The organism is Rothia nasimurium (genome assembly GCF_042660305.1).
GTDB classification, from domain to species: Bacteria; Actinomycetota; Actinomycetes; order Actinomycetales; family Micrococcaceae; genus Rothia; species Rothia nasimurium.
In genome coordinates this window covers 114,130-342,269 of sequence record NZ_JBHSTW010000018.1, presented here as the reverse complement: position 1 = coordinate 342,269, position 228,140 = coordinate 114,130, and the positions used below count along the sequence as shown (strand labels likewise).

Here is a 228,140-nt window from a genome sequence, read left to right as displayed (position 1 = left end):
ATATGACCACCGTTCACCCTCTAAAACCACAGAAGGACCCTCATGACTCGTAAAACCAAGCTGATCCGGGCAGAATGCCTCGGCATCCGCGACGTCCGCCCCTTCGCACCAAAACCGGTTATCTCCGCCGCCTTCAGCTACGGCGAATACAAAGCCGAAGAGCGCACCCGCGAGGTGCGAGACCACGCCCTCAAGGCCGCCCTACGCGAGGCACTGGGTACCGGCCCTGACCCCATTGACGTCGACGAGACCAGCCGCAAGGTGCGTCTACTCACCGCCGACGGCCCCGTGCATATCGCCACCTACACCACCGAAAAAATCATTCTTCACAGGAGCTCAGAATGCGAACCGCCCACAGCCGGCCTCTTCTAGCCACCGTCCTGCTGATCCTGGGCCTGCTGCTGCTCATCGCACATATTGCAGATGGTGGGCCCTTTAACGCCCAGCCTCTCACCGGGTGCGCCCTAGCCGTCTACGGCGCAGTGTGGCTGATGCAGCTCTGGCAGGAAGCCGCGGACACAAAAGCAGGCGCAACCCCCTAGCCCATGCCAGCGCTGCCGAAAAACCTGCACAAAAGTTTCCCACGAAGTTTCCACCCGCCCTAAGCCCATCGAAAGAACGCACACCATGACCATGATCCTCAAAACCCTGCAAACCTCCCAATGCTTCAATAACCCCAACAACATGCGAGCCTCCCTCGGCGCCCCCGAAGAACTCGACAAACTGGCTGCAAACATTCGCATCCGCGGAATCATCCAACCGCTGGTCGTCACAGACCACCCCACCCGCAACGGTGACTACATCCTGATAGCAGGGCACCGCCGCCTCGCAGCAGCCAAAAAAGCAGGCCTCACCGAAGTCCCTGCAATCTACACGGACCAGTACGCAACCGACGGCGACCAGCTAGCTGCAATCTACGCGGAAAACGTCCACCGAGAATCAGTCACGGCCGTCGAAGAGGCCCGCCACATCCAGAAAATGCTAGATCTGCCCGGCTACACCGACGAAAAGGCCTCAGTGGAGCTGTCCCGCTCAGTCTCCACCATCCGCAGGCGTCGCCAGCTGCTGAAAGCTGACCAGAAAGTCCTGGACGCTATTGCCAACAAAACCATTGACCTCTTCAAGGGTGAAGAAATCTCCAAGTACACAGACGAGCCCGACCTTGCCGAAAAACTCACCACCGCGGCCGAAAGCGGCGACGATTGGCGCTGGAAGAGCGCCGTAGCAAACGCTGAGGCCACCCTGAATTGGCGCCAATCAGTCGACAAAGTCTACGATCACCTCACTAAGCTGGGCTACAGCTTCCTTGAGGCGGCGCAAACTACAGACGGCACCTACCGGTTCAAGCACCCTGCCGAGCTGCCAAGCCTCTCAAACCACCCCACCGAGCTACTAGCCCTCACCAGCCGCTGTATTCCAGCCGACATCCTCAAGGAGCACGGCAAGGACGGCCTGCGCCCCTATCTCAACCACAACTCCCAGCGCGTGGACTGGTTCGTCCCGGCCCCCTCAAAAAACAGCGAAAAACCGGAACCTACCCCCGAAGAGCTGGCCGAGCAGGAAGCCCGCGAAAAGGTCAATCTTGCGCTCCGAGTTGAGCACCCAAGATTCAAGGAACACCTGGAAACCTTGGCCGGTCAGCCGAGCAAGCTCAAAGGCACCGCGCACGGCGCGTTGGTGGAGGTCATCTGTGACTTCGGGTACGAGCTACCCGACATGCTCACTCTGCTGAACATTGAATTCGACCCCAACGAGCCAAATAAGGGCGAAGCCTACCGGGACGCTATCACCTCTAAGAGCCTTGACCAGCTGGCCTACGCACTCTTCATGGTCAATGTAATTGGCATCGGCAATCAGGGCACCAACGACCTCTACACCCTAAATAGACACAACCCCAGCGGACTCGGACGCTACACCAACCGCAAGCTAAACGCACTCGAAACCATCTACGGAATCGAGCCATCCGATGCAATCAAGCAAGCCCGAGCCTACTGGGAACCGGCCCTGCCAGGCACCGACACGACCACACGAAATGAGGTGAACTTCTAATGCTTGACTACGTCTACGGAGCCACCACAAGGAAACAAACAACTAGTGGATCTACCTACAAAATCCCCGCCCGGATAAACGCCATGCTCCGAGCCCGCGACGCAAAAATCGCTGAGCTCACCGCCCTCAACGACAAACTCTCCGACGCCCTCACCGCAGCCGAAACCGAGTTCGAACAAAAAACAAACGAACTACAGGGACTCACCGAAAGCTACGACACCCTCACCGGCATCAACGAAGGCCTCAACCAAGCCCTCATCAAAATGACCGAAAGAGCCGAAACCGCCGAAGCCGAAGCCCGAGCCCTCAAAGTCGAAGCCGAAAAAACAAACCTCACTGATGTGCTCACCGAGGAACTCGAAGCCGAACGAGCCAAGAACAGCAAACTCCTAGCCAAAATCACCGAGCTTCAAAGCAACCTCCGCCGATCCCGCCGCCGCACCGAAGAAGCCCGCGAACAGCTTGAAACCGCCATCGCCACTGCCCACCGCACCCACGAAGGCGCCGCCATTACCCTATCTGCCAACGGCGTCGAACTCCACGGCGCCTACAAGACAGCCCCCATCGACGACATCATGAACACCCTCAACCTCGCCTTCCAAACCTTCGTAAGAGGAGCAAACCGTGCTGACATCACAGCTACATCTGATCGCTGAAAGCATCGCCTTCATCATGCTCCTGGCCGCGCTCGCTGGCGTCCTCTTCATTGCGGCGGCCACTGCCTTGAACCCGGCACAGCCTCTTGGCCCCACCGGGCATGCCTACACAGCGACGTTCTTCACGGCTCCTAACGATAGACCCCATAGACCCAGTATCTGGTCGACTGGCCCGCCGGGGCTCAGCCTCGACCAAGTCCTCGCCCACGCTCACCGCAACCGAAAGGAAACCATGCCGGACCCCATCAAGACCATCACCCTGTACGCCAAACGAACCGGCTGCATGCCCTGTAACTTCACTAAACGAAAGCTACAGGAAGTCGGTCTTATCACCGAGAACAGCGCCGGTCAGCTGGTCTCAGCTGTTGAGGGCGTTGAGTTCAAGCTCTACTACCTCGATGACCCGGGCAACGAAGAACTCGTTGACACCCTCAAGAGCGAAGGGCGCAGCTCGGTGCCCTACATCCAGCTCAACTTCCCCCTCACCCCGGAGGACAGCCACCCAATCGACGAGTGGACCGGATTCATCCCCTCCCATATCGGTGCCCTCGCTAACCAGCTCATCACCGCCTGAAAGGACGATCATGACTCGCAAGCCATTTTGTTGCAGCTACAACGGCACTGAAATCACCGTTCCCCTGACCACCGAAGAAGCACGGGCTCTCTTCGCCCAAATCCTCTCGCACCAGGCAGAACTACCTGAACCATCAGCAGCACCCCAGCAGGCGCCCCAGCCTCCAGCGTCAAAGCTCCCTGCGCCGTCCGTTCCTGCTACACCGGATCTCTTCACCACCGACGATGAAGAGCCTGAACTGCACCACACCGCACCCACCATCTCCTGGGCCGACTACGTCACCAAAGCCATCGGCGTCATCCGTGACTTTTACGGAGACGGAACCGAGTTCGAAATCGCTGACGTCACCAAGCGAATCCCCTTCAAACCCGAAGGAACCTCCCGCCCCGGCCGCCGTCTCAAGTCCAACGCCACCTTCAACGAGTTCTGCGAATACCTCGGAACCCCCCAAGAGCCGCACCCACCACTACTGGCGCGTCCGCCCCGACAAAACCCACCTACTGAAAGTACAAGCATGATCCCCTCCACCACCGAAACCACATACCCCACTGCCCTCTACACCCTCGACAACCAACCACAACACACCCCCAGCCCCGCAGAAGCCGAATGGGCCCGCTGGGGCTACGACTTCGCCAAGAAGGAGACCACCCGTGAAGCGGCCTGACATCATCTGGTCCGAAATCGCCCACGCCGTCGCCGACGTCGAAATCGACGAGACCACCCACCCCCACCTCACTGAGGAAGAGCGTGAAGACTGCATGCACCACATCAAGCGCCTCATCTTCCAATGGCACTGTGTAGCCGGAGCCTTCACCGACATCCTCGAACAGCAGCAGGGGACGAAATGACTCCCTATCAGCTAAAGCGCCCGCCCCTCCACGGGCAAGCCCTCGATAAACCTACCCGCCACAATCGATAACAACACCAACAACAAGGAGCCTTGCATGCCTCATCGCTTTGATGCAGTTGCTTCCCACCCTGGGGGTCAAGCATGAGCTGGCTCAAAGTATCCGACGCCTTCGCCATGCACCCACTCCTGCTGCAGGTGCTCGAATACCCCGAAGCCGACGACCGCATACTCAACGAGTTCGCAGGATTCATCACCCGCTGCGGCACCAGCGCAGCAGCCTACGAAACCGACTACATCATCACCAAAGGCATGGTCCAGACCCTCGCAGGCTCCTTCGCCCGCAACAAAGTACTCTGCGACCTAGCCCTAAATATAGGGGTCTTCACCGCAATGAAAGACCCCAAAGGCCGAATCGTCTACAAACTCATCGAAGACGAAGACCTAGTCCACATGATCGAAAAAGCCGAAAGACTCTGGAGGAACCGCCGCCAACAAGACAACCGCAACCCCAAACTCACCGTACCCGTCCGCAAACGAGACGGCGACGAATGCCGCTGGTGCGGGCAAATCGTCAACTGGAACAACGACCGCAAAAGCGGTCGCGCAGGCACCTACGACCACCTCAACCCTGGCCAGGGCTCCGCAACACCGGAAGAAATGGTCGTCTGCTGCAAAACCTGCAACAGCTCCAGACGAGACGATGCCCCCAGCTGGGATAAAACGTTGAGACCAGCCCCTGAGACTCCGTACTACTCCAAAGCAACCGTCACCTTCCTCGCCAAATACAACGTCAACGTCACCCCCAGCGACTCCCTCCCCATCGAGGTAGCAGGCGCAGAACCAACCATCTCACTCACCCCCGTCGAGCCAGCCACCGCGGTAGAGACGACCCAGGTAGAGCCCACCACCGTAGAGCCTGAAACACCGGCTCCAGTGGCGCAGACACCCAGGGCCACGACTCCCCACCAGGCGCAGGCACCGGAGACAGAGACCTACGAGGTAGACCTTGACAACCTCGAACAATCCATAGCCGACGCCCCTGACTGGGTACAAGCAGAATGGCACAAAACAGAATCAGGCAGAACCCGGCAGATATCCACGGTGACAAACCTGGATTTGTCGGGACGGGACGGGACGGGAAGTAGAAATACTAACCACAAGAGAACCCAAGAGACCTCAGACACTGGCACCCCTGTACCCAACCCCAGAAAGAGAAGAAGGCGCAGAAGGAGAAGGAAAGCAGTGAAACCTGAAACTAACCAAGGAACTAGCTCACGAAAGGAAAGCACCGATGCCTGAGCATACAGACTCCCCCGAGTGCGGCTGCTGGGGATGCATCGAAGAAAACAACCTGCGCTCGCGGGCTGCCAGCACCCTTGGCTTATTGGGAAAAGAACGGCGTCGAGCTGACCTGGTTGAGATCGGGCAGCAGGTTCCTGCAGAGTACAGTCTCATCGACCAGTTGCAGCAGTGCCTGACGAACTCATCCGGTGGCACCAATGTTGGGCGCGGACGTCCTGGGCTGCCCTTTGACGTCACCGCCTCAGAGATGTGGACTGCTCTCTGGCTGGACTTACGCGCCGACGCCCTAGACTGTAACCTCTTCGGCGAGCCAGATACTCCCCAACGCCATGCCCGGGCGCTACTCGAAGCTATCAACGACTTGCCCACTGAGTGGCTCCAACAGCGCGTCCAGGTTTGGGAGTCCTGGTGTACCTCAATCCAAGCCCATGTACACCCCACACGAAAGACTCCCATCGAGGGGCACTGCCCCAACCCTGAGTGCCATCAGACTCAATGGGCCTCCTACGATGAGGACGGCGACCGCACCACCGACACAGCGCTGACCCTCACCTGGGATAGCGACCGGGTCTCAGGCATGATGTGCCGCTGTTGCTTCTCCACCTGGGATAGAAGCGACCTGCTCAGCCTGGCTCATGAGCTCAACGAAAATCTTGGGCAGGTTCTTGCGGGCCGAGGCTAGCGCCTGTTAAAGTTATCAGTGCATCGGTTTACTGTATCCAAAACCAGTAAGCAACTTCGAGAGCCTTCACCCATCGGTGAGGGCTCTCGTTGTTTAACCGGTGCTACTTGGAGGGCACCGTGTTGGGGTGCTGAATATGTTGTCGGTTCATATGAGCGGGGCTTCCGTGGCACTACCCTTTACCCATTGGGTAGTGCCACGAAAGCTTTTCTGAACGGTGGTGTCCTTGGGAAAGAAAACACGCTACAACAACCATGCTTACCGCAAACGCAATGCAGCACTAAAAGCCCACGTTGGCCGAACTAATGAGCCTTGCTGGTTGTGCGGCCAACCGATAGACCTAATGCTTCCCTATACGCACCCCATGAGCTTTACTGCTGACCATGTGGAGGCTATCGCCAATGGTGGGAAGCTACTGAGCGAACTGCGACCTGCGCATCGACGCTGTAACTCATCCCGTGGCAGAAAGCGAGTCGATGAACTCATCTCGAGACCGAAAACCACCCGGACTTGGTGAAATACCCCGGGGAGTGCCCCTCCCCCCTAGGGGCCTGACCCCCTTCGGGTATAGTCGTATCCCCCCAGGGGCGGTCTATATGATTCCCAGTTACTAAATGGGGTGCTGACATGGGTAGACGCTTGGCTGAGTGCGGCACTTGGTCGGCCTACAAGCGCCACAAAAGACGCGGCGAGGAGGCTTGTGAGCCATGCAGGATGGCCGCACTTGAGCAGTCTCGAAAGCAAAGAGAAAAACTAGCAAATATCAAGTTACAGGGCTATGACGGCGAGACTGTTTCGGTGTCGCAGATCGTTGCATATGGGAATTCCCTGACTGTAGATGTGCCTGCTATTGAAGACCCTCTAGCCTCTGCCCGCTGGCGGCTTCATCGTATTCGTGCGGCTTTGCTTCTTGCGGGTCCGCGTGATGTAGCTGCGCTCGCTAAGGCTGAGCAGGATTGTATTGATGAGCTGGCCAAACTTGTGGCAAAGAGCCAGCCGGCTAAGAGGAGTGCTTTGGATGAGCTTGCAGCTAAACGGGCTAATAGGGTCGCCGCGTCCTAGGATTGACCTCACTCCCCTATTCCATACTTCAGCGGGTGATGACGCGGTTGATTTGGCGGCTGTGGCGGGGCTGTACCTTGATGATTGGCAGGAGCATGTCCTGCGTGGTTCGCTTGGAGAGACTAAAGATGGGCGGTGGCAGGCTTTTGAGGTTGGGCTTCTGGTTCCCCGGCAGAATGGCAAGGGGTCGGTGCTTGAGGCTCGTGAGCTGGCGGGGATGTTTCTCTTCGGTGAGAAGATGATTATTCATACGGCCCATCTTTTCAGTACGGCTAAAGAGCATCAGATGCGCTTGGAGTCTTTGATTCGTAAGTCTGAGCTAGTGGAGCACATCAAGGGGTACGATGGTGACCCGGAGGCCCCTATGTCTGGTATCCGTACTGGCAATCAGGACCTTTCTTTTGTGCATCACAATGGCAGCCGCATTAAGTTTTTGGCCCGTTCTGGTGGTAACTCCGGGCGTGGTTTTACTGGAGACCTTGTGGTGCTTGATGAGGCCTATAACCTGCCTGACGCGGTTCTTGCGGCCATGATGCCTACTATGGCGGCGAAGTCCCTGACGGGGTCGCCGCAGATTTGGTACACCTCATCGGCTGGTATGGCTGATTCGGACGTTTTGCGGCGTGTACGTGAGCGCGGGATGAACCCCTCAGAGGATGATACGAGGCTTGCTTTCTATGAGTGGTCTGCTGCTGAGGATGATGATCCGGCGGATCCTGCTTCTTGGGCTAAGGCTAATCCTGCCTTGGGTATTCGTATTGCGGGTGAGTTCATTGATAATGAGCGCCGCAGTATGGACCCGGAGACTTTCGGGCGTGAGCGCCTGGGTATTTGGGCAAAGATTGGTGGTTCATCTGCTATCCCGCCCCAGATGTGGGATGACTGCCTGGATGAAGATTCTGAGCCAGCAGCTGAGGTTGCTTTCGGCGTTGATGTATCACCTTTGCGTGATGTAGCGACGATTGCAGCAGCTTCTGTATTGGAAGACGGGCGGGTGTATGTCGAGATTATTGATCGCCGGGCTGGTACAGCCTGGGTTGCCGACCGTATTGAAGAGCTGCAGAAGCGGTGGAAGCCTACCGCGATTGTGTTTGACGCAGCTTCCCAGACCGCCCCAGTCGTCGCGGAGAAGCCGCGGTTGAAACGCTTTCTGACGGGCCTTGACGCTAGAACCTATGCCCAGTCTTGTGGTGACTTCTTTGACGCAATTACTCAATCCAAGATTGTCCATACGGGGCAAGAAGAACTAGATGAGGCTGTGGAGGCTTGCCGCCGCTCAAAGGGTGGGCAAGATCTTTGGCGCTGGTCTAAGCACGATAGCACCAAAGATATTACGCCCCTGGTAGCTGCAACCTTGGCCCATCACGGTGCCATGAACGCTGAAAGAACCAAGTCAAGTAGAAAGTGGGTGGTCTACCGATGAGCCATGAATCCATGCTTGAGTTAATCAAGACCCCCCATAAGTTCGATATCTACGAGAACTACTATGCGGGTGAAGTGAACCTACAGCAGCTAGGTATCTCTTTGCCGCCGGAAGCTCGTGTTCTTGAAATGTCAGTTATGTGGCCCAAGCTGGCCATCGACGTCCTGGTTGAGTCTCTGGTCCTTGAAGGTTTCACTGTTGGGTCAGGGGCTGCACCTGATGAGATTCGCCGTATCTTCCAAGCCAACAACTTTGATACTAAATGGCCCCTGGCCATGACAGAGGCGCTGGTACAACGACGCTCGTACGTGGTGGTAGGTGGCACTACAAATGACCCACAGCCACTAATCACGGTTCATTCCCCCAAAGGGTTCGCTGTGCGCCGAGACCACTTTGGTCGAATTGTAGAAGCCCTGCGTAGGTATAAAAGCGGCACTGATGAATACACCGCGCACTACCTACCCGGACAAACTACCTGGCGCAAGCTCATCAACGGTAAGTGGGCTGTACTCGATTCCCAACAGACAGGGCTGACCCGCGTCCCTATTGTTGAGCTTACTAACCGCGTTCGGGCTGGTGGCGATGGGTACTCGGAACTTGAAGCTATAGCCGATATCTGCGATGCAGCCTCACGCTCCCTCATCAACTTGCAGGTAGCTCAGGAATTGCTCTCGATGCCTCTGCGCTACCTCTTCGGAGATGGCGCTGACGAAGAGAAGATAGACCAATTCGGTAACGCGGTTTCTAAGCTTGATGTGTACTGGGGGCACCTCATCACCGGCCCCGCGGGCTCTTCCGCTGGTTCCCTTGATGGGGCAAGCTTGGAGCCGATTATCTCTGCCTTCAAACTTTACGCGCAGCAGGTTTCAGCCATGACCGGTATTCCTCCGTTCATGCTGGGAATTACGGCTGATTCAAACCCAACGAGTGCTGAGGCTATGCAGGTAGCTAAGGACCGGCTGGTGACCCGTGCTATGCAGAAGCAGAACCTTTTTGGGGACGCCGCTGAGGATATCGCTCGTCTCTGTCTGGAAGCCGCAGGGCACGGCACAGAGGGGCTTGAGACCCTTGAAGCGCGGTGGCGTGACCCGTCCGTTGCGTCTCCTGCGGCTCGTAACGCTCAGATACTGCAAGCTCAGGCACAAGGGATTATCACCAAGGAAACTGCCCGTGAGTTCTTGGGCCTATCCCCCGAACAGCTTGCACGAGAGAACATCTACGACACCAACTCTAGAGCTGTTCTCGGACAATAGCCCCAGTAGGGAGGGCGACGAATGCTTCTTGACATGTTTGCCGCCCTGCTGGGCTCTATTGTCCAGGCTTTCCGGCAGGAACTCACTCCTGCTCTCCGAGACCTTGATATGGCTGATTCTGAGAGGTTCGAGGAATCTGTCCCCATGCTTGCTGCTTTGGTGCGTAAGTACCGGCGTCAGGCGGCTGAGCTAGCCAACCAGTTGATGGCGGAGGAAGCTGCTAAGGTTGGCGGGCAAGCCTTGATCCCGCCGTTAGAGGGGTACGCTGACCAGGCTGTGCATGAGGTGCTGACCAACTCGCGAAGTATTGACCAGGCGAGTAGGTCTTTGGAGCGGCATGTTCGGACGGCTGCCCGCCGGCAAGTAGTCCGGGCGGTTCCTGCTCCGGATGTACCGTCTGCCTCTGAGACGAACCCATCTGCAGATGAGGTTAAGGTCGATGAGAATGGAAACTTCGTTGGTGAAGCCGGGGATGGATTTGAAGCCCTGCCAGCCAGTAAGCGTGAGAGGGAACAGCCTGCTGTCTATCCCATCGGTTGGGCTCGGGTTCTCACCGGCAAAGACAACTGCGCTTTTTGTATTGTGCTGGCCTCCCGTGGCCCGGTCTACTCATCCCAGCATCATGCAAGTTCTACCAGCAGCAAACGCTGGGATAAAGAAGGGCGGCAGTGGGCTAATTCCTACCACGACAACTGCGACTGTCTTGTGGTGCCTGTCTACGACTCTGAAAACTGGGCAGGAAAAGCTCAAGCAGACAAGCTCTATAAAATCTATGAGGAAGTTACTCGAGAGGCTGTAGCTGGTGGTAAAAATATCACCGAAGGCAACGATAAGCTCAAAGCTTTTTCTGACTATTTACGTGATCTCAAAAAGGACGGCAAAGAGCTAGAGTACCCCGCCTTGGATGAGCTTGATGAGATTCAGAGCGTATCCGATGAAACCAAGAAGCCGACTAAAACACCTGTGCTCAAATCAGTCATTCCGCCAGGTGAGAAGCTTGAGTCTCATGAAATTGAGTTCTTGAAGAGGTTCGAAGCCCATGGTCAAACGGCTCACTGGATTGCGAATGATACTGTTCTTCCCGGAGTTGGCCTTATACCAGCTAATGACTTCCACTGGGTGGAAAAAGGATACCAACCTACAGAACTTAAGTCATCAAAAAATCAATATGGCACGATTGCTAATCGAATTAGAAAGGCTGTGGGGGGTGCTAAAAAGCATGAGTTCAAGGTTGTAAAAGAAAATTTTGTTATTGATCTTGGGGAATACCACTTGACTCCGAAACTGTACAACCAGCTCAGAAATTACAACAAAAATAACCCTGAAAATACTATTAGGTCACTCTGGGTTATGCATGGAGATGGTAAGAAATTTGAAGAAGTTCCCCTGAGGTAAAGCAGGTGCCCCACCTCCGGCTGCTTCTAGGTCTCCTCATGTGAGACCGCCCTGTTATTTCAAGGTTGCAGAGGGTAGCACCTGCTCTACACCCAATATTAACAGCTGTAATTATCAACCGTAAGGATACGAGATGGAAAAGATGCCCTGGGAACGTGAAGGCGAAACCTTCGACGCCGAACGTGCTAAAACCCTACTGCTGAATCTTCGAGCAGAAAAGGAAAACTACCAGGCAAAGCTCGCGGCCAAGACCAGCGAACTTGAAACCCTCACCACTGAGCGCGATGAGCTCAAGACCCAGCTTGAAACCGCCCAAGCTACTACTAAGGAGCTGGAAGAGCAGGCCCAGCAGGCAGCAGGAGAACTCTCCGCCCTCAACCTGCTGCGAACCAAGGAGCAAGTCCTCGCCCGTAAGGGTCTGCCCACAGATCTTGCCGACCTGCTCACCGGGGAAGATGAAGAAGTACTCGAAGCGGCAGCAGACCGGCTGGCGAATCTGCGCGGGCCTAATTCCGGGCGGCCTGGCACCCCAATGCCACCTGACCCTGCTCAGCTTGGTGAACCTGCTACTGACCCTCGCGAGGAATACGCAGAAGCTCTCTTCGGCCACTAAACACACTTGTGCCCAGGCGGCACCCCACCATAACTAAATACTGAAACCACCCGCTACGCCTATCGAACGGCTAGCGGATTTTTTATACCCAAAAACCACTCTGAAAGGAGCAGCACACCATGGCTGCAACTACTCTTTCTTCCCTCGAATCAAGCGGAATCCTGCCTAAGCCTATGGCTCAGGAAATCATCAAGAAAGTCAACGAGGAATCCGTTGTCCAGAAGCTCGCAGGCACCATGCCCATGTCTATCACCGGTGCGTCCGTTGCGGTACAGACCGGCCAGGCACAGGCAGGTATCGTCGGTGAAGGCGAAGCCAAGCCCGTCACCAACGCAGGCGTAGCGGTCAAGAACATCAAGCCGATCAAGGCCGCTGCCATCGTCTACTGGTCCAAGGAAGCCCGCCTGGCTAACCCCCTGGGTTACCTGGACTTCCTCCAGGAACAGCTCACTGGTGCAATCACCCGCGCCTTCGACCTGGCCGTGCTGCATGGCAAGAACGCCATCAACGGCCAGACCATCTCCGGCGTTGAATACGTCAACCAGACCACCAACCGCGTTGAGCTGGGCACCGCGGCAAAGGACGCCGGCGGCCTAGCCACCGACCTACTGGCAGGCTATGACCTGGTCACCGGCAATGACAAGGACTTCGATTTCACCGGCTTCGCAGCTGACAAGTCCTTCCGCTCCAAGCTCCTGGGTGCAGTTGATGTTCAGGGCCGCCCGATTTACTCCAACCCCCTGAACTTCAAGGACGACCTGGGCACCGCCTTCGGCCTGCCCGTCGCCTACGGCAAGGCAGTCTCCGGCAAGATCGGCGCAGCAGAAGACACCAAGGTGCGCGCCTTCGGTGGCGACTTCACTAACAACCTCAAGTACGGTTTCGCTGAAAATATCACCTTCTCCCGCACCGATGTCGCGACCATCGTCGATAACGGCCAGACCGTCAATCTCTGGCAGAACAACATGGAAGCCTTCCTTGTCGAGGCTATCTTCGGCTGGGTCATCACCGACAAGGATGCCTTCGTCGCCTACGAAGACCAGGCATAACCATGATACCCAGATACCAGAACAAGGAAACCGGCACCATCATCACCACAGACCGTGAGCTGCCGGCTCCTTGGCACAAGCTGAAAGAGGTGAACTCCGATGGCGGTAGCGACAGCTCAGGACGTGGAGACCTCCCTGATGAGAAGCCTTCACGAAAGCGAAGCGCAGTACGTCGAAAAGCTGCTGAATAGGGCTGAGAACCTTATCAGGGTTCGCATCCCTAAGCTGGCTGACCTCTGCAGCGCGTCACCGGGCTTCATGGATCTGCTGACCCAGGTGGAGGCAGAAGCCGTAGCCCGCATTTTTCGCGCTGAAAACTCAGGGATTTACACCTCAGAGTCCGAGGACGGCTACTCCTATCGGCTCAACCTCAAGGTAGCCTCTGGCCTGCTCGATATCCTCCCCGAAGAATGGGCTAGGCTCATGGGAACCGGCGGTTTCCGGTCGGTGGCCCCGCAGTCTGATGGGTATGCTCGTGCCAGGTTGCGCGGGCAGCGCCCCGACTTGAACTTTCAGTTCGGTTGGCCCGGTAAAACCCTCCTAGCTGAGGAGTTCTAGCCATGAGTCTTATCCACCGCCCCCGGCATACCGTCACCGTCGTACTACGCCAGGAGCAAGACGACGGCGAAGGAGCCCTCGACTACATCGAAACAGGCCGTGTAGAGGTCCCCTGCAACGTCCACCCATCAACCACCACCGATGTAGAGAGCTTCGGCGTAAAACCCAACGACCTCTACACGGTGACCGCCCCGCCCGGCACCTGGCCAGGTGACCCGCTTTCCCTCATCATCTGGGAGGGCGAAACCTACACCCAGCGCGGGCGGGTCCTCAAGAGCCGAATGGGCCGGGCAACCCAGCATGACAAGGTCTATATGGAGCGAGGCAATGGCACAGGTATTTAAAAAAACCGGCGACGAGCTAGCCCGCCTCGTCTCAACCACCGAGGCCTTCGACGTGGAAGCAGATAAGGTTCATGCTCGAGTCCGGGCAGAGGCCGCTAAAATCAACGAAACCGGCGAATACCTTGACTCTATTGGCATTGATGCTTTCCCTGGACGCAAAGGCGTCATCGACCGCGTCATCTACTCCGATGATGATGGGGCGCTCGCTATCGAGTTCGGGCGTAAGACCAAAGACGGCGGGTTTGAGCCCGGGAAGCATGTCTTTGCGAAAGCGATGTGGGGCTAATGATTGTCACCAAGTATTTGGCGGCGCTTATCAAGGGCCTTGGGCTGGTGCCGGTCAGTACGGTGTCAGCCAATAAGGTGCCTGAGCGGTTCGTTTTCTACCAGGTTGTAGGAGCGAACCCCCTGCCCAGTCAGAGAGCTACGGCATCTGAGCGGGTGTCGGTGAATATCTCTGCTATTGCCCCGCGCCGGGCAGAGGCAGAAGCCGACCTGCAGCAGGTTCTGCAGGCTCTCACTGACTCATACGAGATTGACGTGCCTCATGCTGGGGCCTCGCCGTCCTATCTGGAGGTGACGGCCTTGCCGGTTCTCTTGCCGGCGGTTTCTGCAGCCGATTTGAGCAAGCAGGCCTATCAGTACACGATGACCGCGACTCTCATCTTTCAAACCTAACAACTCTTGCCCCGCTACCTGGCGGGGTTCTTCTCTTAAGGAGGGAAAACTATGGCTCGTGAAGCTAACTACGATGCCGACAAGCTGGTGGTTCCTGGCCACGGCACCGTGCTTGTCTCAGTCAACGAAAAGGCCGACCCCTTTGACATCGGGTCCTTCGTGCTGGGCGACGATACCTCGTATCCCAAAGATCAGTGGATGCCTTTCGCCCTGACTTCGAAGGAAAACACCTTTGCCTTCACCAAGGACGGCGGCGATGAAACCGTTCTCGACGTCTGGGAGTTCGACGCTATGGACTCTTCCACCGAATCAGCCACCAACGGTTTCACCGTCAACGCCGCTTCCATGCAGAAATCAGTATGGGACCTAGCCTACGGCGGCGGCAAGTACGACGAAGAACTCAAGGGCTACGCAGAACTTGAGACCGTGCCTGTAGAGAAGTCCGTCATGGTCATCTTCGCCCATGGCGGTAAGCGCGCAGGTGCTTACATGCGCAAGGTCAAGATTACGGCCGGTGACGCTCCCGAGATCTCGCCAGATAACTTCTTCGAGACCCAGCTCAAGGGCACCATCCTCACCCCCGATGTCATGACCTGGGGTAAGCGATTCTGGTTCGATGCTCGCCCCTACAAGGCAGCAGTCGGCGGCTAACCCCCGCACACGCCCCTGCCCCGAGCTATGTGAGCCCAGCTCGGGGCAGGCCACCACCCACCGGGCTCACCCACCATCATTTCCAATTGAAAGGGCTCACCCATGACCACCAAACCCCAGGACCACAAGGCACCCAAGGCAGAAATCAACGCCGCCAAGCAGCTCAAATTCAGCGAAGTAGAAGGCTCAGAACTGCTCATCCCCTTCAGCAAGCTCAAGGCTTCCGACGCCATGCGCCTCACCGGTCGCCTGCTCAAGACCCTCGGCGATGAAGTCCTCGACAACAACGGGAACCTCGACACCAGCAACCTGCGTGCAGCAGTCTCAGCCCTCGACTGGGACCAGGCAGCAGACTTCATCGACTACATCGGCGACCGCTACGTCATTGACCCCGCGGGGTGGCAGAAGTTCAACCGCTTCGACAACATGAACGCCGTGCTCGACCTTGTCTTCTCATACGCCGGTGAGATGGGAAAAGACGAGAGTTAGAAGAATTCTTCGACGCTAACACTGAGGCTGTCGCTGACTTCCTGGCTCTCTACCATTACTCACCCTTCGACCTCATCTGGGCTGATGATTTGAGGCCGCTCGAAGCTCTCATGGAGCGTCTGGCGCAGGACCCTCGGTCACGGTGGAGAGCCACAGCCAGCGGTGACGAAACCTGGTGGGAATACGACGAAACGAACCGCCGCTTGGACGATGTCATTGACATGCTCCGAGTGCTCAACCACACGGTCGCCCAGGTCAATTCCCCCAAGAAGGTTCGAGAGCCACAACTGGTACCAAGGCCAGGGAGCACCCCAAAGGCTAGCCAGCCGCTCTCCCTCGACGACGTCCCCAACTTCTTCTAACCAACACCAAGAACTTCCGCCCCGCCCTCGAAAAGCACCTAGAACGCCTAGAGCGCCAGGTCATCATGAAAATCAGGGCAACCGTAGACGCGGACTACCTCCTAGCCCAGGCACAGAAGGCCGCCAAAGCCGCACAGTCAGCACTAGGCACTCTCGATGTCCGAGCAACCGTAGAAGCACAAACCGCCCGCGCTAAAACCCAAATCGCTGCCCTTGAACGTGGCCGTGACATCGACGTAAACGTGGACCTCGACTCCGCCGCTGCTGCAACCCGCATCGCGGTACTGACCCGCACCCGACGAGTCTCCATCGCCCCGGTCATCAACAAGGCTGCGCTCGCTGCCGCTGCTGCTTCACTTGCTGCTCTCAAAGCGGCAGGTGCGGCTTCTGCTATTTCATCTGTTGGCGCTCTTGCCGTTGCCGCGGTGGGGCAGGTGCTGGCTTTTGGGTCGGCTCTAGCCTCTATCGCGCCGGTGGCTCTGGCGCTTCCTGGTTTGCTGGCCGGGGCAGGCGTAGGCGTCGGCGTCCTTGTCGCTGTCCTCAAAGACCTGCCAGAAGTTCTAGGTGACCTGGGGCCACAGTTCTCAGCCCTGCAAGACTCCATGTCCTCAGCCTTCTGGGACAGGGCTGCTGGCCCTATCCGTGAGATGGTGGGCACCGTCCTACCCGCGCTTTCTGGTGCTCTCACAGAGGTTGCCGGGCAGTTTGGTGGCTGGGCTGTAGCCATCTCAAGCGCACTGTCTGATTCACGCTCTATTGCGGTGATGACAGGCTTCCTGGAGAACATGCGCGACGCGGTAGACCTGGCCGGTGACGGTGTCGGCGCATTCGTCGCCGGTCTCATCAACCTGGCCGGGGTCGGCTCAGCCTACATGGGCCCCCTTGCCTCAGCCTTCAACGGCATGGCCTACAGCTTCGAGGCATGGACACAGCGAGTCACCGCTAGCGGTGAAATCTTCCGCTGGGTAGAGGGAGCCTTGCAGAGCCTTCGCCTGCTTGGCTCCATCATCGGGTCAATCACCGGCATCATCGTAGGGCTTGCCACTGCTGCATCTAATGCTTCTGGCGGTGGGCTCGGGGCTATGGCCGCCGCCCTTGCAGCTATCAACACTGCGGTAAACGGGCCGGCCTTCCAGGGCGCGCTTACCACCGTTTTCCAGGGAGCATTCACCGCGGTATCAGCGCTGTCCCCAGCACTGTCAGCGCTTGGGTCGGCCTTTATCGCGCTGGCCCCAATCATCGCCCAGACCATGGGGACGCTAGGAACCCTGCTCGGCTCCGTCCTCGGCGCTGCCATCACCGCACTGGTACCGGTCGTACAAACCCTACTATCAGCTCTCTTGCCAGTTGTCGAGCTACTTGGCGGCATACTGGTGCAAGCAATCGGCCTCATCGCGCCTTTGCTTCAGCAGATTGCCCCGGTCATTGCATCAGTGGCAGCAACCCTGGCATCAGTACTGCTGACCGCGATAGCCCAGCTGCTACCTCCCATCATGCAGCTGGCCACCGCTCTACTACCCCCGCTGATGGCGCTCTTTGCCGCCCTGGTACCGGTCATTGCGGCGCTCGCCTCAGCAATCATCCCGGTAGTAGCCGCCCTAATATCAGGGCTAGTGCCGCCGCTTACCCAGCTACTCGGTGCAATCCTGCCACCGCTCATTTCCATCTTCCAGATGGTCGCCGCCGCTATCCAAGCGCTGGCCCCCATCTTGATGCAAATCGCACAAGCAATCCTGGGAATCCTCATACCGGCATTCCAAATCATCCAGCCGGTAGTCCAGACCATCTTCTCGGTCCTCGTCACCCTCATTCAGGCAGCACTCGATATCATCATCGGGGTCTTCAACGTCTTCGCAGGGCTACTGACAGGGAACTGGTCGCAGGTCTGGGAAGGCATCAAGCAGATTGCCTCCGGAGTCTGGGACGCCATCAAGGGCATCATCTCCGGCGCCCTACAGATCCTGGTCTCTCTCATACAGGCTGGGATGACTGCCGCCCAAGCTATCTGGTCAGCCATCTGGAACGCCATATCCAGCCTACTTTCCAGCATCTGGGCAACTATCACCTCAGCGATCCAAACAGCCATCAGCGTGGTTCAAAGCATCATCAGCTCAGCGCTCGCTACGATTCAGGCTATCTGGTCGGCGGGATGGGAAGCTGTGCGCAGCTTTGTCTCGACCGCTTGGGAGAACATCAAGTCTGCTGTCTCATCCGGTATTGAGAGCGCAGTATCACTGGTGCGGGAGATGCCCGGAAAGATCAAGAACGCCCTGGGAAACTTGGGTGGGCTCTTGCTCGAATCAGGTAAGGCCCTACTGCGTGGTTTCATCGACGGTATTAAGTCTATGGCCGGTGCTGCTGCGGACGCCGCTAAGGGCGTGGTGCAGAAGGTTCGTGATTTCTTCCCCTTCTCCCCTGCAAAGGTTGGTCCTTTCTCTGGGCGTGGGTATACGACCTACTCAGGTAAGGCACTGACCGGTGACTTCGCTCAGGCTATCGCCGGAAACGTTTCGACTGTCGAATCTGCTACGCAAAAGATGATGAATGCTGCTGCTACCAGTGTTGCAGCGACACCCCAGTTTATGACGGGGCCGGCGACTGCCCCAACACCGTCGGTAGCACAGGGTATATCTTCGCCAGAGGCATCATCTGCTGCAGAGCTAGCTGATGCTATTCGGACAGCACTAGACGACCTATGGCGTCCAGCCGGCGACCGAGAGGTTCTTATGCTCATCCGTCGAGCAGAAAGGTTGCGCTAATGCGTGGAAAAGACTATATCGGAACCCTAGCAAACATGATTCCTGTTGGTTGGCATTCGTCTTTTGATGAAGCTGACAGCGACGAGGTGTACGTCTTCCAGCGTTCACCTCGTCGCAAGTGGGCTTTCCGAGCTCATGCTGCTTCAAAACGCGAGTGGACAGTAGGGGTCTCTGCTAGGAATGAGGATCTTGCGGTGCTTCGAGGATTCTTACGTGGAGCCTACGGGCCGGGGCCATTTTGGTATGTACCAGACGTAGCCTCATTTACCAACGTGCTGACGCCCGAGCAGAGTGATTTGGCTGGCATAGCGAACACTTCCACGCAGGCAGTGGGCGGGTTCGCCCCTAAAGCGATTACTGGTCCGGCCTCCGTAACCCTTGCTTCGGGTGTGCCTGTGATACCGGGTAAACATGTGACGGTATCAATTGATACTTCAGGCTCAGCTGTACTCACCGTACGATTCAGGACCTCCTCTGGCTCGGCTGCACCTTCGCCATCACCAGTGGAAGCCAAAGGCGATCTAATGCAGCGGCTGAGCTGGACTGGCATCGCCCCTGCAACTGCTCGCCAGGTTGAGGTGAGCGTAAGTGGCCATATTGTTGCAACACGCCCTCAGGTGACGTGGACGCCGTATACAGTGCCATGGCTTGACGGGGGCGGGTGCTCTTCAGCAGTGGTGGCTGAGGCACCTCGCTCGATGAAGAACCATGACCGTGGCACGCATAACTCTCTATTTGAGGTAACTGCCAAGATTGTGGAGGTAGGCTAATGCTCCCAGGAAACTACAACCCCGGCCCCATCATCGAGGCCACCCTCCGCATCTACGTAAACGGGGTTGAGCGGCCCCACCTTTCTGCAACCTACGGAATCGACTCCACCGCAGGGCTACCCGACGCCTTCATCCAAGGAGGCACCGGCATCACCTCAAGAACCGGGACTGTCACATGGGCCCCAGATAGCGTCGTAGAAGCCAACCCCTTCCAGCCCGTCGGTGAAACCCGATGGACACCCCACCGCGGGGACGCCATCGTCATCGAATCAACCGTTGACGGAGCCACCTACCGGGAATTCACAGGCTACATCGGGGAAACCACCTACAACCTCACCCGCAACACAGCAACCAGTAAGATTACCGACGGCCTCGGCGATTTCCTTTCCCAAAAAGTCACCATCAACCACCAAGGCAGCATCCAAGGAATCTTCCCCGCCTGGCAAGCATACCGGGCACTCACAGCCGCCGGCCTCGGCGTCCTACCTCCCGTCAGCGCCTCCACTGTCTTGCACGCAAACCATCAGGTCTACACCGGTATCGCAGAAGTAGGCTCAACCACCGGGCGTTTTATGCAAGGCGACTCCTACGGGCTACACACCATGAACCTAACCCACAGCCCTTCCATATCCACCATAACCGGCGACGTTTTCGCCATCACTCGCTGCGCCAAGGACTTCGACACCACATTCCGCCTCAAAATCGACGGAACCTGGTACCACCTAACCTTCTCCCGCGCAGCAAACGAATACCGCCTCAGCAAGGGCGGAGAAAGAATACTCACCGCCCCTAGAGACCTCGCAGACACAGACCCTCTACCCATCATGGCCCTCACGATTGGAACCGGACACATTAGACTCTGGACCTCTCGGAAGACCAGCGTAAAAATTGAAATCCAGAACTCACGAACAGCCTTCGCCAGCTGCGAGACCGTCAACACCCCAGGGATCTCTGTAAGATACCTCAGCGACCTGGCTATGCAGCAGCAGACCATCGAGCGTCTCCACCACTCACCGGCAGCCCACCACCTCATCGTTTCTCGTGAAGACCAACAGAAGCAAAAAGGCGTGCGCGGTTTTGAGGCGGTTGAAGCAAGAACCGTGCTGCAAAGCTTTTGCGAAGCGACCATGAGCGCCCTGGCCATGGATGAATACGGTGTACCGCGGTTGTGGGCACGTGAGGTATTCCTCGCAAACCCCACTACACAGAGCATCAAGGTATCAGAACGGGTCTTTGCAGGGTCATTCACCACCGGCAGAGATAAAACATACGGGCGCGTGGAGGTATCATACCAAGATTCCTACATCACCTCCCAGGGGTACGCTAACACCCAGGGAACTTTGGCCTACCAGCCTGATAACCGACTCGAAATCACACTGGGGGAAGAGCTACAAAGCATTATCACCGTCCCGGCTGAGCAGGATTGGCATGGCGTTGACCTTAATATGAGGCCGGTCATGGATGCCAGTGACGGGGAGGATAACCGAGCCGCATTCAACCGCCCCGTCGGATCATGGTGGGGCATCTGCTTTGAAGACCCGCAGTATGATGGTGAGATGCGCTGGACCGGAGCAGGATTCGAAGATATCTCCGGGAAGATTGAGCAAATCGGCCAGCGAGCGTACAAACTCACGCACCTGGTCACCGGTGGCCAGCCGCACTGGAAGTACTATCTCACCTCCCCCACCTTGGGAGTGGATATCATACGAGCTGGCAACCGCGGCGTCCCTCTGCCCATAATTCGTTGTGACTTCATCACTACCTGGGTGGAGTCTCTGGTGCAGTCAGTGGGGTACGGCGGGTCTGCCCTAACCTTCTCTCACGATGCATCTTGGTGGCTCACTAAAGCAGAAGCCCAGCTCCTTGCTAGAACGCTAGCTGAGGAGATGCGAACTGAGCGCGTTACCTTCGATATGCTCCCTATCCTCTGGGACCCTCGCATCCAGCTCTTTGACAAGCTCACCATCACCGGACAAGACCACGATGGGAACGACACTTGGGAAGTAGAAGCCCTGGTCACAGGCAAAGACATCGAATGGGATGGGAGCGTTCCGAGCATGAAGATCAACGTTGCTGCGCTAGAGCTTACTGACTTGCGCTCCGGTAAGTCGTATCGGACCCTCGGTTCTGCTTACTCGGCCTACCGTGATGTCCCCTCTACCAAAACCTATGGGCAGGTCTACGATGCGCTGCCTGGGAAGGCATAAGAAAATATGGCAACATCCACCCCCAACTATGGTTGGCCGGTCCCTCAATCACCTGACCCGGCCCAGATTCCCAAGGATATGCTGAACCTTGCTATCCCTATCGACGCTATCGTCAAGGAGCTCTCTGACCGACTCGAGGCGCGCGAGAATGTCTTTATCACTCACGAAGGTGAAGGAGCCTACACGGTAGCCAATGGACTGGGTGAGGCTGTACCTGTGGAGTCTGACGGTGACGGTGCATGGCAGGTGCTTCTATGACGCTCATAACCGGCACCTTCTACCTTCCCTACGGGCCTGGCGGGTCTTCTGCTGCAACTGGCACCGTGACATTTACTCAAAGCGTCCTTTCATATCGACAGGGCGCTATTTTTCTACCCACCTCTATCGTCTCTCCTATCACTGATGGGCAGATGGAACCGGTAGAACTATCCCCTGGGCTCTGGAAAGCCTGCATTACCTCTGAGCATCGGACTTTTACCCTTCCTACTGTTGCTGTGGAAGGTGAGCAGGTGCACCTTACAGCGGATGCAGCGGCCGGGGATGGCACCTACTTTTTGACTCTAGAGAAAGACCAAGCTATCGCTCACATGGGCGATGGCTCCTACGAGATTGGACCGAAGAATGGCTAATACTATCAAGGGCCTACTGCCGTCGGGCAAGGCACCTTCCGTGCTCAAGGCTGAAATCATCGAGCTCATCAAGACCGAAGCACCAGCCCCCGACCTTTCTCCCTACGCTACCAAGGAAGAGCTAGCGAAAAAGACCGTCGGCATCCCGATTTTTCCTACCCTGGCCGAAGCCCAAGCCTGGGAGGCAAAGAATCCGGGCAAGACCGCGATGACCACTGAGCCTCAGACACCCGATACCGCACCCCCTAGTGCTGGCACATTGACGGTGACCCCGTCGAATACTTCGGCTATGCTGACCGTCACCGGGGCCCGCGATGACCGCGCCGTCGCTGGGTATTCTTTCCGCGTTGGGTCTGGCACCTGGTCGCCCTGGCAGGCTTCTGCCAGCTACACAGCCACCGGTTTGAGCCCCACCACTGGCTACACTTTTACCCACCGGGTCAAGGACGCGGCGGAGAATATTACCGTCGGCTCCCCCGTGCAGGCCACTACCACTGCGACCCCGGCCCTAAAACCTGGTGATATTTTCACCTCTGATACTTTCACTGGTACCGGCTCGCTGGTGGGTCAGATGACCTCCGCGGCACTGGGTGGAACCCCCGTTATGTGGGAGGGCGCAGCCGGCATGACCGTGGAGGGTGGCAAGGCTGTGGCTGGGGCTTCGGCGGCGGGTAAGGCCACGCTTGCGGCTGGGCTGGCTGATGTGAAGCTGGAGTTCACCCTAGTGGCACGGCCCACTAGCGGGGAGCTTGGTATCACCTTGCGCGATGCGCTAAATGTAAATCGAAATATCCGTATAGGCATCGGCCCTAGCCTCCTTCGCGTCCAGAGGTATGACCCAACCGGGTCCACTGTGATTCCCGGCGCCCAGACGGTACTCGGCCCGGCCTCAGATGGCACTAAAATTACGGTCATCCTCAAGGGAGAAAAAGTCACCGTTACAGGCCAGGGCAATGTGAACCCCTACACCATCGATGTGACGGACTCCGTCGTCCTTGGCCCCGGGGCTATCACGATTTCTGCGCCTGCTGGTAGCGGCGCCGCAATCGATGATCTGGTGGTGACCGCCCAATGACCGAACTTTTCACTACCGGCGGGGTGAGCCTAAGAGTGTGGGACACCACCGGGCGTATGGTTTTCGGGCCGCCTACCACCGGCCCAGAACCTTCTGCCCCTGTCGAGCCGGTGGAGCTGGCTCGCCGCGTCATTGCCGGTGATACGTGGTACACCGGGCGTGTTACTACCGGGCGTACCGGGGCTAAAACCTACTTCTCTGAGCACTCTATGTATGCTTCGGCTAGTGCTTTGCAGCTGACCTATGGAGGGCAGCTACCTGCCGGGGTCACCATGGAAGTGGCGGCCTCGGTGCAGCGGCAGGGCGGCCCGGCATCCCGGGCGGTGGCAACCTTCGCCGGGGCTACGACCGCCACCCTCACGGGCCCGGCCCAGCTGGTCACCGATGATATCCCTCTGACCGTATCTGAGGGGGAGCGAATCGAGATCCTCACCTACTATGGGTCGCGCTCAGATGGTGGGGCGCACCCCGGCGCACCCGGGGGCTGGTACGGGGCAGAAATCCTAGAAGGCAACCAGGTTGCCGCTGGTAGCCCGCGCATTGCCTCTTCCCGTGATTTTGACGGCGGGTCAGGATACCGCCCGGCCATGCCCAGCAAAATTACCGGCCTGACCGACCCGTCTACTATCTCCTGGCTGATAGCCGGTGACTCGATCACCGAATCAGGCTCACCTGATAGAACCCAGGTGGGGGCTTATCCTTCTATCACCAGCCAATACACCTATAGCTCTGCTGCCGCTAAGGGGGCAGGCATACCTTGGGTCAATATTGGCTACTGGGCTTCAAGATACCCGGCTAGGGGTAGGGCTGAGGCCCACTGGGCGGCTATCCCCTCCTTGGAGGGCTTCACCCATGTGACCACCGCTTGGGGGTACAACGACCTGAACATGGCGGCGGCGACCGGAGCCACTGAGGCTAAGGTCATGGCTGATGCTGTAGCCACCTGGGCGTGGATGAAGGAAGAAAATCCGGCTCTGAAAATCTGGCAGACGACGATTTCCCCGAATTCTACCTCTACGGATGGGTGGACGACCCTGGAGGGGCAGGCCCCGGTGGCTTCTGCTCCTTTGCGGCGGGCTTTTAATGCTTGGGTGAGGGATGGGGCTCCCCTTGTGGACGGCGCGCCTGTAGCCGCTGGTACCGCCGGTGCCATCCGGGCAGGGGAAGAAGGCCACCCCCTGGCTGGCTACATCGAGGTCGCGGACACTCTTATGAGTGCTCGGGACTCGGAGATTTTCCGGGTGGACCGTGGGGCTTTGACTGCTGATGGCGGCCACCCCAATACTGTGGGCCACTCTTTGATGCGCGCCCCGGTAGATGCCCTGGTCGCCACATGGAAGCAGGAGGTAGCAGGATGATGCTTGCTCAGGCTTCCTCCTCTGAGCCGCCGCTTATCCCCGATGGCCACTACCTGGATTTCTCTAGGACTGGCATCCCATGGGTGGACAGGGTACTGGACTTGGCGACCGTAGGCGTGCTGGTACTGGTGGTCATCTGCGCTGTGAGTTTCATTGCTTGGGTGCGATGGGTCAAGCCCGCACTGACCCAGCTGCAAGCCACAGCGGAGAAAGCCGCCAAAGGCGCAGAGAAAGCCGCCACGGATGCGGCAGTGACCCGTGAGCACGCCGAGAACTCCCATACAGATGCGCCGCACCCGAATCTTCGGGATAATATCGACGCGAATCAGGCAGAGAGTAGAGCCGCGTTTCAGGCGCTGATGCAGGCTTCTGACCAGCTGCGCGAAGCCCTCGCCCAGCAAGCTAAGGACATCGGTGGTATCCGCGCTGAGCTACGGGCTGACCGTGAGGCGCAGCGCGAGACGGCCAGGGCGCTTGCTGAGCATATCCGCGATACAAATAAGACCCCCTAGCCTGGGGGTCTTTTCTTTACTCAAAACCCCGCGCCCCTGGCCATGCACGGCTGGGGGCGCACCCCACTTCAAGAGAAAGGAGGCACTATGGCCACCACTTTCAAGCCCGACAGTTCGCTGGTCACCTCGACCGCGCTCTCGCCTAACCGCACCGTAACCAACGGCCGCTACGCCCGCCTCATCTGTATTCATACGATGGAGACCGACGAGCACGGAACAGTGGCTGAAGCTATCGGCGCAGGCTGGTTCCTCAACCCGTCCGCGCAGGCATCAGCCCACTACAACGTCGACAACAACAGCATCGTCCAGGGTGTGCCCGAAAAAGACATGGCCTGGACAGCACCAGGCACCAATGAGGACGGAATCCAGATTGAGCAGGCAGGCCGAGCGGCCCAGACCACCGCCGAATGGAACGATGCTTACAGCTCCGCCTTGCTGGAAAACACCGCCCGTTTGGTCGCTGATATCTGCCGCCGCAACAACATCCCGCCGGTGAAGATTACCGACGCGCAGCTTGCAGCAGGCGCAAAGGGAATCATTGACCACGCCCAGGTATCCCGCGTCTACCGGATGAGCGACCACTGGGACGTCGGCGGCGGTTTCCCCTGGGACACCTTCATGGCGAAAGTTCGGCACTACTACGGCGGTGGCGCACCCAGCGCACCCGCTGCTACTTCTACCCCTTCTACAGATTGGTTTGATATGGCCACCAAGGCAGACCTAGAAAACGCAATTTTCCACAGCCCCCGCTCCGAGTGGGGCGGACGCACCCTCACACAGATGCTGCAGGACAACAACCGAGATACTTACTCGACCCTGCGCATGACCCGGCACCTCTTCAACCTCTACCGCCTGGGCATTCCCGGCGTCATTACTGATGGCACTTTCGGGCATAAGATTCGCCAGATTTTCGGCTACGACGAAGCTACTCGCGCCCCGGCCCGAGTGAAAGAGTTTGAGACCGATAAGCGCGGACTCTTCCGCTGGTAAGAAAGGAACCAAACATGAACGTGCTTGATAGCTCCACCCGTCGTCGCTCCATCGGCTCCACTACCGCTTTTGCCACCGGCGGCACCACCGCCGGGTATGCCCTAGCAGTCCTGGCCTACGAGCTTTTCAACCTGCCCCTGTCAACCGAGGGCGTCCTTGCTCTAGCCCTGGTGCTCTCCCTGGCCGGTGCCGTGATTGGTGGCTGGGCTGCCCCGAGCAAGAAGGCAGAGACCGAAGCCTACCTAGGCTCGGTGCTGGCTATGGCTCGACAGGGAGACCACGGACGCCTAGGCACCGCCCAGCCCGGCCAGGCCGTTGAGGTCGAGCAGGTAGAACCTGCAACAGCAACTGAACAGGAACAGCCGGCTAAAGAGCCTGAACTGGCCGAAATCCCTGACGGGTATGAACTGGTCGACACCGCCGGGACTGAATACAGTAACCCGGCCTATGCCCTAGGTAAGCAGGCATAAAAATAGCCCCTCTCCACTCCCCTTATTCGGGGGTGTGGTGAGGGGCTATTTTTCCGCACTTGATTAGGCAATACATGGGAAAAAGGGGTTCAAAATTTCACTTTGAACCCCTTTTTGAACCCCTTTAGCTATTACAGCTCATGATTCCTCGTTGCCACGAGCTTGAAAAAACCCTTATTTTTCAAGGTTTTATGACCACTCGTGACCACCTATGACCTATATCGCTAAAAGTCCCAGTCCTCATCTTCCGTGTTTACGGCCTTGCCGATCACGTAGGAAGAGCCGGAGCCAGAGAAGAAGTCGTGGTTCTCGTCGGCATTGGGTGAGAGGGCCGAGAGAATCGCGGGCGACACGTTGGTGACGGAGGCAGGGAACATAGCCTCGTAGCCCAGGTTCATGAGTGCCTTGTTGGCGTTGTAGTGCAGGAACTTCTTGACGTCCTCGCTCAGACCAACACCGTCGTAGAGGGAGTGGGTGTAGGCCACTTCGTTCTCGTACAGTTCGTAGAGCAGGTCGAAGGTGTAGTCCTTGAGCTCTGCCTGGCGCTCAGCGGTCTCCTTTTCCAGGCCGCGCTGGTACTTGTAGCCGATGTAGTAGCCGTGAACAGCCTCATCGCGAATAATCAGGCGGATAAGGTCTGCGGTGTTGGTGAGCTTGGCACGTGAGGACCAGTACATGGGCAGGTAGAAGCCTGAGTAGAAGAGGAAGGATTCCAGCAGGGTTGAGGCGACCTTCTTCTTTAGGGGGTCATCGCCCTGGTAGTAGTCCATGACGATGCGGGCCTTCTTCTGCAGGTGCTCGTTCTCGGTGGACCAGCGGAAGACCTCGTCAATTTCCTTGGTGGAGGCCAGGGTGGAGAAGATCGATGAGTAGGACTTAGCGTGCACCGACTCCATGAAGGCGATGTTGGTGTACACGGCCTCTTCATGAGCGGTCACAGCATCGGGGAGCAGCGAGACAGCGCCAACAGTACCCTGGATGGTGTCGAGCAGGGTCAGGCCGGTGAAGACGCGCATGGTCAGCTGCTTCTCTTCTTCGGTCAGGGTCTTCCAGGACTGCACGTCGTTCGACAGCGGCACCTTCTCGGGTAGCCAGAAGTTAGCGGTCAGACGGTCCCAGACCTCAAGGTCTTTTTCGTCTTCGATGCGGTTCCAGTTGATGGCTTCAACGTGGTTGACCAGTTCGACCTTCTCACTCATGGTGATGGGTTCTCCTCATGTCGGGTTGGTGTGGTGCCTGGAATAGGCTTGGTTCTATTCTTTCACCGTTGGGCGGTTTTCGCACCAGCGGCTCGGTTTGCTTAATATCTCAGGGGCGGACGCCGTCGCCCGCTTCCTCTTGTAGGGCGGCTTGGCGTTCTGCTTTGGTTTCTCTGTCGACGAGGCGGCGCAGCAGCGGCAGGGCCGCAGCGAGCTGCACGGCCTCGTCCGCGGTGAGTATCTCGTCGGCGCGTTCTACTATCCAGCGGTCGCGTCGGCTGATGATGGAGTCGATGGTAGCGCTCCCCTGCTCTGTCAGATAGAGCTCCTTGCGGCGCTTATCGTGCAGATTCTTACCCGAGGCAATGTAGCCGCGGCGAAGCAGCGAGGCAACAATCTTGTTCATGGACTGCGGAGTCATACGCTGGAAGCGAGCCAGCTCGGCACAGGTCTGCCGTGGTCCAGCCTGGAGCTGGGCGAGCACGGTTTCTTCAGCAAACGAGAGGGGTGAGTGCGAGTCGGTCTCGTTCCTCAGTCGTCGATGCATTCTAAACACCGAGTAACGTAAGGTACCCGCTTGCTTATACGAAAAATTTTCCAAGGGCACCAGCTTAAAATAATCAGTTTAACTTATCAGTTATATTGTTAGAAGGTGGGCGAGCTATCGCCCGCCCACCCAATATTTAGAAACTACTTTGTTTTAGTTTCCTTAACTGTTGTCCTAGGATTCTTCTTTCCATAAGCTGCAGTTACATAACGGCCTGTAATCGCAGAACGATATGAACTTGAGATGGACTTTCTTGAGTTTGATGACCCTTTCTTGGGCATCTGCTTTCATCCTTTCGGTGATTAGCGACTCAGCTTGGGTCGCTAAAACATTCGGTTTCAGCTCCAAAAACCCGTTAGAATAGAACAACAATTTCGCAATTGTGCCTCAGTCTTGCTGAGTCTATTGGAGGAGTTCATGTTGCAGCATGGACTCCTCCAAATTCTTTTAAAACAATCTTCTACTTAGAGCATGCAGCTAACGCAGCCCTCAACCTCGGTACCCTCAAGGGCCATCTGACGAATACGTGAGTAGTAGATGGTCTTGATACCCTTACGCCAGGCGTAAATCTGGGCCTTGTTGACGTCGCGGGTGGTGGCGGTGTCCTTGAAGAAGAGGGTCAGCGACAGGCCCTGATCGACGTGCTGGGTAGCAACGGCGTAGGTGTCGATAATCTTCTCGTAGCCGATCTCGTAGGAGTCCTGGTAGTAGTCCAGGTTCTCGTTGTCCATGTAGGGAGCCGGGTAGTAGACACGACCCAGCTTGCCTTCCTTACGGATCTCAATCTTTGAGGCAATGGGGTGAATCGATGAGGTGGAGCCGTTGATGTAGGAGATAGAACCGGTGGGCGGAACAGCCTGCAGATTCTGGTTGTACATACCGTGCTCAGCAACCTCAGCGGCCAGCTGCTTCCAGTCCTCAGCGGTGGGCACAAAGTGGCCGGCAAAGAGCTCGCGGGCGCGCTCGGTCTCAAAGTCCCAGGTGCCGTTGATGTACTTCTCGAAGTACTCCCCCGAAGCGTACTTGGACTTCTCAAAGCCCACGAAGGTCTCCTTGCGTTCGCGGGCAATCTCCATGGAGGCGCGAATCGCGTGGTAGGTGACGGTGTAGAAGTAGATGTTGGTGAAGTCCAGGGCTTCTTCAGAGCCGTAGTAGACGTGCTCGCGGGCCAGGTAGCCGTGCAGGTTCATCTGACCCAGGCCAACGGCGTGGCTCATGGAGTTACCGCGCTCGATGGAGGGAACAGAGGTGATATCGGACTGGTCAGACACAGCGGTCAGGGCGCGAATAGCGGTGCCGACGGTCTGGCCCAGGTCGCCGCCGTCCATCGCCAGGGCGATGTTCAGGGAGCCCAGGTTGCAGGAGATGTCCTTACCGATGGTCTCGTAACCCAGGTCAGCGTTGTAGACGGAGGGCTCTGAAACCTGCAGAATTTCGGAGCAGAGGTTAGACATGATGATCTTGCCGTCAATGGGGTTGGCCTTGTTGACGGTGTCTTCGAACATGACGTAGGGGTAGCCCGACTCGAACTGAATCTCAGCCAGGGTCTGGAAGAACTCGCGGGCGTTAATCTTGGTCTTCTTGATGCGGGCATCGTCGACCATCTCGTAGTACTTCTCGGTGACGTTGATGTCTGAGAAGGGCACACCGTAGATACGCTCAACATCGTAGGGCGAGAAGAGGTACATGTCCTCGTTCTTCTTGGCCAGTTCGAAGGTGATATCGGGAATCACAACGCCCAGGGAGAGAGTCTTAATGCGAATCTTCTCGTCGGCATTCTCGCGCTTGGTGTCGAGGAAGGAGTAGATGTCGGGGTGGTGGGCGTGCAGGTAAACTGCGCCTGCACCCTGGCGGGCACCGAGCTGGTTGGCGTAGGAGAAGGAGTCCTCCAGCAGCTTCATCACGGGGATGACGCCTGAGGACTGGTTCTCGATCTTCTTGATGGGGGCGCCGGCTTCGCGCAGATTGGTCAGGGCGAAGGCTACGCCGCCGCCGCGCTTGGACAGCTGCAGGGCTGAGTTGATGGAACGACCGATGGACTCCATGTTGTCTTCGATACGCAGCAGGAAGCAGGAGACCAGCTCGCCGCGCTGCTTCTTACCGGCGTTGAGGAAGGTGGGGGTGGCAGGCTGGAAGCGGCCGGAGATGACCTCTTCAACAATCTTGGTTGCCAGAGCCTCGTCGCCTTCTGCCAGCAGCAGGGCAACCATGACCACGCGGTCCTCGAAGCGTTCCAGGTAGCGCTGGCCGTCGAAGGTCTTCAGCGCGTAGGAGGTGTAGAACTTGAAGGCGCCCAGGAAGGTGGGGAAGCGGAACTTCTTGGAGTAGGCCAGCTTGGAGAGGGACTTGACGAAGTCAAAGGAGTACTTCTCGAAAACCTCGGGCTCGTAGTACTGGTGCTTGACCAGGTAGTCAATCTTTTCTTCCAGGTCGTGGAAGAAGACAGTGTTGTTGTTGACGTGCTGCAGGAAGTACTGGCGGGCTGCCTGACGGTCTGCTTCGAACTGAATCTGGCCGTTCTCATCGTAGAGGTTCAGAAGGGCGTTCAGTTCGTGGTACCCCATGCCACGGTACTTCTCGGGGGTGCTCGGATCCTCGTGACCGGGTTCTACGCTGAGGCCGGGTACAGGGAGTTTTGAATCCAAAATTTTTCCAATCCTTCTTGAACGGTTTCTACATCTTCTTCGGTGCCCATGAGCTCAAATTTGTAGAGCACGGGCACGTGGCATTTGGCGGCTACTTTGTCTGCTGCTACGCAGAACAGTTCACCAAAGTTGGTGTTTCCCGCACCTATGACTCCTTGCAGGAGGTCCCGGTTGTGGGGGTTATTGAGGAACTTCACGGCCTGGGGCGGTATGGAGCCCGCTCCCCCGGGGCGTCCGTAGCTGGGGATGCACAGCACGTAGGGGCCGGGGGCCTGTGGAGGGTCTTCACTGGTCTTCAGCGGTAACCTTATGTTTTTTATTCCGGTCTTTTGTACGAACTTGTGGGTGTTCTCTGAGACCGAGGAAAAGTAGACGATGGTGGGCTGGCCGGTGGTTTCTATGGTGTCCATGGGGCTTGTGCCTGGATCTAGGTTGTGGTGGGTGTGGGGATCGCGTGGGTCGCGGGTAAGAAAAGGCCCGGGTGCGGACGCCTGTGGGCGGCGGGTGCTCCCCGGGCAGGTGGTCAGCGAGTTAGGCTGCTGCGCTGGCCAGGGCGGTGATCTTGTCGGGCTGGAAGCCTGACCAGTGGTCTTCACCGGCGATGACGACGGGGGCTTGCAGGTAGCCCATACCCTTGATGAGTTCGAGGGCTGCGGGGTCCTCGGTGATGTCAACGGTGTTGTACTGGACGCCGAGCTTGTCGAGAGCGCGGTAGGTCATGTTGCACTGGACGCAGGCAGGCTTGGTGTACACCGTAACGGTCATTGGGGTTTCTCCTTGGTGTCCCGCACGGGGCGGGAGGTTTCTGGCATGGGTCGCTCTCTTGGAGCTGCTGTAGGGCCCAGGCGGCGGTTTTCTCTTGTCGTCCGAACCGAGATTTAATACTACATCTAGTGTTTGGGGAGCGCACCTAACCCTACATAGTGTGGTCTGTTACGAAATTTTTTAAAACCGGTATCTATCCACAGCCCTTCCGCGCGTTTGCGGGCTTTAAAGAAGTTATCCACATTAAGGGCTCTTTCAGGCTCCCCTTGGGGTGGGTGTGTGACCTTAAGATCAGGGGCTGCCTCTGCCCCTGGGGCTTAAGACCGGACGTCCCGCGTGATTTCGGGGCGGGAGCTTTCAACCCTAAATTGAGCCTTGAGTCTTGAGGGCTACCTGGGGTGATTTTTTAAGGTTTTTTTACCGGGGTGTGTCGCGCGAAAGGGGCACCCTGTCAGGCTTGACAAGGGTGCCCCTTAAGGTGTTTAAGCTTCGTTATTTAGACGAGCCCACGCTCTTTAAGTTGCTCGTAGAGAGCCGTACCGTCGTTACCTTCAAGCCAGAGGTCGCCCTTGGTGATATCGCGGGCACGGTTATCGCCCCAGACGCGGCCTGAAGAGAGGACGGACTCGCCGAAGGTGAGGTTGCGAATGAGGATAGCTTCGACGTTATGAGGGTAGCGGACGGCGAAGCCGTTGTAGATTTCGGGGTCGCGTTGGCCGTCGTCGCCGATGAGGATCCAGCGGATGTTGGGGAATTCGGTGGCGAGGCGTTTGAGGGTGTTGACTTTGTGTTGGGAGCCGGAGCGGAACCAGCGGTCGGGGGTGGGGCCCCAGTCGGTGAGGAGGAAGGTGCCTTTGGGGTAGCCGTTGCGGTGGAGGAAGCGGCGGAGGGTGGGGGTGACGTTCCAGGCGCCGGTGGAGAGGTACATGAAGGGGGCTGTGGGGTGGGCGCGGTGGAGGCGGTCCATCATGACGGCCATGCCGGGGGTGGCGGAGCGGGCGTGTTCATTGAGGACGAAGCTGTTCCAGGCTGCGACGAAGGGGCGGGGTAGGGCGGTGTTCATGACGGTGTCGTCGACGTCGCAGATGATTCCGATGGTTTGGTCTTCGGGGACGATGTAGACGCTGGTGATGGCGGGTTGGCTGCCGGGGGTGGTGATGGTGACTTGGTGGGTGCCGGGTTCTAGGGTGATGTTGAGTTTGACGTCTACGACTCCCCCACGGTCGGCGTGGACGCGGTGGTGTTGGCCGTTGATGTGGATGTCGATGGGGGCGTGGGAGATAGCGACTGAGGTGAAGGAGCGCCAGCCGCGGACGGGTTCGATGGTGGGGTCGCCTTTTTCGACGGAGTCGAAGAATTCTTCGAAGAGGTCGGTTTTGTAGAGGGCGCGGCCGAGGATGCGTACCCAGTTTTTGGCGCCGTAGCCGACGCTGGGTACGATGACGGGTTCTAGGCCGTGTTTTTGTGCTTGGCGTTCGCGGTAGGAGTGGATGCTGTCGCCTATGCGGTAGCCGATGTTGACGGCTTCGTCGGCTGCTTCTGCGACGATGGTTCGGATTTCGTGTGCCCCTGTGGTCATAGCCCTAGTTTTTCATATTTGGGTGGTTGGTGCATGTTATGGGTGGGGCTTTGGTGTGTTGTGGTTGGGTGTGGTGTTAAAGGAAGAGGTGGGCACCGTCTTTGGTGCCCACCTGTGTGTGGTGTGTGGTGGTGTTGTTAGTCGATGTTGAGGACGCAGGTGGCGCTGCCGGTGCCGTCTGCTTCGTTGGCGTGGTTGACGTGGTCGCCTTCTTCGAGGGAGTAGCCGGTGCCCTTGATGGCGCAGAAGACCTCGGCTTCGGGGTCTTCGGCGGTGACGGAGACGCGGATTTGTGAGTCTGAGAGGTCTGCGAGGTTGTCGTAGGTGAGTTTGTAGAAGGCCTCGCCTTCGAATTCAGCCTGATTGCCGTCGAAGCTCATCTGGTCCTGGTAGACGGTGATGGTTGCGGGAACCTCTGCGCCGTTGTGTTCGGCAGTTACCTCGATGGTGATATCGTCGCGGCCGCCCCAGCCGTCAGTTGCTTCGATGCCCATGCCGGGTACGATGGTTTGCGCGCAGCCTGCAAGCAGGGCGGTCGCCGCAAGCGCGGATACTACGGTAACTTTTTTCTTTGCCATACATAAAAATATAGCGTCTTCACAGACTCTTAGGGTAATGCTACGCGCCGGTGGGCGACAGTTTGTGGCTAAAAGTCTGGTTGAGGGGTTAGTGGGGGTATGGTGCGGGCGGGCACTCTCTAGTGTGAGGGTGCCCGCCCGGGGTGTGGCGTCCTGGTCGTTGTGGACTGCTATGCGTTGTCTAGGCGCTCGGGGTCGGTGGTGACCAGGATTTTGACGGCGGTTTCGTTGCGGTTGATGAGGGTGTCGAAGCCTTCGTCGATGAGGTTTTCGAGGGCGATTTTGCCGGTGATGAAGGGTTTGAGGTTGATTTTGCCTGATTCGACGAGCTTGATGGTGTCGGGGTGGTTGTTGACGTAGGCGATGGTACCGCGGAGGTCAACTTCCTTGAGGACGAGTTTTTGCATGTCGAGCTGGGCGGGCTTGCCCCAGATAGAGACCACAACGATGACGCCCTGGGGTTTGATGGCGTCGAAGAGGGTATCGAGGACGACGTTGACCGAGGTGCATTCGAAGGCGACGTCGGCGCCGCGGCCGTCGGTGAGTTTTTTGACTTCTTCAACGACATCTACCTCGGCGGGTGAGAGAGCGTAGTCGGCTACTCCTGCATCGAGGGCCTTTTGGCGGCGGAGGCTGGAGAGTTCGCTCATGATGACGGTTGCGCCCTGGGCTTTGAGGACGGCTGCGGTGAGCAGGCCGATGGGGCCTGCGCCGCCGATGAGGGCGACGTCGCCGTCCTTGACTCCCCCGGCTCGTTCAACGGCGTGGTAGCCCACGGTAAGGGGTTCGATGAGGGCTGCTTCGTCAAGGGGGATGTCTTTGGAGATTTTGTGGACCCAGCGGCGCTTGACGGCGATCTTTTCGGCAAGGCCGCCACCGCGCCCGGCGAGGCCGATGAAGTTCATATCTTTGGAGAGGTGGTAGTCCTTGTTGCCGGGGCCGGTTTCTACGTCGTCGCGTACGATGTAGGGTTCAACGACGACGTGGTCGCCTACCTCTAGGTCGGTGATGCCTTCACCCAGGGCTTCTACAACGCCGGAGAACTCGTGGCCCATGGTGACGGGGGCGGTTTCGCCGGAGATGGGGTGCGGGGTGCTGTGGGTGGGGCAGAAGATGGGGCCGTCAAGGTATTCGTGAAGATCGGTGCCGCAGATACCGCACCAGGCTACCTTGATGAGGACTTCGCCAGCGCCTGCGGTGGGTTCGTCGATATCTTCGATGCGGATATCTTTGTTGTCGTAAAAGCGGGCTGCCTTCATGGGAGTCATCACCTGTTTCGATAAGAGGTCTCCCCCGCTACCGGGCTGAGCTGGTAGCGAGGTTTGGTCGTCTATGACCTCTTTCATCCTATCCCCGCAGCACCTGCTTGTGGCGCCGGTTACGCCATATTTCGGCAGGTTGCAGGCATAGCCGCTCCTTAGGCCCTGCCCGTAATTAGGCCGCCCTCAACGGTAAAAGGCCAGCCGATGCCGTTCTTGGTCATGACGGTGTGGGGGTCTACTCCCGGGGCGAAGAGGTGGGTGCGGTTTTTGTAGGCGATGAAGTATTCATCGAAGGCCGGTAGGTGGTAGGTGAGGCTCAGGGCGTGGTCAAGCTCTTGGGGTGTAGCATCCCTCTGCCAGCTGCCCATGTAGTAGGTAGCGCCATCCAGGGTGAAGCCGGTCAGCTCACCGGCAGCCACCAGGGCATCAGCCGTGCGAGTCGCTACCGTCTTGGGCAGGGTGGACCACCAGCAAAAGTCTTCGATGGTGGCAGGGCCACGGGTGGAGAAGTAGCGGGCTGTCAGTTCCCGGGTTTTCTCAGCAGGGGTGCGGGCGGCGGCGTCCGCCACCTGCCGGGGGATGGCGACTTCTGCGGCGACGAAGGTGTCGTGCTGGGACCAGGTGCGCACCAGTTCGTAGTCGGCGAGCGCGGTATCTAGGTGGCTGGTGTTGGTGGTGAGGGGTTTTTCGGGGTGTCCTGCGCGGATGGCGAGGGCGGTGAGGCCGCCTGCGTAGTTTTGGCCTTGGGTGGCGATCATGTAGTGGGCGGCGTCGGTGATGGTGGTGGGTGTGGTGGGGCGGGCGGACGCTGGTGCGAGGGCTTGGGCGATGAGTCGTCGGGCGAGGAGGTGGTTGGGGTGCATGGGTTTAGTGTACCCGTGTGTTCTTAGGTGGTGGGTTGGGTGTGGAGGGTGAGGATGCGGGTGCCGATGGCGCTGGTTGAGGTGAAGTAGCTGACGCCGCCGCGTCCGTCCAGATTTGATTCGAAGATGTGTTCGAGTACCTGGTGGGGGTTGAGGACAGGTACCGTGCCGAAGGTAGCTAGGTGAGCTGCAGCGTCCGCCTTGTAGCCGGCGGCAAAGAGGCGGGGCTGCCGACAGCTAGGTCTGCCTCAGAAGAAAGCTTTGCCTCACCTGCTGGGCAGATGAGGCAAAGCTGTCTTAAGAAATAAGGTGCTCAGATGAGAGCTGGTTATGTAGGGAGCGGCCGTTAGATTCAATGATCTGCCGGTACCAGTCAAAGGACTTCTTGCGGTAGCGTGCCAGGGTGCCTGAGCCGTCGTCATTCCGGTCCACATAAATCACCCCGTAGCGCTTAGACATCTGGGCGGTCGACATTGCTACCAGGTCAATGCACCCCCACACGGTGTAGCCCAGCAGGTCGACCCCGTCGGCGATTGCTTCTTCAGCCTGGAGCAGGTGATCGCGCAGGTAGCTGATCCGGTAGTCGTCCTCAACCGTGAGCCCGTCCGGCCCACCTTCCACCAGCTGGTCCTTGGCACCCAGGCCGTTTTCGACGATAAAGAGGGGCTTGCCCCAGCGGTCCCAAAAGTCGTTAAGCACCAGGCGCAGGCCCACCGGGTCTATCTGCCAGCCCCACTCAGAAGCTTCTAGGGTAGGGTTGGGCACTCCCCCGATGATGTTGCCCTCACCGGTTTCAGCTGCCCCCGCAGTTTCGCACACCGACATGTAGTAGGAGAAGGACACGAAATCAACCGTATGCAGCAGGTCGCGGCGGTCCTGCTCGGTAATCTCAAGCTGCACCCCCAGTTCCCGGAGCTTACGGAGAAAGTAGCCGGGGTAGGTGCCCCGGCAGTGCACGTCGCCAAAAACATAGTCATCGCGCGAGGCCACCTGGGCAGCTAGCACATCTGCCGGGTCGGGGGTCAGGGGGTAGCGGGGAACAGCCAGAATCATGCAGCCCACCCGGTTCTGCCCATCAATCTCGTGGGCCAGGCGGGTGGCACGGGCCGAGGCGACCAGTTCGTGATGTACCGCCTGATAGAGGCGCTGCGGCCCAATCTCGTCAGGTTTTCCTTCAAGCCCCGAGAAGAAGGGAAAGTGCAGCACGGAGTTAATCTCGTTGAAGGTAATCCAGTAGCGCACCCTGCCCGCATAATGGGTCATCACAGAGCGGGTATACCGCTCAAAGAAATCAATCAGCTGCCGGTTAGCCCACCCGCCGTATTCCCGAGCCAGATGCAAAGGGGTCTCGTAGTGGCTCAACGTCACCAGCGGCTCAATCCCGTGGCGCAGCAGCTCGTCGATAACCCGGTCATAGAAGGCCAGACCCTCAGGGTTGGGCTCAGCCTCGTCCCCGCGCGGGAAAATCCGTGACCAGGCAAAGGAAAGGCGGAAGACCTTAAAGCCAAGTTCAGCAAAGAGGGCGATATCGTCTGCGTAGCGGTGGTAGAAGTCGATGCCCTCAAGCTTGAGGTTATCGGGGGTCGGCTGGGCTGTGGGGGCGGACGCCAGCCCCCGCGGCAGCACGTCCTGCACACTCAGCCCCTTACCACCCTCAGCATAGGCACCCTCAATCTGGTTGGCAGCCGTTGCGCCGCCCCACAAAAACCCTTCAGGAAAACTCACCGGCGGCGTCCTTTCAAACTCTGTCTGCATCTTTTCCACCCTACACGTGATGGTAGGGGCGGCCGGCGGCAATTTCACCGGCTCGATATATTTGCTCCGTGATGATAAGGCGCACCAGCTGGTGGGGGAAGACCAGCTCCGAGAGGCTCCAGACGGTATTGGCGCGGGCCCGCACCGAATCGTCCACCCCGTAGGCCCCGCCAATCACCAGCACTACCTTCTTAAAGCCCAACTGGGCCTCCAGCAGGCGAGCTAAGGCAGGAGAGCTCAGCATCTTACCGCGCTCATCGAGTAGCACCAGGTAGTCGTCGCGATCGACCTTTTCAAGAATGCGGCGGGATTCCTCAGCCCGGGCAGCTTCTTCTGCCAGGGACGAGTGGGGCAGGTACTGCCAAGTAATATCCCAGGGCTTGCGGAGGCGGGTTTCGTAGCGGTCGATGCCGTCTTTGACCCACTTTTCGTGTTTCTTGCCGATAGCAATAATTTTGATGGTCATTGGTTCTCCTCGGTCAGGGGTGCGCGGGCTGTAAGAACGGTGAAGGTGGGGGTGCGTTCTAGTTGCCGTACCCGTTCAAAGCGCTCTTCAACCTGCTGCCGGTAGCGGGCGTGCGAGTTATGCACCAGATAGAGCTGCCCACCGGGGGCTAGCAGACGCAAGGACGCATCGAGCAGGGGGCCCACCAAGCTCAGGTCAACCGCGGTTCCGGTGTGGAAGGGCGGATTAAGCATCACGATGTCGGCTGAGCCCTGTGGCAGGCGGGAACCGGCGTCGTCCCAGCTCACCTGAACCCGGGCGTCCTGCCCCAGGTTAAGGGCAGCTGACCGGGCAGCATCCACATCGAGGTCGGTGGCCCAGACCCGGGCAACCTCCACCCCGGCAGGCAGGTGCTCTAGAACCTCAAGGGTCACCGACCCGTTGCCGCACCCCAGATCAACCAGGGTCAGCGGGCGGGCAGGGGCCTGCTGCGCTAGGTCGGCAAGGACGTTGGTGGCCAGCAATTGGCCGCCCCGGTCGGGCTTGCCACCTGAGAACACGCCACCAGCAGCCTGTAGGGGCCCGGCGGGCTGAGGGGCCTCAGGTGCCGGGACCGGCGCTGTCGCGAGCAGGCAGCGGTGTTTGCCCTTACCTCGCAGCCCCCTCACTTGCCCGAAGCTGCGGCCCAGAGTCTGGTTGAAGCTAGTGCTCATGTGCTTGGTATTACCACCCAAAATCAGGGTAGTCTCGCTCCCCTGCTCAGCCTGATACCGCGCTAAATCATGGGCGAGGTCAGCGAGCGCGGCGTGGCTCTTGGGTAGGTGGCCCAAAACCAGACTGCCCTTAAAGTCGTGGTGGGTTAGGGCACGGTAGAGGCTATAGGTGTCTGGTGTTACCTGCCCCTGGGCATCTAGCCCGGCCAGGGTCAGGCGGGCGGCGGCGTCCGGAGCGTTTTCTGTGAGGGTGCGGTGCAGGGTCAGGGCGTCTGCGTAGGAGCGTTGGCGGCTAATCACCCGGTGGTTGCCGGGAGCGGTGTGCGCTAGGGCCCAGAAGGTTAGGGCGCCGGTGGGGTCATCGAGGACGAGCACGTCCCCGGCGTTGGCTCCATCGGAGCCAGATGCGGAGGCGGCGTCTGCGATGATAAGCCGGTCAAGGGCGCTTGCCGCGCCTGCGCTCAGTGAATCGAGGGGCACTAGCTGGGTGAGGTGGTGGGTACTAGATATGGGCACCCCTCTAGTATCTCACGGGCGATAAGGGCCCTAGATGGGGCGGTACGTCCACAGAGTGAGATGCCGGGCCGACGAGTGGCGCTAGGGGGCCGCACTCCCAGCTTCTCTATCAGTCCGCTGATAAAATACTGGGAGTAGGGCGCCCAGGCCGAGAAGACCAACACCCTAGCGATTCTCAGCCTCGTTTTTGGTTTCCTGGTGAACATCGTCGGTATCGTGCTTGGCTTTGTTGCCCTCAACCAGATCAAGCGCACCGGCGAGAAAGGCCGTGGCCTGGCCATTGCCGGTATCGTCGTGGGCTTCATCAGCCTGATCAGCGGCATCATCTTCGCGATTCTCATGCTTGCTGGGCTCAACGAGGTTGCCAAGTCCGCAGCTGCCTACGAGTCATCAGCTGCCGCTGCAAGCTCGTCCTCCGCTAGCGCCCTGGCTACCGAAGAGGTAAGTGAAGAGGCCTCGGCAGCTGCCGACGAGGCGTCCGCCCTGGCCTCCGATGTGGCAACCACCGCTGCCCTTGACCCCGCTTCCCCCTACTGTGTTGCTCTCGATGAGTTCCTGGTTGCCTCTGATGATATCCAGCAGGATGCCACCACCTTAGATGGTTACCTGGCCTCGCTGACCAAGCTTCGTGACAACGCTCCTACCGAAGAGATGCGAGCCTCGCTGACCACCGCTATCGATGCTGTCAATGCCTCTGATGCAGCTACCTTTGAGTCTGCCCTGAACGAGGTTGTGTTCGATCTGGGCCTGGACGCCGTCAACTGCGGCATCGAGTAAACCCCACCTACCCCCCCCAACAACAAGGGGCCCCGCACCTTCACGGTGCGGGGCCCCTTTGTGTTTTAGTCGGTCATCTTAACGGTTGCCTGCTGGGGTGCCACCAGGGGCATAGGCTCGTATTCAGCGCGCAGGGCTCGCAGGCGGGCCACGTGGGCGTGAAGGGCCTTATCTTCATCGGTAGTGGGCGTGAAGGGGCGGGCCGGTAGGGGCTGGCCATCGAGGTCGGTTGCCATGTAGGTCATGGCGGCGTGAATCGTCAGGGGTAGCTGGTCGTGGCGTTCCCTCGGGTTGCCGGCGCGCAGGTGCACCATCACGCCCATGGACCGCGCGTCGGTGCGTACCAGGCGGGCGGTTACTTCCACCAGGTCCCCGATATGAACCGGCTGGTAGAAGCGAATTCCACCGGCGTATACAGCGACGGTGCGCTCGCCGCTCCAGGCCATGGTGACGCTGGTGGCTGCTTCGTCAATCCATTCCATGGCGGTGCCGCCGTGCACATTCCCGCCCCAGTTCACGTCGGTGGGCTTAGCCAGGAAGCGGTGGGTCACTTCGGGGGCGGTGGACGCGCTCGTGTAGGTCTGAGAAGTCATTTCGGCTTCAATGGCCTTGCGGAGTTCCACGCGAGAGAGCGCCGCCTGCTGCACCCGCTTCTCCTCGTCGGTCACGGGCACATAAGGAGTAACAGGAGTAGGTTTGCGGTCTTCGCCCATGGCAACGAAGATGACCAGGCAGTCGCAGGCGCGGGTGAAGTTGCCGTCCCTGGGGTCAGCGGAGAGCACTTCGTTAACGATATGCATGGTGGAGCGGCCGGTGTAGACGATGCGGGAGCGCACCTCGACCATGTGCCCGGAGGGGATGGGGCGGGTGAAGTGGATATGCCCCACATAGGCGGTGACGCAGTAGGTGCCTGACCAGCCGGCGGCGCAGGCGTAGGCGGCCTTATCGATCCATTCGAGCACGCGTCCGCCGTGTACGCCGGCTGAGCCTGCGATGATGACGTCGGTGGGTGCTGCGAGAAAACGTAGGGTGATGGAGGGCTGCGGGGCAAGCTGGGCCATGGTGGGTTTCTTTCTGGTGCTACGTGATTGTTATATCGTACGGCATACGTTGCTTTGTACCGAGCTGTGTCTCACCCAATGTCATATTGCTTGATATTGAAAGTAAATGAGTTTTAGACTGGGCTTCACCACCACCTTCAAAGGAGAAGAGATGAAACCCATCAAACCAGCAATAGCAACCCTGGCCCTGCTGACACTGGTGGCCTGCAGTTCACCGCAGGCAGCAGAACCCACCGGTACAGCACAGAGCCAGAGCAGCACTACGGCCGCCTTAGCTCGCTCACCAGAGAGCAACGCAGACACCTCAACCAGTTCGACCGACACCGAACTTGCTACAGCCACCAGCGATAACCTGGGCGATACATCACCAGAAACACCCAGCGATCTTGCCCAGCAGCTTGCCGAAGGAGGGCTCGTGATTGTGCACCGGTACACCGGGGCGATGCGCCCATCCAGTCCCTCGCCAGCACCTGCAGGTTTCATCGATGACGGTCAGCGCATTTCCGATTCCAGCATCGAGCGCATGAGCGAGCTTGCGGCAAAATATGAGGAGTTAGGAATCCCGGTTTCTAGCGCCCTCTCCAGCGAATACTATTTTGTCTACCAGCACGCTGATCAAGCCATGGACGTGCCGGTTGAAATCAACCGCGACCTAACCGGCTCCCTCAACTTCACCGATGACCAAGAACTTGAAGCCTCACTCCAGGGCCTGCGTAACCGCACCGTCACTCCCCCACCTGCGGGAACCAACACCGTCCTTTTTACCCACCAGGGTAAATTCTATAAAGCCTACGGTTTCTATCCAGACGCAGGCTGGACCCTCATCTTCGCTCCCGATGGCTCGGGCACACCACACCTCATTGCCAGCATGCCCCTTGATGAGTTTTTAGAACTGTGACGCCTTACTTACTTCACCTAGCCCACCAGCCTGCGGGTTGAGACAGACTATGCTGACCAGCCCGCACACTATCGCCATTCAGGGGGAAGAGCACCTATGAATCATATGATCCGCCAGGCCACCGTCATCGTCATCGGCAGCGGTCAGGCCGGCCTATCGGCCAGCTACCACCTAGCCCAGCGCGGCTACGCCAATGCTCTGACCCACCCCACAGCCCCACTCACCTACATCACCTTCGATGCAGCTGAAGGGCCCGGCGGCGCCTGGCGCCACCGCTGGGACTCCCTGACCATGGCCACCGTCAACAACATCTTTGACCTCCCCGACTTTCCCCGGCCCCATGTAGAGCTGACCGAGCCCAGCAAACGGGCTATCCCCTCCTATTTCGCCGACTTTGAGGCAGCCCAAGAACTGGCTATCGCCCGGCCGGTCGCCGTCCTTGCCGTTACCGCAACCGGCCACCCCGCCCTCCCCTTCGAACTCGCCACCACCAACGGCACCTGGCAGGCAGCAGCAATCATCAATGCCACCGGCACCTGGAATAACCCCATCTTGCCCGCCTACCCGGGGCAGGCGTCCTTTCAGGGGCGGCAACTTCACACCCGCGACTACCTGCGGCTCGAGGACTTCACCGGCCAGCGGGTCGCGATTGTGGGCGGCGGTATCTCAGCGGTGCAGCAACTAGAGGAAATCTCGCGGGTTGCCACCACCTTCTGGTACACCCGGCGCGAACCGGTCTTCCGCAAAACCGAGTTCAACACCGAATACGGGCGCGACATGGTAGCCCGCGTCACCGCCGACGCTGAGGCTGGGATCCCCACCGGGTCGGTCGTCAGCTACACCGGCCTGGGGTGGACGCCCTACGCCAGGGCCGCCAAAGCCCGAGGGGCCCTCAACCGCCGCCCCATGTTCAGCAGCATCGACGCAACCGGCGTGATTGAGGCCGACGGCAGCCACACCGACCTTGACGCTATCCTGTGGGCTACCGGGTTTAAACCGGCGCTTGCCCACCTTGACCCGCTAGGTCTTCGCAATGAGCTAGGAGCCATCCAGATGGACGGCACCCAGGTTGCCTCAGAGCCCCGCCTGCACCTCATCGGATACGGGCCCAGCCAGTCCACGGTGGGAGCTAACCGGGCAGGCAGGATTGCAGTACGCAAGCTGCACAGGCTGCTGACCCGCTAACGACTCCCGCTACCGATTTCGCGCAGCGGCCGGGTCAGCACTAGGGAGGGCACAAGAGCTAGAGCTGCAATACAGGCCAGGGTTGAAAAAGAGGTTGCAGCCATAATAAATCCCGAAGCCAGGGCCGCTGTAGCCGCACCCAGGTTAGTCAGGGAGTCCAGGCCACCGGCAGCCCGGGTGCGGCTTTCAGCCGGCAGGGAGGCTGCAAAGAGGGCCGAGGCCGCCACAAAAGTTGCTGACCAGCCCACCCCCAGCAGAATCAGGCTTGCCACCATGGCAGGTGTGCTGTGAGGGGCAAGGGCACCTAGGGCTATAGCGAGCACCAGCAGGGCTGTACCGATCAGAATGATGGTACGCTCCCCCAGCCTGTCGGCACCCAGCCCCATCAGGGGTGAGAGCCCGTACATGCCAAGGACATGCAGACTGATGGTCAGACCGATAATCTCAATACCAGAGCCCTGATAGTTCATATGGACCGGGGTCATGGTCATCACCGACACCATGACCATGTGGGCCCCAGCAGGCTGATAGCCGCGTATCTTGCCTGCCGGTTGCCTGTAATTTCGCGGGTAAAAGCGCCGACCTTGGCAGCTAGGCTGGGTTTGTTCTGGCCGGACGCACCTGCCCCCTGCTCCGCGGTAGACAAGCCGGGGGCGGCGTCCTTGGTGCTGGGCAGGAGGGCGAAAACCAGCAGGGTTGCAACCCCTAAAGCAAGGGCGGCCAGGGCAAAGGCTGCACTGTAAAGGGTGGTGCCCAAAGATGAGGCAAGCACAGCGGCCGGGGTGCCGATATTGGGGCCAAGAACGGAGCCGATGGTACCTACCCAGACGATGAAACTGAGGGCTGAGCCACGCTTGGCGTCAGCGGCGTGGTCGGTGGCAGCGAAGCGGGCTTGGAGGGCGGCGGCGGAACCAGCCCCCAAGAGCAGCAAACCGAGGGCGACGAGGATCATGCTGGTGCCAGAAGCCGCCCAGGCCAGGATGGTAGCCCCCACAGTGGCGGTGGCCCAGCCGGTGGTCAGGGCGGTGCGGCGGCTGGTGCGGGCAGCAAGCTGAGCAAGTGGTACGCCAAAGAGGGCGGCCCCGAAGGTGGAGGCGGTGCGGGCTATCCCGGCGAGCGCCTCGTTCTGGGTGACCTCGCTGGCTAGGAGCACCCCGATGGAGGGGGCTGCCCCTACCCCGATGGTTCCAAAGACCTGGGTGAGGGCCAAGGCCCAGAGGATGCGGCGTTGCTGGTGGGTGTTCATGAGCTTTATTCTACTCAGGTATGAACCGTCCGGATGAGTGTCGATTGAGCGCTTCAGTCTATGAAGCACCTTTCCCTTTGACCTGGTCTGTTCGCTACTATGAGGAGCTATGACCCTTACCCTTTGGCTTTCCCTTGTCGCAGCTTGCCTGGTGATTTCTTTGACTCCCGGTGCCGGGGCCGTCAATACCATGACGACCTCCCTGCTGCACGGCTGGAAGAAGGCCTTCTTCACGGTCATGGGCCAGCAGCTGGCCCTGGTGGTGCAAATCGCTATTGTGGCCGCTGGCCTGGGGGTGGTGGTTGCTAATTCGCCGGTGCTTTTCGATGTGATTCGCTACGGCGGGGCGACCTACCTGGTTTACCTGGGTCTGCGCATGATCCTTGCCCGTCCCCAAACCCCGCAGCAGGCCCGCAACGAGGCAGAAAGTGGGGCTGGTGCGTCCGCCCAGGCGGGGCAAGGACGCCGCACCCGCCTAGGCGGGCGCCTGGCCCCGGGTGCTCCCCTGGCTCTTTTTAATCGGGGCTTCTGGGTGAATATGTCCAACCCCAAGGCCATTGTTTTTATTCTGGCCTTCATGCCCCAATTCGTGCGGCCCGACGCCCCGCAGCTACCCCAGTACCTGATTCTGGCTGGCACCATGGTTGCCATAGATATTGTGGTCATGTGGGGCGGTTTCGCTGTGGTGGCCAAATCCCTGACTCAGCTATCCCATTCTGAGCGAGGGCAGAGAATCCTGAACCGGGTCTTTGGGTCCCTCTTCATTCTGGTGGCTGCCCTCATGGTCTTCTCAGGGCACTAGGGTTCCCGACTGGGCATGGAGGGCATAGACTGGTTGTACGACAAAGGAGTGTATTTGTATGACAACATCGACTGTTACTGTGCGAGTTGACGAAGCAACCAAGCGCGAAGCAGCCCGTATTGCCGAAGACTTTGGGTTAGACCTATCGTCCATCACCCGCGCCTTCTACCGCCAGGTAGTACGCGAGCAGCGCATACCGCTTACCCTGGAATACCCCCAGCCAAACGCAGAAACCCAAGAATCCATCTCTGATTCACTGACGATGGAAAAGGAGGGCACCAGCAGATTTAAGAATGCTCAGGACATGTTTAATGACCTAGGAATCTAATCGTGCTTCTACCCGAATACACACCAGCTTTCGCACGAGATATTACAAAGCTTCAGAAAAACGGGTCAACCTTGAGCAGCTGAAATCTGTCACTGAGCTAATTTTGGACAATTCACCGGATTCCATAGAAGAACTGCGGCGTCGCCACCGAATGCACACTTTGAAAGGCAACCGGCCAGGCGCAAAGGAATGCCACGTGGCAATTGCCGGTGACTGGCTATCAATCTGGAGAACAACCAAAACTCACGCATATTTCCTAAGAACAGGAACACACGACGACCTCTTCTGAGCCATCAGACCCTTTATGGGGCTACGAGTTTGAGCCACTGGCAGACCACCAGGTCTTTGGGAGTTACGGGCATGCCCTCATCTCCCTCTGACCAAAAATCCCGGTGGGCGCTCCACCACTCATCCCAGCTGTCAAAGCCTTCGCCTTCGGCCCGAACGAATTCATCGGTAACATCGTGAGCTTCCACGAGTTCCACCCGGGTTGTTTCAAGTAGGCACACGGGCTGACCGGCTGAATCAATCACCAGCTCGGTCTGCCCCACACCTGGCAGATCTTCGCCAGCTTCCACGTAGTGCCTGTAAAGAGAAGAGGTTGCTGTTTTCTGCCCGCTCAGAAGCGCTTTCACCAGCTTATCCCTGAGAGGCCCAGGCTCCCCGTACTCCCCCACCACATCTGCATCGGGCAGACTAAAGCCCTCCCGGCTATGCTCCGGCAGGTCAGCTAACCAGGCCAGGGCACGCTCCATCATCAGGCTAGTTAGCTCCAGTGAATACGTTGGCCAGGTCGAATCGGTGAAGAGGTGTTCAGCTCCCTCGTACAAATCGCAGCTGGCTCTAACTGACGAAGCAGTGTAGGCGAGGGCTGCCGGAGCGTCCTCAGCAAACCAGGTATCAGCGCCCCCGCCATGAATCTCTACAGGGAAGGAATCCGGCAGGGCACCGGGCAGGTAGGTAGGGTCAATGAAGCCCTCCAGGGCGAGCAGGCCCTGGGCGCGGGCGTCAGTCTGGGCCAGGGTCTGGGCGACCATCGCCCCCAGAGACACCCCTGCTACCACAAAGGGGCCGGTGAGTGCCGCTACGGCAGCCTGCGCCCGGGCCAGGAGCTTCTCATGAGTAAGCTGCTGGTAATGGGTCATGCCTTCTTCGATGGTGGTGAAGCGGTGCCCGTAGTACAGGTCAGGGGTAAAGACCAGGTGCCCGGCAGCCTCCAGGCGATCAGCGAGCGCGCGGACGCCGTCCGTCAGGCCCGCTGCGTGATGGAAAAGGACGATGGTGGTCATGGCCTTCTTTCTTCCCTAATCTGTGTACCTGGGTCAGCTCGTTTGGTTATACGTTACTGTATAGAAGCCCCACCCCTTTAGACTGGGATAAACCACCCTAATCAAGCTAGAGGAGTTATCGTGGCGCGTATCGGTCTTATTCTTGGTTCTACCCGCCCTACCCGCATTAGCCCGGTGGTGGGTGCCTGGGCGCAGGAGCGTCTGGCTGCCCTGGGTAACCACACCTACGAAATCATTGACCTAGCGGAGCAGAACCTACCTCACTTCGATGAGCCAGCCTCCCCTAAGTCGGGGGCTCCTTACCAGCACCAGCACACCCGCGATTGGTCTGAGCTGGTTTCTGGCTTTGACGGTTTTGTGGTGGCCCTGCCCGAGTACAACGGGGGTGTACCTGCCGTACTGAAGAACGCTATGGACTATCTCTTTGCCGAGTGGGAGGGCAAGCCGGTTGCGGTGGTGTCCTACGGTTTTGGGGCCGGGTTGAAGTCGGCGGCCCAGTTTGAGGCAGCCTGCCCCAACTACGGCCTGGTGCTGGTGCCCGCTGCCGTCAATATCAAGCTGAGCCGGGCCATGTATGACACCGAGGGCAAGATAGCGGATGCCGCTACCGCCTTTGCCGACTACGAGCAGGGCCTGCCTGCTCTGGATGCGGCTTTAAGTGAGGCTCTACAGTAAACCCAGGTGAGAGGTTAGGACCGCAAGATTTTTTCGAGCGGACGGCCCTTGGCTACCTCGTCAACGAGTTTGTCGAGGTAGCGAATCTGCTGCATGAGGGGGTCTTCAATTTCCTGCACCTTATAGCCGCAGATGGAGCCGGTGATCAGGTGCGCGGCGGGGTTGAGTTGGGCTGAGGCGAAAAAGTCGCGGAAGGACGTCCGCTCCTCAAGGTGGCGGGCCAGGTCGGCAGGGCTGTAACCCGTCAGCCAGCAGGTAACGGTCTCTACCAGGGCGGTGTCCTGGCCCTTGCGTTCCACCTTGGCCAGGTAGTGGGGCCATACCTCAGCTAGGGGCATGTCAAAGATTTTGTGGGTCATGCGGCCAGTCTATCGGTAAGACCTGAATAGTTTTTCTCGTCAACAGCTTGCACTGCTACCCCCTTCCTGATAATTTAACGATTATCGATAATATCGTTTTTCGATAAATTATTTGGAGGATACCGTGCCCATCTTCACTACCATCTTGCTAACTAGCCTGGTTATCGCAGGTTCACTTGTCTTTATTTTTCTTAAGCATCTACAGACACGACGAGATGTACAAGCCATCCTCAAAGCCACCCAGTGGTTAGCGGCCATCTACGCCGGGGCAATATCTGTTCTAACCATCGTCTCAGCAGCTCAGCTCGTCTTCAACCGCCAAGCGGCGGATGCTGCCCTCCCTATTAGCCCCTGGCTACCCGATGAACTGAACATTCAATCTACCGGTAGTGGTACCGTCCTTAAAAACCTCCGCTTTGAAACCATCACAGCAGATGCAACGGGCATACCGCTCGACGCCGCTTTATTGCTGGCTAGTTCCGCTATTCTCGGTGGAATCATGCAGGTAAGCGTAGCCCTAGGTTTTCGCGCTTTGGCGCGTGGGCATCTGAACGGAGTCCCCTTCCGCTCCCAGTTCACCCGTGTAACCCAGACACTAGCCTGGATTGTTCTGATCTGCGGACTTATGGCACCGGTTCTTGAAGGGTTTGGAACTAGCGCTCTTGCAGCTGAATCGCTCATAGCGTGGGAACTTACCGATGGACTGTCTAGCGCACCTACAGCCAATCTTGCTATTTTCATCAGCTTCTGGCCCATCGGGGTGTTTCTCGTGCTCTATACACTGTCGGCTATCCTGGATTCCGGCGAACAACTGCAGAAAAGCACAGAAGGGTTAGTCTAAGGTGCCAACTGATATATCTGAAGTCCACTGCCATCTTGATGAACTCTTAGACAGCAGGGGGATGACTCTGAGCCATCTTTCTGAACTGGTGGATATCAGCTTGCCCAACCTCTCTATTCTCAAGAACAACAAGGCCAAAGCAATCCGATTCACCACGCTCACTGCTATTTGCAAGGCTCTGGACTGCGAGATTGGTGAGCTTCTAACCCTTAAACAATAAAATTCAATAAGGTGCCGGGTGAGCCCGGGCGTCGCTCACAAGCGGCCCCGTAGCTCACCCATTTTTACGGTCTTTGAAGAAGGCAGATAGCCTGGGCGCTCGTGGAAGATACCTACACCGCGGACAACTCCGGGTAACTTGAACTGCATCAGGGCTTGGGCGATGATTGGGTTCTGCCCCGCTGGGGCTGACCCTGTAAAGTAGGGTGCTGAATAATCAGTCTACTCTCCCCTATTTTCTTGCGCTGAGGACCCCATGCAACCAGATTCTAAGCCCACCCCTCGGGCGCTCTTCCGTACCTTTGCCACCACCGAGATGATCACCTGGGCCCTGCTGATCACGGCCCTGATTCTGCGGGCTACCGGTGTAACCAACCTTGTGCCCATTGCCGGTGGTATTCACGGGTTTGTTTTTCTAAGCTACTGCGTAGTGACGGTCTTTACCTGGGTCAACCAGCAGTGGAAGGCCCCTGTGGGTGTGGCCGGCCTGCTCCTATCGGTGATTCCCTTTGCGACCGTTCCTTTTGAGATTTTCTTGGAGAAGCGGGGCCTACTGCGCGGGGGCTGGCGTCTGGCACCTGGCGGGGCGGCGCCGTCCGGTCCGTTCGAGAAAGCCCAGGCCTGGGTCCTGGCCAAGCCCGCGCTCGCGACCGTCCTTCTCCTCGCCTTTGTGGTTCTGCTCTTTGTGGTGCTCCTGCTGGCAGGACCGCCCGTCCCCAAGAATTAACCCGGCACAACTGAGGCACCGCTCAACGACCGTGCGTCATATCGTCCAGCGTGCACATGGCAGATACACGCTCAGCGATATGACGCACTTTCGCGTGCCACCAATCTTTGGATGTGCTTGTACTAACTACTTGAGATGAAGAACTTTGAACAGGTACAGAGGTAGGTGTCCTCCATATACATGCGGAAACAACTCGGAACTAGGATCAGAAGGGTCTGCTGGTTCCCATCGAACAGTGAACCCAGCAGGCTCTAATTCACGGGGGTCGATTTCAAAGACGAGAATATCTGGCCTGTCACCATAGATGAAGTCTGAAACTCGCTTTACCTGATCCATATCCGCGCAAGCATGCAAGAATCCCTGCTCGTTGATACTCACTCCACGCGTCGAATGAACCCACACCTTAAGTTTCTGCGCTTGTTCCCATTCTTCGGGCAAAGCTATGTGATAAATCGTCACTGAAGTTCCTCCTAGACACGTACACTACCTGTTTTCAAATACCAGCGCCTCTAACCTGAATTGGCCACTTACAGATTCAAATGAGCTTCCAAAGGCTCCTCTAGATCCCAAACATTATTTCTCTATAAGCCTATTTAGTCGCCAATACAATCCACAGATACTGTTCTTATAAGTTCTGCTTGGGCTTTTGAGTCGGTAAATAGGCCGGTTTCGTCCTGGGACAAGAGCACCTGAAACGAAGCAATAAATCTAGTAATCGCAGACGCCACCCCGTCTCATACAAGACCGTCTCCTGAAGTCTGACCCCACACATCTTCTTCACCGGACTCTACCCATTCCCGATGAGCTCTAGCGTATTCATCGGCGAGGTCTACAGCTGTCACCTGTTCCACGTCAGCTTGAACAACAGATGATTGGTTGGTGGTCATACCTCAATCCTACCGACTGGGTTAACTGCTGCTCAAGACCTCAACCCTTCAGGCACACACTCTAACCCCACCCATATGGCATAATGACCAGGTTAGACACACTGACTTTCCGAGGAGACCCCGTGGGTGTTGAGAGCGAACGTTTTGCCCGGTTGAGGCTACTTTTTAAGAACGAGGGCCTGCAGAAACTTCAGGACGCCACCGTCATGGTACTGGGTCTTGGCGGCGTAGGTTCAGCCTGCGCTGAGGCCCTGGCCCGCGGCGGTGTGGGCAACCTGATTGTGCTGGACCGCGACGTCGTGGAGGAAAGCAACATCAACCGGCAGGCCCTGGCCTTTACCTCCACCCTGGGCAAGGTTAAGGCCGAGGTCATGGAGGGCATGATTAAGGAGATCCAGCCCGACTGCACCGTCACCGCCGAGCGGGTCTTCCTCACCCCCGATAACCTGGCTGAGACCCTGGATAAGTTCCCCCGCCCTGACTACGTCATTGACTGCATCGACACCATCACCCAGAAGCTGGCTGTCTACCAGTGGGCTGCTGAGCGGGGCCTAAACCTGGTTGCCTCTATGGGCGCGGCGAATCGTCTTGACCCGACCATGCTGCAGTTCGCTAATATCCGCCGCACCTACAACTGTTCTATGTCGAAGGTGGTTCGTGCCGAGTGCCGCAAGCGCCAGATTTACGGGCTTGAGGTACTCTTTTCCACCGAGCTGCCCTTCAAGGTGGAGAAGGCCCCCGGGGCTAAGGCTAAGGGTGAGACTCTGGGGTCGATGAGCTACATGCCCCCGATTATGGGGCAGATGTTGGCGGGCAAGGTGATTCGTCAGCTGGCCGGTATGGAAGAGATCCCGGCCCCTCCCTACCTGGGTTCCCAGGCGGGAGAGAAGGACGCCGCAGGTCAGCACCTGCCTCAGCCCCGCTAGCATGCTGCTTGATACCCACTTTCACTATGACTTCCTGGCCCCAGCGCTTCGTCCAGCATTTGACGAGGCGCTGCGAGCCCAGGGCGTCCAGGTAGTTGCTCAGACCCTGAAACCCTCAGCCTACCGGGAGCTTCGGCAGGTGACCGACCCGGCTGCTCCCCTGCTATCTCTTGGTTTTCACCCCTGGCAGATGGTCTCACCTGCCCAGGTTGAGGCTGAGCTTGAGATTTTTGAGGCTGAGATGCGAAGCACCCGGCTGATTGGTGAGATTGGTTTAGATTTTCTGCCCCACCGCCTGGAGGCATCCCCTGCCGACCTGCAGGTAGAGGCCCTGCGCCGCATTTTGAGTGCGGTTCTCCAGGCTGCTGCCGGACAACAGGCCGAGAAGCCCTTTGTGCTCTCTTTGCACGCCGTCCGCGCAACAACGGTGATGCTTGATCTTTTTGAGGAGCTTGATGTGCCCGGTTCCCCTCTTATCCCGGTGGTTCACAGGTTTGGGGGCACAAGTGACGAGCTGACTCGGCTGGTGCGGTTAGGTGGGTGCATTTCGGTTCATCCGCAGATGGTTGAGAGCAAGCGCGGACGGGCGTACGTCCGCCAGGTGCCCGCAGACCGCCTGCTGTTGGAGACGGACCTACCCGGGCAGCCTACCGACGCGCTTGACGTCCAGCTTTTTGCGCAAGAGGTGGGCGGACGCCTGCGCCGCCTTGTCGAGCGCATTTCGGCTGAGCGCGGTGAGGACTTTGCCCCGGTTCTGCGAGAGAACCAGAGACGGCTCTACTCCCTATAGCCCTATCCGTGGTGTACCCAGCCCCAAGGTTTCACAGGGCTTGAGGATCTAAAGAACTCCTGGGCCCTTCGAGATGTGACTCTTTAGGTCGAGCCTCCTGCCTAGTTACTTCTCCGGTGCTCTACCGCTCGAAGCTAGCTGGCCCTTCGTTGTCCACGAATTCGAGAACGTCGCTCACACTACAGTCGAGTACCTTGCAAATGCTTTCGAGAGTGGTGAAGCGTATCGCTTTCGCACGCCCATTTTTCAGTACAGCGATATTAGCTGGGGTAATGCCAACAGCCTCCGCGAATTCGTTGACGCTCATACCCCGTTCGGCAAGCAACACATTGAGCTTGACCTTGATCAAATGACGGCCTCCAATTCTTCATGCTCGGTGCGGGCCTTATCATAGGTGCGGACCGCTAAACAGGTGACGCAAATAAACCCGATTGCGGCCAGAATTGACATCACTAGGCCAAGCAGAATGAGCACGCCGCCGGCATTCATCGTGACACACAAGTGTATCGCCACCCCAGCAGGGATAACAAAGCCCAGGACGCAGAGCGCCCCCACCGCCTGAATAAGAGCCCGGGTGACGCCATTCCAGAAGCCGGGTGTGGCGCTCTTTCCCAGTAGCTTGCACAGCAGGACGGCAGCTAGCTGAAAGCAGAGCAGGGAGGCTATTCCTAGGGTTGAGTAGGGGGTTACAAGGTGGAGCACCTCGGGGTGGACCTCGGCTGATTCATTGGCTGCGATGGGCACAAGGAGCTGGCCGAGGAAGAGGACGACGATGAATAGGGTGAGTGTGGCGATGAGGATTCGCCGTGCAAATGTATCCATGTATCGATTATCAATAGCCACCTATCGAAAGTCAATAGTTTCTATGACTTAAAACACCCTCCTTGTCACCACCCACCCTCAACCCGAGCGCCCACCCTAGTTCTACCCTTAAGCAAAAAAGACCGCCCCTGTGAAACTTTCACAGGAACGGTCTTGATGGTGGAGGTAAGGGGATTCGAACCCCTGACCTTCTGCATGCCATGCAGACGCGCTACCAACTGCGCCATACCCCCGTGGAGCTAAGGGGATTCGAACCCCTGACCTTCTGCATGCCATGCAGACGCGCTACCAACTGCGCCATAGCCCCTTATTCATTTATTCCCCGCTCTCGCGGCGACTGTTCTATCTTATGGCACCCACAAGGGCTCATGCAAATCGAGACCCCACCAACGCCTATGAACTGCATCACACAATATTTATGGGCTGTTCAACCTCTGTCTGCAAAAGGACGCCCCACCCTACTCCCCCGATATCGGGAAGGCGGGTGGGGCGTCCTCACAGAAGAATCTAATCTTCGCGCTGGTTCATCAGGTCCGCTTCGGGAGTGATGATCTCGAAGTCAGCTTCGGCGCCTTCGGTGTCGACGTCACCGGCTTCGCTGTCTAGGCCCAGGTCGATGCGGGGGGCGTCGCCCCAGAGGCGGTCGAGGGCGTAGAAGGCGCGGTCTTCTTCGTGCTGTACGTGGACCACGATGTCGCCGAAGTCCAGGAGTACCCAGCGGCCTTCTGCGCGGCCTTCGCGGCGCAGGGGCTTGAGGCCCAGTTCTTCACGGAGCTTATCTTCAACCTCGTCAACAATTGCGTTGACCAGGCGTTCGTTGTGGGCTGAGACGACCAGGAAACCGTCGATCAAACCCATAATGTCAGAAGCGTCGACGGCCAGCAGGTTGGTTCCCTGCATGTCGTCGGCCGCGCGTGCGGCTACCTTCAACGCTTCAATAGACTCTGCAGCTGCAGTCATTTCGCCCTTTCCGAGCAAATCATTCCCCAAACCTTTTGGGGTCTCATTCAACTAAATCTTTAACTGAAGAAAAGGAACCACACGGTAGCCAGCACAAGCACGAGAAGTAGGAGGCCCACGACGGCTACGATTGCGCCGGTGGATCGCCCCTCTGATGTTTCTGGGTTGTAGGTTGCTGCTGCTTCTTGTTCCACTTCGGCAAGGTCGCTGGAGGGGGCTTCGTCCGTCTGTTTGACGGTGCCTGCGAAGTTGAAGCGCTGAGCGTCTTCTTCCTGGTCGGGACCGGGGGCCGCTGCCGGGGTCTCAGGTGCAGACTCGGTGGTCTCTTCGTCCTCTTCTGCCTGCGGCTCGTAGGTGTACCCTTCGGGTGCCTCGGCAGTTTCTTCAGAACTATCAGAGTCTACCGCACCGGTGCTGTCACTGGCTAGGGTGCTGGCGGCTGGGTCAGTCACATCGGCGCTGTCGATTTCGGTGAGGTCAAGGCCCTGGGCATCAACCGCGCGGACGGGGGCGGGCAGGTCCGGGGTGTGCTGGCCGGCGGTGAAGAGTTCGGTGACGGGCCCACTCTGGGTGTCTTCGGCTAGCTCCGCTTCGGCTTCTTCTTCGGGGTGGGTCGCCCTATATTCATCGTCCTTGGCCTGGGCGCGAGCGATGATAGCGGCAATTGCCTCGGGGTTTGTGGTGACGACGGGATCCTCGGCCTCAGGCTCTTCTGTCTCAGGGCTCTCAGCAGCTGCCGCGTCACCCGCTTCTTCAGTAGCCTCGACCTCTTCTACCTGTAGCTCATCAACGCTCACGAAATCACTTTCACCGGTGATTTCGCCAGCGGCAGCGGCGAAGTCTACCTGCTCGGTAGCTTCAGCCGGCTCAGAGTAGTCAGCACCGAGAACCTGCTGGTCAATGTGGGCCAGGGGGTCTTCAACCACGGTGGCGCGGGTGTTATCGAAATCTACGTCGAGTTTCTCACCCTCACCGGTGCTGATGCTGCCCATCTGCGACAGGTCAACCAGGGAGCGGGCGGCGTCCTGCTCTACCTCTACGCCCTCGATGGCCCCCATAAACATGGGCACCTCGGGCAGCTCTTCATCCCCCCGCTGCAGGGCGCGCAGGTATTCAGCGACCTCTTCGTAGTAGCGGCTCAGACGGCGCGGGCCCATGGGGCGGGTCGGGGGCGGGATTTCTAGCCCGTCCTCAGTGGTGTAGCTTTCGGTGAGGTAGGCGGGTGTCTCGTCGTTCTGGCCGTCCGCGGCCTGATCGGGTCGTGTGCTCACAGTGTTTCCTTGAGTGGGATGCCTGGTTCTTGTGGTTAATGCTACCAAGCCAGACAGGTGGTGAAGGTTCTTAGCTGAGGTGGTCTTTGGTTTTATTTCAGCCGGGGCAGGCCAGCTACGTAGCCGCCGCTCGGGGTGCCGGTGTCGTCGCAGGTGTAGAGGCTGTATTTATTGATGTACTGCACTACCCCGTCGGGCACCAGGTACCAGACAGGCAGGTCGTTGCGGGCCCGGTCGCGGATGTCGGTCGATGAGATGGCCATGGCTGGGATTTCGATGACGCGGACGCGCCCCTGCGCTTCTTCGGGCACGGTTAGTTCGTGGCCGGGGCGGGTGACCGCTACGAAGGTGGCGAGGTCCCACATCTTGTGGGCGTCTTTCCAGGTGGTAATTTGGCTCATGGCGTCGGCACCGGTGATGAAGAAGAGCTCGTCGTTGGGGCGCTCGGCTCGCAGGTCGGTGAGGGTGTCGATGGTGAAGGTGGGGCCCTGGCGGTCGATGTCGACCCGGCTCACGGTGAAGCGGGGGTTGGAGGCGGTGGCAATTACCGTCATCAGGTAGCGGTGTTCGGGGGCGGTGACCTGTTTGTTGGCCTTCTGCCAGGGGTTGCCGGTGGGCACGAAAATTACTTCGTCGAGGCTGAGCACGGCAGCGACTTCGCTGGCTGCAACCAGGTGCCCGTGGTGAATGGGGTCGAAGGTGCCACCCATGACCCCCACGCGGGTGGTGGCGGGGTCGGGTTCGGGGATACCGAGCTCACGTCGGATTTCATGGGCGGGACGAATCACGGGTCTCCTGCTCGCTTTTGTATGTACGGCTTCGGCGCGGGCCCGCTCCCCCGGTTACCGGGGGAGCGGGCACCGCGCCGAAGTGTGGTGGAGAAAAGTTTAGCGCTTGTGCTTGCTCTGGTAGTCGCGCAGGGCCTCGGTCTCTTCGTGGGAGAGGTGGTCTGCTGCGTGGTCGGGGCGTACAACTCCGCGGCCTGAGAATGAGATGGTAATCAGGAAGAGCAGGCCGAAGAAGATGAAGCCGATGATGGCGAACCAGTAGGTGGGCATGCCGAGCAGTTCGAGCTGGTGGCTACCTTCTTCTGAGGCAAGTACGGTGGCGCCTGATGCAAGTACAGATGAAAACATGTGTGTGTACCTTTCGAGGCTGGGCGGTGTGTGGCCGCGCCAGTGCGGTCAAAGTATGGGTTTATTACCATGCTACCGGGTTTCGCGCTCTATGAGCGGGACTTTACCCGGTAGCAGGTGCGATTTTTCTGCTTTTAGTCGCGGCTGTGCCAGTCGCCGCGCACGATCCACTTGGTGGTGGTGAGCTGCTCTAGGCCCATGGGGCCGCGGGCGTGCAGTTTCTGGGTCGAGATGCCAACCTCGGCGCCCAGGCCGAACTGGCCGCCGTCCGTAAACCGGGTCGAGGCGTTCACGTACACTGCCGCGGAGTCAACGTCGCGAATAAACTTCTCGGCGTTGGCGATGTCGTTGGTCAGAATCGCCTCGGAGTGGCCGGTGGAGTATTCGCGGATGTGGGCAATAGCGGCGCGCGCATCGGGCACGGTCTTAACAGCCAAGTCCAGGGAGCCGTATTCGGTGGCCCAGTCTTCCTCGGTTGCCTCTACCGCATCTACGCCCTCGGGCAGGATGGCGCGGGTGGCGGCGTCCGCATGCAGGGTTACCCCCGCCTTGGCCAGGGCCGCAAGGACGCCCGGGGCGGCTTGCGCGCCCTCGGCCAGGAGTAGGGTTTCTACGGTATTGCAGGTACCGGGCCGCTGGGTCTTGGCGTTGACCAGAATCTCAGCGGACTTTGCCGGATCAGCGGTGACGTCGAGGAAGATGTGGCAGTTGCCCTCACCGGTCTCAATTACCGGCACCTTAGCGTTCTGCACCACCGACTGAATCAGGCTGCGACCGCCCCGCGGAATCAGCACATCGATATGCCCGCGGGCCAGCATCAGGGCTGCAGCGCCCTCACGGCCAAACTCGTCCACTGACTGCACCGAGTCAATCGGCAGGCCGGTAGCGTGCAGGGCATCACGGATAATACGCACAATCACCTGGTTACTCTTGGCCGCTGCCGAGCCACCACGCAGCATCACCGCGTTGCCAGCCTTAATGGCCAGACCAGCGATATCAACGGTCACATTGGGGCGGGCTTCATAGATAGCACCCACCACACCCAGGGGCACCCGCACCTGCTGCATGCGCAGACCGTTCGGCAGGGTTGAACCCCGCACCAGCTCCCCCACCGGGTCGGGCAGGGCAACCAGCTCACGCAGGGCGTCCGCAAGTTCACCCACCCGGTGCTCGGTCAGGCGCAGACGATCCAGCATTGCCTCGCTCATACCGGCTGCCCGCTCCCGTTCAAGGTCCTGGGCGTTCTGTTCGATAATCACCGCCGAATGCTTTTCGAGTGAATCGGCAACAGCCAGCAGGGCCCGATTCTTCCAGCGGGTATCGGCCTTCGCCAAACGACGAGAGGCAATACGAGCGTCCACCGCCATATCGGTGACCTGCTGCATCACATCGTCACTTACCTGTACCTGCTCGACCATGAGCATCTCCTTCGCATCTGAGGGTGAAAGCTTGAAACTATCCTACCGGCCCCTTTGGCCAGCGGGCTGATTATTACTGAGAAGGTGGTGTAACCAGGGCAATGTTATCGGCATGGGCCACCGTACCGTCGTAGGTCTCCCCCATAGTTTGTTGAATCTGCTCAGTGTGCAGACCCACCATCTGGGCAGTCTCACCGGCCGTGTAGGAACTCAAGGCATGAGCAAGCACCTGACCTGCCTCATCGACAATAGCCACCGGGCTCCCGCCCTCAAATGACCCCTGCACACTTATCACACCAGCTGCCAATAAAGAACGGCGGCGGCGCAGGGCGGCGGCAGCGCCCGCATCCACAGTAATCGACCCCTCGATATCAGCCAGGTGCTCCAGCCAGAGGGTCTGCACCGGGCGGCGCTCGCCGGTGGCGTAGAACCAGGTGCCGACGTCCTCACCGGCAAAAGCGGCGCGGGCGTGAGCCGCGCTCGTCACCAGGGCGGGAATTCCGGACGCCGCCGCCACCTGGGCAGCCTTCACCTTGGTCACCATGCCGCCGGAGCCGACCCCGGCAGCGCCCACCGAACCGATGGACAGATCTGCCAGTTCAGCTGCATCACGCACGCTGCCCACGCGCTCGCCACCCTCATCGGGGTGGCGGGTGTAGAGAGCATCAACATCTGAGAGCAGCAGCAGGGCGTCAGCCTTGACGGTATGGGCCACAAGGGCTGCAATGCGGTCGTTATCGCCGAAGCGGATCTCACGGGTAGCTACTGCGTCGTTTTCGTTGATGATGGGCATAACACCCAAGTCAAGTAGGCGCTCCAGCTGGCGGTGGGCGTTCTGGTAACGGTCCCGGGCCATGAGGTCTTCGGCCGTCAGCAGCACCTGGGAGACGGTCACACCGTAGCGGGTAAAGATATCGGTGTAGCGGCTCATCAGCAGGGACTGGCCCACGGACGCAGCCGCCTGCTGGGTTGCCAAATCTTTAGGACGGCGCGATAAGCCCAGCGGAGCCAGGCCGGCAGCAATAGCCCCCGAGGACACAAAGACCAGCTCGATAGAAGGATGCTCTTTTTTCTTCTTCGCCAGCACATCTGAGATGGTGGCGATAGCAAGCTCGTCCAGAGAGTTTTCAATGGAGGTCAGGGAGGATGAGCCAACCTTCACCACGATGCGCTTAGCCCGTGGCATGTCGGAGCGCTCGACGATGGGGCTGCGGCGGTGCTTGCCGCGTGACTCGGCGCTGGCCTGGAAGGCGTCCTTCAAATCCAATTGATTAGCTCCCTTAAAGTGTTAACTTTAGCTTCTATGAATATACAGCAGAGTCGCCCCGGGGACACGCCCCGAAGCGGCTTCTAACGCATAGTGGAATACGGTTGGGGGCGCGGAAGGTGCTCCTACCCCGGCCTACTCTTCCTCGGCCGCCCGCTTGGCAGCTCGCTTTTCAGCCTTAGCTGCCTTAGTCTTTGCGGCACGAGCCTCGTCGACAGACTCGGTCCAGATACCTGCCACGCGCTCAGCTTCAAGCTCGGCGCGAGCCTCAGCCTTGGCGTCCATACGCTCATGGAACTCAGCCTTGCGCTGGGCACGGGTGGGGCGAATCAACTCCTCCAGGCGGGCATCGGTACCGCGCGGGGACGAGAGCAGCTCAGCACCGCCGACCATGGTGGGCTCCCAGTCAAAGACCACGGCGTCCACTTCTTCACCGATCACCACTGCATCTCCCGCAACAGCACCTGCCTTGAAGAGTTCATCTTCAACACCAAGGCGGTTGAGGCGGTCAGCCAGGTAGCCCACGGCTTCGTCGTTGTTAAAGTCAGTCTGCTTGATCCAGCGCTCAGGCTTCTCACCAATGACGCGGAAGAGAGGCTCAAGGTTGCGCTCCTCCTTACGGATGATGAATTCCTGGCGCTTCTTGGAGCGGAAGCCCTTGGGCTTGACCACTGCAACGTCTTCTGCGGGGGCGCTCTTGCTCTTCTTGCGGGCCATGCGGTCTGCTTCAACGAGCTCAGCCATGGCGAAGGTCAGTTGCTTGAGACCCTCGTGGGAGGCGGTTGAGATTTCAAAGACCCGGTAGCCGCGCTCTTCAAACATGGGGCGGACGAACTCAGCCAGCTCGCGTGCTTCGGGCACGTCAATCTTGTTGAGCACGATAATCTGGGGGCGCTCATTGAGGGGCACGGTGACACCGGCGGTGGGGTCAACCTCGTAGTTTTCCAGTTCCCCACGAATCACGTCGAAGTCGCTGATGGGGTCGCGGTTGGGCTCTAGGGTTGCGCAGTCAATCACGTGTACCAGGGCACTGGAGCGCTCCACGTGGCGCAGGAAGCGGTGCCCCAGGCCCTTACCTTCAGAAGCACCTTCAATCAGGCCGGGAACGTCCGCTACGGTGTAGCGGGTGTCGCCAGCCTGCACCACACCCAGGTTGGGAATCAGGGTGGTGAAGGGGTAGTCAGCGATCTTGGGGCGGGCCGCAGAAATTGCTGCAATGAGGGAGGACTTACCCGCTGAGGGGTAGCCTACCAGGGCGATATCTGCGATGGACTTGAGTTCCAGCACGATGTCGCGGGTTGAACCGGGGATACCGAGCAGGGCAAAGCCGGGGGCCTTGCGCTTGGTGGAGGCCAGGGCAGCGTTGCCTTTACCGCCGATACCGCCTTCAGCTGCAACGAACTCGTCGCCGATGCGCACCAGGTCGGCCAGTACGTTGCCGTCGCGGTCCTTGACTACGGTGCCCTGGGGTACGGGCAGAATCAGGTCTTGGCCGTTGAAGCCGTGGGACATATCGCCTCGCCCGATGTCGCCGTTGGGGGCGCTCTGGTGGGGGCTGTGGTGGTATTCGAGCAGGGTGGTGGTCTGGGCGTCTACGCGCAGGATGACGTCACCGCCTTTGCCGCCGTTACCGCCGTTGGGGCCGCCGAGGGGCTTAAACTTCTCACGGCGAACCGAGACACAGCCGTGCCCACCGTGCCCACCGGTTACGTGTAGGACCACGCGATCTACAAATTCTGCCACGAGTGCAAGCTCCTTCAAAAAAGTTTGGTTTGGTTATCTAGTTTACAGGGTCGCCCCGGTGCCGGTCTGTGGCCGGACGCTCCTTGGGCGGCTTTGCGGAGGTGAGGTACGCAAAAGGGCGACTACGAGTTGCCCCGTAATCGCCCTTCTACTGAGGTGAGGTGTTTAGACCTTACTCAGCGGCTGCAAGGATGTTGACTACCTTGCGGCCCTTGCGGGTACCGAATTCGACCTTGCCTGCTGCCAGAGCGAACAGGGTGTCGTCGCCACCGCGGCCTACGTTGTTGCCGGGGTGGAAGTGGGTGCCGCGCTGACGAACGAGGATTTCGCCTGCGTTGACGGTCTCGCCGCCGTAGCGCTTAACACCGAGGTACTGGGGGTTTGAGTCACGGCCGTTGCGGGTGGAGCTTGCGCCCTTCTTATGTGCCATTGATGCCTACCTTAGGTCAAAGAATGTTGGGGTAAAACCAGTCTAAGCTGAACTTACGCGTTGATCGCGGTGATCTTAACGGTGGTCAGTTCGGCGCGGAAGCCCTGACGCTTCTTGTAACCGGTCTTGTTCTTGTACTTCTGAATAACGATCTTGGGACCGCGGAGGTCTTCGATCTTTTCTGCGGTGACCTTGGCTGAAGCCAGGGACTTTGCATCAACGGTGACCTTGTCGCCGTCAACCAGCATCAGCACGGGCAGCTCAATGGTGCTACCGGGCTCGCCAGCGACGCGGTCAAGGGTAACCAGGTCTCCAACTGAGACCTTTTCCTGGCGGCCGCCAGCGCGGACAATTGCGTATGCCACTTGGGAACTCACTTCTTCTTGACGTCATTTTAATGGTTCAAAACGAGTTTTCCTGAAAGGAACTCGGGCTCAACAGCAAGGTGGTGACCCGGTTTGCACAGTAAATACCGGGCGGTTTCAGGTTCTGTCGTTTTGAGATGGTTTGGCCTTATTCCATGTGGAATATGCCTAGCTGAGTCCACGCTAACGCTTGCTTGTGGAAACAGCACCGACTCACCAGTTTACGTGGTGAGTCGGTGCTGGGCAAGATATGTGGTGAACCCCTCAGGAGGTATGGCAAGCTCGCAGCGAAGCTGCTGGCTCGATGAAGTGAGCGAGTGCGAGCGCGCGAGCACACAAGAGCGAACGGAATCCACCGTCAGGCGGGGCGTGAGGGTCAGGCTTGCGCCTATTCCGCCCGCAGATTTATTTCCTCGCGCGCTCGGAATCTGCTGGGCTCCATCCAGCGCGAGCTTGCCATACCTCGTTATAGGTTGTGTCCCTTACTTACCTGCCCGCTTGATCTCTGCAGCTGAGACGCCGACGCCGAGCATGACGGGGGCGTCATCGCTGGATGCAGCGGGCTTGGTTGCCTGGTCGATGCTGGCTACCACGGAACTACCGCTTGCGGCCTTGACCTCTTCGGTGCGTACTTCGGTGGAGCCTGCACCTGAGCTGACGGCGCGGCGGGAGCGGCGCTTCTTGCGGGGCGCTTCGCTGGGAGCAGCTGTGGGTGCGGACGCTTCAACCGGAGTTTCGGGTGCTACCTCAGCTTTCTTGCCGGGGGTGGCAACGCCGGTGACGGCCGGGTCAGCTACGACCTCGATGGGAGCGACGTACTTGACGTCGGAGCTTGAGGCGCGGCGGGGCTTGCGAGCGCGACCCTTGCCTGACTCCTCCTGGTTCCGGGCGCCTCGGCGGTCGGTGCGGTCTGCACGGCCGGATCGGTCGTTACGGCCAGTGCGCTCACCTGAGTTTGCTGCCTCTTCACCCTCGCGCGGCTCGTAGTCGCGTCCGGCCTTTTGGGAGGCGCGGGCACGGGCTTCACCGGCACGGATCGCGTCGAGGCGTGATGAGTTCTGAGTGAAGCGGGAGTCAACTTCGGGGTCTACATCAAGCGAGGCATCGGAGTTAGCGGAAAAATCATCTGCTGAGATGTCTTCCCGCTTCTTGCCGCCTCGGCGCTTGGACTGGTTGCGGGACCGTCCGCGACCCTCGCTGCGCTCTTCGGTCTCAGCGTCACTATCGGTATCAAAGACTGCGGCCAGAGATTCGAGAGTGAAGGAGCCCTGCTCCCCCATGCTTTCTTCGGTTTCGGCGTCCGCCCCGGTGGGCAGCTCAATGACCTCGTCGCCGATGGTGAGCACCTGCTCGCCGCGGGCGTCCTGGTTCTGCTGGTTCTCCAGCTCCAGGCCGGCCTCGGCGCGGCGGTTGCGCTTGCGGCGCTTACGCTTGCGGGCTGACTTGGATTCGGTCTCGCCCTGCTCGTCCTCGTGGTGGGCGCTGGCGGCAACAATGTTGGCCAGGGCAGCCTTGCGGGCCTCGGTCTTCTGCTCGGTCTCTTCGTCAACCTCGGTGAAGTCGCGGCGGTTCTGGGTCTTCTGGTTGCGGTAGCGCTTGCGGTCATCGCGTTCGGCGCGGTGGATGAAATCGCTAGCGCCGCCGGAGCGGCCCTTCAGGGGCTGGTCGTGCACGAGAATGCCGCGACCGGCGCAGGCTTCACAGGGCTCTGAGAAGACTTCGAGCAGGCCGGTGCCCATGCGCTTGCGGGTCATCTGCACCAGGCCCAGGGAGGTTACTTCGGCAACCTGGTGCTTGGTGCGGTCACGGCCCAGGCACTCTACCAGGCGGCGGAGTACCAGGTCGCGGTTAGATTCGAGCACCATGTCGATGAAGTCGATGACCACGATGCCGCCGATGTCGCGCAGGCGCAGCTGGCGCACGATTTCTTCGGCTGCTTCGAGGTTGTTCTTGGTGACGGTTTCTTCGAGGTTGCCGCCGGAGCCGGTGAACTTGCCGGTGTTCACGTCCACCACGGTCATGGCTTCGGTGCGGTCGATGACCAGGGAGCCGCCGGAGGGCAGGTAAACCTTGCGGTCTAGAGCCTTGGCCAGCTGCTCTTCGATGCGGTAGTGGTCAAAGAGGTCGTCGTCCTCTTCCCACTTCTTCAGGCGGTCCAGCAGGTCGGGGGCAACGTAGGTGACGTAGGCTTCGATGGAGTCCCAGGCGTCGGTGCCCTGCACCATCATGGAGGTGAAGTCTTCGTTGAAGACATCGCGCACGGTCTTGATGGTCAGGTCGGGTTCCTGGTAGAGCAGTTCGGGGGCCAGCACCTTGCGGGATTCGCTCTTGGCCTTGATTTCTTCCCACTGCACGCGCAGGCGGTTGATGTCGTTGCTCAGCTCTTCTTCGCTGGCACCTTCTGCGGCGGTGCGGACGATGACGCCGGCGTCCTCGGGCAGGCGGTCCTTGAGGATTTTCTTCAGGCGCTGACGCTCAACGTCGGGCAGCTTGCGGGAGATACCGGTCATGGAGCCACCGGGTACGTAGACCAGGTAGCGGCCGGGCAGGGAGACCTGGCTGGTCAGGCGGGCGCCCTTGTGGCCGACGGGGTCTTTGGTGACCTGCACCAGTACAGAGTCGCCTGCCTTGAGGGCGTTTTCGATCTTGCGGGGGGCACCGTCGAGGCCGGTGACGTCCCAGTTCACTTCACCGGCGTAGAGCACTGCGTTGCGGCCGCGGCCAATATCGACGAAGGCGGCTTCCATGGAGGGCAGAACGTTCTGGACCTTGCCCAGGTAGACGTTGCCAATCAGGGAGTCCTGCTGGGTCTTGGAAACAAAGTGCTCGGCCAAAATGCCGTCTTCGAGCACGCCAATCTGGATGCGGTCGTCCTTCTGGCGGACCAGCATCTGGCGGTCGACGGACTCGCGGCGGGCCAGGAACTCAGCTTCGGTAATGATTTGGCGGCGGCGGCCGGTGGCGCGGGTTTCGCGGCGGCGGATGCGCTTGGCTTCCAGGCGGGTTGAGCCGCGGACGCCGGTAACCCGGTTGGTGCTGTGGGAGTCAGACAGGCGGGGGGCGCGCACCTTAACAATGGTGTCCTCGGGGTCGCCCTCGGTACCGCCTTCAAATTCCAGGTCGGCGTCACCGCGACGGCGACGACGGCGGCGGTGGGAGGTGATTTCAGGGTCAAGGTCAGCCAGTCGGCGCTCACGGCGCTCAGCTTCTTCGGCCTCACGGCGGGCTTCCTTTTCGGCCCGCAGCTGCTCCATGATTTCGTCCATGTTGGGCGAGTAGAAGAGCAGATTGTTTGAGCTCACAGCGGCGTTGACCTGGGCCAGCTCTTCTTCTTTGAGCTCACGCAGGCTCTTCTGAGGGGCGGCAGGCTCTTCAGCGGTTTCGGCGGGGGCTTGGGCTTCTTCTGTTTCAGCTTCTGCAGACTCTGTCTCAGTTTCTGCTGCCTCTTCTGTGGCTTCTTCGGCAGGCTCGGTTTCTTCAGCCTGCACAACGGCCTTCGCTTCGGGGCCCTTGGCCTGGGTGTCTTCCACCTCGGTGCTTACTTCGGCAACCTGTTCAGCGGCTGCGGTAGCTTCTGCAGCCTGGGTTTCTTCGAGGTTTTCTACAACCTCGGACTGTTCGCTGCTCATCAGCGTTCACTCTCCTTGTGTTCGTATGCCCCTGCCGCACCAGTGGTCTTGCCTGTAGTCGGCGGTCCCTACCCTAAGGGGTGGTCCGCCGAAATCCTTGGCTACCCGGCTCAACCGTGAGCTCCTTGGCGTACTCGGCAGGTCAAGGCTTCTGTGCTCCATGCCGAGGGGAACCGGGCCAGCGGCAACAACCCGAGGCAGCGCTAGGGCTGCACTTGCTGGGGCTTGACGGTAAGGACGCCTGCGGGTAAGCAGTGCGTCACCGGCCATTTCGGGGTGCCTGCTGGGTAGTGCTACCGCGTGCGGGCGGCACACTACCACACCCATTCTCTCACACCCGGGCTCTTTTCACCCCATCTAGAACCGAACTCACCCCGCACCGGGCCGCCCTGTCCCAGCCAGCTCACCCCGGGCGTCCTTACCTGGGAACTTAGTAAAGAAAACCTGCCCCAACCCCGCAAAACCGGGCGGGCTTGGAGCCTGCCCCGTAGTATGGGGAAAGAAAGTTTTATACAGCCTAAGGATTCACTGTGTCTACCCCCGTGAACACCCCAGATACTGAGAGCGGTATCAGCCAGGCCCAGCTTGATCGCAGGCTCGGCTGGTTCACCCTCATTCCCGGCCTGCTGGCCTTCGGAGCCGCCGCCATGCTGGTCTACGAGCGCCTGCAGATTTACATGGACGGCGCCCACCGGTCGGTCTGCGATATCAACGCCCTGCTCAACTGCGGCACCGTCATGCGTACCTGGCAGGCAGAAGCCTTTGGCTTCCCCAACCCCTTTATCGGTATCGCCGGTTACGCCATCGTCCTTGCTATTTCAACCGCCCTGATTGCCGGTGCATCCTTTGCCCGCTGGTACTGGGTAGCCATGCAGGTAGGCCACACCTTAGCTATGGCCTTTGTGCTCTGGCTCTGGTACAACACCACCTTTGACATCAACGCCCTCTGCCTCTTCTGCATGGTGGTGTGGATTATGCAGACCGCCATTTTCGTCAAGGTCACCACCCGCAATATCCATGCAGGGGTGATACCGGCTTCTGAGAGCATCCGTCAGGCAGCTCCCAACTGGACCTGGTTCTCCATCATCCTGGTCTACATTTTGATTTTCGGTATTATCTTTATCCGCTTCTTCGATGTGATCGTGGGTATGTTCTAAAACCTCCACCTACTGATAAAGGCCGGGGCCCTCAGTACGAGGGCCCCGGCCTTTTTTACTCTGCTTAGCGGAAGGTCTTTTTAGGCACCGAACCAGAGCGCGATTTCGCGGTCTGCTGACTCTGCTGAGTCTGAACCGTGCACCAGGTTCTTCTGCACGCTCTCGCCCCAGTCACGACCAAAGTCACCGCGAATGGTTCCGGGGGCAGCGGTGGTGGGGTTAGAAGATCCCATGAGAGTACGAGCGCCCTCAAGCACGCCGTTGCCCTCAAGCACGAGAGCAACCACGGGGCCTGAGCCCATGTAAGACACCAGGGGCTCATAGAAGGGCTTGCCCTCGTGTTCCGCATAGTGCTGCTCAAGCAGCTCACGGGAGGGAACCAGCATCTTCAACTCAGCGATGCGGTAGCCCTTACGCTCAAAACGGGCCAGCACCTGGCCGGTGAGGTTACGCTCCACACCGTCGGGCTTGACCAGAATCAGGGTACGCTCGGTCATGACAATCTCCTTTGATAGGTCAGGGTGAGTTTTCACCCTTACCCTACCAGACACCCCGCTAGGCGGGGTTAGCCTTCTCCCATTCCTCCTGCTCTTTGGCGCGGACGGCGTTCTCGGCGTCCAGGCGGGCACCGCGCGTCACCCCGTACCAGTAGGCCACAGCAAAAGCCGCTCCCACAAAGAACATGGAGGGCAGGGCAAAACCAACCAGAATCAGGGCAGCCTGCAGACCGTAGCCCAGGTGGTAGCCCCAGGGCTTCTTCAGGAAGGCCGGGGTGGCTAGCAGGGCCGCTACCAGAGCTAGACCCAGTACCCAAATGACTACCTTGACCCAGGTGGGGTCGTTGAAGTGGTGGCCAAAAATTGCCAGGGTTGCAAAGAAGGCAACCAGGGCTTCGAGCGAGAGCACCATCGAGGTAAACATGACCTTGATAGAGCGCTGCTTTTTCGGCTGGCCCGGGCGCCATTCGCGCTGGGCACGCGTCATTCTCGCCATCATCTCTCCTTTACAGTCCGAGCAGGGTGCTAGCTTCGCCCACCACGGTAATAGAGCCGGTGACCAGTACCGCGGAGTTCAGGTTGGGCACATCGGCTGCTGCCGTCACCGCTGCGGACAGAGCATCGGGGATGTTCTCGTAGGTCTCGATGGTGTCTTCATCAAAACCAGCGTCGAGGGCCAATTCAGCTAGCTCTTCCGGGGCAATGGCACGCGGAGAGTCTGACTTGGTCAGGTGCAGTACCGTGCGCCACTCTGCCCGATCAACGTACTCGTCAAAGAGCAGGTTCAGCATGGTCGCGGCGTCCTTTTCACCCAGGATACCCACCACCAGGTGCAGTTCTTCAAAGCTGAAGGACTCCTTAAAGGCCGCTGCCGAAGCAGTGACCCCATGGGGGTTGTGGGCGGCATCAAGCACCACGGGCGGCTCGGTGCGGGCTACCTCTAGGCGGCCCGGCGAGCGCACCTCGCCAAAGGCCAGCTTGATGAGGTCGAGGCTCAGTTCCTTCTCTCCCCCGCCCAAGAAGGCCTCAACCGCGGCCAGGGCCACGGCGGCGTTCTGGGCCTGGTGGGCACCGAAGAGGGGCAGGGCTATGTCTTCGTAGCGGCCAGCTAGCCCCTGGATGGTGAGCAGCTGCCCGCCCACACCGGCGGTGCGGTCGACAGCGCCGAACTCTACGCCTTCAAAGCGGTAGTCGGCGTTGTGGGCGCGAGCGGCTTCGAGCAGGACCTGGGCGGCGGACGGGTCCTGGGCAGCGGAGATGAGGAAGCCGCCGTCCTTAATAATCCCTGCCTTCTCACCGGCAATTTCGGCGAGGGTCTCCCCCAGCATGTCGGTGTGGTCCAGGCCAATGGGGGTAACCACCGATACGGTAGCGTCGGCGACGTTGGTGGCGTCCCAGGAGCCCCCAATACCCACCTCAAGTACCATCACGTCCACCGGCTCGTCGGCGAAAATCGCAAAAGCCAGGATGGTGAGGGCTTCAAAGTAGGTGATGCGGGGGGCACCGGCTGCCTCAAGTTCAGCGTCCACGATTTGCAGGTAGGGCTGAATCTCGCCCCAGATACGCACAAAGGTGGAATCTGCCACGGGCGCCCCGTCAATCGAGATCCGCTCGGTGACCTTGGAAATATGGGGGCTGGTGTAGCGGCCCACACGGATGTCGTGCGCCATGAGCAGGCGCTCAATCATGCGGGCGGTTGAGGTTTTGCCGTTGGTGCCGGTGATGTGGATGACCGGGGCTGCCTTGTTAGGTTCGCCCAGAATTTCCACGGCGCGGGTCATCGCGTCGAGGCGGGGGGCCATCTTGTGCTCGGGGGCACGAGCCAGCAGATCGGCGTAGACCGAGGCTACGCCGAGGGCATCGTCAGCGCGAGCGCCCTCGGCAGCAATCTCGGCAAACACGGGGTCAAGCTCCATGTTGTCCTTGGTCATTTATGCCTTCTTCACGGTCGCTGAGAATTCAGCGCCCTCGAGGTAGGTCACGGCCACAGCCAGGGTCTCACCGGCCACCAGTTCCTCGTGCTTCTTGATAGCTTCGAGGTCAGCGGCGGGGGCGGTGATGGTCAGCTCGATGCGGTCTGAGACGTTCAGGCCGGCGTCCTTACGCTCGGACTGGATGGCGCGGACGGCGTCGCGGGCAGTACCCTCGGCGCGCAGCTCGTCGGTGAGGGTGGTGTCGAGTACCAGGAAGCCGCCGCCGGGCAGAACCGAGACGGCGCGCTCTGCAGCGCCGTCGGTTTCTGCGACCACGGTTTCAAGCTCGTACTCGCCCGGCTCCAGAGCCATGTTGTCGGCACCCACCACAACGGTGCCGTCCTCGGTGACCTTCCAGTCCCCGCTCTTAGAAGCCTTAATGGCAACCTGCACCTGCTTGCCCAGGCGGGGGCCTGCGGCGCGGGCATTGACCTTGAGCTGCTGGGAGATGCCGAAGTCAGCAGGAGCCACCTCGGCAGCGTCCAGAAGCTCAACCGCCTTGATGTTGAGCTCATCAGCGATGATTGACTCAAAGGTACCAGCCAGGTCCTTGCCACCGGCAACCGCCACGGTCAGGGCTGCCAGGGGCTGGCGCACGCGCAGCTTGTGGGCCTTACGCAGGGCAGAACCGGCAGAAGCGACAGCGCGGGTGGTCTCCATCAGGGCCAGCAGCTCAGCCTCGTCCTTGAAATCCGCAGGTGAGGGCAGGTCGGTCAGGTGAACCGAACGCTCCCCGGTCAGACCGCGGTAGATTTCCTCGGTGGTCAGCGGCAGCAGGGGCGCAGCCATCTTCACGAAGGTCACCAGAGCGGTGTAGAGCACGTCGAAAGCCGCGGTGTCTTCGTTGAAGAAGCGCTCGCGGGAGCGGCGCACATACCAGTTGGTCAGGGCGTCGGTGTAGGTGCGCAGGGCCTCGCAGGCGGCAGATACATCGTAGGCGTCCATGGCCTCGGTGACCTCGGCAACCAGCTGACGGGTCTTACCCAGGATAAAGCGGTCCATCACGTGCTCGGCCTCGGTGACCAGCTTGGCCTCGTAGCCTGCACCGCCGTTGGCAGCGTTGGTGTAGAGGGCGAAGAAGTGGTAGACGTTCCACAGGGGCAGCATGACCTGGCGGACGCCCTCGCGGATGCCCTGCTCAGTCACAATCAGGTTGCCGCCGCGCAGAATCGGGGATGACATCAGGAACCAGCGCATGGCGTCCGAACCGTCGCGATCCAGAACCTCGGAGACGTCCGGGTAGTTGCGCAGGGACTTAGACATCTTCTGGCCGTCCGAGCCCAGCACGATGCCGTGGGCAATGACGTTCTCAAAGGCGGTGCGGTCGAAGAGGGCGGTGGCCAGAATGTGCATGGTGTAGAACCAGCCGCGGGTCTGGCCAATGTACTCAACGATGAAGTCTGCCGGGTAGTGGGCCTCGAACCACTCCTTGTTTTCGAAGGGGTAGTGGAACTGGGCGAAGGGCATAGAACCGGAGTCGAACCAGACGTCCAGCACGTCCTCCACGCGGCGCATGGTGGACTTGCCGGTGGGGTCATCCGGGTTGGGTCGGGTCAGCTCGTCGATGTAGGGGCGGTGCAGGTCGACCTCGCCGTCCTTGTTCAGGGGCAGGCGGCCGAAGTCGGCTTCCAGCTCAGCCAGGGAGCCGTAGACGTCGGTGCGGGGGTAGTTGGGGTCGTCAGAGACCCAGACCGGAATCGGGGAGCCCCAGAAGCGGTTACGCGAGATGGACCAGTCGCGGGCATTCTCAACCCACTTGCCGAACTGGCCGTGCTTGACGTTCTCGGGGATCCAGTTGATGTCCTCGTTCAGCTCGCTCATACGGCCCTTGAAGTCGGTCACGCGCACGTACCAGGAGGTGATGGCGCGGTAGACCAGGGGGGTGCGGCAGCGCCAGCAGTGGGGGTAGGAGTGAACGTAGGACTTCTCGCGAATCAGCACACCGTCAGCCTTGAGGGTGTTGATGATAGTGCGGTTAGCCTCGAAAATCTGGACGCCGGCAATCTCAGCCAGGGGGGCACCGGCGGCCAGGGAAGAGTCGGCGAAGAGGTCCAGGAACTTGGCGCCCTCGTCGATAGACAGAATCACGGGGATACCGTAACCCTCACAGACCTTCTGGTCGTCCTCACCGTAGGCGGGTGCCTGGTGGACCAGACCGGTACCGTCAGTGGTGGTCACGTAGTCGGCAACCAGAATCTGCCAGGCCTTCTCGGTGCCGAACTTTTCTGCGTCGGTGAAGTAGTCCCACAGGGGTGCGTAGCGCACACCTTCGAGCTGGGTGCCGGTGTAGGTGGCAAGGACGGCCTCGCGGGCGGCGTCCGCGGGCTTTTCGGCGTCCCCGTAGCCCAGGTCTTTGGCGTACTCGCCCAGCAGGTCGGCAGCCAGCAGGAAGCGGCGTCCTTCTAGCTCACCGGCGCCGGGCACGACAACGTAGCTGATCTCGGGGCCAGCGGCCAGAGCCTGGTTGGTGGGCAGGGTCCAGGGGGTGGTGGTCCAGGCCAGGGCCTCAACACCGGCCAGTTCGGCGGCAACTTCGGGGTGCTTGGCCAGGGTGGCGTCGTCGGTGATGCGGAAAGCCACGGTGACGGACGGGTCCTGACGCTCCTTGTAGACGTCATCGTCCATGCGCAGCTCGTGGTTGGACAGCGGGGTTTCGTCCTTCCAGCAGTAGGGCAGCACGCGGAAACCCTCGTAGGTCAGGCCCTTATCGTGCAGCTGCTTGAAGGCCCAGATGACGGACTCCATATACTCCACGTTCAGGGTCTTGTAGTCGTTCTCGAAGTCCACCCAGCGGGCCTGGCGGGTAACGTACTCTTCCCATTCCTTGGTGTACTTGAGCACTGAGGCGCGGGCAGCGTCGTTGAAGTTGTCGATACCCATCTCGATGATCTGCTGCTTATCGGTCATGCCCAGCTGCTTCATGGCTTCAAGCTCAGCGGGCAGGCCGTGGGTGTCCCAGCCGAAACGGCGCTCGACCTTGTGGCCACGCTGGGTCTGGTAGCGGGCGACCAGGTCCTTGACGTAGCCGGTCAGCAGGTGGCCGTAGTGGGGCAGGCCGTTAGCAAAGGGAGGGCCGTCGTTGAAGACGAACTCGTTGGCACCGTTCTCGCCGGCGTCGCGGTTATCAATGGATGCCTGGAAGGTTCCGTCATTCTTCCAGTAGTCCAGCACTGCTTCTTCGAGTGCGGGGAAAGAGGGGGAAGCGGCCACAAAACTGGCTCCGCTTGCACTTGCCTTGGGGTAAACAGGCTTATTGGTCATGGTTGCGCCCTTAGGTTCTTGTCTGCCTAGTACTTGGGGTGCAAGGACGCCTGCCCTCCCCCGTCCGCTCGACGGGTAAGGAACCTGCGCGGTACCACCTTGCTTACGTCAACCGGCCCGACCCCACCCCGAGCCGCACCGAAAAGTGCGGGCGGGTATGGGTCTGCGCCGGAGCAACCTACCGTCTCGTGAGATGAGGTAGGTTGCGCCCAGCGCAGGGTCGAACCGGTTATCAGTCGCTTCATGACAGCTGTTTCGGGCTTACCCGTCCGGGTCTACTGGGGCTATATCTATTCCGCGCACTCCCCTCGTCGCAACGAATTACGGGGGTGTGCAGGTACAGCCTGTTCTTCCGGATTGCTCGCCGGTGATAGCCGGGTCATTACAACTGTTACCTATTTTAGGGGCAGGGGCGGTGGCTGTCTAACGGGTTTTTAGCTTTTCTGGCAGGCGCCCGCCGGGGCGGGGTGTGAATTACAGGCGTGTGAGCACAAGATGTAGTACAGGTGCGGACGCCCCGCCCCAAGATAGCGGATTACCGCCAGCTGGCAGGGTGAGCAGGGGAACCTAAATTACAATTCTTACCCCCGCCCCTATGCTCACCTTCAGGTCGCACCCGCAGGCGGGCGGCGTCCGCGCACCTCTTCTTCTCCTACTCCGCGAGCGTCCACCAGACTCTCAAAGTGCTTATTCCCCCGGTGGACGCTCCGAGAGTCTGGTGGACCCTAGAGACGGCGGGCACGGCTGAAAGCTCGCTCCATCTTGGTTTTGAGCTCGTGCGGACGCCGGGTGAGCTCGTCCCACGTTACTCGAACCACATCCCACCCCTGCCCCCGCAAGAGAGCCTCACGTTCGTTCTGCCGCCCAAAAACGTCCTCACGCTCACCAAACTGGGTGTATTTAATCTGCCCATCGAACTCAACGATGATCTTGAGATCTGGCCAGGCAAAATCTACCCTGAACTGCTGCCCATATACCCCAATCACGTGCTGCTCAACAGGCCGAGGCAAACCACACCTCATCAAGAAAAGCCGCAGCAAACTCTCCCCCGGCGACTCACTGAGAGGGCTTACGATATCTGCAATTATGCGAGCCTGCACAGAGCCACGACCAGACAGCCCCCGTAAGGCCTGGGCCAGTTTTTGGTGCTCAATCTTCCGCAAAGAACTATCCGCAAGCACAAGTGCCTCTTCGAATTTCATCACCCTCATACAGTGAAGAACCGTATCGAGCGGTGCGGTTACATCCACACCCAAACTTTTCTCGGTTTCGTACCGGTTGTTTCTATGCCGCACAACCCGCGGTGAAGGGGTACCGTGTGCCTGACCCACTGTATGGATAGCAGTAGGTATATGGAGTAGCCACATACCGTGTACCGCTGCCGCTGAATGGTGGGATAGCACCGAGGTTTTGAGCCTGCTTCTGCCATACCCGATGACACGGGCCAGATACTGCTGACTAGGGTAAAGCTGAGAGTGGAAACCACTTTCCATATAGCTTCCATAGCCAAGCCGCTGGTACTCGCCGCGAGCGACCGCGCGAGCGAGGGCATCCTTGTTTATGCCTCGTGCGGATAGCTGCTGTGTGGCCTGTACGGCCATTGCTATTTCTTCTGGAGATTTCATGGTCAGATTGTGCGCTGAGCCTAGCAAATTTCGCTAGAAAGGCACCTCCTGTGGATAGCGCTTTGCGCACCAGTGCACGGTGAGCGCGTTTAAAACGGTGCAGCCGTGACGCAGTATGACGCAGCTGAGCTAAGTGTCCACAAGAGTCTTGCGCCGCCCATTTAAGACCTAAGCACTCCGCGAGTCTGGTGGACGCTCAAGATGAACACGCCCTTGATACGCCGCTAGACTTGGGTTCAAGCACTACCCAGGAGAACACCATGCCCCTCATTAATGTCTCGTATGCCTCTGTTCAGTCTGATGAGAAGAAGGCCGAGCTGATTGCCGAACTCACCCGAACCTATGCCCGGGTGATGGGTGCTAAGGAAAGCTCGGTGTGGGTGGTCCTGAACGAGGTGCCGCGCACCGACTGGGGTGTGGGCGGGCAGCCTCTAGCGGAGCTTGACGCGGCAGCCGCCAGCCAGCAGGACGCCCGTGTAGAGATTCGCCAGGCACGGCAGGAAGACCTGCCCATCCTGGCCGCTATTGAGGCCGAGTGTTTCCCGGCGGCTGAAGCAGCGAGTGAGAGCGACCTGCGGGCCAGGTTTGAGGTTTTTGGGGAGCATTTCTGGGTACTTGAAGCTGACGGCGAAGTTGTTGCTTTTATCGACGGGCTGGTGACCGACTCCCCCGTTATCTTTGACGACCTTTACGAGAGCCCCCAGGCCCATACTCGGCACGGGGCTTACCAGACGGTGTTTGGTATCAACACCCGCCCGGCCTACCGGGGCCGGGGGTACGCGTCCGCTCTGATAGAAAAGCTCATCGGCCAAGCCCGAGAGCAGGGGCGTACAGGGGTGATTCTTACCTGCAAGAAGGAGCTGATTGGCTTCTATGAGAAGCTCGGCTTTGAGCTTGACGGGGTTTCAGAATCAACCCACGGCGGCGCTATCTGGCACGATATGACCCTGCATCTGCGCTAAACGTAAGGACGCCCGCCCCACCTAGCGCAGGTGGGGCGGGCGATTGTATGTATAGGTGAGCTAAGCGTTACAGAAGCAGATGGGCAACCGGTGCGGTGAGCACAATTGACAGCACCACCCGTTCAAACCAAATCACCGTCAGCTGCCAGAAGCTCACAGGAATCTCCGTTGCCAAAATTGATGGAACCATAGCTGAAAGAAAGATAACCGCCGAGACACAGACAACCGCAATGATAAAGCGGGTGGAAAGGTCAGCTTCAGGCCCGATTGCAGAGGCAGGAAGGAACATCTCTACATATCCCAGTGCGATTGCTTTACCAGCGCCTGCAGGATCAGCCATGCCAGCTACCCAGGTAAAGGGGTAGAGCAACCAGCCCACCCAGTCAAAGACCGGGGTGTGACGGCCCAACAAAATGCCAATGAGGCCCACCGACATGATGGACGGAAGAATAGAGGAAGCCATCACAAGGCCGTCTTTGAAATTAATCCACATGGTTGCAAATACACCGGGTGAGGCCTGCAGAGTAGCTCGTGCCTGAGCCCACGCCACCTTAAACTTATCGCGTCCTACCGATTTTTCAGGCTGGGGCGTGACACCTGGGTAGTACTCGTCAGGAATTCGAGAGAGCGGCGGAATACGGACCAGCACAGCAGTCACCAGATAGGTAACAACCAGGCTGGTAAAGAAGTAAAGAAGCCAGTAGTCCATCAGGTTGAGGGCGTTCGCAACAACTACCATGAAGGTGACAGATACGGTTGAGAAACCCACGGCGATGATAGCGGCCTCTTTAGCGGTGTACCCTCCAGATTTATAGACACGGTTGGTCAACAGTAGCCCCAGTGAGTAGGAGCCAACGAAGCTAGCCACAGCGTCAACCGCTGAACGTCCGGGTGTTTTCCAGACCGGCTTCATGACGGGGCGAACGAATACGCCGATAAATTCCATGAGGCCAAACCCAATGAGGAACCCCAGGAAGATTGCGCCTATAGGTACAATGAGGCCCACCGACCCTACTAGAGTCCCCCAGAGGAAGGGTCCAACACCGGGCTGGTCTAGCCAGCTGGGCGGGCTGGTCACCATGAGGACGGCGGCGATCAGACCCACGATGTTGAGAAAAGCGAAGATGGTTTTGGTGGTGCTCGCCCTCCACGTCCCCTGGAGGAATGGGCGGACGGTGCCGAAAGCAATGAGCCCAAGAAGCAACCAGGGCACTACCGGGCCGAGTAAGGTCCGGACGATGGTAACCAGGTGGTCCAGAGGGATACTGGTTTTACCCTGGTAGGTGATTGGGATAAAGAACATAAAAATGCCGATAGCGGAGCAGGCGATGAGTTTAAAGGCGTCTTTACCCGCACCCGGCCTGCTTACGGTATCGATGGCGGCGGTGGACTCCTGGCTCCACGACTGCATAGACATAGTGACCTCCACACCTGAGTGGTTGTATATACATTGCAGTCAGCCTACCAAGTTGTGTGCTGCGTGTCACTATATTTATTTGATTATTTCCAACCTAAAGCCGCAACGACGCGATCCAGCAGAGCAAGCGCTCGCCGCGGGTTACCCCCGCCAGAAACAGCCACCAGTTCATCGCCCCGCCTGCGGTGGGCCAGCGACCAGACCGGAGACTCCTGCGGCGCCCCGCCCAGCAGGCACCAAATCGCCCGCTCTTCACAAAGAGCCAAGACCTGCTCATTGAGCTCGGGTGAGTCGGTCAAAGCATAGACCAGCCAGGCGCCGGTCACATCATCGGGAGCAAAAGGACGCTGGTGAGCAACAAGACTCCCCTCAGCCAGCAGGTTCTCCAGGTGGGAGTCGAGAGAAGGAGCCACCACCTCAACCTGAGCCCCAGCCTCAATGAGGGCGCCCACCTTCCGGGCAGCGACCTGCCCCGCCCCGACAAGGAGGACCCGGCGTCCGCGCAAATCAAGGGCTACCGGCAGCCGCTGATTCACGCGGGGAGCTCCGCCCAGATGTCACCGTCGCGCACTTCTACGGGGTACACAGGTAGGCGATAGTCAGCTCCAGAGAGGCAGTCGCCGCTGATGAGGGAATAGACCTCTTTATAGAGAGGGGATGTCACGGTGGGCTCGCCGCCCTTCTCTCCCAGGATGCCGCGGGCAATCACCAGGGCCCCGGAGGTAGGGTCCCTGTGGCTGGTGACGAAAATAGAATCGTCTGCGGCACGAAAGACCGCATACTGTTGCCCGTCAATCAGGGCCGCTTCACCCCAGTTAGGCTCCAGGTCGTTCTTGGTGCAGATTCGGTGCCACTGTACTGTCACGGTGCCCTCCATTTTCTTACTGTACGTCGTGCGTTTGCGTGGGTTTACCTTGTTTACCCTGTCTTTAAGCTAATATTAGCATTATAAATACGCATTAAACCGGCTTGAACCCACACCAGGGAGGCTCCCATGTCCCACACCCCCGCTACCTCCAGCCAACGTTCCGTTCTGGTGATTGGAGGTGGGCCCGCAGCCTGGAGATTTGCCAAGGCCTTCCTCGACAAGGACTCCGGTGCCTCCCACCTTACCGTGCTCAACGCCGAGAAACACCTGCCCTATGACCGTGTAGCGCTAGAGAAGATTTTTCACGATACCGCCCGCGACCTCACCCTCGGCGACCCCGAACTCTGGAATAACCCCCACGTCACCCTCGTCAATGGTGTGAGCGCAACCGCCATCGACCGCAAGAACCGCACGGTCAGCGCAACCGACGGCCAGACCTACCCCTACGATGAACTGATTCTTGCTACCGGTTCATCGGCGGTCAAGATTCCCATTCCTGGCTCCGACAGCGCTCACGTTTTCCGCACCATCGATGATGTGCAAACGGTGGTTGCGGAGGTTGCCCGTCTTACGGAAAAGCTAGGACGCCGCCCCCGCGCTATTGTGGTCGGTGGCGGCCTACTGGGGCTTGAGGCCGCAGAGGGCCTGCGAGATGTTGGAGCTGACCCCACCATTCTCGATGTGGCTCCCTGGCTGCTATCGATTGAGGTAGACCAGGGCGGCGGTTTCGCGGTCAACGCCGCAATCCGCGAGGCGGGAATCGCGGTTGAAACCGGTGCTTTTATCTCAACCATTAACAAGGATTCCGCCGGTGAGGTTATCTCGGTTTCGGTGGCAAACGGTATGGGTGATGAAGCCGATGTGCACCAGCTCGACGCTGACCTTGTCATGATGGCTGCCGGCATCCGCCCCAATGACCAGTTAGCCCGGGACGCCGGTTTGCAGGTGGGCGAGCGCGGCGGCCTTGTGGTCTCCCCCAGCTGCCAGTCGGAAGACCCCCATATTTGGGCTATCGGTGAAGTAGCCTGCGTGCTGGGCCGCACCTGGGGCCTGGTGGCTCCGGCGAATCAGATGGCTGAAGCTGTGGCAACCAATCTCACCGGTGGTCATGAAGAGGTAGAGAGCTTCGATATCGCCACCAAACTCAAGTTTTCGGGTCTGGAAGTAGCCGGTTTTGGTGACCGTCGCGGGGTGACCGATAACTGTCTAGAGATTATGTTTGCTGACCCGGCTCGCGGCCTGTATCAGAAGATTGTGACAACCGCCGATGCGAAGACCCTGCTCGGTGGCGTCTTCGTGGGTGATACCGCCCCCTACGATTCGCTGAAGCCGCTGCTGGGCAGGGAGCTGCCCGCGGAGCCGTCCGCCTTTCTCACCGCTGCAGGAAGCGGGGATGGTGTGCCCGATACAGAACTGCCCGACGACGCGGTGCTGTGCTCCTGCAACAATATCTGCTTCGGTGCAGTGCGGGAAGCGGTAAAGGGCGGTGCGCACGATGTAGGTGCGGTCAAGGCTGAGACAACCGCCGGAACCCAGTGCGGCTCCTGCGTACCCATGATCCAAAAGACCCTAGAACAGACCATGAAGAAACTGGGGCTGACGGTCTCAAAGGCCCTGTGCGAGCACTTTGACCTCTCGCGTGCCGAGCTCTTCCAGGCTGTCTACGCTGTGGGTGACCTCGATGATTTCTACTCCGTACTCAAGCGCTTTGGGCGGGGTACCGACGGCTGCGCCATCTGTAAGCCAACCGTGGCGTCCATCCTTGCATCGACCCGCAAGTCCTACGCCCTGGACGGCGGCCGCGGCGCCCTGCAGGACACCAACGACCGCAACCTGGCTAACATGCAGAAGGACGGCACCTACGGTGTGATTCCCCGTATCCCCGGTGGCGAAATTACCCCGCAGAAGCTGGCCGTTATTGCCCAGGTGGCAGCTGACTATGGGCTTTACACCAAGATTAACGGCGCCCAGCGTATCGGCATGTACGGTGCCCGTCTAGAGCAGCTGCCTGAGATTTGGCAGCGGCTGGTCGATGCGGGCTTTGAGTCGGGCCAGGCCTACGGTAAGTCCTTGCGTAACGTGAAGTCCTGCATTGGTTCTGCCTGGTGCAGGTTCGGTATGCGCGATTCGGTGGCTATGGCAATTGATACGGAAAACCGCTACAAGGGTTTGCGTTCTCCCCACAAGTTCAAGGTGGCAGTGTCTGGCTGTAACCGTGAGTGCGCAGAAGCCCAGGGCAAAGACGTGGGTCTTATTGCCACCACGAACGGCTGGAACCTCTACTTTGCCGGCAACGGCGGCGCTAACCCCGCCCACGGCCGCCTGTTTGCGCAGGATCTCGACCAGCAAACCGCCTACCGTTATATTGACCGTTACCTCATGTACTACATCCGCACCGCGGATAAGCTCCAGCGCACCGCCCGCTGGGCTGAGGACCTCGATGAAAAGTTTGGCGACGCTATCGAGCACCTACGCGAGGTGATTATCGACGACAAGCTGGGCATCTGTGAACAGCTCGATGCCGATATGCAGTACCACATTGACCATTATGAGGACGAGTGGGCTGCAACCCTGCGCGACGAGAAACGCCTGCGCCGCTTTAGGGCTTTTGTGAATGAGCCTGAGGCCAATTCGGCGGGTGACCGCATGTATGTGCTGGAGCGTGACCAGATCCGCCCGGCCACCGAAGCGGAAATCGCTGCAGCCGAAGCCGATGGTGATCTTGAGAGTGAGGACGCCGGCGAGAAGGTTCTGATTGCCGGGGCCAGTTTGCCGGTGCATGCCGGCTAGCTGCCGCCGTGTGACCTCGTGTGACGAAGCTTAAACGCTCCGGTTCATGCGAGGTCACGCAAGTGGGTGAAGCTGCCCGACCCGTGTGAGGATGAAGGGTAAAGAGTTTTCTAGGGAGAGGATACGGCGTGTTCGCTGATCTTGATGTCACCAGTGCCGCGGTGCTGCTCTGCGGAGCATCAGAGCGGGTGGGGCAGGTTGCGCCCAAGTATAAGGCGGCGGCTGAGGTCATGAGTGTCTCCTCTGCTGACCTACTCCCCTCTGTTCTAGAAGATATCGCCCCGTCTGTGGTGGTCATCTGTGCCGAGCAGCCCGATGAGATTGGGAGCTGGCGGCAGGCGATCAAGGCCGCCCTGGGCAACAGGGGGCTGCACACGGTTCTTCTTGTAGATAGCGAACCGACCCCCCAGCAGGTCGGCAGGGTCTTTTTGATTGGGGCTGGCCCCGGCGATCCCGGCCTCATGACCCGCCATGCCCTTGAGGCACTGAGCCGGGCGGACGTCGTCCTGCTTGACCATCTTGCTCCCCACCAAGACCTGCCCCGCTGGGCACCTAAGGCTGACATCATCGATGTGGGCAAGATTCCCGGCCAGCACCGGGTGCCGCAGCGGGAGATTGACCGGCTCATGGTAGAGCATGCCCTAGCCGGTCGAACCGTGGCTCGCCTCAAGGGCGGTGACCCCTATGTCTTCGGGCGCGGTGCTGAGGAACTCTACGTCTGTGAGCAGTCCGGCATACCGGTTACGGTGTATTCGGGGGTGACCTCGTCGATCGCGCTGCCCGCTCTGGCCGGTGTGCCGATTACCCTGCGCGGTGTGTCCCACATGTTTACCGTGGTGTCTGGGCACGCGCCTCTAGGCGGCTCGGAGCTGGACCAGCTAGCGGGCCTGCTCAAAGATGGCGGTACGGTCTCCCTCCTCATGGGCGTCAAGTCCCTCCCCCATACCGTTGCCGGTCTGCGCGAGCGCGGGGTGCCGGCGTCCTTGCCCCTAATTGCAGTGCAGGACGGCTTCCGCCCCAACCAGCGCGAAGTGTACGCAACCCTAGGTGACTGCCTCGAAACGCTGGCCGATGTGAAGCCGCCTGCTGTGATTACCCTGGGCGAGGTGTGTGCGGTGGCCGGCCCCCACCGCGAAGAGGTCATGGCAAGGGCTTTTGAGACCCACTAGGCAGCAGCTGCCACGGCGACTTTTCACCCTGGGGCTGACGTCCTAGTCCCGATTCCGAGCCCGTTTCCGCGCTCTCGTTGTGCCTTCCTCTTCATTTCGACGCGTCCGCCGGTTTTCCATGCCTCAACCGTGGAAAACCGGCGGACGCGTCGAAGGTTTAGTAGGGTGCTAGAAATCCGGACGGACGCACCCCGGTGCGGTCCGGACAAGTTGTGCAGACCCCACACCAACTGACATCTATGACACGTTTATGTCCTCGTGGCGCCTGAAACGTTAGGCCTATCCCCCGCTAAAGGGCACAGTTATCCACAGATTCACCCCTGAGCCTGCGATAAAGGGCCTCAGCGGTGCAGTCTAGATGCATGAAAAGCCTGCACGATATTCACCCCCTAGTTCAGACAGCCCAAGATTTGGAGCTGCGCGGTTTTACCCGTCATGCTGTGCGTCAAAAAGTGTCCCGCGGCGAGATCGTCAGAATACGCCGCGGGGTCTACGTGCCCTCTCAAAGCTGGTCTTCACTCCTACCGAGTGAACGCTATGTGGCCCGGCTGGTTGCCCATTCAAAAAGTATGGGTGCTCGAACAGTTTTCTCGCACCAGAGCGCTGCGGCTCTCTATGGTTTTGCTCAACTGGCTGTTCCTGACCGTATTCACGTTGCAGCGCCGAACTCTAGGGCTCATTCTTCACCGGGTGTCACCGTGCACGGGCTTACGAGTAAGCCCCAAGAAATAGCGGGTATTCCCGTAACGTCTGTCCTACAGACAGTGGTGGATTGTTGCCGGGTTCTCGATGTACGCCATGCTCTCGTACTGGCCGATAGTTCCTTACGGGCTGGGGTTCTTTACCCCGATCTCTTGGCTAGTTTACGCCAGGCTACGGGCCGCGGCAGTAATCGCCTACAGAAGCTGGCTGATTTGGTCAATCCGCTTTCCGAATCTGCTGGTGAAAGTCTGGTGGTCTATTTCTTAGACGAGTTTGGCTTTCCGCCCTGCCAGCAGCAGGTGTGGGTTGAGGGCGGCGGACGGCGCTACCGGCCTGATTTTATGTGGCCTGAGTGCATGATCATTTTAGAGTTTGACGGAAACATCAAATACGCGGGTTCAAACCGTGAACAGGTTTTTGGTCAGCAGAATGAGCGTGAAGCCTGGCTCCGCGGTAGAGGCTACAACGTGGTGCGGACCAACTGGCACGAGGTTATCTACCGGCCGCAGTTGTTGGCTGAGAAACTGAAGCGGGCTTTTGCGTCCGCCGGGGTATACCTATAGCTTCGACGCGTCCGCCGGTTTTCCATGCCTCAACAGTGGAAAACCGGCGGACGCGTCGAAAAGCCAGCCCTATACTAGCTGCTGCTCGTCTGCCTCCAGTGCCCAGCGCGCAAAGGTCTGGGAGGCGTCCGTTCGCTCCGCGAGGTAGGTGCGGATTAGGCGTTCAAGGTAGTCTTCCAGCAGGTCAGCCTCTACCTTGAGACCGCGCACGGTGCGGCCTAGGGTGCCAGCGGCGTCATTCTGGTAGTCAGCCAGCCCACCGCCGAGGTGAACCTGGAAGCCGGGTACCTGGCGGCCGTCATCGGTGGTGATAATCTGCCCCTTCAGCCCGATATCTGCGGTCTGAATACGGGCGCAGGAGTTGGGGCAGCCGTTGATGTGCAGGGTCAGGCGGGCAGGCAGCTGGTCAGCCACATCGGCCATGCGCTCTTCGAGGTTATCGATGACGCGGGCGGCAGTGGACTTGGTCGCCACGATGGCAAGCTTGCAATACTCGATGCCGGTGCAGGCGATGGTGGAGCGGCGGAAGACGGACGGACGCGCGTAAAAGCCCAGCTTCTCGGCTTCGGTGATGAAGGGTTCAACATCATCTTCTTCGATGTCAAGCACGACCAGCTTCTGGTAGGGGGTAGTGCGTAGACGCGAAGAGCCGTACTTCTCGACCAGGTTGGCTAGGTCAATGAGCTGGCTGCCGCTGATGCGCCCCACGGTGGGGGTCAGGCCGATGTAGAACTTGCCGTCCTTCTGCGCGTGTACTCCCACGTGGTCGCCGGTGACAGCGGGGGTCTCGGGGGCGGGGCCGTCGGGCAGGGCATAGCCCAGGTATTCTTCTTCCAGTACCTGCCGGAATTTCTCTACGCCCCAGTCAGCGACCAGGAACTTGAGGCGGGCCTTGTTGCGCAGGCGGCGGTAGCCGTAGTCGCGGAAGATGGAGATGACGCCCTTCCAGACCTCCACGGCCTGGTCCTGGGTGACGAAGACCCCCAGGCGCTCTGCAAGCTTGGGGTTGGTGGAGAGACCGCCGCCGACCCACAGGTCATAGCCGACGCCCAGTTCCGGGTGGCTAACACCAACGAAGGCGACGTCGTTGATTTCGTGCACGACGTCCTGGCTGGGGTGGCCGGTGAAGCAGGTCTTGAACTTACGCGGAAGGTTAGAGAAGGCCGGGTCGCCGATGTACTTTTCTTTAATCTCTCGAATCACCGGGGTGGGGTCGATGAGTTCGTCAGCTGCAATTCCTGCCAGGGGTGAGCCCAGAATGACGCGGCCTACGTCGCCGCAGGCCTCGGTGGTGTCGAGCCCCACCTCTGCCAGTCGGCGCCAGATTTCGGGTACGTCTTCTACCTGGACCCAGTGCAGCTGCACGTTCTGGCGGTCGGTCACATCGGCGGTGTCGCGGGCAAAGTCTCGGGAGATTTCACCGATTACGCGGGTCTGCTCGGTGGTGAGCTGGCCTGAGTCGATACGCACGCGCAGCATGAAGTACTTGTCTTCGAGTTCTTCGGGGCTCAGGGTTGCGGTGCGGCCGCCGTCGATGCCCTGCTTGCGCTGGGTGTAAAGACCCCACCAGCGGAAGCGGCCGTGTAGGTCGTCCGAGTCGATGGAATCGAACCCCTCCTTGGAATAGGTATCGATAATGCGTTCGCGCACGTGCAGGCCATCATCTGCCAGCTTGAATTCTTCGTTGGCGTTGAGCGGGGTTTTGCCGTCGATTTTCCACTGGCCGTTGGGCTTCTTAGAGACGGGTTTACGGCGGGCCGGTGCGGCTGCCTGGTCGGGGCGGGCGGTGAGGGTCTTAGCCATAGGTTTAGTCTTTCGTGCGTGTGGTGCTGGTGGCGAGAGTGTGATGTGAAGATGCGATAGTTTCACTGTAGCCGGTGGGGCGGCTGAGGGTGAGGTTTCGGCTCCGCAGCACTCCTCGGGTGCTCAGGGCGAGCCCGGTCAGGGCTGCTCCCAGGGTGAGCGGCAGGCTGTAGGGGGCCAGGGCCGGTACGAGGCCGGTGAGGTAGGGCAGGTGGGTGACGACCAGGCAGGTGCCCACGAACCCGCCGAGGGCGGTGGGGTTGATGCGGGTGACCAGCCAGGCTGCGACGGGAGCAGCGAGGACGCCACCGGCCAGTAGGGCAAGGACGGCGAGCAGGTGCTCGGTGAGGTCCTGCCACATTCCCAGGATAAAGCCCAGACTGGCGGCCAGGGTGACCAGGAATTCGGCGGTGTTGACCGTGCCCACGATGCGGCGGGGTTCGGTTTTGCCGATGGTCATGAGGGTGGAGCTGGTGACCGGGCCCCAGCCTCCCCCACCGGCGGCGTCCACGAATCCGCCGAAGAGCCCGAGGAAGCCGAGGGTGCGGGGGTTGGCGGGAGCGCCGGTGCCGCGGGCGGCGCGGCGGCCGGTGGAGAAGCGGAGTGCCAGGTTGATGCCGATGAGGGTCAAGATAGTTGCCATGACCGGCTTGGCGGTAGCCAGGGAGAGGTTGGAGAGCAGGGTCGCTCCTGCAAAGGCCCCTACCGCACCCGGCAGGCCCAGTCGCAGCACGACCTTCCAGTCGATGTTGTTGAATCGCCAGTGGCTGACGCCCGAGGCGAGGGTGGTGCCGAGTTCTGCCACATGAACAACTGCTGAGGCGCTGGCCGGGTTCATCACGGCGAGGGTGAGGAGCAGGGTGGTTGAGGTGACTCCGAAGCCCATGCCGAGGCTGCCGTCAACGAGTTGTGCGAGCAGACCGCCCAGGGCGATGAGTAGTAGTTTGTTCATGGTGGTGTTCGTTCTGTGAGGGCTGCTAGCGGACGAGACCCGCGGCTAGGGTGTTGCCGTCTGCCTGGTTGATCAGCAGCAGGGAGCCCACCAGTCCGCGCCCGGTGTAGGGTTCGACGGGTAGGTCTTCTGCCAGTTGCAGGGTGACGGTGGCGATGTCGTTGAGTTCAACTGCTTCGCCGGGGTGTTCTTGGTTGGTGTCAATATCGAGGATGGAGTCGATGGAGGTGAGGCGGGCCCGCACCAGGGAGGTACCGTAGCGCAGCTTGACCTTGGCACCCGGACGCAGCGGGGTATCGGCTAGACCTACCAGGGTGGCGGTGAGTTCCCTGCTACCTTCGGGGCGGTCGGCACCGGCAATGAGGTCACCGCGGGAGAGGTCGATATCGTCTGCCAGGCGCACCACGATGGAGTCTCCTACGGTGGCAGTGGTTGCTGCCCCATCTGCGGTATCGATGTGGGTGACGGTGCTGGTTCGCCCCTGCCCCAGGTGCACGGTGTCGCCCACAGCCAGGTGACCGGCGGTGATACGCCCGGCGTAGCCCCGGTAGTCGGTACCCTGGGGGCGAATTACATACTGGATGGGCAGGCGCAGGCCAAGGTCTGACTCCTGCTCAGCTACGTCGACGGTTTCGAGGTAGCGCAGCACGGTCGGGCCGGTGTACCAGGGGGTGTTGGCAGAGGGTTCCACCACGTTATCCCCCTTCAGGGCGCTAATAGGGATTACGGTTACCTCGGCGACGCCCTTAGCCTGCGCCAAAGCCGTGAACTCTTCGCGAATCTGCTCAAAGACGTCCTGAGAATAATCCACCAGGTCAATCTTGTTGACCGCCAGCACCACCTGGCGAATACCGAGCAGGGAGGCGACCGTTAGGTGGCGGCGGGTCTGGGTGACTACGCCGTGGCGGGCGTCCACCAGCAGCACGACGACCTGGGAGGTTGAAACACCGGTGACGGTATTGCGGGTGTACTGCACGTGCCCCGGGGTATCAGCCAGAATGAAGGTGCGCTCGGCAGTGGAGAAGTACCGGTAGGCCACATCGATGGTGATGCCCTGTTCGCGTTCGGCACGCAGGCCGTCGACCAGCAGGGAGAGGTCAAGGCCCTCGTGGCCGCGCTCGCGGCTGGTGCGTTCTACGGCTGAGAGCTGGTCGGTAAGGACGCTCTTGGTGTCGTGGAGCAGGCGGCCCACGAAGGTTGATTTGCCGTCATCCACACTGCCTGCAGTGCACAGGCGCAGGGTTTGACGGGTTGCGAGCTGGGCGGACGCCGGTGAGCCGGTTGCCGCCTCGCTGTCGGTAGGGTGGGTGAGCAGGGTCATCTTAGAAGTAACCTTCCTTCTTGCGGTCTTCCATGGCGGATTCGCTGAGACGGTCGTCCGCTCGGGTTGCGCCGCGTTCGGTCAGGGTTGAAGTAGAGATTTCGGTGATGATGTCGTGCACCGTGCTCGCTTCTGAAAGCACAGCGCCGGTACAGCTCATATCGCCGACGGTGCGGTAGCGTACCCGGTGGGTTTCGATGGGTTCGCCCTTGGTGGGGCCGCCCCACTCCCCCGCGGTGAGCCACATGCCGTCGCGGTTGAAGACTTCACGGTCGTGGGCGAAGTAGATGGGAGGCAGTTCGATGTCGCGGGCGCCGATGTATTCCCAGATGTCGGCTTCTGTCCAGTTGGAAATGGGGAAGACTCGAATGTTTTCGCCGGGTAGGTGGCCGCCGTTGTAGAGGTTCCACAGTTCGGGGCGCTGGCGGCGGGGGTCCCAGCCGCCAAAGGAATCGCGAACCGAGAAGATACGCTCTTTCGCGCGGGCTCGCTCCTCATCACGGCGGGCCCCGCCGAGTACGGCATCGTAGCCCTGCTCTTCAATCGTTTCGACCAGGGGGACGGTCTGGAGCGGGTTACGGGTGCCGTCGGGGCGTTCTTGGAGTTCGCCTCGGTCAATCCAGTCCTGCACCTTCGCTACGCGCAAGCGGGCACCGGTACGCTCAACCAGGCGGTCGCGGAATTCCAGGACTTCGGGGAAGTTGTGGCCGGTATCAACGTGAAGCAGCTCGAAAGGAACCGGGGCAGGGGCAAAGGCGCGGCGGGCTAGCTCGTAGACAACCACGGAATCCTTGCCGCCTGAGAACAGCAGGGCAACCTTGTCGAACTGGCCGGCGACTTCGCGCAGGATATGAATCGACTCGTTCTCTAGGTCTTTGAGGTGGGGTGAGAGGGTGGCTGATGTAGTGGTGCTCATGTGTGTAGTCCGCATTCTGTCTTGGTGAATCCTGCCCAGCGTCCGCTGCGGGGGTCCTGACCCGCTTCTACTTTGGCGGTACAGGGGGCACAGCCGATGGAGGGGTAGCCTGCCTTGGTCAGCGGGTGAACAATCAGCTGGTTGTCTTCGATGTACCGGTCGGTATCTTCTAGGCTCCAAGTGACCAGGGGCGATATTTTCAAACGGCCATTGGCATCAAGGTCAAGGGCCGGGGTGGTAGCGCGCAGCGGTGAATCGGCCCGGCGCAGGCCCGTAATCCAGCCGGTGTAGGGAGCCATGGACGCTGCCAGCGGCTCGACCTTGCGCATACGGCAGCAGGCGGCGGGGTCGCTGCCGTAGAGGTTGATGCCGTAGCGGGCGTCCTGCTGCCCCACGGTCAGCAGGGGCTCAGCCCTGACCAGGGTCTGCGGGTAGCGGTCCTCAACCTGCTGGGCAACGTCCAGGGTTTCAGGAAAGTGGTAGCCGGTATCGAGGAAGAGGAACTCCGAGTCGGGGAGGTAGCGGCTTGCCAGCTCCGCCAGCACGGTGTTTTCCATCGAGAGGGTAACCACCAGACGGCCACTCACGTGCTCATGGGCCCAGGTCAGGATTTCTTCGGCGCTCGCATCGTAGAGCTCAGCCGCATACCGGTCAACAAGTCCTCGATTAGCCTCTTGCTCAGCGGCAGAGAGCTGAGCCGGTTCAGCAGTGCCTTCCGGGCTGATCGCGGGGTCTTGCAGCGGTGCGGCCGGCGAGCCAACACCAAAGTTTTTAAAGCTCACGGGTGAGGGTGCCATGGCGCTCCTTTCACAACAGTTCTTCGGGTGAATTGTTTGAAAGTCTAGGCTTATGGGGGCAGGGTGGTCGAGTTATTTCATGGGTCAGGTCACGGGGAGACATCTTCACGTCACAGGTCTTCACCGGGGGTAATTTTTACGCAATCTAGTTTGCGCGGTACATAGGTCGCACACTAGGGTGCGCTATCAGCTCACGCCCCTCTGTCATCTAATGAAACGCGCATTCCGCGGGGCACCTGGAGCGTGCCACAATGGTGTTTATGCGTATTTTGTCTATTCAGTCTGCTGTTGCCTACGGCCATGTAGGTAATTCAGCCGCCGTCTTCCCCCTGCAGCGCCTTGGCCACGAGGTCATGCCCGTCAACACCGTCCTCTTTTCAAACCACACCGGCTACGGTGCCTGGCGCGGCCCGCTGATCTCGGGCGACGACGTCCGCGAAATTGTCACCGGCATTGAAGAGCGCGGCGGCCTGACCGACACCGCCCTGGTCATTTCTGGCTACCAGGGTGGCTCTTCCATCGGCGACGCCATCCTCGATGCCGTTGCCAAGGCCCGCGCAGCCAACCCGAACGTCCTCTACTCCTGCGATCCGGTGCTGGGCAATGCCACCAGCGGCTGCTTTGTCTCCCCCGAGGTGCAGGAGCTGATTCGTGACCGCGTCATTCAGCACGCCGACATCATCACCCCCAACCAGTTTGAGCTGGGCTTTGTGACCGGCACAGACCCCAAGACCCTGGATGAGGTTCTCGAGTCTGTGGCTGCAGCCCAAAAGATTGGCCCCCAGACCGTGCTGGTGACCAGCGTGAACACCCCCGAAACCCCCGAGGATTCAATCCAGATGCTGGCTGTTTCGGGCGATGAGGCCTGGCTGATCACTACCCCGCGTCTGCCCATGAAGGCCAACGGCTCAGGTGACGTTACCCAGGCCCTGTTTGCCTCTCACTTCGCGTCGGGTAAGAGTCTGAAGGAGGCCCTGGAACTCACCACTGCCAGCGTCTACGAACTGCTGAAGAACACCCTGGCCTCGGGCCAGCGTGAACTGCAGCTGATTGAGTCCCAGCAGGCCTACGTTGAACCTGCTGAGACCTTTGAGGCTGTAGCGGTTAAGCGCTAAGAGCGGCTAAGGCTTCGGTGGCCCTCTCCAGGGCAACCGAAGCGACAACCGCAGCAGAGGCGGCGTCACCGGGGAGCACGAGCGGCTCGGTGACGGCCGCTTTTTCTGTGCCCTGATAGGCCTTGATGAGTTTGCTGTGGAAGTAGCCGCGGGCTAGCAAGTAGGTAGAAATATATTCAGCCTGGTTGGCCTCCCAGGCCTCTTCGATGGTGGGCTCAATATCGGCGATAAAGCCGTAGGGCACCTCGCGGCTGAGCAGGGTGCTGAAAACTTCTGCCTGGTAGAGCACGGCTTCGCGGCCGTCAGCCCGGGAGGAGCCCGCTGCCGCCAGGGCAATGTCGTCGTACCCGTCCCAGCCCGCTTCTTCGAGGCGCTGGCGCTGGAGCTTAGCCAGGGCTGCTGAGGCGCCTAGGGCTCTAGCGACTGCGGTGGTCAGGTGGCTGGCGTCTGTGGCGGCCTTCCTCATGTCGTGTTCGGTGTGGTAGCCCGGTGAGAGCAGCAGGGGCACAAGGACGGCGGTGGCTCCGGATGGCAGGGCCTGCAGCACCTGCGGCAGGGCCGGTTCTTGTACGTCTACGTAGGCTTCGTGCACGGTGTAGGTTCCAGGGGCCTGGGCCTCGACCAGGGCGGTGAGCTGCTCACGGATGAGATTGACGGCTTCGCGGCCCTGGGGGTTATCGGTTCCGTGGGAGGTGGCGACCAGGTGAATCATGGGGCTCCAGTCTGCTGCTCGTACAGCACAGTGGGTGGGGCTGACCCCACCCACTGTACAGGACGAATAGCTTCAGGGGTGTGGCTTCCCCCGTCCGCTTTTACTCTTCGTTATTTCTGCACCCCGGGTTCGCTGACAAGCTTTTCTGCTTCTTTTTTGCTTAGGATTCGTCCAGCGAGGCCGCCACGATCGTGCCAGGCTCCTCCGACCTCAATTTTTGAAGCTACTTCTAGACCACCGGCTTTGACGGGTTCCCAACCACCAAGGCGTAGCAGGTTTACGATGCGTTCTTCAGCTACCGGATCATCTGTAGCGAAAAGTTGAGCAACCTTTTCACCGCTTTCGGTGGTTGCTTCACTCAGGTTAGCCGCACTCATTGTTCCCAGCGCTTTGACGAAATGAACACCCTGAGGAAGAAGAGCAGCGTTTTGCTGACCGGCTGAGGACCCTTCGGGATTAGCTGAGATAGCCCGACCGTCGTCAGTAACTCGAAAGTTGTTAGATGGGTCAACGACGACTCTGCCCACCAACTGGGGTGTGTGCTCCTGCAAAAGTTGCTGGGTGACCGGGAACATGGTTGCAAAGATAACGGTGTCTGCGCTTTCTATCACCTGCTCTACGGTGCCAGCTTCTATACCTAACCCTAGCTGCTGGGCTGACTGCCGGGCTGATTCAATATTTGATGCCGCAACCAGCACTTTTTCGCCTGCACCAGCTATACGACGTGCGACTTGAGAGCCAATGTGCCCTGTTCCAATGATTGCTGCGGTCATCTCAAACCCCTTATTTAGTTCATATATTGACTATTCTCACTTTACTCTCGCGCTCTTAATTTTCAACAAAAGGGGTTGGGGCGCGTCTTAATTCGACACAAGAGGGGCCCCGCCCCCTAACGAAGGGAACAATTTAGCCAACAGCCTCACAATCACAACCTAGCGGTCAACAATGAAACCGCAGCGGGGCTCAGTGCTGGCACAACTGGTGTAAACGGTCGATCCGCCCTCCCCTAGCGGCCCGGTAATGCTGACCTGCCGCACTTCTCCGCTGTCGTCCCTCCCCAGAACAAGGTAGGCTTCCCCGTCCGCATCGAGGTACAGACCAGCTGCGGGCTCGCCGGCCTCGTCGAAGAAGGGCTGAATCTCGAACCTGGGTTTCTCTACCGGTGCGGACGGCAGGGTACCCTCCTGGCTATACCCGGTGCCGGTGGGTGCTAGGACGACCACGGACCTATCCGTTGCCAGATAGATGTTGCCGTAGCGGTCAACGTTGGAGTCCCGCGCAAGATTCCAGATCATATTGCCCATGACGGTGCGCGCAGAGATGAAGGCGTAGGTATTGCCCAGCCCCTCGTAGAAGCCGATGGGTTCGCCGTCCCGATAAACGGCGTAGGCCAGTTGCATCTGAGCAGGGGCTGTCCCCGGATTCATATCCCAACCATAGGTGCGAATCTCTACCGGCCCAAGGGTGGGGTGGGTGACAGCAATGGTTTCGTAGTTGGTGCAGCGGTCTATGCAGGCGTCCTCAACAACCTGATGTGCAGCTATCGCTGAAGAGCTTGAGGGCGCAGGGGTGCTTGCTGGTGCGGTCGCAGAGGCAGAAACGGAGGAAGAGGTCTGAGCCGGTGCCTGCGATGGGGTTTCACCGCCACCACCACCGGCGCAGGCAGTCAGAAGTGGTAGCAGGGCCAGCATTCCGAGGGCAGGACGCCAGCAGGCGGGTCGGTCGGTGAGGGCGGGGCGGGTGCGGGGGTTGCGCTTCACGGTCATCATCTCCTTTGATTGATAGTTGGTTACCGTAGTGGGCTCCCTCTTCTCATGCTAAGCATACTGGCTAGTTGCTGTCAAGAAGATGACGCGGGCTCACCCCAGCCCCCTGCCCGCTCCGGCTATGAGGCTGCGGCCCGCCGGATCACCTTGTATTGGGCTGCCTGGGCAACCGGTCGCATGGTGATGTGGTCCAGGTTGATGTGGTGGGGGACGTTCACGGCAAAGGTGACGGTCTGAGCAACGTCCTCAGCCAGCAGGGGCTTGTCCACGCCAGCGTAGACCTTAGCGGCAGCCTCGTCCGAGCCCAGGCGATTGCGAGAGAACTCTTCAGTGTGCACCATGCCGGGGCGTACCTCAATCACGCGCACGTTGTGCTCAGCTTCTTCTAGGCGCAGGGTCTCGGTCAGGGCTCGTTCACCGAACTTGGCGGCGTTGTAACCTGCTCCCCCTTCGTAGCCAGCTTCAGCTGCGGTTGAGGTCAGATTCAAAACGGTACCCTGGCCGTTCTCTCGCAGGGCTGGCAGGAAGGCCTTGACCATATTGAGGGTGCCAATCACGTTGAGCTCGAACATTGCCGACCAGCCAGCGGGGTCGGCGTTCGCCACAGAATCAGCCCCAATAGCACCGCCGGAGATATTGACCAGGGCATCGAGACAGCCGCCGGTTTCGCCCAAAATTTCCTTGGCGCGGGCGGCAACCGCGCCGGTGTCCGTAATATCGAGGACGACCGGGCGCACCCCGGTTGCCTGAGCCAGGCTTTCAAGGCGGTCGGCTCGGCGAGCCACGGCGTAGACCGTCCAACCGGTAGCGGCCATGAGTTCGGCGGTAGCCCGGCCGATACCGGAGGAGGCACCGGTCACCACGGCGATCTTACCGGCCTGGGCATCGGGGGCAAAAGGGTTTGCGGGAAGTGATGAAGTAGTCATAGCACTAGCCTAACCTGCAACATATTTTTATTCGTGAGAGAATAGGGGGCATGGCTGAAATCAACCAGGGCACAGACACGCCCGCAGAAAACACCGTAGAAATTACCGTCCCCGCGAAGCCCGGCCTCGAAGGCCTCGAAAAGAAGTTCACCGAGAACTGGGCCGCCAATAAGACCTACGCTTTCGACCCGAATACCACCCGCGAGCAGGTCTACTCCATCGACACCCCGCCACCCACCGCGTCCGGCTCCCTGCACGTAGGTCATATGTTCTCCTACACCCAGACTGACGTGATTGCCCGCTACCAGCGCATGAAGGGCAAGAACGTCTTCTACCCCCTGGGGTGGGACGACAACGGCCTGCCCACCGAGCGTCGCGTGCAGAACTACTATGGCGTACTCTGCGACCCCGCGATCCCCTACGATCCCGATTTCAAGGCCCCCGAAAAGCCCGCCAAGAACCAGCGTGACTGGCCCCGTATCTCCCGCCAGAACTTCATTGAACTCTGCGAGATTCTGGCGGTAGAGGACGAAAAGGTCTTCGAAGAACTCTTCACCACCCTGGGTCTGTCCGTCGACTGGTCACACACCTACCGCACCATCGACGCCCACTCCCGCAAGGTCTCCCAGCTGGCCTTCCTCAACGACCTGGCCAGCGGCGACGCCTACATGGCAGAGGCCCCCACCATGTGGGACGTCACCTTCCGCACCGCGGTTGCCCAGGCAGAACTGGAAGATAAGGAACGCCCCAGCGCCTACCACCGCATCTCCTTCCACCGCGAGAACGGTGAAAAGGTCTGGATCGAAACCACCCGCCCCGAGCTGCTGCCTTCCTGTGTTGCCCTGGTCGCCCACCCCGACGATGAGCGCTACAAGCCCCTCTTCGGCACCAAGGTCACCTCTCCCCTCTTTGGAGTCGAAGTCGAGATTAAGGCCCACCCCCTGGCCCAGCCCGACAAGGGTGCAGGTATCGCCATGATTTGTACCTTCGGCGACACCACCGACGTCACCTGGTGGCGCGAGCTCCAGCTGCCCACCCGTGCCCTGATTGGCCGTGACGGCCGCTTCGCCACCGACACCCCCGAGTGGATTACCTCCGCCGAGGGCCGCGAGCGCTACGAGCGTATGGCAGGTGCCACCGTGTTCACCGCCCAGAAGACCGTCGTTGAGATGCTGGTTGAAGCCGGTGAAATGGATGGCGACCCCAAGCCCATCACCCACCCGGTTAAGTTCTACGAAAAGGGCGATAAGCCCCTTGAAATCGTGGCCTCCCGCCAGTGGTACATCCGCAACGGTGGCCGTGACGCCGAACGTCGTGAGGCCCTGGTAGAGCGCGGACGTGAAATCACCTGGCACCCCGCCTTCATGCGCTCCCGCTACGAGAACTGGGTCGAGGGCCTCAACGGCGACTGGCTCATTTCCCGCCAGCGCTTCTTCGGCGTGCCCTTCCCTGTTTGGTACAAGCTGGATGCCGACGGCGAACCTAACTACGATGAGCCCATCGTCCCCAGCGAAGATATGCTGCCCGTTGATCCCGCGTCGGACGCCGCCCCCGGCTACACCGAAGACCAGCGCGGCGTGCCCGGCGGCTTCATCGCCGACCCCGACGTCCTGGACACCTGGGCCACCTCATCGCTGACCCCCCAGATTGCCACCGGCTGGGCCGTGGACGAGAACCTGCACAAGGTCACCTTCCCCATGGACCTGCGCCCCCAGGGTCACGACATCATCCGTACCTGGCTCTTCTCCACCGTGGTTCGCTCCAACTCCCTGGAGAACTCAGTCCCCTGGACCGATACCGCCCTTTCCGGCTGGATCCTGGACCCAGACCGCAAGAAGATGTCCAAGTCTAAGGGCAACGTCGTGGTCCCCAACGAAGTTCTGGAAAAGTACGGTTCGGACGCCGTTCGCTACTGGGCTGCCAGCGCCAAGCTCGGTGCCGATACCGCCTACGACGAGGCCCAGATGAAGATCGGCCGCCGCCTGGCCATCAAGCTGCTGAACGCCTCCAAGTTCGTGCTCGGCCTGGGCGCCACCGCCAACTCGGTCATCACCGACCAGGCTGCCGCGGGCGTCCTGACCAACGAGCTGGACCGCTCCCTGCTGGCCCGCCTCGCTGCCCTCGTTGACGAAGCCACCGCTGCTTTTGAGAACTACGAGTACGCCCGTGCCCTGCAGATCTCAGAGACCTTCTTCTGGCACTTCACCGACAACTTCGTAGAACTGATCAAGGACCGTGCCTACGGCAACGTCGGCGAAGCAGAACAGGCCTCCGTCCTGGCAGCCCTGGCCACCACCCTCGACGCCATGCTGCGCCTCTTTGCCCCCTTCCTGCCCTTCGTCACCGACGAAATTTGGTCCTGGTGGCGAGCAGGCTCAGTGCACCGCGCTCCCTGGCCCACCACCGAGGGCTTCGCAGCCGCCGTAGCGGACGCCGACCCCGCCGTCCTGCCCACCGTCGCAGCTGCCCTGGGTGGTCTGCGTAAGGCCAAGTCAGAGGCCCAGGTCAAGCAGCGTACCGAGGTCGAAACCGCAACCATTACCGGTTCAGCGGACGACCTTACCCGCATCCGCGGCGGTCTTGGCGACCTCAAGGCAGCTGGCAACGCCCGCGACCTGACCCTCACCGAAGCAGAGGGCGAGCTGGCTGTCACCGACGTTGTGCTGATTACCGAAGAAGAAAGCTAATGTTATGGGGCATACATACCCCCTAGGCGGCTAACCTCCTTGAGCTCGCGCTGGAGCGCTCGCTCAATTCGTGCCAGCCCCAGCCAGCCACCTGCGGGGGTATGCAGGCCCCGGCATAGCTGCATCATACGATAAGGCCCGGTTCCAGAAGCTCTGGAACCGGGCCTTATCGTATTTTCAGTTACTTCGTATATTCAGTGACAGGGTATAAAGTGCCCGCCCGCTACTACTTTTCGGTGTTGAAAATCGGGCCGACGTTGCGGGGGCGCTTAATCTCAAAGAAACCGGGGTAAGAGGCCAGAGCCACAGCGCCGTCGAAGACCTTAGCTGCTTCTTCACCGGTAGGGGCAGGTGACATCACGGGGCCAAAGAAGGTCACACCGTTAATGCTCATCAGGGGCACACCGATGTCATCGCCACCGGCAGAGTCTAGACCTGCACGGGTTGAGGCCCGCATCTGCTCGTCGTATTCCTCGGTAAAGGCAACCTGGGCTAGTTCGGCAGGAAGACCCACCTCAGCCAGGGCAGCTTCAATAGCCTTCTCGAAGTAGGTGCCCTCTTTATTCTTCTGGTGGTGAATCTGCTCACCCAGGGCGGTGTAGAGATCATCGAGTTTCTCCTGGCCGTACTGTTCTGCCACGGCGGTAGCCACGCGGGCAGGGCCCCAGGTGTTGTCGATGTGCTTGCGGTAGCCCGGGTCAAGGTCACGGCCCTCGTTCAGGACGGCGAGTGAGAAGGGGTGCCAGGTAACGGCAACATCGCGCTGGGTCTCAACCTCTTTAATCCAGCGGGAGGTCATCCAGCACCAGGGGCAGGTAGGGTCAAACCAAAAATCAACGGTATTTTCAGCCACGGGTTGTCCTTTCAATCAGGGGTGGGATACAAGAGCCCGCTGCCAGCGCGCAGAGGCACCGACAGCGGGAAAGACTATTAGGCAGATTTTTTCTCGGGGGCTTCGAGCACCAGAATCGGGTCCTTCTCCCCCGCCACAACAGCCTCATCAATAATGACCGAGGTGACGTCTGAGCGGCTGGGTACATCGAACATGACCGGCTGCAGAATCGACTCCATGATGGAGCGCAAACCGCGGGCGCCGGTATCTCGCTCAACAGCCTGGCGGGCAATAGCTGCCACGGCGGCGTCCTCAAAAATCAGCTCGACCCCGTCGAGGGCAAACATGCGCTTGTACTGCTTGACCAGGGCATTCTTAGGCTCGGTCAGAATCCGCTTGAGGTCAGACTCGGTGAGCTTACCCAGGGTTGCCAGCACGGGCAGGCGGCCAATAAATTCAGGAATCAGACCAAACTTAAGCAGGTCCTCGGGCATGAGCTTGGTGAGAATATCGCTCTCTTTAGCAGCCTGGTCAATAGATGCGCCAAAGCCGATACCCTTGCGGCCCACTCGCCCGCCCACAATCTCTTCGATACCGGCAAAAGCACCGGCGACGATGAAGAGGATATTGGCGGTATTAATCTTGAGGAAGTCCTGCTGGGGGTGCTTCCGCCCGCCCTGCGGGGGAACAGCTGCCTCGGTGCCCTCAAGAATCTTGAGCAGGGCCTGCTGCACACCCTCACCCGATACGTCCCGGGTGATGGAGGGGTTATCGGCCTTGCGGGAAATCTTATCGATTTCGTCGATATAGATAATGCCGCGCTGGGCCTTTTCAATATCACCGTCAGCAGCCTGAATGAGCTTGAGCAGGATGTTTTCGACGTCCTCGCCCACGTAGCCGGCCTCGGTCAGGCTGGTGGCGTCGGCCACGGCAAAAGGTACGTTGAGTTTCTTAGCCAGGGTCTGCGCCAGGTAGGTCTTACCCGAGCCGGTGGGGCCAACCAAGAGAATATTAGACTTAGCAATCTCTACGTCTTCACCCTCGGTGGCCAAGAGCTCCTTGGCCTCAAAGGCAGGGCTCTGCTGGGCCCGAATACGCTTGTAGTGGTTGTAAACGGCAACAGATAGAGCACGCTTGGCGGCCTCCTGGCCAATCACGTACTCCTGCATGTGGTCAAAGATTTCACGCGGGGTGGGGAGCTCTTCAACGGCACCCAAATCTTTCACGTCGGCGAGCTCTTCTTCGAGAATCTCGTTGCACAGTTCAATGCATTCATCGCAGATGTAAATGTTGGGGCCGGCGATCAGTTTACGAACCTGTCGCTGGTTCTTCCCACAAAATGAGCATTTGGGAAGAGTGGTGCTATCGCCTAGGCGAGCCATAGACCCTACCTTTCCTTGGGTTCCTCTACCTAATCTACCGTGAAAACCTGCCTAGCCCAACATGTGACGGTTCAAGCAAGGTTACGTCTTTATGACTTAACACTTGAACCGGGCGGGCTATTCCTTCTCTACCGCTTGGCAGACAGAAGGACGCCGCCCCTGCCCTTCCCTGCCCTTAGGCAGGTGGGGCGGGAGGCGGCGTCCGCACCGGGTCTGAAGGTGAGCAGTGCTTAGTCGTGCTTCTCGGCGGTGTTAAAGGAGGGCTTGACGGCCTTGCGGGATTCAAGCACCTGGTCGACAATGCCGTACTCGAGGGCGTCCTTAGCGGTGAGGATGTTATCGCGCTCGATGGACTTATCGACCTCTTCAAAGGTCTTGCCGGAGTGCAGGGCCAGGGTCTGGGCAGTCCACTCGCGCATACGCATAACCTCGTTGGCGTGGATCTCAATATCAGAAGCCTGGCCACCCTGCTGACCCGAGAGGGCGGGCTGGTGAATCAGCACGCGGGCGTTGGGCAGGGCAAGGCGCTTACCGGGGGTACCTGCTGCCAGGAGGACGGCGGCAGCTGAGGCAGCCTGGCCCAGGCAGACGGTCTGAATTTCGGGGCGGATGTACTGCATGGTGTCGTAGATAGCAGTCATCGCGGTGAAGGAGCCACCGGGTGAGTTGATGTAGAGGGTGATGTCGCGGTCGGGGTCCTGGGACTCAAGCACCAGCAGCTGGGCCATGATGTCGTCAGCTGAGGCGTCGTCGACCTGCACGCCCAGGAAGATGATGCGGTCTTCAAAGAGCTTTGCGTAGGGGTCCTGGCGCTTGTAGCCGTAGGGGGTGCGCTCTTCGAAGTTGGGGAGCACGTAGCGGTCGGTGGGCATACCGGCAGGTGCGGTTGATGAAGGAAGGTGAATCATTCGTTTCTCCTGTAAAAAGTTCTGTGCCGGTTTACTTGTCGGTGGCGCTGGTGGCCGGGCCGATCTTGTCGAGAATCTTGTCGAAGAAGCCGTAGGCCAGGCCTTCTTCGGCGGTGAACCAGTTATCGCGGTCGTTATCGCGCAGGATGGTTTCAACGGTCTGGCCGGTGCGCTCTGCGGTGATTTCGCTCAGGCGCTTCTTCATGTCGAGAATCAGCTGGGCCTGGGTGCGGATATCGGAGGCGGTGCCGCCGATGCCACCGGAGGGCTGGTGCATGAGGATGCGAGCGTTGGGGGTGGCGTAGCGCTTGCCGGGGGCACCTGCGGTGAGCAGGAACTGGCCCATGGAGGCTGCCATACCGGTGACAACGGTGACCACGTCGTTGGGGATCAGCTGCATGGTGTCGTAGATTGCCATGCCCGCGGTGACGGAGCCGCCGGGTGAGTTGATGTAGAGGTAGATATCTGCCTCGGGGTCTTCAGCTGAGAGCAGCAGGAGCTGGGAGCAGATACGGTTGGCGTTGGAGTCGCGCACCTCGGAGCCCAGCCAGATGATGCGTTCCTTGAGCAGGCGGTTGTAGACGTAGTCGTCCTGGCCGCCCATGGGGGTTTCCATGGCGGGGGCCTGGTGTGCTTCAGGGGTGAAGGACATGTGTTCCGCTCCTTGTGTCGGTTGCAGCACCCGCGCGGACGCCGGTGCCAAAGATTTGCTTGACACTTAGGTTATCGCTTTTGGGGCTCCAAAAATTGCCTTTTGCTCTTCAGTTCGCTGTTGGCATGTGCCCGCTACGCTGTGAGCAAGAGCGAGCGGGCACGGGGTCTAGTGGTAGCAGGCAATGGGGCCGTTGGGGCCCTGGATCACCTGGATGGGGGTGTTGAAGATATCGGTGAGCAGGTCATCTTGCATAATCTCTGCAACGGTTCCAAAGCGGGCTAGTTTGCCGTCCTTGATAGCGCAGATGTAGTCGGCGTAGCGGGCGGCGAAATTGATGTCGTGCAGCACCACGATGATGGTTCGGCCCAGGGTGCGGGCGGCGTTGTGCAGGTGCTGCATCATCTGCACGGAGTGGGAGATATCGAGGTTATTGAGAGGCTCATCAAGAAGCACATAGTCGGTTTCCTGGCAGAGCACCATGGCTACGTAGGCCCGCTGCCGCTGGCCGCCCGAGAGTTCATCGAGGTAGCGGTTTTCGAGGGTGGTGAGGTTAAGGAAGTCGATGTAGCGGGAGATGATCTCTTCGTCTTCAGCGGTGAGTCGGCCCCCGGTGTAGGGGAAGCGCCCGAAGCCCACCAGCTGGCGCACGGTGAGTTTGGTGACGAAGTGGTTTTCCTGCCGCAGAATCGAGACGACTTTGGCCAGGTCTTTGGACTTGGTGGTGGCCACATTCAGGCCACCGATTTCGATGGTGCCTGCGTCAATATCGAGTAGACGGCCCACCATGGTGAGCAGGGTGGACTTGCCGGCGCCGTTAGGGCCGACCAGGGCGGTGATTCCGCCTGCGGGCAGCTGAACATCGACCGGGCCGATGTTGGTTTCACCGGAGTAGCTTTTAGCAACCTGGTGGAGGGTGATCATAGTTTGCCCTTTCGAAGAATCACGATCAGGAAGGTGAGGCCACCGATGAGCTCGATAATAATGCCTACCACGCCCTGGGCTGAGAAGATGTGGTTCATGATGAAGTAGGAGACCGCCAGAATGGCAAAGGAGAGCACAGTTGCCATGGGGAAGAGGTAGCGGTGGTCGTAGGTGTCGGCGAACTGGTAGGTGAGGGTCGCTACCAAGAAGCCGAGGAAGGTCAGCGGGCCGACCAGAGCGGTGGAGACCGCCATCATGATGGCGACAATGACCAGCACGATAATGGATTCGCGGCGGTGGTTGATTCCCAGGTTGGTAGCCGCGGGTGCGCCCAGGGAGAGGGCGTTGAGGGTGCGGGATTTTGCGTAGAGCACCGCAACGCTCAGGACGACCAGGGGCAGGGCTACCGGGTAGTAGGCGGGGTCGGCGTTGTTGACCGAGGCGAAGAGGCGGGCGGTCAGGATATCAAACTCGCTGGGGGTCAGCATTCGCTGCATGAAGGTTGAGACTGACCCCAGTCCCCCACCCAGTACCACACCGACCAGGAGCATGACGTGCATGTTGGCCCGTTTGCCGGTCAGCAGCCAGGAGTAGAGCAAGAGGCTCAGGGCCACCATCATGACCAGCTGGAAAATAAAGGTATCGAGGGTGCGGGCAGCAATCAGCCCGGCTGCCCCGGCGAAATAGATGGTTGCCGTGTGAATCGCGGCGTAGAGGGCCTGAAAGCCCAGAATACCGGGGGTGATGATGCGGTTGTTGGTCACCGTCTGAAAAGCCACCGTTGCTACAGCCTGGCAGACAGCGGCTACAGCCATCGCGATCAGGGCGTTGGAGCGGCGCTCAGCAATGAGCCACCACTTGGGGGTGCCGGTCTCAAAGGGGTTGGCGTAGGCCAAGAGCCCAAAGGCTGCCAGCGCAGCTGCAGCGGTGAGCGCTGCCAGGAGCACCCAGTAGGTGCGGGCAGCAGCCGGGGTCTTGAAAGCCCCAGCGCTACGGGAGGTGCCTGCCCTGCGGGAGGCGGGGCGGGCGTCCGCACCGGCACTCATCTCGGGCAGGGCGGACGCACCCACCCGGCTTTCTTTACTTGCCTGCTGATACACGGGGCCGCCCCTTCACAATCAGACCAATAAAAACAAGAGCACCCACGATACCCAGAATCACCGACACCGGGATTTCGAAGGGGGCGATAATAGTGCGCCCAATCAGGTCGCAGATAGTCACGACCCCGATACCGGTCAGGGCAACCCAGGGTAGGTTGGAGCGCAAATCATCGCCGCGGAACATGCTGACGATGTTGGGAACAATCAGCCCCAAGAAGGGCAGGGACCCGACCACCACGGTCACCACACCGGTGGCGATAGCAATCAGGGCGGTACCTACCAGCATAATCTGGGCGTAGTTGAGCCCTACGTTCGTGGCAAACTCCTGGCCCAGACCGGCAACGGTCAGGCGGTCGGCGTACCAGAAAATGACGGCGACCACCAGGAGCACCAGCCAAAGCACCTCGTACTGCCCCTTAATCACAGACGTAAAGCTGCCCGCGAACCACACACCAAGGTTCTGTAGCAGGTTGGTCTGGAGGGCAAAGAAGGTGGTAAAGGCCGAAACAACGGCACCCAGCATCATGCCCACGATGGGAACAATCAGGGATGATCTGAGTGAAACCCGGCGCAGGAAGAGGAAGAAGACCATCGACCCAATAAAAGCAAAGACGATTGCCGCCGTCATCTGCTGCAAGAGGTTTGCTGCCGGGAAGAAATAGAGCATAAAGAGCAGGCCCAGGCTTGCCCATTCGGTGGTACCGGTGGTGGTGGGTTCCACGAACTTGTTCTGGGTCAGCATCTGCATCACCAGCCCGCACATGGCCATGGCTGCCCCGGCCAGCACCAGGGCAACGGTTCGAGGTATTCGGGTGATGGCGAACATGGCAGCGCCGTCAGCCTTGTTCAAGATGTCGTACTCCCCCGTGAACAAGGAGAGCACGAGCAGGGCAACAATTCCCAGGCTGGCTAGCAGGAATTTGCCGCTGACCAGGGAGTTCCTGGTGCGGCTAACTCGGGTGGTTTCGGTGGTCGTCATAAAAGCCCTCAAGGAGTCACCCCGCCGCGAGGGCAGGATGACTCCTTTTTCATCGGTTATAGGGTCTCAGCCGGTGCCTTACTTGGCGGCTTCGAACTTATCGGCAAGATCGTTAAGGATCTCGGTGTAGGTGATAATGGATTCATTGGTGTAGGTATCAGCCGGAGCGTAAGCAATCTGGTTCTTGGTGATTGCGGTGACGTTGGCCAGGGCTGAGCTACCGGCGATGACGTCTGCGGCAGCGGGTGAACCTTCATCGGTGCTGGTGCCAGCATCGCGGTCAAGAACCAGCAGCCAGTCGGGGTTGGCTTCTGCGATAGCTTCAACCGAGATATCGTCACCCTGGTGGTTGTCAGAGGAGCCTTCAACTTCGAGGGCGGGCTTGAGACCCAGCATGTCGAAGACGGGGCCGTAGGTGCGGCCGATGGAGGGGGCAATGTAGCCGATTTCGCCGCCGGAGACGTTGACGGCCATAACGGTGGATTCGCCGTCGTAGGCGGCCTTAGCGCGGGCTAGAGCGGCGTCGAAGTCTGCGATGAGCTTGTCGGCTTCAGCCTGCTTGCCGAAGACCTCGCCCAGTACGGTGACCTGGCGCTTGAGCTCTTCGTCAAGGGGCTGGCCGTCGCGGGGTTCAAGCTCGAGAATGGCGGCCTGGGGGTTCAGTTCCTTGATGGCGTCGTAGTGCTGGGAGAAGCGCTGACCGTTGACGATCAGGTCGGGCTCTTCAGCAGCGAGCAGTTCAAGGTTAGGCTCGCGGTGGGTTCCGATATCGGTAATGGAGGAGTCGTTCTTGTAGGTCTCGACGGTTGCAGGAATCAGGGTGATGGGGGCTGCCACCAGGTCGACACCCCAGGACTCGAGAACCTCAAAGGTGCGGTTATCGGTTGCGGCGACCTTCTGAGGGGGAACGGTCACGGTGACCTCACCGTAGTTATCGGTGACGGTAACGGTGCCAGCTGACTGGCTGGCAGAAGCTGAGGTGGACGCGCTGGATTCGGAGGATGCGTCGGTGGTGCCCGCGCCACAGGCGGTGAGCGCCAGTGCTACAACGGAGGTGGCTGCGAGCAGGGAGATACGGTTGGCCTTCACGGGTTTTCCTATATCTGTTCGTGGTGTGTACTTGGTCAGCCTCAACATCTTGTAAGGCTTGACTTACCTAAGATTAGTTAGCCCCACCTTACTTATCAACCCAGAAACCCCTATTACGAAATATTTTTTTAACTTATTTGCTGTATTTGACTTCTAGCCACCCAGGTCGCCCTCTTTTAGGCAGCGGACGCCGGCGCCCACGTCCGCCTTTTCCCACGAGTTTTCCCAGCAGGCAGCACAAAGCCCCCACAAGAACCCATTCAGGGCCTTGCGGGGGCTTGAGCTAGAAAAGTTTTAGAGCCTCAAGAGGCAAAAACTTATTCGGCGTCTGCGGTCTCACCCAGGAAGGAGGAGAGGTCAACGGCCTTGCCGTCGGCATCCTTAACCTCAGCCTGAGCCAGAACAGCTGCCAGAGCCTTTGAGCGGCGAACCTCGCCAACAATCATGCCGGACTGGCCTGAGCCGTCGAGCATCTGAGCGAACTGGTTGGGGTCCATGCCGTACTGCTGGCTCATGGTGATGATGTAGTCGATGAGCTCAGCCTGCTCGACAGAAACTTCTTCCTTCTCAGCAATAGCGTCGAGGATGATTTCGTTCTTGAAAGCACGCTCGGTGTTCTCGCGAACCTCTGCGCGGTGCTCTTCGGTGTCGTGGTCATCGTCCTGGCCGGGGGTGTTGAAGTGCTGAGCCAGCTGGTCTTCAATAACCTTCTCGGGAACGGGGATTTCAACCAGTTCAACCAGAGCGTCAAGAACCTTGTCGCGGGCTTCTGCACCCTGCTCGGCAACCTTGGAATCAGCAGCCTGCTTCTTCAGGTCTTCCTTCAGTTCAGCAATGGTGTCGAACTCTGAGGCCAGCTGAGCGAAGTCGTCATCAGCCTCGGGCAGCTCGCGCTCCTTCACAGCGGTGACCTCAACCTTAACGGTTGCTTCTTCACCTGCGTGCTCGCCACCGGCAAGCTTGGTGACGAAGGTGGCGTCCTCACCAGCGGAGAGACCGAGAACAGCCTCGTCCAGACCGTCCAGCATGGTGCCGGAGCCAACCTGGTAGGACAGGTCGTTAGCGGCGTCAACCTCTTCGCCGTCAATTTCAGCGGCGATGTTGATGGTCAGGAAGTCCTCGTCAGCTGCGGGGCGGTCAACAGCCTTCAGGGTGCCGAAGCGGCCGCGCAGGGCATCGAGAGCCTTCTGCTCGTCCTCTTCGGTAACCTCCACGCTTGCAACCTCAACCTTGATACCTGAGTAGTCAGGCAGTTCAATCTCGGGGCGGACGGTGACCTCGATGGTCAGCTTCACGTCAGCTTCGCGGTTGCCCTCTTCGGGCTTAGAAACGATGTCGAGTTCGGGCTGAGCCAGGGGGGTCAGCTCGTTCTCAACCAGGGCCTGCTGGTAGAAGTTGTTCAGAGCATCGTTCAGAGCGTTCTCAACAACAAAGTCAAAGCCTGCACGCTGATCGATGAGAGCCTTAGGGGTCTTACCCTTACGGAAACCGGGAACCGAAATCTGGTTAGCCAGTGACTTGTAGGTACGGTCAAGGTAGGTCTTGAACTCAGCGAAGGGAACCTCGACCTCAATCTTTGCGAGGGTCGGGTTGATCTTCTCGACGGCAGTCTTCACGTCCGTTGATCTCCTGATAACTTGATTGGAACCGCCACCCGGAAAAGAGTGGGGCTAGATATAACGTTCTATAGAAAAACCCGCCGTTTCCGGCGGGTCGTTCTATTTCACGTCGGGGTGACAGGATTCGAACCTGCGATCTCCTGCTCCCAAAGCAGGCGCGTTAGCCAAGCTACGCCACACCCCGATTTGCACGGAAGGCACCACCCAGTTTAGCGGTTCAACCGCCCAAAACCTAACTCGCCCCCCGATTACGCCCAGGGCGTGTTGAGAAACGCCAACGCCACCCTGATTTGACAAGGCCCCGTTCGACCAGGTTTACTGGAACACGTCCACAACGCTGGGCACCCCATTCGGGGATGTAGCTTAATGGTAAAGCCTCAGTCTTCCAAACTGATTACGCGGGTTCGATTCCCGTCATCCCCTCTCACGCGGCTGTAGCTCAATGGTAGAGCGCACGCTTCCCAAGCCTGATACGCGGGTTCGATTCCCGTCAGCCGCTCGCTATCGCTCGGGACTGGCGGAAGTCATTCCAGCACCTCTTGAGTGCTCGTGCACTCGCACCCGGTGCTTCCATCCCGTCAGCCGCTCGCTTCACGGTCACTCTCCGGAGTGGCCGTTTTTGCTTGCCTAGAAAAACCGGCGAGAAACAGGAGCAGGCGCATCCAACAGCTCCACTAGGTCGCGCACCTTCACGCTCCCCCTCGCCACCTTCTGACCGCGGCGATGCCGGTTCACCCAGGCAGCCTGCAGACCCGCCCGAGCCGGGGCGGCAACGTCCGCAATATAGTTATCGCCCACATGCACAGCAAAAGCCGGGTCCACCTCTAACTGGGCACAAACAAACCGGAAAATATAGGGGTCGGGCTTGCTCATACCCACCCTCTCCGAAGAGAACAGGGGCATATCGTGCAAGCCGATAGCATCGAGTTTCTTCTGCTCAGTCAGCTGGGACCCGTTAGAAATCACCGCCACCTGCAGATGCCCAAACCGGTGACCGAGCTCCTCAAAAAACCGATCAACCTCAGCAAAAGGAGCCCAAGCCTTACGGGTTTCCTCCTGTAGGGTCGCCAAAAACTTCTGAGCCCGGTCAGTGCTCTGCTGCTCCCCCGTCATCAGATGCAAGAGACTCGACGTGCGAAACAAGCGATTTTCGTCAAAAACCTGCTCACCGGCCAAATAGCGCTGAAAGTCCTCGCGCTGAATATCGGCCCAGGCCTGGAAGTAGCTCTGAGTGTCGTCGATTTCTCCCTCAAAACCAAACTCCCGAACAGCCCGATTAAAACCCACCGCGGTAGCTGTATCACTATCGAGCAGGGTGCCATCTAGGTCGAAGAGCACCAGGTTGGCCTGCCCCAGCAAGTATCCGGTATCGCGCATAGTAGCCCTTCGATGTCATGATGGCGTTTAACTCTTCACCAGCATATACGTTGGCCCCTATCATTAGAGGGACACCCCACCGTCAAAGGAGACAGTATGCGCCCCCGCCCCCTTCAAGCGGCCCTTCCCCTCGCTGCAGCGCTTGCCCTGGTTGCCTGTAGCTCTTCCTCAACCGAACAGACCCAGGCCGACGCCACGGCGTCCGCCCCCGTCACAAGCCACAGTGCCACCGCCAGCGCTACCCCCTCCCCCACAGCATCCAGCCCCGCGGCTTCTGCCAGCGCTGAGGCTTCAGAGACAGCAGCCGCAGCACCTTCAAGCTCACCCGAAACAGTCACCCAGACCACCGCTGCACCGGTATCTTCAGCCGCTGAGGCACCTGCTGCCCAGCCGGCAGCTCCTGCTCCCACCGAAACCCCGGTACAGGCCATCAACCCGCCGGCTAACAGCGGGGCGACCACCCTCGTCACCGACCTCGCCCCTACCAGACCAGCATCGACGGGGTAACCCCCGCCGGCGACGGCAAGGTCTACTTCCAGACAGCGGACGGCGCGGGTTGCGTCATGAGCACAGAGCAGGTGAGCTGCTACCGAGCAGGCTCCCAGGGGCGCATCGGCTACGGCGTGATGTGGCTTAACCCCGGCACGGTACCCCACCAGGACTTCCTCCAGGGCAGCACCCCCGGCTTCGCCCCCTTCTCCTTCGGCACCCAACTACCTGCCAACCACACGATTACGGTCGGTGAGTTTAGCTGCACCGCAACACCGGACGGCGCCGCCCGCTGCGATAACGGGGTGCACTGGTTTGCGCTGAGCAACTCCATCAAGGACTTCAGCGGGTAAATAACTCACAGATCGGCTACTTCCCTAACCTTTGAATCGGCTGCTCTTCCCCTAGGATTGGAATAGACACTCACATTTTTGACCACAAGGTTGATTTCTTCATGGCTTTAGCACCCCTATCTGCTCGATTCATTCCGGTGAGCGCCCTGCTTGCTACCGGCGTCCTAGCTCTTGCAGGCTGCGGGAGCAGCCAGACCACCGCTACCCCCGCTGAAACTGACGCTAGCACCGCAAGCAGTGCGACCACTGCTCCAGCCGAAAGCAGCACCCCCAGCCCCACCGCTGAGCCCACAACAGAAACAGCCAGCGCAGCACCCTCCCCTAGCGCCACGGCCCTGACTCCCCCGGTCAACGACGGCTTTACCATCGACCCGGTTTCTCTGGTGACCACCGATCTTGTAACGGGAACCCCGGTGGCTGACCTTGCAGCCTACAACTTTGCGGCGGCAGACCAGCCCTCTGTCGTCTTCCAGACTCCTGACCCCCAGATAGCCTGCCTGATGCAGACCTACGGTGTATTTTGCATGACCGATGACTCAAAGAACTGGGTCCTACAGTCGGTATCAATGGGGCCCGGTGATACCCAGCCCCGCACGGTGCAGGCCCGCGGGCGTGCTGCCACCCACGACTGGTTCAAGACCAACACGGTACTGCCCGAGGGGCAGTCCATCAGCTGGATGGGCATGACCTGCACAACCACCGGCCCAGCGAGTGTACAGTGCAACGACGGTACCACCGGTTTTAACCTCTCTGACCTGACAGACCGCTAAAACATAGGAACAAGTAGGGCCCCGGTGATACAACCGGGACCCTACTTTTCTTATCTGAGCCTACAGCTAGGCTAGTTACCTAGTGCTGGCAGCCCGGGCACCAGTAGAGCTTGCGCCCGGCAACTTCTTCCAGCGCAATCGTTGCCCCGCAGCGGGGGCAGGTCTGGCCCTGGCGGTGGTACACGTAGTTAGCGTGATCAGGCCAGGCCTCGGTTTCCGGGATGCCGGGCCTGTCGGCGGGCTCGGTGGTGATGATACGACCTACACGCACACCAATTTCCAACAGGTGCTTGTTATCGTTCCAGAGGGCTTCAAGCTGCTGGCGGCTGCATTCTTTAGCCGGGGTAAAGGGGTCGATGCCGGTGCGGTAGAGGGATTCTGCGCGGAAGATATTTCCTACCCCCGAGATGGCCTTCTGGTCCATAAGAACCACACCGATAGGCCGACTAGTCTTGGCTGCCGCAGCGTAGAAGGCGGCCGGGTCGGCGTCCCGATTCAGGGGGTCGGGGCCCAGTTTTGCGCGCACTTCCCCCACTTCCTCAGAGGTGAGGGTTCGGCAGATGGTGGGGCCCACCAGGTCTGCCCAGCCGTGCTCTGAAACCAGGCGGACGCGGGTGGTCGGCCGGGGTGCAGGAGGTTCAGCGGAGAGTTCAGTCCGGTGGTCCTCTTGCTCACCAATTTTACGGGGAGCACCAATCGAGGAGGCCCCCGTAAAGTGCTCATCTCCACCGAAGGTGAAGGCACCGTAGATTCCCAGGTGGACGTTGAGATAGAGCTCGTTGGAGAAACGGGCGAAGAGATGCTTACCGTGGGCGAAAGCCGAGTCGAAGGTATGGCCGTCGAGCAGGGCGGCGCCGTCCGCAAATCTTCCCTGGGGGCTGGTGACCGCCAGCTGGGCACCGGCAAAAACGTCGGTGAGCTGGCGGGCCAGGCGGTGGATTGAGTGCCCTTCTGGCATTAGTTCTCGTAGCTGTCGATCTGCTTACCGGAGATGGCGCCGGTCTGCTCGTATTCGGCCATCTGACCGATGCGGCGGGCGTGGCGCTCTTCGTTGGTCCACTCGGTGGTGAGGAAGACCTTGATAATCTCGAGGGCTTCTTCCTTGGTGTGCTGGCGCCCACCCACTGCAACGACCTGGGCGTTGTTGTGTTCGCGGGCCAGGGCTGCGGTGTCGTGGTTCCAGGCTAGAGCAGCACGGATGCCTTCAACCTTGTTAGCGGCCATCTGCTCACCGTTGCCGGAGCCACCCAGCACAATGCCCAGGGAGTCTAAGCCTGCTGCGCGGTCTGCGCGGACGGCGAGGGCCGCGTTGATGCAGAAGCTGGGGTAGTCGTCGAGGGCATCGTATTCAGCGGGGCCGTGGTCGACCATCTCGTAGCCGGCCTCGGTGAGTGCTTCGATGAGGTAGTGGCTAAGTTCTAGGCCTGCGTGGTCGGTTGCGATGTGTACACGCACGGTGTCTCCTTTGGTCGTGGTGGGTGGGGGCCGGTTGACCGCACTGAAATTTAGTTATGTGAATCACTGGCAAGCACATAGAATTGGGAAGGTATGTGCTGTGTATTGCCCTATATACGATTGTAGGTCACGTGCAGCTCCCCTGTGGCTTGTTTTCTGTGGTTTACAGATGGGCAGGCCTCTAACTTCAGATTTGATTGACAAGGATTCCTCATGCCTGGAATGAATTTGACCCGTGCCGAAGCTGAGAAGAGAGCGTCTGTGGTTCAGCGTGTGCATTCGTACACGGTTGAGCTTGATCTAACGCGCGGTGAGCGGGTCTTTGGTTCTCGTACGGTGGTGCGTTTTGATGCGGTTGCCGGGAGTGAAACCTTTATCGATGCGATTACCGATACGGTGCACAGTATTGAGCTCAATGGTGAGTCGGTGCCGGTGACCGCTGCTGACGGTGTGCGTATTGCCCTGCCGGCGTTGGCTGAGAGCAATGAGCTGGTGATTGATGCCGATATGCTCTACACCAATACCGGTGAGGGTTTGCACCGCTTTGTGGACCCGGTGGACGGCGAGGTTTACCTCTATTCGCAGTTTGAGGTTCCTGATTCCCGCCGTGTTTACCCGGTTTTTGAGCAGCCTGATTTGAAGGCTGAGTTTGAGTTTATTGTAACTGCCCCTGCCCACTGGGTCGTGGTGTCTAACCAGCCTGAGACTTCTGTTGAAGAGGTGGCGGACGGCAAGAAGTGGGCTTTTGCGCCTACCCCGCGTATCTCGTCCTACATCACCGCAATTATTGCTGGCCCTTACGCTAGCGTGCATTCCTCGCTCACTAACAGCGAGGGCCGCGAGGTGAAGCTGGGTTGCTACGCCCGTCAGTCCTTGATGGAGTACCTGGATGCCGATGAGGTTTTCCACATCACCCGCCAGGGTTTTGAGTTCTTTGAAGAGCAGTTCTCGACCCCCTACCCCTTTGAGAAGTACGACCAGCTCTTTGTGCCCGAGTTTAACGCCGGTGCTATGGAGAATGCCGGTGCTGTGACCTTCTTGGAGAACTACATTTTCCGCTCTAAGGTGACCGAGGCGATTGTTGAGCGCCGCGCTATCACCATTTTGCACGAGCTAGCCCACATGTGGTTCGGCGATTTAGTGACCATGAAGTGGTGGAACGACCTGTGGCTCAACGAGTCTTTCGCTGAGTTTATGTCGACTCTGGCCGCTGCTGAGAACACCCGCTTTGCGCCTGAGGCCTGGGCTACGTTCTCGGCTTCAGAGAAGACCTGGGCCTACAACCAGGATCAGCTCTCATCTACCCACCCCATTGTTGCCCCGATTCGTGACCTGCAGGATGTTCAGGTCAACTTCGATGGCATCACCTACGCTAAGGGCGCTTCTGTGCTGCGTCAGCTGGTGGCCTGGGTAGGGCAGGATAACTTTATGGCCGCCCTCAAGGTCTACTTCGAGAAGCATGCCTACGGCAACACCGTGCTCGATGACCTGCTCGATGAGCTGGAGGCGACGAGCGGACGCGACGTGCGCGCCTGGTCTAAGCTCTGGCTGGAGACCGCCGGGGTCAACACCCTGACCACCGAGGTCGAAGAGGCAGAGGACGGCACCATTACCCGTCTGGCCCTGCGCCAGACCTACGCTGAGGGCTTTGAGACCCTGCGCCCCCACCGTCTGGTCATTGGTTTCTACAATCTCGACGGGGAGGTGCTCACCCGCACCGACCGCCTAGAAATCGATGTGGATGGTGAGGTTACCGAGGTGCCCCTGGCCGTTGGTGCCAAGCGCCCCGATTTGATTCTGGTGAACGACGAAGATTTGGCCTACGCCAAGATTCGCCTCGATGAGCGCTCCCGCGCCACCGCCGTTGCCCACCTGGGTGCCATTGACTCATCTGTTGCCCGCGGTGTGGTCTGGGGTTCCCTCTGGGATACCGTGCGTGATGCCGAAATGCCCGCCCGCCAGTTTGTTGAACTGGTTCTGGGTAATATCGGGGCAGAGACTAACTCCACCGCCGTCCGCACCCAGCTTCTCAACCTTGAGAACACCCTACGAGCCTACCTGAACCCCGAGCACGCTGAGACTGTGCGAGCTGAGGCAGCTGACCGTATCTGGGCCCTTGCCCAGGCAGCAGAAGCTGGCTCTGATAACCAGTTCCAGCTGGTGGGCACCTTCGCCCGTCTGGCCCATACCTCAGACCAGCTGGATGCTGTAGCAGCCCTACTCGATGGCTCTACCGTTCTGGAAGGCTTGGAGATCGATACCGACCTGCGCTGGAACCTGCTGGGATCTCTGGCAGCGGGCGGACGTGCCACCGCAGCTGAGATCGATGCAGCCCTGGCTGATGACAACACCTCCAACGGCCAGCAGGCAGCTGCCACCGCCAAGGCGGCTATCCCCACCGCTGAAGCAAAGGCAGAGACCTGGCGCGCTGTGGTTGAAACCGGCGAGCTGTCTAACATTGTGCAGCGCTCCGCCATTCTCGGTTTCTACCGCGGTGCCCCGGAGTTCTCAGAACCCTACATTGACCGCTACTTTGAGGCCATTGAGGGGGTCTGGCGCGAGCGCTCCCACGAGATTTCAAGCCAGATTATCAGCGGGCTCTTCCCCCGTTTTTACACTCAGGAGGTCCTGGATAAGGCCGAGGCTTACCTCGCTGCCCTGCCTGAGGACGCAGCCGCCCTCAAGCGTCAGGTAGCAGAAGGACGCGACTCACTGGCTCGTGCTCTCAAGGTACAGGCCGCAGATCGCTAGGCGGCTAACCGCTGGTACCTGCTGACGATAAGGGGCGGGAGTAGACTGGTGGGTATGAATTTACCCAACCCAGCCTTCCGCCCCTTATCTGCACCCGGCGAGGCCAGCGTCCAGCCCTCAGCCCCTCATGAAGAGGTTGATGAGCGTAGCTTCTACTACCAGGTGGGCGGACGGCCGGTCTTTGAAAAGCTCTGCCGGGAGTTCTATTCCCGTGTAGCAGCCGACCCGGAGTTCCGTGCCATGTACCCCGAGGAAGACCTGGGGCCAGCAGAGCGCCGCCTTTTCATGTTCCTTGAGCAGTACTGGGGCGGGCCCAAAACCTACCAGGCAGAACGCGGCCACCCGCGCCTGCGTATGCGCCATAACCCCTTCTATATCGGCCCCAAGGAGCGGGATACCTGGCTCAAGTACATGCGCGAGGCCATGGACACCCTGGATCTAGCTCCCCTGCACGATGCAGAAATGTGGGCCTACTTTGACCGGGCAGCCCACGCCATGCAGAACCGGGCCCAGTAGTTCGTTTTAGGCTGAGGCAGCCGAGTAAACCAGTACGTGCCCTGCCCGGGCCGAGATGCGGGCCCAGCGTCCGCTGGCGAAAACGGGCATGGGTTCGGTAGCCCGCGGAGGCAGGAACCCGAGCACCTCAAGGGCAAAAGCAGCACCGGTGGGTAGGCTCACCGTCGTATCGGGGGCTTGTAGGAGTGAAGACCAGATACGGGAGCGGACGGTTGCCACCACCGCGTGCCCCGGGTTAGCGGGCAGAGCCCCGTCTACCGCGGCAATACCTTCCTGGGCCGCTGCCCGGGCATGGTCAGAGAGATAAAACCCTTTCTTCTCCCAGCCGCTGCGCGGAGCGGTACGCCCGGCCCAGGGGGCGGTCACGGTAACCGGCGGCAGGGCCAGGGCCAGCCCGGCCTCTTCAATACGGGCGAGCCGGTCAAGAAGAGCCGACGCCTCAACCGTGAGATCAACCTCGGCAGGCTGGGCCAGTTTGATGGCGCGCAGACCGATCACCGTGGGCGTCAAATCGAGCAGGGTTTCAGGTGCAAGCACACACACCGATACCCCCAGCACCTCACCGTTAGCCAGCAGGCGGACGGCAGCCTGGGGATCCACAGAACGGGCCCGGGTCAGATAGGTCGCCAGATCACGAGCAGTTGTAGCATCGGGCAGGTAAACGTAGTCGGTGTAGTCAGAGAGTTTTGGCTCGGTCATATCACTAGCTTTCAAACGAGTTTATGCGGTCTAGTCACCCACCACCCTATCGCAGAAACTCAGTTGCACTTCCAGTGGGATGAGAAAAATGGGGCTAGCTGTGAGAGAGTGTAACTATGAGTCACGAAACCCTAGAAAGTCTCTCCCCTACCCAAAAATTACTGGCCATGCTCAACCTCACCCCCGGTGGAGCGTCCGCCCACGAGCATGTCTTTAGCGCCCTGACCCTCACCAAGGAATCCCCGCGCATTTTCGGCGGGCAGGTGCTCGCCCAGGCTGTGATGGCTGCTGCCCATACGGTCGACGGTAAAACCCTGCACTCCCTGCACGGCTATTTTTTGCGCCCCGGTGACGTAGAAGGCGATCTCTCCTACGGGGCCGAAGCCCTCAACGACGCCAGGTCATTTTCCACCCGCAGGGTACAGGCCTACCAGGGCGGGCAACCAATCTTTTCCTGTATTGCTTCCTTCCAGGTGCCTGCTCCTGGGCCAGACCACGGCGCCAGTATGCCGCAGGACGTTCCCGCACCCGAGGGTCTGCCCACTGCAGCTGACTTGCTGGGGCATTTACAGGTCCCCATCGCCCAGAAGGTTGCCTTCTCCCGCCCCTTCGACGTGAGGCATGTGACTTCCCCGCTGTACACCACTCCCAGCCAAGAGAAGCAGCCGGTGAATATGGTCTGGTTCAAAACCTTCGAGCCCCTGCCCGATGACCCTGCCCTGCATCAGGCTGCCCTGGCCTACGCATCGGACTATACCCAGCTTGAACCGGTTCTACGGCAGCACGGCAAGACCTGGCTTGAACCCGGCATGAAGGTGGCCTCACTGGATCACGCTATCTGGTTCCACCGCCCGGCCCGCGCCGATGAGTGGTTGCTGCTGGTTCAGGAGTCCCCCAGTGCCCAGGACTCCCGCGGCCTCTCTGTGGGTAAGGTCTTCACCCGCGACGGCCTACACGTTGCCACCGTAACCCAAGAAGCCATGATTAGGTTGCCCGAGTACCGCGATCAGTAAACAGGTAAGAAAATCCCTCCCGCCGGTGAAGGTGGGAGGGATTTTTAGCTAGCTTATCGCGTCAGCTTACGGTGAACGACGCGGTGCGGCTTCGCAGCCTCGGGTCCAAGACGCTCAATCTTGTTCTTCTCGTAGGACTCGAAGTTACCCTCGAACCAGTACCAGTTGTCGGGCTGTTCGTCGGTGCCTTCCCATGCCAGGATGTGGGTGGCTACTCTGTCGAGGAACCATCGGTCGTGGGAGACCACGACGGCACAGCCGGGGAATTCCAGCAGGGCATTTTCGAGGGAGGTGAGGGTTTCGACATCCAGGTCGTTGGTAGGTTCGTCGAGCAGCAGCAGGTTGCCACCCTGCTTGAGGGTCAGGGCCAGGTTGAGGCGGTTACGCTCACCACCGGAAAGCACACCTGCCTTCTTCTGCTGGTCGGGGCCCTTGAAGCCGAAGGCTGAGACGTAGGCACGTGAGGGCATTTCTACCTGGCCTACCTGGATGTAATCCAGGCCGTCTGAGACAACCTCCCACAGCGACTTTTCAGGGTCGATGTTGGCGCGGTTCTGGTCAACGTATGAAATCTTGACGGTTTCACCGATCTTCAGGTTGCCGCCATCGAGGGGCTCAAGGCCAACGATGGTCTTGAAGAGGGTTGACTTACCTACACCGTTGGGGCCGATGACGCCGACGATGCCGTTACGGGGCAGGGAAAAGGAGAGACCGTTGATGAGGGAGCGGCCGTCGAAGCCCTTCTGCAGGTTTTCTGCTTCGATAACGACGTTACCCAGGCGGGGTCCCGGGGGAATCTGGATTTCTTCGAAGTCTAGCTTGCGGGTCTTTTCAGCCTCTGCAGCCATCTCTTCGTAGCGGGCCAGACGTGCCTTTGACTTAGCCTGACGGCCCTTGGTGTTGGAGCGAACCCACTCGAGTTCTTCTTCCAGGCGCTTAGCGAGCTTGGCGTCCTTCTTACCCTGAACTTCAAGGCGGGCGCGCTTCTTGTCCAGGTAGGTGGAGTAGTTGCCCTCGTAGGGGTAGAGGTTACCGCGGTCTACTTCTGCGATCCATTCTGCAACGTGATCGAGGAAGTAACGGTCGTGGGTAATGGCGATTACTGCGCCCTCGTAGGACTGCAGATGCTGTTCCAGCCAGAGGACGGACTCTGCGTCCAGGTGGTTGGTGGGCTCGTCGAGTAGGAGCAGGTCGGGCTTCTGGAGCAGGAGCTTGCAGAGCGCTACGCGGCGGCGTTCACCACCGGAGAGGTGGGTAACGGGTGAGTCACCGGGAGGGCAGCGCAGGGCGTCCATGGCCTGTTCCAGCTGGGAGTCGATGTCCCAGGCGTTGGCCGCGTCGATGGCTTCCTGCAGCTTGCCCATTTCTTCCATGAGCGCGTCGAAGTCAGCATCGGGGTTGGCCATCTCTTCTGAGATTTCGTTGTAGCGAACAATCTTTTCGTAGATTTCGCCGACGCCTTCCTGGACGTTACCCAGGACGGTCTTTTCTTCGTTCAGCGGGGGCTCCTGCATGAGGATGCCCACGGTGTAGCCTTCTGAAAGTCGTGCTTCGCCGTTGGAGGGGGTATCGAGACCCGCCATGATTTTCAGGATGGTTGACTTACCGGCACCGTTGGGGCCGACCATACCGATTTTTGCACCGGGGAAGAACGACATTGATACGTCGTTAAGGATGACTTTGTCGCCTACAGTTTTGCGGGCTTTGGTCATGGTGTAGATAAATTCTGCCATGCGTTTAAGCCTACCGGTTGATGTCAAGCTGTTGGGGGTTTAGGGCAGGGCATCGGCCAAGAATCTTGGTGTGAGTTTGCCCTGCCCCGCCCTCTAGCTGGTCAGAGCCTCAACAGCCTCATCGTCTGCTGCCTTATCGGTGAGCCCCTGGTCAGAAACCTGATGGCCTTTTTCGGGAGAATGGCTGCCTTGGGGGTCTTCTTCAACAGCTGGTAGAGAGCTATAGCCGTGGTTGAGTTTCTGTTCCCCGGCTACCTGCTCGTTGAACTTACGATCGGTCTCATCGACATCCGGTTTTCGGTCTGTAACACGGGCAAAATTGGCTAGCCCGTAGTTGAGGTCGTGCCCGATGCTGGTGGCGTCTACTTCGATGCTGGTGCCGGGTGAGCCGTCCGCCCGTTCAAACTGTTTGACGCGCAGGCGTCCGGTAACCAGCACCGGGTGCCCTACCTGCAGGCTCCGGGCGCTGTTATACGCCAGAGCTCTAAAGGAGTTGACGGTGTACCAGTTGGTTGTGCCTTCTTTCCAGGTGCCGCTGGTGGCATCAAACCAGCGGGGTGTGGAGGCAATACGGAAGTTCGTTACCGGGATATTGCCATTGGGCAGAAATTTTTGGGTAGGTGCCGTTGCGATAAAGCCTCGGATAGTGACGGTGTCGGTCATGACTCCTCCTTGAGTTGTGGGTGAACCGGGTGTCTCAAGGGTTACACCAGCAAAGGTCTAAGAGCCAGAAAAATGTTGCCTGTGGATAACGTATGTGCTGCTACCGCACGGTAAAGGGCAGAAAATTGGTGAAGCTGTGACGCGGGCAAGAGCTTTCATGACAGATTTTGTTCACACCCCTGGTGCAGGCTGCCCCTACCCCTCTAGGCTCATACCACCTGCCCCGCTAAGGCACCGGGGCGGGCGTCCGCATCTACCAGCACAAAGGAGACAGCACAGTGACCAATACACGTGTTCCCGATGAGCCTGCCTGGGTACGGGATGACCGTACCCGCACCTACTTTGAACGGGAATGGCAGAACGTGCCGCGCACCAACGAGGCCCTTTTCGAGCACCTCTGCCTGCTGGTGTTTCAAAGCGGCCTGTGGTGGTCTACGGTTCTAGCAAAACGGGAGGAATTGAGCCGGGCCTTACACAATTTTCAACCCGACCGCTTGGCTGCCATGGCTGAAGACGATATCAGTGCCTACCTTAAGGGCGATATCGGAATTAGGAACGAATCTAAACTTCGGGCCTGCATCAATAATGCGAGAGTGTTGAAAGAGTCTCGGGTAAATCTAGCAGATCTCTTTGCTGAGGCATTTCCAGAGGAATTACTGTGCCCGGGTGCTGAAGCGTTCCCCCGCACCACCGCTGAAACCGATACCCTGGCTCGCAAGTTACGGGCACTCGGGTTTCAACGCTTAGGGCCGGTGGTGGTATGCGCGGTAGCTCAGGCCGCTGGCTATATCAGGTTAGAAACCCATACGCTTAGCCGGCATGGTCAAAGTAGGCTTGCACTGCCTGGCTAGCCACCTCGTACCCTACCTGCTGGTCTTCGAACCCCTTGCTCAACAGGGCAATGGAATAGGTAGAGCTTTCGGTTCTAACAACACCAACGGAGTTGATGTGCCATTCGCCAGTATCTTCCTGGATCCATCCATTTTTAACCGATACGTCGGTGACAGCTTCCCCAGCACGGTCTGCCCGTATTGGGAGCCCACACCCCAGGTTTGTGACCAGTCGAGCGGAACCATTTTTTCGAGAAGGAACTGGGCGTCGGTAGCATTGACCCATTCAACGGTATCGACGATGGCACGCATGATGCGTACCTGGTCCTCGGCCCAGGTTTGGTTATCGCCCCAGGTTCCGGCAGATCGGGTCTCTGTGACACCCAGCAGCTCATAGGTCTTGTTGAGGGACTGGGCGCTGGCCGTAGATTCCCCGTCGTCAGACCCAAATCTGCGGTAAATCTCAATCGTTGCGTTGTTATCGGAGTAGGTAATGGACGCTTCGATGAGGGCTTTTTCGTCGTCGGTCAGTTCGCGCTCTTCAAAGGCTGCAAGCCTGAGTAGGGTGAGAGAAATAGGGACTTTGACGATAGATGCTTCATACGTCCATTGGTCACCCTTGTGCAAAAAGAGACTGTCGGTAGCGTGGTTATAGACAGCCAGGCTAAGGGTGATGCCGTAGTCTGCTTCGAGCTGGTCTAGTGCCTGGTTGATGTCTACGTCGTGGGCCTCGTTGGTGTGTTCATCACCGGTGGCGGTGGGCTGGATTTGTTCTTCAGCAGGGCCACAGGCAACAAGTAGAGTGCTCAGGGCTAGGGTACCGGTTCCTGCCAGCATTGTTCGGCGGGGCAGGACGGGGGCGGACGCGGGTGCGCCACTGAGCGTTTCAGGCAGGTTGGCTGTAGACATGCCCTCTAGTGTATTCCGAAAGTATTTGATTTTCCTGTGTGTAAGCCATATTTGATAATAAAAATATCCCCCACTTGTTTTACCAAGTGAGGGATATGTTTTGCGCCCCAGGAGGGAGTCGAACCCCCGACCAAGAGATTAGAAGGCTCCTGCTCTATCCACTGAGCTACTGAGGCTAGCCGCTGTTTATACTATCGATTCCTCGACTAAAAGTCATATCAGACCCGGGAGGGAGTCGAACCCCCGACCAAGAGATTAGAAGGCTCTTACTCTCATCTGGGAGCTAGATACTCACCTCGTAGAGGGACGAGCGCTGGCCGCGGCGGAGTACTCGGCGGGTTGCCGGGTCGAAGAAGACCAGCCAGAAGGCATAGGCTACGCTGAGCACAGCCGCAATGAGGCGGCCCATATTCTGATCAAAATTATCGAGATAGGGCGAGACGGCAAGCTGATCTGAGACCCCGTACATGACAAAGAACAGAGTTGTCAGGAAATAGAAATCTAGCTGCCAGTCGGTACGCACGCCTGCAACCACAAACAGCGGAATAAACCAGAGCAGATACCAGGACTGCAACATGGGTGAAAAAACCACAACCATAGCTAGAGCCAGACCGGTGCGGCGGATGAGGTTTTCGTCCTTGCCAACGAACATGACAACCACGGCCAGCAGCATGCCCGCGAGCTTTCCTAGAGAGAAGAAGGTGTCGCGCACCGAGTTCGCCAGGGCATTATCGCCGGTGATAGATACCAGGATCTGGTTGATTTGCAGCCCCAGGAAGCCGATGGGAGTGAACCAGATGTACTGGCCACCGGTGGTAGCCAGGGCCCCAATCCAGCCAAAGCCCAGGTCGGTCACGGCCCCAAGCACCCAGAGCTCCGCCATAGAGATAGCCAGGGTCATGGCCCAGAAAATAAAGCGGCGGAGCCAGCTGGCTCCCCTACCGGCCCAGAAAAGCCCGATGAAGGGTAGGGCGACCAGGGCAATAGGCTTGACGGCCACCGCCGCGGTCACCAGGGTAATTCCCAGCAGGCCACCGACGGTATCGCGGCGGGCCGCCGCATGGTAGACACCTGCCAGCACCAGACCGGTCATCAGGGCGTCATTATGGGAAGAGGTGATGAAGGCGGCAATAAAGAGAGGGTTGGCCAGCACCAGCCAGTTAGCTCGTATGCCATTGATACCGTGGAGGCTCGCCAGTTTAGGCACGTAGTAGGCGATAAGCCCTACTCCGATGAGGGCAACCAGCCTAAAGAGATAGAGGGCGGTATCTACGGAATCACCGGCGATTTGGGCTACCCATTTTTCGATGAGCAGGAAGACGGGGCCGTAGGGCGGGGCTGACTCGGACCACATCTGGTCAGCACCATACTGGAAGAAGTTATTGACGGAAGAAACCCCGTACTCGTAGGGGTTAAGCCCTGATGCCATGACGCGCCCCTGGGCAAAGTAGGAGAAGACATCACGGCTATAGAGGGGGAAAGCAAAAAGCTGGGGAAGCATCCAGCAGATAATGGCTGCGGTTGCCCAGCGTTTTGCACGCTGGTCCCAGACGAGCAGTTTCTGCACCATGCGCAACCATTCGCGGCAGAGCATCATCGACCCCACAACGAGTAGGGCGATGCAGGTCACCAGTCCGGGTGCCGTGTAGCGCAGCGGGATAATCCAGTCCACCCGGCGGAAGGGGGAGGCATCTGCGAGCCAGCCCACGCCGAAGGATGCGAACATCACCAGTAGAGAACCGATGGTTCCAAAGATGAGGGTTCGAAGGGGGCTACCCGAGACATAGTGAGCTGTCTTGGGGTTATACCGGTGCACCGGGATGCTGGCGGTATGGGTTTGCGCTGTTCTGGGGCTCATGGTCCTCCTGGCCGAGCAAATGAGTACACCTGATTTTACCCGCCGGCTGAGTGGCACAGGCAGGTCTTAGACCTTCTGCTCTCTGAAAATCTGCTGTGGGTTAGGGGCCAAAAAGGGGTAGATTGGTTCTGTGTCTATTTCAAATGAACGTATCGTATGGATTGATTGTGAGATGACCGGCCTCTCTCTAGAGAAGGACGCCCTAATCGAGGTCGCCGCGCTGGTGACTGACGGGGATCTCAATATTTTGGGGGACGGCGTGGACGTCGTCATTAAGCCCGAGCCCGAGGCCCTTGAGCAGATGGATGATTTTGTGCGCAACATGCATACAGTCTCTGGTCTGCTGGACGACCTGGATCAGGGCATTACCATGGCTGAGGCCCAGCAGCTGGTGCTGGATTATGTGAAGCAGTGGGTCCCCGAGCCGCGCAAGGCTGTGCTGGGGGGTAATTCTGTGGGTACCGATAAGACTTTTTTGGTGCGAGATATGCCCGAGCTCGTGGACTACCTGCACTACCGCGTGATTGATGTGTCTACTATCAAGGAGCTTTCCCGCCGCTGGTTTGAGAAGGCCACCTATAACGCTCCTGCAAAAACCGGCAACCACCGGGCACTGGGCGATATCCAGGATTCTATCGACGAGCTGCGCTACTACCGCGGCACGGTTTTTGTGCCCTCCCCCGGGCCCGATAGTGCAGCCGCCCAGAAGGTTGCCCAGGAGGTCGCAGCAACCCGCCAGCAGATTAATCCCGCCTAGGGGCTCAGGAGGCGCGGACGCCACCCGCAGCCGGGCCGCGTCCGCCTGCTCCCCAGCCCCAAAAGTTCGTGAGCACAGTCACCCCATATAACCTCATTTTCGATTTGCGAGGAATCAAAACTGTGTGTAAGCTAGTATCCGTTGCCAAAACAAGCCGGTGAAAGAAACGGTGGTTTTTGTAAACATGGTGGTCGTAGCTCAGTTGGCAGAGCGCCTGGTTGTGGTCCAGGAGGTCGCGGGTTCAACCCCCGTCGATCACCCCGAGTAGAAGGGTCGCTACGGTTTTTATCGTAGCGGCCCTTTTTGTTTACCCCGTGTGAGAGGTTATGTCATGACTGTTTTGCCCATTGTTATTCACGGTAACCCGGTTTTGCACCGCCCGGCTGCTCCGGTGACATCCTTTGATGATGAGCTGCGCAAGCTGATCGACGATATGTACGAGACCCAGGAGGCCTCGAACGGTGTGGGCCTGGCGGCACCCCAGGTGGGCGTGGGTCTGCGCCTGTTCACCTATAAGTTTGAGAATGAGGACGGCGTGCCCCCGCTGGGCGTGGTGGTTAACCCCGTGCTGACTCTGGGTAAGATTTCGACCGCTAATCCTGATCCCTACGATGAGGTTGAGGGCTGCCTGTCCTTCCCCGGTTATTCTTTCCCGCTCAAGCGCGCTGACTGGGTCACGGTCAACGGGTTTGATGGTGAGGGTAACCCGCTGAAGTTTGAGGCGACCGGCTGGTTTGCCCGCGTCATGCAGCACGAGACTGACCACTTGGATGGCAAGCTCTACGTGAATCGACTGAACGCCAAGTACAGCAAGAAGTACAAGAAGGTTGTGAAGGCTGAGGGCTGGACTGCCGAAGGTAACACCTGGATGCCGGGCGTCGACCCCGACCCCTTTGGTCACGGGGAGTAAAGAACGGGACGCCCGATAAGCCTGGGATGAAGCGCATTTTTCCGAGCGAGGAATCAAAAAATGCGCTGAATCGGTGAGCGCCAGCGAACCGCAGAACCCGGCGTGCGCCGCATAAAACTAAAAGAACGGGACGCCCGATAAGCCGGGTTCTGTACCTACCCGAGGGTAGGCGGCAATCATCCATCTAGACCCGTCGTTGCCGGCGGGTTCAAGCAGCCTACCCGGGCGCTTCACCGCACTGGTTACTAGCGCGCCCTGTTTGGCCTTGCTCCGGGTGGGGTTTACCGAGCTACCGCAGTCGCCTGCGGTACTGGTGAGCTTTTACCTCACCTTTTCACCCTTACCCCGTGGTGGGGCGGTTTGTTTTCTGTGGCACTGGCCTGCAGGTTACCCTGAGTCGACGTTATCGACCACCCTGTGCTGTGGAGCCCGGACTTTCCTCGAAGCGTTTGTGCGCTGCGCGATTGCCTGGGCGTCCCGTTCTGGGGTTCTACTTTACTACACTGGTGGGTATGTTGATTTTGTTTCCGCCGTCTGAGGGTAAGACTCCTGCCACATCTGGCTCCGGGGTTGAGTTGGGTGAGTTGTTGGCTCCTGAGTTGACGGGGGCTCGTGAGGCTGTGGTGGATGAGTTGGTGTGGGTGAGCGGTTTGCCCGATGCGGGGCAGCTGTTGAAGGTGGGCCCGTCTTTGCTGGCTGAGGTTGAGCGGAATACTCGGTTGTGGTCGGAGCCGGCGGCGCCTGCGTCCGAGGTGTATTCGGGGGTTTTGTTTGAGGCTTTTGGGTACGGTTCTTTGGGGGCGGACGCGCGGGCGCGGGCTGATAGGGCTGTTGTGGTGATATCTGCGGCCTGGGGCGCGGTGGGTCTTACCGATATGATTCCGGCCTACCGGCTGTCGATGGGCACGAAGCTGGGTGAGATCGGAGATTTGGCTAAGTTTTGGAAGGGCGAGCTCAGACGCCCCTTGGATGAGTTGGCCGGGGATCAGCTGGTGGTGGATGGCCGCTCTGCTGCTTATGCGAAGGCGTGGACGCCTGCCCCGCAGCACCATCTGCTGGTTCGGGTGGAGAGGGTGGCGGCTGACGGGAGCCGCAAGGTGGTCTCGCATATGGCTAAGCATTACCGGGGCCTGCTGGGCCGCTATCTGGTGCAGGAGAATCTGACTGAGATTGAGGACGCCGGTGAGCTGGCTGAGGCGCTTGCCCCCGGTTTTGAGGTGGAGTTGCTCTCCCCCACCGAGAAGAAGCCGGGTACCCTGACTCTTCTGGTGAGGGAGTAGGGCACCTAGCGGGTGGAGGCTGAGCCTGCTACCTGCCCGGTGGAGACGGTGAAGTCCCAGGGGTCGGTGTTGAGGGTCGAGACGTAGGTATCGATAGTGAAGCCTCGCTCCTCCAGTTTTTCGGTAAGGAGCCGGGCTGCCCCGTCCATCCAGAGCCATTCGCTGGCGTAGTGGGAGCAGTCGATCAGGGCCGGGGTGCCGCCGCTGATGAGGGCCTGCTCGCGGGCTTCTGAAGCCGGGTGGTGGCGCAGGTCGGCGGTGATGTAGACGTCCGCACCCGATGCGCGGGCATCGCCAAAGAGGGAATCGCCTGCCCCGGTGCAGAGGGCAATTTTTTGAACCTTCTGATCGGGCCGGCCTGCGATGCGCAGACCGCCGGCGGTTGCCGGCAGGAAGTCAGCAATTTTTTCAGCCAGTTCCTTGAGGGTGACGGGGGCAGGCAGACTGCCAACGCGCCCAATGCCGACGCGAACGTCCGCCCCCTCAATCTGTACGGTCTCTTCCTCTGCCAGAATCTCGGTGTCGGTGATGCCCAGCTTGCCCATGAAGACCTCGTTGGTGCCGTGCGGGGCCGAGTCTACGTTGGTGTGGGCGCCCAGCAGGCCGCAGCCAGCCTCAATGAGGGTGTGCACGATTTCGCCCTTGTAGTCGGTATCGGGCAGGAAGGACGCCCCGCGCAGCAGCAGGGGGTGGTGGGTAATGAGCAGGCCCGCGCCTTTTTCTGCGGCCTCGCGGGCGGTTGCCACGGTGGCGTCCACCGCGAAACCAACGGTGGTGACGGGGGCGTTAGCTCGCCCGACCACCAGACCAGCAGCGTCCCACTTCTCGGCAAGAGCGGGCGGGAAAATATCGTGGAAGGCCCGGGTTACATCGTTCAGGGTGGGAGTTGAAAGTTCAGTCATGCCCCTATTGTGTCATGAGCGCCGGGGCGGGAATAAGACCGGGTAACCTACGGTTACCCGAAGTATGCAAAGTTTTGTTGTAGGCGGCGGATGCTTCTGGTGCATCGACGCCGTATATCGTCAATTTGAAGGAATTACCGCCAGTATCAGCGGCTACACCGGTGGGCACGTTGAGAACCCCACCTACCGCGAAGTCTGTTCGGGTACCACAGGCCACGTCGAGGTCGTCAAGGTGGAGTTTGACGAGACCGTCATTCCCGCCGAAACCGTGCTCGATATCTTCTTCACCTCGCACGACCCCACCAGCTGGGATAGGCAGGGGGCGGACGCCGGCCCCCAGTACCGCTCGGCCCTCTACTACGAGAACGAGGAGCAAAAGGCCCTCTTCGAGGCCGCCATTCAGCGGGCCTCTCAGCTGTGGGACCAGCCCATCGTGACGGTGGTAGAACCCCTGGGCGCCTTCTATGAGGCTGAGGACTACCACCAGAACTACTACGCCCTTAACCCCTACCAGGGGTACTGCATGGCCGTCATCAATCCCAAGCTGGCTAAGGCTAGGCAACATTACGCCAGGTTTCTTAGAAGTTAAGCCCTCCCCCTTTGTTTCGTAAACTAGAGGGCGAACCATTCATCGCTTCCACCTGAAAGGTACACTCGTGTCAAAGATGTACAACAATATCACCGAAGTTGTCGGCCGCACTCCCATCGTCCGCCTCAACCGCCTGGATGCTGATCTGCCCGGCAACGTCGCAGTCAAGCTGGAATTCTACAACCCCGCCAACTCCGTCAAGGACCGCATCGGTGTAGCTATCATCGACGCCGCTGAGAAGTCCGGCGCCCTCAAGCCCGGCGGCACCATCGTTGAAGGTACCTCAGGCAACACCGGTATCGCCCTGGCTATGGTGGGCGCTGCCCGCGGCTACAAGGTCATTCTGACCATGCCCGAAACCATGAGCAACGAGCGTCGCGTCATGCTGCGCGCCTACGGTGCTGAAATCGTGCTGACCCCCGGTTCTGAGGGTATGCGCGGTGCTGTTGAAAAGGCCAAGGAAATCGTAGCCTCCACCGAGAACGCTATTCTGGCCTCCCAGTTCTCCAACGAAGCCAACCCCGAGATTCACTACAACACCACCGGCCCCGAGGTCTGGGAAGCCACCGAAGGCAAGATTGATATCTTCGTAGCTGGCGTTGGCACCGGCGGCACCGTCTCTGGTACCGGCAAGTACCTCAAGGAGCAGAACCCCAACATCAAGGTTGTTGCGGTCGAGCCCAAGAATTCCCCCTTGCTGACCGAGGGTAAGGCTGGCCCCCACAAGATTCAGGGCCTGGGCGCTAACTTCGTGCCTGATACCCTCAACCGCGACATCTACGACGCCGTCACCGACGTTGCTATCGACGACGCCGTTGCTACCGCCCGTAAGCTGGGTACCGAAGAGGGCATCCTGGGCGGTATCTCCTCCGGTGCAGCCGTCTGGGCCGCCTTGGAAGAGGCGAAGAAGAGCGAGAACGCCGGCAAGCTGATTGTCGCTGTCGTTCCCGACTTCGGTGAGCGCTACATCTCTACCCTGCTCTACGAAGATATCCGCGGCTAAACATTTAGTTCCGTGATAATCTCGGGCACCCCGCTGCTTGGCAGCGGGGTGCCCGTGTGTCTGCGTCTGGTGGCCCGCGCGGACGCCTGCCCCGGCTTGACGTAAATATTTTGGGTGAGACGGAATATCGTTCTAGCCGTGACTGTTGTAGAGTTCAGCAAGAGCGCCCGCTGCGCTCCCCTGCCTAGATTTTGAGGAGAAGCATGAGTTTCCGAGCGCGCCTGCGTGAAGACTTAGACACCGTCAAAGCACACGACCCCGCAGCCCGCGGCGATGTGGAAATCATGATTAACTACTCGGGTATGCACGCCATCTGGGCTCACAGGCTGGCCCATAAACTGTGGCAGAAGGACTCTACCCGTACATTAGCCCGCACCCTCAGCCAGTTTGCCCGCTTCATGACGGGGGTTGAGATTCACCCCGGTGCCACCATTGGCCGCCGCTTCTTCATCGACCACGGCATGGGGGTGGTGATTGGTGAAACCACCGAAATCGGTGACGATGTCATGATTTACCACGGGGTGACTCTGGGCGGACGTTCTCTGGAGAAGGGGAAACGCCACCCCACTATTGGCGACCGTGTGACCATCGGTGCTGGTGCCAAGGTCCTAGGCCCGGTGCTTATTGGTGCTGACTCGGCTATCGGCGGTAACTCGGTGGTCGTACATGACCACCCCGAGGACTCCATCATTACCGGTATTCCCGCCCGCTCGCGTCCGCGCACTCCCGAGAACAAAAAACCCCTGGTCGACGCCGTCGAGTACGTGGACCCGACCATGTGGATCTAGAGACCTTTACGTCAAAGGGCCCGGTACTCCTTCGTGGAAGGAGTACCGGGCCCTTTGATGTAAACAGCTTATAAGTTACCTCGCTGAGGGCCCCACTTACGGGAGAGAACCTGGCGAGAAGATTCAATATCGTTGCGGTGCTTTGAGAAGGTTTTGAGCCAGGGAGTACGTCCGTGATAGATCTGAATTTCGGGGTCCTGTACAAATACCAGCTTCCCGCTGGCACGGCTGAAGAAATCACTGTGCTCAATCACGCGTAACTCTTCGTCCCAGCCACCGATTGAGCGAATTGACTCGGTACGGGCTAGAAAGATGTTCGGGGTTTTGACACGCACGGGCAGCCCGTAAAGGTCATGACCGGCCTCGTAGATAGGCTTGTCTGCCCCACGGTACAGGGCGAGGTCGCTGGTACCGTGAATATGCGTTTTGAAGGTGGGAACTTCAACCTGAGTTGCGGCAACACCGTCAACGTCGGGGTGGGCTTCTAAATAATCGTAGGCTTTTTGCCAGTTGGTCAGACGGGTGAAGACAAAATCGTCATCGGTCAGTAGGACGTATGGAGTCTCTACCCGTTCTAGGGCTCGGTCGCGCCCTGCAGAAATACCAACGTTAAACGGTAGCTGCAGGACCTCTACCTGGGGGTCACGGGTTGACCAATATTTCTCAGAGTCATCAGCGACCAGAACTTTACCGGTAAAGGTTGCCTCTCGGATTGAAGCGAGCAAACGATCCATAGCCTTAGGGCGAGAGAAGGTCTTAGCAACGATAGTGACATCCCGGTTCAGCTCAGCGCTGTAAGGCTCAAACCCTCTGCCATTACGGCGGGCAGCAAATCTGAGGTACCGAATGTAATTATTGACCACAATTCCGTATGCGTAACGCAGGGGCAGGCCTCTATCACTGTCAAACAGGGCTAAAAGACGTTCTTTAGAAACCGGAAGTTTTGGCACGGAGAATCTCTTTCAAGAATGCGAGTGTTGGCTACCAGTGTACCCGGTGGCCGGCATGATTGTAGGGTTTTGCCTAGAGATGTGCCCCGCCTACTACAGTAGGCGGGGCACATATAGTCATCCCTAGGGGTAACTAGTGGGTGTGGGAGTCCTCAGCGTTGATTTCGCTGCGGTCGCCGCTCCACTCGATGTGCCACATGCCCTCGGAATCGATACGGCCGTAGGTGTGAGCGCCGAAGAAGTCGCGCTGGCCCTGAATCAGGGCAGCGGGCAGGCGCTTGCGGCGCAGACCGTCGTAGTAGCTCAGGGAGGACGCGAAGACGGGGACGGGGACGCCCTCGGCGGTTGCCTTAACAACCACGCGACGCCAGGAAGGAACGAGTTCTTCCATGAGCTTCTTGAAGCCGGGAGCCAGCAGCATGTTGGCGGGGGTTTCGTCCTTGTAGGCGTTCATGATTTCGCCCAGCAGTTCTGCACGGATGATGCAACCTGCGCGCCAGAGACCTGCGATGACGTCGAGCTTGAGGTCCCAGCCGTACTCGTCGCCGGCCTTAGCCAGCATGTCGAGACCCTGGGCGTAGGAAACCAGCTTGGAGGCAAACAGGGCCTTGCGGACGTCCTCAATAAACTCTTCGTCGCCGTTAGCAACAGCAGTGGTTGCGATCAGGCCTGCGGGTAGCTCTTCCTGGGCCTGCTTGCGGGCATCAGAGTTGCTAGAAGACAGGGCACGGGCAAATACTGACTCTGCGATACCGGAGACGGGGGCACCCAGGTCAAGAGCGGCCTGGACGGTCCAGCGGCCGGTACCCTTCTGACCAGCTTCATCGACGATAACGTCAACCAAGGGCTTGCCTGTCTTAGCATCGACCTGAGCCAGAACCTCAGCGGTGATTTCGATGAGGTAGGAGTTGAGGTCGGTGGTGTTCCACTGCTTGAAGATTTCTGCCTGGGCAGCGGGTTCTAGACCTGCCACGGTGCGGAGCAGGTCGTAGGCTTCGCCGATAACCTGCATGTCGGCGTACTCGATGCCGTTGTGGACCATCTTGACGAAGTGACCAGCGCCGTCGGTTGAAATCCAGGCGCAGCAGGGATCGCCGTTGGGGGCCTTAGCTGAGATTTTTTCGAGCAGGGGGCCGAGGGATTCGTAGGATTTAGCGGAGCCACCGGGCATGATGGAGGGGCCGTTGAGGGCGCCTTCTTCGCCACCGGAAACACCGATACCGACGAAGTGCAGACCCTTTTCAGCCAGGGCACGCTCGCGGCGGATGGTATCGGGGAAGTGAGAGTTACCGCCGTCGATAATGACGTCACCTTCATCGAGCAGGGGTTCGAGCTGCTCAATGACGGCGTCGACGGGGCCACCGGCCTTCACCATAATCAGGATGCGGCGGGGGGCTTCAAGAGAGTCGACCAGTTCCTGCAGGGTCTCGGTGCGGATGAAGTCACCTTCATCGCCGTGGGCTTCGAGCAGGGCGTCGGTTTTTTCAACGGAGCGATTGTGCAGGGCTACGGTGTAGCCGTTGCGGGCCAGGTTGCGGGCCAGATTTGCACCCATGACAGCCAGGCCGGTTACACCAATTTGTGCCTTACGAGCAGTATTGTTTTCAGTCATGTCTTAAGACTACGCTGGTCTGCTCTATTTATGCTTCAGGGCTGGGTGAGATGAAGCAAACTCTCACATTATGGGAGAGCAGTAGGGGTCATGGGTTTTTAGGAGTCGTAGGTATCGGTGAAGAGCACCCACAGAGCAGCAGCCCCGATGACCAGGGCCACGCACGCAAAAATCGACCAGAGGGTCACCATAGCTCCCTGAGTGATAAAGAAAATCGATATCAGGAGCCAGACAACTGAGAGGAAGACTGCTGTGAAATTGCGGGGCTTAAAATTTCGGTTCATCGGGGTTGCTGTGAGTGTTTTTGTGGTTAGCGGACGCTGATAGCAGCGGGGCTGACGGTGGATGCTGTTGCTGCAGAGCCGCCGTCAACAGCGTAGGTTGCGACGTAGCCTGCGTAGATGCCGGCGACAGCGGCGGGGTCGCCAGATGTAATGGCGATGTCAGCGTTGATGGTGCTTCGGTCAACCGGCAGTGAATCAGCCTGGCCACCAACAGCGTAGTTGGTGATGGGCAGGGTGGAGTAGCTAACCGAGTAGAAAGTGTAATCAGCTGCGGTCAGCACCTGACCATCTGCTGTAGCGATTGAAGCGTCCCTGGCGAGGCCAAAGGCAGTCCAGGCGGTGTCGACAAGGTCAAAGTTATGCTTGACCATATCCACAGTCCAGCCCTGGTTCTTGGGGAAGGCGATGTAGTAGGTCAGGGCAGAAATCGTGGCGGTGGTTGCGGTACCTGATGTCCGGTAAAGACGGAAGCCAGCGGGGTCGGTGGATGAGACCGCAGAACCGCTGACGCGACCGCTTGCACCGGAGACGGTGTTTTCCAGGGTGATTTCGGTGGTGGAGCCGTGGGCTACCACGGAGGGAGTTGATGCTGCGTAGGCAGGGATAGCGGCAGTGGCGAGGACGGCAGGTGCAGCCCATGCGGTGCCCTGCAGCAGGGTGCGACGTGAGGTAGGCAAGATAGGTTTCCCCTCTAGAGTCATGTGTGTGCGTGGTAAAACTGAAGTTTCCAGTTTACCTATCGACGGCTTCTGCTGGTGTTTTATTTACCTTGGCATGGCGCCCACACATGCGCCCACAGCTCTCCCCAACCTGACTACAAGAGTGGTGGAATACAAAAAAGCCCCGCACCGAAGTGTGGGGCTTATCTGTGGGTCCTACCGGGATCGAACCGATGACATCCACGGTGTAAACGTGGCGCTCTACCAGCTGAGCTAAAGACCCTTGTCTCTTCCGCGTTATCTCTCGCGGCGACATGTAATACTCTACGCAGGTCAAAACAGTCGCGCAAATCGAAAACCCCCCTTGAAGCACAAAAAGAGCCCATTTTCTGACTGTTTCAAGCAGACAAACATCAGAAAATACCTTTTTGACATGGGGTTATATTTTTCTTAAAAAATTATTAACTTTTTTCTGCACCACCTTCTTTCGGGGCTAGAACCTACCAAAAAGGGCCCCCTGTCTAACCAGACAGAAGACCCTTGTGCCTATTTCCCCTGCTTCATCACTAGGCGGAAAGCAGCCCAGTCTTGAGCGAGAGACTCAGATGTAGTCACGTGCAGGCCCGCCAGCGGGGCAGCTTCTTGAATCTCCACCGGTGGGATATGCCCTTCACGACCATTTTTTGGAGTCAGAAGCCATACAACTCCCCCATCATCGAGAGTTGCTAGTACATCCATGAGCCCGTCAACCAGATCGCCGTCCTCAACGCGCCACCACAGCAAGATGCCATCGACAACCTCCTGATCGTCTTCATCTAGTAGCTCCGTACCCAGAAAATCCTCTAGGGAATCGCGCAAGTCGAAGTCGACGTCCTCATCGTAGCCAAACTCCTGCATCAGGCTGCCAGCAGGCAGGCCCAGCTTCTGACCAACAGTCTCTTTAGTAGCACCGGTGGCGCTCACGTATGTCCTCCAAAGAATCATAAGAAAGTGACGGGCTGCCATACCGCAGACCCTGCATGCCCGCGTCCGCCCCTTTGCTGAGCGAACTCAGGCATGCTCATAGTTCCTACTGAACACGCTTCAAGGCCCCAAATCAACAGAACACGACCAAAACAGGTCAGCTAATTTCACCCACAGAAAAAGAAGGGGCAAGTGACGGCTAATTCACACTCCCAAACCCTTGAAACCACAACCTTAAAACCGGCAATTTGTGACAACATAGAAGAGAAGTTGTCTTAGCGCCTGCCCACCGGCCGCGCGAGGCATACACCGAAGGCTCACCGGGCACACACGCTGCCGCAGGTGAACATATACCCCTACAACAAAGAGAGGTTGACTAGTGGGACCCTCAGAAACGAACGATCACGTTTTGAGTGCACTGACCAACAGCTTCACCGACATTGATCCCGAAGAGACCAGCGAGTGGATTGAGTCCTTCGACGACCTGGTTGAAGCTCACGGCACCGAACGTGCACAGTTCATCGTGCGCTCACTCATGCAGCGCGCTGGCCAGAAGTCGATCACCGTACCCATGGTGACCACCACTGACTACGTCAACACCATTCCTGTCGACCAGGAACCCGAATACCCCGGCGACGAGCAGATTGAACGCCGCTACCGCGCCATGCTGCGCTGGAACGCTGCCATGATGGTTCAGCGCGCCCAGAAGGCCACCATTGGCGTAGGCGGCCACATCTCCTCCTACGCGGGTGTAGCTACCCTCTACGAAGTAGGTTTCAACCACTTCTTCCGCGGCCGCAACCACCCCGGTGGCGGCGACCAGATTTTCTTCCAGGGCCACTCATCCCCCGGTAACTACGCCCGTGCCTTCCTCGAAGGCCGCATCACCGAAGAGCAGCTCGACGGCTTCCGCCAGGAAAAGACCAAGCAGGGCACCCACCTGCCCTCCTACCCCCACCCCCGTAACCTGCCTGACTTCTGGCAGTTCCCCACGGTTTCAATGGGCCTTGGTCCCCTAAACGCCATCCACCAGGCACAGTTCAACAAGTACCTGCACAACCGCGGCATCAAGGACACCTCAGACCAGCACGTCTGGGCCTTCCTGGGTGACGGCGAAATGGACGAGCCCGAGTCACGCGGCGCCCTGCAGCTGGCTGCCAACGACAAGCTCGATAACCTGACCTTCGTGGTCAACTGCAACCTGCAGCGTCTGGACGGCCCCGTTCGCGGTAACGGCAAGATCGTCCAGGAACTTGAAGCCTTCTTCCGCGGCGCAGGCTGGAACGTCATCAAGGTCCTCTGGGGCCGCGAATGGGACTCCCTGCTCGAGAAGGACAAGTCCGGCGAACTCGTCCGCATCATGAACGAAACCCGCGACGGCGACTACCAGACCTACAAGGCTGAGTCCGGCGGCTTCATCCGCGAGCACTTCTTTGGCCAGACCCCTGAGACCAAGGAACTCGTTGCAGACATGACCGACGACGAAATCTGGGCTATGAAGCGCGGCGCTCACGACTACCAGAAGGTTTACTCAGCCTTCAAGGCAGCTGTTGAGCACAAGGGTCAGCCCACCGTCGTTCTTGCTCAGTCTGTTAAGGGTTACGGCCTGGGCGCCTCCTTCGAGGCCCGCAACGCCACCCACCAGATGAAGAAGCTGTCGATGGAAGACCTGAAGCAGTTCCGCGACCACCTGCGTATCCCCATCTCCGATGAAGAGCTGGAGAAAGACCTCTACAACCCGCCCTACTACCACCCCGGTAAGGACTCCGAAGAGTACAAGTACCTCATGGCCCGCCGTGAGGAACTGGGCGGTTTCGTTCCCTCCCGCAAGAATGTTCAGCCCAAGATTACCCTGCCCTCAGACAAGGCCTACAAGGGTGCATTCAAGGGTACCGGTAAGCAGATGGCTGCTACCACCATGACCTTCGTGCGTCTGCTCAAGGACCTCATGCGTGAGAAGGACTTCGGCCACCGCATCGTGCCCATCATCCCCGATGAGGCCCGAACCTTCGGCATGGACTCCTACTTCCCCACCGCCAAGATTTACAACCCCAACGGTCAGAACTACCTGGCTGTTGACCGTGAGCTCATGCTGGCCTACAAGGAATCACCCGAGGGCAAGATTATTCACGTGGGCATCAACGAGGCCGGCGGTACCGCTGCCTTCACCGCCGTAGGCTCCTCCTACGACACCCACGGCGAACCCATGATCCCCGTCTACATCTTCTACTCGATGTTCGGCTTCCAGCGCACCGGCGATGCCTTCTGGGCAGCAGCTGACCAGATGACCCGTGGCTTCATCATGGGCGCAACCGCCGGCCGCACCACCCTTACCGGTGAAGGCCTGCAGCACGCAGACGGCCACTCACCGATTCTGGCTGGCACCAACCCCGCAGTGATTCACTACGACCCCGCCTACGGTTACGAAATCGGCCACATCGTCAAGCGCGGTATCGAGCACATGTACGGTGACAAGGACGAAGACCACAACGTCATGTACTACATCACCGTCTACAACGAGCCCATTCAGCACCCCGCTGAACCCGAAAACCTCGACGTTGACGGCCTGCTCGGCGGTATCTACCGCCTGCACGAGGCAAAGAATGACGGCCCCCGCGCCCAGCTTCTGGCCTCAGGCGTTGCAGTTCCCTGGGCTGAAAAGGCACAGCAGATTCTGGCCGAGGACTGGGGCGTCTCAGCAGACGTCTGGTCAGTTACCTCATGGACCAACCTGCGCCGCGACGGCCTTGCCGCCGAGCGCGAGCTGCTGACCAACCCGTCCGCCACCCCCCGCACCCCCTTCGTTGCCCAGCAGCTTGAGGGTGCAACCGGCCCCATCGTTGCCGTGTCTGACTACCAGACCGACCTGATGGACGGCATCCGCCAGTTCGTTCCCAACGAATTCGCGACCCTGGGTGCAGACGGCTTCGGCTTCTCAGACACCCGAGCCGGTGCCCGCCGCTTCTTCAAGATCGACGCCGAGTCCATCGTCGTCCGTACTCTGCAGATGCTGGCTAAGCGAGGCGAGGTCCCCGCTGATGCACCTGCTAAGGCCTTCGAGAAGTACGACCTGAACAACATCAATGCAGGCACCTCAGGTACCGCCGGTGGCGACGCCTAAGCCCCTGTGCTGACACGTTCCTAGCTCACAGCGAGTCCTAGATTCGCGCTGAGTGTAAGGGCGGCCCCCACGATTATCGTGGGGGCCGCTTTTGTTCTGGGCAGTCTTTTGCCCAGTCGGTCTTACCCTCTAGTTTTCTTGGGCCGAAGCCCTTAGCTGTGAGTTTTCTTGGCTTTTGAGATTGAACAGCTGTGCCGTCCCAGCTGGCCTGCTAACAGGAGTAGGATAGTTATTTGAACAAAGCGCTAGAAACTTTCAAGTTCTAGGTCTCACACTCTATTTTCAAGGCGGTTACGCGTGATAGCACTGGTGTGCCCCGGCCAGGGGTCGCAGAAGCCCGGGTTCCTCTCAAGCTGGTTAGACCTCGATGGGGTACGCCCCCACCTCGAGCGCCTCTCTGAGGCTGTAGAGCTCGACCTGGTTCATTACGGCACCGAGGCCGATGAGGAAACCATCAAGGACACTGCTATTGCCCAGCCCCTGATTGTGGCAGCTGGTCTTGTCACCGGTCGCCTAGCCCAGAAGGCCCTAGAGGGCCAGAAGCTTGTTTTTGCCGGTCACTCAGTGGGTGAGATTACCGCTTCAGCCCTAGCCGGTGTGCTCACCGAAGAGGACGCCATGCGTTTTATCAAGGTACGGGCCGACGGCATGGCTCAGGCAGCTGCCGCTACCCCCACCGGCATGGCCGCCGTGCTTGGCGGAGTTGAGGACGACGTCCGCGCCGCTATCGCCGAAGCCAACCTCACTGCCGCTAACTCGAACGGCGGCGGGCAGATTGTAGCCGCTGGTTCCCTCGACGCTCTTGCAGCTTTCGCCGAGAACCCGCCCGCCAAGACCCGCGTGATTCCGCTGAAGATAGCCGGTGCTTTCCATACCGACTACATGGCGGCAGCCCAGGGGCCCCTGGCAGACTTTGCGGCAGGCCTCTCCCCCGCAGAACCGACTGCTGAGCTGCTCTCAAACTTCGACGGCCAGCCCGTTGCCTCGGGGGCAGCGGCCCTTGAATCGCTGGTTGCCCAGGTGACCCGCCCCGTCCGCTGGGACCTGTGTATGGCAACCCTCGCGGAGCGGGAAGTTACCCGTCTTGTTGAGGTTGCTCCCGCTGGTACCCTCGTGGGTCTCGCCAAGCGCGGTATGCGCGGCACACCGGCGTCTGCCATCAACACCCCCGACGACCTTGCCGCCCTAGCCCAGGCTCTCCAGGCCTAAAGTTTCCCCGAAAGGACTTCACGATGCCTACTCTCAAGCAGGTTGAGCCCAACCGCTACTCCCGTATTCTGGGCTACGGGGCTGCCCGCCCCGACCTGATCGTCACCAACGACGATATCGCCGGCCCGATTGACTCCTCAGATGAATGGATCGTTCAGCGCACCGGCATCAAGACCCGCCACCGTGCCTCAGAAAAGATTTCTGTAACAGATCTTGCTGTGGGGGCTGCTAAGGACGCCCTGGCCGCCTCAGGTGTGCAGGGTGAAGAGCTGGATGCTGTCATCGTCGCCACCATCTCCCACCCCTACGCAACCCCCGCCCTCGCAACCCTGGTAGCTGAAGCTGTAGGTTCAAAGGCTCCCGCTTACGATATCTCAGCAGCCTGTGCAGGCTTCTGCTACGGCATCGCCCAGGCGGACGCACTGGTGCGCTCCGGCACCGCTCAGAAGGTTCTGGTCATCGGCGTTGAGAAGCTCTCGGACTTCATCGACAACACCGAACGAACCATTTCCTTCCTGCTCGGTGACGGTGCTGGTGCAGCGGTCGTAGGTGCCTCCGATGAGCCCGGCATCGGCCCCACTATCTGGGGGTCGGACGGCGAGCGCTGGGGCGCTGTGGGTATGACCCATTCCATGCTTGAGATTCGCAACCGTGATTTTGTGGCTAACCCGGTGCAGGAGGGCGAGAAGCTTTGGCCGACCCTGCGCCAGGACGGTCAGACGGTCTTCCGTTGGGCTGTCTGGGAGATGGCTAAGGTTGCTCAGAAGGCTCTCGATGCTGCCGGTATTACTGCAGATGACCTGGGGGCACTGGTGACCCACCAGGCCAATATGCGCATTATCGACCAGATGGTGAAAACCCTGAAGCTGCCCGAGAGCGTTGTGGTGGCCCGTGATATCGAGTGTGCGGGTAACACCTCTGCTGCCTCTGTTCCGCTAGCTGCCCACCAGCTGCTCCAGGACAACCCCGACCTTTCTGGCAAGTTTGCCCTGCAGATTGGTTTCGGTGCAGGTCTGGCCTACGCAGCCCAGGTTGTTGTGCTCCCCTAACCTGCCCTGTGCCGGGTGGGCGGGGCGGGCGTCCGCACCGTATTTTGACAAAATGTTAGATTTATTTCAAAAATTAGGTGGCGTCACAGCTTAGCTTTGTGCGGGCTAGGGGCTACACTCAATTTTGGAAGCTAAAGTGGGCTCTGCCCGCTTATCCCTCAACCGCTGCGCACCCCTGCGCGGTGAGTTACATCAGTGGCCCCACGCCACTCATACTAAGACGAAGGAGCCATCATGGCAGATCAGAACGAAATCCTCGCAGGTCTTGCAGAAATCGTGAACGAAGAGACCGGTGTAGAGGTCGAGGACGTCCAGCTCGAGAAGTCCTTCACCGAAGACCTGGACATCGACTCCATCTCAATGATGACCATCGTTGTGAACGCTGAGGAAAAGTTCGGCGTTACCATTCCCGACGAAGAGGTCAAGAACCTGAAGACCGTCGGCGACGCTGTTAACTTCATCGCTAACGCCTAAGTCACGTTGACCAGGTTGGGCACGGTCTGATCGTGCCCAACCTGCTTTTTATTCTTTACCCCAACCCAAGACTGTATTCGAAGGAATCAAGCATGACTCGTAAAGTTGTGGTCACCGGCCTCGGCGCCACCACCCCCATCGGTGGGGATGTTCCGACGACCTGGGAAAATGCGCTTGCAGGTGTCTCAGGCATCACCACTATTGAAGAGCCCTGGGTTGAGGAATTCGACCTGCCGGTTTCGATTGCTGGCCGTGTGGCTGTAGACGCTGTTGAGTCGGGCCGCCTGACCAAGGTTGAGGCTAAGCGCCTGGACCCCTCGGGTCAGCTGGCTTTGGTTGCTGCGCGCGAGGCCTGGGAGGACGCCGGTTTTAGCGGCCCTGACGCTGAGGCTGCCGAAGAGTGTGATCCGCTGCGGACCGCGGTTGCTTTTGGTACCGGTATCGGTGGTGTGTGGACTCTGCTTGATGCCTGGGATACTCTGCGCGAGAAGGGCCCGCGCCGTATGCTGCCTATGACTGTTCCCATGCTGATGCCCAACTCAAATGCTGCTGCCGTCTCGATGAGCCTGAAGGCCCGTGGCGCTGCCCAGACCGTGGTGTCCGCCTGCGCTTCGTCGACCGAAGCTCTCGAGCTCGGCCTGATGCTGATTCGCTCGGGTAAGGCCGATGTGGTGATTGCCGGTGGTTCTGAGGCCGCGATCCACCCCATGACGATTGGCGCCTTTGCAAAGATGCAGGCCCTATCGACCCGCAACGATGACCCTGCTGGTGCTTCCCGCCCCTACGATACCGGCCGCGACGGTTTTGTGATGGGTGAGGGCGGTGCTGCGCTAATTCTTGAATCTGAGGAGCACGCGCTGGCCCGCGGAGCCCGTATCTACGCGGAGCTGGCTGGTACCGGCGTCTCAGCGGACGCCCACCACATCACCGCTCCCGACCCGGCTGCTCTGGGTGCTACCCGCGCCCTGCAGGAAGCTCTGACCGATGGCGGTATTTCTCCCGAGCAGGTAGTGCACGTCAATGCGCACGCAACCTCTACTCCCGTGGGTGATATCCCCGAGTCCCTGGCTCTGCGTGAGGTCTTCGGTGAGCACACCGGCAAGGTAGCTGTGTCTGCAACCAAGTCAATGACCGGTCACCTGCTCGGCGGTGCCGGTGCTCTTGAAGCTGTACTGACTGTTCTTGCGGTTTACCACCGCAAGGCTCCCTGCACCATCAACCTGGAGAACAAGGACCCCGAGATTGACCTCGACGTTGTCACCGAGGCTCGGGACCTTCCCGCCGGTGAGATTGTTGCTGTCTCGAACTCCTTCGGTTTTGGTGGCCACAACGCTGTAGCGGCTTTCCGTAGCGTCAGCAACTAGCACCGTGTTGGTCTAGCTTGTGAGAAAGGGCCCTTCTGCGCGAACCCTGGTTCGGGCAGAAGGGCCCTTTGCTGTGCTCTGGGGCAGGCTCTCTTGTCTTAGGCCCGGAGCCTGACGGTAGCACTAGCCGATGAAGCGTTAGGACGTAGGGGCTCAAGTTCATCGTCCCAGGGCTGGCCAACGGCCGCAGAGAACTGCCGGTAAAGTTCATCGAAATTACCGGCTGCCTTTTCGAAGGCATAGCGGATGCGGTCTTCGGTCACGGTGAAGTTACCCTGGAGGTCTACCGGTAGGGTACAGATACCGAGTTCGGGGGTATGCATGATGCGTAAGGCATCGGAGGTTGCGGTGCGGCGCTCGGTGACTTCAAAATAGCTACCCTTGAAGTGACGGAGGGTGGAGGCGATGAGAGCGGCTCCCCCGCTGTTGCCCTGCCAGCTGATATCTGCACGGTGGTAGCCCGGTTTCTGGGGTTGGGCTTGCCAGGTGGGGGTCAGCCGGTGAGCAGTGAGATTTTCAAGAGCCCAGGTCACGTGGCTTGTGAGAGCTGAGGGGACAGCCAGCAGAAAGATAAAACCACCGGTAGGGTTGCCGATAGTCTCTGGCGGTAGTGGGACGGGCTGGCCGGTCTTTTCTGCTGGTGAAAACATGGTCTTCCCATCCTATACCTTCTGCCTTACCTTTAGGCCCGGGGGTGAGCCCTGCTATAGGCCTGGGCAAGGCGGTCTACCGAGACATGGGTATAGACCTGGGTGGTTGCTAAAGAACTGTGCCCAAGAAACTCTTGGACGGCTCTGATATCTGCTCCCCCATCGACCATGTGGGTTGCAGCTGTATGGCGGAAGACGTGGGCGCCTGTGGCTTCGGTGTCGCCCAGGGTACCCAGCAGGGTGGTGAGGTCTTGGCGAATCTGCCGGGGGTTGGCGCGTTTACCTTGGGGGCCGATGAAGAGGGCGTGTTGAGCCGGGGCGCTTTTAGCTGCTTCTGTCTCGGGAAGCCACTGCGGGCGTCCTGCCACAACCCACCGGTTGAGGGCCTGCATAGCCTGGGCTCCAAAGGGCACGACCCGCTCTTTATTGCCCTTACCCAGTACGCGTAGGGTTCGCTGGTGACGGTCAATGCTGGCTAGATCGAGACCGGTGAGCTCTGAGATGCGCAACCCGCTGGCGTAGAGTAGCTCCACTACCGCCTGAAGTCGCAGGAGTCGGGCGTCCCGCGGGGTCTGCTCCAGAGCTGCTGTGAGGGTTGTGGTGAGGGCCTGCATCTGGGCTTCGCTGAGTACCGAGGGCAGGTGGTTGCTCTTCTTGGGGGTAGTGAGTTTGAGTGCCGGGTTGGCTTGGATGAGTTCTTCTTCCTCCGCCCAGGTGAAGAAGGTCCGCAAGGACGAGGTCCGTCGGGCCATAGAGCTCCGGGCAGCTTGTTTGCGGTGATGGTAGGCTAGCCAGTCTCGAATGACTTCAAGGGTGATGTGGGAGAGGTGGGTGGTGCCGTGCCTGCGGGCGTGGGCAAAGAAATCGGTGAGGTCGGAGACGTAGGCCCGAATTGTTTGGGGTGAGCGGTGGAGTTCGTAGGTGAGGTAGCGTTCAAAGGCTTCAAGGGCTCGTACGAACTCTCGGTCTTCATCGACCGTGGAGGCCCCGATTTTGAGGGTGGTGGGTAGCTGGTCTGCAGGGTGCACCGTACCGCTCCTTCCTACCGGTGGCTGAGGTCAGGTCTTCATTCTATCCCCCGGAGCTTTCCGCCGACGGTTTGGTTTTTTCGCCAGCCCATGCCTTCCTGCTCTGCGAGGTTGAGTCGGTTGAGTTGGGCTAGGGCAATCATGACGGTTCGGGCAGGTAGCGCAAGGTCAGCACTGAGCTGTTCAACGGTAGCCGGAGTGCGGAGGGGCAGTACGTCCCACACCCGTCTTTGAGTTTCGGTAAGCGAGTCCAGGAGCTGCTGGTGGGCAGAGGGAGCTGCAAATAGGCTGGTTTGTTCTGCAGCTATCTCCGAGGTTCTGTCGTCAAGAATCTGCCGGGCATCGGTCACAAGCTGGGCTAGGCCGTCTCGAATCAGACGGTGGCAGCCTTCTGAGGTCGGTGAAAAGATAGGGCCGGGTACAGCATAGACGGGGCGCCCCAGTTCTAGGGCATGATGGGCGGTGTTGAGCGCGCCACTGCGCCAGCGGGCTTCGATAACTATGCTGGCCCCGGTGAGAGCGGCGATGAGCCGATTACGTTGAAGGAACCTGTAACGGGTGGGGTTCTGCCCCAGGGGAACCTCGCTCAGCAGCAGGCCCCGTTCAATAATCTCGTGCAGCAGGCGTTCATTGGGCTTGGGGTAGAGACGGTCAAGACCTCCTGCCATTAACGCTACCGTGGGCAGGGAAGACGTTGCTGTAGCGAGTGCAGCTCGATGGGCGGTGGCGTCTACGCCAAAGGCTCCACCTGAGACCACCGTATAGCCCCGGTTTGCTAGTTCACCGGCCAGGTGGCTTGTTGCTGAGTTACCGTAGGAGCTGACATCGCGGGACCCCACTACCGCATAACTCTTTTCGGTGGTGAGCTGGGCTAGTAGCTGGCGGTCTCCCCTGCCCCAGAGGCCGACCGGAATTTTTTCTGCGAGGTCATTCAAGGCCTGTGGCCAGTCGGGGTCTTCGGGGATACACAGCCAGCTGCCGCTGGCCCGGGCTAAAGCCATATCCTGTTGAACGCTGATACCTGCCCGTCTGCTCTTCCACCGCTGCGTCCGTTCACCGATGGCACTAGCGAGGGCAGGTGCCGCAGAGACATCGCGTGCTCCTGCTTCCTCAAGGTGGCGGGCTAGAAGATGCGGGGTGAGCTCCTGACGGCCGGTGAGGTAGTCTGCGGCACGGACCGGGCCGACTAGCCGAAGCAGGGTGTAGGTTGCGACGTCCTCGGGGTCGGTAATGCGCAGGATCTCGGTGCGGGCTCTACGAATATCGTGGTGGGGGTCGTGATGTGTCATGTCTGGTAGCTTTCAGTGGCGTGGTTGCGGAAGTAGAGGGCAAGGTCAAGGTGGTCTCGGCTGGGGCTGGTGGCTCCATCTAAGTCGGCTAAGGTCCAGGCGGTTCGTAGCACTCGGTCATAGCCGCGGGCTGTGAGGGTTCCGTGGTCCAGGGCGGTGGAGAGGGACGAGGTCAGTTGAGCTGAAAGCTTGAGAGGGCCTCTCAGAATCTTGCCGTTCGTCTCAGCGTTTGTGGTCACGCCCAGCGGGCTTAGTCTTTCCGCCTGGGCTTTGCGGGCTTGGCTGACCCGGTAACGAATCTCGTCTGAGCTTTCGTTGGTGCCGCTGGTAGCGAGGTCGGCGGCCGTTACTTTAGGGACGCTGATATGAAGATCAATACGGTCGAGCAGGGGGCCCGATAGCCGGCTGAAGTAGGATCTTCGCTCACGACTAGTACAGGTGCAGTCTAGACCGCGCCCCACGTTGTAGCCGCAGGGGCAGGGGTTGGCAGCTAAAACGAGTTGAAACCTAGCCGGGTACCGGGCTGAAGCAGCTGAGCGACTAATAATAACTTCGCCGCTTTCGAGGGGCTGGCGCAGAGAATCTAGGACGCTGCGCTTAAATTCCGGGGCTTCATCGAGAAAAAGGACGCCCCGGTGCGCCTTTGAGATACACCCCGGCTTGGGCAGCCCGGCACCGCCTCCCATAATCGCCGGTGCGCTGGCAGTGTGGTGGGGTGCTTCGAAAGGCGGTCTGGTCATCAGTTCGGTGAGCGGCTCACCCGAACGGCAGAGCGAGTGCACCGCGGTGACATCCAGGGCTTCTTGCGGTGTGAGCGGAGGAAGAATACCGGGGAGGCGTTCTGCCAGCATGGTCTTGCCAGAACCGGGTGGGCCGGTCAGCAACAGGTGATGGCCCCCTGCAGCCGCTATTTCAAGGGCTAGGCGCCCCTCAGCCTGCCCGGCAACATCTGCCATATCAGCGCTCTGCTGCGGGCTGCTGGGCTCCGCAACGGTCCTCTGGCTCCCCACCAGAACTGGTCTTTTGAGTTTTTCTGGTTCGGGGCAGCCCAGGAGTTCGAACACTTCAGCGAGACAGGTGACCCCGGTCACTTCAACCCCCTCTATGAGGGCTGCTTCTTGGGCGTTACCCTCGGGTACAACTACCCGCTCATGCCCGGCATCGCGGGCCGCTTTGACGGCAGGTAGTACTCCGGGAACCTGTCGCACGCTCCCATCGAGACCAACTTCGCCCAGGAAGACCGTGCGACCTGATGAACCTAGCTGCCCCGCCGCCTGCTGGGCTGCAACCAACATGGCCACATCAAATGCCGAGCCGCGTTTAGGAAGGGTAGGCGGGGTGAGGTTGATGGTGAGTTTCTGGGGAGGCAGGGGCAGCCCGGAATTCTTCGCGGCAGACCGCACCCGGTCTTTAGCCTCGTTCAAAGAACTATCGGGCAGCCCGAGCAGCACGAAGCCGGGTAAGGCAGATGAAATATCGGCTTCTACTTCAACGAGGTAGCCGGTAACGCCCACCAGGGCAACCGAATAGGTTCGTGCGAAGGCCACAGCTACACCACCGCCTGCCGATGCTCAAACGTGAAATCCGTTGGGCTCCCGCACAGGGCGATAGCGTCTACTCTCATGGTGGTATAGGGAGCCCGGTTTTCTGCTAACCAGGCGTAGGCCAGGTGTCGTAGCATCTGGCATTTCCGGGCAGTAATGGATTCAAGAGGGTGCCCGTAACCCGCACCAGAACGGGTTTTAACCTCGATAAAGACCAGGGTCTGGTCGCTATCGCGCATAATCAAATCAAGTTCACCGCTCCACCTCGGCCGCTCTTCAGTTCGTGCGGGCCGCCAGTTACGAGCCAAGAGAGTATAGCCCTGTTGCTCTAAGACTGCCAGGGCGATATCTTCACCCCAGCGCCCCACTTCTTTGGGCCGCAAGGACGCATGGGGCGAGACTGGCTGTAGTGCGGGGTTCATAGGGGCCTCCTTCAAGTATCAGGGTTAGCCCCATCATGACCTGCTGTGTCTGGTTCTACCTACCTCTGTGCTGGCTGTGGATATCGCCCTTTCCCTATACCACCAGGTCAGCGCCAGATAGCTCCCCTATTCACGCTCATAAACGGTACAGCCGTGACGCAACCATGACGCCCCGCGCGTCCTTATCCCCAGCCAGCTGCACCGGGCGTCCGCGCACCTCTACCCTCTATAGACGAAAAACCCGCCCCTTCCCTCACGGGAAGGAGGCGGGCTCACACGCTAGCTTTTAGGCCGAACCGGGGTCGAAATCACTCATGGTCGGCACGACCAGGTCTTCGGCGGCAGCGCGTTCTTCAACGTTCACATCGCGCACCGAATACACCTTCACGTTCTTAACAAATCGAGACTGGCGGAAAATATCCCACACCCACACGTCCTGCATCTCAACCTCAAAATACAGAGACCCGTCAGCAGTTCGCGGGGTCACCTGCACCTGGTTGGCCAGGTAAAAACGGCGATCGGTCTCAACGATATAGGTAAAGAGCTCAGCTACACTCTTGTACTCTTCATACAGGGCTAGCTGGGCACCTGACTCGTAGCTCTCAAGATCCTCTTGGCTCATACTTCTTCCTTCTCTCGTTCCACCATAGCCTGCTGGATTTGTGCCTCGGTAGCCGGCAACGACCAGCTCAGCCGATGCAAGGGGGTGGGCCCCATCGTTTCTATCGCGGTGCGGTGGGCGCCCGACCCGTAGCCCTTATTTTTCGCCCAGCCGTAGCCGGGGTAGCGCACGTCCAGCTCGTCCATGAGGGTATCGCGCTCCACCTTAGCCACAACCGAAGCTGCCGCGATAGAGGCACAACGATAGTCACCCTTAATCTCCATCTGCACCGGCCCAAACCAGCCACCTGACTCCCCCGCCAGACCTGCCCAGGCTTCAGCCACCAGCCCACGGTAGAGGGCGGTTGCCGGGTCAAGGTCGGCAAAAAGGTCAGCCTCGGGAGCAGAAAGCCAGTTATGCTTGCCATCCAAGAGGATGGCATCAGGGTAGGCCCCAGCCCGAGCCACCTGGGCAAGAGCCCGCTGCCCCGCTAAACGCAGGGCCGTGGTGATACCCAGAGCATCGATTTCAGCAGGGCTAGCGTGCCCCACCGCGGTCACGGCCCACTGCTTCACCTGCGGAGCCATCGCCACCCGCTTTTTCTCGGTCAGGGCCTTTGAATCGATGAGCCCCTCGATGCTGAGCTGGGCGCTCGCATCGATCACGGCAACCCCAGCGGTGACCGGCCCGGCCAGCGGTCCGCGCCCCACCTCGTCCATACCCGCCACCAGGGTCTTGCCCGCTGTAAAAAGCTCGGTTTCGACGCTCAGGTCAGCGGACGCGGGTTCTTTAGCTGGCACGGTCTTACTCGGTATCGGGTACGTCGGCAAAGACATCGCTGGCCCCACCAATGAAAGTGAAGCTAGACAGGGGCCAAGCAACCACGAAGACTTCGCCCACGACGTCGGCGTCGTTGATGAACTCGGTGCCGGTCTGAATATGGTAGCGGGAGTCAGCAGAGTTAGAGCGGTTATCGCCCATGACGAAGTAGGAGTTCTGGGGAACAATCACGTCGAAAGGAAGCTCGGTGGGGCTTACACCTGGCTTGAGGTAGGTCTCGTCAATTTCTACGCCGTTGACGGTAATGCGACCATCGGCGGTACCTACGATATGGTCACCGCCCACGCCAATCACACGCTTGACCAGGTAGTTTGATGAGCTATCGGGCATAACCCCCACAAAGGCTAGGGCATCACGCACGGGGTTAGAGCTGGTAGAGACCGGCATCCAGCCCTGAGTGTCCTTGAAGACCACGATGTCACCGCGCTCGGCTTCGGTGAAGAGTCCACCTGCCACGTTCACAAAAACGCGGTCGTTGATCTGCAGGGTATCTTCCATGGAGCTAGAAGGAATGTAAAACCCGCGAACCACAAAGGTTTTCAGCAGGAAGGCGATGAGCACAGCGTAGAGGATAATCAGGGCGTACTCTTTGACCGCGCTGTTTTCGCGGCGGCGCTTACCGCCGCGGGGCTTCTCGGTCGAGGCTGTGGTGGCGTCCTGTGCCGCTGCCTCGATGCTGTCTGAATTCTGCTGCTCCATGAGCCCGCACCCTTCTGCTGTGAACGTGTTTAGAGGATAGTTTAGTGGTTTTAGCTGGGAGCTTGACCAAAGCGGTGGGCCGGCCAGGCGATGAAGACCGGGGTGCCGATGATTTTCTCGGTGCGGATCATACCGCCGCCGGGTGCCCCTAGCAGGGCCCGGGAGTCAGCGGACGCCGAGCGGTGGTCGCCCATCACCCATATGCGTCCTTCGGGCACCTGTACGCTAAAGCTCACCTCGCTGGCGCTGTCGCCGGGATAAAGATAGGGCTCTTCAGAGCGCTGCCCGTTGATTAGAAGATAGCCCTCGGCATCGCAGCACTCGACGGTATCGCCAGCTACTCCGATGACGCGCTTGATGTAGACCGTATCTGATCCCACCAACCCGAGCCACTGCCCCGCGGTTGTGAGCGGGTCACGTACCCAGGGGCTGCCGGGTACATAGGGGGCGAAGGAGCCGGTACCGTCAAAAACGACCACATCGCCACGCTGGGGCTCGGTAGCTAGTTTTGAGACTAGAATACGGTCGCCCGGTTCATAGGTGGGTTCCATAGAACTTGAGGGTATGTAGAACACATCAATGAAAAAGGAGCGAACCACCAGGAGCACGGTAAAGGCGAGGGTCGCAGCGACAGCAACAAGGCGCCAGCCCTGTAGAAAGGGTTGGCGCCTTGCCTCAGAAGAGTCGGCGTTTACGCCAGTCTCCATAAATCTGGTGAAACCTAAATGGCTTAGGCTTCGCGCTTCTCGCGGATACGAGCAGCCTTACCGTGACGGTCGCGCATGTAGTAGAGCTTTGCACGGCGGACGTCACCGCGGGTGACAACCTCGATCTTTTCGATGACGGGAGAGTGTACGGGGAAGGTACGCTCTACGCCGACACCAAAGGAAACCTTGCGGACGGTGAAGGTTTCGCGGACGCCAGCGCCCTGACGGCCAACAACGAAGCCCTTGAAGACCTGGACACGGCTGCGGTTACCTTCAACAATGTTGACGTGTACGTTCAGGGTGTCGCCGGGGCCGAACTCGGGGATGTCGGTGCGAAGTGACTTGTTATCAATGAAGTCAAGAGTCTGCATTGAGTTTCTCCGTGAATATCTCTGCCGCAGGTCAAACATATTCGGTGTACGTCGCAGGCAGTGTCTAGGGTCACCGGGTGGTGCCAGACTGATGCTGTCTGCGATGAATTCTTTACTCACCGCGCTCTGAACGGTCAGAGCCGGTGGTTCACGCTGTTATAGGTCGCTCTTCCCCCTGCGGCAGGGGCGTGCCCAGCATGAACACAAAGAAAAATTATCCCACAGAAAACCCGCCCGCACCAGGGGTCCCGGGGCGGGCGTCCGCGTGTTGCCTGTGAGCTTACCTACTTTACCGACCTTCGCTCGAAAGCTCGGCCTCACGCTCAGCTTTTTGGGCAGCTTTCTGCTCGGTGTGCAGCTCCTGCAGGAGCTTGCGGTCTTTCTTGTCCCAGTTCTCTGCGGGGTAGGCCTTGACCATATCGGGGCGGCGGGCGAAGGTGCGCTTGATTTGCTCGTCGCGGCGCCAGCGGGCGATAGCACCGTGGTTGCCAGAGAGCAGGACGGGCGGCACCTGCTGGTTTCGCCAGGTGGCGGGCTTGGTGTAGACCGGGTATTCCAGCAGCCCGCCGGTGTGGGACTCTTCGGCCAGGGATTCGGGGTTGCCCATGGCCCCGGGAATCAGGCGGGTAATGGCCTCAATCATCACCATCACGGCCACTTCACCCCCGTAGAGCACGTAGTCGCCGATTGATACGGGCAGCACCCTAAATTCCTGCTCAGCCCAGTCCAGCACACGCTCGTCGATGCCTTCGTAGCGGGCCGGGGCGAACACGATGTGCTCTTCTTCTGCCAGGTCGTAGGCCAGCTGCTGGTTGAAGACGGTGCCGGCCGGTGAGGGCACGATCAGCAGGGGTTTGCCCCCGTCCGCCCGTGCGGACGCCGGTGAGGCGGCAAGCGCCTGGTCCAGAGCGAGGCCCCAGGGTTCGGGTTTCATGACCATGCCTGCTCCCCCGCCGTAGGGGGTATCGTCAACGGTCTTGTGCCGGTCGAAGGCGAAGTCACGCAGGTTGGTCAGGTGCAGGTCAACCTTGCCCGATTCGCGGGCTTTGCCCATGAGGGAGAGCTCTAGCGGGGCCAGGTATTCGGGGAAGATGGTGATGACGTCAAAGCGCATGAGCGTTAGTTGTGCTCGCTCTCGGTCTCGGGTTCTGCTTCTTCATCGTCGCTGTTGAGTTCGAGCAGGCCGGCGGGCGGGTTGATGATGATGTAGCCCCCTTCGGTGTCGATAGCGGGGATGAGTTCTTCGACGAAGGGGATCATGACCTCTTCACCGTCTGCGGTATTTTCGAGAATTAGCAGGTCCTGGGTGGGCATGGTCTGCAGGCCGGTGACGATGGCGATGGGCTCTTCGGGCAGATAGCCGTCCTTGATGTCGGCGGCCAGGTAGACGGGCAGGTCGAGCAGTTCGTGCTCGTAGTAGCCTTCGTCGTCGCTGTCGGTGGCGGTTTCTGCGGAGGAGTCGAAGGTGAGGCGGGTGTCGCGGAGTTCTTCGGCCTGGTTGCGGTTGATGACTTCTTCGAAGGCTACGACCAGGATTTTTTTGTTCCAGCGGGATTTTTTGACGGTGAGGGTGCCAGCGGGGGCGATGGTACCTGCGGGGCTTGCAGGGTTGAAGTTTTCGATGTCGAGTACGGCCCCGGGAGCGAAGCGTTCTTCGGGGGCGTCGGTGAAGAGCTGGACGGTGACTTCGCCGCGGATGCCGTGGGGTTTGCCGATGCGGGCGACCTGTACCTGCACGCGTATCTCCTTGGGGGTAAAGGTGTTGTGGGGTTTGGGTCTAACTTTACCGGGTTTTGCGGACGCGGGTGGGTAGGTACAAGAATGCCCCTACAGCTGATAAGCGGTAGGGGCTTCTTGAGAAGTATTCAGTTAGCGTCGTCGGTCGGTGTCGATGACGTCTACGCGCACGTGGTCGCCGTCGTTGATGGCGTTGACCACGGTGCGGATGGACTTGGCGGTGCGGCCGGAGCGGCCAATCACGCGGCCAAGGTCATCAGGGTTCACGCGAACCTCCAGGGTTTCGCCCCGGCGGCCGGTTTTGGCGCGGACCTGGACGTCGTCTGGGTTGTCGACGATACCCCGAACGAGGTGTTCGAGAGCGTCAGCCAACATGATTACTCAGCTGCTTCCTCAGAAGCTGCTTCTTCAGCAGCCTCTTCTGCGGGAGCTTCTTCAGCCTTGTCCTCGCCCTTGGGGGTGATTGCCTCGGGAAGGATGACGGAACCCTTTTCGGGAACAACGAACTCGGGCTTTGCGTCAACGGGCTTTACGGTTGACTCGGCCTTTTCGCCCTTGGCAGCAGCCAGGTCGCCGGTCAGCTTCAGCAGAGCAGCTACCTGCTCGGTGGGCTGGGCGCCAACTGACAGCCAGTACTGGGCACGCTCTGAGTTGATCTCGATGCGTGAGGGGTTCTCGGTCGGGTGGTAAATGCCGATTTCCTCGATAGCCTTACCGTCACGCTTGGTGCGTGAGTCAGCTACTACAACACGGTAGCGGGGATCGCGGATTTTACCGAAACGCTTCAGACGAATTTTAACAGCCACTGTAGTGGTTTCTCCTGTTTTCTATAACTGTTCGAGGTCAGGGGTCAGCTCGTGGGGCGGGCGTCGTCAAGACCTCTGCGGACACAATTTCTCCCGGATGAGAGGGGCCGGGAAAAATCGAGTACCCGTCAAGTATGCCAGCTTGGCCCCGCTTAATCTAGGGTTACGCCCCGTGCAGTCAGCGTGTTGTGAGCAAGCTGACCGTTTTATTTCCTCAGCGCCTGCTTCCAGCTCACGGAGGTGCCGCCGCGCATGATGTTGGCGCGGTAGATACGGGCGCCGAGCCGGGTGAGAAGGGCTGCTACTGCCAGGGTGAGGGTGAGGGCGAGTAGGGGTTCCCAGAGGGCTACGTCTTCGGTGAGCAGGCGGCGGGGCATGGCAATGGAAGATAGGACAGGCACGAAGGAGACGACCTTGAGCCAGGTTCCTGAGACGTAGATACCAGCGAAGAGGGCGGCGATGAGCACCATGGTGATGGGGTTGGAGAGGTTGGCGATGTCTTCGGTGCGAGCTGCCATGGCGCCGACTGCGGCCCAGATGGTGGCGATAGCTGCGAAGCCAACGACGTAGAACAGGGCGAACCAGCCTGCTGAGGGCAGGATCCAGCCGAATTCTGAGGCGCTGCCGGTGATTTGCATGCCGATGAGGCCGGCGACTGCGTAGATGGCTACTTGCAAGATGGCGAGCACGATATTGCCCACGATTTTTCCAGCGAGGAGTTGGCCGAGCGGTATGGCGGTGGCGATAATTTCGACGATGCGGTTTTGTTTTTCTTCGACCACGGAGTTGGCGATGGCTACGCCGAAGAGCACGGTGGTCATATAGAAAATCATGGCGAAGACCATGGCGATGAGGAAAGCCAGCCCTGCATTGCTGTTGCCGGAGAGGACGCTGGTGCTCACCTGGGTGCCCGCGGCCAGGGCTTCGAGATCAACGCCTGCGGCAGTTGCGTTTTCGGCGGTGATGGTGGAGGTGATGACGGCACCCAGTTCAGTGACCAGGCTGTTGTCGGGGGAAGAGTCAAAGACGAGTTCCCAGCCCTGGTCTGTGGGGGCGAGGTAGGCGTCCGCGTCCCCGTCGGCAACGAGGGTGCGGGCGGCGTCCGCGCTGTCGACCTGGGTGGCGGTGTAGCTGGTGTTCTCGTCGCTGCTGGCTTCAGCGGCAGCAACCAGAGAGGTGGCTCGGTCGTCGCTGGTGGCTACGGTGTAATCGGTTGACCCCGAGCTCATAAAGTAAGGGATGAGGATTGCTGCCAGGATGATGACGAGGGAGAAGATGGTTCCGCCGATGAAGGATTTGTCGCGCAGCTTGACCATGATTTCGCGGGTTGCGACGATTTGCCAGGCGTTTTTGGGGGCGGTACTGGGGCGGGTGGGTGCGATGTTCATTGGCCGGTGACCTTTCGGTAGATGTCGCCGAGGGTGGGGAGCTGGCGGGAGAACTCATGCATGTCGTGGTGGAGTCCGGTGCTCAAGATCTGGTGGCGGACGCTGGCCAGGTCAGCGCCGGGGGCTAGTTCGAGGACAGCGTCGGTGCCGGAGACGTCGAGGACGTTCACCCCGGCCAGGTCGCGGAGCCAGGCGGCATCCTCCCCACCCCGGTAGAGGTAGCGGGGGGCGCCTGATGCGCGCAGTTCGGTGGCGCTGCCGCTGGCGCGGACGGTTCCGCCGTGCAGAATAACCACGCGGTCGCAGAGACGGTCAACCAGGTCTAGCTGGTGGGAGGAAAAGAGGATGGGGACCCCACCCCGCATGAGCTCGCGCATCATGGAGACCATGGTGTCTACGGCTTTGGGGTCAAGGCCAGAGAAGGGTTCGTCAAGAATCAGGGCGGTGGGCTGGTGCAGGATAGAGGCTACGATCTGCACCCGTTGCTGGTTGCCGAGGGAGAGGGATTCGAGTTTGTCGTTCAGGCGCTCCCCCAGCCCCAGTTCGGTGAGACGATCGGTGGCGATGGTGCGGGCGGTGCTGGCACTCATACCGCGTAGCTGGCCCAGGTAGACGAGCTGGGCCAGGATAGCCTGTTTGGGGTAGAGGCCGCGTTCTTCGGGCATGTAGCCAAAGTTTGCGCGGTCTTCGGCGGTGATGGCACGCCCGCCGTAAAGTACCTGCCCGGCAGTCGGTTCGAGCAGACCCATAATCATGCGCATGGTGGTGGTCTTGCCAGCACCGTTTGCGCCAAGAAAACCGGTCATGGAGCCGGGTTCAACGGTAAAGCTCACCTTTTCTACGGCGGCTGTGGCGGTGGGGCCATTGCCGTAGACCTTGGTGAGGTCGCGGACTTCTATCGTACGGTCGTTCATAAGGGCACTTCCTGTGGCTTGCTTGTACCCCCAAGTCTAGAAAGTCCACGCGAAGAAGAACTCCCCCGTGGGGCGGAGCTTCACGGGGGAGTTCTTTTGGGATGCCAACAGGCGGAGTTAGCCAGCTAGCCCTACCCGGTGGGCAAAAATTACGGCGCCAACCCGGTCACGGCTGTGGGTTTTGGCCAAGATGTTCGATACGTGCGTCTTGACGGTTGCAGCTCCCAGAAAAAGTTTTTCTGCAATTTCCGCGTTGGTGAGCCCCTGGGCGAGCAGTTCCAGGGTCTCTTTCTCGCGCGGTGTCAGGGCTGCAAGAGCAAAGGCATCGTCGGGGCTCAGGTCGCTGGTGGCCTGCACTCCCCCAGCCTGTCCCTGCCCGATGCTTCCTGCCGGGGTGGCGGCGTCCTGCCCCTTAGTTTGCTCCACAAAACGGGCGATGAGCGGCAGGGTCATTTCGGGTGAGAGCAGAGCTAGACCCCCGGCAACCTTACGGATAGCAGCAACCAGCTCATCAGCGTCTGAGGTTTTGAGCAGGAAACCGCTGGCGCCGGCTTGCAGGGCTGAGAAGAGGTAGTCTTCGCGGTCAAAGGTCGTGAGAATAAGGACGGCCGTGCCCGGCAGCTGCTCGGTCAAGGCGGCGGTGGCGGTGATTCCGTCCATCACGGGCATTTGAACGTCCATGAGCACCACATCGGGGCGGACGCTTGCGGCAAGTTCCAGGGCCTCTTTGCCGTTGCGGGCCTGGCCTACTACCTCGATGTCGTCCTCCATGGAGAGAATGAGGGCGAAACCGGATCGCACCATGTCTTGGTCGTCAGCTAACAGTACTTTGAGGGTCATGAGGTGCTCCTAGAGGCGTCGGGGTCGTGGGTTTCGTCAATGTCTATAGGGAAACGCACCTGCACCTTCCAGCCGGGGGCACCCTGCCTCCGGCCTGCCCAGCAGGTACCACCCAGGGCGGCAGCTCGTTCCCGGATGCCTTGCAGACCGTAACCGTGGTGGCTGGAATCGGGTATGTACTCTTGGCCTTCTCCCCGCTCTGGGCCGGTGGCAGGGCCGTCATCGGTGACCTCTAATTCAGCCCAGTAGGCACCGGTGCTGCCGCCGGTACGCAGGGCCAGCACCGCATTCTGGGCCGCTGAATGTTTACGCACGTTGGTCAGGGCTTCTTGGGCCATGCGGTAGATAGAGAGCTGGGTTCCCTGCTGCAAGCCGGTTAGCCGGGTCAGGTCCTGTTCGCTGACCTGCACTCGAGTTGTCACACCTACCGCCGCCATATGCTCCACCAGGTCAAAGATTTCGGTCACCTGGGGCTCTTTGGCAGCCCCGCTCCCCTGCTCCGCTTCCCCGGCAGCCCGCATCACTCGAATCAGGTTCTTCATCTCAGCAACCGAGGACCGAGCCAACTTTTCAATATTAGCCAGGGGCTCAGCCGCCAGTTCCGGCTTCTTTTCTAGAGCCCGACGGGCAGCAGCAGCCTGAATTCCCATAGAAGAAACATGGTGCCCCACCGAGTCGTGAAGCTCCCTGGCAATACGCAGGCGGTCGCGGGTGACAGCGTCCTGGGCCATTTGCTCGGCCTGCTGCTCAAGCTGCCGGGCCTGGGCAGCAAGCACGGTTCGCTGGTAGGCCTGGTTCCAGGCGGTTCGCCCCATGAGGGCTGCGCACCCAAAGTAAAAAAGGTTCGTTACCGAGGCCATCACGTATCCGGCGGTAGCCTGGCTCATCAGGCCACCGGAATACTCCTCGATACCTGCCATGCTGTAGGCCGAGTCGGTTACCACCCAGGCAATCACGATCCAGACGAGGGCAGCAGCACAGACCAGAGCGTAGACAATCCAGGTCAGGGTGCGGTTTTTGCCCCAGGCTATACCGGCAAAAAGCACCGCGAAATAGCAGAGCTGGTAGCTCAGGGTGGCGGGCGCTATTTCGGACACATAACTCAGAGCAATGAAGAGGGCGGTGGCTACCAGCATCATGCTCAGCGGGTAGATACGGCGCAGAATCAAGGGCAGGGTCATAGCAGCAGCTGCCCCATAGGAATAGCGAATCTGCTCGGTATCGTCCCCCAGAAAACCCGCAGAATGGTAGGCGGCATTCAAGAGAAGAGTAGCTGCAAGCACCACGCCCCACACCAGAACATCCTTACGTAAGGACGCCGCCGGTGGGGTGGGCCGTTCCCAGTCGGGGTCTATCTGTGAGAAGGAAAAACGGGTGGCAGTGTTCACCTGTCCACTGTATCAAGACCTAGCACGGGGCAACTCCCCCGCTAGAGGGAAAGTACCTACTGTTGGTCGCGTGCCCCGAAGAAGCGCCCCAGCTGCTGGCGGGCAAGCTGCCCAGCCTGCCGACCCAGTATTTGGGTATTGCGCACAACCTTGGGAGCCTTGGGCTCAGGACTTCTCTCTTCCTCTTGCTGAGCCTGGGCCCGTAGCTCTTCGGTCAGTGAGAGGGGGCGGGTCTGATGATGCTCCATCGGGGGAAGCTTTTCTGCGGCTACAACCCGCTGGTAGACCCGGGCGATCAGCATCTCAGCAGCACCGGTAGCTCCTAGAGTCGCTGCTGCAATCAGCGCTGCTCGGGGTGAGCGCCCATGTGTCGCACGTCGGGCTGCCCAGAGTGCCAGGGCTCCTGAGGCACCCAGCTGGGCTGCGGCGTCCGCGGTCAGAAGCCAGGGGCGCTGGCGGATTTCGCGGCTGACAGTGCTGAGCGTATCGGTGCCGTTGGGGTAGGCGGTGACGCTTTCCTTGAAACGGTCAAGACCGTTCATATCGGCGGTGAAGCGGCGGTAGCCCACGAACTCGTCCAGGCCTACGGCCCCGGTGAGCACTTTGAGGAGCTCTTCGGGCAGTTCCAGGGCGTGAATGGTGGACTCGAGCCCGTCGCTGCTTTCGCAGTCCAGCACGTAGTTGGTCAGGCGGTTAGCGGTTTGTTCATCAAGCCCATACAGCCAGATGAGCTGTTCAAGCTGGTCGCGGGCGGCTAGTTCCCTGAACGGTGCGGGGAGTAGACCGGGCAGACTCCAGACCAGGTTGCCCACTTCGCTGGAGGGGCGTTCCAGAGACGAACCAATCTTGGTGTAGGGTGACCAGTTAAAGGTGAGCACGGAACCCACCAGACCGGAATCGGGTGTACCCATGACCTGGTTGACCCAGTCGGTGACGCTACCGGTTTCGGGACCGGTGGAATCAGCCGGTAGGACGAATGTCAGGTTCTGGCCAAAGAGGGTTTGTTCAGCCACAATTGAGGGCACGTCCATAGCTTCAAGCAGGCTGGCTAGAGTCTGGGGGGTCAGCGGTGATAAGAGACCAGCCCTTATCAGCTGGTGCCGCTTCAACATCGCCGTGCATCAGCTCCGGCTGCATGTAGGTGGCTAGCCCAGCCATGGATAGCTCCACTAAAGCTGCGCTCTTGCCCCAAGGGTCTAGATTCAGCGAGTCAGTACCCTGGGAGAAGGAGGCCAGGTAGTAGTCCTCCCCCGGCTTCTGGGGTAGTAAGTCGGTAGCCCCTGGGAAGGTCTGCTCCAGCTGGGTCAGAAAGTCAGCCAGAGGTTGGCCCGGTAGGAGTACCCCGGTGCCATCGGTCTGCACGGTACGTAAGGACGCCTGCCCCGGCACCCGCTCGCAGAGCACGAAAAGCTGGGCGCGGCGTCCGTCCGTCTCCAGCGCAGTAACCGTAGCTGCTGACTCTAGGTAGCCCTCCAGGTCGGGGATAATCTCCCAGTTCAACTCTTCTATAGCGGCCTGAGCTTCCGGGGTTAGGTCGCCGGTGAGGGCCTGTAGCTGTTCAGTGGTGAGGTCAGCCGGCTCAGATTCAGACGGCTCGGGCAGCTCATCGGTGTCCTCCTCTTCTAATTCAGCCTGCATAATCTGCTGAATCAGGTCGTCAAACTTCTCGGGGTCGGCCGCCAGCTCGTCTAGGCTCTTGAGCTCATCATCGGTGTACTCATAACTCTGAGCTGGGGCCTGAGCCTGCTCGCGAATCATACCGATAATGCTCTCTAGCTGGTCTCTGACCTGCTGCTCAACATCAGAGGGTAAGGATGTCTGGTCACCGGCGTCCGCAAGCTGAGGATCTTCCGTCTCGCCGCCGGTTGTAGCTGAAATCAGTTCACGCCAGTCCACCCCTGGCTGCGCACGGTCAATGCGTAGACGCACCCACAGTACATCAGAACCCACGACCTGCCCCCGGGAGGTATTCTGCTGGGCAGGTTCACGCTGTGAATCAGTCATATGCTTAAAATCCTAATCAAGGCTACATCAAAAGGGCAGAGCTCTACCCGGGCTACAGGGGAAGAAAAATCTAGCTGGCAGGTCTTTCGCTAGAGAACTCATACACGGCGCCGGTCTGCACAGCGCGGAAAGCCTGTCGCAGACGGTGGGCGTGACGGGGCCCAAAATAATCATCTAAATCTTCAGGAGCAACCCACTCATAGCCGGTGAGCTCTTCCTCCTGCAGGGTAATCGTCGCGGTCGCAGGTAGCACGCCAGCATCATAAATGTAGTAGGTAGAGTCGCCCCAGATACCCATCTGAAGCCCGTGAAAAATTACCAGCAGGCGGCCCGGTTCTAGGTCAAGACCGACTTCTTCAGCTACCTCACGGAAGCAACCGACCTGCGGGGCTTCGCCAGCCTCTACGGTACCGCCCGGAATAGTCCAGCCATCCTTATAGTTAGGCTTGACCACCAGCATCTTCCCCTCATCATTTCGAATCAGGGCACCGGCTGCCAGACGACGGGTAGGTAGGGTTGCGATAAAGGCCTTCAGCTCTTCTTCAGGAAGATAAGAATCAACCACGGCACTGCTCCTTCTCGGCTGGCGGTTACTACACCCAATGTACCGCGCCAAACCACAGCGTGAAAGGTAGAGGGGCCCTTGCACTCTCTCAGCAGAACTTCCCCGCCCGCCTCGCGTCCTTAATGACTAAAAGGGCGGGGGAAGCTGACCGCTTACCCCCGCCCCTAGAGCAGGTTTACTTGAGGAACTTCTCAAAGCCCTTGGGTAGGTTCAGGTCCTCGGGCTTGACGTCCTGGGCCTGCTGGCCGAAAGCTGACCCCAGAGCAGCCTGCTGCTTAGCTGCCGCTGCCTGCTCCTGCTGAGCTCGCTTAGCCGGGTTGCCAGAACGAGCCTTCTGCTTGCCCTTACCCTTGCCCTTGTTCTTGCGAGCGGCACCACCGGCAGCTGCCATACCGGGCATCTGCATGCCACCGGGCATACCTGCCATGTTGCCGCTGGCCAGCTTCTTCATCATCTTCTGGGCCTGGGCAAAACGCTCCATGAGCATGTTGACCTCAGAGACGGTAACACCTGCACCCTTGGCGATACGGGCACGGCGGGAGCCGTTGATAATCTTGGGGGCAACTCGCTCGTGAGGAGTCATAGAGCGAACGATTGCCTCGACGCGGTCGATTTCCTTCTCATCGAAGTTCTCTAGCTGCTGACGGATCTGGGCGGCACCCGGCATCATCATGAGCAGCTTCTTCATGGAGCCCATCTTGCGGATCTGCTGCATCTGGGCCAGGAAGTCCTCGAAGGTGAAGTCCTCCTGGTCAACGAACTTCTTGGCCATGCGGTCAGCTTCGGCCTTGTCCCAGGTCTGCTCGGCCTGCTCGATTAGGGTGAGGACGTCACCCATGTCGAGAATACGGCTGGCCATGCGGTCGGGGTGGAACTGCTCAAAATCGGTGACGTTTTCACCGGTTGAGGCAAACATGATGGGCTTGCCGGTTACCGAGGCAACTGACAGGGCTGCACCGCCGCGGGCGTCACCGTCCAGCTTGGAGAGCACGACGCCGGTGAAGTCTACGCCCTCGTTGAAGGCGTTAGCGGTGTTGACGGCATCCTGACCGATCATGGCGTCGATAACGAAGAGAACTTCGTTAGGTTCAATGGCATCGCGGATGTCGCGGGCCTGCTGCATGAGCTCGGCGTCAACACCCAGGCGGCCTGCGGTATCGACAATGACTACATCGTGTAGCTTGGCGCGGGCCTCAGCTACACCGTCGCGGGCGACCTGGACGGGGTCACCGGTGGGCACGTCGAATTCGCTGGTGACGCCGGGGTGCGGGGCGTAGACGGGCACGCCAGCGCGCTCACCCACTACCTTGAGCTGGTTGACGGCGTTGGGGCGCTGAAGGTCAGAGGCCACCAGCATAGGGGTGTGGCCCTGCTTCTTGAGCCAGTGGGAAAGCTTACCGGCCAGGGTGGTCTTACCGGCACCCTGCAGACCGGCCAGCATGATGATGGTGGGGCCGGTCTTGGCCATGTTGATACGGCGGGTCTGGCCGCCCAGAATGTTGACCAGCTCTTCGTTGACGATCTTGACGATCTGCTGGGAGGGGTTGAGGGCTTCGGAGACCTCGGCGCCCAGGGCGCGTTCCTTGATGTGGGAGGTAAATTCGCGGACGACGGGTACGGCCACGTCGGCATCCAGCAGGGCACGGCGAATCTCGCGTACTGTAGCGTCAATGTCTGCTTCAGTCAGCTTGCCTTTGCCGCGCAGGTTTTTGAAGGTTGCTGTCAACCGGTCTGAGAGTGAATTAAACACGGGCTGTGCACTACTTTCGTGGCTGGATGGGCGTCGCGGGCTTAAAGGAGCCCGCTAACAAATTTAAGAATCAGCTATTAAGAATAACGTATATAGGCAAGAAGCCGCCGGGTTTGCGCAGTTGAGAGTTAGAATCCCTGTTTCGACACTTTCGCCGGTTTTCAACGGCTAAACCGTCGAAAACCGGCGAAAAAGTGGAAACTTAGGCGTTGGGCCTATTCCTTGACCCAGCCTGCATTGATGTAGGCGGACGGGTTGGCGTAGGGGCGAGCAAAGAGGAAGGCACCGTAGTTGGCCAGGTTGGTCTTGCAGAACCAGATTTCGGGGCCGTTAATGATGGGAATCATGGTGGCAACCTCTGCCATATGCTTCTTCTCGATTTCGTTGGACAGGGCGTTACGCTCTTCCATTGATTCGATGGTGCGCAGGCGCTCACACATTGCGTCGATTTCGTCGGTGCCGATGCCGTTATAGGTGGCTGAGTGGTAGAAGTACTCTGCCGAACCCGATGCGTCTTCACCCAGGATGCCGTAGCCGGAGAAGGTTACGTCGTATTCCTTGTTACCGATGACGGTGGAGAAGTTTGCGTCGGGCTGGTTATCGATGGTGCATTCGATACCGGCAGCCTTCATCTGCTGCACGATGGTCTGGGCGGTAGCTGATGAAACCGGGTCATCGCCGAAGGTGGTGATGGCAAATTTGGCATTGCCTGAAGAGTTGGCCAGGTAGTCACCGTTTTGGCTGTAGCCCGCATCGGCCAGGATCTTCTTGGCTGCCTCTGCACCGGTTTCGGTTGGGTAGTTGTCCTGGTAGTCGGTAGCAAAGGGCATGAGCATCATGGAGCCGGGTACTTCTTCGGTCCAGTTCAGGCCGTTGAAGCGGACGGCTGCGATGGCCTTACGGTCGATGGCTGCAAAGATGGCACGGCGCAGGGCAGTGTCGGTGAGTCGTTCAGGGTTAATAACCAGGCCGCCGGCATAGAGGTTCTGCCCGCGGCGGGGCTCAGCACCGCTGGTGCCGTCAATGTCGTTGTAGGCGGTCAGGCTGTTTGCGGTCACAGCATCGATTTCACCGTTGCGGAAGGCTGCGCGGGCTGCTGAGGCTTCCATCTGGCGGAAGGTGATGCGGTCGAGCAGGGGCTTTTCGCCCCACCAGTTCTCGTTGGGCACAACGGTGAGCACCTTCTGGGCGGAGTCCCAGTTATCGACCTTGTAGGGGCCGGAGAGGTAGTCGTTGTTGATGGTATCGAGCAGGCCGTCGTTGAAGATTGCGGGGTCTTCCATAGCGGGGTGTACCAGGCCGGTGCCGAAGAGACCCTCGATGGGGTAGTAGGGTTCGGTCATGGTGATCTTAACCGAGAAGGCGTCGCCGTCTTCTTCGATGGATGCAATGTGGGCGTAGACGCCGGGGTCTACGATGTTATAGCCCTCTTCGGTGAGGGTCTTGTGGGTCACCTGTAGGGCCTTGACGTCCACGGGGGTGCCGTCGTTGAACTTTGCCTGGGGGTTGAGCTTGATGGAGATGGTCTGCACGCCGTCGGTTTCACTAGCTTCGTAAGCGGTGCAGTAGTCGGTGTTGATGCTGTACTCGCCCAGGGCGTTGGTTTTCCAGAGGCCGCTGACGGTGGCGGTATTAACGGCCGCCATGACGTTGAGATTGCTGGTGGTGTAGCCGGTTTGAGTTGCGACGTTGAAGTTGGGGCCCAGGGTGGCTACGGCAAGGTTAAGGACGCCGCCGGTCTGCAGGTCTGCGCGATCATGTTCGTTGATAGCTACGAGCTTTGAGATGTCGTCTCCGCTGGTGAGGGCTGAGCCGGTTTCGGCGCTTGAGGTATTGCTGTTGCCGCCACAGGCTGCGAGCAGGCCGGTCATACCGGCGACGCCCGAGACAATGAAGAAGGACCTGCGGTTGAGGTTAATACGTGCAGTCATGATGCCATCCTTAGATAAGCAGAACTTATTGTTCGCCACACCTTTTGTGTGATTGAGACTACCCTAGCAGGTAATGTGGGCCATAGAAACGCTTTTTCAATCTCTATTTCACATACTGGCGCTGTAAGTGCTGAGTATTTTTATCAGAAATAGATTAGTTTCTCTAAATTTTTTGATTTTTCAGTGTTTACAATGCCTCTCCCCCTCCTTCAACCCACAGACCTAGTGCAGCCCCAAGGTCTTAGCCGGGATTAAAGAAAACTTGCCCCACCACCCAGGTTAGGTAGTGGGGCAAGCCGGGATTCACCCTAGGAGTTTTCTAGGTCAAAGGGACTTAGTCCTTCATCCAGCCAACACGGGCCCAGAGATGGGGGTTGGCAGAGTGGCCACCAAACATAGCGGCACCGTAGTTAGCCAGCTTGGTCTTGCAGTAGTGGATATCGGGACCGTTGAAGACAGTACCGAGGGTTGCAAACTCGGCCATGAACTTCTTTTCGATCTCGTTGCACTTTGCGTTACGCTCAGCGTCGTCCTCAATCTTTTCCATCTCGGCGATCATGGCATCGATTTCCTCAGAGCCTGCGGCACCATCGAGGTTAGATGAGTGGTAGAACTGACGGGTTACTGAGGTTGCATCGGAGCCAACAGTGAAGCCTGAGAAGGTCATGTCGTATTCCTTGTTACCAACCACCGAGGCGAAGTTAGCGTCGGGCTGCTGGTCGATGGAGCACTCAATGCCGATGGTCTTCATCTGTTCAACCATGGTCTGAGCCAGGGCAGCTGAGCCAGGGTCGTCACCGAAGTTGGTCACGCGGAAGCTAGCGTTAGCGCCGTCCTTAGCGTAGTAGTCGCCGTTCTTGGTGTAACCGGCATCTTCCAGAATCTTCTGGGCAACCTCAACGCCACGATCGGCGGGGAAGTTGTCCTGGTAGTACTCAGAGATGGGCAACAGAAGCATGGAGCCCGGGGTCTCTTCGGTCCAATTCAGGCCCTGGAAACGGATATCTGAGAGGGCCTTGCGGTCGGTGCCTGCAAAGATTGCGCGGCGCAGGGCGGCGTCCTGGATACGGGCGGGGTTGAGGTTCAAACCGCCGGAGAAGAGGCGCAGAGCGCGACGGGGCTCAGCATCGGGGGTTCCCTCAACGTCCTTGTAGGCCGCCAGGGTACGAGCACCCACTGCATCAATTTCGCCGTTGCGGAAGGCTGCGCGGGCAGCAGCTGCTTCCATCTGGCGGAAGTTGATGCGGTCCAGGATTGGCTTAGTGCCCCACCAGTTCTCATTGGGCACAACGGACAGGCGCTTTTCTGCAGAGTTCCATTCTTCTAGCTTGAAGGGGCCGACACCGTAATCGGGATTGGGGTTGTCAGTCCAACCATTGTTGAAGACCTCGGGGTCTGCCATGGCAGGGTGCAGCAGGGTACCGAAGAGGTTATTTGCCGGGTAGTAGGGTTCCTTCATGGTCACAACAGCAGAGAAGGCGTCGCCATCTTCTTCAATGGACTCGATGAACTCATACATACCCGAAGTAACAATGTTGTAGTCGCCCTCGGTGGACTTGAAGACGTTCCAGGAGGTGCGCAGGGACTCAATATCGATAGGGGTGCCGTCATTGAACTTCGCGTTGGAGTTGAGCTTCACGCGGATGGTCTGCACACCATCAACGGTTTCAGACTCGTAGGACTCACAAAAATCGGGGTTAACGCTGAGATTACCCTGGAAGTCTGACTGCCAAATACCGCTGGTCATCGAGGTGTGGAAGGTGGAGAGAACGAAGCTGTTGTTTGCTGAGTTGCCGTTCTGAGATGAGATGTTGAAGTCAGGGCCCAGGGAGCTCACCGGCAGGTTGACGACGCCACCGGTCTGGAGGTTGGCGACGTCCTGCTCGTTGATTTCAACCTTAACTTCGTCGCCGGCTGCTGCCATGCTGGCTGTTGCAGCACTGGTGGTATTGGAGCCTGAGCCACCGCAGGCGGTCAGCAGGCCGGTGGTTCCCAAGATGCCGGTACCCCAGAGCAGGGTACGGCGGTTCAGAACTACATTCTTGTTCATTCTCTCTTCTCCTTTGTAAAGAGGATGGGTAAAAGTGGAATTGAAGTGATTTCGATTACATACTATACATGTAATTTAGCTCATAGCAACTTCGTGTTCAGGATAATGACAGGCGTACTGGTGATCCTCGCTCGCCCTACTCAGAGCAGGCACGTTCTCGGTGCAGTTCTTCTGCTTATCCTCAGGAAGTAGCTTGAAAATGGGGCAACGAGTCGCAAAGGCGCATCCGTCGGGCGCATTCACAGGTGTAGGCAAATCGCCTTCCAACACGATGCGCTGACGGTTGGCTTCCACCTCCGGATCAGGTACCGGAATGGCTGAGAGCAAAGCCCTGGTGTAGGGGTGTACGGGGTTATCAAAGACCTCATCCACATCACCAATCTCAACCACGCGACCCAGGTACATCACAGCCACGCGGTCTGAAGCATGCCGTACCACCGCCAGGTCATGGGCCACCATCAGGTAGCTCAAACCCAGCTCCACCCGCAGCTTTTCCAGCAGGTTAATGACGCCTGCCTGGACAGAAACGTCAAGAGCAGAGACCGGCTCATCCAGGGCCACCAGCTTGGGATTGACGGCCAGCGCGCGGGCGATGCCGATACGCTGACGCTGACCGCCTGAGAACTGGTTGGGGAAGCGGTTGACATGGTCAGGTTGCAGACCTACCGTCTTCATCAGTTCCAGCACGCGCTTCTTGATGTCCTTGACTGCCCAGCCCTGATTTTGCAGGGGCTCGGCCAGAATTTCGTAGACAGTGAAGCGGGGGTCCAGGGCACCGGTTGGGTCCTGGAAAACCATCTGCTGGTTCTTACGGAGGGCATTGAGTTCGGAGCCTCGCAGGCCCTTTTTGTTGGAGACACCAGCGATAACGATTTCACCGTCGATGTCCTTAGAGAACTCCATGATTTCGAGCAGGGTGGTGGTTTTGCCACAGCCTGACTCGCCCACAATGGAGAAGCACTCGCCTTCGCGGATATCGAAGCTGACCCCGTTGACAGCCTTGACGGTGCCCACGCGGCGCTTGATGAGAGCCCCCTTGGTGAGAGGGAAGAACTTCTTGACGTTCTTGACCTCAAGGACGCTGGCACGCTCCTCGCGGGGAATACCATCGAGGGCAGAGGTGGGGATAGCCGGTACCGGGAACATCTGCTCGGGACGCTCGTTCACGAACCTTTCCGCGTACAGGCAGGCTGAGCGGTGGTTCTCACCGGTACCGGCAATCAACTTAAGCTCCGGCTCCTGGGTGAGGCAGGCGTCCGTCGCTACCGGGCAACGAGGGGCAAAGGAGCAACCAACCACGGGCTTGAGCAGGTTAGGCGGAGTACCCTCGATCGGAACCAGTGAGGCCTTTTCCTTGCGGTCCACACGGGGTACAGCACCCAGCAGGCCGATGGTGTAGGGCATGGAGGGCTTCTTGTAAAGGTCGGTGGCAGCGGCGTGCTCTACAGCCTTGCCCGCGTACATGACCATGATTTCATCGGCCATACCGGCAACGATACCCAGGTCGTGGGTGATCATAATGGTCGCAGCCCCGGTCTCTTCCTGGGCCTTCTGCATGACTTCAAGCACCTGGGCCTGGATAGTGACGTCCAGCGCGGTGGTGGGCTCATCTGCAATCAGCACGCGTGGTTCATTGGCGATTGCCATGGCAATCATGACGCGCTGACGCATACCGCCGGAAAACTCATGGGGGAAGGACTTGAGGCGGCTTTCGGGCGATGGAATACCAACCAGACGCAAGAGCTCCACGGAACGAGCCTGAATTGCCTTATCGCTCATTCCCTTGTTGTGGGCTTTAAGCACCTCGGCCAGCTGGTGGCCGATGGTAAAGACCGGGGTGAGGGATGACAGGGGATCCTGGAAGACCATGGAAATTTCTTTACCCCGGTAATCGCACATCTGCTTATCACTCAAACCCAGCAGCTCAGTGCCGTTGTATTTGATGGAACCGGTGATGTCTGCGGTGGTAGGGTGTAGACCCATAATCGCCATGGAGGCAACTGACTTGCCGGAGCCAGATTCTCCCACGATACCCAGGGTCTTACCCGCATACAGGTCGAAGTCAATGCCGCGCACCGCGTGCACAATACCGTTTTCGGTATTGAACTTGACGTTGAGGTCTCTAACGCTCAGTACTGGTGTAGTGCTCATTTACTTCTTCTTTTTCTTAACTTTGCCAACGGACAGGGAGGTGGGATCGAAGGCGTCGCGCAAGCCGTCATTCATCAGGGCCAGGGGGCCAACCAGCAGGAAGAAGAACAGCAGCGGAATCCAGAACATCCAGGGCAGGGTGTTGATCTGACTTGATGCCTGGGCGATGAGTGACCCCAGTGAGAAGTTGGGGTATTTCACGCCGATACCGATAAAGGTGTAGGACACCTCAGCAAGAATCGCTGCGGTGATACCGCGGGTAAATTCAAGCACCATCAATGAGCCAATATTGGGAACCAGGTGGCGCCATACGATCTTGAAGGGGTGTACGCCCATGTAGCGAGCGGCCTTCACGTAGTCTCGGGAGATGAGCGACATGGCCATCGCACGGATAACACGGGCAGTGTACATCCAACCGAAGAAGAGAAGCACGATGGTCAAAATCAGCCAGCCAGGTAGATTATCGCGGATAGCCTGGCCACCGGCACCGTTAATGACGATAGCAACGACCAGGAGGCTGGGGGCCATAATCAGGGTTTCAAGAATGAAGAGCAGGGTCTTGTCGATTTTCTGACCGAAGTAGGCCATGATGCAGCCGTAAATAGCGGCGAAAATGACGGAGACACCACCGACAATGAGGCCAATGAAGACCGAGGTACGCACCGCTTCAACCATCTGGGCATACAGGTCGGTGCCGGCGCTGGTGGTACCAAACCAGTGTTCGGCGCTGGGGCCGGTGGAGATGTAGAAGGGGTCAATGGTGGTGGTATCCCACTTCGAGAGGAAACCGCCGAAGAGTCCGAAGGCTATCACCAGCAGCAGGACGACCAGGCCGAAGACAGCGGTCTTATTACGCATGAAGCGGCGGAAGATGATTTTCTTCTTGCTGATGATTTCGAAGTCGGCGTTAGCTTGATCAACCTTGGTAATGATGCCGGTGAGGTTGTTGTGGTCAATGGAGGGTGAATTACTCATGAGATCCTCACTCGGGGATCGACGATGGTGGTGGCGATATCGGCGATGATAGCGCCAACAGCGAAGATGAAGGAGCCGTAGGCCAGGGTTGCTACCGCAGCGTTGACGTCCTGGGCACCAATAGCCTGAACAGACCAGAGGCCGATGCCGGGCCAGGCGAAGATAGCCTCAGCGAAGAAACCGCCGGTGAAAATCGCAGGAACGGTGTAGGCGATGGACTGGGCAACCGGAATAAAGGAGACGCGCAGGGCGTGACGACGGATAGCCTGATTGCGAGTCAAGCCCTTAGCGCGAGCAGTGCGGACGAAGTCGGCGTTGACGCTGTCAAGCAGGTACTGGCGCTGGGAAATTTGGTAGCCGCCCCAGCTCATAATCGTGATACAGAAGGTGGGCACAATGTAGTGAGCTGCTAGGTCTACCCAGTATTCGACGCTGCCCGGTGTGAGGCCTGGCGAGGAAATACCGGTCACGAAGAAGATGCGCTCCCCCGCTGCGCTGTTGATAGCTACGGCGCCCAGCTGGACCAGGAAGTAGGCAATGGGGGCGGGCAGAATGTAGACCAGGTAGGAGTAGCCGGTAATCACGCGGTCAGAGAACTTGTACTGACGGGCTGCCGAGTAAACACCCAGGGCTACGCCGATAATCAGGGAGAGAATCACGGCAACCAGGTAGAGGCGGGTGGAGACCCATACTCGCTGGCCGAATTCAGCGTTGATGTAGGCGCCGTTGGGGCTACGGCCCCAGTCCCAGTGCAGAACGACGTTGGTCAGCCACTGGACATAACGGTCCCAGGCGCTCATGGTGGGGTCCAGGTTCAGGGCAGCGAAGTTTCGTTGAACCTGCTCAGGTGAGGGGCGGGGAATACGTTCCTGCTCCAGCAGGGCGGGATTCAGTGAGTTAACAGCGAGAAAGTAGCCACCGGTTGTCGTTATGAAAATCATGACGGCGTAGGTAGCCAGGCGCCTCAAGAGATACTTAATCATGAGGCGAACTCTTTCAAAGAAATGATCATTGTGTGTGAGCCTTTACAGATACTGCTAGGCTTGTGATGCCCAACATATACTGACGTGTTGAGATGAGTATATTTAGTCGCACCCATCACATCAAGTCAGCCAACACGCCCCTTTTGTATCAGGACTTACCCTGGAAACACGGGCGAAACAAAGGCATTTCCTTAAAGCCCGCAATACCGCGGAAAATACGGTGCACCCTAGCTTCCGCACTAGCAATGGTGCAGTATTAGGCTCATGAAATCTTTAAAAATATTAAACAATTACCGGGCTACATCTCATGTATAGAACCCGGCTGGTCAAGGGCGCCACAGCAGAAACGAATCAGCCCGGGGCCTCCCTCCGGAGAGCCCTCGGGCTGTTCACGCTGACCTAGCTGGGCGTTTCTTGCCCCCTAGGCGTCTTTAGGCCAGGTCAATATCTAGCAGAATTGGGGTGTGATCCTGGCGGGGCCCAGAGTCAATCATCTCTGAGGCTCGCACCTTATCTGCAAGGCGGTTGGAAACCAGCCAGTAGTCAATGCGCCAGCCAGTGTTGTTGATCTTTGAGGTACGGGACCGCTGGGCCCACCAGGTGTAGGCGCCGGTGACGTCCCCGTGCAGGTGGCGGAAGGTGTCGGTAAAACCCCTAGACAGAATGTGGGTAAAGCCCTCGCGCTCTTCGTCGGTGAAGCCGGGTGAGCGGCGGTTAGCCTTGGGGTTGGCCAGGTCAATTTCGGTGTGGGCAACGTTGAAGTCGCCGGTTGCAAGCACGGGTTTGGAGGCGTCCAGGCCGGCAAGATAATCGGCGTAGAGGCGGTCCCAGACTTGGCGGTCAGGCAGGCGGCGCAGCCCGTCTGAAGCGTTGGGGGTGTAGACCTGGGTGACGTAGAAGTCCTCAAATTCCAGGGTAATCATGCGCCCTTCGGCATCCATGGTGGTGGGGGCAGAGAGGCGGGGGTAGGTGACGGTGGGCTCTAGCTCCTGCTTGTAGAGGAACATGGTGCCCGCATAGCCCTTGCGGGCGGGTTCGTCGGAAGATACCCAGGCGATCTTGTAATCGGGGAAGTAGGCATGCAGGGCTTCGAGATGTTTCTTGGTGGGCCCCTTGGCTGAAAGCTTGGTTTCTTGGAGGGCAAGGACGTCGGGGTTCAGCAGGGCGATGGAGGCAAAGACATCGCGGGAGAGCAGGGCACGGGCCGACTCACTGGTGAGTGCAGCATTGAGTGAATCAACATTCCAGGAGACAAGTTTCATGCCCTCTAGTCTACCCGGCACTCCCCCGCCGCCGCCCTGACCCACGTCCGCCCCTCCCTGCCAGCTCTCCTACCCAGACTGCAAAAAGTAAGGGCAGACCCACGAAACCGTGGATCTGCCCTAAATTTGTATGTCGCTTGTGTTTAGATGGCGGAGACGCCGCGTTCTCCGGTGCGGACTCGAACTACCTCGTCCACGCTGCTCACCCAGATTTTGCCGTCCCCGGCGCTACCGGTATTGGCGGTGGCGATAATGAGGTCGATGATGTCCTCGGCCCGGTCAGCGTCCGCCAGGATTTCCAGGCGAACCTTAGGAATCAGACGAATGTCGTATTCCTTGCCGCGGTAGACCTCTACGTGCCCGTGCTGGCGTCCGTAGCCCTGGGCTTCTGAGACCGTCATCCCGTCGACCCCAAAGTTTTCAAGGGCCTGGCGGATATCGTCAAATTTTTCGGGCTGAATCAAAGCGGTAATGAGTTTCATGGCGTGAACTCCCTCTAGTTTTTAGCGAAGGCACCGGAGGTGCCGCTCGACATGGCGTAGGCGGTTTCAGCGTGCTGAGCCAGGTCGATACCCTGGATCTCCTGCTTCTCGCTGACCCGGAAGCCCATGGTGCGGTGAATCGGGATCACAATCAGCAGGGTCACAACCGCGCAGTAGGCCATAGAAATCAGGGTTGCTACGGTCTGGGTGACCAGCAGGCCTAGACCGCCACCGTAGAAGAGACCGGCGGTTCCGGTGGCCGGGGTTGCGATAAAACCGAGGGCCAGGGTGCCGATGAGGCCGGAGACCAGGTGTACACCCACTACGTCAAGAGAATCGTCGTAGCCGAAGCGGTACTTGAGGCCCACAGCCCAGCCTGAGGCGATACCCGAGATAAAGCCCAGGGCCAGGGCACCGACCGGGTCAACGTTGGCGCAGGCCGGGGTGATAGCAACCAGGCCAGAGACCAGGCCGGGGTGATAGCAACCAGGCCAGAGACCAGGCCGGACGCCGCACCCAGGGAGGTCACATGACCGTCGCGGATTCGTTCAAGCAGGGCCCAGCCGAGCATGGCAGCTGCCGGGGCAGCAAGGGTGTTGACCCAGATCAGGCCTGCCTGGGCGCCGTCCGCAGCAGCCCCCACATTGAAGCCGAACCAGCCAAACCAGAGGATAGCTGCACCGAGCATGACCAGGGGCAGGGAGTGGGGGCGCTGGTTGGGGTCTTCACCAAAGCCCTTGCGAGCGCCCAGTACCAGGGCCAGGATAAGACCGGCGACACCGGCGTTGATGTGAATGACCAGGCCGCCTGCAAAGTCGATGGCTTCGCCGAACATGGACCCGATGAAGCCCTCTTCACCGAAGAGGCCGCCGCCCCACACCATGAAGGCCAGGGGGCAGTAGACCAGGGTGAGCCAGAGGGGCACAAAGATGCACCAGGCCCCGAAGCGGGCGCGGTCTGCGATAGACCCTGAGATGATAGCCACCGCGATGATAGCGAAAGTGGAGCTAAAGGCTACCGAGAGGAGGTGGGTGCCGCCGTCCGCAAGCGTAGCTGATAGGCCAAAATCGTTGAAGGGTGAGCCGACGATGTCGTGGATGAGGGCATCTCCCCCGCTCATGCTGTAGCCCCAGAGCACCCAGCAGACTCCAACGAGACCCATGGAGATGACCGACATCATCATCATGTTGAGTGCTGACTTGGCTCGCGTCATACCGCTGTAGAAGAGAGCGAGACCCGGCGTCATGAACAGAACAAGTGCCGCGGCAACCACGGTCCAAACATCACTGGCGGTGAGTTCCATGCCTGTTACCCCTTTCAAAACCCGTAAAGAAAAACCTGTGTGCCGGTAGACCGGCTCTTGGTGTGTTGACAGTTTCTATTGTTCTCTGCACGTGTTTCGGCTGCTTGCGCGTGGAGTTTCGCTCCGGTTACAGGTGCCCTCCCCGTGTTGCGGGTATGAAAACACCGGTTACGGGGGTGTTTCGGGCGGTAACGGGCAGGTTACCGGCCCTCTTAGCGGGCATGAAAAACCGGGGGAACTGTTAGAAACAGTTCCCCCGGTTCCTAGATGAACTTAGATTGCGCTTTAGTCGAGGAGAGCGTCGACGAAGGCACCGGGCTCGAAGGGCGCCAGGTCGTCAGGGCCCTCACCCAGGCCGATGAGCTTGACGGGCACGCCCAGCTCTTCCTGGATAGCAACCACGATGCCGCCCTTGGCTGAGCCGTCGAGTTTGGTCAGCACGATACCGGTAATCTGAACCACCTCGGAGAAGACCTTGGCCTGAATCATGCCGTTCTGACCGGTGGTGGCGTCAATGACCAGGAGCACCTCGGTGACCGGCGCTTCTTTTTCGACCACGCGCTTGATTTTGCCCAGCTGGTCCATCAGGCCGGCCTTGTTCTGCAGGCGTCCGGCGGTGTCAATCATGACGGTATCGACGCCGCGGGCCTTGCCCTCGCGGATAGCCTCGAAGGCAACGGAAGCCGGGTCGGCGCCGTCCTTATCGGAGCGGACGGTGTCGACCCCTACGCGATCGCCCCAGGTCTGGAGCTGGTCGGCAGCTGCCGCGCGGAAGGTGTCGGCGGCACCCAGCAGGAGGTTCTTATCTTCAGCGACCATCACGCGGGCCAGCTTGCCCACGGTAGTGGTCTTACCCACGCCGTTTACACCAACGACCAGCACGACGCCGGGGTTGCCGTCTGTGCCGTCCAGGGCCAGGGAGCGATCGGTATCTTCACCCACGACTGAAAGAAGCTCCTCACGCAGCATCTGCTTGACGTGGGCGGGATTCTCAGTGCCCTCCACGCGCACACGCTGCTGCAGGGCTTCTACCAGGCGGGCTGAGGGCTCAGCACCCAGGTCTGCCAGGAGCAGGGTCTCCTCGACCTCATCCCAGACGTCCTGGTCAATCTTGTCGCGGGACAGCAGAGCCAGCAGGCCCTTGCCCAGCAAGTTGTTGGAACGGGAAAGGCGGGCGCGCAGGCGCACCAGACGGCCTTGAGCGGACGCCGGACGCTCGATCGTGGTAACCGGGCCGTCAGCGCTATCTGATGGTAGGTCATCAGAATCGCGAGTGCCCTCGTAGCCGCCCTGAGGGGCCTTAGGGCCGCGCAACAGAACTGCGAGCACGCCACCTAAAATCAGCACACCCAGAAGTATGTACACAATGAGAGTTAGAGAATCATTCACCCTTCTAGCTTGCCATATTCTCCACGCTCCATACAGCCCCGATGATGGGAGTAGAATGCACTTCTGCACAGCGCCACCCCACAGCAGCAGGCATTGTGAGCTAAGATACTTTTCGGAACGATAGATACCGCACAGAGGCACCACAACACACGCACATGAGTAACCACATACCCACCCCTTCCATGGACACCGGGGCTATCCCCATCATCCCCGAATCAGTGCGGCAGGAAAGCCGCACTCAAAAGCCGAGCGCAAGCGAAGCCGTCAAGGTACCCACCCAGATCAAGGTGCTCATTGCAGCCTCCTTTCTGATAGCCCTCGGCTACGGCCTCGTAGCCCCAGTCCTCCCAGGATTTGCTCGCAGCTTCGATGTGGGAGCTATGGCTGCGACCTTCGTCGTCTCAGCCTTCGCCCTCTCGCGCCTGGCCTTCGCGCCGGCGTCCGGTCGCCTCATCTCCCGCTTCGGCGAGCGCCGTATCTACTCGGCGGGCCTCATTATTGTGGGGCTGGGCTCCATCGGGGCGGGTCTTTCAGTCAATTACCCCATGCTGATTGCCTCCCGAATTGTAGGCGGAACCGGTTCGGTCATGTTTACCGTAGCGGCCATGGGTATTCTGGTGCGCAACTCTCCCCCCACTATTCGGGGTAAGGTATCGGGCTACTTTGCCACTTCATTTTTGCTGGGCAATATTTTGGGGCCGGTATTGGGCGCAGCGACCTCTTCTCTGGGCATGCGGGTGCCTTTCTTCGTTTATGCCGCGATGCTCCTGTGCGCAGCTCTGGTGGTTCTTACCCAGCTCAAGGACGAGCCCCGGGAGGTCAACCTCAATACCCAGGGCATTGCTATTCCCAAGCCCGAACTCAAACTGGCTGACGCCCTCAAGTTCACCAACTTCAAAGCCGCCCTGGTCACTAATCTGGCGGTAGGGTGGAGCGTCTTCGGACTACAGTCCACCGTGGTCCCCCTTGCCGCGGTAGCCCTCCTAGCCAACCTGCATGCCGGGGAGGCTGGCTACGATGCCGCTGTTGCCGGGGCCAAGCTGGCAGGCTTTACCCTCGCTACCTACGCAGCGGGCAACGCCCTGGTACAGATTTATTCAGGCAAGATGGGCGATAAGATCGGCCGCCGTCCCATGGTCTTTTCTGGGCTGATTCTGGCTGGAATCGTCACTATCATCTTTGGTCTGATTACCAGCCCGGCAGTCTTTGTGGGCGCGGCTGTGCTTCTCGGTATCGCCTCAGCCCTGCTCGGGCCTTCCCTACAGGCTGCCGTGTCAGACATCGTGGGCAATAAGCGCTCCGGTGGCCAGCCCCTGGCCTATTACCAGATGGTTTCGGACATCGGCCTGATCGTTGGCCCGCTTGTGGCCGGCTTTATCATCGATGCCTGGGGCTTCTTCCCCGCGTTTATCATCGCAGGCGCCCTGCTACTTCTTGCAGCTATCGGCTGGTTCCCCGGCTACCGGCCCAAGTACCCGGCTGATATAGCCGACGAAGGCTACACCGGCAGGTAAAAATCTAGTCAGCTAACCGGTGAGACAGCACGGTCGATACCCCCTGCCGCATGGAGATGCCGTAAAGGGTATCGGCCTGGGCCATAGTGCGCTGGTGGTGGGTAATCATCAAGAGCTGAGACTTCTCCCGCAGCTGCCCCAGCACTTCCAGCAGGCGACCTAGATTCCTGTCGTCAAGCGCCGCTTCCACCTCATCGAGCACATAGAAGGGGGCTGGGCGAGCCATAAAGACTGCCAGCAGCAGAGCCAAAGAGGCCAGGGTGCGCTCACCGCCAGAGAGCAGGGATAAGCGGGTAATTTTCTTACCGGCTGGCTTGACCCTAATATCAAGGCCGCTGTGTTCCAGGTCGTTTGGATCGGCAAGCACCAGTTCTGCCTGGCCGCCGGGAAAGAGCAGAGCAAAAATACGACTAAACTCCACCTGCACATCGGCTAAGGCCCGGGTGAAAGAGGACTCAATATGACCGGTCACATCTTTCATCACGGCCCGTAGGTCAGATCTCGATGCCTTGATGTCCTTAATCTGCTGGCGCAGGTAGCTGTGACGCTGCTCTAGGGCTTCGTATTCTTCAAGGGCCAGGGGGTTGATGGCTCCAAAACGGGCCAGTTCTGCCTCGGCTGCTACCAGGTGAGCTTCAAGAGATTCGCGGGGCAGGTCGCTCACTTCCCTGGTTTCGAGCAGGGTGTCGAGACTGAGCCCCAGGTCCTTCTCCACCCGTCGGGCAAGGGCTTCCCAGCGGGCTTCTACCCGGGCTCCCTGGGCAGCAGCTTCAGCGTGCAGAGTCAGGGCGGCAGCAAGCGAAGCCTGGGATCCTGCTAGTTCTTCACGGGTAACGTTCAGAGCCTTGCTGGCTTCTTGGACTTTCTTCAGGGCCTTCTGATGCGCCTCATCTTCGAGAGCCTGTACCCGCTCAATAGCCAGTGCCAGGGCTTGACCCCGGGCAGCGACCCTGCGCGCCTGGTGGCGGGCGTCCGCCTCCTCCTGCTGGCGCTGCTGGCGAGCCTTATCCGCCTGCTCCAGGGCGCTGAGCGCCTCTTGAGCCTGGGTTAGGCGAGCCTGGGCGGCCTCTTCTTTTTCGCGGGCGTAAATACAAGCGGCCTCGGCCAGGGTTTTTGTTTCGGCAGCCTCGGCCAGGGTTTGTTCTGCCGCGCGGACGGCCCCGCTCAGGGTATCGAGGTCAGCCTCGGGTTTGTTCTGCTGAGTCTGAGCCAGAGCTTCTTGGGCCTTGGACAGTGCTGCCTGGGCTTCTTTCTGGGTTTCGTCTGCGCGGGCGGCAGCTTCTTGTAGGCGCCTAAGAGAGGCTTGGGAGCTTTCTGCCCGGCCGGTAAGAGTGGCTAGTTCTGCGCGGGCGGTGGCTAGTTGGGCCACCAGGGAGCCTGTGGTGCGGGCCTGGGCTTTTTCAGCCTCCTGGGCAGTCTTTAGTACTTCTTCGGCCTGCTGGTGGGCTCTCTCTGCCTGCTCCTGTTGCTGGGCAAGCTCCCGGTGGGTCTGTTGAGCTCGGGTGAGTTCAGCGTAGCGTTCAGTCAGGGGTCGCTCTTGGGAGGGGTAGAGGGTTGAGCCTGCGGTCAGCACGGTACCGTCGGGGGTCACAGCGCGGACGCCCGGGTGGGCAGCTACCAGGGCGCGGGCGGCTTCTTGATCGGGAGTCAGGTAGGTATCAGCGGTGAGCACAGCGAGGGCGCGGCTGAGGGCCTGCGGTGCGGTCAGGACGTCCGCCAGCGGGCGAGCTTGATAAACCTCAGCTTGAGATGTAGATAGTTCGCGCAGGTCAATCTGGTCAATGTCACCCTCAAAGGAATAAAGCTGGGTTACTCCAGCAGGCAGGGACTCACCGCTCGTCAGGGTGAGGACCCTCAGATAGGGGCCCAAGGCAGCAGCCACAGCAGCCTGCCAGGTATCTTCAATCTCAAGTAGAGAAATAAGTTCCTGAGCTCCCTGCTCCAGGGCCTGCTGGCGGAGACCTTCACTATCGCCACTTTCGGCATCGTCATGCTGCCAGGCCGCCTCAAGGGCCTCACAGCGAGCTTGAGCAGCATGAAGCTTTACCTGAGCTTGATGCAGTTCTTTGCCGCTGGACTCCACCGCTTCGCTCGCCCGCTGCCGCGCCCAACGTAGGTTTTCTTCTTCGGCTTCGGCCCGCTCTAGCTGCTCCCGGTAGCCGTTCACGGCGGCCTGGGCCCGCTCGGTATCAGCACCGGCTGAAGCCCCCTGCTCTTTAGCCTCGGCATACTCAGCCACCCGACGGGCGGCCTCTTCACCGGCTCGCTCAAAAGCTACGCGGGCGGTAGCCAGCTGGGCGGTGAGCTGCGACAGGTTCTCCTTATAGTCCCGCACCTGCTGGTCGGCCGTAGCCAGTGCCTGCTGGGCCGCGCTCTGCTCCGCCCGAGCCTTTTCTAGGGCAGAGTGGGCAGCGGTAAGTTCTTCTTCAGCCGCTTTCCCCGCCTCCCGGGCCCGTTCAAGGTTTTCTTCCTCCCGGGCACAGGCCTGCTGGGCCGAATCTAGGCGGGTGGCGGCGTCCTGGTCTTCTTCCTCGTGGTGGGAGGCGGACAAACGTTCAGCAGCCACCAGCTGAACCGTCTCCACCAGGTGGGCAACCTCTTTCAAGGAGGTACGGCGCTGGGTGGCCTCATCAAGTGCCTGCTGGGCTACCTGCCGGGCCTTGGCCAACTCCCCCAGCTGCCCCTCGAGGGTGCGGCTGCGCTCCTGCGCCCGTAGGCGGGCAGCCTCAGCCTGTTGGCCAGCGGCATGCTCGGCCTCCCGCTCCTGCATCATGGCACGCGCGTCATGAGCCAGAAGATCAGCGGTCAAGCTACGAACACGGCCCGCCACCTCGCTAGCTGCCCGGGCCGCATCAGCCTGCTCCCGGCGTCCTTCCAGCTGCTCAGCCAGCTCACCGGCTAGATCCTCCAGCCGGTCAAGATTGGTCTTCAAATCATCAAGCTTGCTCGCGGTCTTCGCCTGGCGCTTACGATGCTTGAGCAAGCCGGCAGCCTGCTCAATCAGCTCGCGGCGGTCATCAGCGGTACCGTGCAAAATCTTATCGACCTGCCCCTGCCCCACCAGGGTGTAGAGCTCCCGGCCCACACCGGCGTCCGCCAGTAGGTCCTGCACATCAGCCAGGCGGGCAGGCTCCCCGTTGATCTCGTACTCAGAACCGCCTGCAGAAAACATGGTGCGTGAAAGACGAATCTCAGCGTGGGGAAGCGGCAGGGCGCCGTCCTCGTTATCAATCACCAGCTCAACCTTGGCGCGCCCCAGCGCACCGCGGGAACCACCGCCAGCAAAAATGACATCCTTCATGGCACCACCGCGCAGCTGCTTAGCCCCCTGGGCACCCATCACCCAGGCAAGGGCATCCACCACGTTCGACTTACCCGACCCGTTCGGCCCCACCAGCACATTCAAGCCCGGCTCAAACTCAAAGACGGTGGCCGACGCAAAAGACTTAAAGCCGCGCACGGTCAAAGATTTTAGGTACATAGTGGTAGGCCCCATCGGTTGGGTAAAAACGGGTTTGGGTCGGCTTACCACTTTACCGCAGGCCCGCGCCCCTGTTCGGTGTGAGATGAACCCGCACCATCAATCACCGCACCTGCCCCGCCGGGGCATATTATTGAAAAAGTGCCCTGTTTCTTCAAATAAGGGCTTACCCAAATCCGCACTAAGGCTAGAAGAGTAGATTGACCGCTAATTCAGATATTCGCCACAAGAACGCCTCCCTGCTATCGGTAACCAGGGTGCTACCGCCGGAGGTCGTCACCAGCTCCTACTTTGACGAGCAACTAGCGGCCACCTACAAGCGACTGAGGATGCCCAAGGGTCTACTCGAGCGCCTCGCCGGTATTAGCGAGCGCCGCTCCTGGGGCACTTCCATGCATTTTGAGGACGGCGCGGTGCAGGCTGCTGAGCAGGCTATCGCCCAGGCCGGTATCAGCAAGGAACAAATCGGGCTGATTATTAACACCTCGGTCACCCGCGATAATTTTGAACCGGCCGTGGCCGTGGGTATTCACGACCGCCTGGGCCTGCCCCGCCACGCCCTGAACTTCGATATCACCAACGCCTGCCTGGGCTTCGTCAACGGCATTACGGTTGCCGCCACCATGATTGATGCCGGGGCTATCGACTACGCCCTCATCGTCGACGGCGAAGACCCCTCCCCCTGGCATGCCACCGCCCTGCGCCAGCTCAACCGCCCCGATTCAACCCGAGACGACGTGCTGGCCCAGTTCGCCACCCTGACCCTGGGCTCGGGAGCCGCAGCCGCCGTCATTGGCCGCTCCGACCTGCACCCCGCTGGCCACAAGATTGTCGGTTCGGTTTCCCGCGCGGGAACCGAGCACCGCAACCTCTGCATTGGCGGTGAAGCCGACCAGGGGATGAATACGGACGCCGCGGGTCTGCTCAAGCACGGCCTGCAGCTGGTCGCTGAGGCCTGGGAAGAAGCCCACCAAAACGGCTGGGACTGGGGCAACATGCGCTCCTACGTAACCCACCAAATTTCTAACGCCCACACCAACGCCATTATTGAGGCCGTGGGTATCGACCGCGAGCGCATCCCCATGACTTTCCCGGTCTGGGGTAACGTGGCGGCAGCCGCCCTTCCCATGACCCTGGCTGAGGAAAGCGCCCACTTCGTAGCCGGTGACCGTATTCTCTGCATGGGTGTGGGTTCCGGCCTGAATACCGCGCTCATGGAAATCACCTGGTAGGAGCCGCTATGACGTTTTCTCAGCTCACTCCTGTTCCTGCCCTCTGGCCAGGCGTTGACCCTGCCTGGTCCCAGCAGGTGCAGGTGCCCGCGTCCGCCCCGGTAGAAGAAGCCGGGGCTAGCCGCCGCTGGCACTACCTCGATAATGGCCCGGCGCTCGAGGCCGCCGGGCGCACTCCGGTCGGTACCGTACTGGCGGTGCACGGTAACCCCACCTGGTCCTATCTCTGGCGGTCGGTCATCGCTGCCGCCACTGTTGCCGAGCAGCCCTGGCGCATTGTAGCGGTAGACCAGCTCGATATGGGCTATTCGGAGCGCACCGGCCTAACCCGCTCGCTCTCAGACCGTATCGCTGACCTCGGTGATTTTACCGCCGCGCTTGGGCTTGATACTACCGAGCTGCCCCTTGTCACGCTGGCCCATGACTGGGGCGGGCTGATCTCGCTGGGGTGGGCCCTGCGCCACCGTGAGATTGTCTCGGGTGTCGTGCTGACCAACACCGCTGTTTTTCATGACGCCGGTGAGAAGATCCCGGTAGCCCTGCAGGCAGCCCTCAACCCGGCTCTACATTCCTGGGCGACCGAAAAATCAACCGCCTTTATCGACGTGACTCTGGGCCTGGCCCAGGGCGGGCTTGATGCTGCGGTCAAGAAGGCCTACAAGCTTCCCTACACCACCGCCGAGCATCGGGTGGGCGTGCGAAATTTCGTGGCCGACATACCGGCAACCGAAGCGGCTGCCAGCTATCGCCCTATGGTCTCTATTGCCGAAGGCATTACCGAGCTCGATGTACCTGCCCTGATGCTCTGGGGCACTAAAGACCCGGTCTTTCAGCGCCGTTACATGGCTGACCTGGCTACCCGCCTGCCGCAGGCCGACATCCACCGTTTTGAAACCGCCAGCCACCTGGTTGCCGAAGACGAAGACATCGCAACCCCCATTCTGGCCTGGCTCACCGAGCGCTTCGTCACCGGCACCACCCAGCGGGACCTCCACCTCACCGCGCGCGCTGCCCGGGTGCCGGCGTCCGCTCATTACCGCCCCATGGGAGCTGAGCTGGCAGACCGGGCGGACGACACCACCCTCGCTATCGTTGATATGAGCAGCAAGGGGGATGGCACCGAGGTAGCCGCCCAGCTCTCGTGGGCTGAACTGGCTTCCGAGGTAGACCGGGTTGCCTCTGGCCTGCACCGGCTCGGGGTGAAGCCCGGCGACCGGGTCAATCTGCTGGTGCCACCCGGCATTAAACTCACCACCCTCATCTACGCCTGCCTCAAGATTGGGGCCGTGATCGTTGTAGCCGATACCGGCTTGGGCGCTGCGGGGCTGACGCGCGCGCTCAAGGGGGCCCGCCCGTCCTGGCTCATCGGTATTCCGGCTGCCCTCACCTTGGCCCGTACCCTGGGCTGGCCCGGCCAGCGCATTGCGGCCGGTTCCCTCCCCGCTGCCGCTGCCCGGGCCCTGGGCGTGGTGGGTGCGGTCGATGACTTTGCAGCCCCTGAGATTTTTACGGTAGCCGACCCTGACCCCGATGCGGACGCCGCCATCCTCTACACGTCAGGCTCCACCGGCCCGGCTAAGGGCGTGGTCTACACCCACCGCCAGCTGGCGGCTATGCGGGATACCATCGCAGCCACCTACGATCTGGCTGCCGGCAGCGGTCTGGTGGCGGGCTTTGCCCCCTTCGCCCTGCTGGGCCCGGCCCTGGGAGCTACCTCTGTCACCCCGGCCATGGACGTCACCAAACCTAAGACCCTCACCGCCGCAGCCCTGGCATCCGCAGCTTCGGCAATTGGGGCAACCACGGTCTTTGCTTCCCCGGCAGCCCTGATGAACGTGCTCGAGACCGTCGATGGCCTGAGCAGCCAGCAGCGCTCTGCCCTGGGGCAGGTCACCACCCTGCTCTCCGCCGGGGCTCCCATTACTTCTCCCCTGCTGGCCCGCCTGCAGACCCTGCTGCCGGCAGCTTCCCTGCACACCCCCTACGGCATGACCGAGTCCCTGCCCACCACCGACGTCTCCTACGACCAGATTCAGCAGGCCGAGCAGGACGCGGCAGCCGGGCTCCTCGGCGCTGGCGGCGGTGTCTGCGTTGGTACCCCCGTCCACGGGGCAGCCCTGCAGATTGCTCCCCTGCTGCCGGATGGAACCGCCTCAACCGAGGTCACCACCGAGCCCGGTATCACCGGTGAGATTCTGGTGGCAGCCCCGCACATCAAGGACCGCTACGACACCCTCTGGGTCACCGAACGCGCTTCCAGCGCCACCCCCGGCTGGCACCGCACCGGCGATGTGGGGCATTTCGATGCCAGCGGACGCCTCTGGGTTGAGGGCCGCCTTGCCCACGTGCTGGTGACCGCCCAGGGCGTACTCACCCCGGTTGCCCTGGAACAGGCTGCCGAGCTCGATGCTGAGGTGCGCCGGGCAGCCGCTGTTGCTACCGGCCCGGCCGGGGCGGCGTCCGTCCTCATCGTGGCCGAGGTTGGCCCCACCTTCCGGGGCAAGAAGACCCGCAACGGCCTGGCTCCGGCTGACCTGGCCCAGCGGGTGCGGGAGCGGGTACTGGCTGAGACCGGTGTAGAGGTATCGGCTGTGCTGGTTGTTGCTGAGCACCCCACCGATGTGCGACACAACTCGAAGATTGACCGCCCGGTTCTTGCTGCCTGGGCTGAGCAACTCCTCCAGGGGAAAAAGGCCCGTCTGGGAAAGGGGGTTATCGCGTGGTAGTTTCGCTGCGTCCGCTCACCCCCGAGGTCTGCCAGACTGCCCGTTCTGAGCGGGTGCTGGTCACCGGCGCCTCTGGGCTTCTGGGCCGTGAGGTTGTCTTTGCCCTGCTGAGGGCAGGGTATGCTGTGCGGGCCTTCCAGCGCGGGGACTCCGGTATCGCCCAGATGCTCCCCACCCACCTGGCCGACCGCTTCGACCAGGTGCAGGGTTCTCTCACCGACCAGCTGGCGGTGCGCCGGGCTGTTACCGGTGTTCAGGGGATTATCCATCTGGCCGCTAAGGTGTCTGTGGTCGGGGACTGGGAGGACTACCGGCAGGTCAACGTCGAGGGCACCCGCACCCTGCTTGAGGCTGCCCGCACAGTCGGTATCGGCAAGTTCCTGCACACCTCTTCGCCCTCTGTAGCCCACACTGGAGCCTCCATCGTGGGCGAAGGTAACCCGCCCGCTAGCCCCGACCAGGCCCGCGGTAACTATGCCCGGTCTAAGGCCGAGTCTGAGCTGCTGGCCCTAAGCTACAATGCGGACGACTTCTGGGTGGGTGTGCTGCGCCCCCACATTGTCTGGGGCCCCGGCGATACCCAGCTGGTGGAGCGCGTCCTAGAACGCGCCGCCGCAGGCCGTCTGCCCCTACTCAACCAGGGCACCGCCATGATTGACACCCTCTACATCGATAACGGGGCGGACGCTTTCGTACGCGGCTACCAGCGCCTGGAAGCGATTCGCGGGGTACCCCTGGTGGTTACCAACGGCCAGCCCCGCCCGGTCGGTGAGATTATCGCCGGTATGTGTACCGCCTGCGGCGTCAAGCCCCCGGCCTACTCGCTGCCGGCGTCCGTGGCCTATGGGCTGGGTTTGGTGATGGAAAAGGCCTGGGCCCGTTGTGCCCCCGGGCAGATTCCCCCGCTGACCTCTTTCTTAGCCGAGCAGCTGTCCACCGCCCACTGGTTCGACCAGCGCACCACCCGAGAACTCCTGGACTGGTCCCCTGCCATCTCCCTGGAAGAAGGGTATGAGCGGCTGGGCGACTACTACGGACGCAGATTTCGTAGGAACTAATAACTAGCCCTTTTCGAATAGGCAGGCAGAGCGCCGACAGCCAGCTGGACCGGGGCTGGCGGTGAATTGGGCGAGCGCCCCGCGCGAGACCAAGAGGGTTGCTGGCCTAGGCGCTCTGCCTGCTGTCAGATGTAGTCACATTCCTCTGGGCTTTCTCTGGCAATGGGGGCACCGGTAGGAGCTCCTTCCTCCGAAGGGCTCCCGCACTATCAGCGAGGTGCGCCCCGCCTCTAGGCAGCGGGGGCAGGGTTTTCCTGCCTGCCCGTAGGCATTGAGGGACCGGTCGAAGTAGCCCGATTCCCCGTTGACGTTGACGTAGAGGGCATCGAAGCTGGTGCCGCCCTGGGCTAGGGCATCCCGCATGACGGTGCGCGCGGCGTCCACCAGTTCGCGGGCGGTTGAGACTGGGATGCTCTTGGCGGGTTTGGCGTAGTGTAATCTGGCCCGCCATAGGGCTTCGTCGGCGTAGATATTGCCCACCCCGGAAATGGCGCTTTGGTCGAGCAGGAGCTTCTTGATGCCGGTGGAGGTGCCCAGCATGGTGCGTCTGAACTGCCCGAAGTCGAAGTGGGGGTCGAGCGGGTCGCGGGCGATGTGGGCAACGGCCTGCGGGATGAGGGGTAGCCCCAGTGCGGACGCGGACGCCCCCGGCACCGGCTCCCCGGCGGCGTTGCGGGTGGGCAGCAGGGGGCTTACAAACATGCCGCCGAAGATGCGCTGGTCCACAAAGCGAAGAGTCAGCGGGGCTTCGCGCCCGCTCTCGTCGGTGGCTCCTGCTAAGTCTATGAGCACCTTGAGGTGTTTTTCTGCCGGTAGCTCGGGGGCTTTAAGCAGAACCTGGCCGCTCATGCCCAGGTGAATGACCAGGGCAAATTCTTCGTTGCCCTCAAAGAGCAGCCAGAGGTACTTGCCGCGTCTAGCCACATCCGCCACGCGCAGGCCCGTCAGCAGCCGCTCGAAATCCACCGGCCCGGCCTCGTGGCGCCGCACCGAGCGTCCGTCCACTACCTGCACGCGTTCCAGCACCGCACCGAGGATGTGCCCGGCTAGGCCCCGGCGGACCACCTCGACCTCGGGTAACTCCGGCATATTCACTCCGCCTTTCCAAAAATGAAAAAATATGCACCGCGTGGTGCCCACATCTTGAACATATCAGGTGCAGAATAGACCCTGTGCATTCTCACCTGTCACCAGCCTACTGATATATGGCGGGCGGCAGGGGCAGAACCAACCCTTCTGTAAAAGGAGAGACTTTTGTCGACACCCCCAACCCCCACGGGGCAGCACGCTGATGTGCCGTCCTTCGCTCACGAGCAAGAGGGCTTCCAGCAGGGCCTCAAGCCCCGGCAGATTCAGATGATTGCCATGGGCGGGTCCATCGGAACCGGCCTCTTTCTCGGTGCGGGCGGACGCCTGCACGACGCCGGCCCCTCCCTCATCTTCCTCTACGCGATCGCAGGTTTTTTCGGCTACCTGATTCTGCGGCAGCTGGGTGAGCTGGTCAGCTACCGCCCCTCGTCCGGCTCCTTCGTGAGCTACACCCGCGAATTCTACGGCGAAAAATGGGCATTCTTCGTGGGCTGGATGTACTGGTTCTCCTGGGCCGCCACCGCCATCGTCGATGCCACCGCTATCGCTATCTATTTCAACTGGTTCGGCCAATACATACCGGCTATTGAGCAGATAGACCAGTGGGTTGTGGCGTTGGTCGTCATCATCGTGGTGGTCTCGATGAACCTGATTTCGGTCAAGATCTTTGGTGAACTCGAATTCTGGTTTGCCCTCATCAAGGTGGGCTCCCTGCTGCTCTTCATGGTGATTGGCATCTTCTTCGTCATCTTCGGTACCCCCACCGGTTCCCCCGTGGGCTTTACCCATATCGCCGAGTCCGGCTTCCTCCCCAACGGCCTGCTGGCTGCCCTGGTGGTCTCCCAGGGCGTTATCTTCGCCTACTCCGGTATTGAGCTGGTTGGCACCGCCTCGGGCGAAATCAAGGACCCTCGCAAGGCTATCCCCAAGGCCATCAATACCGTGGTCTGGCGTATCGCCCTCTTCTATGTAGGCTCCGTACTGCTGCTCTCCCTGCTGCTGCCCTACGACGCTTACTCAGCTGACGAGTCCCCCTTCGTCACCTTCTTCGGTTCTATCGGGGTCGACTACGCTGCCCCCATCATGCAGCTGGTGGTCATTACCGCAGCGGCCTCATCGCTGAACGCTGGCCTCTACTCCACCGGCCGTATCACCCACTCCATGGCCATGAACGGCTCAGCTCCCCGCTTCACCGGGGCTATGAGCAAGTCTGGCGTACCTATTGGCGGTATCCTACTCACCGGCGCCGTGGCCCTGCTCGGTGTAGCCATCAACTACTGGAAGCCCTCAGAGGCCTTTGAGATCGTCCTCAACATCTCAGCCGTCTGTATCGTGATTGGCTGGATGGCTATCACCCTACCCCACCAGCGCTTTGTGGCCATGGCCCGCCGGGGTGAACGCGTCCGCCCCGAGTATCAGGCTCCCCTAGCTCCCGTCACCAACTGGCTCACCATGGCCTTCCTGGTGGGTGTGCTGGTACTCATTGCCTTCGACTACCCCATCGGCACCTACGCCCTGGCGGCTATGCTTCTGGTGGTTCCCGTGCTGGTGGTTGGCTGGCTGGCCGTCCGTAATCGGGTACGGGCTCTGGCAGCCGAGCGTTTAGAGCAGGTTCCCACCCAGACCACCTCTATCAACATTGTGGGTAGGGATGACGAAATCAGCCTGCCCTAGCCGCAGCAAGGCATCAGCCTGATAGCACGACAAGAGGGGCGGCCCCACCGATGTGTTTCGGTGGAGCCGCCCCTCTTTGTGTAGATAAAGTCTTGCCTGGCCTAGCCGTAGACCCTGTAGTAGGCCTGTTCGGCAGCCATACGCTCGGCTTCCTTCTTGCTGGTGCCCTTGCCCTGCCCCATGACCTTACCGGCCAGGAGGACCTTGGCGGTGTAGCGGCGGGCGTGGTCGGGGCCGGTGCCCTCAACTTCGTAGACGGGCTCGCCGGTGCCCTGGGCGGCAGCGTATTCCTGGATTTCGGTCTTCCAGTCGCGCCCGATGTTCAGGGTCTTGTTGTCATCCAGCAGGTGGGAGGTGTGGGCCAGCACCAGCTGGTGGGCGGCCTCAGGGCCGTGCTTCATATACACGGCACCGAAGACGGCCTCCATGGTGTCAGCCAGGATGGAGTCCTTGTCGGCACCACCGGTTTTCTTCTCGCCCTTACCCAGGCGGACGCAGGGCCCCAGCTTGAGACTGCGGGCCAGGTTGGCCAGGGTTCGGGTAGAAACAATCACGTGGTGGCGCTTGACCAGCTCGCCCTCGGGCAGGTCAGGGAACTTCTTGTAGAGCTCTGAGGCGACGGCCAGAGACAGCACGGAGTCACCCAGGAATTCTAGGCGCTCGTTGTGGGGTATGCCGCCGTTTTCAAAGGAGTAGGAGCGGTGAGTCATTGCAAGCTGAAACGTCTCGGTATCGAGGTCGATACCGAGACGTTTCAGAAACTCTTGTGATGCAGAGTTAGTCATAAGGCGCGAATTAGGCGTCAGCTACCTTGCGGCCCTTGTACTCGTAGAAGAGTTCGTTGCCAGCTGAGTCAGTCACGAGCTTTGCCTGGTGGGGCAGGGAGTAGGTGACGCGACCGTTTTCTACGGTCTTGACCAGCTGAGGAACGGAAGCCTTCCACTGGGAACGGCGGGCGCGGGTGTTAGCACGGGACATTTTCCGCTTGGGAACAGCCACAGCTATCTCTTTTCTCTTGTTGCTTTATAAGTTTTATTTGTCGTTCGCATCGAGCAGCGCTGATAGCGCGTTCCACCGGGGGTCGATGACCTCATGGTGGTGCTCAGGGTCGTCCTCTAGGCGTGCGCCGCATTCGGAGCACAGGCCCTGACAGGAGTCACTGCAAACAGGTTGGAACGGCAGTTGAAGAATCACTGCGTCCCGCAGCGCCGGTTCGAGATCAATTTCATCGTTCTCTACGGCGTACTGCTCATCTACTTCATCTTCGGGGCCGCCTTCGGGGGCCTTCTCGAAAACAAAAAGCTCTTGAACATCGGCTGTAACATCAAAGTCAACCGGGTCTAGGCAGAGGCTGCATTCACCGGAAACGGTGACAGTTGCAGTACCAGTTACCAAGATACCATCTGAAACGGATTCCAGGCGAACATTGAGGTCAATGTCGCTGCCTTCTTCCGCCTCAATCAGAGCGTTGCCAAAGTCGCTTGGCGCTGGCAGAACTTCATCAAGGGTCTCCATTGCGCCCGGGCGATGAGCTAAATCTCGAACCGAGATCTTAAGGGGCGATGAATCTTTTCGTGAAATGACGAACTCCCTATCGAATGTTTTAAACCAAGTACCTATTTTAGGGGCTTAAGACCGGCCGAATCAAGCGCTCTAGGTTTAACCTCTTGTTTGGCTGACCACATTAATGCTCGGGGTGGAGGGCCCGCTGCACCGCGCGCGGGACGAAAGCCCGCACGTCCCCACCGAAGCCTGCGACCTCTTTAACGATGGTCGATGAGATGTGGTTGTACTTGGGGTCCCCGGCGATAAAGCTGGTTTCAACCCCGGCGATGTGCCGGTTCATCGAGGCCATGGGAGCCTCGTATTCATAGTCAGCGGTATTGCGCAGCCCCTTCACGATGAGCACGGACCCCTGGTCGCGCACGAAGTTAGCCAGTAGCTCCCCCTCGGGTAGCACTTTGGCACTCACCCCGTCGAACAGGGCGAAGGTTTCCTCAACCATGGCGACGCGCTCTTCGAGGGTGAAGCGGTACTTTTTCTTGGAGTTGTGGGAGACCGCGACGATGACGTTACCGTAGATTTTTGCGGCGCGGGTGATGATTTCGACGTGACCGTTATGGATGGGGTCAAAGGATCCGGGGCAGACAACCAATTGCATGTCTCTAGGCTACCGCAGGTTGGTTAGGTATGACACACTAAGTCATGCTCTCTTGGGCAACAGGGCTAGGCCGGTAATCTTGGGTTCAGACAAAGATACGGACGCCCGCCCTGCACGTACGGCGGTGGGCTAGACGAGAGCGGGGTAGGCACCGGATGGCCACTGAGAAGAAGCAACGGGCCTTTGAACGGGTTGGGATAGCGGCCGGGCTGATGGGGGCGGACGGCCACTGGCGCTCTACCATCTTCGAAGAGATGTCGACCCTTGCCCACCGATACGATGCCCTGAACCTGGGGCAGGGTTTTCCAGATACGGACGGCCCCGCCGAGATGCTCCGGGCAGCAGCTGACGCCCTGGCTAGCGGGGTGAACCAGTACGCCACCATTGCGGGTAACCCCGCCCTGCGGCAGGCCATTGCCGAGCACCAGCAGCGTTTCTACGGGCTCACCCTCAACCCCGATACCCAGGTCACGGTAACCGCCGGTGCCTCTGAAGCCCTGGCAGCTACCATTGCGGCCCTGGTAGAACCGGGTGACGAGGTTGTTCTCTTCGAACCCTACTACGACCTCTACCCTGCCGCTGCCGCCCTAGCCGGGGCGCGCGTCCGCACCGTTCCGCTTGTGCCACCCACCTTTGAACCCGATCTGGACGCCCTCGAAGCAGCTTTTTCTGACCGCACAGCCCTGGTAGTGGTCAACGACCCGCACAACCCCACAGGTATAGTCTTTTCAACCGAAGCAAAGACTAAGATCGTGGAGCTGGCGACCAGGTTCGACGCTGTGATTCTGGCTGACCAGGTCTACGAGCACCTGGTCTTTACCGGCCCCTACCAGCCCATTCAGACCCTGCCGGGAGCGGCAGAGCGTACAGTGGCAGTTTCAGCGATTTCTAAGACCCACTCGGCCACCGGCTGGCGGGTGGGGTGGATGACCGGCCCAGAAAACCTTATACTCCCCATCCGCCTGGTGAAGGGCTATTTCACGCACTCTGCGGCCGCTCCCCTGCAGGCAGCTGCGGCTGTTGGCGTGGGCCTGGGCGATGACTTCTATACCGGGGTACAGGCCCGCTACGCCCAGCAGCGGCGCATTTTGGTGGAAAACCTAGCGGAATCACCGTGGGAGGTAACTCCCCCCGCAGGTACCTTCTTCGCGGTAGCCGATGTGTCGAGGGTCCTGGCTGAACGGGGCCTGGCCTCAGCAGAAGAGCTCTGCCACCTGCTTCCCGAGCAGGCAGGGGTCGCGCTGATTCCACTGACAGCCTTTACGACCGAGGCCTACCGGCAGCGGGTGCAGACCTACGTGCGTTTTGCCTTCTGCAAACGCCCGGAAGTACTACAGGAGGCCGCCACCCGTCTGCGCGCCTATAGCGGCTAAGCCCTAGTTGCGGGCGTCCTTTGCCCGGATGAGGTCAAGGGCAACCAGGCCACCCAGCATGGCCAGGCGCACGGGCTCGGGAGCGCCGGGGTCGAAGTTCACCCCGTAGCGGCTCTTACCGCGCAGCCCCGCCACCAGGCCGCCCCATTCGCGGGCAACGCGGGCAGCTACATGGCCATTAACCGTGATATTGAAGTCGTACTCAAAGAGGCTACCTTCGAGCTCCAGGGTGAGGCCCGGCAGCTCGATGGTGAGGCGCTTGCGCATGAAAGAGAACTGCTTTTGCACGTGGGCAAAGAGAGAGCCATCGGGGTTCAGCAGTTCGTAGCGGTCCAGGCCAAAATCAAAGGGGTCAACAATCTTAAGAAGAAGGTTCCCGTTACCGTCGACCAGGTCAAAGGTGCGGTTACCCTTGAGCAGGCGGCCTGCGGTTGAGCCGGTGGTGAGCACCCGGCCGAGCACGCGCCCATCCTGGCTCTGCATCTCAAAGTCATTGCTCATGAAGCTGCGGGTTTGCTGCACCACCAGGGTGTTTTCGGTCAGCAGGGGCGCGGACGCTCCCTGGTTCGTTTCTGGGGTCGGCTGGGGCTGATACCCGGGGTTGTTTGTGTTCTCACTCATAGTTCCACCCTAAACTAGACGGCGGGCTCCACATAATAGAGCACGGTCTCACCGTATTTTTTCTCGGCAAACTTTTCAAGGCCTTCGGGCCAGGCGGGCTCGTCGGTGCGGGAGGCCCGTTCAACCACCACCACCGCTCCCTCGGTCAGGCGGGGCGCCAGCAGGGCCAGCAAATCTTCGAGCTCGCTGTTGGTCACGGCGTAGGGCGGGTCAATAAAGACCAGGTCCCAGGCGGACGCCCCCGCCGAAAGGTAGGTGCGGGCCGTCATCTTATGCACGCGAGCAGTTCCGCTAGCGCTCTTCCCCACAGCCGCGATATTTTTCTCGATGACGGCAACAGCCTTGGGGTAGTGATCTACGAAGTCTACGTGGGCGGCCCCGCGCGAAAGGGCTTCACAGCCCAGGGCTCCTGAGCCACCAAAGAGGTCGAGGGCGCGTACGCCGTCCAGCATGTTGTAGGTATCCAGGCGAGAGAAGAGGGCTTCTTTAACCCGGTCGGTGGTGGGGCGGGTGTTATCACCGGGGACATTCGCTAGGCGCAGACCGCCTGCGGCTCCTGCAATAATGCGGCTCATTCGGCTGCGCTCCGCTCGTAGTAGAAGTTGGGACTGTTTCAAGGGTACCGGTAGGACTGGTGAGAACAAAGAGAAGGTTAGGTATGGGTGACTGGTGGCGGAAGGCCCGCCGGGTACTTGAGTTGACCGCATTTATTCTGGTTTACCCGCAACTAGTTGCGGGTAAACCAGAATAAATGCGGGGCCTTCGTCTTTGTCCGAGCCTAACCGCGCCCCAGGAAGGCCTCGCGGTCGGCGTCGAGGGCCCGGTCGATGGTGCGGGCCAGGTCGGGGTGTTTGGCCAGGGTGGGGTCAGCCTCAATAATTCCAAAGGCGTCCTGCCGGGCCCGCTCAATAAGCTTGGCATCGGTCAGGGCACGCAGCAGCTTGAGGGTGGACTTCTTCCCTGACTGGGCAGCACCGAGAATATCGCCTTCGCGCCGCTGCTCCAGGTCAACCCGCGAAAGCTCGAAGCCGTCGGTGGTAGCCGCTACCGCTGCCAGTCGCTCCCGACTGACGCCGTCCGCCGGCTGCTTGGTGACCAGCAGGCAGGTGCCGGGCAGGGAGCCGCGGCCGATGCGTCCGCGCAGCTGGTGGAGGCCAGAAATACCGAAGCGGTCGGCGTCCATGATAATCATGAGGGTCGCATTGGGCACGTTGACGCCCACCTCAATCACGGTGGTCGAGACCAGCAGGTCAATACGACCGGCTGAGAACTCGGTCATGACCCGGTTTTTCTCGGCGGTATCCATGCGCCCGTGCAGACCCTCGATGCGCACCCCGGCCAGGGCGGGGACGTCCTCGAGCTCCTCCAGGGTGCTCTCGACCGAAGCCAGCGAACCGCGGGCGCTCTCCCCCGCCGCCGCCTGGGACCCCAGCCCCTTACCGGTGAGGCCACCTGCCCCGAAGAGGGTCTGACCAGCCTCAGCATCACCGGGAGTATCGGCCCCGCCAATTTTGGGCACCACCACATAAACCTGGTGCCCGGCGTCAATTTCTTCGCGGGCGCGGGCCCAGATGCGGTCGGCCCAGCGGGGGTGCTCTGCCAGCGGCACCACGTGGGTGGTAATTTTTTGGCGGCCGGCCGGTAGCTGATCAAGCACCGAGGTATCGAGATCGCCAAAGACGGTCATGGCGACGGTACGGGGTATGGGGGTGGCGGTCATGACCAGCCGGTGGGGCAGCTCCCCGCCGGGACCGCGCAGGGCATCGCGCTGTTCAACGCCAAAGCGGTGCTGCTCATCGACCACGACCAGCCCGAGGTCGGCAAAGGTCACCGAGTCTCCGAGCAGGGCGTGGGTACCAATGACGATGTCTGCCTCACCCGAGGCGATAGCCAGCAGGGCTTCCCGTTTAGCCTTGGTTTTGAGGGAGGCGGTCAGCAGCACGACGCGGACGCCCGCCCCGGAGCTGTCCTGAGGGGCCAGCATATCGCCCAAAATCTCGCAGACCGACCGGTAGTGCTGTTCAGCCAGCACCTCGGTGGGGGCCAGCATTGCCGACTGGGCACCGTTATCTGCCACCTGCAGCATGGCGCGCAGGGCCACTACGGTTTTACCCGAGCCTACGTCCCCCTGGAGCAGGCGGTTCATGGGGGAAGAGCTGGCCAGGTCAGAGCGGATTTCTGCACCCACGGCCTGCTGGCCCTCGGTCAGCTGATAGGGCAGGGCTTCTAGTAGGGCGTCCGCGAAACCGCCCTCTACATAGGGGCGGGCAACGGTCTGGTGGGCGGCTCGGGCTGCACGAATACGGGCAAGAGCGGCCTGCAGCACGAAGGCCTCGCGGTAGCGCAGGGAGTGGTGGGCTGCCCGCCAGGTTTCTTCGGTATCGGGGGTGTGCACGGCCCGGTAGGTCCATTCCAGGGAGGGAATCTTGCGGCTCTTGCGCACGGTAAAGGGGACGGGGTCTTCGAGCTCCTTGAGGTTGATGCGCTCAATCAGGGTCTCGATGGCTGCGGCCACCTTATCGGTGGGGAACTTGGGGCTGGCCTTATAGACCGGTATGGGGGCGGACGCCCGCGCGGCGGCCCGCTCTATCGCTTCGGCGCTGGCGCCGGGGGCGGCGGCCAGTTCTTTTCCGGCGATGACGGCGTAGTGGGGGTTGGTCAGGGTGATTTCGCCCCGGTAGGAGCCCACCTTGCCCGAGAACATGACCTGGTCGCCCTCGTGAATGTCTCGGGCTGCAGTCCAGGCGTTGAAGAAGCTCAGGGTCATGGTGCCGCTGGCTGTCAGCGAGTAGGGTTCGGGGGCGTAGCCGCCAAAGATGTCTCCCAGCTGGTAGCTGGGCTGGGTGCCCGGTAGCTGGGTGTCGGTGGAACCCCCTGCGCTACCGTGCAGGCGGGGGTTGGTGTAGCCCCGGGTGTAGGACGCCGGTGGGGCCGCTCCCCGGTAGGCGTTGGGGTTAGGGGGTTGCCAGGCGGGCTCGGGCTGGCCAACCTGATCTAGCTGGTCGGTGATGGTGATTTCTGTGATGGACCCGCGGCGCGATGCCATCTGGCGGGTGGTCACCCGCACTACCCTGGCGACGATGGTAGCTTCGGTGCCTTCGACCAGGGATGAGAAGGGGGTGAGTTCCCCGCGCGGCAGGTACTTGCGGGGGTAGTAGTCCAGGGCCTGCCCCACGGTTTCTAGCCCCAGGTGGGTCTTAAAGGACTTGGCCAGGGTCGCCCCCAGGTAGTCGGTCAGGGGGGCGTTATCCAGGCGGTCTTCTGCGGCGTAGCGGGCCAGGGCGTCCTTTGCCTGCTCGCTCAATTCCGGGGTCTTTCGTTTACGGGCTGCCATTAGGGGGTGGGCTCCCGGTGGGTGTCCTGATGGGCGGGGTCATCCAGGGAGGTGGTTCGCACGTTGAGGGGATTGCCCGTAGCGCGGAGGAGGGCCAGGGCGTCCTCGGACTCGGGGACGTGCACGTGGATAGCCCACAGGGCCTCGTTCCCGGCTTCGACCTGGGCAATGGAGACCGAGTCCCCGACCGTCTCCAGGGCGCTGCGCAGCTGGGTTACTTCAAGCACGGGCAGATAAATCTCGCACATGACCTCGATGCAGGGCTCCCCTGCCGAGCGCTGCCGAGTGCTTCGGGTCGGTAAGGACGCCGCCCCCACTTGGAGCAGGTCGCGGTAGGTGGCCTGTGGGGCGGCCCCCAGTAGCTCTGTTGCCAGGGCAACTAAGACCAGGTGCAGGCCCAGAGCTCCGGAATCAACCCAGCCGTTTCGGGCGTGGTCTGCCTGAGCGGTAGCTCGCAGGGCGGTTTCTGAGGTGGCTAGTAGATGGGTGAGGTAGACCTGCCAGGGGTCCTCTTCATCGGTAGGATCTGGCAGCGGGCAGGTGGCTAGAGCTTGCATGAGGGTCAGCATGGTGCCATCGGCGGGCTGGCTGAGGGCAGCGGACGCCTGTTGGGCTCCGCGTTCCCAGGCGGCGGTGAGCCCCCTAGGAGTAAGAGGCTGCACCGGGGACGGTGCTAGGTGCCCGGCCTCCCCCAGCTCTTCTGCCAGTCCCAACAGCCACACAGCGAGCAGGGTTCCAGAGTTGCCTCTGGCCCCGCGCAGGGCTGCACGCGCGGCAAGAGCTAGGGTGGGTTCGTTCGCCATTCCAGCGGTGTCGGCAGCCCGCCCCAGGGTAGCTACCATGTTAGCCCCGGTATCGGCGTCAGCCACCGGAAAAACGTTGATGCGGTTGAGAAGGGATCGGTGCTCCATCAGCTGGGTGCGAGCGCGCAGCAGCCAGTTCAGCCACCAGTCAGCGGGAACCTGCCTCAAAGTGATCCCATCCTTTCGCGGTGTAGGTGCGGCCATCGACGGTGATGCCTTCTCCGGCCTGTACCCTACCAATTCTAGTAAATCCGGGAGGTATCTGCTCAGGTGGGCAGGTGCCCAGTAGGCCGTGGTCTTCGCCCCCGGTTAAGAGCCAGCGCAGGGCCAGGGACTCGACCTGAGCTGGGTTTTCACCGCCCAGCAGGCCGGCGGCGGGGCGGACTACTTCAAGCCAGGGATCCAGAGACGCTGAATCCAGGTCGAGGGCGACTCCGGACGCTGAGGCTATCCGCCCGCCGTCGCACACCAGCCCGTCAGAGACGTCCATGAGGGAGGTCAGGTAGGGGGCGCCCTCCGGCCCCAGGTAAAGGGGCGAGCGGGGGCGCTGCTGGGCGCGGACGCAGGCGGTCAGCTCTTCAGTGGCGGTGAAGGGGTCTGAGTCGAGCAGGGCTAGGCCAGCAGCTGCGGTGCCCAGGGCGCCAGCGAAGACCACGGCGTCCCCGGGGCGGGCCCCGCTTCGAGTAATGGGCCGGTAAGTCAGGCCCACGGCGGTGACCGTTACCGAGATTTCGCTGCCGGAGCCCATATCGCCGCCGGCAATTGTGCAGGTGGTAGCCCCCTGGGCAGTGCAGGATTCGGTGAGGCCCCGGGCAAAGTCCTGCACCCAGCTCACGGGGGTATCGGGAGTCAGGGTAAGGGACACCAGCAGGGTGACCGGGGTGGCCCCCATAGCTGCGATATCGGCAAGGTTCTGGGTGGCGGCCTTCCAGCCCACCTCATACCCGCCGGTGGTGTAGCCCGAGGGCCAGCTGCGGCGGAAGTCCTGGTTTTCGGTTTGGGTGTCGGTGCTCATGACGGTCAGCCCGCCCCGCAGATCGAGGGCAGCAGAGTCGTCCCCCGGCCCCAGTACCAGGGCGCCGGGAGCACCCAGTCTGGCGCGGACGTCCTCCGCCCGCTCATTGTGCTCAGCCAGAACAGGCATAAACAGGGCAAGAAGCTGGCCCTCACTCACCTGGGCAACGGTCTGCATAGGGCTCCTAGTTCCGGGGCGCGCGGTTACGCCAGACAAAGTTAAAGACCACTAGGGCCAGGCCTGCTGTGGCAATACCCGTAAAAATCAGCAGGGGGCGGGCACCGTTCATAATGGTATTGCCGCGCTGGAAGATACTCCCCCCGGTCACCGCCCCGGCCTGGTGCCCCTGGGCCTCTGCCCCGGCGACACCGGCGGCCTGGTTGGGGTCGGCTGATGAGGGTCTGTTCCCCTGGGCCCCCGACACGTTCAAAAAGCCCTCCACCCACTCAGGTGCCCCCGCGTACCCGGGGCTCTGCTGGCTACTTGAGAAAATACCTAGCACGGTTCCGTCTACCGGTGAAGTTTCCAGCAGGCTGGTATCGGCGTCCATCCGGGTCGGGTCCTGGGCCCCAGCGACGCTGTTGCCCAGGGTTGAGGGCACGAAGGCCCCCTGGCCCGGTACCGCAGCTTCACTGCCCCCGCTTTGGCCCGTACCGGCGGACGGCTGGGCCGAGGGGTCGGCGGCGGGAAGGCTGGGCAGCCCAGCAGCTCCTCCGGTCACATCCGGGGCGGACGTCTCCCCCGGCGGTACCGGAACCACGATGACCGACTCGCTGGGGGCAGGAACCGGCTCAGGATCAGCCGAAGGCACCGGGTCGCTGGTGGGTTCTGGTGCCGGGCTAGATGGCGCAGGCGAACTAGGTTCAGGTGCGGGGCTTGTCGGCTCCGCACTCGTAGGCTCAGGGCTAGGAGCCTCCGGTGTGGGAGTCTCAGGTGTGGGTGTTTCGGGGCTGGGCGATTCAGTAGCACTAGGGGCGACTGTGACCTCCAGGCTGGGGCTCTCGCTCGGGCTCTCACCCACCGACGGTGTGCTGGTGGGTGTGGAACTTGTAGGGGCGGGGCTTTCTGTCGGGTCAGCGGCAAAAGCGCTCTGGGGGCCGGTCAGAACCTGCCCGGCAAGCAAGGCAAGGGGAGCTAGTGTCACGGCAAGAGCCGTTCCCGCCGCATAATAGGTCTTCTGCTTCATAGCCCCTCCTTCCATCGCTCATATCCAGGCAGTCTTGTTCGGTTACCTGCCCCGGCTAAACTCTACCCCTACCCTACCGAATCTGCTCTCCCCCGGCTAGCGCCCCTCACCACCGGCGTCCTACCACAACGAAAGTTATACAATAGCCAGGTGAGAACACCGCGCAAACCCCTTATCCTTTTACTGACCGCTCTAGGCCTGACCGGTTGCGGGACAGGTGCCGTCAACCTTGAACCGGCCCCAGACGCCGCTAACCCCACCTGCGCCTACGCCCTGGTTGCTATGCCCGATACCGTAAGCGGCCTGGCTCAGCGCGAAACCACCGCCCAGGCCACCACCGCCTGGGGCGACCCCAGCACCGTCATCCTCAAGTGCGGGGTCGAGCTCGGCACAGCCCCCGTCTCAGATACCTGTGTCTCGGTCAACGGCGTTGACTGGATCGTCAAGCCCGCCGACGAAGAACTCGCCGCTGCCGCCGAGCAAACTGCCACCGGCACCTGGGTCGCCGAAACCTTCGGTCGTGACCCCGCCGTGCAGGTAACCTTCGACGCTGACCGGGTCTCGTCCTCCACCGTCCTTGCAGAACTATCGTCGGCCGTCGCCCAGATACCCCAGCAGATGCAGTGCACCAATGTCGATGACACCCTTACCGGTGTCGACAGCGGCACCGGCAGCTAAACAAGAAACCCCCGTAAGCGAAAACCCCCGCTACCATCTCAGGTAGCGGGGGTTTCGTTGACATCTAGAAGCAGGGGCTTACCCCAGTGCCAGTGAGGGCTCCTATCGCAGGCCCAGGGGGCGCTCCAGGGCCAGGGAAATCAGCTCGTCAATCAGCTCGCCGTAGGGCAGGCCGGTGTTCTCCCACATGGTCTTATACATGGAAATCGGGGTAAAGCCGGGCATGGTATTCACTTCGTTAATCACCAGGCGGCCGTCCTCGGTGTAGAAGAAGTCAGCCCGGCACAGGCCCTCACCGTCAACGGCCAGGAATGCCTCAACAGCTAGCTGGCGCATGCGCTCAGAAACCTCAGCGGGCAGGTCAGCCGGGCAGCGGGTCTCAGCCGAAGTCTTCGACACGTACTTGGCCTCAAAATCATAGAAACCGTGCTGCTCATCAACCACCACAATCTCACCGGGGTAGGACGCCCGGGGCAGCTCAGAACGGTGCCCGTCAAGCACAGCACACTCAATCTCACGGCCCACGATACCGGCCTCAATCACCAGCTTGGGATCATGTGCCTGGGCCTCGGCAATCGCCGCATCGAGCTGGTCCGCCGAATCAACCTTGGTAATACCGAAGGACGAACCCGCACGAGCAGGCTTCACAAAGACCGGGTAGCCCAGTTTTTCGATGCGTTCGCGGGCACCAGCCTGGTCAAGCACCCACTGGCGGTGGGTCACAACCTCGTAGGGCCCAACCTCAAGACCTGCGGCCTCGAAGGCCACCTTCATAAAGTGCTTATCCATGCCGATAGCAGATGAAGCTACGCCGCAGCCCACGTACTTCAAATCTGCCATTTCCAGCAGGCCCTGCACGGTGCCGTCCTCGCCGAAGGGGCCGTGGAGCAGGGGGAAGACCACATCAATTGCCGGACCCAGCTCAACGCTGGTGGCTTCGGCGGAGTCAATCAGGCGCAGGCGGTTGTCGCCGCCGCCCAGGGGCAGGAAGACCTGCTTGCCCTCAGCGGGGAACTCTGCCAAGGCGGTAGCCTCGGTCAGCTCGACCAGGGCCGCCTCGTCGGTCAGGTACCAGCGGCCGTCCTTAGTGATACCGATAGTAACCACGTCGTACTTGTCGTGGTCGATAGCCCCGAGTACGCCTCGGGCGGTAATCAGTGAGATGGAGTGCTCGGACGAGCGCCCACCGCACAGCAGGGCGACGGTAGGTTTGGTGCTGGTTTCGGTCATAACGTCCTTTGGTTTCGTGCGGGGCTCAGCCCCGTCTGCCCTAGCTGGCTGCCGGGGTGCTTTCCTCAGATTTGAGGGAGCGGCCCAGCAGGGCGGGGGCTAATTCTTCAACTGATATTCTACGGTCGAGCACGGCGGTGACCGCTTCGGTGATGGGCATTTCTACCCCTACTTTTCGCGCGAGTTCTGCCACAACGGGAGCTGATTTGATGGACTCGGCGGTCTGGGTCATGACAGTGTGTAGCTGGTCTGGGGCAATCCCCTCAGCCAGGAGCCGACCGGCGGTATGGTTACGGGAGAGGGGCGAAGCGCAGGTGGCAATCAGGTCGCCCATTCCTGCCAGGCCGCTCATAGTTTCGCTCTTACCGCCAAGGGCCAGAGCGAGGCGGGTCGTCTCAGCCAATCCACGGGTCATGACCGAGGCCTTGGAGTTATCACCGTACTGCTTACCCTCACACATGCCTACGCACAGGGCAATCACGTTTTTGACCAGGCCACCAATTTCAACGCCAACGATATCGGTGTTGGTATAGGGGCGGAAGTAGTCGGCAGCGCAGACGGCGGCAATCTGCCGGGCGGTTTCCTCGCTTTGAGCAGCAACCACGCTGGTAGTGGGCTGCTCCGCGATAATCTCCTTGGCCAGGTTGGGGCCAGAGAGCACAGTAACCCGCCCGGGCACAGCCTCAATCGCTTCCGGCTCAGCGCCGCTGGCAATAAGGTGCCCCTGAAGTACCTCGACCATGACCTCGCTCATGCGCAGGCCTGTACCCATTTCTAGGCCCTTGGCCAGAGATACCAGCAGGGCGTCTGGCTCCATCAGGGGTGCAAAAACCTCAAGCTGGGAACGCAGCACCTGGGCCGGAACGGCCAGGACCACAATGCTAGCCCCGGTCAGAGCCTCAGCGGCATCTGCGGTCATCACCATGCTGTCGGGGAGCTTCACCCCGGGGAAGTAGCCCTCATTGGTGCGGCTCTCTTGCATGGCTGCCATCGTAGTGGGATTACGCCCCCACAGCACAACCTGCCGGTCGGTGCCTGAGCTGGTAGCGGCGTCCGCAAGAACCTTGGCAAAAGCGGTGCCCCAGCTACCTGCTCCAAGAACAGCGATTTTCTGGTGCTTCACATTGGTCATGGGTGCGGGCCTCCCCTAGCGGTTACTGGTCAGGTGACTGGCGGACGTCCAACACGGCGTTCCAGCGCCCGGCAGGGGCTTTCTCGCCGCGTAGGCCCTCAAGCAGGGCGGTGACGTCGTCGAGCATGCGGTTGGTGACGGCAGCCAGCTCGTCGTGGGTGTAGTGGGCACCGTCTTCGCGGTGCTGAACCAGGTCGCTGAAATCGACCGGGTCGCCCACCACAATCTTGACTTTCTTACGGGGCCAGCTGAAGCGGGGCTTGCCGCGGCGGGGCCAGAAGTCCTGATCGCCCCAGTGGGCTACCGGGTAGACCGGGGCGCCGGTGGCCAGGGCCAGGCGAGCTGCCCCCGATTTACCGGTCATGGGCCACATGTCGGGGTCCTTGGTCAGGGTGCCCTCGGGGAAGATAATGACCGCTCCCCCGGCGTCCAGAACATTCTGGGCAACCTCAAGGGACTGCCCTGCCCGGGCTGAGCCTCGGGCAACCGGGATGTGGGCGCACTGGCGCATGAGCCAGCCCAGCACCGGCACCCTAAACAGCGCTTCTTTGGCCAAGAACCGGGGCAGCACGCCCTCAAGAAAGAGGGGGTAGGCTGCGGTAATCGGGTCTACCACGGTCAGGTGGTTTGAGACCACGATAAACCCGCCGGTCTTGGGTAGCTTCTCCCGCCCCTCAATCTGCGCCTTCATGGGCAGGTTGTAGAGGGGTCGCAGGAGCGTACCGGCTACGGTGTAAACCGCGTCCCCCATCTTGGTGGGCTTGATATCACTCAAAGAAGCGCTGTTCTTGCTCATCTTAGGCAGTGACCTCGAAGTTAGCGCCCAGGGCGGTGAGCTTATCAACGAAGTGCTCGTAGCCGCGGGAGATCACAGAAACGCCGGTGACGTTTGAGGTGCCTTCAGCGGTCAGGGCAGCAATCACGTGGGAGAAGCCACCGCGCAGGTCGGGCACGTTGATGTCGGCCCCATGCAGGGGGGTCTTACCGGTGATGATGGCTGAGTGCTTGAAGTTCTGGTGGCCGAAGCGGCAGGGGGTGGGGCCCAGGCAGTCCTTGTGCAGCTGCACGGTAGCGCCCATACGAACCAGGGCGTCGGTGAAGCCAAAGCGGTTCTCGTAGACGGTCTCATGAACAACAGAGACGCCCTTAGCCTGGGTCATGGCGACAACCAGGGGCTGCTGCCAGTCGGTCATGAAGCCGGGGTGTACGTTGGTTTCAACGAAGAGGGGGTTCAGGTCACCGCCCTGGTGGAAGAAGCGGATGCCCTCGTCGGTGATGTCCAGGCCGCCGCCCAGCTTGCGGTAGACGTTGATGAAGGTGGAGAGGTCCTTCTGGTTGGCGTTGCGCACGAAGATATCGCCGCCGGTAGCCAGGGCTGCTGAAGCCCAGGAGGCTGATTCGTTGCGGTCGGGCATAGCCACGTGGTTGAAGCCGGTCAGCTCGTCGACGCCCTCAATGATAATCTGGCGGTCGGTTTCGACGGTGATGATGGCACCCATCTTCTGCAGGATAGCGATGAGGTCCATAATCTCGGGCTCAATAGCAGCGCCGGTCAGCTCGGTCTTGCCCTTGGCACGGGAAGCGGCCAGCAGAACCTGCTCGGTAGCGCCAACTGAGGGGTACTCCAGGTTGATCTGGGCACCCTTGAGACCGTCTGCGGGGGCCTTCATAGAGATACCGGTGGGCAGCTTCTCAATCTTGGCGCCGAACTTTTCGAGCACGCGCAGGTGCCAGTTGATGGGGCGGTCACCAATCTTGCAGCCACCCAGGTCGGGAATGAAGGCCTCACCGATAGTGTGCAGCAGGGGGCCACAGAGCAGAATCGGGATGCGGGAGTCGCCTGCGTGCACCTCAATGTCGGTGTGGTTGGCTACAGAGACCTTCGAAGGGTCCATGCGCAGCTCGCCGGCCTGCACGTTGTAGTCCACCGAAACGCCGTGCAGCTCAACCAGGTCGGTAACGACCTGTACGTCCTTGATTTCGGGAACGTTGCGGAGCACCGAGGGGGTGGAACCCAGCAGGGCGGCAACCATGGCCTTGGGGACCAGGTTCTTAGCACCGCGGACGTTTACCTCGCCCTTCAGAGGGGTGCCACCTTCAATACGCAGTGCGCTGACCATGTGTGTCCAATCGTCAAAACTATTAGGGTGTTGATTCGCGTTACTTTACGCGTCAATTCTCGTTTACCAACTTTACCCCACTTAGGTGCACTGGTTGTTGTACAGGCGGTGTTCTTAGCCATACCACAGCTTTTACTTATCTAGACGGGCCAGGCAGAACACCAAAAGGACGCCGGTGCTCGGGGCACGGCGTCCTTTGGGTTAAGCTGTAGGCTGGTTTTACAGCTGCTGGGTGCGGGGCAGCCAGGCGGGGCGCTTGGCCTCGTAGGCGGTGATGGCATCCTCGTGCTGTAGGGTGAGGCCGATGTCGTCCAGGCCTTCCATCAGGCGCCAGCGCACGTAGTCGTCAATCTGGAAGGGTACGGTCAAAGCGCCGACGGTGACGGTCTTGTCTTCCAGGTCAACGGTGACTTCGGTGCCGGGTTCGGCCTCTAGCTGCTTCCAGATCAGTTCGATGTTGTCCTGGTCTACCTGGGCGGCGACCAGTCCCTGCTTGCCGGAGTTACCGCGGAAGATGTCAGCGAAACGGGCTGAGATGACCACGCGGAAACCGTAGTCCTTGAGGGCCCAAACCGCGTGTTCGCGAGAGGAGCCGGTACCAAAGTCGGGGCCGGCAACCAGCACGGAACCCTGCTTGTAGGGTTCCTGGTTGAGGATGAAGTTTTCGTCCTTGCGCCAGCCTGCGAACAGGGCGTCGTCGAAGCCGGTCTTAGTGACGCGCTTGAGGTAGACAGCGGGGATAATCTGGTCGGTATCGACGTTGGAGGCGCGCAGGGGCACCCCGATGCCGGTGTGCTTCTTAATGGGTTCCATCAAAAATCCGTTTCCGCCCGATCAAGCCGGGCTAATGCGAGTGGGATGCTTAGAGGTCAGCCGGTAAGGACAGGGTACCGCGGATGGCGGTAGCGGCGGCAACCAGGGGTGAGACCAGGTGGGTGCGTCCGCCCTTACCCTGGCGTCCTTCAAAGTTGCGGTTGGAGGTCGAAGCGCAGCGTTCGCCGGGGGCCAGCTGGTCGGGGTTCATGCCCAGGCACATGGAGCAGCCGGCAAAACGCCAGTCGGCGCCGAAGTCCTTGAAAATCTGGTCCAGGCCCTCTTCTTCAGCCTGGGCTCGTACCTTCTGGGAGCCGGGGACGACCATCATGCGGACGCCCTCAGCCAGCTTCTGGCCCTTGACGATCTCGGCGGCAGCCCGCAGATCCTCGATGCGGGAGTTGGTGCAGGAACCCAGGAAGACTACGTCCACGGGGATGTCCTTCATGGGGGTACCTGCGGTCAGGTCCATGTATTCCAGGGCGCGGGCGGCAGCCTTCTGCTCGTTTTCGTCCTCGAAGTCCTCGGGGAAGGGCACAGCCTGGGAGAGGGGGACGCCCTGGCCCGGGTTGGTACCCCAGGTGACGAAGGGTTCAAGCTCGTCGGCATTGATGAAGACCTCGCGGTCAAAGGTAGCACCCTCGTCGGTGGGCAGAGTCTTCCAGTATTCGACGGCTGCGTCCCAGTTCTCACCGGTCGGTGCGTGGGGGCGGCCCTTGACGTATTCAAAGGTGGTCTCGTCGGGAGCAACCATGCCGGCGCGGGCACCGGCTTCAATGGACATGTTACAGATGGTCATGCGGCCCTCCATGGAGAGAGCACGGATAGCCGAGCCACGGTATTCCAGCACGTAGCCCTGGCCACCGCCGGTACCGATTTCGGCGATAACAGCCAGGATGATGTCCTTGGCGGTCACGCCGGGCTTGAGAGTGCCCTCAACGTTAATAGCCATGGTCTTGAAGGGGGCCAGGGGCAGGGTCTGGGTAGCCATCACGTGCTCCACCTCAGAGGTACCAATACCGAAGGCCAGGGCGCCGAAAGCGCCGTGGGTTGAGGTGTGGGAGTCACCGCAGACCACGGTCATGCCGGGCATGGTCAGACCCAGCTGGGGGCCCACCACGTGCACAATGCCCTGCTCTTTATCGCCCAGGGAGTGAATACGTACCCCAAATTCCTCAGCATTGCGACGCAGGGTTTCGATCTGGGTGCGGGAGGTCAGGTCAGCGATGGTGGAGAAGATGTTCTCGGTGGGAGTGTTGTGGTCCTCGGTGGCGATGGTGAGATCGAGGCGACGCAGGGGGCGGCCCTCAAGGCGCAGGCCCTCGAAAGCCTGGGGTGAGGTCACTTCGTGGACCAGATGCAGGTCGATGTAGAGCAGGTCGGGCTTGCCGTCTTCGCCGGGCACTACAGTGTGCGCGTCCCAAACCTTCTCTGCCAAGGTTCGCGGGGTATGGTCGGTAATACCAGCCATGTCGTCCTCCAAAAAATTTTCTCGTGATGCTTTAACAAGTGTGACGCGCCGAAGAAAATCTTTCCAATAAATGAACTTGCATATCAGCATATGAGAAGTCATGATAGGTTATACGGACACAATCCTCTTAGCTCTCAATCTTTCACACCCGAAAGGCCCCCACCGCACCATTCACCTGGGCCGCAGCCCGGCCCACGACCACAGGCGAAAGTTACCACCATGCAAGATAACCGCAGCTCAGGCGTCGGCGTCCTCGACAAAGCCGCCCACATTCTTGACTGCCTCGAAGCAGGCCCCGCCACCCTGTCCCAGCTCGTTGAAGCCACCGGGCTTGCCCGCCCCACGGCCCACCGACTGGCTGTTGCCCTCACCCACCATCGCCTGGTAGCCCGCGACGTTCAGGGCCGCTTCATGCTCGGCCCCCGCCTGGGCGAACTATCCAGCGCCGCCGGTGAAGACCGCCTGATTGCAGCCGCAGGCCCCGTGCTCAATAACCTGCGCAATGTCACCGGTGAGTCCTCCCAGGTCTTCCGCCGCCAGGGTGACTGGCGCGTCTGTGTGGCCTCCGCCGAGCGTCCTATCGGCCTGCGCGACACCATCCCGGTCGGCACCCAGCTTTCCATGAAGGCAGGCTCAGCCGCCCAGATTCTTACCGCCTGGGAAGATCACGCCCGCCTAGTCGAGGGCCTGCACAACGCCCGTTTCTCAGCCACCATGCTGGCAGCCGTCCGCCGCCGCGGCTGGGCCCAGTCCGTCGGCGAGCGCGAACGCGGTACCGCATCCGTTTCAGCGCCGGTGCGCTCCCCCTCTGGCAAGGTCATTGCGGCGGTCTCAATCTCGGGCCCCATCGAGCGCCTGACCCGCCAGCCCGGCCGCCTGCACGCCGAAGTAGTGTGCGAGGCTGCTGCTGCGCTGACTGAGGCGCTGCGTAGCTAGAACCTTCTTCGGCAGGGGTTACACAGGCTCGCGCTGGATGGAGCCCAGCAGATTCCGAGCGCGCGAGGAAAATAATCTGCGGGCGGAATAGGCGCAAGCCTGACCCTCACGCCCCGCCTTGCGGCGGATTCCGTTCGCTCTTGTGTGCTCGCGAGCTCGCACCCGCTCACTCCATCGAGCCAACAGCTTCGCTGCGAGCCTGCTTCACCCCTGACTTTTGAATAAGCCCCTTACTAAAATGCTGAAATACAGAAACTCCCCGCTCACCAGTTTCGGTGGGCGGGGAGTTTTTGTTTTATCGGGCCTCGTGCAGGGCCTGGCGGTAGCCCTGGAGGCGGGCTAGTTCGTCCTGCACGGGGGCGGTGACGCAGCGGGCTGCCACATCTGCCAGGTTTGTTTCGAGCTGGCGGCGGATGTTCTTGGCGTAGATGCGGTGCCCCACTGCTGCTAGCCCTCGGCCCAGGGCCGCGGTGAGTATGCCCAGTAAAATGCCGGTGGCTACGAGCAGGGTGGGCACGGGCAGGGGGAAGCCCTCGATGGTGGGCGGGTCGGGCAGCACAATCTGGAAGTAGCCTGCCATTGCCAGGCCGGTGAGCCAGAGCAGGCCCACAAGAGCCGTTGCCAGCCCGACCCACTGCAGGGCATTGAGCAGGTGCCACCACCAGCGCTTCTTCTGGGCGTCGTAGTGCACGGTGGCTGCGGCCCGCTCGATTTCGCCGGGGAGCTGGCCCTCGAAGGTTCTGGCTGCTGCCCTGATGGAGTGGCTCCAGGGCTCTTCCACACCGTCTGAGACGCTCGTGGCGAAGGTGCGCAGGGAGGTTGAGAGGGCCGCTTTCTGGGGAGCTCCTAGCGGTGGCAGGGAGGACTTAGAGATAGGCGCTCCGTCGTGGTCCTTGTGCAGGCCCAGGCGTTTGAGGGGGTCGCGTTTGATTTTGAGTAGCCAGCGGGTTGCAATCCAGCCGGTGGACGAGGCCGCGTGCAGCTTGTAGGAGTCCGCTGCGGCTTTGACCAGGGCTTCTGCACCCGAGGCAGTGTAGAAGTCGTCCTCGAGCCGGGTGGTTGCTGCGGCGGTGATGCCGGCGGGCTCTCCCCCGCCGTCCTGGGCAGCAAGGTCTGAGCGGACGCCCGCCAAATCGGCTTCGAGACGGGCAACCGCGGCGCTCTTGGCGACGGCCACCTGCCCGAGGATCTCTCGGAGGCGGGGTATCTGGTAGCCGGTGCGGGCTGAGACGCCCAGGGGGTCAGCAAGCAGGGTGGAGCTCAGCCCGTCCTGGGCCAGCAGGAGCTTGAGGGAGTCAAGTACTGCCGGGACCTCGGCTTCATCGAGCCTATCCACCTGGTTGAGCACGGCCAGGGTTACTGCCCCGTGGGCGGCCAGGGGCTGGATGAAGTCCTGGTGAATTACGGCGTCGGCATACTTTTGCGGGTCCATGACCCAGACCAGCACGTCCACGCACTCGGCCATTTTTTCAACGATGGCCCGGTTTGAGGCTTCTACCGAGTCGAAGTCGGGTAGGTCGAGCAGGATGAGCCCGCCGCTGGCCTGTTCGGTCTTGCCGGCTCCTACTGAGCGGCGAATCTTGTTCCACATGCCCACGGTGACCGGTACGTCGGCGCGGTTGAGGGCTTCTGCAGCTTGGGCGGGGTCTTCGTCCATGTAGGTACGGTTGGTTACGCCCAGCCAGTCCAGCAGGGGTTCTGCCCCTTCCTTACCCCAGATGGCAGCCTGGGCAGTGGAGGTGGTGGGGCGGCGGGCTGCGCTCTTGGCGATGTCTTTACCGACTACCGCGTTGAAGAGGGTGGACTTGCCCGAGCCGGTGGCCCCGAAGAAACCGATGACGGTGTGTTCGGCGGAGAGCTCCCGGCGGGCTGCTGCCCGGCCCAGGGTTGCGCGGGCGGCTTCGAGGGTTTCGGGGGCTACTCGTCCTTCGCCCAGGTCAAGCGCCTCGGTGAGGGCATCCAGGCGGGTGGCCAGGGCGGTGGTGGCGAAAGCTGTATCTGTGGTGGTCACGGTGGGTACTCTCGCTTACTTGGTCTCGGCAGTGGGTGCGGGGGTAGTTGCGGTGGAGGCGGACGCCAGCTGCTCCCCCGCGCGGGCCAGGATCTGGGCCGCTTCGGTCAGATCGGCAGCTGAGGGGGTTTCGGGATCGCTGCTGCCGCTTGCCTCATCCAGGCGCTGGGTAAAGCGTTCCTGCTGGCTGACAAGGAGCTCTCGCATACGCTCTTCGAGGCGGGTGCGGGCACCGGCTGCCATGCGGCGGACGGCGTCCTCACCAAAAATTGCTTCGAGCAGTTTCTGGCCCACTACGCCCGAGCCGCCGGCGATACCCACTTCTAGGCCGGTGAGGCCGCCGGTCATGGAGAAGACCGCCACCATCAGAATCACGGCGGTGACGTTTACGCCCAGCGACATGAAACGGGCCCGCTGGCGTTTACCGGCGCCTTCGGCAGCGATGATGTCCATGACGTCCTGCTGCCAGGCTCGGATTGACTCGGCGACCTCTTCGGAGAAGTTCTCGCCCAGGGCTGCCAGGTCGTCCCCGGCCAGAAGGGCGCGCCCGGCTCGGTCTTCGAGCCAGCGGCGCTGGGCGGTTTCGGCAGCGGCAGCAGCCTCTTCCATAATGACCGAGTGGAGGCCAACTTCAAGGGCCTGTTCCACCTCTACGGCGCGGGTAGGCGGGGTGCCTCTGAAGAAGCCGGCGACGCGGTCGCGCACCTTGCCGATAGTGGTTTCTACCTGGCGGAAGAATTCACCGGTACCCACAAAGTCCTGCCAGCGGGTCAGCACCTCGCCACGGAGCATCTGCCCGTCCTGGGTGGCCTCGTTCAGGTTGGCCAGGGCTCGCTCAAAGGCTGAGGTGACGTCCGCACGCAGGCGGGCTTCGGCGTCCTGCTGTTCACCGGCAGCCTGGGCGAGAATAGCTGCCTGCTGCCCTACCGCCCGCACCGCGCCTTCTAGGGTGCGGCGGGCGATATCGGAGCGGGCATCCACGTCAGCACCCAGGGAGCGCAGCCAGAAAATCAGGGGGGTGAGGGCGACGGAAGGCAGCAGGCCGCGTTCGTCGCGTTCCTGCTCGGTCACAGAGTGAATCAGGGCGGGAGTGATGCCCGCTTCGGTCAGCATGCGGGTGAGGTCGGCTTCAATTTCATCCTCGGCGCCCTCGGGTACACGGTTGAGCACCACGGCGATGGTGATATCGCGGGCAGCGGCCTGGCGCAGAATCTCCCAGGGCACGGCGTCGGCGTAGCGGTTAGCGGTGGTGACAAACAGCCAGAGGTCGGCAGCGCGCAAGAGCTGCTGGGCCAGGCGGCGGTTCTCGTCTGAGACCGAATCAAAGTCGGGGGCGTCAATCAGGGCGATCCCGGCGGGCAGGGAATCAACTGGTACGGTGACCAGCTCGTCCTGGCCTTTGTGGGGGTTAGCGCCGGGCAGGGCTTCGCCGGGGGCTACCGGCACTCGCACCAGGTGGGGCAACATGCGCTCGGGGGTGAAGGCGTCCGCATCTTCAGGGCGGTGCAGAAGGACGGGCTGGCGGGTGGTGGGTCGGATCGCGCCGGAGCGGGTGACGGGCTCCCCCATCAGGGTGTTCACCAGGGTGGACTTGCCGGCGCCGGTAGAGCCACCCACCACGACGGTCAGCGGGGCATCGAGGGTAGCCAGCTTAGGCAGGATGTAGTCATCGAGCTGGGTGACGGCGGTACGCGCCTCCTTGCGCGCTGCGTCGGCTGAGCCGGTGACCAGGGGGAAGGACGCCGCAGCGAGGGTATTGCGGGCATCGCGAACTGCGGTGAGAGCGGGAGTGATTGATTCGTTGTGCACGTACCCTATTCTCGCATGTTTAGCGAAGCACGCGGGGCTTGGCAGTCAATGACGCTGTGGGCAAAAGAAAAGCTCTACATCCTAGTGGATGTGGAGCTTTTGCCTGTGACCCCAACCGGATTTGAACCGGTGTTGCCGCCGTGAGAGGGCGGAGTACTAGGCCGCTATACGATGGGGCCGAAACTCTTTCGAGCTGCTGCCGTTTCCGGCAACAGATAAAACTATACACACACCGTTTGCCTGTACGCAAGCTGGAAGGGTGTAATCTGTGCCATTTCTAAGAACACAGGCGCACGGGGCACATGTGGCGCCTACCGCCATATGTGGCGATGGTGCTGCCACATTTGGCGGCCATCGCAACATGTTGCATTCAGACACACGAAAAATCCCCCGCTTCGAACGAAGCGAGGGATTTTAGCCTGTGACCCCAACCGGATTTGAACCGGTGTTGCCGCCGTGAGAGGGCGGAGTACTAGGCCGCTATACGATGGGGCCGCAACATCTTGAAACAAGATGTTCGCTGGGATACCAGGACTCGAACCTAGAATGACGGTACCAGAAACCGTAGTGTTGCCAATTACACCATATCCCATTATTATTTGCTCCGGCTTGTTTTCCTTTCGGAATTCATCGCCGCAACGAGTAATAACTCTATACGAGCTTTTGAGGGCGTGCAACTCGAAATCTATAGATCTGGCTCACATTCAAGTAGTTCACCCCGTGTTTGCCCTTATTTCTAGCGGTTTTTGGCCCCAAAATTTTTGTAAAAATTCCTGAAAAAGCTGCTACGGGCGTCCTACTTCCCCACTTTTCCATCTTCCTAGGTCTTATAAAAAACACCACCCCGCTCCCCCACTACGCGGGGTCACGGGGCGGTGCGTGAGCTAAACCTCGAAATTTTTTAGGCCAGCGAAGCGCGGAGCTTCTTCAGGCGGGCAAGAGAGGAATCCTTGCCCAGAATCTCCATGGACTCGAAGAGCGGCGGTGAGATGCGCTGGCCGCTCATGGCGGTGCGCACCGGGCCGAAGGCCAGGCGGGGCTTGATCTCAAGGCCATCGACAATAGCTTCGCGCAGGGCCGCTTCGATGGTGGCAGCGGTGAAATCAGTCAGGCCCTCAACGGCGGTGATAGCCGCATCGAGAACTGCCGGTGCTGACTCCTTAAGCTGCTTGGCGGCGTCCTCAGCAACCTCGATGTTCTCATCGGCGGTGAAGAGGAAGCCCAGCAGGCCGGGAGCCTCACCCAGAAGCTGCATGCGCTCCTGAACCAGAGGGGCTGCCTCGGTCAGAATGGCCTGCTCACGCTCGGTCAGGTTCTCGAAGCTCTCAGCGGAGACCAACTGAGCCTTGTGCAGGAAGGGAACCAGGCGGTTGCGGAAGTCCTCTGCCTGAAGCAGGCGGATGTGGGTGCCGTTGATGGCCTCTGCCTTCTTGACGTCAAAGCGGGCGGGGTTAGCCAGAACGTCCTTGATGTCGAAGGCAGCAACCATCTGATCCATGGTGAAGATGTCTTCATCGTGGGAGAGGGACCAGCCCAGCAGGGAGAGGTAGTTAAGCAGGCCTTCCTTGATGAAACCGGCATCCAGCAGGTTGTAGAGGCTGGACTCGGGGTCACGCTTGGAAAGCTTCTTGTTGCCCTGGCCCATGACGTAGGGCAGGTGGCCGAATTCGGGGATGAAGCTGGTGACGCCAACCTCAACCAAGGCCCGGTAGAGGGCAATCTGGCGGGGGGTTGATGACAGCAGGTCCTCGCCACGCAGCACGTGGGTGATGCCCATGAGGGCGTCGTCGACGGGGTTGACCAGGGTGTAGAGGGGCTTGCCGTTGGCACGGACGACCACGAAGTCGGGTACAGAACCGGCCTTGAAGGTGATGTCACCGCGCACCAGGTCGTGGAAGGTGATGTCTTCATCGGGCATGCGCAGGCGCAGCACGGGGGTGCGGCCTTCGGCGCGGTAGGCGGCCTTCTGCTCCTCGGTCAGGTCACGGTCGAAGTTGTCGTAGCCCAGCTTGGGGTCTTCGCCCTTAGCCTTGTGGCGCTCTTCAACCTCTTCGGGGGTTGAGAAGTCTTCGTAGATGAAGCCGCCGGCCTTGAGCTTTTCTACCACGTCAGCGTAGATATCCATACGCTCTGACTGGCGGTAGGGGGCATGGGGGCCGCCGATGCCGACGCCCTCGTCCCAGTTGATGCCCAGCCACTGCAGGGATTCGAGCACCTGGTTGAAGGACTCTTCGGAGTCGCGGGCGGCGTCGGTGTCTTCGATACGGAAGACCATGGTGCCGCCGGTGTGCTTGGCGTAGGCCCAGTTGAAGAGGGCGGTTCGCACCATACCCACGTGCGGGGTGCCGGTGGGTGAGGGGCAGAAGCGGACGCGGGTCTCGCTGGGGTCGTTGAGTTTCAGAGCGTAATCACTCATGGATGCGGGCACATCCCTTTCTAGTTGAAAGCTGTTCGTAGGTTCTAGTTTACTCGGCGCGGACGGTGTTGATGAGGGAGCCGATACCCTCAACCTCAATCTCGACCTCGTTACCTGCGCTCAGGCGTCCTACCCCTGCGGGGGTGCCGGTGAGAATCACGTCGCCGGGCAGCAGGGTGAAGTATTCGCTGGCGGCGGCGACGAGTTCGGCGACGGAGAAGACCATGTCGGCGGTGGTGCCGTCCTGTTTGAGGTCGCCGTCAACCCAGGTTTGGATGGTGAGGTCGTCGGTGTCCAGGTCGGTTTCGATCCAGGGGCCGAGGGGGCAGGCGCCGTCGAAGCCCTTGGCGCGGGCCCACTGGATGTCGGTTTTTTGGGCGTCGCGGGCGGTCAGGTCGTTGGCGACGGTGAAGCCGTAGATGACTTCGGGCACGCGGTCCAGGGGTACGGACTTGGCGATGCGGCCGATGACGACGGCGAGCTCACCTTCGAAGGAGACGTTATCTGACCATTCGGGCAGGGCGATGGGGTCGCCGGGGCCAATCACGCTGGTGTTGGGCTTGAAGAAGAACTGGGGGGTGGTGGGGGTTTCGTTGCCCAGTTCGGACGCGTGGTCGCGCCAGTTGCGGGCCACACCAATGACCTTGGAGCGGGGAATGATGGGGGCCAGCAGGCGGACGTCGGCGATAGGGTATCGCTTATCGGTGGGGTTGATGCCGGTGTAGAAAGGGTCGCCGGAGAGAACGGTGATGGTCTCTTCCCCGGGCTCACCTTCAACCAGGCCAAAGTGCAGGGTATCGTCTACGGTAAATCGGGCAATGCGCATGGTTCTAGACTACCGGACTTGAGCACAAGGTTACTCGCTTTTCAGTAGGGACCAGATTTCTCTCAAATTCCTTCATCTCAATACATACAGCCGTCACTTTTCTGGTCCATTCGCAAAAAGCAGCAGCACTAGCTGAATTTCAGAAGTCGTTGACAACGTCCACCTTGCTCCCCTACAGTAATCACCAGTTCTTGTTCCCTACGGAAGGCTCCCCAGTGGATTTTTCAGCGGCTCTCTAGACCACGCTGAAACCCCTCACCGCGGTTTTCAGCACCTCACCTCTTTGACGCTGAATGGATCGCACCCTCATGCCTATTTCCGTATCTGAACCCCACCTTTCTTTTAACAGCCTCAGCCTGACCTGGCCCGACGGCACCCCTTGTTTTGAAAACCTCACCGGCGCTATCAGTGCCCCGGTTACAGCTCTCATTGGCGATAACGGCTCCGGCAAATCAACCCTGCTCAAGCTTCTAGCTGGCACGCTAGAACCAACGAGTGGCAGTATCAGCCGACCCGGTACCGTCGCCTACCTGCCCCAGGATTTAGGGCTCACCCCGCAGACAACCATTGCCGACCTCTTCGCTATCACCGACGTCCTCGACGCCCTCACCGCGCTAGAAACCGGCGACTACTCCGAAGAGCTCTACGACCGGATCGGTGATAACTGGGATGCCGCTGAGCAAGCCCAGGCTGCCCTGTCCGCGTCCGGCTTCTCTCCCGCCCTAGCCGCTACCGACGCCCGGGCCCTCATGCGGCGCACCGTCGGCACGCTCTCAGGTGGCGAGGCCGTCACCGCAGCCCTCACCGCATTGGTTGCCTCATGCCCCGGCGTCCTGCTGCTCGATGAACCCACCAACAACCTCGACGCCGACGCCCGCGCCACCCTCTACCGGCTCCTAAACAGTCTGCCTTGCCCCGTGCTCGTGGTCAGTCACGACCGTGACCTGCTCGAGCGGGTCGATGAAGTGCTGGAACTCAGGCAGGGGGCCCTGCGCTTTTTCACCGGTAACTACAGCGCCTACCGGCAGGCCATCGACAGCGAGCAGGACGCTGCCGCCCGCCACCTGCGCGAGGCCAAGCAGGTTGAGCGGCAGGAAAACCGGGAGCGTATCGAGGCTGAAACCAAGCTGGCCCGCGCAGCCCGGGCTGGGGCGACCGCCCAGGCTAACCGGCGGGGCTCGCGTATGTCGATGGGGCTGGCGGCTTCCTCAGCCCAGCGGTCAGCCGCTAAGGTTCGGCAGACCCACCAGGGCAGACTTGACGCTGCTACTGCAACCCGGAAGGCCCGGGAACGGGATATCCGCGAGGACCAGGCCATCTATCTTGACCTGCCCGGCACCCGGGTGCCAGCAGGTAAGCGGGTGCTGGAGCTAACCCTGCGACAGGGTACCGGTGCGGACGCCAGCCCCCACCAGGGTGAGCAGGAGCAGGCGGATGACGGGGCGGCGGCTACTACTCCCCTGCCTGAGCGGCTGATTGTCCAGGGCCCAGAGCGCCTGCGGCTAGCCGGAGCTAACGGGTCAGGTAAGAGCACCCTTCTGAGGGCAATTATGGGTGAGGTCCAGGCAGCCGACACTGCCCACTACACCTGCGACTACCGGGTAGCGAACACCGGCTACCTGCCCCAACGGCTGGCCCTCCCCCAGGACCAAAGTATGCTGCAGCTGGTCATGGCAGCCAACCCGACGCTGACCGAACAGCAGGTGCGCGACGACCTAGCCCGGCTGCTGTTCCGCCGGGAACGGGTGCACCTGCCCGTGGGAGTACTCTCCGGCGGTGAGCGATTCCGCGTGGCCCTAGCAACCGTCCTCTTGGCCAGCCCGGCACCCCAGCTGCTGATTCTCGATGAACCCACCAACAACCTCGATATGGCCTCGGTGGACTGGCTGGTCCAGGCGCTAGCCTCCTATGAGGGTGCCCTGCTGGTGGTTAGCCACGACGAAGCCTTCTGTGCGCAACTGGGCCTGACGGGCGTCCTGACCTTGCCCTAGAACAACTAGAAAAGACCATTTAAATCAGAAAAACCCACCTAGTTGGTGGGTTTTTCTGATTTAGGTGGTACCTACCAGAAGAAAGACTAGACCAGCTTCACGTTCCAGCCCAGGCGGTCCTCGACCTTACCGGTCTGAATGCCTACCAGCTCTTCGCGTAGGGCCATGGTGACCTCGCCGCCGTCCGCGCCAGAAGCCGAGGGGATCTCAAAGTCAGCGGCCTTGAGCTTACCCACGGGGGTAATGACGGCAGCGGTACCGCAGGCAAAAACCTCGGTGATCTCGCCAGAAGCTACGCCCTCGCGCCACTCGCTCAGGGTAATCTTGCGTTCCTCAACAGTGTGGCCGCGGTCCTCAGCCAGCTTGATGATGGACTTACGGGTCACACCGCGCAGAATCGTGCCGGTCAGCTCAGGGGTGACGATGCGTCCGTCCTTGTAGACGAAGAAAACGTTCATGCCGCCCAGCTCTTCAATGGCGTCATCGCGGTTGGGGTCCTTGAAGATAACCTGCTTGCAGCCCTGGGCCTCGCCCTCCAGCTGGGCGGCCAGAGAAGCCGCGTAGTTGCCGCCGCACTTAGCCTCGCCGGTGCCGCCCACACCAGCGCGGGCGTAGGTGGTCGAAAGCCAGATATCGACAGGCTTGGGGGTGCCGAAGTAGTTACCGGCGGGGGACGCAATGATGAAGAAGGAAACCTCGTGTGCCGGGCGAATACCCAAGAAAGCCTCGGTAGCAATCATGAAGGGGCGCAGGTAGAGAGATTCGCCCTCACCGGAGGGAACCCAGTCAGCGTCGATAGTCACCAGCTGGCGAATCGCCTCAACGAAGAGTTCTTCGGGCAGGTTAGGCAGCACCAGGCGGTCAGCTGACTTGTTCAGTCGAGAAGCGTTCTCTTCGGGGCGGAAGGTGGTGATGGATCCGTCCGCCTGGCGGTAGGCCTTGATACCCTCGAAGATTTCCTGGCCGTAGTGGAAGACGGACGCCGCAGGGTCCAGGCTCAGGGGGCCGTAGGGCAGAACCTGGGCGTTGGTCCATTCGCCGCCGTCGGTGTGGGTGCCGCGCCAGTCGATGCGCACCATGTGGTCGGTGAAGAAGTTGCCGAAGCCGGGGTTGGCGAGAATTTCGGCGCGGCGTTCATCGCTGGCGGGGTTGGGGTTGCGGTTGATGGTGAATTCGAATGACATGCTCATCCTTCAAACGGTGTCGTGGGGTCTGTATTCTAGGGTACCCCAGTGGCTTGTGCTCTGTTAGCTAGCTTACGCAAGACCCCACCGGGTTTCGGTGGGGTGCTGGCGTTTTAGTGGAGCTGGGCGAGGATTGCATCGCCTATTTCGTCGGTGGCGCGGGTTGCGCCGGGGTTGGCTGCGAGGTCTGCTTCTACTGCCTGTTCGATGCGGGCGGCACTGGTCTCGTGACCCAGGTGGCGCAGGAGCATGGCAGCGGCCAGGACGGTTGCGGTCGGGTTAGCCTTGTTCTGCCCGGCGATGTCGGGGGCTGAGCCGTGCACGGGTTCGAACATGGAGGGGTAGGTGCCATCGGCGTTGATGTTGCCGCAGGCTGCGTAGCCGATACCGCCGGTGATAGCCCCGGCCTGGTCGGTAAGGATGTCGCCGAAGAGGTTATCGGTGACGATCACGTCAAAGCGGGCGGGATCGGTGGTGAAGAAGATGGTGGCTGCGTCGATGTGCAGGTAGTCGGTGGTGACCTGGGGGTATTCTTCGGCGACCTTGTTGAAGATGCGGTTGTAGAGGGCACCGGCGTTGACCAGCACGTTGGTCTTGTGAATCAGGGTCAGCTTTTTCTTCTCGCGGCTAGCTGCCAGCTCGAAGGCGTAGCGCACCAGGCGCTCGATGCCGTAGGCGGTGTTGACCGAGACTTCGGTGGCGATTTCGGCGTCGGTTCCAGCGCGGAGCACACCGCCGTTACCGGCGTAGGGACCTTCGGTACCTTCACGGACAACTACAAAGTCAATATCGCCGGGGTTGGTCAGGGGTGAGACAGCGCCGGGAAAGAGGCGGGAGGGGCGCAGGTTGATGTAGTGGTCGAAGGAGAAACGCAGGTTGAGCAGGATTTCTCGTTCAATCAGGCCGCTGGGCACGGCGGACGAGCGTGGGTCGGCTCCCACTGCGCCGAAGAGGATGGCGTCGTGCTGGGCAAGCTTGGTTTTGGTCTCTTCGGTGAGGGTCTGACCGGTTGCGAGCCAGTGTTCTGCACCGAGGGGGTATTCGGTGGAGGTGACTGTGATGTTGTCGAGTTCGGCGGCGCGGGTGAGGACGCGGTGGGCTTGGGCTACTACTTCGGGGCCGATGCCGTCGCCGGGGATGACGGCCAGGTTGATGGAGCTGTTTTCAGTCATGGTTTAAGGCTAGTCCTGCGAGCGCAGCTTTGCCCATATTTTGACTGGTGGTTTCATATATTGATCTAGGGTGTGAGGTGGTCGGTAGCTGGTAGGGACGCTACCGGCTTATTGCCTGTGGGGGCTACTTCTAGGGTGGTGAGCCTGACGCCTGCTAGATGGGCGAGGACGAGCGCTTCCCCGTCCTGGGTACCTGCGGATAGGTAGGTGCGGGGTAGGCCCTGGTCGATGGGCTCGCCCGGGTACAGAAGGTTGTAGGTGAGGCAGGTGCCGCAGTCGCAGGCCTGCTCTATCTGTGCTTCTTCAAGGGCAGTAATTGCTGCCTCACGTTCTGCTGTATTCGGTTCGCGGTCGCTTGGGGTGTGGGGCTTGGCCAGGCGCAATACCGCCGCAAAGAACTCTTTTTCTTGTTCCATAACCACACTATAAAACAAAACGTTAGAAGAGCGTGTCATGACTACCTGTGCGGGTTAGGACGAGAAGAAGCTCGTCTCGTTCCACCTTATAAATCAGCAGCCAGTCCCCTTCAATGTGTAGTTCTCGATAACCCTTCCAGTTCCCCTTGAGTGCATGATCCTTGTATTTAGTGGAGAGCAGGTCGCGATCTTCAGCTAAAAGTGCTTCAACAGCCTTGGCTAGCTTTTCGGGCTTGTAGTGCTTTCGAAAGAGTGCTTTGGCATCTCTTTTGAACTGGCTGGTTCGGTGGATTCTAGTCAGCATCGGTCAAATCAGCCATGAGAGCCTCAACCGATGTGAAGGTTTTCCCGTGCCGCTGCTCAGCTTCCTGGCGCGCTCGTACATTGAGAGGGTTCTCGCGGTGCGGAGTAAAAGGTAGACCGTTATCAACGAGCGACTGCTTAAGGAACATATTCAGTGCAGTGCTGAGGTCAAGGCCGAGGTCACTGTAGAGTTTTCGTACCTCTTCTTTTGTGGCGCTATCGGTGCGGAAGGAAATTGTTGCATCAGTCATGAGTGCTCCTGTTATTACAGTGTCATTACAGTTGCACCCTACTCGCGTGAATCTATCTTTTCAAGACTTTTACCGAGAAACTCATGCGTTCAAGCATCCCAGTAACAAGAAACCACATGCCCTGTCACCAGCCCCAGAATTCAGCTGGGGAGTAACCAGGCATGTGGTTCTATAGGTGGTGAGAACGGTTAGACGTTCTTCTCAATCAGCTCCTTGACAGCCTCAACGTCGTTGGGCAGGTCAATCACGTGGCGGTCGGCGTCCATGATGCCGACAAAACGCTCTGGGATGGCAGGCTCAGCGCCGGTGGCTTCGAGGATGGTTTCAGCGAATTTAACCGGCAGGGCGGTTTCTAGGCAGATGATGGGGGTATTAACCTTCTCTGCCCAGTCGCGGGCTACCTTGACGCCGTCCGCGGTGTGGGGGTCAAGCAGCACACCCAGGCGCTCGTGGGCATCGCGGATGGTGGCGATGCGGTCGGCGTGGGTTGAACGGCCAGAGGCAAAACCGTAGCGCTCAGCAGCTTCGGCGAAGGCCGGGTCATCGGTCAGGGAGAATCCGCCCTGGCGCACCTTGAGGCCAAAGAGGTCAGCGGTCCGCTCGGCGTCACGGCCCAGCAAGTCAAAGACAAAGCGCTCAAAGTTTGAGGCCCGGGAGATATCCATGGAAGGGCTGGAAGTCTCGTAGGTATCAGCCGAAGAACGCACCCGGTAGTCGCCGGTGCGGAAGAATTCATCCAGCACGTCGTTCTCGTTGGTGGCCACAATCAGGCGGTCGATGGGCAGACCCATCTGGCGGGCGATGTGGCCGGCGCAGATATCACCGAAGTTACCGGTGGGCACACAGAAGGACACCTTCTGGTCATTGCTTTCGGTCGCGCGAATCCAGGAGGAAACGTAGTAGACGATCTGAGCCATCAGGCGGGCCCAGTTGATGGAGTTGACCGCGCCAATGCGCTTCTCAGCCTTAAAGGTGGCGTCAGCAGAAATAGCCTTGACCACATCCTGGCAGTCGTCAAAGACGCCGTCGAGGGCAACGTTGAAGATGTTTTCATCATCCAGGCCGAACATCTGGGCCTGCTGGAAGGGGGTCATGCGGCCAGCCGGGGTGAGCATGAAGACCTTGATACCGGGGCGGCCGCGCATGGCGTACTCGGCAGATGAACCGGTGTCACCCGAGGTTGCACCCACGATATTGAGGGTCTCGCCCCGGCGGCCCAGTTCGTACTCAAAGAGTTCACCCAGCAGCTGCATAGCCATGTCCTTGAAGGCAGCGGTGGGGCCTTCTGATAGGTGGCCGATCAAAATACCGGGTTCCAGTTCAGTGACAGGCACAATTTCTTCGGAGGCAAACTTGGGGTAGGAGTAAGCCCGGGCAGTCATGGCCTTGATATCGTCGGCAGGGATGTCGTCGATGAAGAGCTGCAGCACCTCAGCTGCCAGCGCCGCGTACCCTTCTTCTGCCAGAACGGTTCGCCAGCGGGTGAGGGTGGCCTCGTCAAGAGCAGGGTAGGTTTCGGGTAAGTAGAGACCGCCGTCGGGGGCTAGGCCACCGAGCAGGATGTCGGTGAAGCGGGCGGGAGTCTTGGATGCGTCGCGGGTTGAGATGTACTGCATGGGTATAAGCCTACCGAAACTGCCCGGCCGGTGGCGCTATGCGCTCATACTGCGGTATGAATTTAGGGTGCGGACGCCCGCCGTCACCTTATCGGGGTGGGTGTGGCTTTTAGACTTAGGAGGGTGGATACCCTACAGATAGAACTGGCTACTACCCAGCGCCGGAAGAAGCTGGTCAATGCGATCGCTGTTGCCCTGGGGCAGATACTGACCCTGCTGATAACTCTTGCCTTTGGTCTTTCCATGGTGGAGGGCACCTGGGCACTGATCTACATCGTTGCTTGGCTTGTTGCTACGTCCAGTCTCTACTTCCGGTATTCCCGTCCGGTCCTGGTCTTGGTTCTGGTGGTGGTATCGCTGCTGGTTACTATTCCTGCTCAGTACCCTGCGGTGGGCTCCTGGTGGGCAGCCCCGGTGATGGTCTACCATCTAGTGCGCTATTTTTCGCGCCCAGTCCGTATTGGTACTTTTCTTGCGGCTCTGCTTGCTTCGCTCGTTGGCGGCTTTGTTTTTGCTCGTGCCTTTTTGGTCTATGATTTCACAGCTTTTGAGTTCTACGTTACCGCTCTGACCGCCGCTTTTATCTGTGCGGCTATCGTTACCATTGCCTGGTTCTTTGGGGATTCCCGGCGGCTGCGCGAGAACCGCCACCGGGCACTTATTGAGCGCAACCGCCAGCTGGAACATGAGCGGGAACAGGAACGGGCACTCGCAGCCCTGGACGAGCGGGCTCGCATCGCCAGGGAGATGCACGATATCGTGGCGCATTCGCTCTCCGTCATCATTGCCCAGGCGGACGGCGCCCGCTACGCAGCGACCGCCCAGCAGGCTGGGAGTGGGGCGGGGGCGTCCGCTCACAATGAGGCCGTGGAGCTAGCTGCCCTAGGTACGATTTCTGAGGCGGCGCGGTCCTCCTTACAGCAGATGCGCACCCTACTGGGGGTGCTACGCACGGACGAGGGCACCACCGTTGAGCCCCTGCCCGCCCTGCACAATGTTCCCCAGCTCATTGAACAAACCCAAAAGCTGGGCATACCGGTGAAGTTCAGTACGGTCTCAGGGGTTGAAGAGAAACTCCCGCAGGGAGCGGATTTGACCATTTACCGTATCGTTCAAGAGGCTCTCACCAACGTAGCCAAGCATTGCCCGGGTACGCCCCTCGTCACCGTCACCATCAGCGAGGGCAAGCAGACCCTGGATATTGACATCACCAATCTGCCCCAGACAGAGCCCAGCTCGCCCCTGCCCGGTACCCGCCGAGGCCTCTTAGGTATGCGCGAGCGCGTTGATATGTATAAGGGAACGCTGCACTACGGCCGCCTAGCCGATGGGTCTTTTAGGGTCTTTGCCCAAATCCCTTTCGTGCCCTAAAGACACCATCACTAAAGCCAGCCCCAACGATGACCAGGAACGATAGAGTAAAACCGTGATTAGAGTTCTTCTTGTAGATGACCAGCAGCTTGTGCGGTCTGGCCTAGCTATGCTGATTGGGTCGCAGGCCGATATGCAGGTAGTAGCTCAGGCAGGGGACGGCCAGCAGGCTATCGAGCAGGTCGCCGCGTGCCAGGCCCAGGGACAGGGGCCGGACGTCGTGCTCATGGACGTCCGTATGCCTGTGCTCGACGGCATTGAAGCCACCGGCGCTATCATCGCAGCCCACCCCGAGGTCAAGGTCGTCATGCTGACCACCTTCGACATCGACGACTACGTGTACGCGGCCGTCCAGCGCGGAGCCAGCGGCTTCCTACTCAAGGACGCCCCACCCGAGGAGCTTCTGGGTGCCATCAGGACGGTGCAGCGCGGGGATGCCGTCATCGCCCCCAGTGCCACCAAGCGGCTTCTAGAACAGATGATCCCCCACCTGGCAGGTGGAGCCTCACCCCAGCGGACGCCCCAGAAACACGCCGATAAAATTGCCAGCCTCACCAACCGCGAACGCGAACTGTTCCTGCTCATTGCCCAGGGGCTGTCGAACGGGGAGATGGCCCAGCTGCTCTTCGTGTCTGAGGCGACCGTCAAAACCCACGTCTCGCACATTTTGGCTAAGCTCGAAGCCCGCGACCGGGTGCAGGCAGTGATTATCGCCTACGAGGCGGGGCTGGTTTAACCCTGGAGAGGTTTTCATACCTAGGTATGAGGCCCAGCTCTTTCCAATCACTCCCCGGTGCGATGTGCCCCGTCCCACTGCCTTGCCATACTGGGTATATGAGCACCTCACACACTATTCCTATCGCTGTTTCTGCCCGGAATCTTTCTAAAACCTACGCGGGTGAGTCCCCCGTGCACGCACTGCGCAACATTTCCATTGCTTTTGAGCGGGGCAAGTTCACGGCCATCATGGGCCCCTCTGGCTCCGGCAAGTCAACCCTGCTGCACACGCTGGCAACTCTCGATGCCCCCGACCCCGGGGAACAGACGTCCGTACAGGTCAAGGGCGTGGAGCTGACGGGGCTCAAGGATGCCGCCCTAGCTGAGTTCCGGGCCCGTAATATCGGCTTTATTTTTCAGGCCTTCAACCTGATCCCCACGCTCACAGCAGCCCAGAATATGGAACTGCCCCTGGGCCTGGCCAAGATGGCGGTTGATACCATCTGGCGCGATGAGCTGGTACGCACCCTGGGCCTTGAAGACCGCCTCAAGCACCTGCCCTCCCAGCTCTCCGGTGGGCAACAGCAGCGGGTGGCTATCGCCCGGGCCCTGCTCCCGCGCCCGGCCGTCATTTTTGCGGACGAACCCACCGGCGCCCTCGACTCGGCGACCAGCACCGAGGTGCTGGGGCTCCTACAGCAGGCCAGCCGGGAACAGGGGCAGACCATTTTGATGGTGACCCATGATCCGCTCGCGGCCTCTTACGCTGATCGGGTGCTCTTGCTCAAGGACGGCCAGCTAGCCGGCGGTCTCGAAGCTCCCACCCAGACCAGTGTGCTCTCAGCCCTGGCAAGGCTAGGTGATTAAGATGGCTACCACCCTAAGTACCGTCGCTTTCTCCAACCTGGGCAAGCACCGCCTGCGCTTTGCCCTCACCTCTATCGGTATCGCGATTTCAGCCTTCTTTCTCACCTCTGTGCTACTGATCAATACCTCCTTCTATGACGAGGTGAGGCAGGCAGCAGGCCAGAAGTACTCCACCTCCGATGCCGTTGTTGAAACCACCAACAAATTCACTCAAGGGGACGCCACCGACTTCCTTCTCAGCAAGGAGCAGGCCGACCGGGTAATGAGTCTTCCCGCAGTTGAATCTGCCTGGGCAGTGGCCGCTACCTACTCCGTTATCCATACACCAGCTGAAAGAGAGAAGGCAGAGAGCACCTACAGCATCGTTCAAGCCGATATGCCAACCGAGGCCTTCTTCCCCTATCCCCTGAAAGAGGGCAGCCTACCGGCGTCCGCCCATCAGATAGTGATTACCGACCGGGCAGCAGAAGCTCTCGCAGTAGGGGTGGGCGGAGCGGTCGTCCTCGATGATCTTTCTACCGTAACCGAGCAAACCGACCTGGCAGAGCCCCTCCCCCAGGCGGCCTACACCGTCACCGGTATCTACGAACGCCCCACAGGCTACAGAGCGGGACCAGATATGGTCTTTACACCGGGTAACGGTGTAGCAAACTACATCGAACGCAGCCGCGCCTATTGGGGTAACACCCCCGACGGCATCTACGAGCAGGTTCTTCTGAAGCTCAAAGACCCCGCCTCTACGTCTTTAGTGGAGCTCAAGCAGGCTCTTGCCAACTCCCCCACCCTTACCGTCTCGTCGGTTGAGGAACAGATTAGAAACGATGTCGGCAAGGATGTGGGCAGCTACACCGCCCTGCTCTCTATTCTTTTCGGCTTTGGGGCTCTCTCGCTCCTTATGAGCTCCTTCATCATCGCCAGCACCTACAAGGTGCATGCGGCAGCCCGCTCCCGTGAACTGGCTCTGCTTCGTACCCTGGGCGCTACCCGCCTAGCGGTGGTGCGCATGCTCCTGGTTGAGGCAGCGGCTCTCGGCGCGCTCTCCTCCCTCGCAGGTATCATCACCGCCTACCTTGCCGCTCTAGTTTTCAACGAAAGTGGCCGCATCACCTTTAACCCGCTAGCGGGTGCTCTCGCCATGCTGGTCTGCACGCTCGTTACCCTCGCCGCCGTGCTCAAGCCGGTCTGGGCGACCCGCGCCATACCGCCGGTGGCGGCGCTCAACGGCTACCAGGAGCTTCCGAACGCTCCCCGCACCAGGCACACCTGGGCTTATATCGGCCTCTGTCTTGTACTCACCCTGGCTACAGCAGCCTGCGCCTTAGCCGGGCTTCAGGAGAGCCATGCGGGTCTCATCATGCTGGCTACGGTTCTGGCCGCCCTTACCTTCGTGGTGGCAGCTCCCCTGCTCTTCGCACCGGGCCTCGCCCTGCTCCGGGTCTTTGCCCGCCCCTACTCCACCGCGGCCCTGGCCCACAGCAATATCGCCCAATCGCGGGCGTCCGCCTCAGTGACCGTGCGTATGGTCTTTATCTGCGCCGCCTTCGTCAGCGCAGCCCTCACCGGTTATTCCACCATGCAGCAGAGCTTCATGGCAGAACTAGACCGTAACTACCCCTACGACGTTGAAGCTGTACTTGCCGAACCAGACGTCGCTCGCCTGCAGGAGATACAGCGCCAGGTTTCCCAGCTCGACGGTGTGGACGCTGCCCTTGTGGCCCTGCCCCAGGGTAGTGTGGTGACCTCGTCCGATAGCTGGTTCAGTACAACGGTCTACTCCGTAGACCCCGAAACCCTCACCCGCCTACACGGTGAGCAGACCGGCCAGAAACTGACCGAGCAGACGGTGCTGCTGAGCCAGGCCTATGCAGATTCCTTCGGGTTTCAGGAGGGCCAGCAGCTCTACATCGAAGGAACCCGTGACGCTGTAGAACTCACCGTTAGCATCACCCCTGATACGCTGCGCGGCTTCCTCATCACCACGCAGAATGGCAACATCATCAGCGGCACAGACCTGGTAGACCCCACCGGAGAGAACACCGAAGCAGGCCTGCTCCAGGCTAATTTTGACCCCGGTATCAGCTGGGGCGACCACTTCTCGGTGCTCAACCCCATCGCCGAAATCACCGGCCTCGACGCGGGTGAACTTTCGGGCGTAGTCACCGAAAAAGCCCGCTTGCAGGGTGATATGCGCTCAGTTCTCTGGGGCGTTCTGGGGCTTCTATCGGCCTCACTGCTGGTCTCACTCGTGGGACTTGCCAACACCCAGCTACTGAGCACCCAGCAGCGGCGCAGGTCCTACGCCCTACTTCGTATCAACGGCCTCTCCAGCCGTCGATTGCAGGCTGCTGTCAGCTACGAAACCCTGCTACTGGCTGTCTTCTCCCTCATCTGGGGTGCTGGAGCCGGCCTTATCACAGCCTTGCTCCTGCTGCAGGTTTTTGCTGTCAACAATTTCAACCTGGTCTACAGCGTGCAGGCCTGGCACTACCTAGCGGTTATCGCAGGCGGCCTTGCCCTGGCCTGGGCCACGGTCTTTTTCCCGGCCAGGTCAGCCTCCCATATACCGCCGGTTGCTGCCCTGCAGGAGGTGAACTAGCAGGGCGGGGGCGGGCGTCCGCCCCTCAGAGAAGCGGACGCCCGCCCCTACCCTAGCTGGCAGAGGGGCTAGCGGTGGGGGTGGGTACCGTCACCGATGAGGTGTTCTTGGGGTCGGTCTTATCAGCGGCAACCCGCTCCCCGGCTGTAGCGTGAATCGCTTCGAGCTCTTCAGAGAACTGCTCAAGACGCTGGTAGACAGCCTCATAGTAGGAGTTCTTTAGGTCGGTGATAGAAGAGTCAAAGGAAATGCTCTCACGGCAGGAGATATCGGCCTGCAGCATCTTCTCGGCGCTATCAGCCCCCAGCAGGCTAGCGCTATAGGCTGCCTGGTCGGTGCTCGAGGCCTGGCCGAACCCCGCGTCCTTCATGCAGGTAGCCCACGACTCCTGCAGGGCCAGGTAGTTCTCATCGGCCCGCAGGCTGGTCTCAATAGCCTGGGCGAACTCGGGGGCCAGCAGGGCCGCCTTCACACCGCTCTCTACAGAGCCGTAGATGTACTCATAGCTCTGGGCCATGCAGCCAGCCGAGTTTAGCTCGCCGCTGGAGTACTCTATGAAAGTCACGGTGAAGGTTTCGCCGTCCTTACCCAGGTAGGCATCCAGTCCCGCCTCGTCAAAGCTAGCGGTAGCCCGGCCTTCAGCGGCAGGTAACTGACCGTAACCCGAGGCTTTCAATTCCTCGGTGGTTCGGCCCGTATAGACCGCAGAGTCCAAGGTCAACCCAGCCTCAGGCTCCTGGTAGCTACCGCCCGCCTCAGCCACACAGCGCTCCACAAAAGCCCGGCGGGCAGACTCAGCCTCAGCAGGCGGGAAAATCCAGGACTGCAGAGCCTCAAGATGCTCAGTCTTAGCGGTCTCAGCAGTCAGCTCATCAAAGTTCTGAGGCTGCGAAGAACACCCGGCCAACCCTAAAGCTGTGAAACAACCAAGCACAGCGAGCCCTTTTACATAGCGGTTCGTAAGTAATGACACGGCGTCCTCCCTAGATAATCAGCCTCAATTCTAACTACTATGAAGAAGCAGCATCACCACAATCATCGAATGAATCCACGACGACCTCGTCACAGAAAGCAGACTACAAACGCCATGACCTCCCTTGACCAGCAAGGACTTCAGACCAGCCGCCGTGGCCTCATGCGCTTTGCCACACTCACAGGTGTGGCCGGTGTTGCCACCGCAGCAGGAACCGTAGCCATCAACGCTACCGCCCACGCAGCAGACGCAACCGCCAGCGTCTTCCCCTCAGATTTCACCTACCCCACCGTCACCGGCCCCTCCCTGGCCCTGTGGGGTAGCTCCTCCTTCGAAGGTGCCCAAGCCGACCAGGGCGTGCCTGCGGGGTTCAATGCAAGCATGGAAGCCCTGCTCAGCAGCTACCTTTCAGCACCGATTCTAGAATTCGGCCGCGGTGGCGAAACCTCTACCATGATCGCAGCCCGCCGAGGCGTGGCAACCAACATCTATAAGCTCTCCTTCCCCAACGACCGTATCCCGGCCAGCGGAAGCGTCAACATCACCCTGTCAGACTCTACGTATGTTGCCTGGGGTGTCAGCGCTTACGTACCCGGTTATGTGGGTGGCGTAGCGGGCGTCCTCGAAGCGGGTAGCACCGAAGGCACCTACACTTTTACCCGCGTCGTGCCCGGGGAAGAAATCTACGCCCCCGCCAATACTGAGGCAGCCTGGTTCTACTCCTACCAGGAAATGATTAGCCGCTCTTCTTACCATGTGCTGCAGATTGGCCGTAACAATATCAGCGATTACGACCGCATCACCCAGGACACCCAGCGATGCTACGATCTTGCGCCCGAACGCACCATCGTGATGGGCCACTTTGCATCGAGGGGCGATACTCTCGACTCTGACCGCGTCAAGAAGGTCAAGGCCTACAATGAGTGGGCGGCAAGCACCTACGGGGCTAAGTTCATGAACCCCGAGACCTACCTGCGCGAGACTACCCAGGAGTCCTGGCTGCGCTACGGTGCCCTTTCTGGCTCAGGTGTCTGGTCTTCAGACGAAGACCGTAAGGCCTACGAGGCCGGGCAGATTCCCCCGTCCCTGTATTCCTCCGACGGCCTGCACCTGAACGGCTGGGGTTACATTGCCCTGTCTCAGATGGTCTACTACAAGGTCACTGAGCTCGGCTGGTTCTAGCCTCTCGGGTGTAAGCATAAGGACGCGGCCCCCGCCTTTCGCGCGAAAGGTGGGGGCCGCGTCCTTATACGTTTGCTGGATACCCTGCTCGTAGCCTAGGCGCTCTTGGGTTCCTCGTAGCGGGGGAAGACGGGAGCTGGGGCGGGCAGCTCGGTGCCGGGCACTAGGGCTTGATCAAGCGCTGCGAAGAGGCGGTTCTCGGGAGCAACCGCCAGCAGGTCAAGCATCTTGCCCATGGATGTGGGCATAACCGGCTGGGTGAGGGTAGCGACGATGCGGAGTACCTCGGCGGTCACGTAGAGCACGGTGTTCATGCGTTCCAGGTCGGTCTTGCGCAACTTCCAGGGCTCCTGGGCGGTGAAGTAGCGGTTAGCTTCACCCACAACCTGCCAGATGCGCTCCAGGGCGCGGTGGAAGGCCTGCTCATCGAAGTCAGCGCGGACGGGCTCGTACAGGGCCGCTGCCATCTCAAGCATGGCGGTATCTTCTGCGGTGAAGGTGCCGTGGACAGGAACCTTACCGTCGCAGTTCTTGGCGACCATGGAGAGGGAGCGCTGGGCCAGGTTACCCAGGTCGTTGGCTAGGTCGGAGTTAATGCGGTTCTTGATACCTTCGGCTGAGTAGGAGCCGTCCTGGCCGAAGGAGACATCGCGCAGCAGGAAGAAGCGCAGCTGATCCAGGCCGAAGCTGGCGACCAGATCGGCAGGGTCAACTACGTTGCCGATGGACTTGCTCATCTTCTCGCCGTCAACCAGCAGGAAGCCGTGGCCGAAGACCCGCTTGGGGATTTCAAGGCCGGCTGACCAGAGGAAGGCGGGCCAGTAGATGGCGTGGAAGCGGGTGATGTCCTTACCAATCAGGTGAAGATCAGCGGGCCAGAACTTGGTGAACAGCTCCCCCTCGGTATCGGGGTAGCCCAAGCCGGTGAGGTAGTTGGTGAGGGCGTCCACCCACACGTACATGACGTGCTTGTCATTGCCGGGTACAGGCACTCCCCAGTCAAAGGTGGTTCGGGAGATAGAAAGGTCGGTCAGACCGTTCTTGATGAAAGCAGCCAGCTCGTTGCGGCGGGATTCGGGGTAGACAAAACCCTCGGTGGAGTAGAGTTCCAGCAGACGGTCGCCGTACTTGGAGAGACGGAAGAAGTAGGATTCCTCTTCGGTCCATTCAACCTCGGTGCCGGTTGAGGTAGCGTAGCGGACGCCGTCGCGCACCTCGGTTTCGTCCTCGGTGTAGTAGGCCTCATCGCGCACCGAGTACCAGCCGGCGTACTTATCCAGGTAGATATCGCCGCTCTCTTCCATCTTTGTCCAGATGGCCTGAGAAGCAGCGTAGTGGTCGGTATCGGTGGTGCGGATAAAGCGGTCGAAGTCAGCACCGACCATCTCAGCCATGGCCCGGAAGCGGGCGGAGTTTTCGTCCGCTAGTTCCTTGGGGGTCTTGCCCTGTTTTTCGGCTGTGGTCTGCATCTTCTGCCCGTGCTCATCGGTACCGGTCATGAAGCGCACATCGAAGCCGTCCAGCTTCTTAAAGCGGGCCATGGTATCGGCGGCAATAACCTCGTAGGCATGCCCGATATGGGGGGCACCGTTGGGGTAAGAAATCGCAGTGGTGATGTAGTACGGGGTAGAAGTCATAGGTACCACTTTACCCGCTTACACCAACCACTGCGAACGATATTTCCCGTGCTGGAAAGGCGCGGGTGGGCTTCTTACTAGTCGGCCAGATTGATAACCGCTGCGCGAGAAGCGTTGACTACCCGCTTGATGGATTCGAGCACCTCAGGGGAGAGGGCTGAGTCCAGGGCAAGGACGCAGAGGGCTTCAGCGTTCTTGTCGTTGCGGGAAACCTGCATACCGGCAATGTTGATGGAGGCAGTGCCCAGCAGGGTACCGATAGCGGCAATGACGCCGGGGCGGTCGACGTACTCCAGCACCAGCATGTGGTCGGTGATGGGGATTTCTACGTCGAAGCCGTTGACGTTGGTCAGCTTCTCAATCAGTTTGGGGCCGGTGACGGTACCGGCTACAGAAACCACCTCGCCGTTGGCCAGGGCACCGGTGAGCACGGTTTCGTTGCGGAAGTAGTCGGTTTCGGTGGTGGTGACCAGTTCAACCTCTACGCCGCGCTGTTCAGCCAGCACGGGGGCGTTGACGTAGGAGACCTTATCTGACACCACGTCGGTGAAGACGCCCTTGAGGGCTGAGAGCTTGAGGGAGGTGACGTCCTTGGTTGCGATTTCGCCGGCGATCTTGACTTCAACGCGGGTCAGGGCCTCGTCGCCGCCAATGGCGGTGAGGATGCGGCCAACCTTCTCGGCCAGGGGCACGCCGGGGCGGACGTCCTTATCAATAGCGCCACCTGCAACGTTCACGGCATCGGGGACTAGGTCGCCTTCAAGGGCCAGGCGAACCGACTTTGCCACCGAGATACCGGCCTTTTCCTGGGCCTCGAAGGTGGAAGCACCCAGGTGGGGGGTGGCAACGACGTTGGGCAGTTCAACGAAGGGTACGTTCTTAGCGGGTTCCTTGACGTAGACGTCGATGGCTGCACCGGCAATTTCACCGGACCGCAGGGCAGCATCGAGGTCAGCTTCGTCAATCAGGCCGCCGCGGGCTACGTTGACAACGTAGGCGGTCTTCTTCATCTTCTTGAAGCTCTCAGCGTTGATCATACCCAGGGTTTCGGGGGTGCGGGGCATGTGGATGGTGATGAAGTCAGAGCGCTCTACCAGCTCATCCAGTTCAACCAGTTCTGCGCCCAGGGCTGCTGCGCGGGCTGAGGTGACGAAGGGGTCGTAGGCGATAATTTCGGTGCCGAAGGCCTTGAGGCGTTCTGCAACCAGACCACCGATTCGGCCCAGGCCGATAATGCCGATGGTCTTTTCAAAGAGCTCAACGCCTGAGAAGGCGGAGCGCTTCCACTGGCCGGCCTTCATGGAGGCGTCGGCAGCGGCGATGTTGCGGGCCAGGCCCAGGATGTGGCCGACGGTGAGTTCGGCGGCGGAAATGACGTTGGAGGTGGGGGCGTTGACCACCATGACGCCGGCCTTGGTGGCGGCCTTGATATCGACGTTGTCGAGGCCAACACCTGCGCGGGCGATGACCTTGAGCTTCTTGGCGGCGGCAATGGCTTCTGCGTCGACCTGGGTGGCTGAGCGTACCAGAATAGCGTCTACATCGGCAATGGCGGGGAGGAGTTCGTCGCGGTTGGCGCCGTCGCAGGAGCGGATTTCAAAGTCGGGGCCCAGGGCTTCAACGGTGGCGGGTGAGAGTTCTTCAGCGAGCAGAACGACGGGTTTTGCAGTCACAGGTGGTTTCCTTAGATAGCGGGTGACGGTTAGAGAAAGTGGGGCAGCTGGCGCTTCGGACCCTAAGGACGCCGCTGGTAGGGGTGCTCGGCAAAGAGCAGGAGTGCGGTGGTTAGGCTACAGTTCACCGTACGGCTGTAGCGAGACCGCTCCCCCAGTTTACTGGGGGTTGGCAAGAGCCGGCTACCTTGCCCTGGGTGGGTGAGGTAGCCGGCTCTTGAGAGTTCACTGCTGGTGCAGGTGAGAGTAGCTTGGCTTAGCGGGCAACTGAGCCGTCGACGTAGTCTGAGTCAACGGAGTTGTTCCAGGCAAAGAGCTTGCGCAGTTCGCGGCCGGTTGCTTCGATGGGGTGGGCTTCACCCTTGGCACGCAGCTCCTTGAACTCGGGGCCGCCGGCTGCCTGGTCTTCCATGAAGCGCTTGGCGAAGGTGCCGTCCTGAATGTCGGCCAGAACAGCCTTCATGTTTTCCTTGACCTCGGGGGTGATCACGCGGGGGCCTGAGACGTAGTCGCCGTATTCGGCGGTGTCTGAGATGGACCAGCGCTGCTTGGCGATGCCGCCCTCAATCATGAGGTCAACGATCAGCTTGAGCTCGTGCAGCACCTCGAAGTAGGCGATTTCGGGCTGGTAGCCAGCTTCGGTCAGGGTTTCGAAGCCGTACTGGATCAGCTGGGAAGCACCACCGCAGAGAACTGCCTGCTCGCCGAAGAGGTCTGATTCGGCTTCTTCCTTGAAGGTGGTCTCGATAACGCCTGCGCGGGTTGCGCCAATAGCCTTGGCATAAGCCAGGGCCAGGTCGAGGGCCTTACCTGAGGCGTCCTTTTCAACGGCGACGAGGGCGGGCACGGCGCGTCCTGCCTCAAATTCGCGGCGGACGGTGTGGCCGGGGCCCTTGGGGGCGACCATAGCAACGTCGACGCCCTCGGGGGCTTCGATGTAG

The 228,140-nt window shown here is 60.1% G+C and carries 216 protein-coding genes, 11 tRNA genes, 1 other RNA gene and 1 pseudogene (2 of these 229 only partly in view); 87 read left to right on the top strand and 142 right to left on the bottom strand.

What is annotated here, in order from left to right:
• The 33 genes from ACFP6B_RS08570 to ACFP6B_RS08410 all read left to right on the top strand — a co-directional run.
• A protein-coding gene (locus tag ACFP6B_RS08570; protein WP_237242527.1) for a hypothetical protein crosses the window boundary here: on the top strand, positions 1–53 show its 3' portion. It extends 124 nt beyond the left edge of the window; the window shows 53 of its 177 coding nt (coding positions 125–177); the start codon falls outside the window, past its left edge; it ends in the stop codon at positions 51–53.
• Entirely contained in the window at positions 43–372 is a 330-nt protein-coding gene (locus ACFP6B_RS08565) for a hypothetical protein (RefSeq protein WP_377129230.1), read from the top strand. The genes ACFP6B_RS08570 and ACFP6B_RS08565 overlap by 11 nt, the downstream gene beginning before the upstream one ends.
• A complete protein-coding gene (locus ACFP6B_RS08560; protein ID WP_377129228.1) occupies positions 342–542 on the top strand; it encodes a hypothetical protein in 201 nt (66 codons plus the stop codon). The genes ACFP6B_RS08565 and ACFP6B_RS08560 overlap by 31 nt, the downstream gene beginning before the upstream one ends.
• Before the next feature lie 85 nt (positions 543–627).
• On the top strand, positions 628–2,049 hold the full coding sequence (locus ACFP6B_RS08555; protein ID WP_377129226.1) for a ParB/RepB/Spo0J family partition protein: 1,422 nt from the start codon (positions 628–630) through the stop codon (positions 2,047–2,049).
• Between the two features lie 83 nt (positions 2,050–2,132).
• A complete protein-coding gene (locus tag ACFP6B_RS08550; RefSeq protein WP_377129224.1) occupies positions 2,133–2,705 on the top strand; it encodes a hypothetical protein in 573 nt (190 codons plus the stop codon).
• The gene (locus tag ACFP6B_RS08545; protein ID WP_377129222.1) at positions 2,674–3,279 is read left to right on the top strand and encodes a thioredoxin domain-containing protein; all 606 of its coding nucleotides are present in this window, start codon (positions 2,674–2,676) and stop codon (positions 3,277–3,279) included. Before ACFP6B_RS08550 ends, ACFP6B_RS08545 begins: the two co-directional genes overlap by 32 nt.
• Before the next feature lie 10 nt (positions 3,280–3,289).
• Positions 3,290–3,943, top strand: coding sequence for a hypothetical protein (locus ACFP6B_RS08540; RefSeq protein ID WP_377129220.1), 654 nt, complete (start codon positions 3,290–3,292; stop codon positions 3,941–3,943).
• The gene (locus ACFP6B_RS08535) at positions 3,930–4,127 is read left to right on the top strand and encodes a hypothetical protein (RefSeq protein WP_377129218.1); all 198 of its coding nucleotides are present in this window, start codon (positions 3,930–3,932) and stop codon (positions 4,125–4,127) included. The genes ACFP6B_RS08540 and ACFP6B_RS08535 overlap by 14 nt, the downstream gene beginning before the upstream one ends.
• 143 nt (positions 4,128–4,270) lie before the next feature.
• Positions 4,271–5,428, top strand: a complete 1,158-nt coding sequence (locus ACFP6B_RS08530) for an HNH endonuclease (RefSeq protein WP_377129216.1) — start codon at positions 4,271–4,273, stop codon at positions 5,426–5,428.
• A complete protein-coding gene (locus ACFP6B_RS08525; protein ID WP_377129214.1) occupies positions 5,421–6,113 on the top strand; it encodes a hypothetical protein in 693 nt (230 codons plus the stop codon). Before ACFP6B_RS08530 ends, ACFP6B_RS08525 begins: the two co-directional genes overlap by 8 nt.
• A gap of 217 nt (positions 6,114–6,330) precedes the next feature.
• Entirely contained in the window at positions 6,331–6,630 is a 300-nt protein-coding gene (locus ACFP6B_RS08520) for an HNH endonuclease (RefSeq protein ID WP_377129212.1), read from the top strand.
• Positions 6,631–6,827: 197 nt separating this feature from the next.
• The gene (locus ACFP6B_RS08515; RefSeq protein ID WP_377129210.1) at positions 6,828–7,175 is read left to right on the top strand and encodes a hypothetical protein; all 348 of its coding nucleotides are present in this window, start codon (positions 6,828–6,830) and stop codon (positions 7,173–7,175) included.
• Entirely contained in the window at positions 7,132–8,598 is a 1,467-nt protein-coding gene (locus tag ACFP6B_RS08510; protein ID WP_377129208.1) for a terminase TerL endonuclease subunit, read from the top strand. The genes ACFP6B_RS08515 and ACFP6B_RS08510 overlap by 44 nt, the downstream gene beginning before the upstream one ends.
• Positions 8,595–9,851: a phage portal protein gene (locus tag ACFP6B_RS08505; RefSeq protein WP_377129206.1), complete on the top strand. Its 1,257-nt coding sequence runs from the start codon at positions 8,595–8,597 to the stop codon at positions 9,849–9,851. The genes ACFP6B_RS08510 and ACFP6B_RS08505 overlap by 4 nt, the downstream gene beginning before the upstream one ends.
• 21 nt (positions 9,852–9,872) lie before the next feature.
• Positions 9,873–11,246 (top strand): VG15 protein, encoded by a 1,374-nt coding sequence (locus ACFP6B_RS08500; RefSeq protein WP_377129204.1) that lies wholly within the window; start codon positions 9,873–9,875, stop codon positions 11,244–11,246.
• Between the two features lie 133 nt (positions 11,247–11,379).
• The gene (locus ACFP6B_RS08495) at positions 11,380–11,859 is read left to right on the top strand and encodes a capsid assembly scaffolding protein Gp46 family protein (RefSeq protein ID WP_377129202.1); all 480 of its coding nucleotides are present in this window, start codon (positions 11,380–11,382) and stop codon (positions 11,857–11,859) included.
• Positions 11,860–11,978: 119 nt separating this feature from the next.
• Positions 11,979–12,908, top strand: coding sequence for a phage major capsid protein (locus ACFP6B_RS08490; protein WP_377129200.1), 930 nt, complete (start codon positions 11,979–11,981; stop codon positions 12,906–12,908).
• Positions 12,909–13,007: 99 nt separating this feature from the next.
• On the top strand, positions 13,008–13,466 hold the full coding sequence (locus tag ACFP6B_RS08485) for a Gp19/Gp15/Gp42 family protein (RefSeq protein ID WP_377129198.1): 459 nt from the start codon (positions 13,008–13,010) through the stop codon (positions 13,464–13,466).
• 2 nt (positions 13,467–13,468) lie between these two features.
• Positions 13,469–13,810, top strand: a complete 342-nt coding sequence (locus tag ACFP6B_RS08480) for a hypothetical protein (protein WP_377129196.1) — start codon at positions 13,469–13,471, stop codon at positions 13,808–13,810.
• Positions 13,794–14,096: a DUF5403 family protein gene (locus ACFP6B_RS08475; RefSeq protein ID WP_377129194.1), complete on the top strand. Its 303-nt coding sequence runs from the start codon at positions 13,794–13,796 to the stop codon at positions 14,094–14,096. The genes ACFP6B_RS08480 and ACFP6B_RS08475 overlap by 17 nt, the downstream gene beginning before the upstream one ends.
• Positions 14,096–14,488, top strand: coding sequence for a hypothetical protein (locus tag ACFP6B_RS08470; RefSeq protein ID WP_377129192.1), 393 nt, complete (start codon positions 14,096–14,098; stop codon positions 14,486–14,488). Before ACFP6B_RS08475 ends, ACFP6B_RS08470 begins: the two co-directional genes overlap by 1 nt.
• A gap of 51 nt (positions 14,489–14,539) precedes the next feature.
• Positions 14,540–15,139, top strand: a complete 600-nt coding sequence (locus ACFP6B_RS08465; RefSeq protein WP_377129190.1) for a phage tail tube protein — start codon at positions 14,540–14,542, stop codon at positions 15,137–15,139.
• Positions 15,140–15,241: 102 nt separating this feature from the next.
• Positions 15,242–15,628 carry a hypothetical protein gene (locus tag ACFP6B_RS08460; protein WP_377129188.1) on the top strand — a complete coding sequence of 129 codons (387 nt, stop codon included), beginning with the start codon at positions 15,242–15,244 and terminating at the stop codon, positions 15,626–15,628.
• Positions 15,629–15,738: 110 nt separating this feature from the next.
• Entirely contained in the window at positions 15,739–15,990 is a 252-nt protein-coding gene (locus ACFP6B_RS08455; RefSeq protein ID WP_377129186.1) for a hypothetical protein, read from the top strand.
• A gap of 65 nt (positions 15,991–16,055) precedes the next feature.
• Positions 16,056–18,749 carry a phage tail protein gene (locus ACFP6B_RS08450; protein ID WP_377129184.1) on the top strand — a complete coding sequence of 898 codons (2,694 nt, stop codon included), beginning with the start codon at positions 16,056–16,058 and terminating at the stop codon, positions 18,747–18,749.
• A gap of 769 nt (positions 18,750–19,518) precedes the next feature.
• Positions 19,519–21,726: a hypothetical protein gene (locus ACFP6B_RS08445; RefSeq protein WP_377129182.1), complete on the top strand. Its 2,208-nt coding sequence runs from the start codon at positions 19,519–19,521 to the stop codon at positions 21,724–21,726.
• A gap of 6 nt (positions 21,727–21,732) precedes the next feature.
• Positions 21,733–21,984, top strand: a complete 252-nt coding sequence (locus tag ACFP6B_RS08440) for a hypothetical protein (protein ID WP_377129180.1) — start codon at positions 21,733–21,735, stop codon at positions 21,982–21,984.
• Positions 21,981–22,355, top strand: a complete 375-nt coding sequence (locus ACFP6B_RS08435) for a hypothetical protein (protein ID WP_377129178.1) — start codon at positions 21,981–21,983, stop codon at positions 22,353–22,355. Before ACFP6B_RS08440 ends, ACFP6B_RS08435 begins: the two co-directional genes overlap by 4 nt.
• Positions 22,348–23,430, top strand: coding sequence for a phage tail protein (locus ACFP6B_RS08430; RefSeq protein ID WP_377129176.1), 1,083 nt, complete (start codon positions 22,348–22,350; stop codon positions 23,428–23,430). The genes ACFP6B_RS08435 and ACFP6B_RS08430 overlap by 8 nt, the downstream gene beginning before the upstream one ends.
• Positions 23,427–24,788, top strand: a complete 1,362-nt coding sequence (locus tag ACFP6B_RS08425) for a hypothetical protein (RefSeq protein WP_377129174.1) — start codon at positions 23,427–23,429, stop codon at positions 24,786–24,788. Before ACFP6B_RS08430 ends, ACFP6B_RS08425 begins: the two co-directional genes overlap by 4 nt.
• Positions 24,785–25,300, top strand: a complete 516-nt coding sequence (locus tag ACFP6B_RS08420; protein ID WP_377129172.1) for a hypothetical protein — start codon at positions 24,785–24,787, stop codon at positions 25,298–25,300. Before ACFP6B_RS08425 ends, ACFP6B_RS08420 begins: the two co-directional genes overlap by 4 nt.
• An 87-nt stretch (positions 25,301–25,387) precedes the next feature.
• Positions 25,388–26,290 (top strand): N-acetylmuramoyl-L-alanine amidase, encoded by a 903-nt coding sequence (locus ACFP6B_RS08415; RefSeq protein WP_377129170.1) that lies wholly within the window; start codon positions 25,388–25,390, stop codon positions 26,288–26,290.
• Positions 26,291–26,304: 14 nt separating this feature from the next.
• The gene (locus tag ACFP6B_RS08410; protein ID WP_377129168.1) at positions 26,305–26,760 is read left to right on the top strand and encodes a hypothetical protein; all 456 of its coding nucleotides are present in this window, start codon (positions 26,305–26,307) and stop codon (positions 26,758–26,760) included.
• Positions 26,761–26,984: 224 nt separating this feature from the next.
• Here the strand turns inward: ACFP6B_RS08410 and nrdF are convergent, their stop codons facing one another.
• The 12 genes from nrdF to ACFP6B_RS08350 form a co-directional block, all read right to left on the bottom strand.
• A complete protein-coding gene (gene nrdF / locus ACFP6B_RS08405) occupies positions 26,985–27,959 on the bottom strand; it encodes a class 1b ribonucleoside-diphosphate reductase subunit beta (protein ID WP_185174646.1) in 975 nt (324 codons plus the stop codon).
• 109 nt (positions 27,960–28,068) lie between these two features.
• Positions 28,069–28,506 (bottom strand): MarR family winged helix-turn-helix transcriptional regulator, encoded by a 438-nt coding sequence (locus tag ACFP6B_RS08400; RefSeq protein WP_377129166.1) that lies wholly within the window; start codon positions 28,504–28,506, stop codon positions 28,069–28,071.
• Positions 28,507–28,970: 464 nt separating this feature from the next.
• Positions 28,971–31,151, bottom strand: coding sequence for a class 1b ribonucleoside-diphosphate reductase subunit alpha (nrdE, locus tag ACFP6B_RS08395; RefSeq protein WP_377129164.1), 2,181 nt, complete (start codon positions 31,149–31,151; stop codon positions 28,971–28,973).
• A complete protein-coding gene (gene nrdI, locus ACFP6B_RS08390; RefSeq protein ID WP_377129162.1) occupies positions 31,115–31,561 on the bottom strand; it encodes a class Ib ribonucleoside-diphosphate reductase assembly flavoprotein NrdI in 447 nt (148 codons plus the stop codon). Before nrdI ends, nrdE begins: the two co-directional genes overlap by 37 nt.
• 121 nt (positions 31,562–31,682) lie before the next feature.
• Positions 31,683–31,916 (bottom strand): glutaredoxin-like protein NrdH, encoded by a 234-nt coding sequence (nrdH, locus tag ACFP6B_RS08385; RefSeq protein ID WP_377129160.1) that lies wholly within the window; start codon positions 31,914–31,916, stop codon positions 31,683–31,685.
• Positions 31,917–32,412: 496 nt separating this feature from the next.
• Complete coding sequence (locus ACFP6B_RS08380) at positions 32,413–33,495, bottom strand: App1 family protein (protein ID WP_377129158.1); 1,083 nt, start codon at positions 33,493–33,495, stop codon at positions 32,413–32,415.
• A gap of 137 nt (positions 33,496–33,632) precedes the next feature.
• Positions 33,633–34,073: a hypothetical protein gene (locus ACFP6B_RS08375; RefSeq protein WP_237205301.1), complete on the bottom strand. Its 441-nt coding sequence runs from the start codon at positions 34,071–34,073 to the stop codon at positions 33,633–33,635.
• 170 nt (positions 34,074–34,243) lie between these two features.
• The gene (locus tag ACFP6B_RS08370; protein ID WP_377129483.1) at positions 34,244–35,332 is read right to left on the bottom strand and encodes a 2,3-butanediol dehydrogenase; all 1,089 of its coding nucleotides are present in this window, start codon (positions 35,330–35,332) and stop codon (positions 34,244–34,246) included.
• Between the two features lie 158 nt (positions 35,333–35,490).
• Positions 35,491–36,198 carry a DNA glycosylase AlkZ-like family protein gene (locus ACFP6B_RS08365; RefSeq protein WP_377129156.1) on the bottom strand — a complete coding sequence of 236 codons (708 nt, stop codon included), beginning with the start codon at positions 36,196–36,198 and terminating at the stop codon, positions 35,491–35,493.
• A gap of 297 nt (positions 36,199–36,495) precedes the next feature.
• Positions 36,496–37,953 (bottom strand): glycoside hydrolase family 1 protein, encoded by a 1,458-nt coding sequence (locus ACFP6B_RS08360; RefSeq protein ID WP_377129154.1) that lies wholly within the window; start codon positions 37,951–37,953, stop codon positions 36,496–36,498.
• Positions 37,954–37,963: 10 nt separating this feature from the next.
• Positions 37,964–38,419: a 23S rRNA (pseudouridine(1915)-N(3))-methyltransferase RlmH gene (locus ACFP6B_RS08355; RefSeq protein ID WP_237205304.1), complete on the bottom strand. Its 456-nt coding sequence runs from the start codon at positions 38,417–38,419 to the stop codon at positions 37,964–37,966.
• Positions 38,416–39,627, bottom strand: coding sequence for a class I SAM-dependent methyltransferase (locus tag ACFP6B_RS08350; RefSeq protein WP_377129151.1), 1,212 nt, complete (start codon positions 39,625–39,627; stop codon positions 38,416–38,418). The genes ACFP6B_RS08355 and ACFP6B_RS08350 overlap by 4 nt, the downstream gene beginning before the upstream one ends.
• Positions 39,628–39,798: 171 nt before the next feature.
• Here ACFP6B_RS08350 and ACFP6B_RS08345 point away from each other — a divergent pair, with 171 nt between their 5' ends.
• Positions 39,799–40,404, top strand: coding sequence for a DUF4190 domain-containing protein (locus tag ACFP6B_RS08345; protein ID WP_377129481.1), 606 nt, complete (start codon positions 39,799–39,801; stop codon positions 40,402–40,404).
• 65 nt (positions 40,405–40,469) lie between these two features.
• Here the strand turns inward: ACFP6B_RS08345 and ACFP6B_RS08340 are convergent, their stop codons facing one another.
• Positions 40,470–41,465, bottom strand: a complete 996-nt coding sequence (locus ACFP6B_RS08340; RefSeq protein WP_377129149.1) for an acyl-CoA thioesterase — start codon at positions 41,463–41,465, stop codon at positions 40,470–40,472.
• Positions 41,466–41,616: 151 nt separating this feature from the next.
• Here ACFP6B_RS08340 and ACFP6B_RS08335 point away from each other — a divergent pair, with 151 nt between their 5' ends.
• Positions 41,617–42,363: a histidine phosphatase family protein gene (locus ACFP6B_RS08335; protein ID WP_377129147.1), complete on the top strand. Its 747-nt coding sequence runs from the start codon at positions 41,617–41,619 to the stop codon at positions 42,361–42,363.
• Positions 42,364–42,459: 96 nt separating this feature from the next.
• Positions 42,460–43,548, top strand: a complete 1,089-nt coding sequence (locus tag ACFP6B_RS08330) for an NAD(P)-binding domain-containing protein (RefSeq protein ID WP_377129145.1) — start codon at positions 42,460–42,462, stop codon at positions 43,546–43,548.
• Here the strand turns inward: ACFP6B_RS08330 and ACFP6B_RS08325 are convergent.
• Both ACFP6B_RS08325 and ACFP6B_RS08320 read right to left on the bottom strand, forming a co-directional pair.
• On the bottom strand, positions 43,545–44,033 hold the full coding sequence (locus tag ACFP6B_RS08325; RefSeq protein WP_377129143.1) for an MFS transporter: 489 nt from the start codon (positions 44,031–44,033) through the stop codon (positions 43,545–43,547). The two genes, ACFP6B_RS08330 and ACFP6B_RS08325, sit on opposite strands and share 4 nt — an antisense overlap.
• A 5-nt stretch (positions 44,034–44,038) precedes the next feature.
• Entirely contained in the window at positions 44,039–44,794 is a 756-nt protein-coding gene (locus ACFP6B_RS08320; protein WP_377129141.1) for an MFS transporter, read from the bottom strand.
• A gap of 109 nt (positions 44,795–44,903) precedes the next feature.
• Here ACFP6B_RS08320 and ACFP6B_RS08315 point away from each other — a divergent pair, with 109 nt between their 5' ends.
• The 3 genes from ACFP6B_RS08315 to ACFP6B_RS08305 are packed head-to-tail and all read left to right on the top strand — an operon-like array spanning position 44,904 to position 46,213.
• Positions 44,904–45,596, top strand: a complete 693-nt coding sequence (locus ACFP6B_RS08315) for a LysE family transporter (RefSeq protein WP_377129139.1) — start codon at positions 44,904–44,906, stop codon at positions 45,594–45,596.
• Positions 45,597–45,654: 58 nt separating this feature from the next.
• Complete coding sequence (locus ACFP6B_RS08310) at positions 45,655–45,924, top strand: type II toxin-antitoxin system RelB/DinJ family antitoxin (protein ID WP_237201319.1); 270 nt, start codon at positions 45,655–45,657, stop codon at positions 45,922–45,924.
• 16 nt (positions 45,925–45,940) lie between these two features.
• On the top strand, positions 45,941–46,213 hold the full coding sequence (locus ACFP6B_RS08305; protein ID WP_377129479.1) for a type II toxin-antitoxin system RelE/ParE family toxin: 273 nt from the start codon (positions 45,941–45,943) through the stop codon (positions 46,211–46,213).
• 13 nt (positions 46,214–46,226) lie between these two features.
• Here ACFP6B_RS08305 and ACFP6B_RS08300 read toward each other — a convergent pair whose 3' ends face one another.
• Positions 46,227–47,213 carry an alpha/beta fold hydrolase gene (locus ACFP6B_RS08300; protein ID WP_377129136.1) on the bottom strand — a complete coding sequence of 329 codons (987 nt, stop codon included), beginning with the start codon at positions 47,211–47,213 and terminating at the stop codon, positions 46,227–46,229.
• Between the two features lie 120 nt (positions 47,214–47,333).
• Between ACFP6B_RS08300 and ACFP6B_RS08295 the strand changes: the two genes are divergently transcribed.
• Positions 47,334–47,888 (top strand): NADPH-dependent FMN reductase, encoded by a 555-nt coding sequence (locus tag ACFP6B_RS08295; protein WP_377129134.1) that lies wholly within the window; start codon positions 47,334–47,336, stop codon positions 47,886–47,888.
• A gap of 14 nt (positions 47,889–47,902) precedes the next feature.
• Here the strand turns inward: ACFP6B_RS08295 and ACFP6B_RS08290 are convergent, their stop codons facing one another.
• Positions 47,903–48,247 carry a DUF2200 domain-containing protein gene (locus ACFP6B_RS08290; protein ID WP_237201324.1) on the bottom strand — a complete coding sequence of 115 codons (345 nt, stop codon included), beginning with the start codon at positions 48,245–48,247 and terminating at the stop codon, positions 47,903–47,905.
• Between the two features lie 124 nt (positions 48,248–48,371).
• Here ACFP6B_RS08290 and ACFP6B_RS08285 point away from each other — a divergent pair, with 124 nt between their 5' ends.
• From ACFP6B_RS08285 to ACFP6B_RS08275, 3 genes are all read left to right on the top strand, one after another.
• Positions 48,372–49,088, top strand: a complete 717-nt coding sequence (locus tag ACFP6B_RS08285) for a hypothetical protein (protein WP_377129131.1) — start codon at positions 48,372–48,374, stop codon at positions 49,086–49,088.
• Position 49,089: 1 nt separating this feature from the next.
• Positions 49,090–49,308, top strand: coding sequence for a helix-turn-helix domain-containing protein (locus ACFP6B_RS08280; protein WP_377129129.1), 219 nt, complete (start codon positions 49,090–49,092; stop codon positions 49,306–49,308).
• Positions 49,309–49,563: 255 nt separating this feature from the next.
• Complete coding sequence (locus ACFP6B_RS08275) at positions 49,564–50,034, top strand: DUF3817 domain-containing protein (RefSeq protein WP_377129127.1); 471 nt, start codon at positions 49,564–49,566, stop codon at positions 50,032–50,034.
• A gap of 126 nt (positions 50,035–50,160) precedes the next feature.
• Here ACFP6B_RS08275 and ACFP6B_RS08270 read toward each other — a convergent pair whose 3' ends face one another.
• A complete protein-coding gene (locus tag ACFP6B_RS08270; protein WP_377129125.1) occupies positions 50,161–50,493 on the bottom strand; it encodes a DUF952 domain-containing protein in 333 nt (110 codons plus the stop codon).
• Between the two features lie 550 nt (positions 50,494–51,043).
• Here ACFP6B_RS08270 and ACFP6B_RS08265 point away from each other — a divergent pair.
• Both ACFP6B_RS08265 and ACFP6B_RS08260 read left to right on the top strand, forming a co-directional pair.
• On the top strand, positions 51,044–51,847 hold the full coding sequence (locus ACFP6B_RS08265) for a tRNA threonylcarbamoyladenosine dehydratase (protein ID WP_377129123.1): 804 nt from the start codon (positions 51,044–51,046) through the stop codon (positions 51,845–51,847).
• A gap of 1 nt (position 51,848) precedes the next feature.
• A complete protein-coding gene (locus ACFP6B_RS08260; RefSeq protein WP_377129121.1) occupies positions 51,849–52,637 on the top strand; it encodes a TatD family hydrolase in 789 nt (262 codons plus the stop codon).
• Between the two features lie 121 nt (positions 52,638–52,758).
• Here the strand turns inward: ACFP6B_RS08260 and ACFP6B_RS08255 are convergent, their stop codons facing one another.
• From ACFP6B_RS08255 to ACFP6B_RS08190, 14 genes are all read right to left on the bottom strand, one after another.
• Positions 52,759–52,986: a helix-turn-helix domain-containing protein gene (locus tag ACFP6B_RS08255; protein ID WP_272879408.1), complete on the bottom strand. Its 228-nt coding sequence runs from the start codon at positions 52,984–52,986 to the stop codon at positions 52,759–52,761.
• The gene (locus tag ACFP6B_RS08250) at positions 52,983–53,459 is read right to left on the bottom strand and encodes a DUF2975 domain-containing protein (protein WP_237193970.1); all 477 of its coding nucleotides are present in this window, start codon (positions 53,457–53,459) and stop codon (positions 52,983–52,985) included. Before ACFP6B_RS08250 ends, ACFP6B_RS08255 begins: the two co-directional genes overlap by 4 nt.
• Before the next feature lie 157 nt (positions 53,460–53,616).
• A tRNA-Ala gene (locus ACFP6B_RS08245) sits at positions 53,617–53,692 on the bottom strand.
• A 1-nt stretch (position 53,693) separates the two neighbouring features.
• Positions 53,694–53,766: transfer RNA gene (locus tag ACFP6B_RS08240), tRNA-Ala, on the bottom strand.
• Between the two features lie 200 nt (positions 53,767–53,966).
• Positions 53,967–54,419 carry a ribosome silencing factor gene (rsfS, locus tag ACFP6B_RS08235; protein ID WP_185174617.1) on the bottom strand — a complete coding sequence of 151 codons (453 nt, stop codon included), beginning with the start codon at positions 54,417–54,419 and terminating at the stop codon, positions 53,967–53,969.
• Positions 54,420–54,478: 59 nt separating this feature from the next.
• The gene (locus tag ACFP6B_RS08230; RefSeq protein WP_377129118.1) at positions 54,479–55,690 is read right to left on the bottom strand and encodes a prolipoprotein diacylglyceryl transferase; all 1,212 of its coding nucleotides are present in this window, start codon (positions 55,688–55,690) and stop codon (positions 54,479–54,481) included.
• A 92-nt stretch (positions 55,691–55,782) separates the two neighbouring features.
• On the bottom strand, positions 55,783–56,478 hold the full coding sequence (nadD, locus tag ACFP6B_RS08225; protein WP_377129116.1) for a nicotinate-nucleotide adenylyltransferase: 696 nt from the start codon (positions 56,476–56,478) through the stop codon (positions 55,783–55,785).
• 99 nt (positions 56,479–56,577) lie between these two features.
• On the bottom strand, positions 56,578–56,826 hold the full coding sequence (locus ACFP6B_RS08220; RefSeq protein WP_237205317.1) for a hypothetical protein: 249 nt from the start codon (positions 56,824–56,826) through the stop codon (positions 56,578–56,580).
• Between the two features lie 134 nt (positions 56,827–56,960).
• Positions 56,961–58,244 carry a glutamate-5-semialdehyde dehydrogenase gene (locus ACFP6B_RS08215; protein WP_377129114.1) on the bottom strand — a complete coding sequence of 428 codons (1,284 nt, stop codon included), beginning with the start codon at positions 58,242–58,244 and terminating at the stop codon, positions 56,961–56,963.
• Positions 58,245–58,317: 73 nt separating this feature from the next.
• The gene (gene proB / locus ACFP6B_RS08210; protein ID WP_377129477.1) at positions 58,318–59,430 is read right to left on the bottom strand and encodes a glutamate 5-kinase; all 1,113 of its coding nucleotides are present in this window, start codon (positions 59,428–59,430) and stop codon (positions 58,318–58,320) included.
• A 216-nt stretch (positions 59,431–59,646) separates the two neighbouring features.
• Positions 59,647–61,254 (bottom strand): GTPase ObgE, encoded by a 1,608-nt coding sequence (gene obgE, locus ACFP6B_RS08205; RefSeq protein WP_377129112.1) that lies wholly within the window; start codon positions 61,252–61,254, stop codon positions 59,647–59,649.
• Between the two features lie 172 nt (positions 61,255–61,426).
• Entirely contained in the window at positions 61,427–61,684 is a 258-nt protein-coding gene (gene rpmA / locus ACFP6B_RS08200; RefSeq protein ID WP_135013898.1) for a 50S ribosomal protein L27, read from the bottom strand.
• Between the two features lie 53 nt (positions 61,685–61,737).
• Positions 61,738–62,049: a 50S ribosomal protein L21 gene (gene rplU, locus ACFP6B_RS08195; RefSeq protein ID WP_135013897.1), complete on the bottom strand. Its 312-nt coding sequence runs from the start codon at positions 62,047–62,049 to the stop codon at positions 61,738–61,740.
• Positions 62,050–62,531: 482 nt separating this feature from the next.
• Positions 62,532–65,678, bottom strand: coding sequence for an Rne/Rng family ribonuclease (locus tag ACFP6B_RS08190; protein ID WP_377129109.1), 3,147 nt, complete (start codon positions 65,676–65,678; stop codon positions 62,532–62,534).
• A gap of 530 nt (positions 65,679–66,208) precedes the next feature.
• Here ACFP6B_RS08190 and ACFP6B_RS08185 point away from each other — a divergent pair.
• The gene (locus ACFP6B_RS08185; RefSeq protein ID WP_377129107.1) at positions 66,209–66,835 is read left to right on the top strand and encodes a vitamin K epoxide reductase family protein; all 627 of its coding nucleotides are present in this window, start codon (positions 66,209–66,211) and stop codon (positions 66,833–66,835) included.
• A gap of 80 nt (positions 66,836–66,915) precedes the next feature.
• Here the strand turns inward: ACFP6B_RS08185 and ndk are convergent, their stop codons facing one another.
• From ndk to ACFP6B_RS08160, 5 genes are all read right to left on the bottom strand, one after another.
• Positions 66,916–67,332: a nucleoside-diphosphate kinase gene (ndk, locus tag ACFP6B_RS08180; RefSeq protein ID WP_237186160.1), complete on the bottom strand. Its 417-nt coding sequence runs from the start codon at positions 67,330–67,332 to the stop codon at positions 66,916–66,918.
• Between the two features lie 58 nt (positions 67,333–67,390).
• On the bottom strand, positions 67,391–67,828 hold the full coding sequence (locus ACFP6B_RS08175) for a DUF4233 domain-containing protein (protein WP_377129475.1): 438 nt from the start codon (positions 67,826–67,828) through the stop codon (positions 67,391–67,393).
• Positions 67,829–67,838: 10 nt separating this feature from the next.
• The gene (locus ACFP6B_RS08170) at positions 67,839–69,263 is read right to left on the bottom strand and encodes a bifunctional folylpolyglutamate synthase/dihydrofolate synthase (RefSeq protein WP_377129105.1); all 1,425 of its coding nucleotides are present in this window, start codon (positions 69,261–69,263) and stop codon (positions 67,839–67,841) included.
• Positions 69,264–72,566, bottom strand: a complete 3,303-nt coding sequence (ileS, locus tag ACFP6B_RS08165) for an isoleucine--tRNA ligase (protein ID WP_377129103.1) — start codon at positions 72,564–72,566, stop codon at positions 69,264–69,266. It abuts the gene before it with no gap.
• 725 nt (positions 72,567–73,291) lie between these two features.
• Positions 73,292–73,576 carry a DUF559 domain-containing protein gene (locus ACFP6B_RS08160; RefSeq protein WP_377129101.1) on the bottom strand — a complete coding sequence of 95 codons (285 nt, stop codon included), beginning with the start codon at positions 73,574–73,576 and terminating at the stop codon, positions 73,292–73,294.
• Positions 73,577–74,451: 875 nt separating this feature from the next.
• Here ACFP6B_RS08160 and ACFP6B_RS08155 point away from each other — a divergent pair.
• Positions 74,452–75,153 (top strand): GNAT family N-acetyltransferase, encoded by a 702-nt coding sequence (locus ACFP6B_RS08155; protein ID WP_377129099.1) that lies wholly within the window; start codon positions 74,452–74,454, stop codon positions 75,151–75,153.
• Positions 75,154–75,220: 67 nt separating this feature from the next.
• On the opposite strand, the gene ACFP6B_RS08150 is transcribed toward ACFP6B_RS08155, so the two are convergent.
• From ACFP6B_RS08150 to nirD, 3 genes are all read right to left on the bottom strand, one after another.
• Complete coding sequence (locus ACFP6B_RS08150) at positions 75,221–76,570, bottom strand: YjiH family protein (RefSeq protein ID WP_377129097.1); 1,350 nt, start codon at positions 76,568–76,570, stop codon at positions 75,221–75,223.
• An 83-nt stretch (positions 76,571–76,653) separates the two neighbouring features.
• Positions 76,654–77,106, bottom strand: coding sequence for a precorrin-2 dehydrogenase/sirohydrochlorin ferrochelatase family protein (locus tag ACFP6B_RS08145; RefSeq protein WP_377129095.1), 453 nt, complete (start codon positions 77,104–77,106; stop codon positions 76,654–76,656).
• Positions 77,103–77,435: a nitrite reductase small subunit NirD gene (gene nirD / locus ACFP6B_RS08140; RefSeq protein ID WP_377129093.1), complete on the bottom strand. Its 333-nt coding sequence runs from the start codon at positions 77,433–77,435 to the stop codon at positions 77,103–77,105. The genes ACFP6B_RS08145 and nirD overlap by 4 nt, the downstream gene beginning before the upstream one ends.
• Positions 77,436–77,564: 129 nt before the next feature.
• Here nirD and nirB point away from each other — a divergent pair, with 129 nt between their 5' ends.
• From nirB to ACFP6B_RS08125, 3 genes are all read left to right on the top strand, one after another.
• Positions 77,565–80,228 (top strand): nitrite reductase large subunit NirB, encoded by a 2,664-nt coding sequence (nirB, locus tag ACFP6B_RS08135; protein ID WP_377129091.1) that lies wholly within the window; start codon positions 77,565–77,567, stop codon positions 80,226–80,228.
• Positions 80,229–80,356: 128 nt separating this feature from the next.
• Complete coding sequence (gene cobA, locus ACFP6B_RS08130; protein ID WP_377129089.1) at positions 80,357–81,397, top strand: uroporphyrinogen-III C-methyltransferase; 1,041 nt, start codon at positions 80,357–80,359, stop codon at positions 81,395–81,397.
• A gap of 569 nt (positions 81,398–81,966) precedes the next feature.
• Complete coding sequence (locus ACFP6B_RS08125) at positions 81,967–82,662, top strand: hypothetical protein (protein ID WP_377129087.1); 696 nt, start codon at positions 81,967–81,969, stop codon at positions 82,660–82,662.
• Positions 82,663–82,731: 69 nt separating this feature from the next.
• Here ACFP6B_RS08125 and ACFP6B_RS08120 read toward each other — a convergent pair whose 3' ends face one another.
• Genes ACFP6B_RS08120 through ACFP6B_RS08100 form a run of 5 tightly spaced genes read right to left on the bottom strand, consistent with a single transcriptional unit; the run spans position 82,732 to position 88,451 of the window.
• The gene (locus tag ACFP6B_RS08120; protein ID WP_377129085.1) at positions 82,732–84,465 is read right to left on the bottom strand and encodes a nitrite/sulfite reductase; all 1,734 of its coding nucleotides are present in this window, start codon (positions 84,463–84,465) and stop codon (positions 82,732–82,734) included.
• 4 nt (positions 84,466–84,469) lie between these two features.
• Entirely contained in the window at positions 84,470–85,417 is a 948-nt protein-coding gene (locus ACFP6B_RS08115; protein ID WP_377129083.1) for a sulfite exporter TauE/SafE family protein, read from the bottom strand.
• Between the two features lie 25 nt (positions 85,418–85,442).
• Entirely contained in the window at positions 85,443–86,738 is a 1,296-nt protein-coding gene (locus ACFP6B_RS08110; RefSeq protein ID WP_377129081.1) for a sulfate adenylyltransferase subunit 1, read from the bottom strand.
• A gap of 1 nt (position 86,739) precedes the next feature.
• A complete protein-coding gene (gene cysD / locus ACFP6B_RS08105; protein WP_377129079.1) occupies positions 86,740–87,669 on the bottom strand; it encodes a sulfate adenylyltransferase subunit CysD in 930 nt (309 codons plus the stop codon).
• The gene (locus ACFP6B_RS08100; RefSeq protein WP_377129078.1) at positions 87,651–88,451 is read right to left on the bottom strand and encodes a phosphoadenylyl-sulfate reductase; all 801 of its coding nucleotides are present in this window, start codon (positions 88,449–88,451) and stop codon (positions 87,651–87,653) included. Before ACFP6B_RS08100 ends, cysD begins: the two co-directional genes overlap by 19 nt.
• Before the next feature lie 260 nt (positions 88,452–88,711).
• Here ACFP6B_RS08100 and pdxY point away from each other — a divergent pair, with 260 nt between their 5' ends.
• Positions 88,712–89,566, top strand: a complete 855-nt coding sequence (gene pdxY / locus ACFP6B_RS08095) for a pyridoxal kinase PdxY (RefSeq protein WP_377129076.1) — start codon at positions 88,712–88,714, stop codon at positions 89,564–89,566.
• Here pdxY and ACFP6B_RS08090 read toward each other — a convergent pair.
• The 4 genes from ACFP6B_RS08090 to ACFP6B_RS08075 form a co-directional block, all read right to left on the bottom strand.
• Positions 89,556–90,278 carry a sirohydrochlorin chelatase gene (locus tag ACFP6B_RS08090; RefSeq protein ID WP_377129074.1) on the bottom strand — a complete coding sequence of 241 codons (723 nt, stop codon included), beginning with the start codon at positions 90,276–90,278 and terminating at the stop codon, positions 89,556–89,558. The two genes, pdxY and ACFP6B_RS08090, sit on opposite strands and share 11 nt — an antisense overlap.
• Positions 90,279–90,388: 110 nt before the next feature.
• Positions 90,389–91,051, bottom strand: a complete 663-nt coding sequence (locus ACFP6B_RS08085) for an NADPH-dependent F420 reductase (protein ID WP_377129072.1) — start codon at positions 91,049–91,051, stop codon at positions 90,389–90,391.
• Between the two features lie 159 nt (positions 91,052–91,210).
• Positions 91,211–92,038, bottom strand: a complete 828-nt coding sequence (locus ACFP6B_RS08080; protein WP_377129070.1) for a hypothetical protein — start codon at positions 92,036–92,038, stop codon at positions 91,211–91,213.
• Between the two features lie 125 nt (positions 92,039–92,163).
• Entirely contained in the window at positions 92,164–92,970 is an 807-nt protein-coding gene (locus ACFP6B_RS08075) for an SDR family oxidoreductase (protein ID WP_377129068.1), read from the bottom strand.
• 50 nt (positions 92,971–93,020) lie between these two features.
• Between ACFP6B_RS08075 and valS the strand changes: the two genes are divergently transcribed.
• Positions 93,021–95,657 carry a valine--tRNA ligase gene (valS, locus tag ACFP6B_RS08070; RefSeq protein ID WP_377129066.1) on the top strand — a complete coding sequence of 879 codons (2,637 nt, stop codon included), beginning with the start codon at positions 93,021–93,023 and terminating at the stop codon, positions 95,655–95,657.
• 226 nt (positions 95,658–95,883) lie between these two features.
• Here the strand turns inward: valS and ACFP6B_RS08065 are convergent, their stop codons facing one another.
• The 10 genes from ACFP6B_RS08065 to ACFP6B_RS08020 all read right to left on the bottom strand — a co-directional run bounded on the left by ACFP6B_RS08065 (position 95,884) and on the right by ACFP6B_RS08020 (position 105,326).
• Positions 95,884–96,510 carry a mycothiol-dependent nitroreductase Rv2466c family protein gene (locus tag ACFP6B_RS08065; protein WP_272879227.1) on the bottom strand — a complete coding sequence of 209 codons (627 nt, stop codon included), beginning with the start codon at positions 96,508–96,510 and terminating at the stop codon, positions 95,884–95,886.
• 77 nt (positions 96,511–96,587) lie between these two features.
• Positions 96,588–97,871: an ATP-dependent Clp protease ATP-binding subunit ClpX gene (gene clpX / locus ACFP6B_RS08060; RefSeq protein WP_135011138.1), complete on the bottom strand. Its 1,284-nt coding sequence runs from the start codon at positions 97,869–97,871 to the stop codon at positions 96,588–96,590.
• A 230-nt stretch (positions 97,872–98,101) separates the two neighbouring features.
• Positions 98,102–98,779, bottom strand: coding sequence for an ATP-dependent Clp protease proteolytic subunit (locus ACFP6B_RS08055; protein WP_377129063.1), 678 nt, complete (start codon positions 98,777–98,779; stop codon positions 98,102–98,104).
• 31 nt (positions 98,780–98,810) lie between these two features.
• Positions 98,811–99,431 carry an ATP-dependent Clp protease proteolytic subunit gene (locus ACFP6B_RS08050; protein ID WP_272878352.1) on the bottom strand — a complete coding sequence of 207 codons (621 nt, stop codon included), beginning with the start codon at positions 99,429–99,431 and terminating at the stop codon, positions 98,811–98,813.
• Positions 99,432–99,599: 168 nt separating this feature from the next.
• On the bottom strand, positions 99,600–100,355 hold the full coding sequence (locus ACFP6B_RS08045) for an iron ABC transporter ATP-binding protein (RefSeq protein WP_237186140.1): 756 nt from the start codon (positions 100,353–100,355) through the stop codon (positions 99,600–99,602).
• A complete protein-coding gene (locus ACFP6B_RS08040) occupies positions 100,352–101,455 on the bottom strand; it encodes an iron chelate uptake ABC transporter family permease subunit (protein ID WP_237206523.1) in 1,104 nt (367 codons plus the stop codon). Before ACFP6B_RS08040 ends, ACFP6B_RS08045 begins: the two co-directional genes overlap by 4 nt.
• Positions 101,436–102,434: an ABC transporter permease gene (locus ACFP6B_RS08035; RefSeq protein WP_237186138.1), complete on the bottom strand. Its 999-nt coding sequence runs from the start codon at positions 102,432–102,434 to the stop codon at positions 101,436–101,438. Before ACFP6B_RS08035 ends, ACFP6B_RS08040 begins: the two co-directional genes overlap by 20 nt.
• A gap of 78 nt (positions 102,435–102,512) precedes the next feature.
• On the bottom strand, positions 102,513–103,523 hold the full coding sequence (locus ACFP6B_RS08030) for a siderophore ABC transporter substrate-binding protein (protein ID WP_377129059.1): 1,011 nt from the start codon (positions 103,521–103,523) through the stop codon (positions 102,513–102,515).
• A 317-nt stretch (positions 103,524–103,840) separates the two neighbouring features.
• Positions 103,841–105,139: a trigger factor gene (tig, locus tag ACFP6B_RS08025; protein WP_237211796.1), complete on the bottom strand. Its 1,299-nt coding sequence runs from the start codon at positions 105,137–105,139 to the stop codon at positions 103,841–103,843.
• 112 nt (positions 105,140–105,251) lie between these two features.
• Positions 105,252–105,326 (bottom strand) — tRNA-Pro (locus ACFP6B_RS08020).
• A 168-nt stretch (positions 105,327–105,494) separates the two neighbouring features.
• On the opposite strand from ACFP6B_RS08020, the gene ACFP6B_RS08015 reads away from it, so the two are divergent.
• Both ACFP6B_RS08015 and ACFP6B_RS08010 read left to right on the top strand, forming a co-directional pair.
• Positions 105,495–105,565, top strand: a tRNA-Gly gene (locus ACFP6B_RS08015).
• Positions 105,566–105,570: 5 nt separating this feature from the next.
• Positions 105,571–105,641, top strand: a tRNA-Gly gene (locus ACFP6B_RS08010).
• A gap of 128 nt (positions 105,642–105,769) precedes the next feature.
• Here the strand turns inward: ACFP6B_RS08010 and ACFP6B_RS08005 are convergent.
• Positions 105,770–106,519 carry an HAD family hydrolase gene (locus ACFP6B_RS08005; protein WP_237206520.1) on the bottom strand — a complete coding sequence of 250 codons (750 nt, stop codon included), beginning with the start codon at positions 106,517–106,519 and terminating at the stop codon, positions 105,770–105,772.
• A gap of 96 nt (positions 106,520–106,615) precedes the next feature.
• Here ACFP6B_RS08005 and ACFP6B_RS08000 point away from each other — a divergent pair, with 96 nt between their 5' ends.
• The 3 genes from ACFP6B_RS08000 to ACFP6B_RS07990 all read left to right on the top strand — a co-directional run bounded on the left by ACFP6B_RS08000 (position 106,616) and on the right by ACFP6B_RS07990 (position 108,131).
• Positions 106,616–107,026: a hypothetical protein gene (locus ACFP6B_RS08000; protein ID WP_377129056.1), complete on the top strand. Its 411-nt coding sequence runs from the start codon at positions 106,616–106,618 to the stop codon at positions 107,024–107,026.
• Between the two features lie 56 nt (positions 107,027–107,082).
• Positions 107,083–107,361: a hypothetical protein gene (locus ACFP6B_RS07995; RefSeq protein ID WP_377129054.1), complete on the top strand. Its 279-nt coding sequence runs from the start codon at positions 107,083–107,085 to the stop codon at positions 107,359–107,361.
• A gap of 101 nt (positions 107,362–107,462) precedes the next feature.
• Positions 107,463–108,131 (top strand): hypothetical protein, encoded by a 669-nt coding sequence (locus ACFP6B_RS07990; RefSeq protein ID WP_377129052.1) that lies wholly within the window; start codon positions 107,463–107,465, stop codon positions 108,129–108,131.
• 79 nt (positions 108,132–108,210) lie between these two features.
• Here ACFP6B_RS07990 and ACFP6B_RS07985 read toward each other — a convergent pair whose 3' ends face one another.
• Positions 108,211–109,089 (bottom strand): Fpg/Nei family DNA glycosylase, encoded by an 879-nt coding sequence (locus ACFP6B_RS07985; RefSeq protein WP_377129050.1) that lies wholly within the window; start codon positions 109,087–109,089, stop codon positions 108,211–108,213.
• The gene (locus ACFP6B_RS07980) at positions 109,089–109,586 is read right to left on the bottom strand and encodes a ribose-5-phosphate isomerase (protein ID WP_237223525.1); all 498 of its coding nucleotides are present in this window, start codon (positions 109,584–109,586) and stop codon (positions 109,089–109,091) included. Before ACFP6B_RS07980 ends, ACFP6B_RS07985 begins: the two co-directional genes overlap by 1 nt.
• Positions 109,587–109,799: 213 nt before the next feature.
• Here ACFP6B_RS07980 and pepN point away from each other — a divergent pair, with 213 nt between their 5' ends.
• The gene (pepN, locus tag ACFP6B_RS07975; RefSeq protein ID WP_377129047.1) at positions 109,800–112,337 is read left to right on the top strand and encodes an aminopeptidase N; all 2,538 of its coding nucleotides are present in this window, start codon (positions 109,800–109,802) and stop codon (positions 112,335–112,337) included.
• 54 nt (positions 112,338–112,391) lie between these two features.
• The gene (locus ACFP6B_RS07970; RefSeq protein WP_377129045.1) at positions 112,392–112,853 is read left to right on the top strand and encodes a globin; all 462 of its coding nucleotides are present in this window, start codon (positions 112,392–112,394) and stop codon (positions 112,851–112,853) included.
• 6 nt (positions 112,854–112,859) lie between these two features.
• Here the strand turns inward: ACFP6B_RS07970 and ACFP6B_RS07965 are convergent, their stop codons facing one another.
• The gene (locus tag ACFP6B_RS07965; RefSeq protein WP_377129043.1) at positions 112,860–113,552 is read right to left on the bottom strand and encodes a transcriptional regulator; all 693 of its coding nucleotides are present in this window, start codon (positions 113,550–113,552) and stop codon (positions 112,860–112,862) included.
• 116 nt (positions 113,553–113,668) lie between these two features.
• On the opposite strand from ACFP6B_RS07965, the gene ACFP6B_RS07960 reads away from it, so the two are divergent.
• On the top strand, positions 113,669–114,565 hold the full coding sequence (locus tag ACFP6B_RS07960) for an acyl-CoA thioesterase (RefSeq protein ID WP_377129041.1): 897 nt from the start codon (positions 113,669–113,671) through the stop codon (positions 114,563–114,565).
• Between the two features lie 53 nt (positions 114,566–114,618).
• Here ACFP6B_RS07960 and ettA read toward each other — a convergent pair whose 3' ends face one another.
• Together ettA and ACFP6B_RS07950 are read right to left on the bottom strand one after the other, a co-directional pair.
• A complete protein-coding gene (ettA, locus tag ACFP6B_RS07955) occupies positions 114,619–116,298 on the bottom strand; it encodes an energy-dependent translational throttle protein EttA (RefSeq protein WP_185174575.1) in 1,680 nt (559 codons plus the stop codon).
• Positions 116,299–116,391: 93 nt separating this feature from the next.
• Positions 116,392–116,961 (bottom strand): single-stranded DNA-binding protein, encoded by a 570-nt coding sequence (locus ACFP6B_RS07950; RefSeq protein WP_377129039.1) that lies wholly within the window; start codon positions 116,959–116,961, stop codon positions 116,392–116,394.
• Between the two features lie 278 nt (positions 116,962–117,239).
• On the opposite strand from ACFP6B_RS07950, the gene ACFP6B_RS07945 reads away from it, so the two are divergent.
• Entirely contained in the window at positions 117,240–117,812 is a 573-nt protein-coding gene (locus ACFP6B_RS07945; protein ID WP_377129037.1) for a DNA-3-methyladenine glycosylase I, read from the top strand.
• 39 nt (positions 117,813–117,851) lie between these two features.
• Here the strand turns inward: ACFP6B_RS07945 and ACFP6B_RS07940 are convergent, their stop codons facing one another.
• The 3 genes from ACFP6B_RS07940 to mptB all read right to left on the bottom strand — a co-directional run bounded on the left by ACFP6B_RS07940 (position 117,852) and on the right by mptB (position 120,558).
• Positions 117,852–118,700, bottom strand: a complete 849-nt coding sequence (locus ACFP6B_RS07940) for a serine hydrolase (RefSeq protein ID WP_377129035.1) — start codon at positions 118,698–118,700, stop codon at positions 117,852–117,854.
• Between the two features lie 103 nt (positions 118,701–118,803).
• A tRNA-Arg gene (locus ACFP6B_RS07935) sits at positions 118,804–118,876 on the bottom strand.
• 107 nt (positions 118,877–118,983) lie between these two features.
• A complete protein-coding gene (mptB, locus tag ACFP6B_RS07930; protein ID WP_377129033.1) occupies positions 118,984–120,558 on the bottom strand; it encodes a polyprenol phosphomannose-dependent alpha 1,6 mannosyltransferase MptB in 1,575 nt (524 codons plus the stop codon).
• Positions 120,559–120,688: 130 nt separating this feature from the next.
• Here mptB and orn point away from each other — a divergent pair, with 130 nt between their 5' ends.
• From orn to def, 3 genes are all read left to right on the top strand, one after another.
• Positions 120,689–121,315: an oligoribonuclease gene (orn, locus tag ACFP6B_RS07925; RefSeq protein WP_377129031.1), complete on the top strand. Its 627-nt coding sequence runs from the start codon at positions 120,689–120,691 to the stop codon at positions 121,313–121,315.
• Between the two features lie 187 nt (positions 121,316–121,502).
• Positions 121,503–121,575: transfer RNA gene (locus ACFP6B_RS07920), tRNA-His, on the top strand.
• A gap of 71 nt (positions 121,576–121,646) precedes the next feature.
• Positions 121,647–122,225 (top strand): peptide deformylase, encoded by a 579-nt coding sequence (gene def, locus ACFP6B_RS07915; RefSeq protein ID WP_377129029.1) that lies wholly within the window; start codon positions 121,647–121,649, stop codon positions 122,223–122,225.
• A gap of 122 nt (positions 122,226–122,347) precedes the next feature.
• On the opposite strand, the gene rnpB is transcribed toward def, so the two are convergent.
• Positions 122,348–122,705: RNase P RNA component class A (gene rnpB / locus ACFP6B_RS07910), an RNA gene on the bottom strand.
• A 32-nt stretch (positions 122,706–122,737) separates the two neighbouring features.
• On the opposite strand from rnpB, the gene ACFP6B_RS07905 reads away from it, so the two are divergent.
• Positions 122,738–123,505 carry a YaaA family protein gene (locus ACFP6B_RS07905; protein WP_377129027.1) on the top strand — a complete coding sequence of 256 codons (768 nt, stop codon included), beginning with the start codon at positions 122,738–122,740 and terminating at the stop codon, positions 123,503–123,505.
• Positions 123,506–123,510: 5 nt separating this feature from the next.
• Here the strand turns inward: ACFP6B_RS07905 and ACFP6B_RS07900 are convergent, their stop codons facing one another.
• Entirely contained in the window at positions 123,511–124,407 is an 897-nt protein-coding gene (locus tag ACFP6B_RS07900; protein WP_377129024.1) for a Nif3-like dinuclear metal center hexameric protein, read from the bottom strand.
• Positions 124,408–124,471: 64 nt separating this feature from the next.
• On the opposite strand from ACFP6B_RS07900, the gene msrA reads away from it, so the two are divergent.
• The 3 genes from msrA to epsC all read left to right on the top strand — a co-directional run bounded on the left by msrA (position 124,472) and on the right by epsC (position 126,787).
• A complete protein-coding gene (gene msrA / locus ACFP6B_RS07895; RefSeq protein ID WP_237206449.1) occupies positions 124,472–124,996 on the top strand; it encodes a peptide-methionine (S)-S-oxide reductase MsrA in 525 nt (174 codons plus the stop codon).
• A gap of 76 nt (positions 124,997–125,072) precedes the next feature.
• Positions 125,073–125,999, top strand: a complete 927-nt coding sequence (cysK, locus tag ACFP6B_RS07890; RefSeq protein ID WP_377129473.1) for a cysteine synthase A — start codon at positions 125,073–125,075, stop codon at positions 125,997–125,999.
• A gap of 203 nt (positions 126,000–126,202) precedes the next feature.
• Positions 126,203–126,787 (top strand): serine O-acetyltransferase EpsC, encoded by a 585-nt coding sequence (epsC, locus tag ACFP6B_RS07885; RefSeq protein ID WP_185174564.1) that lies wholly within the window; start codon positions 126,203–126,205, stop codon positions 126,785–126,787.
• A 68-nt stretch (positions 126,788–126,855) separates the two neighbouring features.
• Here epsC and ACFP6B_RS07880 read toward each other — a convergent pair whose 3' ends face one another.
• The 6 genes from ACFP6B_RS07880 to ACFP6B_RS07855 form a co-directional block, all read right to left on the bottom strand.
• A complete protein-coding gene (locus ACFP6B_RS07880; protein ID WP_377129471.1) occupies positions 126,856–127,650 on the bottom strand; it encodes a glycosyltransferase family 2 protein in 795 nt (264 codons plus the stop codon).
• Between the two features lie 220 nt (positions 127,651–127,870).
• Positions 127,871–129,349 carry an NADP-dependent phosphogluconate dehydrogenase gene (gndA, locus tag ACFP6B_RS07875; protein ID WP_377129019.1) on the bottom strand — a complete coding sequence of 493 codons (1,479 nt, stop codon included), beginning with the start codon at positions 129,347–129,349 and terminating at the stop codon, positions 127,871–127,873.
• 98 nt (positions 129,350–129,447) lie between these two features.
• A complete protein-coding gene (locus ACFP6B_RS07870) occupies positions 129,448–129,633 on the bottom strand; it encodes a hypothetical protein (protein ID WP_377129016.1) in 186 nt (61 codons plus the stop codon).
• Between the two features lie 26 nt (positions 129,634–129,659).
• Positions 129,660–130,310: a hypothetical protein gene (locus ACFP6B_RS07865; protein WP_377129013.1), complete on the bottom strand. Its 651-nt coding sequence runs from the start codon at positions 130,308–130,310 to the stop codon at positions 129,660–129,662.
• 192 nt (positions 130,311–130,502) lie between these two features.
• A tRNA-Val gene (locus tag ACFP6B_RS07860) sits at positions 130,503–130,575 on the bottom strand.
• A 263-nt stretch (positions 130,576–130,838) separates the two neighbouring features.
• The gene (locus tag ACFP6B_RS07855) at positions 130,839–131,255 is read right to left on the bottom strand and encodes a DUF3052 domain-containing protein (RefSeq protein WP_377129010.1); all 417 of its coding nucleotides are present in this window, start codon (positions 131,253–131,255) and stop codon (positions 130,839–130,841) included.
• Between the two features lie 379 nt (positions 131,256–131,634).
• Between ACFP6B_RS07855 and aceE the strand changes: the two genes are divergently transcribed.
• The 5 genes from aceE (at position 131,635) to fabF (ending at position 138,472) form a co-directional block, all read left to right on the top strand.
• Positions 131,635–134,376, top strand: a complete 2,742-nt coding sequence (gene aceE, locus ACFP6B_RS07850) for a pyruvate dehydrogenase (acetyl-transferring), homodimeric type (RefSeq protein WP_237223328.1) — start codon at positions 131,635–131,637, stop codon at positions 134,374–134,376.
• A gap of 297 nt (positions 134,377–134,673) precedes the next feature.
• Entirely contained in the window at positions 134,674–135,585 is a 912-nt protein-coding gene (locus ACFP6B_RS07845; RefSeq protein ID WP_377129006.1) for an ACP S-malonyltransferase, read from the top strand.
• A gap of 23 nt (positions 135,586–135,608) precedes the next feature.
• Positions 135,609–136,634 (top strand): beta-ketoacyl-ACP synthase III, encoded by a 1,026-nt coding sequence (locus ACFP6B_RS07840; RefSeq protein ID WP_377129003.1) that lies wholly within the window; start codon positions 135,609–135,611, stop codon positions 136,632–136,634.
• A gap of 234 nt (positions 136,635–136,868) precedes the next feature.
• Positions 136,869–137,108 carry an acyl carrier protein gene (locus ACFP6B_RS07835; RefSeq protein ID WP_185174557.1) on the top strand — a complete coding sequence of 80 codons (240 nt, stop codon included), beginning with the start codon at positions 136,869–136,871 and terminating at the stop codon, positions 137,106–137,108.
• Positions 137,109–137,200: 92 nt separating this feature from the next.
• Entirely contained in the window at positions 137,201–138,472 is a 1,272-nt protein-coding gene (fabF, locus tag ACFP6B_RS07830; protein ID WP_377128999.1) for a beta-ketoacyl-ACP synthase II, read from the top strand.
• Between the two features lie 98 nt (positions 138,473–138,570).
• Here fabF and ACFP6B_RS07825 read toward each other — a convergent pair whose 3' ends face one another.
• The 31 genes and pseudogenes from ACFP6B_RS07825 to ftsY all read right to left on the bottom strand — a co-directional run bounded on the left by ACFP6B_RS07825 (position 138,571) and on the right by ftsY (position 170,541).
• Positions 138,571–139,122: a DUF3145 family protein gene (locus ACFP6B_RS07825; protein WP_237206438.1), complete on the bottom strand. Its 552-nt coding sequence runs from the start codon at positions 139,120–139,122 to the stop codon at positions 138,571–138,573.
• 32 nt (positions 139,123–139,154) lie between these two features.
• Entirely contained in the window at positions 139,155–140,150 is a 996-nt protein-coding gene (locus tag ACFP6B_RS07820; protein WP_377128995.1) for a tyrosine recombinase XerC, read from the bottom strand.
• Between the two features lie 38 nt (positions 140,151–140,188).
• Positions 140,189–141,439: a DNA-processing protein DprA gene (gene dprA / locus ACFP6B_RS07815; RefSeq protein WP_377128992.1), complete on the bottom strand. Its 1,251-nt coding sequence runs from the start codon at positions 141,437–141,439 to the stop codon at positions 140,189–140,191.
• Positions 141,436–142,986, bottom strand: a complete 1,551-nt coding sequence (locus tag ACFP6B_RS07810) for a YifB family Mg chelatase-like AAA ATPase (protein WP_377128989.1) — start codon at positions 142,984–142,986, stop codon at positions 141,436–141,438. The genes dprA and ACFP6B_RS07810 overlap by 4 nt, the downstream gene beginning before the upstream one ends.
• A gap of 2 nt (positions 142,987–142,988) precedes the next feature.
• A complete protein-coding gene (locus ACFP6B_RS07805) occupies positions 142,989–143,405 on the bottom strand; it encodes a YraN family protein (protein ID WP_377128986.1) in 417 nt (138 codons plus the stop codon).
• Between the two features lie 286 nt (positions 143,406–143,691).
• Complete coding sequence (locus tag ACFP6B_RS07800) at positions 143,692–144,027, bottom strand: DUF2469 family protein (RefSeq protein ID WP_377128983.1); 336 nt, start codon at positions 144,025–144,027, stop codon at positions 143,692–143,694.
• On the bottom strand, positions 144,024–144,806 hold the full coding sequence (locus tag ACFP6B_RS07795) for a ribonuclease HII (protein WP_377128980.1): 783 nt from the start codon (positions 144,804–144,806) through the stop codon (positions 144,024–144,026). The genes ACFP6B_RS07800 and ACFP6B_RS07795 overlap by 4 nt, the downstream gene beginning before the upstream one ends.
• A gap of 4 nt (positions 144,807–144,810) precedes the next feature.
• Positions 144,811–145,545, bottom strand: a complete 735-nt coding sequence (gene lepB / locus ACFP6B_RS07790; RefSeq protein ID WP_237194118.1) for a signal peptidase I — start codon at positions 145,543–145,545, stop codon at positions 144,811–144,813.
• Between the two features lie 50 nt (positions 145,546–145,595).
• Entirely contained in the window at positions 145,596–146,252 is a 657-nt protein-coding gene (lepB, locus tag ACFP6B_RS07785) for a signal peptidase I (protein WP_377128976.1), read from the bottom strand.
• A 23-nt stretch (positions 146,253–146,275) separates the two neighbouring features.
• On the bottom strand, positions 146,276–146,623 hold the full coding sequence (gene rplS, locus ACFP6B_RS07780; protein ID WP_135011098.1) for a 50S ribosomal protein L19: 348 nt from the start codon (positions 146,621–146,623) through the stop codon (positions 146,276–146,278).
• A gap of 289 nt (positions 146,624–146,912) precedes the next feature.
• The gene (trmD, locus tag ACFP6B_RS07775; protein WP_377128972.1) at positions 146,913–147,737 is read right to left on the bottom strand and encodes a tRNA (guanosine(37)-N1)-methyltransferase TrmD; all 825 of its coding nucleotides are present in this window, start codon (positions 147,735–147,737) and stop codon (positions 146,913–146,915) included.
• Positions 147,738–147,742: 5 nt separating this feature from the next.
• A complete protein-coding gene (gene rimM / locus ACFP6B_RS07770) occupies positions 147,743–148,360 on the bottom strand; it encodes a ribosome maturation factor RimM (protein ID WP_377128969.1) in 618 nt (205 codons plus the stop codon).
• A gap of 132 nt (positions 148,361–148,492) precedes the next feature.
• Entirely contained in the window at positions 148,493–148,735 is a 243-nt protein-coding gene (locus tag ACFP6B_RS07765; protein ID WP_135011094.1) for an RNA-binding protein, read from the bottom strand.
• Positions 148,736–148,737: 2 nt separating this feature from the next.
• On the bottom strand, positions 148,738–149,166 hold the full coding sequence (rpsP, locus tag ACFP6B_RS07760; RefSeq protein WP_185174544.1) for a 30S ribosomal protein S16: 429 nt from the start codon (positions 149,164–149,166) through the stop codon (positions 148,738–148,740).
• Positions 149,167–149,372: 206 nt separating this feature from the next.
• The gene (locus tag ACFP6B_RS07755) at positions 149,373–150,554 is read right to left on the bottom strand and encodes an ABC transporter permease (RefSeq protein WP_377128965.1); all 1,182 of its coding nucleotides are present in this window, start codon (positions 150,552–150,554) and stop codon (positions 149,373–149,375) included.
• Complete coding sequence (locus tag ACFP6B_RS07750; protein WP_377128962.1) at positions 150,551–151,468, bottom strand: ABC transporter ATP-binding protein; 918 nt, start codon at positions 151,466–151,468, stop codon at positions 150,551–150,553. Before ACFP6B_RS07750 ends, ACFP6B_RS07755 begins: the two co-directional genes overlap by 4 nt.
• A gap of 117 nt (positions 151,469–151,585) precedes the next feature.
• Positions 151,586–152,308 (bottom strand): response regulator, encoded by a 723-nt coding sequence (locus ACFP6B_RS07745; RefSeq protein ID WP_377128959.1) that lies wholly within the window; start codon positions 152,306–152,308, stop codon positions 151,586–151,588.
• Positions 152,305–153,696, bottom strand: a complete 1,392-nt coding sequence (locus tag ACFP6B_RS07740; RefSeq protein WP_377128956.1) for a sensor histidine kinase — start codon at positions 153,694–153,696, stop codon at positions 152,305–152,307. Before ACFP6B_RS07740 ends, ACFP6B_RS07745 begins: the two co-directional genes overlap by 4 nt.
• 56 nt (positions 153,697–153,752) lie before the next feature.
• Complete coding sequence (locus ACFP6B_RS07735; protein ID WP_377128953.1) at positions 153,753–154,727, bottom strand: hypothetical protein; 975 nt, start codon at positions 154,725–154,727, stop codon at positions 153,753–153,755.
• Between the two features lie 4 nt (positions 154,728–154,731).
• Complete coding sequence (locus ACFP6B_RS07730) at positions 154,732–155,700, bottom strand: hypothetical protein (RefSeq protein ID WP_377128950.1); 969 nt, start codon at positions 155,698–155,700, stop codon at positions 154,732–154,734.
• Positions 155,701–155,770: 70 nt separating this feature from the next.
• Positions 155,771–156,265: an NUDIX domain-containing protein gene (locus ACFP6B_RS07725; protein ID WP_377128947.1), complete on the bottom strand. Its 495-nt coding sequence runs from the start codon at positions 156,263–156,265 to the stop codon at positions 155,771–155,773.
• Between the two features lie 175 nt (positions 156,266–156,440).
• Positions 156,441–158,015: a signal recognition particle protein gene (ffh, locus tag ACFP6B_RS07720; RefSeq protein WP_237205806.1), complete on the bottom strand. Its 1,575-nt coding sequence runs from the start codon at positions 158,013–158,015 to the stop codon at positions 156,441–156,443.
• Positions 158,016–158,230: 215 nt separating this feature from the next.
• Positions 158,231–159,946 carry an ABC transporter family substrate-binding protein gene (locus ACFP6B_RS07715; RefSeq protein ID WP_377128944.1) on the bottom strand — a complete coding sequence of 572 codons (1,716 nt, stop codon included), beginning with the start codon at positions 159,944–159,946 and terminating at the stop codon, positions 158,231–158,233.
• Positions 159,947–160,280: 334 nt separating this feature from the next.
• Complete coding sequence (locus ACFP6B_RS07710; protein ID WP_377128941.1) at positions 160,281–161,996, bottom strand: ABC transporter family substrate-binding protein; 1,716 nt, start codon at positions 161,994–161,996, stop codon at positions 160,281–160,283.
• A gap of 75 nt (positions 161,997–162,071) precedes the next feature.
• Positions 162,072–164,147 carry a dipeptide ABC transporter ATP-binding protein gene (locus ACFP6B_RS07705; RefSeq protein ID WP_377128938.1) on the bottom strand — a complete coding sequence of 692 codons (2,076 nt, stop codon included), beginning with the start codon at positions 164,145–164,147 and terminating at the stop codon, positions 162,072–162,074.
• The gene (locus ACFP6B_RS07700) at positions 164,148–165,122 is read right to left on the bottom strand and encodes an ABC transporter permease (protein WP_377128935.1); all 975 of its coding nucleotides are present in this window, start codon (positions 165,120–165,122) and stop codon (positions 164,148–164,150) included. It lies immediately after the preceding gene.
• Positions 165,119–166,105, bottom strand: coding sequence for an ABC transporter permease (locus tag ACFP6B_RS07695; protein ID WP_377128932.1), 987 nt, complete (start codon positions 166,103–166,105; stop codon positions 165,119–165,121). The genes ACFP6B_RS07700 and ACFP6B_RS07695 overlap by 4 nt, the downstream gene beginning before the upstream one ends.
• A gap of 431 nt (positions 166,106–166,536) precedes the next feature.
• Positions 166,537–167,367: an exodeoxyribonuclease III gene (locus tag ACFP6B_RS07690; protein ID WP_377128929.1), complete on the bottom strand. Its 831-nt coding sequence runs from the start codon at positions 167,365–167,367 to the stop codon at positions 166,537–166,539.
• 143 nt (positions 167,368–167,510) lie between these two features.
• The gene (locus ACFP6B_RS07685; protein WP_237186081.1) at positions 167,511–167,849 is read right to left on the bottom strand and encodes a P-II family nitrogen regulator; all 339 of its coding nucleotides are present in this window, start codon (positions 167,847–167,849) and stop codon (positions 167,511–167,513) included.
• Between the two features lie 14 nt (positions 167,850–167,863).
• A pseudogene (locus ACFP6B_RS07680) lies at positions 167,864–169,152 on the bottom strand (ammonium transporter).
• A 285-nt stretch (positions 169,153–169,437) separates the two neighbouring features.
• The gene (gene ftsY / locus ACFP6B_RS07675) at positions 169,438–170,541 is read right to left on the bottom strand and encodes a signal recognition particle-docking protein FtsY (RefSeq protein ID WP_377128925.1); all 1,104 of its coding nucleotides are present in this window, start codon (positions 170,539–170,541) and stop codon (positions 169,438–169,440) included.
• 155 nt (positions 170,542–170,696) lie between these two features.
• Here ftsY and ACFP6B_RS07670 point away from each other — a divergent pair, with 155 nt between their 5' ends.
• Positions 170,697–172,055 carry an MFS transporter gene (locus ACFP6B_RS07670; RefSeq protein WP_377128922.1) on the top strand — a complete coding sequence of 453 codons (1,359 nt, stop codon included), beginning with the start codon at positions 170,697–170,699 and terminating at the stop codon, positions 172,053–172,055.
• A gap of 4 nt (positions 172,056–172,059) precedes the next feature.
• Here the strand turns inward: ACFP6B_RS07670 and smc are convergent, their stop codons facing one another.
• Complete coding sequence (gene smc, locus ACFP6B_RS07665; protein ID WP_377128919.1) at positions 172,060–175,536, bottom strand: chromosome segregation protein SMC; 3,477 nt, start codon at positions 175,534–175,536, stop codon at positions 172,060–172,062.
• Positions 175,537–175,736: 200 nt separating this feature from the next.
• On the opposite strand from smc, the gene ACFP6B_RS07660 reads away from it, so the two are divergent.
• From ACFP6B_RS07660 to ACFP6B_RS07650, 3 genes are read left to right on the top strand one after another with little or no spacing between them, the layout of a single operon-like run.
• Positions 175,737–176,768 (top strand): 3-oxoacyl-ACP synthase III, encoded by a 1,032-nt coding sequence (locus tag ACFP6B_RS07660; protein WP_237186076.1) that lies wholly within the window; start codon positions 175,737–175,739, stop codon positions 176,766–176,768.
• A gap of 8 nt (positions 176,769–176,776) precedes the next feature.
• Positions 176,777–179,494 (top strand): alpha/beta fold hydrolase, encoded by a 2,718-nt coding sequence (locus ACFP6B_RS07655; RefSeq protein WP_377128915.1) that lies wholly within the window; start codon positions 176,777–176,779, stop codon positions 179,492–179,494.
• On the top strand, positions 179,488–180,552 hold the full coding sequence (locus ACFP6B_RS07650; protein ID WP_377128912.1) for an NAD-dependent epimerase/dehydratase family protein: 1,065 nt from the start codon (positions 179,488–179,490) through the stop codon (positions 180,550–180,552). The genes ACFP6B_RS07655 and ACFP6B_RS07650 overlap by 7 nt, the downstream gene beginning before the upstream one ends.
• 135 nt (positions 180,553–180,687) lie before the next feature.
• Here ACFP6B_RS07650 and mutM read toward each other — a convergent pair whose 3' ends face one another.
• On the bottom strand, positions 180,688–181,641 hold the full coding sequence (gene mutM, locus ACFP6B_RS07645; RefSeq protein WP_237205818.1) for a bifunctional DNA-formamidopyrimidine glycosylase/DNA-(apurinic or apyrimidinic site) lyase: 954 nt from the start codon (positions 181,639–181,641) through the stop codon (positions 180,688–180,690).
• Between the two features lie 165 nt (positions 181,642–181,806).
• On the opposite strand from mutM, the gene ACFP6B_RS07640 reads away from it, so the two are divergent.
• Positions 181,807–183,315 (top strand): amino acid permease, encoded by a 1,509-nt coding sequence (locus ACFP6B_RS07640; protein ID WP_377128909.1) that lies wholly within the window; start codon positions 181,807–181,809, stop codon positions 183,313–183,315.
• 101 nt (positions 183,316–183,416) lie between these two features.
• On the opposite strand, the gene rnc is transcribed toward ACFP6B_RS07640, so the two are convergent.
• From rnc to coaD, 4 genes are all read right to left on the bottom strand, one after another.
• The gene (gene rnc, locus ACFP6B_RS07635) at positions 183,417–184,100 is read right to left on the bottom strand and encodes a ribonuclease III (RefSeq protein WP_185174526.1); all 684 of its coding nucleotides are present in this window, start codon (positions 184,098–184,100) and stop codon (positions 183,417–183,419) included.
• Positions 184,101–184,110: 10 nt separating this feature from the next.
• Entirely contained in the window at positions 184,111–184,314 is a 204-nt protein-coding gene (gene rpmF / locus ACFP6B_RS07630) for a 50S ribosomal protein L32 (RefSeq protein WP_135011069.1), read from the bottom strand.
• A gap of 33 nt (positions 184,315–184,347) precedes the next feature.
• Positions 184,348–184,830, bottom strand: a complete 483-nt coding sequence (locus ACFP6B_RS07625; RefSeq protein WP_185174525.1) for a YceD family protein — start codon at positions 184,828–184,830, stop codon at positions 184,348–184,350.
• 169 nt (positions 184,831–184,999) lie between these two features.
• Entirely contained in the window at positions 185,000–185,476 is a 477-nt protein-coding gene (coaD, locus tag ACFP6B_RS07620) for a pantetheine-phosphate adenylyltransferase (protein ID WP_377128903.1), read from the bottom strand.
• A 155-nt stretch (positions 185,477–185,631) separates the two neighbouring features.
• On the opposite strand from coaD, the gene ACFP6B_RS07615 reads away from it, so the two are divergent.
• Positions 185,632–186,849, top strand: coding sequence for an aminotransferase class I/II-fold pyridoxal phosphate-dependent enzyme (locus tag ACFP6B_RS07615; protein ID WP_377128900.1), 1,218 nt, complete (start codon positions 185,632–185,634; stop codon positions 186,847–186,849).
• 3 nt (positions 186,850–186,852) lie between these two features.
• On the opposite strand, the gene ACFP6B_RS07610 is transcribed toward ACFP6B_RS07615, so the two are convergent.
• The 6 genes from ACFP6B_RS07610 to ACFP6B_RS07585 all read right to left on the bottom strand — a co-directional run bounded on the left by ACFP6B_RS07610 (position 186,853) and on the right by ACFP6B_RS07585 (position 193,808).
• Positions 186,853–187,470, bottom strand: a complete 618-nt coding sequence (locus ACFP6B_RS07610) for an LURP-one-related/scramblase family protein (RefSeq protein WP_237204470.1) — start codon at positions 187,468–187,470, stop codon at positions 186,853–186,855.
• A 14-nt stretch (positions 187,471–187,484) separates the two neighbouring features.
• Positions 187,485–188,045, bottom strand: coding sequence for a 16S rRNA (guanine(966)-N(2))-methyltransferase RsmD (gene rsmD / locus ACFP6B_RS07605; protein ID WP_377128896.1), 561 nt, complete (start codon positions 188,043–188,045; stop codon positions 187,485–187,487).
• 203 nt (positions 188,046–188,248) lie between these two features.
• Positions 188,249–190,774 (bottom strand): ATP-dependent DNA helicase RecG, encoded by a 2,526-nt coding sequence (locus tag ACFP6B_RS07600; RefSeq protein ID WP_377128893.1) that lies wholly within the window; start codon positions 190,772–190,774, stop codon positions 188,249–188,251.
• Between the two features lie 29 nt (positions 190,775–190,803).
• Positions 190,804–191,775 (bottom strand): DAK2 domain-containing protein, encoded by a 972-nt coding sequence (locus tag ACFP6B_RS07595; protein WP_377128890.1) that lies wholly within the window; start codon positions 191,773–191,775, stop codon positions 190,804–190,806.
• Positions 191,756–192,799, bottom strand: a complete 1,044-nt coding sequence (thiL, locus tag ACFP6B_RS07590) for a thiamine-phosphate kinase (RefSeq protein WP_377128887.1) — start codon at positions 192,797–192,799, stop codon at positions 191,756–191,758. Before thiL ends, ACFP6B_RS07595 begins: the two co-directional genes overlap by 20 nt.
• A 7-nt stretch (positions 192,800–192,806) precedes the next feature.
• On the bottom strand, positions 192,807–193,808 hold the full coding sequence (locus ACFP6B_RS07585) for a hypothetical protein (protein WP_377128885.1): 1,002 nt from the start codon (positions 193,806–193,808) through the stop codon (positions 192,807–192,809).
• Between the two features lie 150 nt (positions 193,809–193,958).
• Between ACFP6B_RS07585 and ACFP6B_RS07580 the strand changes: the two genes are divergently transcribed.
• Positions 193,959–194,486 carry a DUF3515 family protein gene (locus tag ACFP6B_RS07580; RefSeq protein ID WP_377128882.1) on the top strand — a complete coding sequence of 176 codons (528 nt, stop codon included), beginning with the start codon at positions 193,959–193,961 and terminating at the stop codon, positions 194,484–194,486.
• A gap of 102 nt (positions 194,487–194,588) precedes the next feature.
• Here the strand turns inward: ACFP6B_RS07580 and ACFP6B_RS07575 are convergent, their stop codons facing one another.
• From ACFP6B_RS07575 to leuC, 6 genes are all read right to left on the bottom strand, one after another.
• Complete coding sequence (locus ACFP6B_RS07575) at positions 194,589–195,716, bottom strand: D-alanine--D-alanine ligase family protein (protein ID WP_377128879.1); 1,128 nt, start codon at positions 195,714–195,716, stop codon at positions 194,589–194,591.
• A 40-nt stretch (positions 195,717–195,756) separates the two neighbouring features.
• On the bottom strand, positions 195,757–196,848 hold the full coding sequence (locus tag ACFP6B_RS07570) for an NAD(P)H-dependent glycerol-3-phosphate dehydrogenase (protein WP_377128876.1): 1,092 nt from the start codon (positions 196,846–196,848) through the stop codon (positions 195,757–195,759).
• Between the two features lie 22 nt (positions 196,849–196,870).
• Entirely contained in the window at positions 196,871–197,644 is a 774-nt protein-coding gene (locus ACFP6B_RS07565; protein WP_377128874.1) for a lysophospholipid acyltransferase family protein, read from the bottom strand.
• Between the two features lies 1 nt (position 197,645).
• On the bottom strand, positions 197,646–198,968 hold the full coding sequence (gene murA, locus ACFP6B_RS07560; RefSeq protein ID WP_237204480.1) for a UDP-N-acetylglucosamine 1-carboxyvinyltransferase: 1,323 nt from the start codon (positions 198,966–198,968) through the stop codon (positions 197,646–197,648).
• Between the two features lie 219 nt (positions 198,969–199,187).
• Entirely contained in the window at positions 199,188–199,781 is a 594-nt protein-coding gene (gene leuD / locus ACFP6B_RS07555; protein WP_377128870.1) for a 3-isopropylmalate dehydratase small subunit, read from the bottom strand.
• Positions 199,782–199,830: 49 nt separating this feature from the next.
• Positions 199,831–201,252, bottom strand: coding sequence for a 3-isopropylmalate dehydratase large subunit (leuC, locus tag ACFP6B_RS07550; RefSeq protein WP_377128866.1), 1,422 nt, complete (start codon positions 201,250–201,252; stop codon positions 199,831–199,833).
• 219 nt (positions 201,253–201,471) lie between these two features.
• Here leuC and ACFP6B_RS07545 point away from each other — a divergent pair, with 219 nt between their 5' ends.
• The gene (locus ACFP6B_RS07545; RefSeq protein ID WP_135013841.1) at positions 201,472–202,188 is read left to right on the top strand and encodes an IclR family transcriptional regulator; all 717 of its coding nucleotides are present in this window, start codon (positions 201,472–201,474) and stop codon (positions 202,186–202,188) included.
• A gap of 295 nt (positions 202,189–202,483) precedes the next feature.
• Here ACFP6B_RS07545 and ACFP6B_RS07540 read toward each other — a convergent pair whose 3' ends face one another.
• From ACFP6B_RS07540 to ACFP6B_RS07510, 7 genes are all read right to left on the bottom strand, one after another.
• Positions 202,484–204,199: a dynamin family protein gene (locus tag ACFP6B_RS07540; RefSeq protein WP_377128862.1), complete on the bottom strand. Its 1,716-nt coding sequence runs from the start codon at positions 204,197–204,199 to the stop codon at positions 202,484–202,486.
• Between the two features lie 15 nt (positions 204,200–204,214).
• On the bottom strand, positions 204,215–206,008 hold the full coding sequence (locus ACFP6B_RS07535; RefSeq protein WP_377128859.1) for a dynamin family protein: 1,794 nt from the start codon (positions 206,006–206,008) through the stop codon (positions 204,215–204,217).
• A gap of 106 nt (positions 206,009–206,114) precedes the next feature.
• Positions 206,115–206,187 (bottom strand) — tRNA-Glu (locus tag ACFP6B_RS07530).
• Positions 206,188–206,430: 243 nt separating this feature from the next.
• Positions 206,431–206,503: transfer RNA gene (locus ACFP6B_RS07525), tRNA-Glu, on the bottom strand.
• A 25-nt stretch (positions 206,504–206,528) separates the two neighbouring features.
• Positions 206,529–206,600, bottom strand: a tRNA-Gln gene (locus tag ACFP6B_RS07520).
• Between the two features lie 309 nt (positions 206,601–206,909).
• Positions 206,910–208,424: a glutamate--tRNA ligase gene (gltX, locus tag ACFP6B_RS07515; protein WP_377128856.1), complete on the bottom strand. Its 1,515-nt coding sequence runs from the start codon at positions 208,422–208,424 to the stop codon at positions 206,910–206,912.
• A gap of 49 nt (positions 208,425–208,473) precedes the next feature.
• Positions 208,474–209,250 (bottom strand): fumarylacetoacetate hydrolase family protein, encoded by a 777-nt coding sequence (locus ACFP6B_RS07510; RefSeq protein WP_237185915.1) that lies wholly within the window; start codon positions 209,248–209,250, stop codon positions 208,474–208,476.
• 308 nt (positions 209,251–209,558) lie between these two features.
• On the opposite strand from ACFP6B_RS07510, the gene ACFP6B_RS07505 reads away from it, so the two are divergent.
• Entirely contained in the window at positions 209,559–211,241 is a 1,683-nt protein-coding gene (locus ACFP6B_RS07505) for an ABC-F family ATP-binding cassette domain-containing protein (protein ID WP_377128853.1), read from the top strand.
• A gap of 86 nt (positions 211,242–211,327) precedes the next feature.
• Here the strand turns inward: ACFP6B_RS07505 and ACFP6B_RS07500 are convergent, their stop codons facing one another.
• From ACFP6B_RS07500 to thrC, 6 genes are all read right to left on the bottom strand, one after another.
• Entirely contained in the window at positions 211,328–212,425 is a 1,098-nt protein-coding gene (locus ACFP6B_RS07500) for a branched-chain amino acid aminotransferase (RefSeq protein ID WP_377128850.1), read from the bottom strand.
• A 113-nt stretch (positions 212,426–212,538) separates the two neighbouring features.
• Entirely contained in the window at positions 212,539–213,597 is a 1,059-nt protein-coding gene (locus tag ACFP6B_RS07495; RefSeq protein ID WP_377128847.1) for a 3-isopropylmalate dehydrogenase, read from the bottom strand.
• A 65-nt stretch (positions 213,598–213,662) separates the two neighbouring features.
• Positions 213,663–214,013 carry a hypothetical protein gene (locus ACFP6B_RS07490; RefSeq protein WP_377128844.1) on the bottom strand — a complete coding sequence of 117 codons (351 nt, stop codon included), beginning with the start codon at positions 214,011–214,013 and terminating at the stop codon, positions 213,663–213,665.
• A 22-nt stretch (positions 214,014–214,035) separates the two neighbouring features.
• A complete protein-coding gene (locus ACFP6B_RS07485) occupies positions 214,036–214,317 on the bottom strand; it encodes a type II toxin-antitoxin system RelE/ParE family toxin (RefSeq protein ID WP_377128841.1) in 282 nt (93 codons plus the stop codon).
• Positions 214,307–214,567 carry a type II toxin-antitoxin system RelB/DinJ family antitoxin gene (locus ACFP6B_RS07480; RefSeq protein ID WP_237204488.1) on the bottom strand — a complete coding sequence of 87 codons (261 nt, stop codon included), beginning with the start codon at positions 214,565–214,567 and terminating at the stop codon, positions 214,307–214,309. Before ACFP6B_RS07480 ends, ACFP6B_RS07485 begins: the two co-directional genes overlap by 11 nt.
• A 188-nt stretch (positions 214,568–214,755) precedes the next feature.
• The gene (thrC, locus tag ACFP6B_RS07475) at positions 214,756–216,183 is read right to left on the bottom strand and encodes a threonine synthase (RefSeq protein ID WP_377128837.1); all 1,428 of its coding nucleotides are present in this window, start codon (positions 216,181–216,183) and stop codon (positions 214,756–214,758) included.
• Between the two features lie 123 nt (positions 216,184–216,306).
• On the opposite strand from thrC, the gene ACFP6B_RS07470 reads away from it, so the two are divergent.
• The 4 genes from ACFP6B_RS07470 (at position 216,307) to ACFP6B_RS07455 (ending at position 221,734) form a co-directional block, all read left to right on the top strand.
• Positions 216,307–217,554, top strand: coding sequence for a sensor histidine kinase (locus ACFP6B_RS07470; protein WP_377128834.1), 1,248 nt, complete (start codon positions 216,307–216,309; stop codon positions 217,552–217,554).
• Positions 217,555–217,663: 109 nt separating this feature from the next.
• Positions 217,664–218,290, top strand: a complete 627-nt coding sequence (locus ACFP6B_RS07465; protein ID WP_377129469.1) for a response regulator — start codon at positions 217,664–217,666, stop codon at positions 218,288–218,290.
• A 98-nt stretch (positions 218,291–218,388) separates the two neighbouring features.
• Positions 218,389–219,138 (top strand): ABC transporter ATP-binding protein, encoded by a 750-nt coding sequence (locus tag ACFP6B_RS07460; protein WP_377128831.1) that lies wholly within the window; start codon positions 218,389–218,391, stop codon positions 219,136–219,138.
• A gap of 1 nt (position 219,139) precedes the next feature.
• Entirely contained in the window at positions 219,140–221,734 is a 2,595-nt protein-coding gene (locus ACFP6B_RS07455; protein WP_377128828.1) for an ABC transporter permease, read from the top strand.
• Positions 221,735–221,786: 52 nt separating this feature from the next.
• On the opposite strand, the gene ACFP6B_RS07450 is transcribed toward ACFP6B_RS07455, so the two are convergent.
• Entirely contained in the window at positions 221,787–222,707 is a 921-nt protein-coding gene (locus tag ACFP6B_RS07450) for a hypothetical protein (protein WP_377128825.1), read from the bottom strand.
• A 114-nt stretch (positions 222,708–222,821) separates the two neighbouring features.
• Here ACFP6B_RS07450 and ACFP6B_RS07445 point away from each other — a divergent pair, with 114 nt between their 5' ends.
• On the top strand, positions 222,822–223,889 hold the full coding sequence (locus ACFP6B_RS07445) for a hypothetical protein (protein ID WP_377128822.1): 1,068 nt from the start codon (positions 222,822–222,824) through the stop codon (positions 223,887–223,889).
• A gap of 95 nt (positions 223,890–223,984) precedes the next feature.
• On the opposite strand, the gene metG is transcribed toward ACFP6B_RS07445, so the two are convergent.
• From metG to ilvC, 3 genes are all read right to left on the bottom strand, one after another.
• Positions 223,985–225,526: a methionine--tRNA ligase gene (gene metG, locus ACFP6B_RS07440; protein ID WP_377128819.1), complete on the bottom strand. Its 1,542-nt coding sequence runs from the start codon at positions 225,524–225,526 to the stop codon at positions 223,985–223,987.
• Positions 225,527–225,603: 77 nt separating this feature from the next.
• Positions 225,604–227,199, bottom strand: a complete 1,596-nt coding sequence (gene serA / locus ACFP6B_RS07435) for a phosphoglycerate dehydrogenase (protein ID WP_377128816.1) — start codon at positions 227,197–227,199, stop codon at positions 225,604–225,606.
• Between the two features lie 256 nt (positions 227,200–227,455).
• Positions 227,456–228,140: the 3' portion of a ketol-acid reductoisomerase gene (gene ilvC, locus ACFP6B_RS07430; protein WP_237236410.1), read on the bottom strand. The gene runs 344 nt beyond the window's last position; 685 of the gene's 1,029 nt are visible here — the last part of the coding sequence; its start codon lies off the right edge, out of view; the stop codon is at positions 227,456–227,458.

Coding starts and splice junctions, on each gene's coding strand:
- ACFP6B_RS08565 (WP_377129230.1), top strand. CDS start 43: ATGACTCGTAAAACCAAGCTGATCCGGGCAGAATGCCTCGGCATCCGC.
- ACFP6B_RS08560 (WP_377129228.1), top strand. CDS start 342: ATGCGAACCGCCCACAGCCGGCCTCTTCTAGCCACCGTCCTGCTGATC.
- ACFP6B_RS08555 (WP_377129226.1), top strand. CDS start 628: ATGACCATGATCCTCAAAACCCTGCAAACCTCCCAATGCTTCAATAAC.
- ACFP6B_RS08550 (WP_377129224.1), top strand. CDS start 2,133: ATGCTCCGAGCCCGCGACGCAAAAATCGCTGAGCTCACCGCCCTCAAC.
- ACFP6B_RS08540 (WP_377129220.1), top strand. CDS start 3,290: ATGACTCGCAAGCCATTTTGTTGCAGCTACAACGGCACTGAAATCACC.
- ACFP6B_RS08530 (WP_377129216.1), top strand. CDS start 4,271: ATGAGCTGGCTCAAAGTATCCGACGCCTTCGCCATGCACCCACTCCTG.
- ACFP6B_RS08525 (WP_377129214.1), top strand. CDS start 5,421: ATGCCTGAGCATACAGACTCCCCCGAGTGCGGCTGCTGGGGATGCATC.
- ACFP6B_RS08515 (WP_377129210.1), top strand. CDS start 6,828: ATGGCCGCACTTGAGCAGTCTCGAAAGCAAAGAGAAAAACTAGCAAAT.
- ACFP6B_RS08510 (WP_377129208.1), top strand. CDS start 7,132: ATGAGCTTGCAGCTAAACGGGCTAATAGGGTCGCCGCGTCCTAGGATT.
- ACFP6B_RS08505 (WP_377129206.1), top strand. CDS start 8,595: ATGAGCCATGAATCCATGCTTGAGTTAATCAAGACCCCCCATAAGTTC.
- ACFP6B_RS08500 (WP_377129204.1), top strand. CDS start 9,873: ATGCTTCTTGACATGTTTGCCGCCCTGCTGGGCTCTATTGTCCAGGCT.
- ACFP6B_RS08495 (WP_377129202.1), top strand. CDS start 11,380: ATGGAAAAGATGCCCTGGGAACGTGAAGGCGAAACCTTCGACGCCGAA.
- ACFP6B_RS08490 (WP_377129200.1), top strand. CDS start 11,979: ATGGCTGCAACTACTCTTTCTTCCCTCGAATCAAGCGGAATCCTGCCT.
- ACFP6B_RS08485 (WP_377129198.1), top strand. CDS start 13,008: ATGGCGGTAGCGACAGCTCAGGACGTGGAGACCTCCCTGATGAGAAGC.
- ACFP6B_RS08480 (WP_377129196.1), top strand. CDS start 13,469: ATGAGTCTTATCCACCGCCCCCGGCATACCGTCACCGTCGTACTACGC.
- ACFP6B_RS08475 (WP_377129194.1), top strand. CDS start 13,794: ATGGCACAGGTATTTAAAAAAACCGGCGACGAGCTAGCCCGCCTCGTC.
- ACFP6B_RS08470 (WP_377129192.1), top strand. CDS start 14,096: ATGATTGTCACCAAGTATTTGGCGGCGCTTATCAAGGGCCTTGGGCTG.
- ACFP6B_RS08465 (WP_377129190.1), top strand. CDS start 14,540: ATGGCTCGTGAAGCTAACTACGATGCCGACAAGCTGGTGGTTCCTGGC.
- ACFP6B_RS08460 (WP_377129188.1), top strand. CDS start 15,242: ATGACCACCAAACCCCAGGACCACAAGGCACCCAAGGCAGAAATCAAC.
- ACFP6B_RS08455 (WP_377129186.1), top strand. CDS start 15,739: ATGGAGCGTCTGGCGCAGGACCCTCGGTCACGGTGGAGAGCCACAGCC.
- ACFP6B_RS08450 (WP_377129184.1), top strand. CDS start 16,056: ATGAAAATCAGGGCAACCGTAGACGCGGACTACCTCCTAGCCCAGGCA.
- ACFP6B_RS08445 (WP_377129182.1), top strand. CDS start 19,519: ATGCTCCCAGGAAACTACAACCCCGGCCCCATCATCGAGGCCACCCTC.
- ACFP6B_RS08440 (WP_377129180.1), top strand. CDS start 21,733: ATGGCAACATCCACCCCCAACTATGGTTGGCCGGTCCCTCAATCACCT.
- ACFP6B_RS08435 (WP_377129178.1), top strand. CDS start 21,981: ATGACGCTCATAACCGGCACCTTCTACCTTCCCTACGGGCCTGGCGGG.
- ACFP6B_RS08430 (WP_377129176.1), top strand. CDS start 22,348: ATGGCTAATACTATCAAGGGCCTACTGCCGTCGGGCAAGGCACCTTCC.
- ACFP6B_RS08425 (WP_377129174.1), top strand. CDS start 23,427: ATGACCGAACTTTTCACTACCGGCGGGGTGAGCCTAAGAGTGTGGGAC.
- ACFP6B_RS08420 (WP_377129172.1), top strand. CDS start 24,785: ATGATGCTTGCTCAGGCTTCCTCCTCTGAGCCGCCGCTTATCCCCGAT.
- ACFP6B_RS08415 (WP_377129170.1), top strand. CDS start 25,388: ATGGCCACCACTTTCAAGCCCGACAGTTCGCTGGTCACCTCGACCGCG.
- ACFP6B_RS08410 (WP_377129168.1), top strand. CDS start 26,305: ATGAACGTGCTTGATAGCTCCACCCGTCGTCGCTCCATCGGCTCCACT.
- nrdF (WP_185174646.1), bottom strand. CDS start 27,959: ATGAGTGAGAAGGTCGAACTGGTCAACCACGTTGAAGCCATCAACTGG.
- ACFP6B_RS08400 (WP_377129166.1), bottom strand. CDS start 28,506: ATGCATCGACGACTGAGGAACGAGACCGACTCGCACTCACCCCTCTCG.
- nrdI (WP_377129162.1), bottom strand. CDS start 31,561: ATGGACACCATAGAAACCACCGGCCAGCCCACCATCGTCTACTTTTCC.
- nrdH (WP_377129160.1), bottom strand. CDS start 31,916: ATGACCGTTACGGTGTACACCAAGCCTGCCTGCGTCCAGTGCAACATG.
- ACFP6B_RS08380 (WP_377129158.1), bottom strand. CDS start 33,495: ATGACCACAGGGGCACACGAAATCCGAACCATCGTCGCAGAAGCAGCC.
- ACFP6B_RS08375 (WP_237205301.1), bottom strand. CDS start 34,073: ATGGCAAAGAAAAAAGTTACCGTAGTATCCGCGCTTGCGGCGACCGCC.
- ACFP6B_RS08370 (WP_377129483.1), bottom strand. CDS start 35,332: ATGAAGGCAGCCCGCTTTTACGACAACAAAGATATCCGCATCGAAGAT.
- ACFP6B_RS08365 (WP_377129156.1), bottom strand. CDS start 36,198: ATGCACCCCAACCACCTCCTCGCCCGACGACTCATCGCCCAAGCCCTC.
- ACFP6B_RS08360 (WP_377129154.1), bottom strand. CDS start 37,953: ATGCAGACAGAGTTTGAAAGGACGCCGCCGGTGAGTTTTCCTGAAGGG.
- ACFP6B_RS08355 (WP_237205304.1), bottom strand. CDS start 38,419: ATGACCATCAAAATTATTGCTATCGGCAAGAAACACGAAAAGTGGGTC.
- ACFP6B_RS08340 (WP_377129149.1), bottom strand. CDS start 41,465: ATGGCCCAGCTTGCCCCGCAGCCCTCCATCACCCTACGTTTTCTCGCA.
- ACFP6B_RS08335 (WP_377129147.1), top strand. CDS start 41,617: ATGAAACCCATCAAACCAGCAATAGCAACCCTGGCCCTGCTGACACTG.
- ACFP6B_RS08330 (WP_377129145.1), top strand. CDS start 42,460: ATGAATCATATGATCCGCCAGGCCACCGTCATCGTCATCGGCAGCGGT.
- ACFP6B_RS08325 (WP_377129143.1), bottom strand. CDS start 44,033: ATGACCCCGGTCCATATGAACTATCAGGGCTCTGGTATTGAGATTATC.
- ACFP6B_RS08320 (WP_377129141.1), bottom strand. CDS start 44,794: ATGAACACCCACCAGCAACGCCGCATCCTCTGGGCCTTGGCCCTCACC.
- ACFP6B_RS08315 (WP_377129139.1), top strand. CDS start 44,904: ATGACCCTTACCCTTTGGCTTTCCCTTGTCGCAGCTTGCCTGGTGATT.
- ACFP6B_RS08310 (WP_237201319.1), top strand. CDS start 45,655: ATGACAACATCGACTGTTACTGTGCGAGTTGACGAAGCAACCAAGCGC.
- ACFP6B_RS08300 (WP_377129136.1), bottom strand. CDS start 47,213: ATGACCACCATCGTCCTTTTCCATCACGCAGCGGGCCTGACGGACGGC.
- ACFP6B_RS08290 (WP_237201324.1), bottom strand. CDS start 48,247: ATGACCCACAAAATCTTTGACATGCCCCTAGCTGAGGTATGGCCCCAC.
- ACFP6B_RS08275 (WP_377129127.1), top strand. CDS start 49,564: ATGCAACCAGATTCTAAGCCCACCCCTCGGGCGCTCTTCCGTACCTTT.
- ACFP6B_RS08260 (WP_377129121.1), top strand. CDS start 51,849: ATGCTGCTTGATACCCACTTTCACTATGACTTCCTGGCCCCAGCGCTT.
- ACFP6B_RS08250 (WP_237193970.1), bottom strand. CDS start 53,459: ATGGATACATTTGCACGGCGAATCCTCATCGCCACACTCACCCTATTC.
- rsfS (WP_185174617.1), bottom strand. CDS start 54,419: ATGACTGCAGCTGCAGAGTCTATTGAAGCGTTGAAGGTAGCCGCACGC.
- ACFP6B_RS08220 (WP_237205317.1), bottom strand. CDS start 56,826: ATGTTTTCATCTGTACTTGCATCAGGCGCCACCGTACTTGCCTCAGAA.
- ACFP6B_RS08215 (WP_377129114.1), bottom strand. CDS start 58,244: ATGGTCGAGCAGGTACAGGTAAGTGACGATGTGATGCAGCAGGTCACC.
- proB (WP_377129477.1), bottom strand. CDS start 59,430: ATGCCACGGGCTAAGCGCATCGTGGTGAAGGTTGGCTCATCCTCCCTG.
- rpmA (WP_135013898.1), bottom strand. CDS start 61,684: ATGGCACATAAGAAGGGCGCAAGCTCCACCCGCAACGGCCGTGACTCA.
- ACFP6B_RS08190 (WP_377129109.1), bottom strand. CDS start 65,678: ATGAGCAGCGAACAGTCCGAGGTTGTAGAAAACCTCGAAGAAACCCAG.
- ndk (WP_237186160.1), bottom strand. CDS start 67,332: ATGACCGAGCGTACCCTGATTCTGGTCAAGCCCGACGGTGTGGAGCGT.
- ACFP6B_RS08175 (WP_377129475.1), bottom strand. CDS start 67,828: ATGGCGAGAATGACGCGTGCCCAGCGCGAATGGCGCCCGGGCCAGCCG.
- ACFP6B_RS08170 (WP_377129105.1), bottom strand. CDS start 69,263: ATGACCAAGGACAACATGGAGCTTGACCCCGTGTTTGCCGAGATTGCT.
- ileS (WP_377129103.1), bottom strand. CDS start 72,566: ATGACCAATAAGCCTGTTTACCCCAAGGCAAGTGCAAGCGGAGCCAGT.
- ACFP6B_RS08155 (WP_377129099.1), top strand. CDS start 74,452: ATGCCCCTCATTAATGTCTCGTATGCCTCTGTTCAGTCTGATGAGAAG.
- ACFP6B_RS08150 (WP_377129097.1), bottom strand. CDS start 76,570: ATGTCTATGCAGTCGTGGAGCCAGGAGTCCACCGCCGCCATCGATACC.
- nirB (WP_377129091.1), top strand. CDS start 77,565: ATGTCCCACACCCCCGCTACCTCCAGCCAACGTTCCGTTCTGGTGATT.
- ACFP6B_RS08125 (WP_377129087.1), top strand. CDS start 81,967: ATGGGTGCTCGAACAGTTTTCTCGCACCAGAGCGCTGCGGCTCTCTAT.
- ACFP6B_RS08120 (WP_377129085.1), bottom strand. CDS start 84,465: ATGGCTAAGACCCTCACCGCCCGCCCCGACCAGGCAGCCGCACCGGCC.
- ACFP6B_RS08115 (WP_377129083.1), bottom strand. CDS start 85,417: ATGAACAAACTACTACTCATCGCCCTGGGCGGTCTGCTCGCACAACTC.
- ACFP6B_RS08110 (WP_377129081.1), bottom strand. CDS start 86,738: ATGACCCTGCTCACCCACCCTACCGACAGCGAGGCGGCAACCGGCTCA.
- cysD (WP_377129079.1), bottom strand. CDS start 87,669: ATGCGGACTACACACATGAGCACCACTACATCAGCCACCCTCTCACCC.
- ACFP6B_RS08100 (WP_377129078.1), bottom strand. CDS start 88,451: ATGGCACCCTCACCCGTGAGCTTTAAAAACTTTGGTGTTGGCTCGCCG.
- pdxY (WP_377129076.1), top strand. CDS start 88,712: ATGCGTATTTTGTCTATTCAGTCTGCTGTTGCCTACGGCCATGTAGGT.
- ACFP6B_RS08090 (WP_377129074.1), bottom strand. CDS start 90,278: ATGATTCACCTGGTCGCCACCTCCCACGGAACCGATAACCCCCAGGGC.
- ACFP6B_RS08085 (WP_377129072.1), bottom strand. CDS start 91,051: ATGACCGCAGCAATCATTGGAACAGGGCACATTGGCTCTCAAGTCGCA.
- ACFP6B_RS08075 (WP_377129068.1), bottom strand. CDS start 92,970: ATGACTACTTCATCACTTCCCGCAAACCCTTTTGCCCCCGATGCCCAG.
- valS (WP_377129066.1), top strand. CDS start 93,021: ATGGCTGAAATCAACCAGGGCACAGACACGCCCGCAGAAAACACCGTA.
- clpX (WP_135011138.1), bottom strand. CDS start 97,871: ATGGCTCGCCTAGGCGATAGCACCACTCTTCCCAAATGCTCATTTTGT.
- ACFP6B_RS08055 (WP_377129063.1), bottom strand. CDS start 98,779: ATGATTCACCTTCCTTCATCAACCGCACCTGCCGGTATGCCCACCGAC.
- ACFP6B_RS08050 (WP_272878352.1), bottom strand. CDS start 99,431: ATGTCCTTCACCCCTGAAGCACACCAGGCCCCCGCCATGGAAACCCCC.
- ACFP6B_RS08045 (WP_237186140.1), bottom strand. CDS start 100,355: ATGATCACCCTCCACCAGGTTGCTAAAAGCTACTCCGGTGAAACCAAC.
- ACFP6B_RS08035 (WP_237186138.1), bottom strand. CDS start 102,434: ATGACGACCACCGAAACCACCCGAGTTAGCCGCACCAGGAACTCCCTG.
- ACFP6B_RS08005 (WP_237206520.1), bottom strand. CDS start 106,519: ATGCGCGATACCGGATACTTGCTGGGGCAGGCCAACCTGGTGCTCTTC.
- ACFP6B_RS08000 (WP_377129056.1), top strand. CDS start 106,616: ATGCGCCCCCGCCCCCTTCAAGCGGCCCTTCCCCTCGCTGCAGCGCTT.
- ACFP6B_RS07995 (WP_377129054.1), top strand. CDS start 107,083: ATGAGCACAGAGCAGGTGAGCTGCTACCGAGCAGGCTCCCAGGGGCGC.
- ACFP6B_RS07990 (WP_377129052.1), top strand. CDS start 107,463: ATGGCTTTAGCACCCCTATCTGCTCGATTCATTCCGGTGAGCGCCCTG.
- ACFP6B_RS07985 (WP_377129050.1), bottom strand. CDS start 109,089: ATGCCAGAAGGGCACTCAATCCACCGCCTGGCCCGCCAGCTCACCGAC.
- pepN (WP_377129047.1), top strand. CDS start 109,800: ATGCCTGGAATGAATTTGACCCGTGCCGAAGCTGAGAAGAGAGCGTCT.
- ACFP6B_RS07970 (WP_377129045.1), top strand. CDS start 112,392: ATGAATTTACCCAACCCAGCCTTCCGCCCCTTATCTGCACCCGGCGAG.
- ACFP6B_RS07965 (WP_377129043.1), bottom strand. CDS start 113,552: ATGACCGAGCCAAAACTCTCTGACTACACCGACTACGTTTACCTGCCC.
- ACFP6B_RS07960 (WP_377129041.1), top strand. CDS start 113,669: ATGAGTCACGAAACCCTAGAAAGTCTCTCCCCTACCCAAAAATTACTG.
- ettA (WP_185174575.1), bottom strand. CDS start 116,298: ATGGCAGAATTTATCTACACCATGACCAAAGCCCGCAAAACTGTAGGC.
- ACFP6B_RS07950 (WP_377129039.1), bottom strand. CDS start 116,961: ATGACCGACACCGTCACTATCCGAGGCTTTATCGCAACGGCACCTACC.
- ACFP6B_RS07940 (WP_377129035.1), bottom strand. CDS start 118,700: ATGTCTACAGCCAACCTGCCTGAAACGCTCAGTGGCGCACCCGCGTCC.
- mptB (WP_377129033.1), bottom strand. CDS start 120,558: ATGAGCCCCAGAACAGCGCAAACCCATACCGCCAGCATCCCGGTGCAC.
- def (WP_377129029.1), top strand. CDS start 121,647: ATGACTGTTTTGCCCATTGTTATTCACGGTAACCCGGTTTTGCACCGC.
- ACFP6B_RS07905 (WP_377129027.1), top strand. CDS start 122,738: ATGTTGATTTTGTTTCCGCCGTCTGAGGGTAAGACTCCTGCCACATCT.
- ACFP6B_RS07900 (WP_377129024.1), bottom strand. CDS start 124,407: ATGACTGAACTTTCAACTCCCACCCTGAACGATGTAACCCGGGCCTTC.
- msrA (WP_237206449.1), top strand. CDS start 124,472: ATGCAAAGTTTTGTTGTAGGCGGCGGATGCTTCTGGTGCATCGACGCC.
- cysK (WP_377129473.1), top strand. CDS start 125,073: ATGTACAACAATATCACCGAAGTTGTCGGCCGCACTCCCATCGTCCGC.
- epsC (WP_185174564.1), top strand. CDS start 126,203: ATGAGTTTCCGAGCGCGCCTGCGTGAAGACTTAGACACCGTCAAAGCA.
- gndA (WP_377129019.1), bottom strand. CDS start 129,349: ATGACTGAAAACAATACTGCTCGTAAGGCACAAATTGGTGTAACCGGC.
- ACFP6B_RS07870 (WP_377129016.1), bottom strand. CDS start 129,633: ATGAACCGAAATTTTAAGCCCCGCAATTTCACAGCAGTCTTCCTCTCA.
- ACFP6B_RS07840 (WP_377129003.1), top strand. CDS start 135,609: ATGCCTACTCTCAAGCAGGTTGAGCCCAACCGCTACTCCCGTATTCTG.
- ACFP6B_RS07835 (WP_185174557.1), top strand. CDS start 136,869: ATGGCAGATCAGAACGAAATCCTCGCAGGTCTTGCAGAAATCGTGAAC.
- fabF (WP_377128999.1), top strand. CDS start 137,201: ATGACTCGTAAAGTTGTGGTCACCGGCCTCGGCGCCACCACCCCCATC.
- ACFP6B_RS07825 (WP_237206438.1), bottom strand. CDS start 139,122: ATGTTTTCACCAGCAGAAAAGACCGGCCAGCCCGTCCCACTACCGCCA.
- dprA (WP_377128992.1), bottom strand. CDS start 141,439: ATGACACATCACGACCCCCACCACGATATTCGTAGAGCCCGCACCGAG.
- ACFP6B_RS07805 (WP_377128986.1), bottom strand. CDS start 143,405: ATGAACCCCGCACTACAGCCAGTCTCGCCCCATGCGTCCTTGCGGCCC.
- ACFP6B_RS07800 (WP_377128983.1), bottom strand. CDS start 144,027: ATGAGCCAAGAGGATCTTGAGAGCTACGAGTCAGGTGCCCAGCTAGCC.
- lepB (WP_237194118.1), bottom strand. CDS start 145,545: ATGGAGCAGCAGAATTCAGACAGCATCGAGGCAGCGGCACAGGACGCC.
- lepB (WP_377128976.1), bottom strand. CDS start 146,252: ATGGAGACTGGCGTAAACGCCGACTCTTCTGAGGCAAGGCGCCAACCC.
- rplS (WP_135011098.1), bottom strand. CDS start 146,623: ATGCAGACTCTTGACTTCATTGATAACAAGTCACTTCGCACCGACATC.
- trmD (WP_377128972.1), bottom strand. CDS start 147,737: ATGCGCTTTGACGTCATCACCATCTTCCCCGAATACCTGGCCCCGCTA.
- ACFP6B_RS07765 (WP_135011094.1), bottom strand. CDS start 148,735: ATGTTGGCTGACGCTCTCGAACACCTCGTTCGGGGTATCGTCGACAAC.
- ACFP6B_RS07755 (WP_377128965.1), bottom strand. CDS start 150,554: ATGAACATCGCACCCACCCGCCCCAGTACCGCCCCCAAAAACGCCTGG.
- ACFP6B_RS07750 (WP_377128962.1), bottom strand. CDS start 151,468: ATGAACGACCGTACGATAGAAGTCCGCGACCTCACCAAGGTCTACGGC.
- ACFP6B_RS07745 (WP_377128959.1), bottom strand. CDS start 152,308: ATGACCCTCAAAGTACTGTTAGCTGACGACCAAGACATGGTGCGATCC.
- ACFP6B_RS07735 (WP_377128953.1), bottom strand. CDS start 154,727: ATGGACGTGCCCTCAATTGTGGCTGAACAAACCCTCTTTGGCCAGAAC.
- ACFP6B_RS07730 (WP_377128950.1), bottom strand. CDS start 155,700: ATGACTGATTCACAGCGTGAACCTGCCCAGCAGAATACCTCCCGGGGG.
- ACFP6B_RS07715 (WP_377128944.1), bottom strand. CDS start 159,946: ATGACTGCACGTATTAACCTCAACCGCAGGTCCTTCTTCATTGTCTCG.
- ACFP6B_RS07710 (WP_377128941.1), bottom strand. CDS start 161,996: ATGAACAAGAATGTAGTTCTGAACCGCCGTACCCTGCTCTGGGGTACC.
- ACFP6B_RS07705 (WP_377128938.1), bottom strand. CDS start 164,147: ATGAGCACTACACCAGTACTGAGCGTTAGAGACCTCAACGTCAAGTTC.
- ACFP6B_RS07700 (WP_377128935.1), bottom strand. CDS start 165,122: ATGAGTAATTCACCCTCCATTGACCACAACAACCTCACCGGCATCATT.
- ACFP6B_RS07695 (WP_377128932.1), bottom strand. CDS start 166,105: ATGATTAAGTATCTCTTGAGGCGCCTGGCTACCTACGCCGTCATGATT.
- ACFP6B_RS07690 (WP_377128929.1), bottom strand. CDS start 167,367: ATGAAACTTGTCTCCTGGAATGTTGATTCACTCAATGCTGCACTCACC.
- ACFP6B_RS07685 (WP_237186081.1), bottom strand. CDS start 167,849: ATGAAACTCATTACCGCTTTGATTCAGCCCGAAAAATTTGACGATATC.
- ACFP6B_RS07670 (WP_377128922.1), top strand. CDS start 170,697: ATGAGTAACCACATACCCACCCCTTCCATGGACACCGGGGCTATCCCC.
- smc (WP_377128919.1), bottom strand. CDS start 175,536: ATGTACCTAAAATCTTTGACCGTGCGCGGCTTTAAGTCTTTTGCGTCG.
- ACFP6B_RS07655 (WP_377128915.1), top strand. CDS start 176,777: ATGACGTTTTCTCAGCTCACTCCTGTTCCTGCCCTCTGGCCAGGCGTT.
- mutM (WP_237205818.1), bottom strand. CDS start 181,641: ATGCCGGAGTTACCCGAGGTCGAGGTGGTCCGCCGGGGCCTAGCCGGG.
- rnc (WP_185174526.1), bottom strand. CDS start 184,100: ATGACTAACTCTGCATCACAAGAGTTTCTGAAACGTCTCGGTATCGAC.
- ACFP6B_RS07625 (WP_185174525.1), bottom strand. CDS start 184,830: ATGGAGACCCTTGATGAAGTTCTGCCAGCGCCAAGCGACTTTGGCAAC.
- coaD (WP_377128903.1), bottom strand. CDS start 185,476: ATGCAATTGGTTGTCTGCCCCGGATCCTTTGACCCCATCCATAACGGT.
- ACFP6B_RS07615 (WP_377128900.1), top strand. CDS start 185,632: ATGGCCACTGAGAAGAAGCAACGGGCCTTTGAACGGGTTGGGATAGCG.
- ACFP6B_RS07610 (WP_237204470.1), bottom strand. CDS start 187,470: ATGAGTGAGAACACAAACAACCCCGGGTATCAGCCCCAGCCGACCCCA.
- rsmD (WP_377128896.1), bottom strand. CDS start 188,045: ATGAGCCGCATTATTGCAGGAGCCGCAGGCGGTCTGCGCCTAGCGAAT.
- thiL (WP_377128887.1), bottom strand. CDS start 192,799: ATGCAGACCGTTGCCCAGGTGAGTGAGGGCCAGCTTCTTGCCCTGTTT.
- ACFP6B_RS07585 (WP_377128885.1), bottom strand. CDS start 193,808: ATGAAGCAGAAGACCTATTATGCGGCGGGAACGGCTCTTGCCGTGACA.
- ACFP6B_RS07575 (WP_377128879.1), bottom strand. CDS start 195,716: ATGACCGAAACCAGCACCAAACCTACCGTCGCCCTGCTGTGCGGTGGG.
- ACFP6B_RS07570 (WP_377128876.1), bottom strand. CDS start 196,848: ATGACCAATGTGAAGCACCAGAAAATCGCTGTTCTTGGAGCAGGTAGC.
- ACFP6B_RS07565 (WP_377128874.1), bottom strand. CDS start 197,644: ATGAGCAAGAACAGCGCTTCTTTGAGTGATATCAAGCCCACCAAGATG.
- murA (WP_237204480.1), bottom strand. CDS start 198,968: ATGGTCAGCGCACTGCGTATTGAAGGTGGCACCCCTCTGAAGGGCGAG.
- leuD (WP_377128870.1), bottom strand. CDS start 199,781: ATGGAACCCATTAAGAAGCACACCGGCATCGGGGTGCCCCTGCGCGCC.
- leuC (WP_377128866.1), bottom strand. CDS start 201,252: ATGGCTGGTATTACCGACCATACCCCGCGAACCTTGGCAGAGAAGGTT.
- ACFP6B_RS07545 (WP_135013841.1), top strand. CDS start 201,472: ATGCAAGATAACCGCAGCTCAGGCGTCGGCGTCCTCGACAAAGCCGCC.
- gltX (WP_377128856.1), bottom strand. CDS start 208,424: ATGAGTGATTACGCTCTGAAACTCAACGACCCCAGCGAGACCCGCGTC.
- ACFP6B_RS07510 (WP_237185915.1), bottom strand. CDS start 209,250: ATGCGCATTGCCCGATTTACCGTAGACGATACCCTGCACTTTGGCCTG.
- ACFP6B_RS07505 (WP_377128853.1), top strand. CDS start 209,559: ATGCCTATTTCCGTATCTGAACCCCACCTTTCTTTTAACAGCCTCAGC.
- ACFP6B_RS07500 (WP_377128850.1), bottom strand. CDS start 212,425: ATGTCATTCGAATTCACCATCAACCGCAACCCCAACCCCGCCAGCGAT.
- ACFP6B_RS07495 (WP_377128847.1), bottom strand. CDS start 213,597: ATGACTGAAAACAGCTCCATCAACCTGGCCGTCATCCCCGGCGACGGC.
- ACFP6B_RS07490 (WP_377128844.1), bottom strand. CDS start 214,013: ATGGAACAAGAAAAAGAGTTCTTTGCGGCGGTATTGCGCCTGGCCAAG.
- ACFP6B_RS07485 (WP_377128841.1), bottom strand. CDS start 214,317: ATGCTGACTAGAATCCACCGAACCAGCCAGTTCAAAAGAGATGCCAAA.
- ACFP6B_RS07480 (WP_237204488.1), bottom strand. CDS start 214,567: ATGACTGATGCAACAATTTCCTTCCGCACCGATAGCGCCACAAAAGAA.
- thrC (WP_377128837.1), bottom strand. CDS start 216,183: ATGCAGTACATCTCAACCCGCGACGCATCCAAGACTCCCGCCCGCTTC.
- ACFP6B_RS07465 (WP_377129469.1), top strand. CDS start 217,664: ATGCTGATTGGGTCGCAGGCCGATATGCAGGTAGTAGCTCAGGCAGGG.
- ACFP6B_RS07460 (WP_377128831.1), top strand. CDS start 218,389: ATGAGCACCTCACACACTATTCCTATCGCTGTTTCTGCCCGGAATCTT.
- ACFP6B_RS07455 (WP_377128828.1), top strand. CDS start 219,140: ATGGCTACCACCCTAAGTACCGTCGCTTTCTCCAACCTGGGCAAGCAC.
- ACFP6B_RS07445 (WP_377128822.1), top strand. CDS start 222,822: ATGACCTCCCTTGACCAGCAAGGACTTCAGACCAGCCGCCGTGGCCTC.
- metG (WP_377128819.1), bottom strand. CDS start 225,526: ATGACTTCTACCCCGTACTACATCACCACTGCGATTTCTTACCCCAAC.